Source organism: bacterium (assembly GCA_020444065.1).
Taxonomy (GTDB): domain Bacteria; phylum Sumerlaeota; class Sumerlaeia; order SLMS01; family JAHLLQ01; genus JAHLLQ01.
The window spans coordinates 1-191,448 of record JAHLLQ010000008.1; the positions used below are offsets into that span (position 1 = coordinate 1).

Annotated in this window: 124 protein-coding genes and 2 tRNA genes; 61 read left to right on the top strand and 65 right to left on the bottom strand. The window is 59.1% G+C overall.

Annotation, left to right across the window (positions count from 1 at the left end):
• The 3 genes from KQI84_16815 to KQI84_16825 all read left to right on the top strand — a co-directional run.
• The coding region (locus tag KQI84_16815) for a hypothetical protein (protein ID MCB2156540.1) at positions 1-1,828 on the top strand (1,828 nt) is incomplete at its 5' end.
• Between the two features lie 88 nt (positions 1,829-1,916).
• On the top strand, positions 1,917-2,501 hold the full coding sequence (locus KQI84_16820; protein ID MCB2156541.1) for a hypothetical protein: 585 nt from the start codon (positions 1,917-1,919) through the stop codon (positions 2,499-2,501).
• 42 nt (positions 2,502-2,543) lie between these two features.
• Positions 2,544-3,383, top strand: coding sequence for a hypothetical protein (locus tag KQI84_16825; protein ID MCB2156542.1), 840 nt, complete (start codon positions 2,544-2,546; stop codon positions 3,381-3,383).
• A 110-nt stretch (positions 3,384-3,493) separates the two neighbouring features.
• Here KQI84_16825 and KQI84_16830 read toward each other — a convergent pair whose 3' ends face one another.
• Positions 3,494-3,946, bottom strand: coding sequence for a hypothetical protein (locus KQI84_16830; protein ID MCB2156543.1), 453 nt, complete (start codon positions 3,944-3,946; stop codon positions 3,494-3,496).
• A gap of 281 nt (positions 3,947-4,227) precedes the next feature.
• Here KQI84_16830 and KQI84_16835 point away from each other — a divergent pair, with 281 nt between their 5' ends.
• From KQI84_16835 to KQI84_16860, 6 genes are all read left to right on the top strand, one after another.
• On the top strand, positions 4,228-5,211 hold the full coding sequence (locus KQI84_16835) for a site-specific integrase (protein ID MCB2156544.1): 984 nt from the start codon (positions 4,228-4,230) through the stop codon (positions 5,209-5,211).
• Between the two features lie 171 nt (positions 5,212-5,382).
• Positions 5,383-5,721, top strand: coding sequence for a helix-turn-helix domain-containing protein (locus KQI84_16840; GenBank protein MCB2156545.1), 339 nt, complete (start codon positions 5,383-5,385; stop codon positions 5,719-5,721).
• Positions 5,721-6,416 carry an ImmA/IrrE family metallo-endopeptidase gene (locus tag KQI84_16845; protein ID MCB2156546.1) on the top strand — a complete coding sequence of 232 codons (696 nt, stop codon included), beginning with the start codon at positions 5,721-5,723 and terminating at the stop codon, positions 6,414-6,416. The genes KQI84_16840 and KQI84_16845 overlap by 1 nt, the downstream gene beginning before the upstream one ends.
• 70 nt (positions 6,417-6,486) lie before the next feature.
• A complete protein-coding gene (locus tag KQI84_16850) occupies positions 6,487-6,726 on the top strand; it encodes a DUF2188 domain-containing protein (protein ID MCB2156547.1) in 240 nt (79 codons plus the stop codon).
• Between the two features lie 60 nt (positions 6,727-6,786).
• Positions 6,787-7,044 carry a hypothetical protein gene (locus KQI84_16855; GenBank protein ID MCB2156548.1) on the top strand — a complete coding sequence of 86 codons (258 nt, stop codon included), beginning with the start codon at positions 6,787-6,789 and terminating at the stop codon, positions 7,042-7,044.
• A gap of 96 nt (positions 7,045-7,140) precedes the next feature.
• The gene (locus KQI84_16860) at positions 7,141-8,940 is read left to right on the top strand and encodes a DEAD/DEAH box helicase family protein (protein ID MCB2156549.1); all 1,800 of its coding nucleotides are present in this window, start codon (positions 7,141-7,143) and stop codon (positions 8,938-8,940) included.
• A gap of 367 nt (positions 8,941-9,307) precedes the next feature.
• On the opposite strand, the gene KQI84_16865 is transcribed toward KQI84_16860, so the two are convergent.
• The 3 genes from KQI84_16865 to KQI84_16875 form a co-directional block, all read right to left on the bottom strand.
• On the bottom strand, positions 9,308-10,501 hold the full coding sequence (locus KQI84_16865; protein ID MCB2156550.1) for a hypothetical protein: 1,194 nt from the start codon (positions 10,499-10,501) through the stop codon (positions 9,308-9,310).
• Positions 10,502-10,755: 254 nt separating this feature from the next.
• Entirely contained in the window at positions 10,756-11,286 is a 531-nt protein-coding gene (locus KQI84_16870) for a DUF3368 domain-containing protein (protein MCB2156551.1), read from the bottom strand.
• Positions 11,270-12,373 carry an XRE family transcriptional regulator gene (locus KQI84_16875; GenBank protein ID MCB2156552.1) on the bottom strand — a complete coding sequence of 368 codons (1,104 nt, stop codon included), beginning with the start codon at positions 12,371-12,373 and terminating at the stop codon, positions 11,270-11,272. Before KQI84_16875 ends, KQI84_16870 begins: the two co-directional genes overlap by 17 nt.
• A gap of 288 nt (positions 12,374-12,661) precedes the next feature.
• Here KQI84_16875 and KQI84_16880 point away from each other — a divergent pair, with 288 nt between their 5' ends.
• From KQI84_16880 to KQI84_16890, 3 genes are read left to right on the top strand one after another with little or no spacing between them, the layout of a single operon-like run.
• Complete coding sequence (locus tag KQI84_16880; GenBank protein ID MCB2156553.1) at positions 12,662-15,019, top strand: glycosyltransferase; 2,358 nt, start codon at positions 12,662-12,664, stop codon at positions 15,017-15,019.
• Positions 15,016-16,686: a methyltransferase domain-containing protein gene (locus KQI84_16885; GenBank protein MCB2156554.1), complete on the top strand. Its 1,671-nt coding sequence runs from the start codon at positions 15,016-15,018 to the stop codon at positions 16,684-16,686. The genes KQI84_16880 and KQI84_16885 overlap by 4 nt, the downstream gene beginning before the upstream one ends.
• Complete coding sequence (locus tag KQI84_16890; GenBank protein ID MCB2156555.1) at positions 16,683-17,351, top strand: histidine phosphatase family protein; 669 nt, start codon at positions 16,683-16,685, stop codon at positions 17,349-17,351. The genes KQI84_16885 and KQI84_16890 overlap by 4 nt, the downstream gene beginning before the upstream one ends.
• Here the strand turns inward: KQI84_16890 and KQI84_16895 are convergent.
• On the bottom strand, positions 17,348-18,337 hold the full coding sequence (locus tag KQI84_16895; protein ID MCB2156556.1) for a winged helix DNA-binding protein: 990 nt from the start codon (positions 18,335-18,337) through the stop codon (positions 17,348-17,350). The two genes, KQI84_16890 and KQI84_16895, sit on opposite strands and share 4 nt — an antisense overlap.
• A 12-nt stretch (positions 18,338-18,349) precedes the next feature.
• Between KQI84_16895 and KQI84_16900 the strand changes: the two genes are divergently transcribed.
• The 4 genes from KQI84_16900 (at position 18,350) to KQI84_16915 (ending at position 25,044) form a co-directional block, all read left to right on the top strand.
• Complete coding sequence (locus KQI84_16900; protein MCB2156557.1) at positions 18,350-18,562, top strand: hypothetical protein; 213 nt, start codon at positions 18,350-18,352, stop codon at positions 18,560-18,562.
• A gap of 773 nt (positions 18,563-19,335) precedes the next feature.
• Complete coding sequence (locus KQI84_16905) at positions 19,336-21,846, top strand: glycoside hydrolase family 2 protein (protein MCB2156558.1); 2,511 nt, start codon at positions 19,336-19,338, stop codon at positions 21,844-21,846.
• A 187-nt stretch (positions 21,847-22,033) separates the two neighbouring features.
• Positions 22,034-23,548 carry a hypothetical protein gene (locus KQI84_16910; GenBank protein ID MCB2156559.1) on the top strand — a complete coding sequence of 505 codons (1,515 nt, stop codon included), beginning with the start codon at positions 22,034-22,036 and terminating at the stop codon, positions 23,546-23,548.
• A gap of 110 nt (positions 23,549-23,658) precedes the next feature.
• A complete protein-coding gene (locus tag KQI84_16915; protein MCB2156560.1) occupies positions 23,659-25,044 on the top strand; it encodes a sigma-54 dependent transcriptional regulator in 1,386 nt (461 codons plus the stop codon).
• Here KQI84_16915 and KQI84_16920 read toward each other — a convergent pair.
• On the bottom strand, positions 25,032-27,389 hold the full coding sequence (locus tag KQI84_16920; protein ID MCB2156561.1) for a response regulator: 2,358 nt from the start codon (positions 27,387-27,389) through the stop codon (positions 25,032-25,034). The genes KQI84_16915 and KQI84_16920 overlap by 13 nt on opposite strands.
• A 129-nt stretch (positions 27,390-27,518) precedes the next feature.
• On the opposite strand from KQI84_16920, the gene KQI84_16925 reads away from it, so the two are divergent.
• The 7 genes from KQI84_16925 to KQI84_16955 all read left to right on the top strand — a co-directional run bounded on the left by KQI84_16925 (position 27,519) and on the right by KQI84_16955 (position 37,576).
• Positions 27,519-28,451 carry a hypothetical protein gene (locus KQI84_16925; protein ID MCB2156562.1) on the top strand — a complete coding sequence of 311 codons (933 nt, stop codon included), beginning with the start codon at positions 27,519-27,521 and terminating at the stop codon, positions 28,449-28,451.
• A 12-nt stretch (positions 28,452-28,463) separates the two neighbouring features.
• Complete coding sequence (locus tag KQI84_16930; GenBank protein ID MCB2156563.1) at positions 28,464-31,751, top strand: hypothetical protein; 3,288 nt, start codon at positions 28,464-28,466, stop codon at positions 31,749-31,751.
• 124 nt (positions 31,752-31,875) lie between these two features.
• A complete protein-coding gene (locus KQI84_16935) occupies positions 31,876-32,544 on the top strand; it encodes a prepilin-type N-terminal cleavage/methylation domain-containing protein (protein MCB2156564.1) in 669 nt (222 codons plus the stop codon).
• Between the two features lie 20 nt (positions 32,545-32,564).
• Entirely contained in the window at positions 32,565-34,031 is a 1,467-nt protein-coding gene (locus KQI84_16940; GenBank protein ID MCB2156565.1) for an ABC transporter substrate-binding protein, read from the top strand.
• A gap of 704 nt (positions 34,032-34,735) precedes the next feature.
• Positions 34,736-35,503 (top strand): sugar ABC transporter permease, encoded by a 768-nt coding sequence (locus tag KQI84_16945; GenBank protein MCB2156566.1) that lies wholly within the window; start codon positions 34,736-34,738, stop codon positions 35,501-35,503.
• Entirely contained in the window at positions 35,490-36,377 is an 888-nt protein-coding gene (locus KQI84_16950) for a carbohydrate ABC transporter permease (GenBank protein MCB2156567.1), read from the top strand. The genes KQI84_16945 and KQI84_16950 overlap by 14 nt, the downstream gene beginning before the upstream one ends.
• Positions 36,374-37,576: a hypothetical protein gene (locus KQI84_16955; GenBank protein ID MCB2156568.1), complete on the top strand. Its 1,203-nt coding sequence runs from the start codon at positions 36,374-36,376 to the stop codon at positions 37,574-37,576. The genes KQI84_16950 and KQI84_16955 overlap by 4 nt, the downstream gene beginning before the upstream one ends.
• Here KQI84_16955 and KQI84_16960 read toward each other — a convergent pair.
• The 4 genes from KQI84_16960 to KQI84_16975 all read right to left on the bottom strand — a co-directional run bounded on the left by KQI84_16960 (position 37,501) and on the right by KQI84_16975 (position 45,760).
• Positions 37,501-38,028 carry a class D sortase gene (locus KQI84_16960; protein ID MCB2156569.1) on the bottom strand — a complete coding sequence of 176 codons (528 nt, stop codon included), beginning with the start codon at positions 38,026-38,028 and terminating at the stop codon, positions 37,501-37,503. The two genes, KQI84_16955 and KQI84_16960, sit on opposite strands and share 76 nt — an antisense overlap.
• 34 nt (positions 38,029-38,062) lie before the next feature.
• Complete coding sequence (locus KQI84_16965) at positions 38,063-40,084, bottom strand: VIT and VWA domain-containing protein (protein MCB2156570.1); 2,022 nt, start codon at positions 40,082-40,084, stop codon at positions 38,063-38,065.
• A 256-nt stretch (positions 40,085-40,340) separates the two neighbouring features.
• Positions 40,341-45,323 carry a DUF4132 domain-containing protein gene (locus KQI84_16970; GenBank protein ID MCB2156571.1) on the bottom strand — a complete coding sequence of 1,661 codons (4,983 nt, stop codon included), beginning with the start codon at positions 45,321-45,323 and terminating at the stop codon, positions 40,341-40,343.
• A 5-nt stretch (positions 45,324-45,328) separates the two neighbouring features.
• Positions 45,329-45,760, bottom strand: coding sequence for a hypothetical protein (locus tag KQI84_16975; protein MCB2156572.1), 432 nt, complete (start codon positions 45,758-45,760; stop codon positions 45,329-45,331).
• Between the two features lie 208 nt (positions 45,761-45,968).
• On the opposite strand from KQI84_16975, the gene KQI84_16980 reads away from it, so the two are divergent.
• A complete protein-coding gene (locus tag KQI84_16980; protein ID MCB2156573.1) occupies positions 45,969-46,448 on the top strand; it encodes an N-acetyltransferase in 480 nt (159 codons plus the stop codon).
• A 2-nt stretch (positions 46,449-46,450) separates the two neighbouring features.
• Here the strand turns inward: KQI84_16980 and KQI84_16985 are convergent, their stop codons facing one another.
• The 5 genes from KQI84_16985 to KQI84_17005 all read right to left on the bottom strand — a co-directional run bounded on the left by KQI84_16985 (position 46,451) and on the right by KQI84_17005 (position 52,867).
• Positions 46,451-47,617 carry a SpoIIE family protein phosphatase gene (locus KQI84_16985; protein ID MCB2156574.1) on the bottom strand — a complete coding sequence of 389 codons (1,167 nt, stop codon included), beginning with the start codon at positions 47,615-47,617 and terminating at the stop codon, positions 46,451-46,453.
• A gap of 21 nt (positions 47,618-47,638) precedes the next feature.
• Positions 47,639-47,950, bottom strand: coding sequence for an STAS domain-containing protein (locus KQI84_16990; protein MCB2156575.1), 312 nt, complete (start codon positions 47,948-47,950; stop codon positions 47,639-47,641).
• Between the two features lie 89 nt (positions 47,951-48,039).
• A complete protein-coding gene (uvrB, locus tag KQI84_16995; protein ID MCB2156576.1) occupies positions 48,040-50,103 on the bottom strand; it encodes an excinuclease ABC subunit UvrB in 2,064 nt (687 codons plus the stop codon).
• Between the two features lie 69 nt (positions 50,104-50,172).
• On the bottom strand, positions 50,173-51,246 hold the full coding sequence (locus KQI84_17000) for a hypothetical protein (GenBank protein MCB2156577.1): 1,074 nt from the start codon (positions 51,244-51,246) through the stop codon (positions 50,173-50,175).
• Positions 51,247-51,316: 70 nt separating this feature from the next.
• Entirely contained in the window at positions 51,317-52,867 is a 1,551-nt protein-coding gene (locus KQI84_17005) for an AI-2E family transporter (protein ID MCB2156578.1), read from the bottom strand.
• Positions 52,868-53,069: 202 nt separating this feature from the next.
• On the opposite strand from KQI84_17005, the gene KQI84_17010 reads away from it, so the two are divergent.
• The 5 genes from KQI84_17010 to KQI84_17030 all read left to right on the top strand — a co-directional run bounded on the left by KQI84_17010 (position 53,070) and on the right by KQI84_17030 (position 58,425).
• Positions 53,070-54,269 carry a hydroxyacid dehydrogenase gene (locus KQI84_17010; protein ID MCB2156579.1) on the top strand — a complete coding sequence of 400 codons (1,200 nt, stop codon included), beginning with the start codon at positions 53,070-53,072 and terminating at the stop codon, positions 54,267-54,269.
• A gap of 172 nt (positions 54,270-54,441) precedes the next feature.
• Positions 54,442-55,452, top strand: a complete 1,011-nt coding sequence (locus KQI84_17015) for a methyltransferase domain-containing protein (GenBank protein ID MCB2156580.1) — start codon at positions 54,442-54,444, stop codon at positions 55,450-55,452.
• 18 nt (positions 55,453-55,470) lie between these two features.
• Positions 55,471-56,220, top strand: coding sequence for a ribonuclease PH (rph, locus tag KQI84_17020; GenBank protein MCB2156581.1), 750 nt, complete (start codon positions 55,471-55,473; stop codon positions 56,218-56,220).
• A 210-nt stretch (positions 56,221-56,430) separates the two neighbouring features.
• Positions 56,431-56,922 (top strand): hypothetical protein, encoded by a 492-nt coding sequence (locus KQI84_17025; protein MCB2156582.1) that lies wholly within the window; start codon positions 56,431-56,433, stop codon positions 56,920-56,922.
• Between the two features lie 48 nt (positions 56,923-56,970).
• The gene (locus KQI84_17030; protein MCB2156583.1) at positions 56,971-58,425 is read left to right on the top strand and encodes an AIPR family protein; all 1,455 of its coding nucleotides are present in this window, start codon (positions 56,971-56,973) and stop codon (positions 58,423-58,425) included.
• A 118-nt stretch (positions 58,426-58,543) separates the two neighbouring features.
• On the opposite strand, the gene KQI84_17035 is transcribed toward KQI84_17030, so the two are convergent.
• The 4 genes from KQI84_17035 to KQI84_17050 form a co-directional block, all read right to left on the bottom strand.
• Entirely contained in the window at positions 58,544-60,559 is a 2,016-nt protein-coding gene (locus tag KQI84_17035) for a hypothetical protein (GenBank protein MCB2156584.1), read from the bottom strand.
• A gap of 183 nt (positions 60,560-60,742) precedes the next feature.
• A complete protein-coding gene (locus KQI84_17040) occupies positions 60,743-63,304 on the bottom strand; it encodes a glycoside hydrolase family 16 protein (GenBank protein ID MCB2156585.1) in 2,562 nt (853 codons plus the stop codon).
• Positions 63,305-63,559: 255 nt separating this feature from the next.
• Positions 63,560-64,318: a tRNA 5'-guanylyltransferase gene (locus KQI84_17045; GenBank protein ID MCB2156586.1), complete on the bottom strand. Its 759-nt coding sequence runs from the start codon at positions 64,316-64,318 to the stop codon at positions 63,560-63,562.
• Positions 64,318-64,866, bottom strand: coding sequence for an ATP-binding protein (locus KQI84_17050; GenBank protein ID MCB2156587.1), 549 nt, complete (start codon positions 64,864-64,866; stop codon positions 64,318-64,320). Before KQI84_17050 ends, KQI84_17045 begins: the two co-directional genes overlap by 1 nt.
• A gap of 247 nt (positions 64,867-65,113) precedes the next feature.
• On the opposite strand from KQI84_17050, the gene KQI84_17055 reads away from it, so the two are divergent.
• From KQI84_17055 to KQI84_17065, 3 genes are all read left to right on the top strand, one after another.
• Positions 65,114-66,100, top strand: a complete 987-nt coding sequence (locus KQI84_17055; protein MCB2156588.1) for an acetyl-CoA carboxylase carboxyltransferase subunit alpha — start codon at positions 65,114-65,116, stop codon at positions 66,098-66,100.
• A gap of 41 nt (positions 66,101-66,141) precedes the next feature.
• Positions 66,142-67,512 carry an amidohydrolase family protein gene (locus KQI84_17060; GenBank protein ID MCB2156589.1) on the top strand — a complete coding sequence of 457 codons (1,371 nt, stop codon included), beginning with the start codon at positions 66,142-66,144 and terminating at the stop codon, positions 67,510-67,512.
• 245 nt (positions 67,513-67,757) lie between these two features.
• Entirely contained in the window at positions 67,758-73,625 is a 5,868-nt protein-coding gene (locus KQI84_17065; protein MCB2156590.1) for a right-handed parallel beta-helix repeat-containing protein, read from the top strand.
• A 3-nt stretch (positions 73,626-73,628) separates the two neighbouring features.
• Here the strand turns inward: KQI84_17065 and KQI84_17070 are convergent, their stop codons facing one another.
• The 5 genes from KQI84_17070 to KQI84_17090 form a co-directional block, all read right to left on the bottom strand.
• Positions 73,629-74,969, bottom strand: a complete 1,341-nt coding sequence (locus tag KQI84_17070) for a DUF2029 domain-containing protein (GenBank protein MCB2156591.1) — start codon at positions 74,967-74,969, stop codon at positions 73,629-73,631.
• A complete protein-coding gene (locus KQI84_17075; protein ID MCB2156592.1) occupies positions 74,959-76,248 on the bottom strand; it encodes a glycosyltransferase in 1,290 nt (429 codons plus the stop codon). The genes KQI84_17070 and KQI84_17075 overlap by 11 nt, the downstream gene beginning before the upstream one ends.
• The gene (locus KQI84_17080; GenBank protein ID MCB2156593.1) at positions 76,245-77,144 is read right to left on the bottom strand and encodes a glycosyltransferase; all 900 of its coding nucleotides are present in this window, start codon (positions 77,142-77,144) and stop codon (positions 76,245-76,247) included. The genes KQI84_17075 and KQI84_17080 overlap by 4 nt, the downstream gene beginning before the upstream one ends.
• Positions 77,145-77,177: 33 nt before the next feature.
• Positions 77,178-78,089, bottom strand: coding sequence for a hypothetical protein (locus KQI84_17085; GenBank protein ID MCB2156594.1), 912 nt, complete (start codon positions 78,087-78,089; stop codon positions 77,178-77,180).
• Positions 78,090-78,190: 101 nt separating this feature from the next.
• A complete protein-coding gene (locus KQI84_17090) occupies positions 78,191-79,300 on the bottom strand; it encodes a hypothetical protein (GenBank protein MCB2156595.1) in 1,110 nt (369 codons plus the stop codon).
• Positions 79,301-79,503: 203 nt separating this feature from the next.
• On the opposite strand from KQI84_17090, the gene KQI84_17095 reads away from it, so the two are divergent.
• From KQI84_17095 to KQI84_17115, 5 genes are all read left to right on the top strand, one after another.
• Positions 79,504-80,238 carry an ATP-binding cassette domain-containing protein gene (locus KQI84_17095; protein ID MCB2156596.1) on the top strand — a complete coding sequence of 245 codons (735 nt, stop codon included), beginning with the start codon at positions 79,504-79,506 and terminating at the stop codon, positions 80,236-80,238.
• Between the two features lie 16 nt (positions 80,239-80,254).
• A complete protein-coding gene (locus KQI84_17100; GenBank protein MCB2156597.1) occupies positions 80,255-81,127 on the top strand; it encodes an aminotransferase class IV in 873 nt (290 codons plus the stop codon).
• Between the two features lie 92 nt (positions 81,128-81,219).
• A tRNA-Leu gene (locus KQI84_17105) sits at positions 81,220-81,307 on the top strand.
• A 126-nt stretch (positions 81,308-81,433) separates the two neighbouring features.
• Entirely contained in the window at positions 81,434-83,047 is a 1,614-nt protein-coding gene (locus tag KQI84_17110; GenBank protein MCB2156598.1) for a hypothetical protein, read from the top strand.
• A gap of 65 nt (positions 83,048-83,112) precedes the next feature.
• Positions 83,113-83,574, top strand: a complete 462-nt coding sequence (locus KQI84_17115) for a YhcH/YjgK/YiaL family protein (protein ID MCB2156599.1) — start codon at positions 83,113-83,115, stop codon at positions 83,572-83,574.
• Positions 83,575-83,664: 90 nt separating this feature from the next.
• Here the strand turns inward: KQI84_17115 and KQI84_17120 are convergent, their stop codons facing one another.
• Genes KQI84_17120 through KQI84_17150 form a run of 7 tightly spaced genes read right to left on the bottom strand, consistent with a single transcriptional unit; the run spans position 83,665 to position 95,537 of the window.
• Positions 83,665-86,751, bottom strand: a complete 3,087-nt coding sequence (locus KQI84_17120; protein ID MCB2156600.1) for a hypothetical protein — start codon at positions 86,749-86,751, stop codon at positions 83,665-83,667.
• Positions 86,748-88,358 carry a hypothetical protein gene (locus tag KQI84_17125; protein MCB2156601.1) on the bottom strand — a complete coding sequence of 537 codons (1,611 nt, stop codon included), beginning with the start codon at positions 88,356-88,358 and terminating at the stop codon, positions 86,748-86,750. The genes KQI84_17120 and KQI84_17125 overlap by 4 nt, the downstream gene beginning before the upstream one ends.
• 9 nt (positions 88,359-88,367) lie before the next feature.
• Entirely contained in the window at positions 88,368-88,946 is a 579-nt protein-coding gene (locus KQI84_17130; GenBank protein MCB2156602.1) for a type II secretion system protein GspG, read from the bottom strand.
• On the bottom strand, positions 88,943-90,022 hold the full coding sequence (locus KQI84_17135; GenBank protein ID MCB2156603.1) for a LacI family transcriptional regulator: 1,080 nt from the start codon (positions 90,020-90,022) through the stop codon (positions 88,943-88,945). The genes KQI84_17130 and KQI84_17135 overlap by 4 nt, the downstream gene beginning before the upstream one ends.
• Positions 90,019-92,439 carry a glycosyl transferase family 36 gene (locus KQI84_17140; protein MCB2156604.1) on the bottom strand — a complete coding sequence of 807 codons (2,421 nt, stop codon included), beginning with the start codon at positions 92,437-92,439 and terminating at the stop codon, positions 90,019-90,021. Before KQI84_17140 ends, KQI84_17135 begins: the two co-directional genes overlap by 4 nt.
• A gap of 33 nt (positions 92,440-92,472) precedes the next feature.
• Positions 92,473-93,300 (bottom strand): carbohydrate ABC transporter permease, encoded by an 828-nt coding sequence (locus KQI84_17145; protein MCB2156605.1) that lies wholly within the window; start codon positions 93,298-93,300, stop codon positions 92,473-92,475.
• Complete coding sequence (locus KQI84_17150; GenBank protein MCB2156606.1) at positions 93,300-95,537, bottom strand: extracellular solute-binding protein; 2,238 nt, start codon at positions 95,535-95,537, stop codon at positions 93,300-93,302. Before KQI84_17150 ends, KQI84_17145 begins: the two co-directional genes overlap by 1 nt.
• A gap of 281 nt (positions 95,538-95,818) precedes the next feature.
• On the opposite strand from KQI84_17150, the gene KQI84_17155 reads away from it, so the two are divergent.
• From KQI84_17155 to KQI84_17185, 7 genes are all read left to right on the top strand, one after another.
• Positions 95,819-97,525 carry a hypothetical protein gene (locus KQI84_17155; GenBank protein MCB2156607.1) on the top strand — a complete coding sequence of 569 codons (1,707 nt, stop codon included), beginning with the start codon at positions 95,819-95,821 and terminating at the stop codon, positions 97,523-97,525.
• A gap of 92 nt (positions 97,526-97,617) precedes the next feature.
• Positions 97,618-98,991, top strand: coding sequence for a hypothetical protein (locus KQI84_17160; protein ID MCB2156608.1), 1,374 nt, complete (start codon positions 97,618-97,620; stop codon positions 98,989-98,991).
• A 30-nt stretch (positions 98,992-99,021) separates the two neighbouring features.
• The gene (locus tag KQI84_17165; GenBank protein ID MCB2156609.1) at positions 99,022-101,931 is read left to right on the top strand and encodes a discoidin domain-containing protein; all 2,910 of its coding nucleotides are present in this window, start codon (positions 99,022-99,024) and stop codon (positions 101,929-101,931) included.
• Between the two features lie 33 nt (positions 101,932-101,964).
• Positions 101,965-102,495: a prepilin-type N-terminal cleavage/methylation domain-containing protein gene (locus KQI84_17170; protein ID MCB2156610.1), complete on the top strand. Its 531-nt coding sequence runs from the start codon at positions 101,965-101,967 to the stop codon at positions 102,493-102,495.
• Positions 102,492-104,282 (top strand): hypothetical protein, encoded by a 1,791-nt coding sequence (locus KQI84_17175; GenBank protein ID MCB2156611.1) that lies wholly within the window; start codon positions 102,492-102,494, stop codon positions 104,280-104,282. Before KQI84_17170 ends, KQI84_17175 begins: the two co-directional genes overlap by 4 nt.
• A gap of 5 nt (positions 104,283-104,287) precedes the next feature.
• Positions 104,288-106,627 carry a hypothetical protein gene (locus tag KQI84_17180; protein ID MCB2156612.1) on the top strand — a complete coding sequence of 780 codons (2,340 nt, stop codon included), beginning with the start codon at positions 104,288-104,290 and terminating at the stop codon, positions 106,625-106,627.
• A gap of 4 nt (positions 106,628-106,631) precedes the next feature.
• Positions 106,632-109,274: a hypothetical protein gene (locus tag KQI84_17185; protein MCB2156613.1), complete on the top strand. Its 2,643-nt coding sequence runs from the start codon at positions 106,632-106,634 to the stop codon at positions 109,272-109,274.
• A gap of 3 nt (positions 109,275-109,277) precedes the next feature.
• On the opposite strand, the gene KQI84_17190 is transcribed toward KQI84_17185, so the two are convergent.
• The 9 genes from KQI84_17190 to KQI84_17230 form a co-directional block, all read right to left on the bottom strand.
• Entirely contained in the window at positions 109,278-110,591 is a 1,314-nt protein-coding gene (locus tag KQI84_17190; GenBank protein ID MCB2156614.1) for an ABC transporter ATP-binding protein, read from the bottom strand.
• Between the two features lie 132 nt (positions 110,592-110,723).
• The gene (aspS, locus tag KQI84_17195) at positions 110,724-112,565 is read right to left on the bottom strand and encodes an aspartate--tRNA ligase (GenBank protein MCB2156615.1); all 1,842 of its coding nucleotides are present in this window, start codon (positions 112,563-112,565) and stop codon (positions 110,724-110,726) included.
• A gap of 51 nt (positions 112,566-112,616) precedes the next feature.
• Entirely contained in the window at positions 112,617-113,903 is a 1,287-nt protein-coding gene (locus KQI84_17200; GenBank protein ID MCB2156616.1) for an aspartate kinase, read from the bottom strand.
• Between the two features lie 141 nt (positions 113,904-114,044).
• Positions 114,045-115,436 (bottom strand): sigma-54 dependent transcriptional regulator, encoded by a 1,392-nt coding sequence (locus KQI84_17205; protein MCB2156617.1) that lies wholly within the window; start codon positions 115,434-115,436, stop codon positions 114,045-114,047.
• Positions 115,437-115,441: 5 nt separating this feature from the next.
• Positions 115,442-116,836, bottom strand: a complete 1,395-nt coding sequence (locus tag KQI84_17210) for a hypothetical protein (GenBank protein MCB2156618.1) — start codon at positions 116,834-116,836, stop codon at positions 115,442-115,444.
• A gap of 184 nt (positions 116,837-117,020) precedes the next feature.
• Positions 117,021-118,670: an FAD-dependent oxidoreductase gene (locus KQI84_17215; GenBank protein MCB2156619.1), complete on the bottom strand. Its 1,650-nt coding sequence runs from the start codon at positions 118,668-118,670 to the stop codon at positions 117,021-117,023.
• An 88-nt stretch (positions 118,671-118,758) separates the two neighbouring features.
• Positions 118,759-118,974: an HNH endonuclease gene (locus KQI84_17220; GenBank protein ID MCB2156620.1), complete on the bottom strand. Its 216-nt coding sequence runs from the start codon at positions 118,972-118,974 to the stop codon at positions 118,759-118,761.
• Between the two features lie 78 nt (positions 118,975-119,052).
• A complete protein-coding gene (locus KQI84_17225) occupies positions 119,053-121,392 on the bottom strand; it encodes an HDIG domain-containing protein (protein MCB2156621.1) in 2,340 nt (779 codons plus the stop codon).
• Between the two features lie 21 nt (positions 121,393-121,413).
• Positions 121,414-122,505 carry a PhoH family protein gene (locus KQI84_17230; protein ID MCB2156622.1) on the bottom strand — a complete coding sequence of 364 codons (1,092 nt, stop codon included), beginning with the start codon at positions 122,503-122,505 and terminating at the stop codon, positions 121,414-121,416.
• Between the two features lie 186 nt (positions 122,506-122,691).
• On the opposite strand from KQI84_17230, the gene KQI84_17235 reads away from it, so the two are divergent.
• The gene (locus KQI84_17235) at positions 122,692-123,972 is read left to right on the top strand and encodes a hypothetical protein (protein ID MCB2156623.1); all 1,281 of its coding nucleotides are present in this window, start codon (positions 122,692-122,694) and stop codon (positions 123,970-123,972) included.
• On the opposite strand, the gene KQI84_17240 is transcribed toward KQI84_17235, so the two are convergent.
• From KQI84_17240 to katG, 6 genes are all read right to left on the bottom strand, one after another.
• Entirely contained in the window at positions 123,973-124,833 is an 861-nt protein-coding gene (locus KQI84_17240; protein MCB2156624.1) for a DNA/RNA non-specific endonuclease, read from the bottom strand.
• A 13-nt stretch (positions 124,834-124,846) separates the two neighbouring features.
• Positions 124,847-126,400, bottom strand: coding sequence for an alpha amylase C-terminal domain-containing protein (locus KQI84_17245; protein MCB2156625.1), 1,554 nt, complete (start codon positions 126,398-126,400; stop codon positions 124,847-124,849).
• A gap of 86 nt (positions 126,401-126,486) precedes the next feature.
• A complete protein-coding gene (locus KQI84_17250; GenBank protein MCB2156626.1) occupies positions 126,487-126,858 on the bottom strand; it encodes a hypothetical protein in 372 nt (123 codons plus the stop codon).
• A gap of 2 nt (positions 126,859-126,860) precedes the next feature.
• Entirely contained in the window at positions 126,861-130,520 is a 3,660-nt protein-coding gene (locus KQI84_17255) for a tetratricopeptide repeat protein (GenBank protein MCB2156627.1), read from the bottom strand.
• 89 nt (positions 130,521-130,609) lie between these two features.
• The gene (locus KQI84_17260; GenBank protein MCB2156628.1) at positions 130,610-132,694 is read right to left on the bottom strand and encodes a hypothetical protein; all 2,085 of its coding nucleotides are present in this window, start codon (positions 132,692-132,694) and stop codon (positions 130,610-130,612) included.
• Between the two features lie 248 nt (positions 132,695-132,942).
• A complete protein-coding gene (gene katG, locus KQI84_17265) occupies positions 132,943-135,117 on the bottom strand; it encodes a catalase/peroxidase HPI (protein ID MCB2156629.1) in 2,175 nt (724 codons plus the stop codon).
• Positions 135,118-135,267: 150 nt separating this feature from the next.
• On the opposite strand from katG, the gene KQI84_17270 reads away from it, so the two are divergent.
• Complete coding sequence (locus tag KQI84_17270) at positions 135,268-136,188, top strand: hydrogen peroxide-inducible genes activator (protein MCB2156630.1); 921 nt, start codon at positions 135,268-135,270, stop codon at positions 136,186-136,188.
• A 94-nt stretch (positions 136,189-136,282) separates the two neighbouring features.
• On the opposite strand, the gene KQI84_17275 is transcribed toward KQI84_17270, so the two are convergent.
• The gene (locus KQI84_17275) at positions 136,283-137,020 is read right to left on the bottom strand and encodes a cysteine hydrolase (GenBank protein ID MCB2156631.1); all 738 of its coding nucleotides are present in this window, start codon (positions 137,018-137,020) and stop codon (positions 136,283-136,285) included.
• Between the two features lie 102 nt (positions 137,021-137,122).
• Complete coding sequence (locus tag KQI84_17280; protein ID MCB2156632.1) at positions 137,123-137,665, bottom strand: carboxymuconolactone decarboxylase family protein; 543 nt, start codon at positions 137,663-137,665, stop codon at positions 137,123-137,125.
• 270 nt (positions 137,666-137,935) lie between these two features.
• Between KQI84_17280 and KQI84_17285 the strand changes: the two genes are divergently transcribed.
• Positions 137,936-139,492: a sigma 54-interacting transcriptional regulator gene (locus KQI84_17285; GenBank protein MCB2156633.1), complete on the top strand. Its 1,557-nt coding sequence runs from the start codon at positions 137,936-137,938 to the stop codon at positions 139,490-139,492.
• Between the two features lie 33 nt (positions 139,493-139,525).
• Here KQI84_17285 and cydB read toward each other — a convergent pair whose 3' ends face one another.
• The 4 genes from cydB to KQI84_17305 form a co-directional block, all read right to left on the bottom strand.
• Positions 139,526-140,542, bottom strand: coding sequence for a cytochrome d ubiquinol oxidase subunit II (gene cydB / locus KQI84_17290; protein ID MCB2156634.1), 1,017 nt, complete (start codon positions 140,540-140,542; stop codon positions 139,526-139,528).
• Positions 140,542-141,981 (bottom strand): cytochrome ubiquinol oxidase subunit I, encoded by a 1,440-nt coding sequence (locus KQI84_17295; GenBank protein MCB2156635.1) that lies wholly within the window; start codon positions 141,979-141,981, stop codon positions 140,542-140,544. The genes cydB and KQI84_17295 overlap by 1 nt, the downstream gene beginning before the upstream one ends.
• Before the next feature lie 351 nt (positions 141,982-142,332).
• Positions 142,333-149,712, bottom strand: a complete 7,380-nt coding sequence (locus KQI84_17300) for a hypothetical protein (GenBank protein MCB2156636.1) — start codon at positions 149,710-149,712, stop codon at positions 142,333-142,335.
• 190 nt (positions 149,713-149,902) lie between these two features.
• A tRNA-Arg gene (locus KQI84_17305) sits at positions 149,903-149,979 on the bottom strand.
• Between the two features lie 253 nt (positions 149,980-150,232).
• On the opposite strand from KQI84_17305, the gene KQI84_17310 reads away from it, so the two are divergent.
• Complete coding sequence (locus KQI84_17310) at positions 150,233-150,916, top strand: class I SAM-dependent methyltransferase (GenBank protein MCB2156637.1); 684 nt, start codon at positions 150,233-150,235, stop codon at positions 150,914-150,916.
• 57 nt (positions 150,917-150,973) lie between these two features.
• On the opposite strand, the gene panB is transcribed toward KQI84_17310, so the two are convergent.
• Positions 150,974-151,828 carry a 3-methyl-2-oxobutanoate hydroxymethyltransferase gene (gene panB, locus KQI84_17315; GenBank protein ID MCB2156638.1) on the bottom strand — a complete coding sequence of 285 codons (855 nt, stop codon included), beginning with the start codon at positions 151,826-151,828 and terminating at the stop codon, positions 150,974-150,976.
• A gap of 171 nt (positions 151,829-151,999) precedes the next feature.
• Between panB and KQI84_17320 the strand changes: the two genes are divergently transcribed.
• The 4 genes from KQI84_17320 to KQI84_17335 all read left to right on the top strand — a co-directional run bounded on the left by KQI84_17320 (position 152,000) and on the right by KQI84_17335 (position 157,487).
• Positions 152,000-153,397, top strand: coding sequence for an FAD-dependent oxidoreductase (locus KQI84_17320; GenBank protein ID MCB2156639.1), 1,398 nt, complete (start codon positions 152,000-152,002; stop codon positions 153,395-153,397).
• 4 nt (positions 153,398-153,401) lie between these two features.
• Positions 153,402-154,334 carry a hexose kinase gene (locus KQI84_17325; protein ID MCB2156640.1) on the top strand — a complete coding sequence of 311 codons (933 nt, stop codon included), beginning with the start codon at positions 153,402-153,404 and terminating at the stop codon, positions 154,332-154,334.
• 84 nt (positions 154,335-154,418) lie between these two features.
• Positions 154,419-155,702, top strand: a complete 1,284-nt coding sequence (locus tag KQI84_17330) for a hypothetical protein (GenBank protein ID MCB2156641.1) — start codon at positions 154,419-154,421, stop codon at positions 155,700-155,702.
• 105 nt (positions 155,703-155,807) lie between these two features.
• Entirely contained in the window at positions 155,808-157,487 is a 1,680-nt protein-coding gene (locus tag KQI84_17335; protein ID MCB2156642.1) for a BCCT family transporter, read from the top strand.
• Here KQI84_17335 and KQI84_17340 read toward each other — a convergent pair.
• Complete coding sequence (locus KQI84_17340) at positions 157,484-158,107, bottom strand: hypothetical protein (GenBank protein ID MCB2156643.1); 624 nt, start codon at positions 158,105-158,107, stop codon at positions 157,484-157,486. The two genes, KQI84_17335 and KQI84_17340, sit on opposite strands and share 4 nt — an antisense overlap.
• A gap of 173 nt (positions 158,108-158,280) precedes the next feature.
• On the opposite strand from KQI84_17340, the gene KQI84_17345 reads away from it, so the two are divergent.
• On the top strand, positions 158,281-160,191 hold the full coding sequence (locus tag KQI84_17345) for a Na/Pi cotransporter family protein (GenBank protein ID MCB2156644.1): 1,911 nt from the start codon (positions 158,281-158,283) through the stop codon (positions 160,189-160,191).
• A gap of 79 nt (positions 160,192-160,270) precedes the next feature.
• Here the strand turns inward: KQI84_17345 and rpmA are convergent, their stop codons facing one another.
• The 5 genes from rpmA to KQI84_17370 all read right to left on the bottom strand — a co-directional run bounded on the left by rpmA (position 160,271) and on the right by KQI84_17370 (position 168,612).
• Positions 160,271-160,546: a 50S ribosomal protein L27 gene (gene rpmA / locus KQI84_17350; protein MCB2156645.1), complete on the bottom strand. Its 276-nt coding sequence runs from the start codon at positions 160,544-160,546 to the stop codon at positions 160,271-160,273.
• A gap of 21 nt (positions 160,547-160,567) precedes the next feature.
• Positions 160,568-160,903, bottom strand: a complete 336-nt coding sequence (gene rplU / locus KQI84_17355) for a 50S ribosomal protein L21 (protein MCB2156646.1) — start codon at positions 160,901-160,903, stop codon at positions 160,568-160,570.
• Between the two features lie 127 nt (positions 160,904-161,030).
• The gene (pulA, locus tag KQI84_17360; GenBank protein ID MCB2156647.1) at positions 161,031-163,622 is read right to left on the bottom strand and encodes a type I pullulanase; all 2,592 of its coding nucleotides are present in this window, start codon (positions 163,620-163,622) and stop codon (positions 161,031-161,033) included.
• A gap of 151 nt (positions 163,623-163,773) precedes the next feature.
• Positions 163,774-167,151 (bottom strand): protein kinase, encoded by a 3,378-nt coding sequence (locus KQI84_17365; protein ID MCB2156648.1) that lies wholly within the window; start codon positions 167,149-167,151, stop codon positions 163,774-163,776.
• A 189-nt stretch (positions 167,152-167,340) separates the two neighbouring features.
• Positions 167,341-168,612 (bottom strand): hypothetical protein, encoded by a 1,272-nt coding sequence (locus KQI84_17370; GenBank protein MCB2156649.1) that lies wholly within the window; start codon positions 168,610-168,612, stop codon positions 167,341-167,343.
• Between the two features lie 234 nt (positions 168,613-168,846).
• On the opposite strand from KQI84_17370, the gene KQI84_17375 reads away from it, so the two are divergent.
• The 7 genes from KQI84_17375 (at position 168,847) to KQI84_17405 (ending at position 180,755) form a co-directional block, all read left to right on the top strand.
• Positions 168,847-171,786 (top strand): hypothetical protein, encoded by a 2,940-nt coding sequence (locus KQI84_17375; protein ID MCB2156650.1) that lies wholly within the window; start codon positions 168,847-168,849, stop codon positions 171,784-171,786.
• A gap of 808 nt (positions 171,787-172,594) precedes the next feature.
• Positions 172,595-172,876 (top strand): hypothetical protein, encoded by a 282-nt coding sequence (locus KQI84_17380; protein MCB2156651.1) that lies wholly within the window; start codon positions 172,595-172,597, stop codon positions 172,874-172,876.
• A gap of 132 nt (positions 172,877-173,008) precedes the next feature.
• Positions 173,009-174,199 (top strand): AAA family ATPase, encoded by a 1,191-nt coding sequence (locus tag KQI84_17385; GenBank protein ID MCB2156652.1) that lies wholly within the window; start codon positions 173,009-173,011, stop codon positions 174,197-174,199.
• A gap of 410 nt (positions 174,200-174,609) precedes the next feature.
• Positions 174,610-174,945, top strand: coding sequence for a hypothetical protein (locus KQI84_17390; GenBank protein MCB2156653.1), 336 nt, complete (start codon positions 174,610-174,612; stop codon positions 174,943-174,945).
• A 113-nt stretch (positions 174,946-175,058) separates the two neighbouring features.
• Positions 175,059-177,665 carry a hypothetical protein gene (locus KQI84_17395; protein MCB2156654.1) on the top strand — a complete coding sequence of 869 codons (2,607 nt, stop codon included), beginning with the start codon at positions 175,059-175,061 and terminating at the stop codon, positions 177,663-177,665.
• A gap of 8 nt (positions 177,666-177,673) precedes the next feature.
• Positions 177,674-179,386 (top strand): glycosyltransferase family 39 protein, encoded by a 1,713-nt coding sequence (locus KQI84_17400; protein ID MCB2156655.1) that lies wholly within the window; start codon positions 177,674-177,676, stop codon positions 179,384-179,386.
• Positions 179,387-179,489: 103 nt separating this feature from the next.
• Positions 179,490-180,755 carry a glucose-1-phosphate adenylyltransferase gene (locus KQI84_17405; GenBank protein ID MCB2156656.1) on the top strand — a complete coding sequence of 422 codons (1,266 nt, stop codon included), beginning with the start codon at positions 179,490-179,492 and terminating at the stop codon, positions 180,753-180,755.
• A 90-nt stretch (positions 180,756-180,845) separates the two neighbouring features.
• Here KQI84_17405 and KQI84_17410 read toward each other — a convergent pair whose 3' ends face one another.
• Positions 180,846-182,723, bottom strand: a complete 1,878-nt coding sequence (locus KQI84_17410) for an Hsp70 family protein (GenBank protein MCB2156657.1) — start codon at positions 182,721-182,723, stop codon at positions 180,846-180,848.
• Positions 182,724-182,820: 97 nt separating this feature from the next.
• Entirely contained in the window at positions 182,821-183,306 is a 486-nt protein-coding gene (locus tag KQI84_17415) for a DUF2760 domain-containing protein (GenBank protein MCB2156658.1), read from the bottom strand.
• A gap of 236 nt (positions 183,307-183,542) precedes the next feature.
• Between KQI84_17415 and KQI84_17420 the strand changes: the two genes are divergently transcribed.
• Positions 183,543-183,812: a DUF2007 domain-containing protein gene (locus tag KQI84_17420; protein MCB2156659.1), complete on the top strand. Its 270-nt coding sequence runs from the start codon at positions 183,543-183,545 to the stop codon at positions 183,810-183,812.
• Positions 183,813-183,829: 17 nt separating this feature from the next.
• On the opposite strand, the gene asnB is transcribed toward KQI84_17420, so the two are convergent.
• From asnB to KQI84_17440, 4 genes are all read right to left on the bottom strand, one after another.
• On the bottom strand, positions 183,830-185,752 hold the full coding sequence (gene asnB, locus KQI84_17425; protein MCB2156660.1) for an asparagine synthase (glutamine-hydrolyzing): 1,923 nt from the start codon (positions 185,750-185,752) through the stop codon (positions 183,830-183,832).
• Positions 185,753-185,905: 153 nt separating this feature from the next.
• Positions 185,906-186,061, bottom strand: coding sequence for a hypothetical protein (locus KQI84_17430; GenBank protein MCB2156661.1), 156 nt, complete (start codon positions 186,059-186,061; stop codon positions 185,906-185,908).
• Between the two features lie 6 nt (positions 186,062-186,067).
• Positions 186,068-188,872: an Rne/Rng family ribonuclease gene (locus KQI84_17435; GenBank protein MCB2156662.1), complete on the bottom strand. Its 2,805-nt coding sequence runs from the start codon at positions 188,870-188,872 to the stop codon at positions 186,068-186,070.
• A gap of 359 nt (positions 188,873-189,231) precedes the next feature.
• Positions 189,232-191,448 (bottom strand): DUF4365 domain-containing protein (locus tag KQI84_17440; GenBank protein ID MCB2156663.1); only part of this gene is annotated, 2,217 nt, incomplete at its 5' end.

Below are 191,448 nucleotides of genomic sequence, written 5' to 3' on the forward strand. Positions count from 1 at the left end.
GCCTGCACCGAGGTCGGGCGTCGTGTCCAGATGTGGTTCGTGGGACGCATACGCTACCAAGGCCCTGGTGCGATTGCTTGAGAACCGGCTGGTTGTAGCCGAGAAGCTCTGCCGCAATTTTCTTTCTCCAGACAGCGGAACTCCGATAGATGACCCGTATATTGTTGAGCGTATCCTGTGCGCTTCTTACGGCGCGGCAATGCGATCGCAAAATGTGGATGGTTTGGAGGGGCTTGCCAAGCTTTGCTATGACGTCTTCTTTGCTGCCACTCCTCAGTGCGATCACGTGCTTATTCGCGATTATGCGTTGGGGCTGATTTTACTCGCTCTGAAGCACGGAGTATCGCTTTCGGTAGATCCTTCGAGGATAGAACCACCCTTCGACACCAAGGGATTCGATCCAAACCTGACAACGGATGCTATCAAGAAGAAATACAATCTAGAAGACGGCGAGTGGAACGAAGGATACCGTCCTGCTTGGTCGCAAATAGTCCCCAATGGAACAGACTTTGGAATCTATCAGGTCTCCTCAGCGATTCAGGATTTTGAAGACTTTAGCGGCGGAGATCGAGACAAGCGAAACTTACACTCCATCGTCCCAGCTTGGATGCTGGAGTGCATGATTGACCTCGGGTGGTCGTCCGATTTTGAAGAGCCCCAGAACCTCGTCAACCACCACCGGTCGTATAACAGGCACGATCAGGATAAGCCGGAGTCTTTGACGAAGAAGTATGCATGGATTGCCCTGCACCGAGCCGAGGGCATTATGGCAGATCACTACACGATAAAGGACGGCTGGGGAAGCGAAGCTGAATGGCGTTACAGGCAAGGTCCTTGGGAGGGGTATAGGCGAGACCTTGATCCGTCCCTCATGATTCCTCTGGAGCAAACAAAAGGAGGCGAGTCTGAAGGAGCATCTCAATGGTTTCCAGCGGGGACGGTCATGCCCGACTGGAGGCCCGATGTCGATGATGAAACTTGGATGTCGGATTCGAAGAACTTGCCAGTTCTGGATAAGATACTGCCTTGGGATTTTGCAGATGGGACCCAATACCTGATGCTTCAGTCGTTCAAAACAGAAGATCAGCCCGTCTCCCCATTGGAAGCAGATGGGAAGCCAACCAGGGATTCGTACCTTTTCGTTTGGAGCTACTTTGTACCGAGCGACATGGCCGACAAAGCGTTCGCCTGGTTCAAGGAGCAAAACTACTACTCGAAATGGATGCCTGAGTGCCAGTCATCTATGCAAGCGTTCATCGGTGAAATACCTTGGCATCCGGCTAGCGACCCGGAGAGCGAATTGAGGCTGCCGATACGCCGTGACTCCCATCATTTCTCCTTTCGCCAGAGGACGCCACCACCGTGTGAACTTCTGATTTCGACCGACGAATACTCTTGGGGCAGTAGCTACGATACAACATGCCGGACAGACTTCAACTTTCTGATTCCGTGCAACCGACTCATCGCCTCTCGTGGGCTTCACCGTCACGGAGAACTACCGCCGGAGTTGAAGACCAAGTTCAGTGGTTCCGGTTTCCAAGAAGCGGCTTGGTTCGACAACGAAGGGAGATGTGTGGCGTTTGCACCTGATGCATATTATCCTGGACCGTCTGCTTTCTTCATCTCCCGCAGTGCTCTGCTGGAATTTCTGAAGAAGGAAGACCTGGCTCTTTGTTGGATTTTCTTGGGCGAGCGCTGCTCGTACGTCCGCGATATGGGGGGTGAGCGGGTAATGCCTCCGGGAGAGGCGATAATCAATGGCGCAGGGATTGTGACAATGGATGACAACCTTCGTTGGGATATTCGATATGATTACAGACCACTCTGATCGACCGGGGATATTGGAAAACGCGAGTGTGTAATTCAACTACATCAGGAGGCAAGCCATGAGGCAGCCAGGCCGAGAGAGAATCCGGATGCTCCGCCACGAGGGCGAGAAGCCACTCGTTGATGCGATCATGATCCCGGACACGCTGTTGACCATCCAGGCAGCCGCTCGGGCCGCTAATGGCCTATCCTGGCTCTTGATCGGCAGCCAGGCGGCATCATGCTGGATGGGGTCCCGTGCCACCGTGGAAATCGAGGTGCTGGTGCCCACTCCTCATGAGCAGGCGCTGGTTGAAAGCAGATTGGATCCTCTGCCTGGTGGTCACCGTGTGCTCGTGCGAACCGCCGAGCAGGCAGGAGCATCGGTCGATTCAGTCGTCCTTTGGAGTTCAAGGGCACGATGGGATGATGTAGGAGGCACTACCGTGCTTGTACCCCAACCCGCCGACCTGTTTCTGCTCATGCTCGCCGAATCCAGGCTCATCGAAGCTCCGCAGGCGATGTATTTTGCCGCCCGGCTGTTGCAACTCCATGGACCGTTCGACCTCGCTGAGGAGGATCTGTCTCCCTATCAGCAAGAGCGGTTGTCTCAGGCGGCGGCTCTGGTGATTCATCATGCGGCAGACGAGCTTGAGAAGCTCGACCAGCGACTTGCGACTGCTGTAGAGTGGTGATTGAAGGGGCTGTGGATCGGAAACATTCAAAGGGACGACCCCATGTCAGAGAATACCAAACGCATCACATCGAATGTACCGCGGGCTCTGTTTGACCGAGTCACTCAGAGAGCTGAAGTACTCTGGGGAGAGAATGATTCGGAGTCCGGCATTGTCGCCACTGTGTTACGCGATTGGCTCTCGCTATCCGAGCGAGGGTCCTTTGATGCACGCCTCGATCAAATGGAGCGCCGGGTCGAGCACCTGTTGACGGTTCGCCCGGTGGAAGGATTTAGGGATGATCGTCCGACTCTCGATGATCCGCAGGTTCGGCGTCGGTTGAGGCTTCAAGAAGTTGCGCCGGTAGTTACAATGGCAGGCGTGAAATTGCCTGAGCTACCAAAGAAGCCAAGCCCTAAAGAGATTAGTAAACGTCGTAGTAAACTTATTAGTGAGCATCGGAGCAAAGGGGTCGGATTTGACTTCATAGAATTCCAGTATATTCACGGCTATGATCCGAAAGGGCATGTCGAGTTCTCTGCCTATGAACGCGCTGGATTTCCACTGCTGCGCGATGCCGCGTACTACAACATGCAGGAGCCAACGATGAAGCAGATTCTTGATCGCTGCTGGACGAATACGAAGTTCACCTGTGCGCCGTTGCTTACTTACTCTTATGGTGGAAAGCTCATAGTCCTTGATGGTCTGGCACGTTTCACGGCGCTGATGGAAGTTTGGCGGCAGGGACTCGGCACACCGACCCGTCTACCCATCGAGCTTTTCTTCGGCGATTTGGAAGAAGCGCGAAGGGAGATGATCATGCGCAATCTCCATGGTGGCCCGAGGTCACTTACTCGTTCGGAGTTCGAGCGTGCGGTGGACTGGTCCAAGGGCCTTGCGTAGATCGAGTGCTCCAAATCACGGTATTCAGAATCTTTCTACAGCGTATATCTATATCTTGTTACTCGGCCACATTCACTCTGGCGGATTGTTCTCGTCAGCAGATGATCCCGTCATGCGGGTAGTTGCCGCACGACGCGATTGCAGGTGCGTCCCACCTTTCTCTCCATTGAAGCAATGACGAGTTCGATCCCGGTCGCGCTTGTGCCGTAACTCCACCACCTAGGTGTCTCGTCCCACCACCGCACAACGACCAACTCGCCGAACGTTGGGAAGTGTAGTGTATAGATTGACGCTTGATGCTCCTCGTCGGCCCAGCAAGTTGGCCCCCACTCGACAGTGGCGACGGGAGTCATCCGCAACCGTGCTATGTTTTCGTCGACCAGTTCTCCCTCAAGGTACGCCGTCGCATCCTCAGTTACGGCGAGACCGTGCAGTTCACGGCAGGACGCGATTGCCGAGTTGATCTCTGCCAGCGGGATCAGGCAGGCGATCAGAGGCAGGACAGGTTCCGGTGTATCCGGCGATCCCAGATTCAGGTCCGTTGGCTCCAGGTTCTCACCCATGAGTCGATTCCGCTCCCGGCCTTGGCTGGAGTTGAAGAATACCCCGCGCACATCCTTGCGCAGCAATTCTTCTCATTCTGGGCCGAAGGGAGCGAGAGCATTTCGGACAGCGCAGCTTCTCTGGTGTATACGGTCGCGCCTTGACCCTTGGGATCCTCGATGAACTCGGCGCTCCCCGGCTTCGACTCCTGGCTGTGAAGTCCGGTTGACTCTGCTCTCTAGTTTGGCTACTCAAAATAACCACGCGATAATGACAATTATCGGGTACTCAGGAGCCAGCCATGGAAAATGCCCTCATCAAGCCAGCCGAAGCCCTGCCCGAGGTCCTCGAAGACCAAGAAGCCTCTCGGAAACACTACGAGGCGAGTTGGGCCAAAGGCACTGTTCGGGCCTACCGATCGGATTGGCGAGACTGGGAGGCTTACTGCAAGGCCAGGGAGCTGACTGCACTTCCCGCTGATCCGCTGGCAGTTGCCGGTTACCTGTCCGCCCTGGCCGAGGGTAAATGGGGCAAACCGCGGAAAATATCTACGATCGAACGACGTCGGGCAGCCATCAGCCATATCCATATCGAGTCTGGGCACCCTGACCCAGCCAATGACCCCCGAGTTCCCAGGGTGCTGAAGGGTATCCGCCGTCAGCTCACGGTGAAGAGGGAGCAGAAGTCGGCGCTGCGGGCTGACGATGTGAAGCGGATGGTGAAGACGCTGGGAAAGGATCCGAGAGGAATGCGCGACCGAGCGCTGATCCTCCTCGGATTCGCAACCGCCTGCCGCAGGTCGGAGCTTGCTGGACTCCAGGTCTCCGACCTGAAGGACCACCGCGACGGTCTCGTCGTGGAGATCCGCCGATCGAAGACAGATCAAGAGGGTGATGGCTTGCTCAAGCTTGTCCGGTGCGGGAAGGACAAAGCCACCTGCCCGGTTGAGGCGCTTCGGGCGTGGATGTCTTCCGCCTGCATCGACTCTGGCCCTGTCTTTCGCACGATCGGCAACGATCTCGTCGTTGGAGCCGAACCGATCAGCGTTTCCGGAATTTCGCTGGCCGTCAAGCGAGCCGCGAGGAACGCCGGTCTCAATGCAAGCCTCTTCTCAGCCCATTCGCTACGCGCTGGCTTCGTCACCGAGGCCGATGCCCGCGGGGCGAAGACCTTGGACATCATGAGCCAGACCGGCCATAAGACTACACGAATGATCAGCGTGTACACACGCTACAATGTGGACGAACGCTTCGAGAGTAGCACGGCTTTGGATGTGGGGCTCTGAGAGTGTTGGACGAGAACCCAGCATTTCACATCAAATCGATTCGGAATCATCGGAGCCTCAAGAGAAGCTCTGGCTTCGATTACGGCCAGGCCCTAGCCCAGGCAATAGCAAGCCTTGACATTGTGGGCGGCCTGTTGTGTCCTGGGTCGGACACAGGCAGGGTGTGATAAGATGGCAAACGTAACACCGGGATCCAACGAATTGAAACGGCTGGGTGAGAAGATCCGAGCCGCACGTAACAACCAATCTATCAGTCTGCGCCAGTTTGCCGCTCAAGTTGAGCTATCTCCGTCTTACTTTAGCAAGGTGGAAAGGGGCGAGGCGTTGGCTGGCAGTCATACATACGAACTGATATGCAGGAAACTTGGTCTTGATTCATCAGAACTTCTTGGGGAGATCGGGATAATCGATAGTGAAACACAGCGCTTGTTTGAGGAGCAGTATCGGGCAAACGCCTCTAAAGTTCAGGGTTTGCTTCGCAAAATGGCTCATAAAGAGGAAGAAGGCTGATGGGTCGGGTTCCGTTTATCCCAGAAGTGAGGATTGCCCGAGCCGCTGACGAATTGATTCGGGCCCACCGAGTGCAGAATCCCGTTTTTTCTCCACCGTACTCACTTGATGAGTTGATTTGGGACCATCTCAATCAGGTGGATGATCTGAGCTTGGACGATGAAACGCCTTTGGGGCAACACCCTGAAACAGGTGAAGCTATTCTCGGAAAAACGGTTCTCGAACAGCGAGTAATATTCATCGACCCCACCGTAAAGACTCAACCGTACTTCCGTTTCACCTTGGCTCACGAGATTGGTCACTGGATTCTTCATTGCCGTCCTCACATGCCAGATCCGAATCAGCTATCGTTGTTCGGGGAAGCTGAAGAGGACTACCCCAAGGTGTTCAACACTTACCACAGAGCGATCCTTGCACCTTCGCCCGGTCTGGATCCCGAAGAGATCCAAGCCAACAAGTTCGCTGCGTGCCTTCTGATGCCGGAGGTTGACATGCGCCGGAGTTTCGAGGAGCGGTTTGGGAATCCCCAGACTTGCGGGCCGGGTGAGATAGACGCTGCTGCTCGAAAGCTCGCTTCTGAGAGAGTCCGTGGCTTTCCAAGCCTCCGCGAATTGTTTGGCACTTCAATCGAGTCAACTGGGTACAGACTAAGAGATCTGAGTCTGGTCAGTGAAGAAAGCCCACTTTTTTCCTGAGCAGGTGTTTTTTTGCTTGCAGTGTGTCCTGTGTTGAACACATAAACACTCCCGAAAGGAGGTGGTCCCTATGGCTACCAAAGGCAAGCGAATCCATGTTGTTCCTCACGAGGGTGGCTTTGCAGCCAAGCGTGAGGGTACGAACCGGGCCGGGTCAGTACACCCGACACAACAAGAAGCGATCGAGGCAGCTCAGACCACAGCCCGCCGTGAGCGTGGCGAAGTCATAATCCATCGACGCAACGGCCAGATCCGGGATTCGGATAGTTACGGCTCTGATCCGAACCCGCCAAGAGACACCAAGCACTGACCATACAGAGGGTGGGGTAATCCGGACTCCGCCCTCCAACTATAATCAGGGAGCATTGTTATGACTCTTGAAGGCGCAGTAATCAAAGAGCAGGGAGTGACGTTCGCCATCGTGATCGTGAAACGGCACGTTATCCAGAGCAACTTCGTCGCGGATGAGGCGATTGCCAAGTGCCAACCCCTGTTTCCCGGTCTACCTGTGATCCTGATGGCGCAAGATACGTTTGGTGTCCCGACATACTATGGGCGTCAAGACATAGCCAGATTCATGGCAAACGTGCCAATTCAAGCCGTTCCTTGGAAGCGTTACACCCTATAGCTGGAAGCTCTTATCGGGTCATTCCACAAACGAAACGAAATCTTACTTCGGAGACTTCTTAGCCTCTCCCAAAAACAACAAACCTAGGAGTAGCCCATGACTAGCCCTTTTCAGACCCGCCAGCCCGAGATCGATGGCAACAATCGGATTCGTACGCCACAACGCGAGGCCTACTTGGCACTGCGCAACCACGCCACCCGGTCGAACGAGGCTGAGCGAGAGGTTGGGCTGGTGCTTCCAGTTGGTTGCGGAAAGTCTGGGTGCATAACCATTGCCCCCTTCGCCTTCGGGTCCAGGCGTTCGCTTGTTGTCGCGCCGAATGTACCAATAGCTGGGCAACTCGCATCCGACTTCGATCCGTCAAACCCAAACATGTTTTACCAAAAGTGCCAGGTCATTGCGGGTGCTCCCTACCCGGAGCCTGTTGAGATCCGGGGCACAACCACGAATCGAGCAGATCTCGAAGAGGCCCATGTGGTTATCACGAACATCCAACAACTTCAAGGAGGTCAGACGAATCGATGGCTCAGTTCTCTGCCCGACGACTTCTTCGATCTTATTTTGTTCGATGAGGGCCACCACAGTGTGGCGGCAAGCTGGAGCATGCTGAAGGACAGCTTCCCATCAGCAAGAATTGTCAATTTCAGCGCGACACCCCTGCGTGCCGACGGGCAGCAAATGGGTGGGGAAATCATCTACTCTTACCCCATTTTCCGTGCGATCGAGGAAGGCTATGTAAAGCGATTGAAAGCAGTTCAGCTAAACCCAAGGACGCTTCGCTATGTTCGGCGGCAAGACGGGGAGGAGATTGAGGTTGATTTGGAAGAGGTTCGTCGTCTTGGAGAAGATGATGCGGATTTCAGACGCAGTATTGTGACCTCAGCCGAGACATTGAATACGATAGTGGATGCTTCAATAAGGGAGCTGGACCGTCTTCGCAGCGAGACAGGCGAAGGTCGCTTGAAGATTATCGCTTCAGCTTTGAACTTCGAGCATTGTCGACAAATCGTTGAAGCCTATCGCGCTCGAAATCGCCGTGCCGAATATGTACATTCTCGTGAAGACAGCGCCGCGAACGATCGTGTCATGAGCCGCTTGGAGAACCATCAGATTGATGTCATTGTTCAGGTTCGCAAACTGGGTGAAGGATTCGACCACCCCTACCTTTCGGTCGCTGCGGTATTCAGCATTTTCAGTAACCTTTCCCCATTCGTTCAGTTCGTTGGTCGTATCATGCGAGTCATCATACAAAACGCACCTGGTCACAACCTCAATCAAGGTGTTGTAGTATTCCACGCCGGAGCCAACGTCGCGAGACAGTGGAATGATTTCCAATCCTACAGTGAAGCAGACCAGGAATACTTCGACCAGTTGCTGCCACTTGAGGGGATTGATCCGGCAGATATAACGGCTGAACGTGAGTACGTACCGCGCCAGCATGGGGTTGAGATTCGTGCTCAATCAGATGTCTTGATGCAGGAGATTCCGCTACTTGATGACAATGAAGCTATGCGGGCATTGCGGTTGCTTCGTGATCGTGGCTACGAACCCGAAGACATCGCCGCTGCGTATCGCACCCTGGAGCCAGTTCCGACCACCAGAGTTCGGGAGCGCCAAGCACTTCGAGCCGGGTTAGATCAACGAATCCGGACGGAAGCCGCCCGTATTCTCAACGAGCGCGGGATGAACCCAGGGGGACGAGAGCTAGACCGCCAGCGGTTGGGAAGAGACAACCTGATCATCCTGAAGTCGGCGATTGATCGGAAAGTGAATTCTGCGATGGGACACTCAAGCGGTCAGCGCCATGAGTTTTCCAGGGATGATCTGGATAGAATCAATCTCCAGTTCAACGAGTTTGTGACGGAGGCCTGCGAGGAGGTGTTCAATGGCGACTAAATCCCTCATCACTCCCGTGCGTGTCGAAAGAGCCGAAAGGGCACACAACTGCCAAGCCAATGCACGCCATCGAATTGAGCGAGGAGATGTAAGGCTCAAGGTTCGCAATGGACGGGGATGGGATCACTACTGTCGAGATTGTGCAGCCAAGATTATCTCCAGGGATATCGAGAAACTCCGTAGCCTGCAACACCTTGAAGTAGAGGAGGATGTGTAAGCCGAGAACAAGATGGGTTAGGTCACCCACCCAAGAGGCTCCTCGTCTCAGTAGACTGGGTGAAGCCTGTAATCACTCTCGTTACCAACTATTCGTCCCTTGCACACCACACTCCCAGTGACGCACAGATCGAGCCATCAATAGAGTAGCTCATTCAACTGCCCTCTTCAGTTCTGCGATAGAGGTGGCAACTTGCTTTCGACTGCCGTCGCTGATAACCATCTTGTCCGCCCAAATCTTCATTCCGGCTGAGAGCTTGTTGTCATAGCAGAGAAAGATATCGCATTTGTGAAGGGCGGAGGCATGGTCGACGTCGAAGGTCAGTCCTTCGGTTGGAGGTTCTCCGGTTGCAAACATTTTCTCCAGTTCACGGAAAACCAGATCCAACATCATGGCGGGTTGAATTAGTAAGCCCAGCCGATGGTAACGCTCCAGCAAGAGTTCCCAGAGTTGGGCCGTCTGCTTTGAAGTCAGAATCCCATTGGTTCGGCTTCCAAAGTCAGGTGGTAGAGGGGTAACATCGTCCTGCTTGATGGAAAGGTCTGGGTGCGGGAAGGGTTGATCCCAATCAGCAATTACTTGCTGGTAATTCATGAGTCGGTAGCTATCCCACGGGGACGGAACCGCAGCCACCAACGCTGGGAGAGCAAGCGACACAATTCGTTGGGCGATGAGATCCTCCCGATTCTTCTGAAACTTGGAAACACTCCGCCTGGCATCTTTTCCCGGAGTGAATTCGGACAATAGTTCCTGAATCTTTGCCTCCATTTCTTCAACTGACAACGTCGCGTATCCCTTATCGCTCTCCATGTGGAATTTCAAATACTCCTCTTGAGTCATCTTGAGCGACGAAAGAACCAGATTAGGATCCAGCAGGATCTGAGTGTGCTTCAGTCGCGAGAGCTTCTTCGATCTCAGTAACTCCTCATTAGCCCCCGATGCGTCGTAGTCAACGAGCGCAGCCATGTGTGCAATCACACCGCTGTAAATCCGCTGATTGTCCCCTTGGAGTCTCTCCCGAATGTCATACTGAACGCAGCCTGGCCAGTGTGTATCGATCAGGTGGAGGAACTCCTGAAGAATCACAAACTCAAAACTTGGAAGTATCCGTCTCCCACGAGTGAGATTCTCCAGTGCCTGACTCAGCTTCTGCCGAAGTTGCAAATCTGTGCACAAACAAAGCTCAATGGCATTGTGAGCAGACCCCCAGACCTGAATCTTTCCCTCTTCCTGTAACGCGAATAGGCAGTCGTATAGAGGTGTTCCACTACCCGAAGCCAAATCAAAGGCTGCGCGGGATAGCGCGGACTGCTCAAGATAGACACTTTTGGGCTTATCAGTCATGGAGTCTCCATTCCATCTTGTTCAATCAAGCGTCATTGACCGAAATGGTGGTTGTTGCCTCGGGGAGCAACAACCGGTATTCAAGCAACAGAGGCTCTTGGGGTCTCAGTTCGCGTCGGGAAAACCACTTCTGCTCAGAAAATGGATGGCGAGTTGCTGTGCACGGACACTCGATCACTGCCCTAGCCAAATTTTCCCTTTTTCGATTCTGAATTTGCCGTGGGGAGGGGAACAACGCCGATTCGTGGAGTCCGTTATCCCCTCTTCTTCCACTTCTTCAGTCTCGCGTCGCACTCGGCCTTCGGGAGCCGACGTTTGTTCTGGAGCAGGTGCTCCAGCTTTGACGCGGCGAGGCGTTCCTCCAGAAGCCCCCTCTGGACCAAGGTGTCGAGAATCCAGAGCGTTCCGTGGATCTCAACCGAACGCCCAACGCCCGCACGACGGAGAGGACCATCACCAGTCAGGAGCATACATTCCAACCTCTCTGCGAGCCAGAGAACAGAGCAGTCTGCCAGATCGGGCCCTTCCCCAACTGCTTCCATCATTTCGACCAATTCACCGATTTCATCGACGGACAGACCATGGCATCTGACGTGGTTCGTGCGGATGTAGGCAAGCGCGATGGCGTGGCCGCCTTCCTCAAGCTGCCCTTCGATCAAGTCCGTCGTATGCGTTTCAATCCCGTTCTGAAACCAAAGGTCGAAAAGCCCGGCAATTTCAAGATCAATCAGGATGTTGGCGTCCTGCACGGCCACGCGAAGCACGATCTCAGACCGCCTTCCCAAACTGCTCGTCGAACTCCCGCAGTGTTACCCGAAGAAGCCCCGTCGCCTTCGACCGCGTGATCAGGTCCTGCGCCGACGCCCGATGGACAAGCTGGCGGAAGCGGTTTGCCGACTCGCTCCCGGCCCAGGTGCCCGGCTCCTCCTTACGAAGGCCGGACTGGCTTGCGTGTATGCAATAGGACCGATAGGACTCCTCAACGATGATACCCAAATCCTTCGCCCGGCGCATCAGGGCGTTGATCGACATGCCCCATTGCTCCTTCATGGCGATGAGTTCTTGAAGGCTCACGTTTGGGAACGAGCGCTTGCGCCCGAACTCCGCCACAAAGGCTTCCTTCGGGATCAGCATCGCGCCAGCGAACCGGTAGCAAGCCGCCTCCTCGGTCTTCTTGTCGAGCCCCTCGGGCATCTTCATCACCAGGTGCCCCAGCTCATGCAGTACCGTCAGCCGCTTACGAGGAAGATCACGGTCCAGCCACGCTCCCAGCACGACGACCGGCGAACCGTCGGCCCAGCCCGAGAGTCCGTTGAAGCTCTCCTCGGCTTCGACGCTCTTCACTTTCACGCCGTGATCTTCCAGCAACTCGATGGTGTTCGGCAGCGGCCCTGTCCCGAGCTTCCACGTCTTGCGTACCTTCTCGGCTGCTTCCTCCGCGCCGGTCATCAGGGCCTCGCCCTTGCGATCGGTCAGGTCGACTTTCAGCATCGGCGGCATCTTCATCTCCAGGATGCGCTCGATCTCCAGGTAGCGCTCAAAGAACTCCTGCGCCTCCTCGATCACCTGCTCCTGCTTCTTCTTGCCGAGCTTGGCCTGCTTGCGGAACTCTATGCCGGAGAGGGTCACGCCGTGGCGCTCGAAGAAGAAGTCTGGCCGCACCGCCAGCGCCTTCGCCAGGGCGATAAGCACCTTCGAGTCTGGCTTCATAAGGCCCTTCTCGTACTTTGCAAGCGCAGCGTGCGAGACCAGCCCGCCCATCTCCCCAGATAGGCCCCGCAGCGACAGACCTCGCAGGGTACGCCCCCGCCGAAGCCGTTCGCCAAACCGCTCGTTCAGGTCTGTGTTGTTGGTCTGGGTGGTCGTTGTCATCGTTCAGCCCCCTTGCTGGTTTACAGATACCACTAATGAGCGCGGTTCTGTCAACCATAATGCTCGGTAGGACACCATTTCTGTGTCCCTGTCCCGATCTCGGCGACTGCTCGTCGGACTTGTCGGCTACAGCGCAGTTGATGAGGGGGAAACGGCATCTAAAGGCCCCCTAGTCGGCTTCCAAGAGTGCTCGGAAGCCTCTGCTTGCTTCCAGCCATCTGCTCGCAGCAGCAGTGATGGTGTCGGGTGAAACTGGTGACCAATCCTGCCGGAAGGGTGAGCTTGCGCGTGCGAATACTGAAAGTGATTCATGGGTACCCGATGCGGTACAATGCGGGGTCGGAGGTTTACTCACAGACGATCTGTCGAGCCTTGGCGGATTCCCACGAGGTACGGGTCTTCACGCGGGAGGAGGATCCCCTCCGTCCAGACTTCGAGGTTCGCCAGGAAACAGACCCCACGGACAGCCGGGTGCTTCTTCATTTGGTGAACAACCCCAGGCACCGGGATCGGTACCGCGTCACGGACATCGATGTTCGCTTCGGAAGCCTCCTTGATGACTTTCAACCTGACATTGTGCATGTCGGCCATCTGAACCACCTTTCCACCTCTTTGGTGAACGAGGCTGTGTCTCGGGCCATTGCTGTCGTAATGACGCTTCACGACTACTGGCTCATGTGCCCCCGTGGTCAGTTCATGCAGATGTTCCCGGAATCGAAGGGCGAGACTTGGGCAGCGTGCGATGGACAGGAGGACCGTAAGTGCGCCGAACGGTGCTACGCCCGGTACTTCAGTGGTGCCCCAGAGGAACAACCAACAGACATCGAGCATTGGGCTGACTGGGTCGGACGGAGAATGCAGCACGTTCGCTCGCTGACAGATAGTATCGACACCTTCATCGCTCCCGCCCATTATCTTGCCCGGAAGTTCGAGAAGGACTTCGGTCTGCCAGCGTCGAGGATACGTTACCTCGACTACGGCTTTGATCTCAAACGGTTCACCGGCAGGCAGCGGACTCAGGGCGAACCCTTTACATTCGGCTACATCGGAACACACACAGCACCGAAAGGCATTCACCTGCTGCTCAAGGCGTTCGCCTCGGTGGAACCCCCAGTCCGGTTGCGCATCTGGGGCCGGGATACAGGCGCTGTTACTGACAGCCTGAAGCGTCTGGTCGAGTCATTTGGTGAGGGCGCTCAAGAGCGGGTAGAATGGCTTCCTGAGTACCGGAACGAAGAGATCATAGATCAGGTCTTCAACAAGATCGACGCACTCGTGGTACCTTCGATTTGGGTCGAAAACTCTCCCTTGGTCATACACGAAGCGCAGCAGGCCCGTGTACCTGTCATCACCGCAAATGTGGGTGGGATGGCCGAATACGTAAAGCACGAGGTGAACGGGCTCCTGTTTGACTTCCGAAATGTTGATTCGCTTGCGGAACAGATGCAACGTCTTGCTTCGGAAAAGGAGTTGGCGCGGCGACTTGGGCATCGAGGCTATCTGAATGATCCGAAGGGAAACATCCCTTCCATCGAGGATCACGTCAGGGAACTTGAAGGCATCTATCGAGATGCAATTCGGCGACGCGATTCACACGAAGTCAGCCACTCAAAAGGTCCCTGGCGCATCACCTTTGATACCAATCCAGACACCTGCAACCTGCATTGCATCATGTGCGAGGAACACTCGCCCCACAGCCCGCTGCAAAAGGAACGGAAGGAAGCGGGGCGTCCTCCAAGAATCATGCCTTTTGAGATGATAGAGCGCGTAATTGCAGAGGCCGCTCCCAACGGACTGAAAGAGGTCATTCCCTCTACGATGGGTGAACCTCTGCTCTACGACCATTTCGAGGGCATCATCGATCTCTGCCAGCGTTACGGCGTGAAGCTGAACCTGACCACGAACGGCACCTTCCCGCGACTCGGAGCCAAGCGCTGGGCCGAGTTGGTTTGTCCAGTCGGCTCTGATGTGAAGATCTCCTGGAACGGCGCGACAAAGGCGACCGAGGAGTCGATCATGATCGGGGCTCGCTGGGAGAAGGTTCTAGAGAACGTCAGGGAGTTTATCGCCATTCGCGATCGGATTGCCGAGAATGGAGGCAACCGTTGCCGGGTAACCTTCCAACTCACATTTCTCGATGCAAACGTACATGAGCTGGCGGATATTGTACGACTGGCGGTGGACCTGGGGATTGATCGCGTGAAGGGGCATCACCTGTGGGCGCACTTCGAGGAGATCAAGGGGCAGTCGATGAGACGAACGCCCGAGTCAATCAATCGATGGAACCATGCTGTTTCGGAGGCGTTCGCTGCTGCGCAGGAACGTACACTACCAAACGGACAGCAAATTCTGTTGGAAAACATCTACCCACTAAGCAGGGACGCGGTTGAGGACATCGCACCTGGTGGCCCCTGCCCCTTTCTTGGACAAGAGGCGTGGATCAGTGCCGTTGGCAGATTCGACCCCTGCTGTGCTCCAGATGCTCAGCGGCGGACACTTGGCGACTTTGGCGAGTTGAACGGTCAGGGCATCATGGATATATGGCGCGGCCAGCCCTATCGTGAGCTTCTCGAAAACTACAGGAGTCACTCCCTTTGTCGGGGCTGCAACATGAGGAAACCTGTCAAGGAGGCCGGTGAGCCATGACTTGGAGGGACTTGATCGTAGCCCCGAATCAAACGCATCATCTTCGTCATGGAGAGCCTGCTTACGAAAGGCGATTCGATGAGGTCTTGAAGTTCCATTCACCGGGCCTCGCCCCGGTTCGTGCGAGTAAGGAAGCTTGGCACATTCGCCCCGACGGGTCTGATGCTTACTCTAATCGATTTCGACGGGCGTTCGGATTCTACGAAGACCTCGCGGCGGTGGATTCTGGCTCTGGATGGTTTCACATCAATGCGGTAGGTAGCCAAGCCTATGAAGTGAGTTTCGCGTGGTGCGGCAATTTCCAGGAAGGCCGATGTGCAGTGCGGTGCTTGAGTGGGAAGTACGGCCATATCAATCGCGATGGAGTCTTCACAACAGACCCCGAGTGGAACTATGCGGGCGACTTTCGAGATGGTGTTGCCGTCATCCAGAACAACAGCGGCAAGTGCACGCACGTAACCCAGGACGGCAGCCTTTTGCACAACGCTTGGTTCGAGGATCTGGACGTCTTCCACAAGGGATTCGCACGGGCTCGCGATGAGCATGGCTGGATGCATATCAACACAGACGGGCAGGCGCTGTACGCACGTCGCTTTGCGCTCGTAGAGCCATTCTACAACGGCCAAGCCAGGATCGAACGGTTCGATGGAGCCCGCGAAGTGGTGAATGAGCGCGGCAAGTGCATCGTGGAACTCTGTCCCCCTCGACGCTCGGAGTTCGCTGTATTGTCTGAAGATCTCGTTGGCTACTGGAAGACAGAGGCGATCGCCACTGCCGTTGAGCTTGGTGTAGTGGATGCTCTTCCCGCAAGGTCCGAGGATATCGCGGGGAAGCTAGGCCTGCGACAGGATCGACTCCACCGACTTCTCATGGGACTCGGAGAGTTGGGTATGGTGGTGGTGTCAGGCGAGCAATGGGCCCTTACGGCGAAGGGAAGTTATCTTCGTCGTGATCATCCTTCTTCGTTGTCCGAGGCCGCCGCAGAGTACAGCACGTTGCTCAGGGAACCGTGGCAGTGTCTCCGGACGGCGATGCAGTCACATTCAGAATGGCAGCCTCCAGATATCTTTCATTCTGTTGCAAACGATGAAGAGCGCCTGGCCCCGCATCACAGGATGCTGAGCAGCTATGCTGATCATGACTATGCTCAAGTTCCGCCGCTCCTTGGCCTTGAGGGTAACGAGCGTGTCATCGATGCAGGCGGGGGAACTGGTGCGCTTGCGCGGCAACTTCTGAAAGTCCACCCGTCGCTTCACTGTACGCTTCTGGATTTGCCAAACGTTATCGAGGCCGCAAAGAGGCAGCCGGGGCCCGGTAGTGGTCTTCACTACTGCTCTTGTGACCTGTTTGAGGCCTGGCCCATTACTGCGGACGCCGTGGTTTTGGCACGGGTGCTTCATGACTGGGACGACGAAAATGCGGTGCAAATCCTGCGCAACGCGAGACGGTCGCTGGAGACGAAAGGCAGGCTCTTCGTTATCGAGATGATCCGTCCTGACGAGGGGTTCGGAGGTTCCCTTTGCGATCTCCACCTTCTGGCTGTGACCGGCGGACAAGAGCGCACTCGGGAGGAGTTCGCGGATCTTCTCGATCGATCAGGATTCTCGCTGAAGGAGGTTCGTTCGACTTCGTCAGTCGTTTCAGTTCTGGTAGGCACTGCAAAATGACTTCTGATGTTCTCCCCGACCACGTGCATACCACCCTGAGGGCAATCCTTGATCTGCCAAGAACTTGTCCTGTGGCGGTGCTGTTGCGGCACGCCGAACGTGGCCCCATCCTACAGGGAGAAGTTGGGATGGAGGTCCTGCTTACCGATGCTGGATTTCGTGAAGCCCAGGAACTTGGACGTCAAATCGGTCAGAGGATAGTCGGTATAGATTCGAGTCCGGTTGAACGATGTATGCAAACCAGTAGAGCCATGTTGGAAGGAGCTTCAGGAAGTGTGGCTATCAGCCAGAGTAGTCTGCTTGGAGACCCTGGAGTCTTCGTTGTCGATGGTGAGAAGGCGTTCGAGAACTGGGTGCGATTCGGGAACGACGGAGTGATGAAGCGAATCTGCACACAAGATGAACCACTTCCAGGTATGGCCGATCCCCAGAAGGCAGCAGCGCGGTTGTTGGATCACATTTCCGCAACGATTCATGGCAAGGCTGGTGTGCACCTTTTCGTTACCCACGATGTGATCCTCGCGGGGTTCGTTGGAAGGCTACTTGGAGTGAACCCGGAGCAGGACGCGTTTCCTCGCTACCTTGAGGGGGCGGTTACTTGGCAGGTGGGTGATGAGGTCCAAATTCGCTACCGAGATAGTCTGGTGCTTCGGCCTTCGCGCTAGCATTCTTCATTTCCAATTTTCTCCAGCAGGTGAGCAGCGCCTTCCCTCGCCCCCTCGGGATGGATTGCCAGGTCCACGTGGGTGAAAATGGGGCTTGCGACTTGGGTTTGAAGCCTCCTTTCGGTGCCCAGGAAGGCGACCTGGTCAGCGTACTCCATGACCCAGACGTTGGCGGCGTCTTCCTCGCATTGCACAAAGTGGAGCTTCCTCTTGAGCTGGGAGCTGAGCTTGCCTTCGAGATAGCAGGTGACGAGTTGGAAGTCCGCCTGACCACCCCAAAGGTAAGCTCCGCCGAATCCGGTGAAAGCGTACCTGCGTCTTGCGGCCCGCAGGCGTTTCTCCAGGGCCGACATCGCCTGTTGCCCTGACTTGCTTGGGATCACGCCTTTCAGGATGTTCCCGCATGGCGGGGTGTAAGCCTCACGCCATGCACTCAGGAGTGTGTCGGGCTCTGGGACGCGAATGGTTCTTCCCTCGCACTCGATCAAATCTTTCTCGCGAAGACGCTCCAGGATGCGGCTCATGTGCCCGCTGTCCACGCCAGTAGCCTCTCCGATCTCGCGTGCAGTCCATTCTCTACCGGAATGGAGAAGAAGCCAGTGGACGACGCGTGAACTCGTGGGTGCGAAGAGGTTCTTCTTTCGCCCCGGAGTTCGCTTCTCCGACTTGGTGCCCTCGATGATCACGTGGACTTGGGGACGATTTATGATGCTGGCGGTCCCCTCGGTAAGTTCCTGCCAATCGACTTCCTGAGCGTTGTGGAGCGCCGCGCCGACTGGGCTCCAATCTTCAACCACAAGAGGTGGCCGGGCTTCGGCCTCAGTGGGAACATCCGAGGCGTCGTTCTGTGGGGTGCCGTTCGATTCACTCGCATCGGTCGCCAGCGCCCTCAGGATGTCGCCAATCCACGCCGGAGCGTAGCGCACATCGTCCAGGAGTTCCCGGCGATCATCAGGGCTGACTTTCTCTCGAAGCCGATTGATCAAGGCTTCATCGACTTGATTCCTTCCCAAGTGATCAAGGGCATGGATGATCAACCCGCTCAGCTTTCCGGCGGTAGAAATGGCGCGGGAGCTTCGATTCTTCAGTACGATCTGCTGGTTGCCGACCTGAACGGTTCTGGATCTGCCATCGGTGAGGAAGACGATCTTCGCTGGGACCTGATCGGAGAGACCGAGCAAGTTCGCGGCGTAAGCGCCTGTTGGCTGTAAGCGTATGCCGTCTCGCGATTGGAGAGCCTTCGCGACCGCCTCGGGTGAAGGTGAAAGCGTCCCCAACTTCGGGTGCTCCCTGGGCACATCATAAAGGCCGCGAGCCAGCCGACGGATCAGTCCTTCCCTTTCTGCATTCATCAAAGCTAACCGGACCGCCTGGCTCGTCCCGAGATCGGTGAATTCAGAAGATGTGAACACCCAACCGGGTCCGTGATCAGTGATCCTGAAGAGGACCTTCATCGCCGTTGAGGTTGGCTGCTGTTTTCCAGGCATCTTGGAAGGAATAGGCTCCGATTCAGCTTCAACAACCCGAAGGAATGGGGCTATTTCGCCAACTGAATCAAGCCATTATGAAACAAAAACGAACCGTTTTTGTTTCATAATACCCGTTTTCTGACTGAATACGGCACCCTATTTAGTCAGAAAAAGAGTCGTCTACTGACAGATTACTGACATATTCTCGGATTTTCGGGCATTTTCTGCCGGATCTGCCGTTTCTGCCGATCGTGTAGATTACTGTGTTGACACGGGTTACTGGATTGGCTTGACTTACGCGAAGGCCTAAAGAGGCGTTCCCAAGCTGAGGGTCGCGGGTTCGAGTCCCGTTTCCCGCTCCAGTCTTCTCTTCCGGAAATTCATTCACCTTCATTGAGTCTGCGGGCTCTGCCTTGATCGCGGCGGAGGGAGTCTCGCGCTTGGCGGGGGCGTGGTATGTGAATTGCACTTCCTCGCCTCGGAAGTGAATTCATACCAAGGGGACGGGCGCTTACATGGATCGCATCGAGTCGCAGATTTCCGGTGTTAGCAAGGTGTCGCTGAATGGCGAATGGCGGGTGTCGCGAGCCGCCGATCGGGAGGAAGAACTGCCGGCGGTCGTGCCGGGGTGTGTGCACCTGGATCTTCTGGCGGCGGGTCGGATTTCGGACCCATTCGTTGCGGAGAACGAGGATGACTGCCAGTGGGTTTCGCGAGAGGTCTGGAGCTACCGTCGCGCGTTCGACGTGGACCAGGCGACGCTGGATTGCGATCGGATCGTGCTCCGTTGTCATGGCCTGGATACTTTGGCCGAGGTCTTTATGAATGGCGTGAAGATCGGCGATGCCAACAACATGTTTCGCACTTGGGAGTTCGATGTAAAGTCGGTCCTGAGACTTGGGGCGAATGATATCGAGGTGCGATTTCAGAGTGCGCTGCTCTTTACAGAGGCAAAGCAATCCGAGCGCAAACTTCCGAACTGGAGCGAGGGAAACGAGAAGCTGGTCGGCGGTCCATGGGTTCGCAAGTGCCAGTCGAACTATGGATGGGACTGGGGGCCAAAGCTTGTCACGTGCGGCATTTGGAAGGACATCGAACTTGTTGGATTCTCATTCGGCCGTCTGCAAGACGCGCACTTTCAACAGCACCATGGCGCGGACGGAGTACGCATCCAATTGACGGTCGAGGCGGAGATGGTGACGTCCTCGCAGGCGACGGCTCGCGCATTCATCCTGGATGGCGGAGCGGTCGTTGCTGAATGCGAAGCGGCTTTCTCGGAGGGGAAGGTCACGTTGTCCGCCACGATCACGCGGCCAAAGCTCTGGTGGCCGAATGGAATGGGCGAGGCGCATTTGTACGAACTGCGCGTGGAGTTGTTGGATAAGGGCGGTTTCGTGCGCGACGTCGTAGGCAAACGCATTGGCCTGCGGCGTCTTGAATTGCAGCGGCACGCCGATGAATGGGGAGAATCGTTTCAGTTTGCGGCCAATGGCGTGCCCTTCTTCGCGAAGGGGGCGAATTGGATTCCGGCGGACGCGTTGCTGCCGCGAGCGTCTGCTGGCGATTATCGCCGTCTGCTCGATGATGCGGTTGGAGTGAACATGAACATGCTGCGGGTATGGGGTGGCGGCGTTTACGAGTGCGAGGAATTCTACGACATCTGCGATGAGCTGGGCATTTGCGTTTGGCAGGATTTCATGTTCGCGTGCGCCGGCTATCCGAGCTTTGACGCCGCCTGGATGCGCAATTTCGAATTGGAGGCGGAGGAGCAGATACGTCGCTTGCGTCATCGCGCCAGCCTGGCGCTTTGGTGTGGTAACAACGAACTGGAGCAAGGGATCGTCGCGGAGACGTGGACGGATACCGCGATGAGTTGGGAGGACTACTCCGCGCTTTTCGACGAGTTGCTTCCATCAGTAATTGCGCGCTTAGATCCGGATACGGACTATTGGCCATCCAGCGCGCATTCACCGATCGGTGATCGATGCGATTTCAACAATCCCACGTGCGGCGACGCGCATTTGTGGGATGTGTGGCATGGGCGAAAGCCGTTTGAATGGTACTGGACAAGCACGCATCGATTCTGCAGCGAGTTCGGTTTCCAGTCGTTCCCCGAGCCGCGCTCTGTGGAATTCTATGCTCCCGCCGATGAGCGCAATATCACAAGTTACGTGATGGAGCATCATCAACGAAGCGGCATTGGCAACGCGACGATCATCGACTACATGTTGAGCTGGTTTCGTCTGCCTTGCGGTTTCGAAAACACACTCTGGTTGTCGCAGATTCTTCAGGCGGCGGCGATCCAGTACGCCGTGGAGCACTGGCGTAGAAACATGCCGCGCACGATGGGGGCGTTGTACTGGCAATTGAACGATTGCTGGCCCGTCGCCAGTTGGTCGTCGATCGACTACTTCGGCAGATGGAAGGCGTTGCACTACGCCGCAAAGCGTTTCTTCGCGCCGGTCATGCTCAGTGTTGTGGACGATCCAAAGGCAGCGAAGTTCTCTCTACATATCACGAGCGATCTTCTGACTGAGTGTGAGGGGCAACTGCGTTGGGTCTTGTGCGATACCGACGGCCGCGAGATCGGAGGCGGCACGAAGATCGTCTCGATGGCGCCGCGCTGCGCACGTCACGTTCTCGACATCGATGTTTCCGATGCGCGCCGGGACGTTGGCGAGCAGGGTTTGCTGCTCTTCTGTGAGTTCCTCATCAACGGAGAGACGGTCTCGCGTTCGTTCGGTACGCTCGTACGACCGAAGCACCTTCGCCTGCGGGCGCCAAAGCTCTCTCATCGAGTGGAATCGTGCGGGGACTCCAAGGATGTGATCGTAACCGTATCGGCAAAGCGCCCGGCGCTCTTCGTCTGGCTGGAGTTCGAGGAAGACGGCGTTCGTGCGGACGACAACTTCTTCCACCTTCAGGGCGGCGAGTCGCGGTCCATCCGTCTTCTGCCGGTGGGGGAAGGGGAGATCAAGGGCGTCGGGATCCGGGTTCGGAGCCTTTACGATACCTTTGCCGAGTGACGGAGCGTTCCAACGCCGGTTCCTGTTTGGGTCCCGTTTTGGAACAGCGACAGCTAAAAGGGCTGGATTCGGACCTCAGATTGCGCTTTCATTGGTTTTGGACCCCATATTAGACGGGCATGTTTGTGGCAATATCAGCGGCGTTCTTGAAGCAGTCCAGTTGCGATTCTCTAGGAGGTTTCGACGCATGACTACGAAGAGGTATTTGGCGGCACTGTTCGCGACGGCAGCAGCAGCTCTGGTGGCTGTGCCGGCGTCTGCGGTCCCGACATTGGATGGCGTCATCGACCCGGGGACGGAGGGGTACACGATTCTGGATGAAGCAGCCAGCGCGACCTATGGGGCAGGTGGTATCAGCGGGCTCTACGGCTACGTGGACGCCGACGCTCAGGAGTTGTACTTGGCAGTTCGGGGCTCGTGGCCCGATGGGGTCTACTGGGGTTCGGTGATTTTCGTTGGTCTGGGCAGCCAGGGAGGAGCCAGTTGGCCCTCGTTCACCCAGCTTCCCGTCTCAACAGACACAAACATCATGATCGGCTACACGGGCGGCAATGCGCTGCGCCCGACGATGGAGTATCCGGTGACCTACGGCATCGCGATGCGCCAGGAAGGCAGCAACACGACCGGCTCGATCAGCCTCACCAACTACACTGTCATCGATACGGTTCCCGACCCGGACGAGGCCTCGGCCGTGATGGTGCAGTTCAATTCGATTCCGAACGACGGCACGATCATCACGCATCCGTCCGGCGCGTTTGCCGGAACGCAGATCGCCTGGTCGAAGAGCGCCGACATCAGCACGAACACGGACCAGGGCTGGGAAATCAAGATCCCGTTTTCTGAAATGGGTAACGACGCCGGCGACATCTATCGCGTTCAGGCAACATACGGCGACGCGTTGAATGTCGGCGATGCGCTTCCCTACAACGCTTCCTTCACCCAGCAGAACAATCCACATTTCCCATCGATCGGAGCTGCCGACGATGACTTCGCGATTCTGCAGTACATCAGTCTCGACTCGGTGACGCTGGCAGATGCGGATGGGGCGGATGTTCTGGACGCGACCGCGGCCACCAACGATCCGGCGATCGATGTGCAACTCGGCACGGTTGTCGGCGCGGAACTGACTTCGGTGACGTTGGCCCAGGACGCCGGCTTCTCGCAGAACGTGCTGACTGTTGACTACACCGGGCAGACCGAAATCGCCTATACGCTGACGGCCGGCGATGGCTCGCGCGATGTCTTCGCTCGCCTGGATGCCGTCGCAGCCAGCAGCACCACAAGCGATTCGATCGTCCTGGATACGGACGTCCCCTCGGTGTCCTCCGCGCTTGCGCTGCAGGGCGGAGCGGCTACGGACGTCTCGGCTGTTTCGCTCTCCTACACGATCGACTTCGACGAAGCGATCAATACGATCGGCAACTCCGTTTCGGTGGCTGGTCTGGATGCGGCGGCCGTTGGCCTGTCCTACAACCCAGGCACCGCCAATCTCTCCAACCTGAACATTGGCGTCACTGGAACAGGACCATACACGATCAGTATTACCGGCACCGTGGATGTCGCCGGCGACCTGACCGTGACCATCGACAACTCCATCCTCTTCGACGCGGCGGGCAACGCCGTCGATGGAGTAGCGCCGACGGACTCGGTTACGCTGACGGATCTCTCCTCCGTCGTCGACTGGCGGATGATGGAGCACTGACGCAGCAATCACAACGTAATCGAACGCCGGGGCGAGACAGAATAACTCTCGCCCCGGCACTCTATTAAGGAGATACCTTCTCCACTGGACTCATACCGAGGAGGAGTGCCTTGCGGGTCTTGGTTCTGGACGATCAACGAGTGATGGTGGAGATGCTGCGCCGTCTTCTGGCCGGGCATGGCTGGGACGTGACAGGCGCCCATGATCTGGAACAGGCACGCGATGCGTTCCGCGCGGATGAGTTCGATTTGCTGCTCGCTGACGTCTACCTGGCAGAAGAAAACAGCCTGCCATTCGTCTCGGAAATGCGCGCCCAGAAGCCCGGGCTTTGCTGCGTAGTAATCTCGATCGAGGACACTGAGACGCTGGCGACGAAGGCACGCGAGGCCGGAGCGGATGCCTTCTTGTCGAAGCCGCTCTCCGAGCAGGCGCTGCTGTTTACCGTGAACAAGGTGATGGAGTCGCGTGCGCAGCGTCTGCGAACTGCGGACCTCGAACGGCAACTGACCCGCGTTTATCACAGCCCCATCTTCCCGCCTGTCGTCACGCGATCGGACCGGATGAACAGCATCATGGACTTGGCGCGTAGCGTCAGCGACGAGCTGGTTCCCGTTCTGATTTCCGGAGAGAGTGGCACCGGCAAGGAACTCGTTGCGCGCGCCGTTCATGAACTGGGCTCACGCATGCAGCGCCCGTTCGTCGAGCTTAACTGCGCAGCGATTCCGGCGACATTGGCGGAAAGCGAATTGTTCGGTCACGAGAAGGGCGCTTTCACCGGGGCGCTCGCCCGTCACAAGGGACGGCTCGAGCAGGCCGACGGTGGCACATTGTTCCTCGACGAAATCGGAGAGCTTCCGCTCGAGACACAGCCGAAGTTGCTGCGCGCGCTGCAGGAAAAGCAGTTCACGCGCGTCGGCGGCGTCACATCGACACGGTCGGACTTTCGGCTGATCTGTGCGACGAATCGCGATCTGCTGAATGAAGTGCGCGCCGGGCGGTTTCGCGAGGATCTCTACTATCGGGTCGTCGTCTTTCCGATCGTTCTGCCTGCACTGCGCGAACGATTGGAAGACATCGAGCCGCTGCTTGCGCACTTCTTCGCAGAGAGCGACCGCGAGCCGCCGGTTATCGATTCGGACGCCATGGACGCGCTGCGCAGTTACCACTGGCCGGGCAACATCCGAGAGCTTCGGAATTTCGCGCAGGCGGCCCAAGTGCTCTCGGTCGCGAGTGGCCGAATCGACATGCGAACCGTACGGAAGATTCTCCCTGGGCTGGGGTCCGTGCCATCCACGCGCCACTTCGTTGAGGGGGATGTTCCGGGGCGGCGGCCCGTTCGCAAGCTGGCCGATGTGGAGCGCGAGGAAATCCTGCACGCACTGAGTTACTTCGAAGGCGACGTGACGCGCGCCGCAGTAGAACTCGGAATGGGGCGTACGACTCTCTATCGCTATCTGAAGGACCACGGCATCTCGCCGCAGGATTACTCTTCCTGATCCAACATGCATCGATACGCGGATCGTATCTTTGCGGCCAGATCATTCGCTTCGCTTTCGTTCGAGTTCCGCGCGGCTGTCATCAATGCGCGGGCCGATTCCTCGATCGCTGTGAAGCCCGTCTGCGCATTGATCCCCGCCATGGCGTGGGCGGTTCGTTCGACCACACGCCAGTCCTTTGATTCCATCGCAGGGGCCAGCGCCTTGAGCTGATCCTCCATGTCGGCGATATAGAATTCTCGAAGCGTCTCATCGAGGGCTGGTGCTTTCGGCGCGGGCGGGGGAGAGGTTTCACCTGGCGGAAGAACGTCGCGCAGAACCGCCGCCAGTTGCTCCAGGCGAATAGGCTTCAGAATGGCGCCGTCCATTCCGGCATCGCGCGCTTCCTGAGCAATATTTCCGGCGGTTCCGGCACTCACCGCAATGAGCGGCGTCTGCGATTCCTCCCCAGGGAGTGTACGAATCCGACGCGCGATCTCAAACCCATCCATGCCCGGCAGATGCACATCCAGTAGAACGACGTCGTAGTTCCTGTTGCCCGACGAGATCATCTGCAGCGCGCGTGGCCCATCTTCCGCCGCGTCGCAACGCGCACCGAGTTCCGCAAGGAAACCCTCCAGCACGAACCGATTGAGCCGTTGATCTTCGACGATCAGGACGTTCCGCCCCGCGAGCAAATGCGGATCGCTATTGCACTGGCCGATGGGGTTCTCGCCGTTTGAAGGCTGGGGGTTCTTTGGTTCTCGTGTGGGGAGAGTCACCCAGAACGTCGAGCCACTCGCGGCATTGCGACGGTAACCAATCTCGCCACCGAGGAGGTGAACGAGTTGGCGGCTGATGGCGAGGCCGAGGCCCGAGCCATCTGTGCGATCAGAATCGCGAATCTGAACGAATGGAATGAAGAGTTGTTCGACCTTCTCCTCCTCGATTCCAATGCCAGTGTCGGAGACTTCGATCAGGATTTCCTCGTCGCCCCTCATTCCGAGGCGCAACTCGATGTGGCCTTCCGCAGTGAACTTCACCGCGTTACCCAGCAGATTGAACAGAATCTGGCGGAGGCGATTGGCATCCGTGTGAATCCAGCGATCCGCCGCCGGTTCCACGCGAATGTCGATTGTGAGCCCTTTCTCCGAGGCTGCGGCAGCCAGAATCTCGCCCACCTCTCTGACAATGCCGGCGACTTCGACATCCGATTCGTTGATGCTCAGCATCCCCGCTTCGATCCGCGCGATATCGAGCAGATCGTTGAGCAAGACCAGCAGATGCTCGGCGCTTGTTCCAATGGCCGATACATATCGGGTCTGTATCTCTTCCAGGCGGGTACGACGCAGCAATTCGCATGCACCCATGATGCCATTCATCGGCGTGCGGAGTTCATGGCTGACGCTACTGAGGAAGCGTGTCTTGGCACGATCCGCGGACTCGGCGGCATCCTTCGCCTCGCGCAATTCGATCTCGGCGCGCTTGCGCTCGATGATGTTTCCCAGCAGCGCCGCGTAGATCGCGATCAACTCCTGGCGTTCTTTGTTGAGAGGCGCCCCCGACAGGCCCGCATCGTTCACGAACACGCCGACCGGTCGCTCCATCGATTCGATCGGCGTCAGAACAATCCACCCACCGCCGATCATCACGGTTTTCTCACCGTCCCAGTAATTGTGCTCGCCCTGCGTGACGAAGTACGGCGCCTGGTGATCCCACGTCATGTGAAAGTGCTGGCGCCAAAGGTCGTTGAGGGGGAATTGCAGGCTGTGCTCAGCGATGGTCCGGCCTTGCTCATCCGTACCGTAGGTTCCGGTGATGAGTTCCGGGCCCTGCAAGTAAAGAGAGCAGCGCTCCAGGCCCAGGCGTTCGCGAGCGGCCGTGACCGCGCCGTGGTAGACTTCATCGACTGTCGAGCAGGCAAGTAGTTCCTGCGCGATGCGAATAACTTCGCGCAGGCCACGGATCAAAGGGTCCGCGCTTGTGGGGATGGACGACTGCAATCGGAGGAGCGAAGCGCCTTGCTTTCGCAAGAGTTCCAATTCATCGCTGTCAATCTGGCGGCGTGAAGTTCCGGCGGCGGTCGCCAGAATCAGGACAGTCGTTTCGCTCAGATCGAGCGCACCAAGGGAAGAGACCATATTCTTGTGTGGCTCGGGAAGTTCAATTTCCAGAAAATCGGTCCGTATGGAATGCGAGGTTCCCGCATCAAGAACCTCATCGACAAGGGAGTGATCGAGATTTCGTCCGGCAAGGACTTGCATTCCCTTCCCGGTCGATTGGAGAATGGCACCGGAGTGGGCGCCCACGCGCCCGATGCAGTAGTCCAGATACGCTTGCAGAGGAGAATTGCATTCGCCATTCATGAGAAACTCCGCCGGCCGGGCAGGGGTGAAAAGACCTGACCCCTGGCATATCGATTGCTCAATTCAGGCACAGATAGGTTTCCGTGCCAATCTTTCATTTCCCAGCAAATTGCTGGAGGGAGGCAGAAAGTGAAGCGGATTTTCTTCTGTGCTTTCGTCGTCGTGAATTTGATGCTCTTGGCATCCGCGCGCGCCGATGTTGTCTTGTACGAGATGACCCCATCGAACATGACGGACTGGAAGTCTGGAGGGGCCACAGTCTCGCTTGCTCGCCCCGGCGTCATCTCCATTACCGAATCGAACCCGAGCGGGGGGTGGGGCGATGCGTTGCTCGATGCGCGTCTCCCATACCTCAATTCTGCGATGCTTGAAGTCAATGTCGACAAGGTCCATGCCGGTGCGTTCACCGTGCAGGGACTCGCCTTTGTGAATGGCGAAATCGTCAAGACGATCGACATGGTGAAAGACCGCGCGCTTGGCGGACAGGTTCTCATTTCGATGGCGGCCCAACCATTGCCGGAAAACACGCAGTACCTGCTATTGAAGATCTGGGCTGTGAACGCGGAGGGGGCGCGTGTCGATATTTCGAGCCTGCGCTACTACCTCCCCGACAAGACCGGAAATGGCCACTCAACGCGTGTGATTCTCCCGCACAATTGGGAGAAGGATGGTTTGCTCGCAATGCAGCGCGGCGAGAATACACGCCTTCTGTTGGAGCCAGGCAGAACCTATGGCTCAACGATGTCGGATGCCGCCTTCGACGTGTCGCCAAAGGACTCGATTCTGATTCGCTACGGTGAATTGAAGAATGGTCGTAGCGCCGTGCAACTCATTGCGTTCGACAAGGACGGGAAGTACCTCGATTCCGTGCAGGTTCTGCGGACTGACGCCCCGGGAATGCAGATCGTTCGCTTGAGCGATCTGAAGTGGCCGGAGGGCACAAGTAGTTATCGTATCAAGATCTGGTTGGAGGGCGACCCCTCCGCTTCTCTTGTGCTGGATGGAATCGCAATCATCGGTGGCCTCGGTGCTCCGGTCGATTCAACGAGTGGGAAACGCTGATCGGAGGGCACTGTGCCCAGTGAGAACAGGATCATTCTTCTCCTTCTGGCGATTCTTGCGTGTGGCCTGACTGCCGCGGGAAAAGAAGCTGAGAGTGGAGCACCGGCCCGCGCCGTTTACTTCTCCTCGCCAGGCGAGAGTGTGCCGAACGGGATTGCGGCAATCGAAGGCATCACCATTGGGAGCGCCGATGATTTTTGGCCCCAGCTTATCGATGCACTCGAGCACAATCGCACTGCGATTATTGGCGATTCAGAGCGCTTTCCGGTCGAGAATTGGGGTTTGCTCTCCGCGTTTCTGGAAGAAGGTGGCCGCGCGATCTTCATCGGACGGAGCCCCCTGGAGTCACGCCTGCAGACGCACAACGACGAACTCGTGACGCGCGAGGAGTTGGAAAAGCAACTGCGCGCCTCGGCGAACGCCGTCGCTGGATTTAGTGAACTGAGCGAGTGGCAACATTGTCGAAATCACAAGCCAATCGAATCCGAGCCAACCCCCACCCGAATCATCGGCAGCGACTGGCCGGCGGTCAGCGCATTTGCGCGCGACTTGGACGAAGCGGACTATCTCGAGCGGCGATTCGCTTCAGGCACGTTGGAGGATGGTGTTGCGTTGGCGTTCAGCGCGCGCGGAACGAGTACCACAACCCGCCTGTCGCTTGTTTGTCGCGAAAGCGATGGATCGCATTGGCAAACCGTTCTGACGCTTAGCGATCAGTGGCAGGATTTCATTCTTCACCCACAGCAGTTCCAGTACTACTGGGGAGGCGAAAACCGCGGCGGCGCGGACGACACGCTGCACCTCGCGAATGCGGATTACCTTAGCATCGGCCTGGACATGCACCTGGGCCCACAGATGCCTGGCGACCATCGCTATTCGTTGTCCGAGGTGCGCACAGTGATCGATCCCCGTCCGGCGAATCGGCTGGGTTGGTGGCCGGACTGGATGCTTGTTTCGCCTCCGGTTCGCCGGTACGAGACCTTTGCAACCAGCATCGTTCCAATGCACGGCGGTGAACCGATCGAACTGAACGCGGTGATTGGTTCGCCGTTGCCGCGGGCACTCGGCACCGGTGGTGAAGCCGCTGCGCCGTATCGTTGGATACCGATCTACGAAGCACTCAATGCCGAAGGAGAGAACGTTGGGTGGCCGGTTTCAATATACGTTGAACCTGACGAGGAAGGGCGAATCCGGAAGCGCTGGGCATGGATCGGCGTCGACGAAGCGACGGTCTCCGACGAGGTGCTTGTTGCGCTTGTTGAGACTGCCTTGGAGGAAATCGAAAAGCCGGCGTATCTCTTCAAGGCAGGCAGTCCGAAATTCATCTACTTGCCTGACGAGAAGATTCGCGTCCAGGCAACCATTATCGGCGACGCACCGGACGCCACGATTGCCGCGAAAATCCTCGATGGCGAGTCACACATCGTCACGGAGTTGGTTGTACACCAGCATTCGATCGACGAATTACTTCCCGTTCCGAGTTATGAATCGGCCAAAGACCTGACAGTTGAGTTGCAACTGAATCCCGACTCAGCCGCTGCCGATACTATTCGCCAACAAGTGCTCGTGCTGCCGCTGGAAGTTCCAAACGATGACGAATGGTTGCAGACCGCAAATGGCTATTTCGTTTCGGATGGCGAACCCGTCTACCTGAACGGTGTTAACTACTGGCCACGGACAACGAATGGAGTTCTCGAGAACGAATGGCATTCGCATTGGTTAGAGCCGGGCATCTTCTCGCCGGAATTGATTGAGGCAGAACTCGATCGCCTGGCACGTGCAGGAGTGAACGCGATTGCACTGCAATACCACGAGAAAACCCAGGCTCCGCAGCTCTGGTTCGTGGCCGAACAAGCCCAGCGCCGAGGGATTCGAATCGTTGCGTTCATTGGTTTCCTGCAGCCGATCTGGCAGGAACTGAATCGCGGTATGGCACTGGTGGACGAAGCGCGCCTCGATCGCTTCCCCACGATTGCGGCGATCGATCTGGCCTGGGAACCGCACCTTGGCGATCACGATGGCCGTCGCCGATTCGATGCGGACTGGCGCGATTGGCTAGTGGAGCAATTCGGTTCGCTGGAACACGCATGCGAAGTTTATGACCTCTGGCGCGATGACGATGGGCTCGTAACGAATCCGCCGGACGAAGAGCTCAAGACCGATGGGCCGCACCGCGCCCGCATAGCGCTCTATCGCCGATTCGTCGATGACTGGACGAGCCGGAAGTACGGCGAACTGAAGCGCCTCCTCCGTGATCGCGGCGTGCGTCAGTTGCTTTCTGCACGCAGCGGCTATGGTGGCACCGGCAACGATTGGGCGGATCCGCTGATGCCCATCGATCTTGGCGCGGGCGCCTACCACTTGGATTTCATTTCGCCCGAGAACTACATGATCAGCGGAGGGCTGGACAAGTTTCTCGAAGGCGCCTTCATTGTTCAATACGGGCGCGGAGTCAGCGGCGGTAAGCCCGTCGTGTGGTTGGAGTATGGAGTGTCCGTCGGTAAGCAGCCCATGGCGGGCGATCTGGGAAATCAACAACGCTACTACGCAAACATGCACGAGTTGCTGTACCAATCTGCATCGGCCGGCGGGTTCGCATGGTGGTTCCCTTCCGGTTGGCGCGTGGAGGAATCGAGCGACTACGGCGTGATCGATTACGACGGAACGTGGCGACCGGCGGGGGAGGAGATCGGGCGATTCTCGAAGCGGCTGCAGGACGAAGGCCTGCGGACAATCGATGATTGGGACGGCTCCACGTTCGAGCGATTCAAGAACGCACGCGGGATTTCTGCCCTTTGGGAAGAGCACCGCAGCGGGGCGCTGAATCAACTGGAGCACAACGAGCTGGAGGAGATGCGCCCCGAAGGATTCGGTGTTTCAACTTCCAAAGGCGGGTTCATCGGTGTCGGGAAAGTGCCCCTGAACGCGCCCATGCCGATCGAAGGTGTGAACGCGGAATGGGACAACATCCTCAGCAATGGCCGGGCGGTGTCGCATCGCTACGGTGCGCCAGTCGAAGTCGGAACCGGGGAAGCGCTCAGCATTGAACTCGTGAATAGCTCATGGAGAATGTGGGCTGCGGGCGATGTCTCGGTCCATATCGTCTCGCCGAGCAATGAAGCGAGCACGATCTCGTTGTCCACCGAGGTGGCTCCGCTGACGGCCACGTCGGTCGAGTTCACCGCCGACGAAATCGGTGAGTACCGCCTGCGGGCAGCGCTGGATGGAGTTGGCGAATTCGGTCAGCCATTGATTCTGAAGGTCGCCGACCAGTCCCAAATCGGCACTGAACCGTTCTGATCGTGGTCCCAATCTGGTACGGCCGCCGCGGGCGACCTGTTCTGCCGCGGAAACGCCAAGGCACGGTTGTTGAAGAGGGATTCACCGGAGCATTAACCCAAGGGGTCTGGAAGGAAGGAGAACGATGAAGGCAAGACGAGGCTTTACGTTGATTGAGTTGCTGATCGTGGTGGCGATCATCGCCATCCTGGCGGCCATTGCGGTTCCGAACTTCCTCGAGGCGCAAACGCGCAGCAAGGTCAGCCGGACGAAGGCAGACTTCCGCAGTGTGGCCACAGCGATCGAATCTTACTCCGTCGATCACAATCACTATCCTGTTCCCAACGTCGACGTGACCTGGCGCGTTGGACTTGTTCCGCTGACGACGCCGATTGCGTATCTGTCGTCGATTCCGTGGCGCGACGTCTTCCGTCCGGCCGAGGGAGTGTTGGAGTGGGAAGACGGGACGGCCGTCGGCGGTCTGGAAGCAGGAAGTCGGCTCTACTACAATTACGAACGCATCGACCCCGCGTCCGGCATCACCTGGGCGGATCGCGTGGCGACATCGGGCTACGAGCATTTCCGTCGCGGCTATCTGATGGAAAGTGTCGGTCCGAACCAGCGACTGGCCATCGGGAGTTGGTTTGCCTGGAATGCGGTCGAGTGCCAGGACCCTGGCCCTCATGAAGGCGTGAATACAATCTACGATCCGACGAACGGGACGATCAGCGGTGGCGACATCATGCGCTACGGGGGAGAGACTCCGCCAGTTGATTGCGGCGCCGCAGCGATCGCTCTGATTAACGGGGGCTGACCGGCCACGCGGAGAGCAGGATGGCTCTGAAGCACATATTCGCGCTTAGCTTTGTCGCTCTGATCGGACTTAGCCTCGTGACCTACGCATCGTTGCCGCACGCCACGAGCAAGATCCCCGTGCTCTACTGGGTGACCGATGCGAATCCTGCGCGCGCGCAGCAGATGTCGACCTTCGAGCAATGGATGAAGCGCGAAGGCAACGGCGACATCGACATGCGGCTGGACAGCACAAACAACGACAATTCCAAGAAGATCATCCAGGGCGTCTCCGGAATGGCGGGCGATATTCTCGACATGTACGGCGGCGATTCGCTGCGGTACATCCAGTCGATGGGCATTCTGGAAGACGTGACCGAACAGGCCGAGGAATTGGGTTTCGGGCCGCAATCAACGTGGGAATCGATTCGCCCGGAGATCACGATCGACGGGCGCCAGTATGCTTACCCGTGCAATGTATCGCCCGATCTGTACTGGGTGAACGAGAAGACCTTCGCGGACGCCGGGCTCGAGACTCCACCGATCCGAATGCGCATCGAAGAGTTCGAACGTCTTGGAAAACAATTTGTCGAAGCTGCAAATCCCCCTGGCGAGCACCAGCAGTTCTTCTTTGCCGATCGCGTGGATCGGAACATCCTGCGGCGCAGTCTCGGGCTCAGCCTGTACAACGAAACGCTGACGCAGTGCCGTCTGGATGATCCTCGTGCGGTTCGAGTACTCGAACTCGTTCACAAGTGGACCTACGACGACCGCATCATCCCGAGTGCTGCCGACGTGGCTTCGTTTTCGACGGCAAACACGTATGGAGGCTCGTCGTTTCAGCTCTTCAACAATGGCAACTTCGCGCTGCTCTTCTCCGGGCGCTGGGCTCTCACACAGTTTCGCGAATTCGGTGCGCTACAACTTGATGTGGCCGAGCCGCCGTACTTTGAGTTCCCAAACACAAACGTGAATTCTCGCAGTTCGACGGTCTACGCCGGGACACAGAATCCGGAGGTCGCTGTTCACTTCTTGGCTTTTCTCGCCAGTGAAGACTACAATATGCTGATCGTAGACGTCGCGGATGCGTTGCCTCCGAATCCGAAGTACACTGAAACAGAACGATTTCTCCACCCGGCGGACTATCCAAATGAGTGGGGGACGCACGAGCAATTTGCCCGTGCGGCGAAGGAGCTTTCCGTCGCAGCGGTTTACAGTCCGTACGTTTCCGCTTCGTTCGTGAACCGGATGGAGCGGGAATACTACGAGGGTTACATGGCAGGGTTGTACGACGCGAGCGAGGCATGTCGCCGCGCCGCCGAACGCGTAAATCGCGAGATCGAACGCAATTTGGAAGAGTCGCCCGAGTTGCAGGCGCGCTACGATCAGGCAATGAGGCGCCAGGACAATATCGATGCCCGCCTTGCCGAAGGGAAACCAGTGCCGGCCGAGTGGATCGATAATCACTTCTCCCGGCGGTACCTCGCGGCGAAGGGGTTGCTCGAATGAACCTCCGGCAACGTCGCGATCTTGCGTCCGGGCTGTTGTTCCTCGCGCCGAATCTGGCGGGCGTGTTGGTCTTTACACTGGTACCATTTGTCCTCAGCATTGTCTTTGCCTTCACGAACTGGGATCTTCGTCTGCACAACCAGTTTCAGAACCAGCCGCTTGAATTCGTCGGACTGGAGAATTTCACACGCCTGCTGAGCGAACACGAATTCTGGAAGTATCTCGGCAATACCTTATTCTTCATGATTGGTGTGCCATTCTCGATCGCCGGCAGCCTTGTGCTGGCCTTGTTGCTGACCGGCGATATGCGTGGGAATTCTCGGGCGGCAAGTCGTCGCGTGATCGCAGCGTTGCTGGGGGTCGGTATTCTGCTCGCTGCGATCGCACTTCTCGGCGGAGCAGGGCGCTTGACGACTTTCCTCCTCCTGATCGGCGCCGGCCTTGTTGTCGGCGGAATCCTCTGGGGCAGCACGTTCTATCGCACGCTGTTCTACATTCCGCACTTCACGGCCGGCGTCGCGACCTTTGTGCTGTGGAAGAAGCTCTACAATCCCCACACTGGGCCTGTGAATACGACACTCGAGCCTGTCCTCGACGGCTTGGCGTCGGCCGTCAATGCGCTGCCCGCATCCATCACCGAGGGAATCGGCTGGGCCCTGTTTCTTTGCATCGGCATCGTGGGGGGCTTTTTCATCTCGGCGACGATGAAGCAGCGATCAGAGGGAGATACCGGGGCACTGTCTCTGGCCGCAGGGATCGGAGTTGTCTCACTGGCGCCGATCTTCACGTTCTTCATGACTCCGCTCCGCATCGGCGCTGTCACTCTTCTTCTCGTCATGGTAGCGATTCCAATCGTCACAGCAATGCGGCAGCGCGGGACGAGCAATTTCCCGGCTCCGCGAGCCGAAGGAATGGGGACGGCTCTGCTTGTCGGCGGGATGGTTCTGGCGCTGCAGTTCGTCCTGCTCGGAATCGCACTCGTGCTCTTGCGGCTGCCCCAGATGGCTGTCGATGGACTTCGGCCGCCGGGATGGCTTGTGGACTACCACTGGTCAAAGCCCTCGCTCATGATCATGGCGTTTTGGGGGGCGGTCGGATCGAACAACATGCTGCTCTATCTCGCAGGTCTCAGCAACGTCCCGAAGGAGCTGTACGAATCCGCAGAGATCGACGGCGCGTCCGGCGTGAAGAAATTCTGGCACGTAACCTGGCCACAACTGGCGCCGGTTACCATGTTCATCGTCATTATGAGCGTGATCTATGGGTTGCAGGGCGGCTTCGAGATGGCGCGCACGATGACGGCCGGCGGGCCCGCGGGGGCGACGACGACGCTCAGTTACTACGTCTACAATGAAGGTTTTGAAACCGGGCGCCTCGCGTACGCGGCGGCGATTTCGTGGGTCATCTTCGCTCTGGTGTTTGTTCTAACCTTGATCACGTGGAAGTTCGAGAATCGCTATGTCACTGACTGAGAACAGCGCAGCCAATGTTGCGTCGCTCTCGGCGGGCGATCGCGGCGTCTCGATGATCAGAATCTCAGCCATTCGCACAATTGTGCGGCACTTGGTTCTGGTGACGATTGCGTTCACGATGGTGCTGCCGTTCTTGTGGATGGTGCTTACCAGCCTGAAGCCACTCGATGAAGTCGGCCTGCGTCATTGGATCCCGAAGAGCATGCAATGGGGAAACTATCGCGAGGTTTTCGACGTCATTCCGTTTGCGCGATTCTACTGGAACAACCTGTTCGTCGCGACGTGGGTGACGCTGCTGCATCTTGTTACCAGTTCCTTCGCCGCGTACAGTTTTTCGCGCATCGATTGGCCGGGCCGCGACAGGATCTTCGTTCTCTATCTGTCGACCATGATGTTGCCGGGCCTCGTCTTGATGATTCCGAACTACCAGATTATGGTCACGCTCGGCCTCGTTGATACATTGCCCGGCCTGATTATTCCCGTAGCCTTTAGCCCGTTCGGCACGTTCCTGCTGCGACAGTTCATGATGACGATTCCGCGCAGCCTCGACGAAGCCGCAGCGATCGATGGCGCAGGGCGCTGGCGCACGTTCTGGGATGTGATTCTGCCGCTGGCGCGCCCTGGACTGATTACGCTGGCGATCTTCACGTTTGTCTCTGTGTACCAGAGTTTCTTCTGGCCGTTGGTGATGCTGAAGAGCATCGAGCGCTACACGTTGCCAGTCGGTTTGCTTTTCTTTGATTCGACGGCGGGACAGGCCACGCACCTCCTGATGGCCGCGGTCACGATGTCGGTTCTGCCGATGATCGTCCTGTTTGTCTTTCTGCAGAAGTTCCTTGTGAGTGGCATTCAGCTTGGGAGTGTAAAAGGATGACATCGCCCGTGGAGATGCAATTCAGTGCACCGCTGTTGATGGGAGAGGCGCTACCGCTTCCGTTGCTGTTCGGTCATTTCCTGCCGTGGTACACGTTGGAGCCGGAAGACTTCGACCTCGCCGATGCGCTCGATGTTCCCGTGCCGATCATGCCGCCGATCGGGCGCCTTCGCCATTGGCAAGACGCCCGATCCGGCTATCGCCGCACGCACCTGCACCAACCGATGATCGGGCGATACGATTCTCGCTCGCGCGACACCATCTTCTGGCAGATTCGGATGGCGCTGGAGCATGGGTTCACAGGCTTCATCATCAACTGGTACGGGCAGAATTCGGTGGAGAATGTGCTGACCCTACACTTCCTTGCCGGTGTCGAGGAGTGGAACGCATCGCACCCCGACGAGCCATTCCTGTACTTCCTGTGTATCGATTCGCAGGCCCAGGTGGCGACGGAAGACAAGACGCCGGTGACATTGCAGGAAGACATGGAATACATCCGCCGATTCCTGATTCGATCGGCCTACCTGCATCGGAACGGCAGGCCGATCATTGCCGCATTCCCGTACGAGAATAACGCGCGGCATTGGGTTGAAACGGCCGAGCGAGTGTTTGGGGCGGATGGCGTCGATCTGATCTGGATGAATCAATGCACATGCTCAGGGGAGAGCGCCGTGTATCCTTGGATTCATCCCGATCGATCGGCCGTCTCGGACTCGCTCTACGCGTGGACCGACCCGGACTCTGCCGGTATCGAGTTTCTTCATGAGATGCTGCATGATGCCAACACTGCTGCATGCGAAGAACGCGGACCAGAGTACGTGATGGGGGGTATCTGGCCGGGCTTTGACGATCAGCTTGTTCGATGGGCGTGGGATCCGCGTGGCGACGATGCGCCCGTGCGCCCGCGTGTGATGTGTCGCGAGACGACCGAGGGCAACACGCTCGAACGTACGTGCGAGGCGATGCTGCAATACCTGCGGGCGCACCTATCCGGCGAACCCGACGCGGCACTTCCGCTGCCGCTGATTCAAGCTGTGACCTGGAATGACTACGCCGAAGCGAGTACCATCGAGCCGACGCTCGATTACGGCATGCAGCCGCTTCAGACCTGCGCCGATTTCATTCAGAAGGCGCGTGAAATCGTCGCCTCGTCGGAACGACAGATCACAAGGAATCTCTCCGGCGCAGGTCCGACGTAACGGAACGGATAGCACGTCGACAAAAGAAGCACATCTGGCTTGCTCATCTCGGCAACGCGTTGCTGCAGAGACTGTGGCGTATGAATCTCGATGTCCGTGACTTTAAAGCGCTGCACTTGCTCAACTGTCTCAAGCTGCACTTCCATCCCCACGCGCACGCTCTGCAGCTTGCGGAAATGCGTATCGCGGTGGGCCAGGATCATCGGCGAGCCGCTGCCCTCAACAAAAGCAGGACTCTGCACGAGATGCTGCAGCGTGGCAGTCTGAAGGACGTTCTGCTCGAGACCGATATCCATAATCTCAAGGCGTGCCACGGGATCGTTCGCTCCCGTCCGATCTGGTTGCGCGAGCACGCGATGCCACGTGCGCTCGCCTTGCCATTGCAAGCACGCGCGGCGGCACCATCGGCCCACAGGCGGACCGGCGAGACCGATGCCAACTGCAAGAAGCATCGCCCCCGCGAACAGCCTGAGTCTGATTGGAGGATTACGCCACGGCACGACGTTCCCTCCGCATGAAGAGCACGGAAAGTCCTCCAAGCAGCAGCAACAATCCTGCTCCGAGCAGCGCCCAGTCGTTCGTCGCCGTCGCCGCCAGGCCCTGAGGCATCTCGACAGGAACGACGATCTCCATTGCTGTCGTGGGATCGACCTTCACGCGCTTCTCGACTGCGACGAAGGCGGTTTCCTCGGTCAGTACACGATGGGTCGTGGAGAGCTTGATGATTTGATTGCGCACCTCCGTCGGAAGATTGCGGGTCTGTGCCGCCTTCAGGTCTGACATCCGAAGATCCCAGATGCGCGAACGCGCCCACAGCTTGCGGATGAAGGAGAAGTCTTCGCCCGCGGATTGCTCTGTGGCCGTGATTTCTCGGCGGTAGGCTCCGTTGGCAGTCTGGCCGACCAACGTCACAACCGCATCCCGGGCGTCGCCATCGAGTCGCCCATGCAGCATGATCGGGGTTTCTGTGAAGATGTCGGGAATGGTCGCCGGCGTCACATCTCGCACGGGCAGATCTCCCCAATCGACGTCGATGTCCGTCAGCACGGGCGAGTGAATCCGCATCAGGAAACGGTCCGCAGCCTTCTGCGTGTCGCCATCAAGCGGTACGTAGGCCACGTCGCCGCGACCGATCCGCGCCATCTGGTCGAGCAGAAAGCGGTTCACGCCGTCGCCGATTCCAAAGCTGAACACCCGCGACGTATCGACGTGCTCGCGAATCGCGGAAAGGAGTTCGTACTCATACCCGATGTAGCCATCGGTCATGAAGCACACGATACGCAGTCGATTAGGGTCGTGCTTTCCGCCAAGTGCAGCCTGCACGGCCGGCATCATCTCCGTTCCGCCATGGCTTTGCAGGCTATCGAGGAACTTGCGCGCGGCGCGCATGTTGTCCGCAGTGCTGGGGACCGGTGCCTCGAACGCGGCCTGTGTTTCCGAGGCAAACGCCAAGAGGTTGAACGTGTCGTCCGGTCCGAGCGTCGCGATGCACTTCCTCATCGCAGCCTTTGCAACATTCAGCGGCCGACCCAGCATGGAGCCACTCGAATCGATGACGAAAATCACTTCGCGCGGAAGGACAGCCTCTGGCGCAACGCGCGTAGGAGGTTGCACCAGAAGGCTGAAGTAAGTCCCCGTCTCGTCCGTGTAGGTGAAGAAGCCCTCCTGGATGCTTGGCCCGCCGGTCCGATAGCGCAGAATGAAATCGCGGTTCGGGATTTCATCTCGCCGGGCCAGGGAAACTCGAACGCTGTTGCGATCGCTGTACACCACATCGATGGCGTGCAGATCGCTCTCGATGTTCGTCACGGGTGCAGCACTCAGAATATCGACCGAAAGGGAAATCGTGTGGCCTGCACGCACCGACGGCGGCAACGTCGGGGGAACGATTTCACCGGCATCGATCACACGCGACGTATCGACAACGCCGTTTTCGTTCGGCACGTAACGTGGCCCGGCAACCATTGGGAACGTCCATTCGTACGTGCCTTCAACGAGCTTGACGGATTCGAGGAAGCTGATCTCAATCACGATCTCTTCGCCAGGGGCGATGTTCGCGATGCGTTGTGTGAAGCAGTTCGGGCGCTCCTGATTCAACAGACTCGCTGTGCGGCCTTCACTCTTTGCGACCTGGTAGATTCGCTGCGATTCCTGGCGTTCGTGGATCTCGCCGACGATGCGACGGTCGCCGACGATCATCGTCATGTCATCGACGGCGCATTCCGCCGGCAGGGGGAAGATGTACTTGGCTTCGACGGGACGATCGAACGTGTTGGCGAACGTCTGGCGCACGGTTGTGCGAACGACCTGGCCGAGGATCGTCGCGTGAACTTCGGTCTTCTTCAGCGGACATGACCCCAGATGCACGGTGTTGTTCTCCATATCGAAGACCAACATTTCACCGCCGATTTCTGGAGCCGGAGACCCCTCCTGGGCCGGGACGGTAGACAGGGCGAAACAGAAGGAGCAGAACATGAGGAAAAGGGACAGACGGACAGAACGGAACATTCGGAGAGGCCTCCAGCATGGGATTCGCAGGCACGAGAACCCGTAGGCCACCAGGCAAAAGGGAAGCGTCTCTCGCACAGCGTTCGCGCGAGTTATTCACAGCTTTTTGCGGCGTTTCTGAAGAAGCGAAGATGCCCTACGTTGTTTCTGCCAGCTTGTTCCTCCTTCCGCCTCCAATGCGAACACCGTCAAGACCAAAAGGAAGCGCTAAGCCCCGAAAACGGAGCCGTTTGTGCCCTCTTTCAGCTTGAGGAGTTCAACTGGTCAAACCGCTGATCTGTTGGCGAATGCTCGGGTCCTTGATCTGCTTGTCCCGCGCAAGGAGGAGCACCTTCGCGACCAATTCGGCGCACTTCGGATCGTCATCCACAAACGGAAGGAACAGCCGCCCCCGGTGCGCGGCATGTACCGGGATGATGCAGAGATGCCCGCCCGGCATGACGGCCGCCTCGGCGCTTCCGAGGTGTACGTTGTATTCCGCCAACTCGCCCCGGATGATGACGTGACGCTCGACGATTCGCACGTTATCAAGTTTCAGGACAGCGGCCGTTTCTCGCACGATCGCCGCACGAACCTCGATGCTGGACTCGCTGCTCTCCGGATCGACGCCACTCCGATGAGCGACGCTGACCACAAGGTCGAGATCCCGCATCGTTTCGCTGAACACGCGCGGGGGCACTTCGGTCAATGGCTTGGGCCACCAGGAGTCGCGCGGATAGAAACGCAGTCCCTCCAGAGTCAGGCCTTCGACATCGGCCGGCGTGTAGAAGTATTCCTCGAACTGCAGAAGCGCATTGAGCCTTTCCTTGAACCAGGTTCGGCGGCTTCCTTCCTCCTGCGCCAGCACCCAGCCACGGCTGCCGAGCAGCGCGATCGCCTGGCGAGGATGCACCTGGTGGCCCGCATAGCGCGTCGAGACCGTGCAATCCTCTTCCTGTTCTTGCTTCGTCGGCACGTACAGCTCGCGGAAGACTTGCTTGAAGGGCTGGGTGATTTCGCGAACGAAGCAATCACGCTGCCAGGCAGACCACTCGCCCGAAGCCAGGAAGTCGCACGGGTGCGCGATGCGAAGCAGATCCGTTGCGCCGATCTTCTCCTCATCGCCTGCCGCATCGCACAAAGTCTTCCCCCCTGCTGTCAGCCACCCCATCCGGCCATCCTCGTTCAAGAACACAACAGACGTCAGCATCGGAGCAAGCAGCGGGTGATCGGAGAGCAATTGAAGCTCACTGCCGACGAATTCGTCGGCGCGGATCATTGCGTCTTCCAACGAGCGGCGCACGCGAGAGACTTGTTTCTTCAGATCGCCCTTGCGCTGGCACAGATCGACGATTTCCGGGTCCTTTTTGATGCTTGCTGGAATCGACTTCTGCGGCTTACCATTCTTCTCGACGAGCAACTCCGCCTCGCCGAGTTCATCGATGCGCAAGGTCACCGAGGCGTTCCCGCGTGCGATCGTCTTGCTACCCTCGCGCAGATCGCTCATCGCCTCGATTTCCATGCTCCAGCGAAGTCGCAGTGGATCTGCATAGCCGGCGGTTCTCGCCAGGTTGTCCAGGGCGATCTCGGCCGCTCGTCCTTCGCTGGCGCGTCGCTGCGCACCGAACTTGCGGCCCGTGCGAATGAACTCCTGAATGAACTCGTAGCGCCTTAGTACATCGGCCTGTGCGGCCTTCTTGCTTCGCGGCAACGGAACCAGTCCGATCGCACGGAGGCGATCTTGGTTTCGCTTGCTAACAACGTGTGCGATCAAGTCATCGACCTTCAACTCGCCCCGAAGGGCATCGCCAAAGATTCTCGCGCGCGAGTGCCCGATATTTGAGCACGTGTACTTCGCGGCCTTGTGCAACTTGTCCCAGCGCTTCTTGCCGAGCGCCTTGTAACACGCGGCAAACCACGATACATCGACCGCCCCATCTTGCAGATCCGCATTGGAAAGCGGCGTGCGACCGGCGACTTCCTGGCCCACGCGTTCCCTCAAGCCATGCGGCAATTCGTAGCGACCGTCCTTCGTGTGGGCGTAGAACCACCAGACGGCATCCTCCATGGCCTTCCAATTCAGAGCTAATCCAACGTGCCTCGCCCATTGCGGCGCAAACATGGCGAGCTCAATCAGGCGTGATTCGGGAATCTTGGCCGCGTTCAGTTTCGCAACAATCTTCTTTGGAGCCTCTGCTTCTTCCTTTGTGGGATGAATCGCGCGAACAAGACGGCTGAATGATTTTGCCTGGATCTTGCCATCGCCCCAATAATCACCTGAACGCTCGAAGTTCGTCTTCCCGAGCACTCCCAGAACGCCGATCAGCCTTTCCACGCCCTCAATATACGAGAGACTATAGACGAGTCTCGAAACGGGCGTCTCCTTCTCGCCACGACCGAGTTCAATCTCCAGCACTCGATCCAGGACCTTCTCAACGACCGGGCGAATCTGTGCTTCGTGCTCTCTGGCGTAGTCCGGGTACTTCCGCACGGTGAATGCGCTCAGATTGTGCCCTTCATCGCCTCCGCCCCGACGGACTCTTGACTGTTTGCAAAAGATCAGTTGGCTGATCAGGTTTTCTTCGGGTGCGTTCCCGCGACAGAATTCATACAACATGATCGGAAGGGGGGGGAAGTACACTTCGCGCTTTGCCTGTCGAAGAACTGAGTCGAACCACAGAAGTGCATTCCAGATTCTCAGTTGTACTGGACGATCCAGTTGCTGGTACGGCTCATCGTAGGGTCCGATCATTCGGTAGATATAGTGATTTCCAGGCAAATACGATCCCCAGGATCTGCGGCCTCCCCAGGATGTGCTGGCATCCAGCTCGGCAACATCAAAGTGGGCTTTCTCGCAGCGCGCGACGACTTGAAGCCCAGCATCGATGATGAACTGAGCAGCTTTCTTGGGGCGACTGATTCGCAGAAGCCACTCCAGTACGCAGGGAATCACCCCATTATCGTACCTGAGGGACAGATTATGCATTGGCCCCAGGAGTTCTCTCGCGAGTGCCTTTCTTGCCATTATCGCATCATTTGCATCTTCGGGAAGATCTCGCGAAGTCTCGATGCCAAGGGCAAGACTTGCGCGCAAGAGCTCTAGCCCATCGCTATCACGCAATTCCTCTCCGCGCTCCAGGAACCAGGTTTCCCATACATCCCGCATTTGGAAGTCATCTATCTGCTCCTCAATCGGCACATCGTGATCAGGATATGGAAAGAAGCACTGTCGATCTCCGAGGAGCTTCTCTCCAGCATATCGGCATTTGATGGGCGTGTCCCGGTGCTCGTGGACGAGCGCATCGAGAGACTTCACGCACGCAACCGCCGCTGGGGTCACGAAATCGAAGGGATTCTTCTCCGGGCGGGTCGGCTTGGCGAGATTGCGGGGATCGATCAGGCCGAAGCAGGTTTCGATCGCTTCCTCTGAATCCAAAGGCACTTCCTCGGAGATAATCGCTTCGAGTTGTTTGTCTTCCGCCTCCGTTCTTTTTGTGCGTCGCTGCTTGTACTCCTCGGCGATCCGTTTGCATTCGGGGATTGAGCGATGCTCATCGGAAAGGCGTCGCAGGATTTCCAGCCCAGCCATTCGTTGATGCGCGTTCTTGCCTTCTGTCAGGCGCTTTGCCGAACGCAGCACTTGTTCGTCGGATTGTTGGAGAAGAAGATTGAAGATAAGTTTGCGGCGGTTGGCCGACTTGCGTCGAAGTGGCACCTCAAGCTGAAGCCACTCTTCCTCGGTCAGAGGCGAATCCAAGTTGCTCAGGATCTGATAAACATCTTCTACCCAGTAGTCGGAACCGCCCACAGCGAAACGCAGAAGGACGTTCCGATAGCCTTTGGGTTTCTGTTCTTGCTCTGACCACTTCTTGATGAGGTCCACGGCAGCAAAGGGAGACATCGCTTCGAGATACTTGCAGGCCGTGTCGAGATCGGTCTCATGGACATTGACAAGACCATAGGCGATATTCTCTCGCTCAATTCGCAGCTTCAAGAATGGAAACAGAATCGGCTCGCAATCCATTGCCTTCGGCCACCGATCGAATTGCGCCCGGACGCGAGCGGTGCGTTCCTGTTGTAGTTCTTCAACTCTGCAGGATGTGATCGCAATGTACGCGACGCGCAGATCCGGATCGTCAAATGACTTCAGAAGCCGACGCGCCGATTCGATCATCCCGCAGTTTGCAAGGATCACGACAGCCGCAAATCGGTGAGCGACATTCTCATGTTCGATCAATGCCTCCGCCGCATCGATCGCGAGTCCCATATCGTCAAAAGCCAGCGCCGACAGCGCGAAGTAGACCTCCTGCGCGTTTTCCGACTTCAATGATTCCTGCAGAGCATCCGGATCGTCCAGACATCGCAGCAACGTCTCCATCGCTTCGAGAAGCGGCCGCGTGGCAGATGAATCCCACGAGAGGCCCAGCCACACGTTCACGGCGCGCGCCACGGAACTGAAGCGCACCATGTTCTTCTCGATCAAGAGGCGCAACATCCGACGAAATGCCTGCGGATGACTGAGATCGACTTGCTCGAGAATCGTCTGTCGCAGTCCTTCCTGGCGCTGCGCCGCGAGCAGCATCTTCTCGACGACGTCCCATGCCTCGGGACAATTGCAGGACATGAGAGCCGCATACGCCTGATGGGAAGGCTCGGCAATCGGGTGCTCGCCTCGAACGCTCTGTGCTAGAATCTCGAGCACCTGGCGGCCCGTATCATCTCCTTCATCGATGGCCGATGCCAATGGCATCCAAGCATAGCCATAGTAGCCCAGAAGCCCGGTGACGCCGCTGATGTGCTCGGCGAACCATACGATGTCTTGAGACCGATATGGCAGCAGGTCGGGGAGCATTTGTTGGAGCTTTAGGATCGAACGGGCCAGGCGTTCCGTTTTCGTCAGGTACTTCAACCCGTGCGCGCCCAATCTGTAGGGGCGAGGCTGAATCTCGCTGGACTGATCGAGTGGATCCACCATGTCATCAAGTGATGCCAGAATGTACGCGCCGATGTGAGGGAAGAGATCATGAATGATCTCATCGAACTGCTTTCTGGGCAGGCGATACAGTTCCACGATCGCATCGGTCAGCATCTGCCGGCGCTGATTGTAGTTCTGCGCATCGAAGTACATAGACTCGAACAGCCCGTGGACGATTTGGCGATGCGGTCCCTTTGACGCGGCGAGGATCTGCTCGGTCTCTCGATCGCAGTTGAATTCCGCGACCTCCTTGACCTCTTGCTGCATCCGACTCTCCGATTCCATCCCCATCACCCTCCTGCCAGAAATGTTAGCCGAATCAGTGTGATCGTGCTGTCTTCGGAAATGTGAACTTGCTGGTCCAGGTTCGTCTTCTCCTCGTCATCGATCAGCACGAGGTACATGCCATCCTCGAAGGCCTGGAGCGCCACCCCGATGGCCTCTTCCTCGCTGACTTCCGGCGGCGGCAGATCGCGACCACCGGACGTGACCTTGCCCTTGGCCAACGATTCTCGGATTTCATCCTCGGAGAGCACGGTGACGTAGCGCTGGTCCTTCTGGCGCTCGTGAAAAGCCTCGACCTCCTGGGCGACGAGACCCGCCAGCAGGCACCGCAACGTCAGGGGCTCGTCATCCCGGTCCCTGAAGTGGGGGAGCCGCAGATTCCAGTTCGGCACCAGGCTGGCTTTGCGGCCTGGGATTCTGGTGATGACAGTCGGCACTTGATTGCTCCGGAAGTGTTGCGAAAGTGATATGCAAAACTCAATGCACAAGTGGATCATTGCGTGCATCGAGGCTCAACCGAAAACGGAACGACACGTTTCGGCCTTGACGGGCGCTCACATTCGGGCGGAGAGGTAAGTCACCGGCTTGCAACGATGCAGGCCGGTATCCATCTTCTTCCCTCGGGAGGTCTAAGCCGTACCACGAATGATCGAATCGAGCACCATTGAGGTCACAAAGGCGCGGGTAGCGCACGCGCCAGAAATCCATCGCCTGATTTCGTATTGGGCGGAGCGCACGCCTGTACTGCCGAAGTCGCTGGGCCAAGTCTACGAGACGCTGCGAGAGTTCGTCGTGGCGATCGAGGACGGCCGCGTGGTGGGTTGCGCCGCCATGCACATCGACTGGGCAGACCTGGCGGAGATTCGATCGGTCGCGGTGGCTGCCGACCGCCAGAGCGCCGGCATTGGCCGACGCCTTATAGACGCCCTGATCGCCGAAGCGGGCGAGCTTGGTGTCGAGAAAGTCTTCTGTCTGACGGACAAGCCGGAGTACTTCGCACGCCTTGGTTTCGGCGCCGTCGACAAGGCCGACCTGCCGCACAAGGTCTGGCGCGATTGCGTGCATTGCCCGATCTTCACGCAATGCACCGAAGTCGCGATGGGTCGTGCTGTGGGGACGGAGTAGGCTTACTCGACCGGCGGCCGTTCCAGAATCAATACCAGCACATCATCCTGCCACTCGGTCTCGCCCTTGTGGGTCTCGACGCTGCTGACCAAGAACTCGCCTGCGTCTTCCAACTCCAGACTGGTCGTCACGGCGATCAGGCCAGGGAACTGCGCCAGGCCGAATGGCTCGCCCTGCTCATCGCGTTGTTGCCAGATGCCGTTCGTGAACAGGAACAGCCGCGCACCGGTCTCGAGCATCGTCTGCGATTGTTCGTACTCTCCACTCTCGAAAACGCCGAGCGGAGGTCCGCCCGCGACAACGATCTCCTCGGGCGCCTCTGCGCCGGGGCGAGTGCTCCACGGATTCGCATGACCCGCAGTCGCGTGTGTCAGGCGGCCGGTCGACGGTTCCAGTACACCGACGTAGCACGTGATCAGGTCGTCGGTGCCGAGGGCTTCGAGCAGGACATTGTTTGCAGCGACAAGGGCCGCGGCGGGACCCTCTCCGGATCGCAGACTCGAAGAAACAGCCGTGCGCAGCATCGCGGCGTGGACCGTTGCGTCGGCGCCATGACCGCTGACGTCGGCCAGGATTACGGCCAATCGCTCGCCGTCGAGCGGTAAGACCTCCGCATAGTCACCGCCGCTCTTTCCGCAGGGGACCTGGCGCATGCAGAAGTGAATTCCTTCCAACTGCGGCATTTCGCCGGAACCGATCCGTGCCTGCGCGGCGACCATCCGCTCGCGTTCGCGTGTTAGTTCCGCGGCCGTCTCGGCCAATCGGTCGTGCGTGTTCTTGGCGCTCAAGTACGCCCGGATGCGGTTGGCAAAAAGCCGCGGGTGAATCGGTCGCGAGACCACATCGTTCGCGCCGGCATCCAGGAACGGGTCGGCAACGTCGCCCTGGCCCGCGGGATAGACGATCAGGATCGGCAGGAATCGCGTCGGGCGCAGGCTGAATCGCAACTCGCGCAGAACCGTCTGGCAATCGATGGACTTGGCCGCCGGATCCAGCAGGATCAGATCGACGCGCTCGCGATCGACACGATGGAGTACGTCCTCGCTGGAGAATGCTGGAATGGGCACCCATCCGTTGTCCTCGATCAACGAGCGGATCAGCGGACCTTCCGTTTCGGCCAGATCCAGGTAGAGGATGCGATGCTCGTCGTGATGGGTCGTCGTGGTCACTGCCGGCCCCAGTGAGAGAAGTCAGACGTCGTCGGTAAGTCCAAAAATGGGCAGAAGGCGCATCATCGAGAGCACCTGGTGGACACGTGGCGAGGGCTGCGCGATTTCGATTCCGATGCCTTTGCTGCGCAGGTGCGCGCGCAGGCCAACCAACACGCCAACACCGCTTGTATCAATGAACGGCGTCTCCGCCATGTGGAGCACGACCTTGTTGGGTTCCTTCGCCGCGGATTCCAGCACCATATCCCGCAGATCCGAGCAGGTGTCGGCCACCAGCTCTCCCATGATCCGCACCTGGAGAGTATCCTTATTGCCTTCAACGACCAGTTCCACGGCTGACTCCCGCGCAAAGATGGATTGCATGATCGAGCTACCCATAGACGGGCCGCCAAGGGGGATGCGAGTCGAATCTTCGCTCGATTCTACTCCTTCAGTCGTTTCTCCCAGGCCAGCATTTGATCCCGCAGGGCCGCCGCCAGCTCGAAATCCAGTTCCTGTGCCGCGGCTTTCATCTTCTTCCGGATTTCCTCGATGCGTCGACGGATGTCCGCCTTGGTCAAATACTCGCTCTCGGCCTCAGCAGCGATCATGGCGGATTCGCCCGGTTCCTCCGTGATGTAGGACGTTTCAATGATCCGGGCGAGCCGCTTGCGAATCGTCTGTGGCGTGATGCCGTTCGCCTCATTGTGAGCCTGTTGAATCTCGCGTCGACGATTCGTCTCGTCGATGCACTCCCGGATCGAGTCTGTTTCCCTGTCCGCGTACATGATCACGGTGCCGTCGACGTTTCGTGCCGCGCGGCCGACGGTTTGGATCAGTGAACGCGCCGACCGCAGGAATCCTTCTTTGTCGGCGTCGAGAATCGCGACGAGCGAAACCTCCGGCAGGTCGAGGCCCTCGCGCAGCAGATTGATGCCGACAAGCACTTCGATCTCTCCTGAGCGCAATTGTCCGATGATTTCCACGCGCTCCAGCACCTTAACATCGCTGTGCATGTAGCGGACCTTCAGACCCTGCTCACCGAGGTACTCGGTCAGTTCCTCGGCGAAGCGTTTGGTCAGCGTCGTGACCAGGACGCGCTCGTTCTTCTTTGCGCGAGTGCGCGCTTCGTCCAGTAGGTCCTGCACCTGGTGCTCCACGGGGCGAATAATGATCTGCGGATCGAGCAATCCCGTCGGACGGATGATCTGCTCGACGATGATTCCGCCTGCGCGCTCCAACTCGTAGTCTGCGGGCGTGGCACTGATGAAAATCAACTGGCCGACGCGCCGCTCGAATTCCTCGAATCGGAGCGGGCGATTGTCCAGCGCCGACGGAAGGCGGAAGCCGTGATTAACCAGGACTTCCTTGCGGCTGCGATCGCCGGCGTACATCGCGCGCAATTGCGGTACCGCGATGTGGCTCTCGTCGATGAACATCAGGAAGTCTTCAGGGAAGTAATCGAGCAGCGTGTAAGGCGGCTCGCCGACCGTGCGTCCCGACAGGTGCCGCGAGTAATTCTCGATCCCCGGGCACGAGCCCATCTCCCGCATCATCTCGATGTCGTATTCCGTGCGCTGCTTCAGCCGTTGATATTCCAGGAGGCGGTTCTCGTCTTCCAGGAAGCGCAATCGCTCGACCAACTCCTCCTGGATCTTGACGATCGCACCCTGCAGCGTCTCCTCGCTCGTCGCATACACCGTGGTGGGGTAGATCGCCGCGCGCTTCAGGCGTTGCAGGCGCTCGCCGGTCAGCGGATCGATCTCGAAGATCGCTTCGATCTCATCCCCGAAGAACTCGATGCGAAGCGCACTCCGCTCTTCGTACGCCGGGAAGATGTCGACGATGTCGCCGCGCACGCGGAACGACCCGCGATAGAAATCCATCTCGTCGCGCCGGTATTGCAGGCTGACGATTTCGCGCAGCAACTCGTCCCGCTCGTAGACATCGCCCTCGCGGATGAACAGGCACATCGAGTGGAATTCCGCCGGCGAACCGATGCCGTAAATGCACGAGACGCTCGCGACCACGATGACATCTCGCCGCTCGAGCAGCGACTTCGTGGCACTCAGCCGCAGCTTATCCAACTCATCGTTAATCGACGAGTCCTTCTCGATGTAAGTATCCGTGCTTGGGATGTAGGCTTCGGGCTGATAGTAGTCGTAGTAGGAAACGAAGTACTCGACGGCGTTCTTCGGGAAGAGGTCTTTGAACTCGCGATAGAGCTGTGCGGCCAGCGTCTTGTTGGGCGCCAGCACCAGCGTCGGGCGATTGACGATAGAGATCACCTGGGCGGCCGTGAAGGTCTTGCCGGTGCCCGTCGCTCCCAGAAGAACTTGCGCCGGCAGGCCGTTGGCCAGCCCGCCGACGAGTTTCTTTATTGCCTCCGGCTGATCGCCGGCAGGGGAGAATTCGCTCTCAAGCTCGAACGGATTGTCTTCACGCGGCGCGTCTGCCGCGGCTGGTCGACGCCCCGTCCAGGGCTGCGCCGCAGGAGCCGTGTTCATCGTGTTCGGCCTTTGAGGGGGCCGCTTATGGGACTTGCTCACGATTGGCTCCTGATGCGGCGAGACGCCTTACGGGGCCATAGGCCCGGCGTTCCCGCTCTTGATTCCCTGGATGACTTTGTCGATCGCTGCCGGAGGAACAATGATGGACAGGTAAGCGCGGTTTCCATTCGTCTGGAACTGAGCCATTTGCAGTGTCTGTGCGAGGGCCTGAACGTCCGGATCGCCCTGAGCCTGCGAGTACATCATCGTACCCGCGATGCTGATGGCCTGCTGAAGCTGCGTGACCACGCGATTTCTGGACTGCTCATCCACACAATCGACGGCGAAGTTTAGGCGAAGACCCTGGTTCTCGGCAACGGAAAAGAGCACCGAGGTCACGCCCTGGGTCATGTTTGTGATTTCCGACTTCGCCTGGGCCTTCATCTGCTCATTCATGACCTGGCCCTGTGCCGCCGCAGCGTCCATTGCAACCGACATGATCCGGTTGACCAGATCAGGCGACATCTCCAGGTTGAAGAACACATAGGAACGGCCGGCGGCTCCGCCGCTGCCGGCAATTGACTTGCTGCTCTGCGCCAGCGCGGTCGGGGCGTTCGGCTGCTCCACCAGATCGATCATCTTCTTCATATCTGTTGGGCCGTAAGTCGTGAAGATCGTCCAGGCATTCGGCATCGTCAGGCAGACGAGGCGATTCGGGTCGATGAAGATCGTCGAGTTCTTGTATGTTTCGCCCTTGATCCAGCCAGCGGCCGTGAGCTGCTTCGCGATGGCGGCGCCATCGAATCGTCCGTAGGCGATCTGGTAGGTCGGGTTCTGAGCGGCGGTGACTTCGCGTGTCCCGGACTCGAGAATCAGCACCTGGCCCGGGAAGCCCTCGATCAATTGATCGATGTTTCCGGCCGTGTTCTTGTAGGCATCCAGGAGAAGATGAGCCTGATAGTTGGCCTGCCGCTCGGCGGCCGATTGCAGCACTTGCGCGAGTTGGGGGTTCTCTCCAACCTTCTGCAGGTCAATCCGGCCGATTCCCTCGACATCTCCCGGGATATAGGCAAACGGTGCAGGCAATTGAGCCGCCGCCACCGAGGCCAGCAAGATCATCGCGCACAGTGCGCTCCAGAGTATTCTTGCATATCGAATCATGAGGAACTCCTCGATCTGAGTATTCGTTTTGGTCTTCCGTCAGGTTCTACGCATTTCCTGCTCGGAACATTCACTCCGACTGGATCTTGCCCTTGCTGACGGGCTGCTTGTCCTTCTTCTTCGACTTGGGTTCTTCGTCGTCATAGTGCACTTTGCCGGTCGTGAATTGCCAGTGCTTCATGCGCTTATTCCAGAAGAACTCCTCGAACACCACGCGGAGCATCGCCGCCGCCGGAACGGCGATGATCATACCCATAATGCCGAACTGGGCGCCGACAGCCAGGGCGATGATCACGATGACCGGATGCAACTGGGCATTGGGACCGACGATTTTGGGCTGGAAGACGAAACCCTCAATCACCTGGATCATTGCGAACAATCCGATCACCAGGCCGGCGAAGAGCAGTTTTGCCTGGAAGGTGCCGTGGGCGTCGCTGAACAGCATGTAGAGAATTGCCGGCGTGGCTCCCATCACTGGACCAAAGTAGGGGATCAGGTTACCGATCGCGGCGATACAGGCGATCAACAGTGCGTACTTGCCCAGGCCGAGGACCGTCAGCCCGATAAACGCGATCAATCCGACCAACATGGCCGTGATCATCTGGCCTCGGATGAAGCCGCCGACCGCGACGTCCAGCTTTTTCGCGACGTCGAAGAATTTCGGTTCGTACTTATCCGGCATCAGAATTTCGATGATGCCGCGGAACTTCCCAAAGTCGATCAGCAGGTAGAAGCTGACCAGAATGGCGAAAATGAGGAAGGTTACCGAGCCGACGACCCCCGATATGAAGCCGGCAATGCCGGAGACCACACGCGTCAGTAGTCCCGCGCCCTCGGTCGCCGCTGAAGTCGCCGCTGTTCGCACGCCCTCGCTACCAAAGGCCTTCTGTACCAATGAATCGACAGAGATATCGCGTGCCGCCATCCAGGCCTCGAGGCGTGCCGGCAGATCGTGGGAATTCTCGTACGTGGCAGCACGCCCAGCCGCCCAGGCCGCGGCCGACTCCTGAATATCGTCGTAGGGATTCGGGCTGTCCGAGGACGCAGTTGAGGCCTCCTCGTCCCAGACCCCGACAGCACTGACGAAATCCTTTGGTGCAATCTGCCTGGGCTGTTCCTCCAGCCACGCATCGAAGCGCTGGCTGACCTCTGCCGGGGCGTTCGCTGTCCACTGCGCAAACACGTTACGGAGTTCTTCGTGCCCCAGCGTATCCGGCTCGGCGGCCAGGACCTTCTCCTCAACGAACGGCAATGCCGTATCGACGACGAAGTGCTTCGTTCCCTGGTAGGCGGCCTTTACCTGGACAGTCAGGATCGGAATCACGATCGCGATAAAGACGCCGACGACCAGCAGGATCATCAGGTACAAGAACGCCACACCCGCCACGCGGCTCAGCTTCAGGCGCTTCTGGAAGAAGTTCACGACCGGGTTGAACACGTATGCGACGACCAAGGCTACGATGAACGGCGACATGATCTTGAAGAATGTCGATATCACCGGCCACAAGAGCTTCAAGGCCGCTGCAAACCCAGCAATAATAAGCATATATCCGATCGTCACCGCAATACGGCGCATTTCGGGGTCCAGCTTCAGGAACGGCTGCTCGGGATTCTGATTCATGATCGCTTCCGGACTGGTTTTTGGACTCGCCGGGACTTGTACGCGACGACGGGGTGGATATTCAACAGGGGAAAATCGCAGTTTCCCTTCGATGATTCGGAGAATCCCGCTCCGGGTGTGCTTGACAACGCCGGTCGTCTCTGTACGATAGCCGGTTTTGCAACGAAGAGGGGAGCCCCCCGATATAAGGAGAGTTCGAAAAATGAAGATTCTGGTCGCAGACAAATTCCCCGAGGACAAATTGGCGGCGATGAATTCCCTGGGACACCAGGTGACATTCGATCCGGAAGCCTCTGCCGAAACGTTGCCGGAGAAGATCGGGGATCACGAAGTCCTGATCGTTCGCAGCACAGTCGTAAGCGCCGCGACCATCGATGCGGGAAAGGCTCTCGCCCTGGTGATTCGCGCCGGTGCCGGATACAACACGATCGACGTTGCCCAGGCCAGCGCCCGCGGCATCTTTGTCGCCAACTGCCCCGGCAAGAACTCCGTCGCCGTGGCCGAATTGGCCATGGGGCTGATGATCGGCATGGATCGCCGAATTCCGCAGTGCACCGCCGAGTTGCGCGCTCACAAGTGGAACAAGAAGGAGTACTCGAAGGCGGACGGCCTGAAGGGCAAGACCATCGGCGTCGTAGGCCTCGGCCAGATCGGCCAGGCCCTCGCTGCGCGCGCCAAAGCCTTCGAGATGAACGTGATCGGCTGGTCGCGCTCCCTGACGCCGGAGAAGGCCAAGGATCTTGGTGTTGGCTTCTGCGGCAACCTGGAAGAGCTCTGCGAGAAGGCAGACGTGATCTCGATTCACCTGGCGCAGAACGCGGACACGAAGAAGCTGTTCGATCAGAAGCTGTTCAACTTGATGAAGACCAACACAATCTTTATCAACACCAGCCGCGGCGGCATCGTTGATCAGGAAGCGCTCAAGAAAGCCATGCGCGAGAAGAACATTCGCGCCGCACTCGATGTGTACGATCCCGAACCGGCCAGCGGAAAGGCCGACTTCGAAGACGAGATTCTCGACATGCCGAATTTGATCGGCACGCACCACATCGGCGCATCGACGAACCAGGCCCAGGATGCCATCGCCGAGGAGACGATCCGAATCATCCGCGAGTTCGCCACCAAGGGCGAAGTTCCTAACTGCGTAAACATCGAAGACGCCCCGCCGGCCAAGTGCACGCTCGTTGTGCGGCACTTCGACAAGGTCGGTGTGCTGGCCAACGTCATGGACAAGTTGAAGGCCGAAGGCCTGAACATCGAAGACATGTCCAACACCGTGTTCCAGGGGGCCAAGGCCGCCGTCGCCGTTCTGCGCCTGAGCGAAATGCCCGGCGAAGCGCTGCTGAAGACCATCGAAGCCAACAGCGACGAGGTCATCCACGTCGAAGCGAAGAAGTGCTGACACGGCGAAATCGCTGAATCCCGGGGGCCGTCGCAAGACGGCTCCCGAATTGTTTTTAGGGATGTCGTCCGGCCGGCAGCGACCCTTCACTGAGTTTGACACCCTCGCTTACGCCCGGCTCTACTGGACCTGTTGCGCCTCGGCGCGAACATCGATCTGGAGGACGCTTCCAATGGCCTGCGCCGGCGAGTTTTTCCCCGACGAAATGACGAAGGAGATGCTCGAAGCCCTGGGGCGATCGTTCCAGAGAAGTCGAATGCTCCTGTCCGCCGTGGACCTCGACCTGTTCCGCGCCGTCGGGACGGAGGGCCGCACGGCCGTGCAGATCGCCGAAGCGCTGCACATCGATCCGCGCGCCACGGACAGGCTGATGAACGGCCTCGTCGTTCTCGGTATTCTGGAGAAGGAAGGCGGGCACTTTCGTAACACGCCGGTGGCGGCGCGCTATCTGGACAGTTCCTCTCCGGACTTCATGGTGATGCTTCGCCACCTCTCCGCCATGTGGGATCGATGGGGAACATTGACGCAGGCCGTTCGAGCGGGGCGCAGCGTCGTGCACAAGCCAATCGAGCAGCGCGACCCCAAGAACACCGAAGCGTTCATCGACGCCATGCACTATCGCGGCAAAGCCGACGCCAAGGACGTTGCGGCGAACATCGGATGCGAGAATGTGTCCCACGTGCTCGATGTCGGTGGAGGCAGCGGTGTGTACTCGATGGAGATCGTTCGTGGACGAAGCGATGCCAAAGCTACCGTGCTCGACCTGTCGCGCGTGACCGAGATGACGCGCAAGTACGCAGCGCTCGAAGGCCTGTCCGACCAGATGCACACGATCGAAGGCGATTACCTCGAGACCGACTTCCGCCACGGATACGACCTGATGCTGATGTCGGCGATTCTCCACATCAACTCGCCGGATCAGAATCGCCTGCTGTTGAGGAAAGCCTTCGAGGCTCTGGTGCCCGGCGGCCGCGTCGTGGTGATGGAATTTCTGTTGGAAGAAGATCGCATCCATCCGCCGCACGGGGCGATTTTCGCACTGAACATGCTGACGGGGACGGAGTGCGGCGATGCGTATACCGAAGCCGAAATCCGTCACTGGATGGAAGGCGCAGGTCTCACGAACATTGAACGGAAAGAATCCATCGGCCGCGCGTCGATGTTGATCGGCCACAAAAACTGACCTGGAGGTCTATTGCAAATGGAGAACGAAAACACGACGCCGCGCATCGATGGCCGCATGCCCGCGGACTTGCGAGAGATCAAGATTACGCCGAACTACCTGCGATTCGCAGAGGGCTCGGTTCTGATGGAATGGGGAAACAACAAGATCATCTGTGCAGCCACCGTGGCGCCGAACGTCCCGCCCTGGATGATTGGCAAAGGCGAAGGTTGGGTCACCGCCGAGTACTCGATGCTGCCGCGCTCCGGCAAGCAGCGCAACGTGCGCGACGTCTACCGCAACTACCCGAACGCGCGTGCGATTGAAATCCAGCGCCTGATCGGCCGAGCCCTGCGAGCGGTGTGCGACATGTCGGCCTTTGGCGAGCGCATGATCACGATCGACTGCGACGTTGTCGAGTCAGACGGCGGCACGCGCACCGCCTCGATTACCGGTGGATTCGTCGCGCTTGCACTTGCGATCGAAAACCTGCGCAAAGCCGGCCAGATCGGAAAGAAACCGATCATCAAAGATTACCTGGCCGCCGTCAGCGTCGGCATCGTCGAAGGTCGCGCCGTCTCCGACTTGAACTACATGGAAGACTCGCAAGCCGAGACCGACATGAACGTCGTCATGACCGGCTGCGGCGACTACGTCGAAATCCAAGGCACCGCCGAAGAAAACCCCTTCAGCGCCACCCAACTCCAGGACCTCCTCGGCCTGGCAAAGGACAGCACCCAGAAACTCATCGCGATGCAAAAGGAAATTGTGACGATTGAAGTGGAGTAGGGAACTCGTTGGCCACCAGTACAGATCCGGAAGCAAGGCACTCACAGACTTCCGCCTTTTGACAATGGGTGGCAGATCTCTGAGGTTCTGTTACTTGGAATGGGTCATCCGCGAATTCTCTGATTGCGGTCCGACTGGGATTTTGAGATGGAGGCGTAAATGAAATGGCTTTGCCGCTAACGCTAGCAGATTTCGGGAGGGGGCTCCAAAATGCTCGACAAAATCATCGAGGGCTACTTGCTGGACTTTAAGGAAGATCACATGCTGACCGATCTTCCTGATGCTGAAGCTTTTGAGAAGCTGGTGAACTACGCCATCCTCTCCCGCTTCTCGCCTGGGAGTGTCGATGTCGACTGCATGGATACAGGGCAAGGAGACGATTTCCATATCGATGGCATTGCGATCCTGGTCAACGGCAACCTCATATCGACAGAGGCCGAACTCGCTGGGATCATTAAGAATCGAAAGAACATCTCCGTCGACTTCATATTCACTCAGGCGAAGACCAGCCCGACCTTTTCGCTAGGCGATATCCTCAAGTTTGGCCACGGAGTCTCTGCCTTCTTCTCCGAATCTGCCGATAAGCCGATGACCGACAAGGTGCGCGTTTTTTGCAGGCTCAAGGATGAACTGTATAAGAACAGCATAAGATTCTCAAACAGTCCTGAGTGTCATGTCTTCTTTGTCTCCACAGGGACCTGACAGGGCGACAAGAACATCGAGCACGGAAGGAAGAGCATTGAGCATGAATTGTTTGAGACGGACCTTTTCTCAAATGTGACCTTCCAAATGGTAGATCGAGAACGAATCAAAGTCTACTACAGGGAGCTCAAGAATAAGAGCGTAAAAACCGTCGAGCTTGATCAGTACTGTGACATACCCACTGTTACCAAGGTCCGGGAATCACTCCTTGGAGTCGTATCAGCAAAGGAATTTGTCAAACTTATTAGCGATGGAGATGGCAACCTATCACGAGGCATATTCTTCGAGAACGTGCGCGATTTCCAGGGCATGAATCAGGTAAATCAAGAGATTTACGACACAATTCGGGATGAATGCCGAAGTGATCGATTCTGTCTTCTGAACAACGGAGTGACGATCGTAGCAAGAGATCTATTGAAGACCGGCAAAGTCTTCCGCTTGACGGATTTCCAGATTGTTAACGGGTGCCAAACAAGCAATATTCTCTACTCGGCACGGAATCTCGTATCTGATGCAGTCCACCTTCCCGTGCGAATCATAGTCACGGATGATATTGATGTGATTTCCGAAATCGTGTATGCGAACAACCGGCAGACTACGGTTCTCCAGGAGGCATTTCATTCCCTTACACCGTTTCACAAGGACCTTGAGGAATATTACCGAGCTTGTCGAGGCGAGGACAAGAGGCCTCTCCTCTATTACGAGCGCCGGTCGAAGCAATATAGTGGCCAGGATGTGAGGCCGGTGGACGTAATAACTCCCTCTGCTCAGATAAAATCCTTTATCGCCGTATTCTTGGAGGAACCGCATAGCTGTGACGAATATTATGGACAGAGCCTAAGCAAATTCCAGGGAGCCATGTTCGTTGATGGGCATTCCTTCGCTCCCTACCACACAAGCGCACTCATCTGGAATCTGGTAGAGAAGAAGTACAGGGGAGGAGGGCTGAGGGGGATTCAGAAGAGGTTTCGGCCGCACCTTGCGCTCCTGATCAGAAGAGCTTTGGGAGGCGAGGATCTCCCAAACATGCTCTCTGCGAAGAAGATGGAGGCGTATTGTGCATCTCTTCGCCGAGAGCTTCTTCATCCAGAATCCTTTGAGCCCGCCCTTCGCAGTGCAATTCAATCCGTGAAGAATGCCATAGACTCTGAAGCCTCAGGCTTCAGAAGCTTGCATCAGAAGAAGGCATTCACGAGAGCGCTCTGCGGCTCGGCGCAAGAGCGAGGTCCCAATTCGACGAAAAGTGAGGATGACTCCCATCTGAACGAAGAGAAGGAGTACTTTGAGGATCCGTACCTTCTTTCCGGAAAGGTGGAGCGCTATAATCCCAAGCGCGGGTTTGGGTTCATCCGATCAGAGGGGAACAACAAGCTCTATTTTCATATTTCATCTGTAAATGACAAACCCAGGAGCGGCGAACCCCTTCCAGGGCAACGCGTGTACTTCTATGAGGAGTTCTCAACGCCGCTGAACGTGGCGCGAAAAGTCTCCCGTTCTCCTTGATTGGGCCGAGCATACATGCCTATTTGATGGCGTGCTATACGAACGTCTAGTTCTGCCCGGGGCATGCAACTACTTCTGGTATTCAGACAAGGTGCTGAGGGTGCCGTGAGCTTACCTGTCACATCTCGCCTGCGGCGATGGCGATGAGGCTGGCGGCGGACCAGGAGAAGTGTTCCTTCGAGTTCGCGCCGCGTTTGCCGGTCTTTGAGTTGTAGTTTTCGTGAATGCCGTTCATCATGGCCATGGAGAGAATCCGGCGGCGGGCTTCGTCGATTCGCTCGCGATAGTCGGGATCGAGCACGTCACGGTGGCGTTCGAGCGTGGCGAGCATGAAGAACGCCTGGTCGAGCCACACGGGGCCGCGCCAGTAGCCGCTCGCGCCCGCTGCGTCGTACTTCGCGTGCGAGTACGCGATCGTCGGGAACGGGTAGGGACCGAAGAACTCCGCCTCGTTCAGCAGATGCCTCTGCAGCACATCCCGCGTGCGCTCTGCATCCAACGGCACGCCGGCCCACAGCGGCATGAAGCTGGCCGGCGTCGGGATGCGAACAAATTCGTCCGTTTCGATGTGGCGATCGTAGAACAACGCGTCGCGTTCATCGTACAAATTCTCGACGATGAGTTCCGCAAGGCGATCGGCCTTTCCCTGCCATTCCCGCGCTTCCTCATTGCGCCCGAGCTCCGTCGCGATGCGCGCCAGTTCGCGCATGTCGGCGACCAGGAACGAATTCAAATCGACTGCATCGAGTTTCGCCGCACCATCGTCATTTCCCCACCCGGCCTTGCGATCCGTATCCCAGCGCGCGGAATCGTCCCACCCGCTGCAGAGGTTGTTCGGCCATTCCATCAGGCCGTTGCCATTCGTGTCGCACTCGGCAAACCACCACGCGTTCCACTTTGCCAGCGGCTCGTACACGTCTGCGAGAAACTCGCGCGCCGCGAGCGGATGCGTCGGACTTTCCCGTTCGAAGATCAACATCGCGGCATTGGCGAATAATGGCGGTTGCGTGCTGGCAATGCGCGAATCTGGATGCACCATGTAGAGCTGGCCCGTCTCCGGATCCTGGTTGCTGAGCATCACAAGTACATTGTCCCGCGCCAGCGCCGTGTTCCACTCCGCGAACCCCCACGCGTGCTTGGCAGAGTCCCAAATCCAGAAGGCCTCGTATCCGTGGCGCGCGGGGAATGTTCCCAGGAATCCGTGCATCTGGCTGCCGAAATCGCATTCGAGCTGCGGGGCGATCGAGTTTTTTAGCAGGATCGTCATCGCCTGGCGCACCAGCCCGTGATATTCGGGCTCGATGCGAGAGAGATCGTAGGCGGCGAACTGCGCTTCCCAACGCGCACGCGCTGCTTCGACGATCTCCTGTGGAGTGCGCTTTGCCGCTTCATCCAGTCGCCGTGTTGCGATGGACAGAATTCTTGCCAGAGCCTCGCTGTTCTTCTCGGTCTCTGTCCGCATATCGTGGCTCGCGGCCGTCAGTAGCAGGGGAAACTCTCGCGACTCACCAGCCTCCAGTTCGAACGTCGGCGTGATTGCCGCACAGGAAGTTTCGCCGATCAGCCCGTCGCATTCGAAGTCGAACTGCGGGCGCAGCAGCGTGACGATTCGGAAGTCCGGCTCGGGCCGAAGTTGCCACTGCGAGGTCGGCCTGGACGTCTGCGCAATGGCCACCGTCTGGGTCTCGCCATTGCACGTTGCGATGGCATCTTCCGCACCATCGGCACAGGCACTCTCAAATCGCATGGCAAGATCCATCGATGCGTCACGGCGATTCGTCACCTCGACATTCACGGCAACAACATCCATTGCGGCGTAGGAGACGCGGAACGCGATGCCGACTCCGTTTTCCTCGGCGAATTCCTCGAATCCCCACGGATGGCACGCGACGCGGCGAGACTGCAGATCGCCTTCGAGTCCTCCGGCCAGGATCGCGCCATTCTGCGGATCGATGACCTCAGCCCGCAGCATGGGCGCCATGAAGACCTTGCCTTCGCGCTGACTCGCCAGATGTCCCCGAGCGATTCCAAACGTTGCCAGCTTTGGATCCATGGAGACGCCGAGCCTTGAAAGCAAGTCGACGTACTGGCGATCAGGCGCATCGTAGGTCAGGAAGGTTGGTCGGGCGGACATAGAGGGCTCCTTGGTTTCAGGAACCGCGCTCTTCCTTGAAGCTGTCCCGCAGGCGCACGACGCAATGGCACTTGCCGCCAGCAGCGCAGTAAAGACTCTCCGGAGAGACATGGGTGGCTCCTCCAACGTATTTTGCCAGGACGTATTCCGCCCTCCATCCGCAGGGAGCAAGTCAAAGGAGCGTTACCGGGCCGACCCCGCGCGATATGAGGCGATCGCTGCGTTGAGTTCCGTGAGCGTGATGATCGCGTCTGTTGGATTGATATCGGCGCTGGCAGGCGCGGGCAGAAGGCCGCGATAGGCCAGCAGAACAGCATTGAGTTCCGTCAGCGTCACCATGCCGTCACCATCCTCGTCACCCGGCAGAGGGGCGGGCGTCGGAGTCGGAGAAGGTGTGGGGATGGAACCGTCCGACAGGATTACCTGGAACCATTCCGTATCGTAGGCGAGGGCGCTGGACTCGTACGTGAAGAAGAAGTCCAGAATGTCGCCGTGACTTCCGCTGACATCCCAGGTGTGGACGCCGCCGCCTTGGTCGACCATGCGGAGGTTTTGTTGTCCGCCTTCGTTGAGCTTGTAATGAATGTCCGCCCAGATCGAACCCACCTGGGATTCCATCGTCACTGTTGCCACACCGGCGTTCAGCGGCGAAACGCACCAGTAGACTTCGCCGTTTGCGCTCGAACCGCAATCCGGCACTGGTGTCGGCGAAGGGGTTGGCGTTGGTGACGGAGTGGGGGAGGGCGTCAACGTCGGCGTCGGCGTTGCATTCGGATCGGGTGTCGGGGACGGAGTTGGTGTTGGGGAAGGCGTCGGCGTCGGACCGGTGCCTCCGGCGAAGTACACATCGTCGATTTCGATATCGCCGATGCCACCTTCTGTCCCAAGAATCTGGAACAGATGATAAACGTTGGAGAAGTCCACCTCTGGTCCAAGGTCCACCGTGGGAATCTCAATCACGTGCCACTGGCCATCGCGCGCAAACCCGTATGGGTCGCTGCCAGCTTCAAAGCGAATCCACTTCTGGCCGATGCCATCCAGGTTTCCACTCTTCATTCCAATGCTGAAGGGCGTACTGCTGGAGGACTTCATCGCGAAGTGCAACAGCCCATCCTGGTTATCGTAGGCGCTCAGATCGTACAGCGTGTTCGGAGTGAATGCGGCGCCAAACCAGGTCAGTCCTGTTGCCGATTCGAAAGCTAATGAGTCAGTTCCTTCGATCGGCGATCCCGTGGCGGGCACCAGCGTGTTCTCCCACACATAGAAGTCGCCATCCACGCCCAACTCGAACGTATCGACGACCGGATGCGTTTCCGTGAAGATTCCGAAGTCACCGCCAGAAGGTGTCGGCTTTGCGCCGTCTGGTTCCAGGTAGACGTTGTCGATCGACACGTTGAACGAAGAGGCCGGGGCGTCGCCCTTCAGCATGAACATCTGCAGGATCGCGTTGTAATCCACGTTGTAGAAGGCGTTGAGCGGGATCGTCACTTCGTGCCACGCGCCATCGCGAACGAGACCGTACTCGTCGCCGCCATTAGTGAGAGAAACCCACGCTTCCCCGCCGGCTGAACTGGCCAGTCCGATGTCGATTGTCTGCGTCGTGGTTGTCTTCATGTGGAAGTGCAGACTGCCATTAGAGTAGTTCTTCATGTTGCGATCGACGGTACAGTACACGCCCATGCCGAACCACGCGCCGCCCGCCACGTCGAACGACCACGCGTTGTCGCCCTCGAATGGAGTCGTCGTAGCCTCCGTCATGTTGTTCCACAGATAGAGTTCCGCGTTCGTGCCGAACGTCAGCGCATTCGTTACCGGCGTCGTGTCGGTAAAGACGCCGAACGTGCCCGTTTCCACCGGGTTGCCCGTCGGATAGAGTTCCGTGAAGCCATTGTCGTAGATGCGAATCCAATCCACCATCATCTCGGCCGGAAAGGGCGCCGTAATCTGCGCGGGATTCGTAATGTTCACGAAATTCCACCCGCCGACCGCGAGATTCAGAATGATGAATTGAGGAGCGTGAAACTCTTCCAGCGAATTCGTTTCGGCGTCGCTGATGTCCAGCCAATAGTATGGGACGCCATCGAGCGACATCTCGATCATCGTCGGCGTCCAACTCATCTTGAAGAGATGGTAGTCGTTGTTCAGATCGACCGCCGCATCTGTCGATAGACTATGGCTTGCGTAGCTGGATTGGTAATCCCAGTGGGCTGCCGCGCTGACCCGGCGATTCGTCACGCCATCCAGTCGGGCGGACTCCATGCCCATTTCCAGAATATCGAGTTCCCCGCACGAAGGCCATCCGTTCTGGCCGAAGTTATTCCCCAGGCACCAGAATGCCGGCCACAGACCTTCGGCCAGATCGGGAACCTTGATGCGCGCTTCGATATCGCCGTACCGAAAGGCGAACCGACCGTGGGTCTTCAGTCGTGCGGAAGTAAACTGGCTGCCGTTCGAGGCTTCTCGGCGGGCCGTGATAACGAGGTTGCCACCCTCCACGCGAGCATTCTCCGCCCGCGCCGTGTAGTCCTGCAACTCCCCATTCCCCCAGCCCGAATTGCCGACATCGTACGTCCATGTCTCTGAATCGATCTCCGCCCCATTGAACTCGTCGGACCAGATGGGCGTCTGTGCAGAAGCATGGCCCGGCGCGACGGCGCCCAGCGCTATGAGGCACAGCAGCGCAGCAACGACCACCACGCGGTTCAGCAGAAGACTTGTACGCTGCAAGAGTGACGATAGGCGCATGCCGATCCTCCGAACAGGATGGAGTCGATTGCAGGAGGGGAACCCAAAGCCCGCCGATCGCATGGCAGGTCCACGGCCGTTTCCCTTCCCCCAAACGATCGCATGCTAGGGACTCGGGAGGCGGCTGTGTCAAGCTGGATATTGTAACGATAACAATTGTTCGATAGGTTGTGGAATAGCTAAAAACGATCAGTTGTGAGCGCAATAGGGTTATCGATAGCTGTGGGGGGGGTGAGGTCGGCATGAGGCAGTGTCCTATCCTGCTAACTCTTCCATGAAGCGCGAGATGAAGCGCGAGTACTCGTCCTTCATTGGGAGTTCCTGATCGATCTTCACTCTGCGCCGTTCGGCCCAAACGGCCTGTTCCGTCTGGGGATTGAATCCTTCCATCGCGTAGGTCTCGAAGTAGAGCCCAGTTCCTCGTCGCTGCCACAGTGGCAGGTCATTGAAATTGGTTCCTCTCTCGAAAAGGAGTTCGTTCTTCTCATCCTTCCCGAGGCTCTCAAGGAGACTCGTTGCTTCTTTTGCGGTCTTCCCCTCTTCGCGTAACGTCCAATAAGTCCACCCATTCAAGCAGCAGCGTGTTGCATCGCTCTGTCGCCACCTGAAGTAATCAACCACCGTACCCGAGTTCGGTCCTATCCAGACTCGGCTGTCGAAATGCGCGACCTCCCCGCACGACAATGTGAATCGTGCGGCAGCGATGGATGCCGAGATGGAGACAACCTTTTCCAATTCGCGGCCGAAGAAATCCCATTCGAGAGGAAACAGGACGGAGATTTCATCGCTCTCCGTGTATGCATAGAGACCACCCATTTCCTCGAGAAGCGCCTGGGCGGTTTCGACCATCAGATCTCGGAAGGATTCATCGAAGGGTTTGGCAAACCGGCTCTCAGTGAACTTCGAGAAGGACCGCCCATCGACTCGAACCACAACCCACATTTCAGGCGGTATTACGATCGAATGGAAATACTCCAGGGCGCGCATTCTATCTTCAAAGTGACTTGGATTCACTACTCGTCCTCCCATTCTCGGATCTTGAAATCGCCGGTTGGCAGCAATTCGGCCCGGAGCAATTGATCATATCCTTCAGACCACTCGGGCGATTGGAGTACCTTCGCCGTCGCGCGGATTCCTCTCTCGGGAACTTGCTCTTTTCCTTCTCGAAGAGCATTGCGGCGCAAGCAATCCTCCGGCGGCGCTGCCAGGAAGATCCCCACCACTCGGGCTCCACTCTTTCGGGCCAGTGCAATCAGCGGAGCGCGATCTTCCGCACGGGGATTCGTATTGTCCACGACTACCGACAGGCCTTTGTCGAGATTCTCTGCGATCAGCTTCTCGATGAGCGATTGGCGGTTCTTTCGATGGGGGAAGTGATCCTTGCTGACCCAGACGTGCGTGCCCTTCAGGTACCTCCGAACCAAAGTCGACTTCCCGGAAGCCTGAAGCCCGATCATAATAATCAATTCCTGCTCGCCCGGGCTCTTCTGTCTCTGAGGTTCAAGGGATACGCCCACGTAGCAATCTCTATCGCCGTGTCGGTTGTCGAAATAGGAACCCATCGAGGTCTGCACCTGTCGAGCCATCCGGACCATCCACCCACAATCCAGCCCAGTCCCTTCGGGACCATCCCCTGCCAAATAGCCGGGCGTCAATCGGCCTTCAGTCCGGGCCCCCTCGTTCCGCCGAGGAATTCCATTCGTCCCAGGAATCGGCTTGGCTCCGGGGAGTGATCGGGGTTAAGAATCAGTTTCTTGCCCTGGCATCACCTCGATACCGCCGGGAATCCTTTTGCTGGGAGAGCCGCCTGTGGCTGAGCAGACCTTCCCGTTTGAGAAACCGATCAATGAAGTCCTCCGCGAGTTGGAGGAAGCGCGCTCCAAGGCGGAGGAGGGCGATGAGGAGGCCAAAGCCCAGGTGCCGGAGCTGGAGAAGAAGCTCGAAAAGACGCGCAAAGACGTCTACTCGAAGCTGTCGCCGTGGGAGCGAGTGCTCTTCGCGCGCCACAAGGACCGCCCCCGGTCTCTCGACTACATCGAAGCCTTGACGACTGAATTTACAGAGATTAGCGGCGATCGCGGCTTTGGCGACGATGCCGCCGTGATCACCGGTATGGCGCGCTTCGGCGGCGAACCCGTCGTCGTCATCGGCCAGCAGAAAGGCCGCGACACGAAGGAAAACGTCGCTCGCAACTTCGGCATGATGCACCCAGAGGGCTATCGCAAGGCCCTGCGCGTCATGCGCCTGGCGGATAAGTTCGGCATGCCGATCCTGATCTTCATCGACACGCCCGGGGCATTCCCCGGCGTCGGCGCCGAGGAGCGCGGGCAGGCTGAGGCCATCGCCTTCAACATCCAGGAGATGATGGGCATCAAGGTCCCGATCATCGCCGTCATCATCGGCGAGGGCGCCAGTGGCGGAGCGCTCGGCATCGGACTTGCCGATCGCGTGCTGATGTTGGAGAACGCGTGGTACTGCGTGATTTCGCCGGAGGGCTGCGCGGCCATCCTGTGGAAGGACGCCGCCATGGCCTCGCGGGCCGCCGAAGCGTTGAAGCTGACGGCTTCCGACCTGCTCGGCCTGAAGGTCATCGACGACATTATTCCCGAACCGCTCGGCGGCGCGCACCGGCATCCGGAAGAGACATTCGAGAATGTCGGGAAAGCGTTGACTAAGAATTTGAAGGCGTTGAAGAAGCTATCCATAGACAAACTGATGGACCAGCGCTTCGAGAAGTACCGTAACATGGGAACCTTTGAGGAACTCGCGGCAGAGGCCGCTGCCGAAAACGGCTGAGTTCCTCGCATCTCGATTGGGGTTATTTGACGGAGGCCAAGTTGCAAATCGACCTTCTTATTCGCAATACGACATTGGTGACCGATGGCCTTGAGATGCGCGCCGACTTGGGCGTGACCGATGGCGTCGTGACACACATTGGCCAACTGAACGGCACCGAAGCGGCGGAGACACTCGACGGTACCGGCAAGTACGTGTTGCCGGGGCTCGTGGATCTGGGTGTTTCGCTTCTGGGTGAGGGTGAATTCTACCCCCCGTCGCGACACAGCGTGGCCGAACTGACCTCCGAGGCACTGGCCGGCGGCATCACGACAATGATCACGGCGCAGAGTTGGGATCTGCGTGGGAACTTCACCGAAGATCTGGCGCGCCGTCAGGCCGAAGACGAAGAAACTGCCTCCATTGATTTTGGGTACCACTATTTTGTCGAGGACTGGTCGGAAGATCGCCGGCGCCACTTGCGTTCGGCCCTTGGAAACGGCTTGTCCTCCGTCTGGATTGCGCGTGCCGGCCTGAGCAGCCCCCTGCCCGGCGGCACATTGATTCACGCAGTGATGCGCGAGTTGCCCGAATCCAGCTACGCGATTACAACGCCATCCGATCCCTTGTTCGAGCACTACTTCCGGACGGATCTGCGTTCCGGCGGTCGAATCGGGCCGAAGTACTACACGCGCGTCTTCCCCGAGTGGATCGAAGCGTCGATGCTGCGAAGCTACGACGCGTTGCTGCACGAGGCGCGCTCGCGGCTCGTCGTTCTGGGTCTCAGTTGCCCCGAGAGCCTCGTCGAACTGCAGCGCTTGCGCGAACGCGGCACCCGCCTGATCGGCGGTGCGAAGCTGCCGCACATGGTTCTAAACACCGATATGCTGAACGAGGAAACCGCGGCGATTCTGCCGTTCGCGTGGCCGCCTCTGCGCGGTCGCGGCGCTCAGCACGCGCTGTGGAGCGCCCTCGACGACGGACTCCTCAACATGGTCAGTTCCGCCCATCACCCGCGGACAGTTGAAGAAGTTCGCGAGGGCCAGAAGGATGCCATGAGCGCCGAAGGCGGCGGGACGGGCATCACACACCTTCTCCCCCTGTTGCATTCGGAGGGCGTCGCCAAGTGGCGCCTGACGCTGGAAAGCCTGAGCCAGTGCGCGTGTGCCGATCCGGCGAAGCTGGCGGGCCTCTACCCGCGCAAGGGATCGCTGCAGATCGGCAGCGAAGCGGACCTGGTGATCCTCGACCCATCGAAGAGCTATCGGATCCAGCCCGCCGGCGCCGCCGTCGGTCACTATGATCCGTACGCCGGGATCGAGGTCTCCGGCACCGTCGAGGCTGTCTATCTGCGTGGACACCGCGTCTTCGGCAATGGCGCCGATCCGGCCCCTCAGGGGCGCTTCCTCGAGGGGACTGTGTCGTTGAAGTAAAGCCGCCTCAGTCTTGTACTTCAGCACGCTTGACTCATATGCCCACCTGGTAATATAAGGGAACATCTCTTGCTGCCTCACTTAGGGTTAGGGGTACAGGTACGATATCCGCCGGGTTGGGTGCAATCGATCCCAGCCCACTGTTGGCGTCATGCCGACCTGTCTCGGTTCGTACCCGGACCTCTGGCCGATTCTCTCCGGCCTGCAAGGCTCCTCCCGTTGTAGGCTGGAATGGGAGCCCTACCATGCGACACCTCTGCCGCTCGGCCCTTTCGATTCTGGCGCTTTCCTTCCTTTTCAGCCCCGCCCTGGCGGGCATCATTACCGTGAACGTTGCTGATGATGGCGACGCGCCCGACGGTGCGCTGACGCTGCGCGAGGCGATCCTGATCGCCGAAGGACAGCGCGTTCCCTTCGAATCCCCGAACCCCGACATCCCGGATGAGATCTCGCTCGTCAGCGGCGACTACGGCGCCGGCGTTGCGGATGTCATTCAAGTCGCGATCGGGGAGGGTGGCCTGATCGGACTGGGCGACTATTTGCCGCCGCTGACGGATTCGGGCGATACGATCGAGGCGGGTTCGACGAATGCGATCGACGGCAGTGCGCTGTCGGCCGATCCGGATAACGCCGGCCTGTTGCTGGTTGGAAACAACTACACCGTGCATGGCTTCACGGTGCAGAACTTCCCCGGCACCGGCGTTCGTATCTGGGCGGACGATTGCACGGTCGAGGCGATGTTCATCAAGAACTGCGCAGGAAACGGATTGGTACTGACGCAGGCCGAACGAGCCGTCGTGCGGAGCGTTGCCTCGAGTGGCAACGCGCAGAACGGTGTCCTCTTGTCCGATGGATCGGCGCACAACTTCCTGAGCGATATCTTCTCATACTCCAACCAAATGAATGGGTTCCTGATTAGTGGTGACGATGTGTCCTCCAACACGATGATCCAGTTGAGCGCCGGCGTGGACGAGAACAAAACGATCATGGGCAACCAGCAGTGGGGCATCCGCATCGACGAAGGAGCCTGGGCGAATCGGATCGGCGATGCAGGCAATGACAGCGCGATCTCCTACTCGGCCGGGAATTCCCTGGGCGGCGTGCTGCTGGACAACGCACACAAGAATACTCTTCACTCCCTGGTTATCGGAGGTACGGAGCAGGAAGACGTCTGGCCAGGCAACGGAACCGGTCCCGGGATGGTTGTGCAGGGTGGCTCGACGTACAACAAGCTGGGTTGGGAAACACCGAACGGTGTGATCGCGATTGGCGGTCATGCAGCCGATGGATTGCTTGTCCAGGGCAAGGGCACAAACAACAATGACTTCACGCGTTTCATTATCGGCTGGGTCGACATTCTGTCGTCCGATTTGCAGCCCAATCAGGGGCACGGCATCGAGATTCGTGGCGGTACCGAAAACAATCGATTCGGCTACACGCCCGATCCATCGCACACGGGTCGCCTGAATACGCACAATGAAATCAACGCGACCGGCGATGGAAAGCACGCGCTCTTCATCAACGGCGACGACCCACAGAATCCCATCAAGAACCTGCTGTTCGAGCACTACCACATGGGCGACCGTGGGCGGGGAGACAATCTCCAGACCATTGGCGGCGATGTAATTCACGTGTCTGGCAACGTTGATGGTGTGATCATCGGATTGCTCGATCATCCGAATTCCACGAATGGCTCCAAGGGCTGGGGTCTTGTCTTCGATGGTCCAAATGTGCAGAACATCGAGCTCCGTCAGATCATCTGCGGGCAATTCTACTCATCGCGTTACCCGAATCTCGCGGGTGGGATGTTGATCACAAATGGAGCCCACAATATCGTCTTCGCAACCGGCGAAGAGATGAGAAGTTCCTTTGCCGGCAACAAAGGGCCTGGTATTCGCGTGGATGCCACCGGCGTCGTCCCTTCGGACATCAAGATCCGCAATCTATACTCCGGACAGGATGAGATTGGCTTCACGATCGAGAACGAAGGCAATGGTATCGAGATTCTCGGTCCGGAAAGCGGCAACGCGGTCGCCTTGTCGAACATCGACATTGGCGGATTCCAGGAAGGAGAGGCTGTCGTCAGCTCCGGAAACACGGAGAATGGTCTCTACATGCGCAATGTCTCCGGCGTGGAAGTCCGCGCCGGCACCTTTGGGTTGAACCCGGCTGGCGACTCCTTCCGGCCGAATCTGAAGAACGGCGTTCTCCTCTCCGGCTGTCATGATATCCGACTGGGGTCGGAACAACTGACGTCTGGCCGCAACTTCCTGTCTGCAAACGACGTGTCCGGCATCAAGTTCGAGAATCACTGCTATGACGTCGATTTCTTCGGAAACTACATCGGCCTCCTTCCAAACGGATCCGGGCGCCAGGGCAACGAATATGGCGTGTGGATCGCATCGCCGCCGCCGGCGAATGAAACGCTGCGTATTGGAGGTGCGAGTGCGTTCATGGATGGCCAGAGTGGCGGCGCACTACAGCAAGGCAACGTGATCTCCGGCAACCACCTTGCGGGAATCTACGTGGCGACGGAAGGACAGAGCACGGAGGAACTGCGCGGCATCCTGATTGAGGGAAACCTGATCGGCGCAAACAGCGACGCGACGGAAGAACGCGGCAACCTCGAAGCAGGCATCCGCATTGAAGGCTCGAACGTCAAAGGTGTGACCATCGGAAGCCGCACGGATACAGCCCGGCGCAATGTGGTTTCCGGCAACTGGAAGAACGGCATCGAGATCAAAGACGAAGCCTCCGGCTGGGCACTCTACAACAATATTATCGGTCTCGATCCGATGCAGACAATCGCCATTCCGAACAAGGAGAATGGTATCAAGCTCAGCAATCTGCGTGACGGCAAGATCGGAACGACTTCTGAGCCGCACGCCGGCAACGTGATCTCCGGTAACACAAAGGCTGGGATCTATATCTCCGACGAAGTTGTTGCTAACGTACGAATCACGCACAATTACATCGGGACGAATTCGAATAGCATCAATCCGTTCCCAAACAACGATGGTATTCATATCATGGGACCCAACGGCGCAGGGGGAGACCGTCTGCTGATCGGTGGCACGAATAATGGCATCGCAAATGATGACCGCTCTCGCTTCGACGAAGGCAACGTTATCTCCGGCAACACGCGCGATGGTATTCGCGTGGAAGCACCGTCAAGCCGCGCAGATACGTCTATCTTTGGCATCGACATCCAAGGCAACATCATCGGCACCATGTCCGGCGGGCGCGCAGCTCAACCAAATGGTGCCGCAGGCGTTCGAGTGTTGGGAGATAACATCCTCGATACGACCATCGGGAAAGATGGCTTCGATGCACGTGGCAACGTGATCTCTGCCAATGGTGGGGACGGCATCCGCGTCGAATCAAATGCCCAGCACGTTGAAATCTATCGCAATCACATCGGCTGTGGGATGAACAAGGCCGATGTTGTTGCGAACACGCGAAACGGAATCTGGCTGCGCGATGGAGCCCAGCGCGCCATCATCAAAGAAAACATCATCCACTACAACAAGCAGCGCGGAATCCTTGCCAGCGATTCCAATACCCGACGCAACAAATTCACACAGAACTCCATTCATCTGAACGAACGCGGTGCGATTTACCTCGAAGACGGCGCGAATGACTCGATCCAGACACCAACGTTGGACTTCTTGTATAAGCCTGGTCGTTCGACCACGCGCATTCCACTTTCAACCATCGCCAATGGGACTGTGGAGGTCTTCACGGATCGAATTGAATTCACAAAGGATGGCTATTGGGGACAGGCGAAGGAATACGAATTGACTGGCACAGCCGATGGCGATGGCGACTACACGGTCAACATCGGCTCCTTTTCCAACAGGGGCATCATCACGGCAACCGTGACGGATTCCCAGGACAACACGTCGGCTCTATCGCCGTGGGCGATCGGCGTGTTGACCCATGCGATTCCGGATGATCCGGCCTATCTCGTCGCCAATAAGCCGACAGCGGTTCGAATCTTCGCAAACACGGGAAATGATGCCCAGCACCGCCTCGGCGGTCACCTTGTTGTCAACGATGTCATGAACGTTGCGCCCCAGCGGAAAGACATCCTGATGCGTCCATTCGCCGGTTACGACGGCGATGCGCCGGGGCGTCGACTGGGACACAATGCGTTGGAGTTTGTGTTTACTCCCCCCGCAGGCATCATTCCCGTCGAGGCGATCCTCGAGGACACATCGGGAGGGCGCCGCGGACATATCATGCTGGGCGATTTCTACTTCCAACGTACGACGCCATTTACCGTTGGCTTTGCCTCGTTCGGTACGCCACCGGCCAATGGCGGGACAGGCCTGGAACTTCCCACCAGTTCAAATGTTCAAGCGGCACTGAAGTTCCTCGGTGATGTTTACCCATTTGATCCGCAGGCGTTTGCCCAGAATCTGACAATGATGCCACCCATCTTGTTCGACCAGCTTCCGTGGGACAGTGGCAAGCAACGTGAGATGGCTGTCAAAGTAAACGAGCGCCGGACTCGGACGCGACTTCCCGGCGGCAAGACGCCGGAGTATGGCGCGGGCTTCATGAGCGGTGCCACCGGTTTCGAATCGGCAACTTCGCAGAGTACACTCAAGGGCTACACTTATCCCAGTATTCCAAAGGTGACAATCGTCCGCGATCGAACGGGTGGGCGCCTTGGGCACGGTGGCAAGACACTCGCCCATGAGTTTGGTCACACGGATCCGTTCGACCTCGGAGACACCTACGCAGACGGCGATCTGAGCGACGACATCAACCCACGTCCGACCGATCCCACCAAGGTCACCAACGCCGGTATTCTGGTCTTCGAGGAAGACTTCGCCTACTCGCCGACCGGGGTTGGCCCAGGATCGAACAGACCGGCGCAGATCGGTACACAGGCCGGCAGCAGACTCGATGTCGTGGACTTCATGGGGAATCAGAACTACGCATGGGTCGAGCGCCAGGCCTGGCATCGCATCTTCCTGAACGTTGGCGGCACCGAGCCCTCGGGTAGCAGAGCGATCGACACCGTAACGACGCAGGCATTGAACACGCACGTGATCGTGACTGGCGCCATTGGAACCGGCGACGCTGTTTCCTTCGATCCAATCGTCCGCAAGGATGGCGAGGCCGTGCGCTACGATTCGCCCGTCCCGTCGGACTATGTCATCGCACTCGTCGGAGCAGGCGATGCGATTCTTGACTCCGTCCCTCTTTATCCCGATTCGCAAGTCGAAACGATGAGCACTATTGTCGCTACCGGCGAAGAGATCGGCGGCTATGGTGATTCTGGAGTTTTCGGGTTCAGCGCCGTACTACAGGACAATGCGGCGGCAACGGGCATCATCGTCACGAAGAACGGTTCTGAAATCGGCCGGCTCGGTCCGAGTCCGGCCACGCCGACGATGAGCATCACGACGACATTGAGCGGCACGTTGCCACGTCAGCCATTCACGCTTGAATGGACTTCGACCGATGCCGACACCCGCCGCGCAGAAGAGCTTTTTGTGGATGTTTTCTACACTCCGGACGACGGTGAAACGCTTCTACCGATTCTGACGAACATTGCGAATACGGGCTCGGCAGAGGTCTCTACCGATGGGTTGCCGGGCAGCGCTGCCGGCCGGTTCATCGTGCAAGCCAGCGACGGCTGGAATACGAAGTCCGATACCACAGCGGCCATCGAACTCTCGGACGAGCCGCCGGTTGTTGCCATCGTCCAGCCCGACCCCGAAGACCTGGCCTTCCTTGCCAATGTGCCCGTTACCTTCTCCGGTGCAGCATACGATCTCGAGGAAGGCTCGCTCTTCGGCGACAGCCTGGTCTGGTCCATCATTGGCGATTCGCAGTTCTCCGCCACTGGTACGAACCTCGTTGCAGAGTTTAGTGATAGCGGACCGACGACGATCAGACTGACGGCGACGGACTCGAAGGGCAACGAAGCGTTCACGGAAGTCACCGTAAACGTTCTTCCGCCGCTCTTCACACCGACCGATATCGCAGACATACTGCTCGGATTCGCAGACCCGACACTCGACGCAGACAGCAATATGGACGGCGTGATCGACACAGGCGACGTATCGGTTTCGCAGGAAACGGAGCTCGTGCGGTAATCGCTACTGTGAGTCCTCCATGGGCTGCAGCGTGGCCATCGCGCATAGCATTACTACAAGCACGATGCAAAGCAGGAACAGCCCCGGCCGGTACGGCATGGGGAAGAGTCCCGGCACCGGGATCGGCAGTTCTTCTGACGCGTAACTGAGTGCCAGAATGGTCCCGACACCGATCCACAGATTGCGGCGTTGCTTCCATGCGTCCTTGAGCGTTCCCGCTTGATGCCACACCATTCCCATCCGTGTGACGATCCAGCCCATCGGCACGGCCAGCACTACCAGGTGCGCCTTGCGAACGAGTGGCGAGAGCAGCAGCATCAATACGCACAACATCGCCAGGTCCCACGTCCAATCGAACTTCCGTCCGCGGAAGAGCATCCATCGACCAACGAGGAAAAGGACGCCGACGAGCAGTCCCTCCGTTAGCCAGATCAACTTGGCCGTACGATCACTGAAAGGTGGTGGCAGACGGACGCGAATCTTCTCGCCATTCTCAAAACGATACAACTCGTCGCCATCCTCGAGGATCAGATCCGGATCGGCTTTCACCTGCGCGATGGTGAAGATGAGCATTTCATTGATTGAAACCTGGCGATCGCTTCCGCGCGCGCTCATCAGGCTTTCCATCGACTCCGCGTTGAACTCTTCTCTCATCGGTCCGATGGCGTCGCTGCCAAACCATGCGACGGGCAGGACAAAGAGCAGGAAGACGCTGAAGATCAAGGTCAGCCCGAAATCGCGCCACTTGCGATGAAGGAATGGCACCGCCAACAGCAGCAGAGGCGTCAGCTTCAATGCCACCGCGACGGAGAGGCACACGGCACCGATCCATGACAGGCGCTTCTCGCCGGTCATCATAATCCACACGCCGCCCGCGGCAAACGCGGCGACGACGATATTGACCTGCCCGTTGCCGAAGTCGTTGTTGAACGGTCGATAGTTGAGGAAGAGTGTCGCCGCAATCAACAGCAGCGCCCACGTCGGGCCGCGCGGAGCGGCGGCGCTGTATTTGATCGCGCCCGCCAGAAGAATCGCCGCCGCAAGAACCTTGAGGAAAGAGAAGATGACTCCCGCGACGACTTGTGGCACCCACGTCAGTGGAATAAACATGATCGCGGCTGCCGGTGGGTACAGGAACGGGCGATTCTTCTCCGGCGACTTCAGTTCGTACAGCCGCGGATCGTGATCGGCCGCCAGTTCTCCGGCGAAGTAATAAACTTCGAAATCGTTGATGTCGGCGATTTCGCTGATGCTCCTTACGAGCATCATGACCAGCCACACTCCCAACAAGATTGAGAGCGTGATTCGCACCTTGGGGTTCGCCATAATCGTGTCAGCGTTCACGGTGTGCGATTGCCTCGTTGATGAGTTCCTCCATCCGCCCCACAACGCCGTCCCACGATGCTTTACGAGCCATCTGCAGACCGCGCTCGAGGCGCTCCTCATCCTCGCCTTCATTCGCCAGTGCCGCTTCGCACCCGGCGATGAACTGGTCGCTGTCCTCCGCGAGGTACAATACATCGGAGTAGAATTGCTTCAAGTCCGGAATTGCCGTCGCCACAACGGGTTTGCGCGCGGCGAGGTACTCCAGTGTCTTCGTCGGGTTGATGTGTTCCGTCAAATCATTGCGCGCCCATGGCATCAACGCGACGTTCCATCCATGCAGCCACGCGGGCAGTTGCTGGTACTGAATCGGCCCCGTGAAGTGCAGATTTGGCCGATCGGGAATGTCGAAGAGAGTCCTGTCGATCGGGCCGAGCATAAAGATATCCCACTCCGGATGCGCCTCAGCCAGCCGAATCAGAATGTCGCGATCGGTCCGCGAGTCGATCGCTCCGAAGAACCCCAGCCGCGGGCGCGAGGGATCTTCGCCGCGAATCACATCGTCCGGGACTGTGCCGAAGTGATCGACGTCCACGCCGCAGGCAAAGAAGTGCGAATTGCCGTTCGACGGCTTCTTGCGCACATACAGCGCATACGTCCCGGGGAACGTCACATCGGCCGTATCGAGCAGCCGAACCTCCGCATCCCGCACCGACTGCGATGCCCACTCGAAGGCGCTGTACTCATCCTGGATGTCGTAAACGCACGCGCGATGGGCGAGCCGATCGCGCAGCCGCTCGTGCGCCGGATAGTAGAACCACAGGAGCACGTCCTTGCTGAAGCCGCGATAGAGCGCCTCGCTTTCCAGCAACCACGCATTCAACCGATCGATCCACTCGTAGCGCGATCCGCCCGGGATCATCGCCGGGTTCAGCGAAACCACGCCCGGAGGCACCGGGTTGGCCGGATCGTGAATGACCCACGTTGGCCACCGCGCGACGACGTGCAGATACACGGGCCGCATGTATAGCACGGGGTGCCCGCGCTCCGCCAGGCGCGACATCGTGTGGTGATTGCGCTGCCACACGTGGTCCCACGGAACGTGCGAGACGCAGACGACCTTCCAGCCATTGCAATCCTTCTCCGGCCGACGGTTGCGACGAATCCACCAGCCGCGCACCAGCGTCCCCGCCAGAAGAAACGGCAACGCCAGCAACCCAAGCGGGATGTTCATCCACGCGCGCACAGCGTAGAACTTCGCCACACGTGGCCAGAAGGCGATGGGTTCATCGTTTCTCACAAAATCAGCACCTTATTTCGAATCGCCGCCCGCCATCGTCCCGCGATGAAGGAAGCGTACAGGATCGTATCGAACAGACCGCGCCGCTTCTGCAACGGATCGCGGAAAACCACCGGGCAAATGGGAATCTTCGCGATGCCTTTCAACAGGCGCCAGTAAGTTGCCCACTCCACCCAATGCCGCCCGCCGAATCGCTCGCGATGTCGCGCGAACAGCACGCCGCCTCCCCAACCGTAAAAATACATCATGCGAGCAAACGCCCGCACCGTCTCGCGGTGGTAATGCACGACCCGCCCGCGATCGGGCAACTGTAACAACTTCCAACCGGCCCAGGCTACTCGCCAGGAGAAGTCCGCGTCCTCGCACGGCCACAGTTCCTCGGTGAAGCCGCCGACCTGCTCGTAAGCCGCCCGGCGATAGATCGCGTTCGCCGTCATGAAGAACGGCGGGCTGTATGGCTGGTCCCAGAACATCTGCTCGGCGCGATAGAGCTTTCGCCAATCGATGTACAGCGCGGGCAACGCCGTCGTCTCGCCGGCGACGATCGTTCCGCCGATACCTCCGAGAAACTCGTCCTTCTCCAGGTGGGGGAGAAGGTCCGCCAGCCAGCGCGGATCGGGCTCGCAGTCCGCATCGGTAAAGGCCAGGAACTCGCCGCGCGCCTCTCGCGCCCCCAGATTCCGGGCGCACGCCGGACCGGGCTTCGGCTCCTCCAGCACGCGGACGAACTCGAACCCGGCGGCCACATCCATTGTGCCATCCGTCGAGCCGTTGTCGACCACCAGGACCTCGGCCTCGTCCAGCCGTTCGAGGCGCTCGATCGCACGCAGGCACCGGGCGAGCTCACGCTCGCCGTTTCGCACCGGAATGATGATCGACACCAGCGGAGAGTCCACCGCGGCCCCCTTTCATGCGTTCAAGGGCCTACTTCACCCCCCCGGACGAGGGCAAGCCCTGGTCGAGGCGCGGGGGACTTGGGGAAAGGGAGACTCCTCACGGGCGGCGCTGGCTGTGGGGGCCGTGCCAAATGCCTCCCGCCACATTTCCTCATGCGGATAGGCTGGCCAGTGCCATTCCAACCGCCATTGACTATCCGAGGCCAGGACCCTCTGTCCATCGTGAGGCATCATGTTCAGCCTCGCCCGGAGAATCGGAACGTCGCTGTTGTCCATGATCGCACGTACTTGTCTTTCTCGACGGTAAGCGATGTCCACTGCGTGCAGACTTCGCGGCCTCGGCCAATCTTCAGGCCATTGAAATTCCGGCACGGGATCGTTCTGACTCCAATCCTTGATGAGTCTCAATTCCGTCCACGGAGGCTGCCGCCATGACTCCTCCATCGGCTCGATGGCGTAGAGTGCTTGATAGAGAGCTGCGAGCTGCCGTGGCAGCCGGTCGGCTCCGATATCAAAGTCATCCATATTCCAGACCGGCAGCCATTTTCTGTTTGGTGATATCCCATAGATTGTCACTGTGGTCGAGCGATCGCCCTGGCGCACGAAGAGGCGCGTGTACACAAGATCGCAGACGGTCGGAGCAAGATCATACGCCGGTTCCAAGCCCTGGCAGTTCTGCAGATCGCCGATCAGCTTCTTCAGGCGCTTCAACTCGACCCGATTCAGCTCGCCTCCTTCGGCGCCCAACTGATCAGGCCAGCGTACCCCCTTGATATAGGAACCGTCCTCGTATACGACAATACGGGGGTGCCTGGCGGGAAACCCGCCTCCCCAGCAGCCTTCATGAAAGATGACAGCAATGGGCTCGGGCAAGTTTGTCGGATCAGGAAAGACTTCCCGCGCAGCGGCGGCAAGTCCAAGAACCAACACCATAATCGTAATCATCGATCTCTCCACCGCTGCTCCCCGATCCGTGTCTGGGTCCTTTGACAACCCACTACGCCGGGAAGTTCCTCCGCGGGTCGACGCGATGCTGATGTTAAAGCTCAGTCATTTTCCCCCAGCGTCTTCCGTGCGCCCGTGGCGATGTCCAGGCAGATCAGTTCCCCCCGGCTCATTGGGTGTCGCGCAAAGAAATGCCGCTTGCCAAGAAGATAGACCAATTGCCGCTCATCCGGCGATACGGTGAAGGACGGAAGAAGCCCGCTCTCGTGCGTCAGTCGGCGATCCTCTCCCGTTTGAATATCGTACCGATAGAGATCATAATCGTACGGCGACGCCTTGTCGGAATCGTAGATGAAGGCATCCCCACCTTTCGAAATGATCGTCTTGCTGGCTCCGTGTCGGATTGTCAGGGCTATCGACGTCGATGTGGCTGCATCCTCAGACAGAAGGCAGTAACTCGGCGTGTACGCGATCCCGGTTTCCCTTCGCAGCAGAAGCCGCTCATTTGCCCATCCGACAGTGCTTACTGGATTGGAGTCCGTCAGGAGATACTCAACCTGGGAAGGGGCTTTGTTGGATAATCGTATCGCGCTCCAGTACTTGCGCCGCTGTATCGCATCGAACTGCGCGGCAGTTGCGAAGAGCCGGCCGCCCTCCGGCGGAAACATCACCGAGTGAATACCCTCTCCGGTTACCCGAACATTCCATTCGTCGTTCGAGTCGATAGCCCGCCAGCAGAGCACATCGCTCTTCGAGGTTCCCTGTACGAATGCCAGAGAGGCGCCATCAGGAGCGAACTTCACCTCTCGACAATGCGAGACATTCGGAAGCAGCCGCTTTGCCGCGCCGCCAGTCGTTAAAACGGAGTAGGGCTCGCCAACATCGGTCTCCCGATCGCTCCAGAACACGATCTCGTCTCCTGACGGAGCGAAGAATGGTCGTGTTTCCCAGAAAGGCGTCGAAGTAACAGCCTTCTGATTTCCTTCCAGATCCGTAATCCAAATATCGGATGATCGTCCGAGTCGGACGTACACAACCAGCCGACCATCCGGAGAGAAATCGAGATTCTGCCCATCGAATTCGCCACCGGTCAGATACCGTTGGCCCAGGCCCTTCTTGGGATTGTAATCTCGTCCCTCGGCGAAGATCGAGCTACTGCAGAGTCCTGCCAGGAGTACCGCAAGAACGACCCATCGACCTCGTGCAGACATGACCCCCTCCATTCATCCCGCTTAATCTACTGGCGTTTCTCGCTGTTTGGCAAGCGCACTCCATCTCCCTGCTCAGAATCTGTGTAATCTGCGAAATCTGTGGATGGTGGTTTCACTTGCCGAGCCCCCAAATCCCCCCTGGACCCGCCGCCTGCCCGTGTGGCAGCAGATTACCCGTCTGTCGACACGCACAGGAGCGCGCTATGCACATCAAGATCGAGGATCTGCACAAATCCTTTGGGAAAACCGTCGTATTTGACGGGCTGAACCTGGAGATTCCAGCCGGCCAGAAGGCCGTCGTCGTCGGCGGGTCCGGCACCGGCAAGAGCGTGCTGCTGAAGCACCTCGTCGGCCTGATCAAGCCCGACAAGGGGCGCATCCTGATCGATGGGACGGACATCGTCCCGATGAGCGAACGCGAACTGAACCCGATCCGGCGTCGATTCGGCATGATCTTCCAGACGGGCGGCCTGCTGCAGTCGCTCTCCGTCGGGCAGAACGTGGCCCTGGCGATGAATGAGCTGACCCACACATCGAAGGGCGAGATCCGGCGCAAGGTCGCGGAGAAGCTGCAAGATGTCGGCCTGGAGGGGCGCGAGGATCAGATGCCCGGCACGCTGTCCGGCGGCCAGCGCAAGCGCGCCGCGATTGCCCGCGCCCTGACGCTTGAGACCGAGTGCTTCCTCTTCGACGAGCCCACCGCCGGGCTCGATCCCCCGATGGCGCAGACCGTCGACGAGATCGTCCTGCAGGTGAACAAAGACATCGGCGCCACGACCATCCTCGTCACCCACGACCTGGTCAGCGTCTTCGAAGTCGCGGACATCGTGCACATGCTGCACGAGGGCAAGGTGATCGTCTCCGCAACGCCTGCGGAGTTCCGGGCCTCGACGGACGAACGCGTGCGGCGGTTCCTGGCGCGCGAAATCCCCGCGTGACGCTTCGGCGGCCAACATGAACATCATCTGTCTGAACGGCGAATTCATCGAGCTGGAAGAAGCGCACATCTCGCCGACCGATGCCGGTTTCATGCACGGGCACGGCGTCTTCGAAACGATGCGTGCCGAAGAAGGCATCCTGCTGCACGCCGCGGACCACTTCGCGCGGCTGGCTCGCGGGGCACGCGTGCTGGAGATCCCCTTCCACTTCGCGCCGGAGGAGCTTCTCGCCCTCTGCCAGCAGGTGCTGGACGCGAACGGGCTGGAGGAAGCTCGCCTGCGGCTGACACTGACCGCCGGGCCTCTCCGGGGCCAGCCGATCGCCAGCCGCGAGGGCGAACCGACACTGGCCATCACGGCGACGGCGCTCGACGACAGCCTGGACGATACCCGAGACCGCGGTTGGCGAGCTGTCACCGTGCCGATTCCGCGCAACCATCGCTCGCCGCTGGCCACGATCAAGAGCACCAACTACCTCGATTCGATTCTGGCCAAACGGATGGCTCGCCAGGCCGGCTTCGACGAGGCCATCCTGCTCAACACGGCGGGACTGCTCGCCGAGGGGTCCATGACGAATCTCTTCGTGGTGCGCGGTGAACGCGTGTTGACGCCCCCGATCAGCGACGGCGCGTTGCCAGGTATCCAGCGTTCCCGCATTGCCGGGCTGGCCGGCGCCTGCGGGTTCGATTTCGCCGAGGAATCTCTGACCGCCGACGCGTTGGTTTCCGCCGACGAGGCTTTTCTGACCAACGCCGTCATCGAGATCATGCCGCTCGTTGCCATTGGCCAGCACGAAATCAACGATGGGCAGCCCGGCGAGGCCACCGAGGCCCTGTACACCGCCCACCGGTACGACATCGAGGGACTGTTGGACCAGTCGCGCCACTGACTCAAAAAAACCCTTGCATGGCGGGCGGGGTTGAGCCTACACAACCCCCCTCGTTTGCGGGCGCTAGCCCGCCGACGACCCGCCCTTCAAGTGCCGTCGTGGCGGAACTGGCAGACGCGCACGGTTCAGGTCCGTGTGGGCATTGCGCCCGTGATGGTTCGACTCCATTCGACGGCACCACAGGTTTCCCAAACGCCGGGCTCTTCGGAGTCCGGCGTTTTCTCGTTTCGCCCGCTCGAGAGGTTGCCGGTTGACGGAGAGTTGTGAAGCCCTGACCCTGGGGAATCCTCCAGAAGTAGGTCCTTCATGAGCATATCGTCCCAAACGATCCTGAATCTCCTGATCATCTGCCTGGGCCTCGCCACCTTTCTCCCGGCGGCGTCCGATGAACCTGCGGGCACTCCTATTGCCGATCCAGCGCTGAGGGTGAAGGTCCGCATCTACGAGCGGCCGGAAAACTACCCGTACTACTCCATCGCTCGCGGCCCGGTGGCGGATCTGATCCGGGTGGAGGCGACACGGGAGATCGACTTCATCCCCTCCGGCGACGATTTCGTGGTGAAGGTCTTCGTCGAGGATCTGCGCGAAGCCCCACAGGGCGTGTTCGCGACTTACGTGGACGTGAATATCAGCGAGGGCGGCGGATCCGCGCAGCTCGTCGAGTCGCTGCCATTTGTGACGTTTCCGAATTCATCCGAATCGACGCCGTATCTTCACAATACGGACATCTTCGGAAACGGAGCCTCTCCAACGGCGGGGGAGACCGGGCTGATCGATCCTGACAACGATGGGTTCAAGAATCAGATCGATGCGCTCGGTTCATTCTCAGGACAACTCCAGGGGGCGGGTGGCGGCGAGTACGTACTTGCCGAATTCGCCATGACGGCGACCGTTCCCGGGGATCTGACAATCGGAGCCGAATCTACTACGGAGTCGGATGATCCCTTCGACGCTGGGCAATCTCCGGCGCGCGATTGCCTGCTCTACGGAGAGAATTCATCCATTTGTCCATCGTCCGCCGGCTGCATCTCTTCGATGACCTTCGTTTCGGATACCGTCCGCGTGGTGGACAGCTCCTACGACCTTTGCGAGTCGAATCTCCTCCTCGATCCGAGTTTCGAGGTTCCAAGTTGGAGCTCGCCCTGGACAACCAGTTCCACAAACTTCGGGACGCCGATTTGCGATGGAACCTGCTTTGTGGGCACACCGCAGCCGGGGCACTCCGGCGAGCGCTTCCTCTGGTTCGGCGGCATCGAATCGCCCGGCTCCGAAATCGGTGTTGCTAGCCAGGATGTTCTCTTCGGACTGAAGCCGTTGGAACTGCGCTTCTTCTTTCGCATGTTCGTGTCCAACGGGTCGACCACTGACTACGTGTCGGTGTTCGTCGACGAGACAGAAGTCTGGAAGGTGACAGCAGCTGACGCGAACACCTACGGGAACGACTGGAACGAAGTCGTCTTGGATCTCAGTCAGTTCTCCACATACAGGAATGCGCCGCCTCAGTTGCATACGATTCGATTCTACTCAGACGTCAATGGCGACGGGCCGACAAGTATCTTCGTCGACGATGCGAACCTGTGCGAGCGCACCCCTGCCCCCCCCACGATCCAGCAAGTCGCGCCGATCCTGGGCGTGGACATTCGCAGCCTCACGACCAACGTCGATCAGAAGTACGCCTACTTCTCCTACCTGTGGGAGAGCGATGGCGACGATTCTCCCGTTACGCACGGACCGATGGAACTATGGACCGACACCGTGACGGAACTCGGCGATTCCGTGACCTTCACGCCGGGGGAGACCTGGACTGTCACGATCACGCCATATGCCTGGCCGAACGAGACTCCTGGAGATCAATGGGTCGTCACGTATCGAATCAACCTGGATGGATCGATCAATGTGATCGGATGGATGGCACGTTGATATTGCCCTCGTGGGCAGGGTGTGCGGAACTCGTCCAAATTCTGTGAAGGCGGAGGAGCGATGGCATGATCTTCGACGTGATGGAAAACGGACCCAAGTACGTTCCCGCGGGATCGCGGCTGGCCCGCGCATTTGAATTCCTGCTCAATGAACTCGATCCAAACGCCCCGGACGGTCGGATAGATGTTGTCGGCGACGAGGTCTTTGCGCTCGTGCAGTCCTATCCCCCGAAACCGGAGGCCGACTGTCGTTTTGAGGCGCATCGGAAATACATCGACATCCAGGTCGTTCTCGGAGGAGCCGAAGCCATGGGTTGGGCCCCGGCCGAGGGGCTGAAGGTGGAGACTCCCTATGATGCAGAGACCGACGTCGGGTTCTTCCAAAAGCCCGAGGCGTACACTCTGCTGAACGGCCTGCCCCAGATGTTTGCGCTCTTCTATCCGCACGATGCCCACATGCCCCAGGTCCGCATCCCGCAAAGCGAAATCGTCCGCAAAGTCGTGATGAAGGTCCTCGTGGAGGACTAACCGGGCACGCAATCTTCGCTCAGATCAAAAGCATAAGGCACTGTCCGCAACGGGACAGTGCCTTGATTCCTGCTTGTTTGAACGTCTCGCTTACCGGGCGATCTTCAGGTCGTCCAGCCAGAGTGTACCTTCCTTTGGCACTGAGTGCCCATCTTCAAAGACGATGAAGAACTGGGTCAGGCGGCTCCAGTCGGTAATCATGCCGCCGAACTGCGTGTACGGAATCGTGAAGTGGCGCCATTCGGTTTCGCTGAGCCCATTTAGCCGCGCAACGCCCACGCCGCCGGCACCGTGCAATTCGATCTTCAGGTCATTCGGCGTTCCCTTTGCCCAGAACTGAACGGAACGCGCGCCGGAAGCGTCGATGCCTTCGAGGTCGAACGTCGCCCCACCGAAGGCCAGGTTCGGCGAATCGACATCGTAGTCGATCCGCATCGCTCCGGTCATTGCGCCATCGCGTTGAACTTTCTCCAACGAAACATTGAAGTTCACGGTATCGTCGGCCGCATCGCGCTTCCAGGTAACGAGTTGTCCGCCGAGTCGATTGCGCATCGGGTCGGTGCCTTCGAAGTCGTCGATCAGGATCGATTCAGGACCCGTTGCAGCGGACGCGCCCGGCAGAACCAGTGGACTTGTGTCGCGACGCTTCAGTTCTGCCAACCAGCCTTGATCGGCAGGCCATGTGAATTCATCGATGGCCGCAAGGCCCTTCTTCACGGTCGGATGGCTCTCGTACAGACGCTGGACAACACCGTCCTCGAGAACATTCGCCAGCGAGAAGAAGAGCATTGTCTGGTCGAGGGCGGGCAGGTACTTGTCGCTGACCGCGCCGGTCGTGAGATCGATGCTGTCGCGGAAACCGAACTCGCGCATTTCACCATCGATCATCATGGGATCGCGCGCGCCCATCTCTTCAAGCGTACGCAGCGACTCTGCGGCCTTCGCCGGATAATGCATCGCGGCCATTCCCGCTGCATGCGGTGTGACGACGTTTGCTTCCAGGCCACCCCATCCAAGGTACCGATCGTCCGGCGAGAACGACGCCGACCAGCCCCAGGCCGGCAGATCGAGCGTCTTCGCATAGAGCATCTGAGCGTACGCGAAGTTTGCCGTCGAGCGCCCGGCCGGCGTCATTTGCTCGTCGAGGAACAAGCCGTCCTGACTTTGCATGAACAATCCGCCGCCCATCCATCCGGGGCCGTAGATCTTCAGATCGAAGTGTTCTTCGGTCTTCCGACCGAGATTCTTCCAACTCTCTGCGGGTGCGACACCGGAAGCGATTGCCCAGAAATGTGCAATGCGTCCGTCTCCGGCGTAATCGCCCACGTGCCAGCCGGGATCCATCTTCTCCGTCGTCATGTTGTAGCCGCCGTACAAGAGGCCGACGTTTTCATCGTAGAAGGCAGCCCAGTTCATGCCATTCACAATGCGCTCGACCTGCTCGCGCACTTCGGGCAGCGCTTGGGCCGCGACGACATAGCCCGCGACCATGTTGCCGGAATCGAGAACCGAAATCATTGGGTCGTGGAGCGCACGCTCTCGCGTGTGCACGTTATTCCAGCTTTCGGAGAAGCCGTTCCATTTCTCGAATTGCTCGTATGAGTCGAGCACGCGACGCACGCGATCGACGGCCTCATCATGGGTGATGTACCCAATCTCTGCGGCAATTGCACAACTCGCGGCGTAGTACCCAAGGTTCGTGACCGACGAGTAGTCGTCTCGAGTGCTCGTGTCGTAGGGAAGTCCCGTTTCCGGAGCGACGTAGAACGCGATGCAATCCCACGTGTCCTTCATGACGTCGCGCAAGTACGCCTCATCGTCTTCGGCGACTTGCGGCCATTCGACCTTCGGGCCGAATCCGGCGCGCTCGAGTCCGGCAGCGATCGCGGGGTGATTCATGAAGTTGTCCCAAACGAGTCCGCTGCGGGCGTTCTCGATGCACAGAATCATCGGACCGTGCGCGATGCCAATGACCTGGTCCGAAACCCAACTCTGATCGATGATGAACGAATCCACGAAACCATAGCCACCGTCAGTCGGATCAATCCAGACAGGCTTGCCATCGATGACCAGCCCCTTCATGTGGCGAAGAGCTGTGATTGCGTCCGCGGGCATGAACGGCACAGCCATTCCGGCCCCGTAAGGAGCGACAATTCCGCCGCAGGGATTGTCCCCGGCTTCGCCGCGGGGCTGATGACCGGGAACGGCATAGCTGTCATTCGGAGCAGAGCACGCCGTAATGCCCCAGCGATTCTGTCCATACGTTGGGAAATCGCCAGCCATGGAACGACACCAATCGCGATTCGCGCGCGAAGCCATCGCCGTGTTGAAGAACCAGTCCGTACCACCGGGGTCCGGTCCCATGCGCGAGAAGTCCGCGAAACACTGCGCGAATATGTAGGTAAACAGCGTGCTCGGCCAACTATACGTGTAATGCAAGTCGCCCAGATCGCCTTCGCGGCGAACCCAACTGGTCAGATTGCTCGCGGGCAGGCGGTGTTCTTCAATGGGAGCAGAGATTCCGACGATCGAAATCAGAAGCGCTTCATCCGTGTACCAATCCCACGTCTGCTTGTCGAACTTACCATTCTCCGTCATCTCCCCCCAAACCGCGGGGCGCCAGGCCATATAGACTTGGTTTCTCTCCGGATCCACCCAGGCCTTCCAATTCATCTCAGCGTAGATTTTGTCGGCCAGCATCCGCGCTTCGCCGCCGAAGTAATTACCGGCAGTGATCATTCCCGCTGCGAGAAGAGCCGTATCGATCGAGGAGACTTCGCTTTCATATCCCCCCATTGTTACGTTCCCGGTCTTCATGTCGACAAAGTGCGTGAAGATGCCCTCGTGGCGGGCGTTCGATTGATCGAGTGCCCGAAGCGAACGCAGCACGCGATCCTCTGCAGCCTTGCGCGTGACCCAGCCGCGCTCCACCGCAACCGGATATGTGGCGAAGGCGAATCCCTGCGAGGCCACGCTGCAATCGTTGACGCCGGTCTTGTCGCGAACGAGACCGGTTACGGGATCGGCCTCTTGCCAGAAGAACTGAAATGCCGCGGAACTGATTTCCTCCAGCAAGGCATCGTCCTCCGGAGAGAACTTCGAATCGGACTTCTTTGTCGATGGCGTTGCGCACGCACTCAGCAGTGCAATCAGGAGAAACAGGGGAAGAATCTTCATGGTTCATCTTTCCGAGGTGTGGGATTGAATCGAACGTGAATGTAATCGCCCGTGCGGCCACGGCCGCGCGGATTTTCCACTCCTGCTGCGATCGAAACGATGCCACCGTTACCCGGGCCACGCAGAATGACCCGCCCTTTCCCATCGGCATCTGTTACGACATCAGCACCTTCTTCGTACCAGCCATTGTGGAGGAATATCTCGACACGAACCTGCTGATTCACGATGGGAGTCCCTTCATTGTCCAGGACCTGAACATCGATCGGCAGATCGGAGCCGAAAAGTTCCGCACCGTCTTTGGGTGAAAGAACAGCAACTTGATAAGTAGGGACGGAGGCCGATTGTGGCCACACGCGGCATGTCTTCTCGCCGACGGGTTGGCCATCTGCATCGAGCCCGCGCGTTGCCAGGAGAACCGGATTCGTCGCTCCCTTCTCCATCTTCGCAGTGCCGCGCCACCAGTTTCCTGATCGATCGAGATCTCGCCAGGCCATCTTGTTTACACGATACTGCACCTGCGCCACATCTGGTCCCCAGACTTCGATGGGGAACTCTCCCTCGACGATCGCCTCGTCGTGCGGAGCCACACGGATGGCTTGATTGTAATCTGCAAGCGCGTAGTACACTGGGCGCGGAGTCCCAACGTAGTCGGTCTCTGCCTCCAGCAGACCGTACCACTCCTCAGCATGGTCGTTGTGGGTATCGGGATCGTCGCGCTTCCACCAACCATCGATCCACATGAACGCCGCTCCGCCCGTCGCGCCAGAGTTGATCACATCGTCCCACAATGCCACGACACCATCGCGTTGCTGCTCGATCGAGTTACCGCCGTAACCGCGACCATCGCCGGTGGGGGAGACAGAGAGGCCGAACTCCGTGATCAGGAAGGGCTTGTTCGGCGCCAGATCGCGCTTCAACACCTCCAGGTAATGACGATAGCCGAGAGCGCGGCGAATCGTGTCAGGACTGTACGGATAGACATTCTGGCAGATCACCGGCCAGACATCGGGAGGCAGATAGTCGCCGAATACACAATTCGAGAAGCTGAACGGGCGCCCGGGATCCTCTTCACGAACAACCTCCGCAAGTCGACCGAAGTAGCTGGCGACGTTCGCCGTACCCGCGCGTTCCATGGCGTCGCCATGCGGTTCGTTCAGCATCAAGTACATCAGGATGTTCGGGTGTTCAGAGGAGCGCTCGATATTGATGCGCGTTTGCGAGAGTTCATGCTCTTGAAATGCCGGATCGGCGAAGTCGCCACCGGGATCGATCCAGTTCCCCTGGATAACCCACAGGCCATACTCTGCGGCCATTTCGAGTTCCCAATCCTTCAGCGGACCCCATGTCCGAATCGTGTTGAAGCCCGCGGCGCGAATGCGCTCAAAATCTGCCTGCAGGAGTTGCGGCTGATCGTCATGATCCCACGGAGCACGACCCGGTCGCGCGCCGATTTCGTAGCCCACGGCTACTACCAGAAACCGCTCTCCATCCACCGTCAGCCAATCGCCATCGATCCCCACCTGGCCGAAGGGAGAGGCACTTTCCGTTGGCGCCGAGGCACAACTCAAGAGTGTCGCTGCGAGAACAGCGAGGAATAATGACCGCATTTGTTTGCCTCAAGGTCCGAAGCGATAGATGTTGCCGTCGCTGACCGTACCGTTTGTTGCGTCGTATATCGTCGAAATGCCCAGGAAGAAATTGTCCGAATCCAGATCCGGCCCCCACGACCAGATCACGTACTGCACAGCCGCGCCGGAACCCGAAGTCACATCCACGAGATCGAACCCGACACTCGGTTCGCTCCAGAACTCGAAGTAATCCCATCCGTATCCCAGAGGATTCCGCATGTTGTACGGATCGCGCGGGCAACTCGTCAGGTAACTGATTGGCGTCGTCAGTCGCGCTGTGTAGGCGAAGTAGCCCCCGCCGATATCATTGAACGGACTGCCCGGAAACTGGGCCGGAAGTTCCTGGCTCAGCGGATAGTGATTGTTGTCGACGTGATAGCTTTCGACGGCGGTTGCGATTGTGCGCGCATCGGCCTTGATGCGCGAGATCTTCGAGCGTGTCTGCGCTTCCAGAAAATTCGGCACGGCAATCGCCGCCAGAATCGCAATAATCGCAACAACGATCAGCAATTCGATCAGCGTGAATCCCATCCCTCTCTTGTGTTTCCTACGGAAAATCCTCTTCATGTTTCGTTCCTTTTCTTCCTCCGCGAATTGCCGTTCAAGTCTCTCGGATCCGGGCAGCCACAAGACTCGCGCGGAACCAGTTGAGCTTTCATGATGGTTTTGAATGGGCGCGTGCGCTGACCGGAAATGCGCTCGATCAACATCTCGACGGCTAGAGCGCCAATTTCGCGCAACGGCACGCGCACCGTCGTCAGGCTAGGTCGTGTCAGGCGAGCCATGCGCGAATCATCGTAGCCAACCACGGCGACGTCATTCGGCACTTCAATACCCGCGCGGGCAAAGGCATCGATGACACCCTTCGCCAAGTCATCGTTCGCCGCCACGATTCCCCAATGGCCATCGCGCGATTTTACGCGTTTGGCCAGGTCGCGACCCACTTCATAGCCTGCATCGTAATCGTAGTCCGTGTAAACGAACTGATCGTCTTGTGGCGGAATCCCGGCGCTCCGCAGCGCATCGCGGAATCCATCAGCGCGGTCTCGCGTGTCGATGTTCAGTTCAGGCCCGCCCAGGAAGATCAAGTCCGTCCGTGCGTGGGCTTTCAGCAGATGATTTGTCATGTCCCGCGCGCCCGTCTTGTTATCCACGAGGATGTTGTCGAGGTGGTAGTGACCAACATCTTTGTCGAGGATCACAATCGGCGCAGCCAGGTCGCTCAACATTTCGAGTGTCCGATCGGCGATTTCGGGAATCATCAGCACCAATCCATCAACGCGGCCACCCTGCAGGAACTGTTCGGCTGCATTGTGTTCTTCGCGCTCGCCCTGAGCGCGAGTAACCATGAGATGCAGGCCCTCCTGGCGGGCGCGATCGTCCACGCCTCGCATCAATTCGCCGAAGTAATCGCCGAAGAGATCTGGCAGGATCAGGCCGAGCGTTTCCGAACGTTTGCGGCTCAGAGCACGCGCGCGGATGTTTGGCTTGTAGTTCAACCGCCGCATCGCGGCCTCAACTCGGTGACGGGTCTTCTCCGCCACGCGACTGGGGCCGTTCACGACGCGCGAAACTGTCGCGATCGAGACATTCGCCTCACGCGCCACGTCGTGAATCGATGGGCCTTTGCCTAGGGCTGTCATTGTCTTGCTCCCGGGGATACGGGGCGCCGTGCACGCACCAGAACCTTGCGCACGCGCTTCTCGCCACTTGCCGCGATTGGCTGGCCCGCATCGTGAAGTTCACCATCCACTTCGATCTCCCAATCTCCCGATCCAGAGCCCTCGAAAGTGATCTCGAACAGATCGCCACGGAACGGGCGCGTAATCTGCGCCGATTCCCATTCAGCCGGCAAGCACGGTGCCACGCGCAAGCCATCATACTCCGGACGAACGCCCAGAATCCACTCCAAACAAATCCGACGCAACCATGCCGCCGAACCAGTGTACCAGGTCCATCCGCCTCGGCCGAATCCTGGCGACTCGGGGCCTTCGATATTGCCCGGCGTGACATACGGCTCCACCGCGTAGTGATCCGGCTTGCGGCCACGATTGGGTGGAGCCAGTCGGCTAAATGCACTCCATGCCGTTTCGGCGCGACCGAGCTTGCACGCCGCCTGGATTGCCCAGATCGCCGCATGCGTGTAGACGCCGCCGTTTTCTCGCACCGCCGGGGCGTAACGCGTCAAGTAACCCACGCGCGCGTCCGGAGTCGAGTACGCCGGTGTGAAGAGCAGCGGCCCGTACTCCCGCAGCAAATGCTCCTCAGCCGCATCCAGCACCTGGTTCGCGCGCTCTTCGTCCGCAGTTCCACTGATGATCGACCACGTCTGCGCGTTCAGGAAGATGCGACCTTCCTTGCACGATGCGCTGCCGAGAGGCGAACCATCATCCAGAGTCGCCCGCAGATACCAGTCGCCATCCCATCCGTGCGTATTGATCGCCACGCGCAGAGCGTCGGCTCGTGCCGTCCATTCCGCGGCACGCTCCGATTCGCCGCGCTGCGTCGCCAAGTCGGACCAGTCGCAAAGAACTCCGTACAGGAAGTGCCCGAGCCAAATCGACTCGCCCTTGCCGTGCATGCCAGCCGCACTCAGTCCGTCGTTCCAGTCGCCTTCGCCGATCAGCGGCAATCCGCGATCGCTGAAACGCACCAGCACACGCTCGATCGCGCGCACGCCGTGCTCCCAAATCGTCACGGCATTATCGTCATCGACGAATGGTTCCGCAAGATCGAGCGCATCGAAGTCGGCCGTTTCCTTTAGGTACGAGATCATGACAAACGGCAACCACAACAGATCGTCCGTCATTTCGGTGCGCAGGCCAACTTCACTCAGCGGATGCCACCAGTGATAGACTGTTCCATCCGCGAATTGATGACGCGCGTGCAGGCGAAGCTGCTTCAGGCAACGCGCGGGATCGCTGGGCAGGAAGACCTGGCTGTCCTGCAACTGATCGCGGAATCCGAATGCACCGGATTGCTGCCAATACCCCGTGCGCCCCCAAAGGCGCGCCGCGATAGCCTGATACATCAACCATGTGTTGTTGAGCAGATTGAATGCCGGGTCGGGCGTCTCGACGTGCACGGCTTCGAGCTTCTCCGCCCAGGCCTTCTCGACATCGGCCAGCACGCGATCCATCGCGTTGGTATCGCTGAATGGCTCAAGCGCCTCGCGCGGCGAACCGTTCTCTTCCACGGCGCCCAGCGCGAACATCAGGTCGGTCGCTTCCTTCGGCGCCAGTTCGATCGTCGCTGCAAGAGCCGCGATGCCGTCCGTCAATCGACCGAAGCCGCCGGATTCGCGCTCATCCGCGCCCAGCCAAGCCGGTGCGGAGAAGTCGCCGTGACGGCCGAGGAAGTACTGATGATCTCCAGCGCCGGCAACGGATGCCGGAACGCCTGCGCCCGGCTGCCAGACTGCGTGGAAAGCGACGTGTGGCCAGTTCGTATTCCAGTGCCCGTACTTCTCGTCGGGAACTTCCCACAGGCACTTGCGCGCCGTAATCAGACCATCTTCGTAGGCGCTGTCGATAAAGAGTCGATGAAACTCGCGCTTCGAGTCCGGGGCGGCGCCCAGGCACCACATGAAGTGCGAACAGACAGAAATCTTGCGGGGTTTGACCCCGAGATTCCGAATGCGAACGCGCCACAGTTCCATCGCGGCATCAGTTGGAACGGTGATCGTCCATTCCACTTCGATACCATGTGCCTGCGTCGTGATGACCGTATAACCAATGCCGTGGCGGCATTCGTAGTGATCCAGCTTCGCGCGAGTCGGCTGCGGCGCGGCGCTCCAGAGCTCTCCCGTTTCTTCGTCCTTCAGATATAGCCACTTGCCCCACGCATCGCGCACCAGGTCCATCTCCCAGCGCGTCAGTACGCCGAGGGTCGAGTGATCCAGCCACGAGAAACCGCCACCAGCCTGACTGATCGTTGCACCGTAGCGCTCGTTCGCAATCACATTCACCCACGGCTTTGGGGTATCGGGACGCGTGATCACATACTCGCGCCCATTGTCGGAGAAGTAGCCGTACTTGCACTCAAAGCGATCGTTCGTCACGTCAATCATCCTCTTGGGGAAATAGTTCCTCTCTCAGCCCTTCAAGCCAGTCATGGTAACGCCCTCGATGAAGCGTCGTTGCAGTACCAGGAAGACTATAGCGATCGGCAGAATCGTCACCGCGGCGCCCGCCATCAGCAGGCCCCATTCGGCGTTGTGCTGGCCGCTCAGATTCGCCAGCGCCACTGGCAGCGTGTACATCGATTCCTTCTGCATCACGATCAACGGCATCATGAAGTCGCTCCACACAGCCGTGAACGTAAAGATAGCAAGCGCGGCAATCACCGGCCGGCACAGCGGCAGAACGATCTGCGCGAAGATCCGGAATTCGCCGCATCCATCGATTCGCGCCGACTCGATGTAGGCATCAGGAACGGAGATCATGAACTGGCGCATCAGGAAGATCCCAAATACCGATGCAGCGCCCGGTACGATCAATCCCAGGTAATTGTTCAGCAATCCCAGGGACTTCAGAAGCAGGAAGACCGGGATCAAGGTCACCTGTGCCGGCACCATCAATGTAATGATCATCAAGGCGAACATCGGTCCGCGCAGCGGGAAGTCGAACTTTGCAAACGCGTAGCCGCCCATCGCATTCATGAACAAGCTGACGAATGTCACGGCCAGCGTCACCAGCACCGAGTTGAAGAACATCCGTCCGAACGCCATGCGATCGAAGAGCTCATCGTAATGCAACCACGTGACCTCGCGGGGAATCCACTCTGGCGGGAACGTGTTGATCGCCTCGACCGTCTTGACCGATGTTGTCAGCGTCCAGACAAACGGCATCACGGCCGCGACGAAGAGAAGCAGCAGAAGGAACAGGATGACCGCGCGTTCAGTGATCTGGCGAGCGTTCATCAGTTCTCCTCCCCGCGCACCCAGCGCATCTGGAAGACGCTCAGCACCGCAATCATCACGCACAGCGTATAGGCAATCGCTGACGCGTAGCCGAGATGGAAGAACTTGAAGCCTTCCTTGTAGAGATAAAGCACAATAGACAGAGTGCGATTCTGCGGCCCGCCCATGTCAGTCATGACGTACGGCTCGGCGAAGAATTGCATGTAGCCGATCGTTGTGATGATCATGATAAAGACGGTGGTCGGGCGCAGAAGCGGCAGCGTCACGTTGCGGAATTGCTGCCAACGATTCGCGCCGTCGATCGAAGCGGCCTCGTAGAGCTGGCTTGGGATCGACTGCAGGCCCGCCAGGAAGATCACCATGCTGTAGCCGAAGTTCTTCCAGATCGCCAAGACGATCAGCGCCGGCAACGCCAGGAGTGGATCCGCCAGCCACTCCTGCTCGGGAATTCCGACCAACCCCAATCCCCAATTGAGAAGGCCGAACTGCGGCGAGTAGATCCAACGCCATACGACTGCCACAGCCACGAGCGGCGTTACGACCGGCAGGAAGAAGCCCGTGCGGAACAGCCCGCGAATCGGCGTCACCTTGCTGTTCAAGAGAATCGCCGCCCCGAGCGCCAGAACGATCGTGAGCGGTCCCGCCACGATCATGAAGTATCCCGTGTTTAGGACAGACCGCCAGAACAGCGGATCCTGCAGCAGGCGGATGTAGTTCTCGAACCCAACGATTGAAGTCCGGTGCCAATCGGCGATCGCATAGATGTCGTAGTTCGTGAAGCTCAAAAGGAGGGACGCAGTAATCGGCAGCAGAATGAACAGCGTGAAGTGCAGTAGTACCGGAATCAGGAAGACCGCCGGGATTCTGCATCGCTGCAACACATTCTTCTCGTGGCGCAGCTTCCAGGCGATCATCCCGACGAGTATCAGGAGGACCAGAATTCCGCCGCCGATTACTGTTCCCATCCAATCCTGCACGTTCCCTGGACCGACGCGACGGCGCGAGAGAATCCCCTTCATTCCCTCCTCGATGCGTGTCGCCGTCGTTTCCGGGCTCACGTCGCCCAGGATCATGTTCTCCATCTCGTTCTTGATGACTTCCGCCATCGCTTCCCACGTTTCCAGCGGCGGAGTCGCCCGGGCATCCCCCAACTGCCGACGGAAGACGCTCCACGTTGGGCTCTGCGCGAATTCCGGCGCATCCCACGCCACCTTGGCTGCAGGCAGATCGCCGGTGATCTTGTACCAATCGATCTGCGTGCGTGGCTGCGAAAGGTACTCGACAAAAGCCCACGCCAGCTCCGGATTCTGTGACGACTTGAAGATCGCCAGGTTGGAGCCGCCGAGGAACGACGTGCGCGTCTTGCGTCCTGGCAACATGGCTACGGCCCATCGCCCCTCCAGGTCCGGGGCCTTGCGCTGATACTCTCCCACCATCCAAGGGCCGGTGATCCAGGCTGCGAAGTAGCCGTCGCGGAAGGCCTGGATCGGATCGATCTGTCCGGACACCGCCTCTGTGGAGTAGCCGCGATCGAAAATCGATTTGTAGAATGCCATCGCCTCGATCGTCTCCGGCGAAGCGAAGATGCACTCCTTCATGTCATCGCTCATCGCGCGTCCGCCGTTTTGCCAGATGAAGTCCAGCAGCAAGCCTTCCTCGCGGGCCGAGAAATTGAACGCGTACTGATCCGTGCGACCGTCGCCGTCTTTGTCGCGGGTCAGATCCGCGCCAAATTGCTCCAACTCATCCCAAGTTTCAGGGAAGCGATCCCAGCCCGCCTCGGCGGCCAGATCCGTCCGATAGAACATCACCCGCGTATCGACGTACCAGGGCAGTGCGTAGAGCCCGCCCTCCCACTTGCCGGTGCGCAGGGACTGCTCAAAGAAGGCGTCGTTTCCGAGGCTGTCCGAGTTCTCGACCGGGCGGGCGAGGTTTCGCAGGGCTCCCATGGCGGCGAACTCCGGAACCCAGGTCGTGCCAAGCTGGGTCACATCCGGGGCGATCCCGCCCGCCACGGCCGTGATCAGCCGGTCGTGGGCGCCTCCCCAGGGCACCGCCTGGGTGTTGATGGTCGTGCCCGGATGATCCTCTTCGAAGGCCCGGGCGAGCTTGGGCAGGTGTGTTCCCTCGGCCCCCATCGCCCAGACGGTGATCTCGCCGGACAGTTCGGCGGAGCTTGTCCCGGCGAGGCCGAGAACAAGCAGAAGACCGAGAATTGGCAGGAAAGATCGCTTCAAGAGGGGGAGCCTTTCGCCGGAAAACTGAAAACGTTTTCATAAACAATGCGTCGCAGGTCAAGAGGAAATCTTTTCATCGCCGAAAATCTTGATTCTACTGGAAATGCCAATATAAATAAGGGTTTTAGGAGAAATTGGCGCGCACCCCAAAATCGACCAGATCGCAAAAAACGAGTTGACAACGCGCGGCATTTAGACCGATTCAGTGGCGCAGATGGTTGAAAACGTTTTCAGGTTTTCATTCCAATCCCAACACATCTTTCCCTGGAGGGCCCTCCAATATGAACGGAAAGCATTTGCTCCTCGCGGCTGGGGTGACGCTGCTCGCCGGCGCTGCCTCTGCCCAGTCAACAATCGCCGAAAACTACGAAACCCACAACTGGGTCCAGTGGTTCGGCGACGCCCCCGTCGTGGGTTACGATGGCACCCACACCACCGAGGGCAGTTCTGCCCTGCACCTGCAATTCAACCCCGCCTCCGGACTGGCCGCAGTGAAGACCAGCGAGTTTTTGCCGGAAGTCGGCACTGGGCTCAGCACCGGCTTCACGGCCGACGTCTACGTCTCCGGCGGCACGAGCGGCGTGCCGATGTTCAAGCTCGAAATGAATGGGGAATCCGGCTCGGCCGAATCCGGCGCGGACACTGCGCTCACGCTTGATTCCTGGACGCAGGTCACGATCCCGTCGGGCAATGTCGTCGAGAACTACAAAGAGTTCCGCCTGATTATTCCGGATAATGGCGCGACCGGCGTGTTCGACATCTGGGTCGACAACATTCAGCGCGAAGGCGCCCTGTGGGATGGTTTCGAGCAGGACAACAGCTCGTCCGTCGTCCCGGCGAATGTCGATGGGTTTGCCCGCGGCGATGCAACCGTCGGCGGTTCCGTTCTGACAAGCGCCGGCCCAGCGCCCACCGAAGGCAGCCTGCTGTGGGCGATGGAATTCAGCGGCGATTCGAACGGCGACGTTGAAATCCAACACTTCTACTCCACGCCGCTCGATCTCAGTGGCTACGACGACATCGCGTTCGATCTCTACATCCCGAGCGGCACGACCCTTCCGGTCGCCAGCGCCTTCTTCTGGGATGGCGCTGCCGGTTCCTTCCACACTGGCCCGACGATCTCGGCCAACGATGCATGGGAAACTGTTTCGCTCGACATCACCGGGCTGGTTCCGGCTGGTGACGAGGCCTCGATCGACGAACTCAAGATCGTCCTCGGCGGCATCGGCGCGGCCGGCAAGGTCTTCCTCGACAACACGGTCTACACGAACTCGGTTCCGGTCGTGAATTCGATCGTTCGCGACGACGTGACGCCGACGAGCGCATCGTCCGTGACCTTCACGGTCAGCTTTGACGAGTACGTCAATGGCGTCGATTCCACCGACTTCGCATTCGCGGCGGGCGCGCCGACCGGCGCCTCCGTCACCAATGTCGATCCCGCCGCCGGCCCTGCCCAGGTCTACACGGTAACTGTCGATACCGGCACGGGCGATGGCGATCTCGGCTTGAATGTTGTCGATGACGACACGATTCAGGATCTCTCCGGCCTGGCGCTCGGCGGTACCGGCACGGGCAATGGCGATTTCACGGGTGAAGTCTACGCCATCGACAAGGCGGCTCCGGGTCTTGCCTCCGGCGGACTTGCTCCCGACAGTGGACAAGCAGATCCGACCGATACGCTTCCCGTTCTCTTTACTGTGCTGTTCGACGAACCGGTCAATGGCTTCGACGAGAACGCAATCGACTTCACAGGATCGACAGAGGCTGGCTCTCTGAGCGCGGTCGTTACGCTGTCAACACGCGGCGAGACTGGACCGTACACGGTTTCGGTCAGTGGCGCGACGGTCGAGGGCGACATCGTTATCGGCATCGTCGATGGGCTCCTGACGGACGATGCGGGCAACGCGTTCAATTCCGGCGGAGCCACGGCATCAGTTCATTACAATCCCCTGGCCGGGGTAAATGACTGGATGCAGTTCGAATACTAATACTTCCATCCACCGGCTATCGGCGGCGGGGGAGGATGCGCCTCGCGGCACCTCTCCCGCCGCTGAACCGCCAATTCGAAGAAGGAGAAATCATGCGGTTCCTGAAACTTCTTGCAGCAATCCTTGTGTTCGCGTCGGTTGCCTCATTCGCTTCGGCCGAATGGGTCACTTGGGAGGACTTCAATACGCGTCCCTGGTCGCTGGAACCATGGCCTATCACCGAAGGATCTCAGATTTCCTTCGACAATCACATGGCTATCTCCGGCTCGACATCCTTGCGCACAACAATCAACGTTGTTGGATGGGGTGGCGGATTGACGCTGCGCAGCGCACCGATTCTACCTCCGCCCAAGCAGGGACTCACCGTCGCCATTCGCTGCGAGGCGCAGCCGGGAGCAACCGGTGTTCCGAATGCGAAGTTTGAGGTCTACTCTCCCGATGGCGGCCCAGCAATGGGCAGCCCCGACACGCCATTGAAGGTCGGCGATTGGACGACGATTCGCCTTCCCGCCAGCGTTGTCACGAAGGAATGGTCAGGTTGTGGTGTCATCTTCCTGGAAGGCACCGCTAAGGGGAGTTTCAAGATCTGGGTAGATGCAATCACTCTCGATGGGAAGGTCTGGGAAGACTTTGAGTATAACGGCGGCTTCAATCCTTGGTTCGCCGCGAACATCAACGGTGCATACCGGATGGGCGTCGTAGGATCCGAGTACAAGCGCGCCCCGGATCTGGGCAATGGCACGGCGATGTCGCTTGCATGGACCGGCGATACCGACGGCGCTGAACTGAAGACTCGTTTCGAATCGCCAAAGGACATCAGCGGCTGGAAGCGCATCCGCGTTCGCGTCGCCGTTCCCTCCGATTCCGTTTCTCCCCGCGTCAGCCTTTGGATGTGGGATGGATCGGAAGGCAGTCTGGCCGTCGGAGATCCCGTGATCCCCACTGGCGATTGGGTGGATCGAGTATTCGATGTTCCGGCAGCGGCTGGCGCCGTGAACCTCCACCATGTCGTTGATTTTGGACTCGTCTTTCACGAGTACCCGGGCAGCAGCGGCGAAGTCATCGTGGATCGAATCGACGTGGATGGAATTCCCGCGTCCGCGACTCGTTCTTCGACGCGCGCCAGCGATGGCAAGCCGCAGTGGAGCGCCTACGAACCCAACATGGTGATGCAGGCCGCAAAGACCGAAGGCAAGGCCGTCGTCTACGTTCGTTCCGCGAAGACGGATCGTTGTCGCGAGTTCGAGAAATCAGTCCTGCAGAATCCCCAGATCGCGAAGGTCCTGGCCGGCATGCCACTGGCCTATCTGAATGTGGACTCGCCGGAGAACACGCGCCTCTCTGCTGAGATTGGAGTCGTGCGTGTTCCCGCGCTTGTCATCATCGAAGGCGAGAACAAAGCTCGTCAACTCGTCGTCGACACCAACACCAGCAATGACGAAGTGATCGCGTTTCTCGCCAACTAATCCCAACGTTCTCAATCCTCGGAGTTCCCCATGAAGACGCTCTATCAGAGAGTCATCCCCGCCCTCCTTGTCTCTGCGAGCATGACATTTGCCGCATTCGCGAACGAAATCGCCGCGACTGCGAGTTCCGGAAACGGCGATTATCGGCCGGAGCATGCCGTCGATTCCGATTCGGGAACGCGCTGGTCGAGCGACTTCAACGACGATCAGTGGCTGCTGCTCGACCTGGGTGCAGAGAAGACAATCTGCGGTGTTCGACTTCATTGGGAAACGGCTTACGGGCGCGATTACGACATCCAGGTTTCGAGCGATGGGAAGGACTTCCAAACTGTCGCAGAAACAAGGGACGGAGATGGCGGCGTCGATGTCGTGTACTTTGGACCACGCAAGACGCGTTACGTTAGGATGGATGGGATCCGCCGCGGGACGGGGTGGGGGTATTCGCTTTGGGAAGTCGATGTGCTTGGCGACGAGGCTGCGCGCAAACTCACCGCCTCGTCAGCGCAGGCTGATCATGCGTTCGAACTTGCCATGGACGGTTCGCGCGAAACTGCCTGGCAGTCCGATTCGTCGGACAAGAAACCTTGGCTTCTCATCGAGTTCCCGCAACGCACCGCGTTTGGCGGGGTGCAGATTGTCTGGGCTGGCGATGCCGTTGGATGGAAAGCGGAGACGCAGGCCTCGGATGGCGCCTGGCACGAGCTGATGCGCTCTCCCGGTGCTGGGCCGGTGGAAGATGCATTCTTCGATCGGACGGAAGCCGAAGGATTGCGCCTGCAGTTCGAAGGCACTGCCGCAGTGGCGGAAGTCACACTGAAGGGCCCGGACGAAACGTGGAATCCGGAACGGCACTTCGAGATGCTGTCGCAGCGCCTTCCGAAGGGCGCCATGCCGCGCTGGCTCTATCGCGAGCAAGCGTTCTGGACCATCGTTGGTCTGCCTCGTTCGCCGGAGGAGTCGCTTCTCGACGAGGATGGCCGACTGGAGACGCATCAGGGCGGATTCAGTATCACGCCGGTTCTGCTCCTCGATGGGCAGATGAAGACAGCAAACGATTTTGCCGTCACGCAGGAACTCCTCGAAGGTTGGGCGCCGATTCCGAGCGTCGAGTGGAATGGCAATGATCTGAAGATTCGAATCGATGCAGTTGCTGCTGAACCCGGAGCAACGATCGCGCGGACAACACTTACGAATGAAGGCACGATGCCACGAAATCTTTCGTGGCTTCTGGCAGCACGACCGATTCAACTCAATCCACCGTGGCAGCACGGGGGATTCTCCGAGATTCGTGAAGCGCGTTTTGTCGCCGATGGCGCAGGCCTGATCGTTCACGGCAAAGAGGCCCTCCGTGTTATCCCGGCGCCATCGGCGACTGCGCTTGTTTCGGCAGGGGAGAGCGACGTACTGAGCACGCTAGTCTCAGGCGGGAACGACAGCGACGTTGTCACCGCCACTCCTGGCGTGATCTCTGCCGGGATGCGGTTCGATATGCAACTGGCACCCGGAGAATCGAAGAGCATCCTACTGGAGATCCCTCTTTCCGGCCGCATCGATGATCTCGCAGCATTCGATTTCGACAATTCTCGCGATGAAGTGTTGGAGCAATGGCGCAGTTGGACCGGCGATTGGGCGATCGATGTTCCGAACAAGCGACTCGCCCAACTGGTTCGATCGAATCTTGCCTACCTGCTGCTCAACGCCGACGGACCGAGCATCCAGCCGGGATCTCGCAATTATAACCACGCTTGGATTCGGGATGGAGCGATGAGCGCCACCGCCATGTTGCGCTTCGATGTTCGTGAACCCATCCGGGACTATGCCAAGTGGTTTGCTGGACTCGTTCACGACGATGGGTTTGTCCCTTTCATCGTCGACCCAAAGACGAATGAAATGCCTGGATGGGCGAACGACTGGGCAGAGTATGATTCCTTTGGAGAGCTCGCTTATCTTGCCCGTCAGGCGGACGAGTTTCTTGATGACGAGACGCTCAATAATCTGCTCTGGCCGAAGGTCAAAGCCGCGATGTCCTATCAGGAGAACCTGCGCAAGCAGCGCCTGACAGCCGAGTTCAAGGACACCGAGTTCTACGGAATTCTTCCTCCATCCAACAGTCACGAGGGTTACTTCCCCGGGAAGCACAGCTACTGGGATGACTTCTGGGCACTGCGCGGGCTGCATGATGCACAGGCTTTTGCTCGCCGCCACGGAGAGGATGAACTGGCCGATCATTACGCAGAAGAAGAAGCCGCGATGCGCACCGATCTGCTTCAATCCATCGAGCTCGTTCGGCATCGCGACAATCTTGAAACACTCCCCGCGTGCGCAGAGCTTGGCGATTTCGATCCGACCTCCACGTCGATTGCGATGATGGTCGGCAACGAGCAGGACAATCTTCCTGCCGACGCATTGAAGGCTACGTACGATCGATATCTGGACGGGATTGAAGAGAGACGGACCACGAGCCCCAGCAGTTACACGCCGTACGAAGTGCGGACGGTTTCGGCGCTGATTCGGCTCGGACGTCCAGCCGAAGCGCGCGGCCTGCTGAACTACCTGATCGAGGACGGTGTGCGCCCGAAAGCGTGGAATCACCTTGCCGAAGTCGTGCATCCCGACCCGCGTACACCCAGCTACATCGGCGACATGCCGCATACGTGGGTTGGCTCTGGGCTGATCAATGCAGTGCGCGACTTGTTCGTCTACGAGAATGGGGAAAAACTCATCGTGGCCGCCGGCGTGCCGGACGAATGGTACGACGCCGGCGCCTCGGTGAGCAATCTCCCGACATGGTGGGGAGAACTCTCCTATCGCATGAAGAGGAATGAATCTGGAACGCGCATGATCATTCTGGAAACAGAGGTTCATCCTCCAGGAGGCGTTGTTGCACCGACAGACGTCCAGATTGTGCACGCAAAAGTGGCAGAGGAAGGCATCAATTAAGGCTGAGTGGAATCTATCAGGGGCAGGTGTACAATGCAGAGTTTGGGCAACAAAAACAGTGGTTTCACCTTGATCGAATTATTAATCGTCGTCGCGATCATTGCAATTCTTGCGGCGATTGCCGTTCCGAATTTCCTCGAAGCACAAACGCGGGCGAAGACCTCACGCATCAAGGCGGATGTCAGAACTCTCGCGACGGCGATGGAGTCTTATCGGGTGACCTTCAACAGGTACCCGCCAGATGCAGGACACGGGGCCCCGCCCTACAGCGGAGTCGAGAGCCTGATCCCGCTTTCGACCCCCGTATCCTTCATCACGTCGATTCCGCGCGATCCGTTTCAGGAAGTCGACAACTCATCGTACTTCGGCTACTACTTCTACGTGCATGATCCGGATCTGCGACAGTTGCCCGCTTCCGAAAATGGAACGCGCTTCTACTGGATTCTGTTCTCGGTCGGTCCCGATCGCGATTCCGATCAGCTCGACTTCTTCCCCGTCACGCACAACTACGATCCGACAAACGGCACAATCAGCGACGGAGACATCGGACGGTGGGGGCCATGATCAGAAAACGCACACTGACGGTTGTGGCAATTCTGCTACTGACAATCCCGCTCGCGTGCTGTGCTCGGGTCAGCCATATCGCGCCCGGCGAGGATGAACCTGCACAGAAGATTCTCGAACTTGTGCTCGCCTCTCAGCCAACCCCGCAGTCGTTGCCCGAGGGCAGCACCTACAATTACATCTGGGCAGAGAACATGATGGCCTGGATGGCGGCGGAGCAGTGCGGCTACATGTCTCGCGAAGAGACCGTCCGCCGTCTGCAGGGCCTGCTTGGCACTGTCGCAGATTATGAGACGCACCACGGTTTCTACTTCGATGGATACGATCCGGCCACCGGCCATGCCACGACGGACAAGGTCTATTTCCAGGGCTGGTGGCTGTGGGCGCTGATTCTGACGCGCGAGGCCTATCCCGAGGCGGCGCCATTAGCTGAGCGAATCCTCGAGCGCATCGACTACGACGCCGCAGGCATGGTAAATGCCGATCATACGGCATTGGCGGCCGATGTGTTTGTCGACAGCGGCGGCATGTCCTTCTGGTTTCGAACCGATGGAGATGTGGCCGGCGAATTGCGCACGGCATTCATTGCATACACGATGCTGACAAACGACCCGCGCCCGTGGCTGATCGAGCACGAGCCCAACTTCATCGACGTCATGGGTCACAAGACGCTGGCCGTCTGGCATCACTTCACCTTCGATCCATTCTATGTCCACACATGCTATCCCGAGGTGGGGTACTTCGCGCACTCCTGGGATGAACTGATTGCAGGCGCACGCAAGCACCGCGAAGCAAATGGCATGGAGTTCTTCGCCACGCGCATGGAGCCCTTGCAGGCCTGGGACCTGAACCCCGACGAATGGCCGAACACCGAGCATCGCGTCGCCAAGCCATGGAACGCGTGGATCGTGGACCCCGATGCGCCCGTGATGGAACTGGCCTGGTCGCCGGGCTACGGCGTCACCCAGTACTTCGATAACTGGAACTTCAACTGGGCCGTGGGTGATCGCTACAGCGAGCATCCCAACCCCATCGGCTCGACACTGAATGTCACGGACAGCCGCCTCGGCGCGGACTTCCTTCTCGAGACGTTACCTGGGGATGTCGACGTCCCCAATCCCCCCACCCTTCGGAAGACTCAACTGCGCGCCTACCCCGACAGTGAGTTCCCTCCGGACGAGCCGCTGATTGTCGAAGTCAACGGAACGGTAATCGGTAGTATTGGGACACATCGCAAAGGTGCATTCGAGATTATTCCGAAGGTACCGATAGTCTTGCAGGCGCGGAATCGACTTGAACTGCACTCGCCGGGTTATGGTGCGTGGCGTGTCGAGATGGGCGAGAAGTCTTATCGCCCCTTCCAAGCGCGCACTGCTGACACCGAATGGGAAGAAACCGAAGCCCCTGCGATCGAGATTCACGTTACCGGCCAGCGCGCCGCCCGCGAGAATCCCTACGCCTTGCTCGCAAGGCTCTCTGGTATTCACGATTTCCAGGTCTGGCAATTGATGAAGGACAGCGATCTGCTCGCCGATCGTTCCGTCGCTTGGGTTGGGGATTACTCACAGCAAACTTGGCTCGCTCGCATCGTCCACAATGTCTCCGATCAGCCAGTCTCGGTCAGTCGGACCCTGAAATCAGCCGAGAAGGATGCCCAGTGGCAAGTCGTCGACTACGCGACGGGGAACGTCATCGATTCCAGCCGAAGCGGCAACGTCTTGCACTGGCGCCAAGGACCTCGGCAAACCGCTCGCCTTCAGAAGATCAACGCCTCGATTCAGAGATGACGCTCATGAATGAACTATGGAAATTCGACGAGGCTGACGGCAGCCTCGTTATCAACACGCCCACGCCGCCGCGCCCCTGGGCGAATTACCTGACGAATGGAAAGCACTTTGCCCTGATCACGCAGACGGGCGGTGGCTATTCCTTCTTCGAAAACTGTGAGCACGGCCATCTGACCCGGTGGGCGCCGGCGAACTACCTCGCCGATCGACCTGGGCGATGGATCTACATCCGCGACAAGGCGACCGGCGATCTGTGGACGCCGAACTTCCAACCGACGCAGAATGCCGAGGACTTTCAGGGCCGTCACAGCATCGTAGAAACGACTCTCCAGTCGAAGCGAAACGGCATTCGCGCCTCCATGACCTATACTGTGCTCACAGAAGATCTGCGCCGCGAGGAGTGGCTCGTTCAAATCATCAACGAAAGCAACAAGAGACGCGAACTGGCCGTCTACCCGCTGATCTTCTGGCAACTTGGGCATTACTTCTCCGATCTTGGAACTGCGAACCTGACCGCACTGATGAACCACGGGCGATTTGATCGCGATCGCAATGCCATCCGCGTCTCGCAGGCGCCTTGGGGAAACAAACCATGGCCGTACGAGGGATACTTCGCTTCCTCGCTGCCGATCGAGGCCTGGGAAATCGATCAGGAACTCCTTGCTGGTCCCGGAGGGTCATGGGAACGACCGCATGGAATCACGGCTGGCAAGTTGACCAGCCCGGATTCCATCATGGGCGTTCCGATGGTGGCGTGCTATCAGCATAATGTGGAACTGGAGCCGGGCGAAGAGTTGGAGTTCACGATCGTACTCGGTGAAGGTGAACCAACGATTCCTCCCTCGCCCAACGAGTTCCGAGCGCTTCTCGATCAGCGTCGGCGCGAGGCGCGACGCTACTATACCGAGGACAGTTTCCAAATTGAGACGCCGCACGAAGGTTTGAATCAAATCGCGAACCTGTGGCTGAAACGCCAGGTCGTGATCAATAATCTGCTCGGGCGTAGCGCGACGCTGTACCACGAAGGCGGCGGCGAGTTGGGCTACCGCAACACGGCCCAGGATGCCTGGGGCATCTTGCCCATGGATGCCGAGTTTGCGCAGCAGCGCCTGGAGAAACTGTGCGAACACCAGCGGTCCTCCGGCCAGCCATTGCCCGGCTGGACCCCTTTGGTTGGCCCGTCGACGCACGAGCCACCCAGCGATTTCCCCGTCTGGCTTCCAATGCTCGCGCTGGATATCGTGAAGGAAACGGGGGACGGAGACTTTCTCGACAAGCCGCTTCGATTCTTCGATGGTGGCGAGGCACCGCTGTACGAGCATCTGATTCGCGCCGTCGACTTCCTGCATGCCCGCGCGCGCAGTCCACGCGGCCTGCCGCTGATGGGCACGCAGGACTGGAACGACGCGTTCGATCGGGTTGGCGCCGGCGGAAAGGGAGAGAGCGTTTGGCTCGCAATGGCGCATTGTTTTGCTCTGTTACGACTGGAGGAACTCGCGGCGTGGCGCGGCGATGAGGCGACCGCAAAACACTGTCGTCAACTCTGGCAGGAGACGCGCGATCTCGTAAATCGACACGCCTGGGATGGTGACTGGTATGTCATCGCATTCGACGACGAGGGCCGCCCGGTTGGCTCAAGAAAGAATGAAGAGGGGAGGATTCACCTGAATGCTCAGACGTGGGCAATCATGGCGGAGATCCCGGATGCTGAGCAGATAGCAAAGATTCTGCGCGTCATTGACGAGCAACTCGACTCACCTCTCGGTCCTGTGATGCATGCTCCAGCTTACACAAAGTACAATCCCGCCGTGGGCCGAATCACCGCGTTTGCACCGGGTACGAAAGAGAATGCCGCGCTGTTTACTCATGCGGGCGCGTTCAAAATCTGGGCGGACTTGAAGCTGGGACGCGCGGAGCAAGCCTGGCGCACGTTTGATGCGCTTCTTCCATCCGGTCCCCATCGCGACCTGCAGATATATCGCGGCGAACCGCACGTCTTCTGCGAGTACGCGATCGGACCCGGAAACCCGCGGCACGGTGAAGGCACATTTACGTGGCTGACGGGTTCGGCCGATTGGCTGCTGCGAGCACTGCTGGATCGCATCATCGGAGTCGAACCAGATTTCGATTCTCTCAAAGTCGCGCCATGTCTGCCCCCTGCATGGAGAAGCGCGCGCTTGCGTCGCCCATGGCGTGGCGCGACTTACGAAATCGAGATTACCAGTCCCACCGGATCATCGCTGCAGATCGCATCTATTCGTATCGATGGGAATCGAGCAACCGAACATCGCATCCCGGCCTTCAGAGATGGCCGTACGCACACAATCAAGATTGAGATGGAGTAACAGATTGAAGCCAACAGCACTGAAAACACGGATCGATCTCAATGGCGAGTGGCAATTGGCACCCGGTACGCGCAATGGAAAGCGCGTGCCGAAGCGCTGGAGTTTCAGTCTGCCCGTGCCCGGGCTTGTCGATCTTGCTGAAGGCTATGAGTACGGCAAGCGGCGCTATCATTTCTACCGGCGCGTAATCGACCTTCCAGCAACACCGAGCGGCACGGAAGTCGATCTTGTTCTGGAGCAGAGCATGTGGACGACCGCCGTCTGGTGCAACGGGCACGCGGTCGGCGAATCAGACGATTGTTACCTGCCGCAACGCTTTGACCTGACTCCTCATTTGCGCACCGGCCGAAATGAGATCGCCGTTCGCATCGGCGGATACGATACTTTGCCAGAGGATCACGTTGGGGGAAAAGACCACGAGCGCATCGAATGGATTCCCGGCATCTGGGGCGATGCTTTCCTGCATATCTTCCGTCGCGCTCGCATAGAGAGTATCCAAGTCCTTCCTGATGACGATTTGCGCGGATGCCGGTTGCTCGCGCGCATCGAGAATCGCAGTGGCCAGCGTCTGAATGCCACTGTTCGCGCTGAAGTGGCGGAGTTCAAATCGAATGCGGTCGTCCAGTCTCAAAGCGAACCTGTCCGACTGCAATCGGGCAAAACGAGGGAAGTCGAACTGCAACTCCGCTGGAACAATGCGAAGCGATGGTCGCCGGAGTCCCCGTTCCTCTACCTTGCCAATGTCACGTTGATCGAAGACGACGAGATCCTCGATGGAAGCTCTGCCCGCTTTGGCCTTCGCAAGATTGAGATTCGCGGAAATCAGTTCTATCTGAATGGAACGAAGAGACCTCTGCGCGGTGGAAACATCGCGTTTCATCGATTTCTCGGCGACGTCTCGCGCCGCGATTTGCCCTGGAACATGAAATGGGTACGGCGCGTTTTCGCGACCATTCCCAAAGCGCATCACATGACGTTCTTCCGCGCGCACATCGGCCTCATGTATCGATGTTGGTACGATATCGCGGACGAGGAAGGCATTCTGCTGCAGGACGAATGGCCGTTCTGGGGTGTGTCGGCGTCGATGCCGCGCGTACGCGATGCATTCATCAAGTGGCTTCGAGCGCATGGGAATCATCCATCGATCATCCTTTGGGATCCGGGAAATGAATGCGACCTCTCAGAGGTTGGGCGGCGCGCGATTCCCGCAATGAAGAAGCTCGATCCCACGCGTCCATGGTGCCATGTCGACACCCACGAAGAGCACCCCTACCATTGGTCTCTAACGCCGGTGTGGCCCGAGCGCGCGATGGGGCATGCGCGCTCACCAGAGGACATTCGCGACTCCGATGTCCCGGCGATTATCAATGAGTTTGTCTGGTTCTGGCTGGATTCAAAGGGCGATACCACGGTTCTGACAGACATGGTGATCGAGCGCTGGCTCGGCACGAATGTACCGAAGAAGCAGCGTCTCGAATACCAGGCCTGGCTCGCGCGTGAGTGCATCGAAGTCTGGCGTCGGCTGGACATCGCAGCGATACAACCCTTCGTTTACCTGAGCGCCGACGGGGGATGTACGGCGAACTGGTTCGATGGAGACTTGACGAAGGCGAAACCAAAGCCCGTGTTGCGCGCCGTGAAAGAAGCGCTCGCGCCACTAGGCGTCAGCATCGACCTGTGGGACAGGCACTTCTTCCCGGGAGAGCGCCGGACAATACCTGTGCACGTCTTCAATGACTATCCCACCGCCAAGACAATGCGATTGGAATTCGGATTTGCATCGAAGGCGCGGCGCTGGCTGAACGAGCCAGACGTGCAGCAGCTCAAGCTGTCTGCCGCGACTCATCGCGTGTTGCGCATCCCGATCGAAATGCCAACGCGCGGCGATGCGATCCTGCTGGCGAAGTGCTTCACCGAGGACGGACAAGAGATGGGCGTCAGCGAGAAGACCATCCACATTCTTCCGAAGCCCGTTGCACCAACAAAGATTCGCAAACTGCGAGTTGCTATGATCGATCCGCGCGGAGAAATGCACGATTGGACTGAGAGACAAGGGCTTTCCACTGGTCAGCCAACGCCCGAGTCGCTCTCTGGCTACCAGGTTCTGTGGCTTGGCGAAGGCGCGCTTCAGTCAAAGGAGTTTGTGGACATCCAACCCAAGCTGCGAACCTTCGTGCGCAGTGGGGGACTGCTGATCGTTCAGGAGCCGGAGTTCGAACGTGACAACCAGGAAGAGATCGAATTCTTTCCAGGCACAAAGATCGTCGCCGGGCCGCGAAACGATGTCGACAAGGGCGGGTACGACGCTGTCGTTCATCCGACCGCGGAGTGTCCGCAGGAGTTGCTTCACGGCCTGAAGCCCAAGCATCTCTCATACTTCAGTGGCGGCACGCCCGGCATGGTCGTCTCCGAAGGTGTGGCGGAAATCACGGGGCGCGGCGAAGTCTGGATGCGGTGCGGGATTAGACTCAAGATCCCGGCGTTGTCAGCGAAGCGAATCGGCGACGGCGTTGTTATCGTAAATCGAGTGCAACTTCGCGGTCGCCTGCTTGGCGAAAAGACAGGGTCTTGGCCGCGTCGACCCGATCCCGTGGCACAGAAGTTAGCATTGAATCTGCTGGCATTTGCAGGACGGCAAACGCGCTGAGGCTCAGTCGATTCTGTGCAATGTCCAGTTCGTCGGTGGAGCGATAGCGGTTTCGGTAAATGGAAGGTCCGTCAAGGTCCGGAAGGTCAACGTATCCTCGGCACGATCCAGCACAACCGGCGGTTCATCGTCGGTGATCAGCGCTGCAGAGAGCGACATCTCCGCGCGCAACATTGGCCAATTTGGAACATCGTAAACCACCTGCGGGTTCTCCCCAGGGGCAAGCATCTCCGTTTGATCCTCAAACAGCCCCTGGCCATCGCGCCAGCGGATGCAAATCGCAAGGCGGTAGGGGATTTCCACACCATTCTCATCCAGATCGAAGACAAACCGGCAGGGATCGCCGGTGCGCACGGAGTCGACAGATTCTCCTTCTGCGTTCTCCAGGCGCACATTGCGGAATCGGGGCACTGACTTCCCGATGTATTCGTCCAACTTCTTCTCACGCAACTCCGCCTCATCCCCGTTGGCGACGATCGCCTGCGTCGGTGCAAGAAAATGGGTCGGCAGAATGGAACGCTGAGACATGAACTTAAGATATGCCTGAGAAACATCCCGCGACGCACCGGTCATCTTCACGATTCCGTGATCAACCCACAGCAAGCGATCGCATAGATCACGAGCTGTGGCTGTCTCGTGCGTGACCAGAACGATCGTCGTTCCTTTCTCATGGAGTTCCAGCACCTTCATCATGCCGCGCTGTTGAAACTCCGCATCGCCGACCGCCAGAATCTCATCGACGAGGAGAATCTCGGAGTCCAAGTGAAACGCGACACTGCACGCCAAGCGCGCATACATTCCGCTGGAGTAGTGCTTCACTGGCTCGTAGATGAACTTGCGCAGACCCGAGAACTCGATGATTTCCTGAAGCTTCTCCAGCAGCTTCTGGCGCGGCATTCCGAGGAGCGCGCCGTTGTAGAAGATGTTCTCCATCCCCGTCAGTTCGGGGTGAAAGCCGACCCCGAGTTCCAGCATTGACGTCACACGACCGTTGACATGGATCGAGCCGGACGTCGGCTGCGTGATGCCCGCGACCAGCTTGAGGATCGTCGACTTGCCGGCTCCGTTTGCACCGACAAACCCAACCATCTCGCCCCTCGAAACGCGGAAGGAGACATCCGAAAGCGCGTGAAACGGTTCGCGTTTCAGGTACTCGAAGAGCTTGCTGACAAACCACGAGCCGAACCGTGGCGCGGCGCGCTGCTGGATCTGGTAGACCTTCGAGACATTGCAGAACTCCACCGCGGCCACATCATGATCGATGCGCGATCGGCGGCGAATCTGAACATCAATGTCTTCCTGGGTCAGTTTTTCCATGGGCGCCTGAACGCAGGTTTTCCTCCCTGCGAGTTTCGTCAATCGTGAACCAGACAAATAACCCCGGGCAACCAAAGTCGCCCGGGAGAGGGGTTTCATTTCCAGAGGTTTCGGCAGGAGTCCACGTACGGACTACTCCTTGTCCTTCTCTTCCTCTTCCTTCTTCTTCATCGTGCTCTTGATCTTCAGTTCCTTCAGCGAGCGCTCCGGAACCGAACTCGGCGCTGCCGTCAATGGGCAGTATCCAGTCTGAGTCTTCGGGAACGCGATGACGTCGCGAATGCTGTCCGTCCCGGTCATCAGCATTACCATGCGGTCGAATCCGAATGCGATGCCGCCGTGCGGGGGCGCGCCGAACTGCAGCGCTTCGAGCAGGAAGCCGAACTTCTCTTGCGCTTCTTCCTCGCCGATGCCGATCGCGCTGAAGACCTTCTCCTGGACATCGGAACGGTGAATACGAATCGATCCGCCGCCGATCTCCTCGCCGTTGAGCGCAAGGTCGTAAGCCAGCGAGCGAACCTCGCCCTGCTTGTCGGTTCCGAACAGAGCCAGATCCTCTTCGTTCACATTCGTGAACGGATGGTGCAGCGGATCCCAACGCTTCTCGTCCTCGTTCCACTCGAACGCCGGGAAATCGACGATCCAGACGAATCGCCACAGGCCTTCGTCGATCAGACCCATCTCGCGGCCGAGCAGCAGACGCAGCCGTCCCAGGTGTTCCGCCGCCGTCGCGGCCTTCTCGTTGGCGACCAGGAAGATGATGTCGCCCGGCTTGCCGTTCATGCGCTTGCAGATTTCCGCCAGCGGCTCCGGATCGAAGAACTTCGATATGCTGCTCTCGAGTTCGCCGGCCTCGTTCACCTTGAACCACGCATAGGCACGAATGCCCGTCTCGCGCGTCACTTGCTGGCTGAATTTGCTGTCCGGGCGAAGCTGCATATTGCTGAACTCGGACGCCTTGCCCGGCACGCACAATGCGCGCACCACGCCACCTTCCTTCACCAGTTTGTTGAAGACTTGGAAGTTACAGCCCTTCGACTTCATGATGTCTGTCAGATCTTCGATTTCGAGTCCAAATCGCAGGTCCGGCTTGTCGCTGCCATAACGCAGGATCGCCTCGGCGTAACTCATTCGCGCCATCGGCAACGGCACGTCCACGCCCAGGCATTCCTTCCACAGGTGCGCGACAAGGCCTTCCATCGTCTCGATGATATCCTCGACTGTCACGAACGACATCTCGAGGTCGATCTGCGTGAATTCCGGCTGACGATTCGCGCGCAAGTCCTCATCGCGGAAGCAACGCGCGATCTGGAAGTAGCGCTCGAACCCGGAGACCATCAGCAGCTGTTTGAACAACTGCGGCGACTGGGGCAGGGCGTAGAACTTCCCCGGATCCAGGCGTGACGGCACGATGAAGTCGCGTGCGCCTTCGGGCGTCGCCTTCGTCAGGATCGGCGTTTCGAATTCCACAAAGCCATTGTTCGCCAGGTAACCGCGCGTCGCCTGGTACATGCGGTGACGCATCAGGAAGTTCTTCTGAATCTCCTCGCGGCGCAGGTCCAGATAGCGATAGCGCAGCCGGATATCTTCGCTGACGTGGCTGTACTCGTCGATCTGGAAAGGCAGCGGCTTACTGGGCGAGAGTACCTCGACCTCGTGCGCTACGATCTCGACGTTACCGGTCGGCAGCTTCGGATTCTCCGTGCCTTCTGGGCGACGCGTCAGTTCTCCGCTCACGGCCAGAACGAACTCGCTCCGCATGGCGTGCAACTGCTCATACACATCATCCGGAACGTCGCCGGGATTGATGCGGATCTGCAGAATGCCGGAGCGATCGCGCAGATCGAAGAAGACGATTCCTCCCAAGTCCCGGCGCCTGTGCAGCCAGCCCTTCGCGACCACAGTCTGGCCGATGTGCTCTTCGCGGAATTCTCCGCAGTAGTGTGTTCGTTTTGCAGCTTGCAATGACGTCATGGAATTGCTTTCCGTTTCTTCCATTCAGATTGTGAGTATTTGGTCGACCGCTTATGCGCTCGCGCCGGGCGACGAGTGCGGCTCGAAGGCCTGGTGGATTACGCGCACCGCGTGCTCCATGTCCTTCTCGTCAATCAGGACAGAAATCTTGATCTCCGACGTAGCGATCATCTCGATATTGATGCCCGCATCGGACAGGGCCTTGAACATCTTCGAGGCCACACCGCTGTGGCTGCGCATTCCGACGCCGACGGCGCTGACTTTTGCGATCGACTCATCCGTCTGGTATCCGAGCGCGCCAACTTCCTTCACAAGGAGCTCGCACAGCTTCTTCGTGCGCCCGAAATCCTTCTTGCCGACCGTGAATGAAATGTCGTTCCGGCCTTCCTTGGATTCGTTCTGGATGATCATGTCGACCACGATATCGTCCTGGCCCAGGCGAGAGAACACTTCCGCCGCAACGCCCGGCTTATCCGGCAGGCCCTGCAACGTCACTCGTGCTTCGTCGCGATTGAAGGCGACTCCACTGACAACGACTTCTTCCATTTCTTTCTCCTCGGCAATCACGAAGGTTCCCGGCTTGTCGTGCAGGAAGCTGCGAACATGCAGCGGCACGCGATAGTTCTTGGCGAATTCCACGGAACGCGAATGCAGCACTCCGGCTCCGAGGCTCGCAAGCTCGAGCATTTCATCGTAGCTGATGCGATCGATCTTGCGCGCCGTCGGACAGACCCGGGGATCTGTCGTCATGATGCCGTCCACGTCCTTGTAGAACTCGCAGCAGTCCGCATTCAGGACCGCCGCCAGCGCCACGGCCGTGATGTCGCTGCCGCCGCGTCCCAACGTTGTGATCTCGTCATGTTCCGATGCGCCTTGGAAACCGGCCACGATCGGAATCTTGCCTTCATCGATCGCTTTCTTCAGTCGTTCGCAATGAATCTCCTTGATTCGAGATCGCCCGAACAACTCGTCCGTACGTATACCGACCTGCGGACCTGTGAAGCTCACGCCCTGGCCGCCGGCAGCACTGATCGCAATTGCAAGAAGGGCGATCGACTGCTGCTCGCCTGTCGCCATCAGCATGTCCAACTCGCGCAGTTCCGGCTCAGGCATCAGCGCATTCGCCATCCGCAGCAGCCGGTTTGTTGTGTCGCCCATTGCCGACACCACCACCACGACCTGGTTGCCTGCCTTCTGCGACTCTACCGCCAGCCGAGCGACGTGCTGGAACTTCTCGACAAGGAACTCCGCACCACGCAGTTCATTCAGGTGGTCGGTCTTTCCCTTGCCCTTATCGCCCAGGGCGTCGCCTCCGTATTTTTGAACGATCAATGCCATAGATGTTTATCACTCCTCGTCTTGCGAAGAGGGCTATCCCGTGCATAGAGCCGCCGAATGTCAAGGTCAGAGCCTCGACTGTGCCCGACCTATGGCACAAATCCGTCATAGTGAACGGGCATCCGGCGGCGTTATCTGATTTCAGTCCTTGTCCAGCCCGAACCGCTTGATCATCCGGTAGAGCGTCGCCCGGTCGATCCCGAGAGCCTCCGCCGCCTCCTGCTTGCGCCACTGGCGTTCATCCAGCATCCGCAGCACGTAGCGCTTGGTCATCTCGTCGATGAAGTCGCTCAGCTTCAGGTGAGACAACTCCGACGGGATATTCGTTGCCCCGCTCTTGGGCGACGCCAGCGGCGAATCAGACGGTGTCAGCCACAGATCGTCCGCCTCGATTCGCTCTCCCCGGGAAAGGATCACGGCGCGCTCGATCGTGTTCTCCAGTTCGCGGACATTCCCTCGCCAGTCCTCGTTCTCCAGCAGCTTGATGGCCTCGTCGGCCAACTCGCGCTTCGGCAGGCCGTTCTCCTGGCAAGCCTTGACCACGAAGTGCTGTGCCAGCGGCGCGATGTCGCTCCGGCGCTGGCGCAGCGGCGGGATCTCCAGCGGAACCACCTGGAGGCGGTAGAACAGATCCTCGCGGAACTCGCCCCGGTCGACCATTCCCTTCAGGTCCTTGTTCGTCGCCGCGATCACGCGGGCATCGACCTTGATGGGATCGTTTCCGCCGACCCGGACCAGGACGCCTTCCTGCAGCACGCGCAGCAGCTTCGTCTGGAAATTGTTCGACGTTTCACCGATTTCATCCAGGAAGATCGTGCCGCCGTCCGCCTCCTCGAACTTGCCCCGATGCGATCGGCTGGCGCCCGTGAATGCGCCCTTTTCGTGGCCGAACAGTTCGCTTTCCAGCAGCGTCTCCGTCAGGGCGGCGCAGTTCAGCGCCACGAACGGCTCGCCTGCCCGCGAGCTGCGCTGGTGGATTGCCCGGGCCACTACCTCCTTGCCGACGCCGCTTTCGCCAGTGATTAGAACGGTCGCCTTCGTCGGCGCCACGCGCTCCACCATGTTGAAAACCGCCTGCATCTCGCGGCTTTCGCCAATCAGGTTATCGGGCTTGTAGCGGCGTCCAAGTTCCGCGCGCAGTTCCTTGTTCTCCGTGCGCAGATCCCGATGTTCGGTCGCTCGATCGATCGTCAGGCGAAGCTCATCGTTGTCGAACGGCTTCATGATATAGTCGAAGGCGCCCGCTTTCATCGCCTCAACCGCGCTCTTCACGGTCGCGTGCGCGGTCATCATGATGACCATCGCGTCCGGATAGCGCGCTCGGACCTCGCGCAGCAACTCATCGCCGCCCATTCCCGGCATCTTCAGATCGCTGACCACCACCTCGGCGGGGAAATCGTTCAGGACCTCCAACGCATCGCGGCCGCTCTGGGCCGTGCGCACTTCGTACCCCCAGCGTGTCGCCAGCAGGTTCAAAACCTGGCACATCCGAGGCTCATCATCTACGATCAGCAGTCTGTATTTCGGCTTCATTCACTTCACCCTGTTGGATTTTCAGCCACCTGCGCCGACTTCTGGTACTCGCCGCTCTCAATCTGTTCTCGAACGTGCTCCTGCGGCGTCCGGAGAAGCAAGTGGACTGTCGTTCCTTTCCCCTTCTCGCTATCCACGTAAGCCGAACCGCTCATGCCTTCCATCAACTGCTGCACCACCGGCAGCCCAAGGCCGGAGCCGTGCGTCTTCGTCGTGTAGAATGGCTCGTAGACCTGATTCAGCGTCTCCTCGTCCATCCCTGGGCCATCGTCTCGGATTGTCAGGAACACGCCGTGGCGCCCGGCTTCCTCGGTTTGGATCTGGATCCGGCCGCCTTCGCCGCGATCGTTGATCGCATCGCGCGCGTTCCAGATTACGTTCAGGAAGACCTGGTAGAGCTGGTCCGAATCGACGATCACTTCCGAGATCGCCGGATCGATCTCCACATCCAGATCGATCCCGTACTTGTCCATCTCCTCCTGGATACGCGGCATCCAGGCATTCACGAGTTGATTCAGCCGATGCATCTCAAGGCGCGGCGGTTTTGGCCGCGCGAAGTTCAGCAACTCGTTGATGATGTTGTTCAGGCGGCTGACTTCCTCGCGGATCAGATCGATAGCCTGCAACTGGGGGCTGCCCGGATCCAGGTCTTCCGCCACCATCCCGGCCGACGACATGATGATCGTCATCGGGTTGCGGATTTCATGCGCCAGCGTCGCCGACATGCGTCCGATCGAGGCCAGCTTCTCCGCCGCCAGCAGCTTGGACTGGGCCTGCTGCAGCTCATCCAGGTAGTTCTGCGCCTCGTTGACCTTGCGCTCCAGTTCCTCGTTCAGATCGCGGAGACGACGGTTTTGCTCGTCGATCACCCCCGATGCCGCTCGATCTCGGGCACGCAGATACAGCGCCAACGCAATGATGCAAGAGATCGCCATGTTCAGGAAAATCCGATAACTGAACACAATCGTGTAGTCGCCAATGTTCAGCCGAACCGCCCAGTCGAGCGGGCCCAGGTTCTCGTCCTCCAGCTTGCGCTGGAATCGATCAATCACCTTCTCCGCCGTATAATAATCCTCGAGAGAAATCCCCAGTTCGCGGGCCAGTTCCCGTTCGTTGACCGATACCGGAGCGCGCGTCGCGAACGGACGCTGGCGCTGGTACATGCGCTGAAGCCGTAGGAACCCGGATTCCTCCTGGTGAAAGACCTGCACGGATCCGATCGAGAACAGCAGCGTGAACAGGAAGAAGTACAACACATAGCGCCGCTTGTGAACTCGGCTGCGGCGTTCGGGATCGGTGATCTGATCCACGTGCTCCAGCAACTTCTCCGGGTTTCTTGCCCATTCGTCGACCTGGTCGCGACTGGGTGTCGTCGGCTTGGGTGTGGGCTCTTCGGTCATGCCAATCCACCTCGCCACCAGCAAACAGCGACGTGGCAGGCGAAGGCGAGGAGAAAGTCATTCAGTGGGGCCTGCCAGGCAGAGAGCCCATGCCTGCCCGTCCCGGCTCTGGACTCCCCGAAATGCGAAAGGGGCGACACTTTGCGTGCCGCCCCGAGAAATCGGAAGGGAGGAAACTCGCCTCCTACTTCTGTCGCATGTATTCGTTCATGCCGCCGCTGAGGTTGCGGGCATCGATGCCATTCTGGCGCAGGACACGGACAGCGTAATACGACCGCTGCCCGACGCCGCAGTGGCACCAGACTTCCCGGTCCTTCGGCAGCTCATCCAGGCGATCGCGCATCTGGCTGAGCGGGACATTAATGGCTCCTTCGACGTGCCCGGCTTCGAATTCCTCGGGCTCGCGCACGTCGACGATCAGGGGATCGCCTTCCGCCTCTGCCACGTCATCCCAATGCGTCAGTGGCGAATCGCCCCTCAGGTGATTGGCCGCAATGAAGCCGGCCATGTTCACCGGGTCTTTTGCGGCGCCGAATTGCGGCGCGTAGCACAACTCGACCTCTTCCATGTCGAACACCGTTCCGCCCATCTGGATCAGCGTCGCAATCACGTCGATGCGCTTCTCGACACCCGCGCGTCCCACGGCCTGGGCGCTGAGCAATTGCCCGTCTTTGGGCCGGAACAGGACCTTCAAGTGAATCGGCTGGGCGCCAGGGTAGTACCCGACGTGATTCCCTGGGAAGAGATAGACCTTCTGGAACGGCACGCCGGCGCGGCGCAGTTGTTTCTCGCTGCTGCCCGTCGTAGCCACCGTTAAATCGAACACGCCAACGACCGCCGTGCTCTGAGCGCCGCGGAACTTCGCTTCGCGGCCCGCGATCACATCCGCCGCAACGCGGCCCTGGCGATTGGCCGGACCCGCCAGTGGGACCAGGGCCTTCCGGCCAGTGATCGAATCCTTTATTTCCGCCACGTCGCCGACCGCAAAGACGTTCGGATCGGAGGTCCGCATCTGGTCGTCCGTGGCGACGCCGCCGGTGGTGCCGATTTCCAGCCCGGCCGCCTTCGCCAGGTCCGTGTTCGGGCGACCGCCGACCGCCATGATGGCCAGATCTGCTTCGAGCTCCTCGCCGGTGCCCAGGCGAACGGTCAGCGGACCGCCCTCGGGGCCGTCGATTTCCTGAACCTGCGCGCCCAGGCGGAGGTGAATCCCCTTCTCCTGCAGATGCGCGTGGACCTCGGTCATCATCTCCGGATCGAGCAGCGGCATCACCTGCGGCTGCATTTCCACGAGCATCACTTCCAGCCCGCGGTGACGCAGGTTCTCGGCCATTTCCAGCCCGATATACCCGCCGCCAATCACGACGGCGCTGCGGGCCTGGCGCGAAACGATCCACTCGCGAATCGCCTTCGTGTCCGGAATCGTGAGGCAACGGAACACGCCTTCTCGATCCACGCCCTTGATTGGCGGGATGATCGGCTTGCTGCCCGGAGAAAGCACGAGCGTATCGTAGCTCTCCGTCGTCACTTCGCCGGAGTGCGTGTCGCACACCTCGACCGTCTTGGCCTCGCGATCGATCGCAGTGACCTCGTGATTGACCCGAACGTCGATGTTGAATCGGTTGCGGAACAGCGTCGGATTGGCCACCTGGAGGCTGCCTTCCTCCTTGATCACATCACCCACGTGATAGGGCAAACCGCAGTTCGCAAAGGACACGTAGGGGCCCTTCTCGAACATCACGATTTCCGCTTCTTCGTCCATCCGGCGCAGCCGCGCCGCACAGGACGCTCCTCCGGCCACACCTCCGACGATCAGTACGCGCTTTGATGCCATATCTTGAATCTCCCTCTTGGATTGCAAAACTCGAAGGGACCGGCTTGCGAAATCTGGTCCATAAGCATATTCCGATACTGCAAAACCGCTACCGAATTCGGCGGCTCTTCTTCGTGAAGACCCGCGACCGCGGCTTCCGTTGTGTCACCCACTCCACCCATCGTCGCATCGCCTCGGTTTCAAGCAATGCCTCGATGGTGTTGTAGTGCCGCTCGAGTTCCTTCTCGGCAAAAAGTGCATGAATCTGCTTGTGGCAATGCACGCAGATGTCGACGACCTCGCGCCCCTTCCGGCTCTTCGGCACCAAGTGGTGCCGAGTGATTTCTTCATCCGGATACGAGTGCCGGCAAATGGGACAACGTTGGGGCGACATGGGATTGCATCAGGCGGCGCCGTCGGCTTCGCGAGCCTCCTTGCGCGGCGCGGGTTTTTCCTCGCGCGCTTTTTCTTTCTTAGCCGATGCATCCTTCTTCGATGGGTAGTCGATGCGCGAATGGAAGCGACTGCGCAGCACCTTCACGAAGCACTCGCGGATCGTATTCAAGTCGCGCAGCGTCATGTTACAGTGATCGAACTGGCCGTCGTTGAACTTGTCGAAGATCGCATTCCGGACGAGCATCCGGATGTCGTCCTCGCGCACGGTCCGTCCGCTCAGCTTCGCGGTCGCGGTCGCTTCCACCGTATCGGCCAGCATCACGATCGCGGCCTCAATGGACTGTGGCTTCGGCCCGGGATAGCGATAGTCGTCTTCGCGCACCGGTTCCTTGCTGTCTCCCGACTCGGCCGCCGTCAGCGCCTTGTGATAGAAGTACTGGATCAGGCTCGTGCCGTGGTGCTGCGGAATGAACTCGATGATCTGGCGCGGCAGTTTGTACTGCTTGGCCAGCTCGATGCCTTCCTTCACGTGATTGCGAATGATCAGCGTCGACATCTGCGGCTTCAGTTCCGCATGGCGGCGCTTGTCCTCCGGCGTCAGTTGATTCTCTGTGAAGTACTCCGCGCGCCCCATCTTGCCAACGTCGTGGAAGTAACAACCCGTACGCACCAGCAGGTAGTTGACGCCGATCTCGCTGGCGGCGGATTCGGCCAGCTTCGTCACGTTCAGCGTGTGCTGCCACGTGCCTGGGGCCGTTTCCTCCAACTTGCGCAACAGCGGGTGCTGCAGGCCACTGAGCTCCAGCAGGCGCATGTCCGTGGTGATATGGAAGAGCACCTCGAACACGGGCAGGATAGCGAACGAGATCAGGGGGCACATCACGCCGGAGAGTGCGCCGACCAGGGCTGCTGCCGCTGCGTTCGCCGTCGGATCGTGAATGTACGTGATGATCAGGATGATCGATGCGTTCACCAGGCCGATGAACAAACCTGCGTAGAGAACCTCGCGTCGCTCGCGGAACGTGTACAACGCCGCAACCGCCGTATAGCCGCCGAACAGGCCAACGATGACGTACTGGTAGTCCAGATTCACTTCGAGCCCGAACAGCAGACATCCCCACGTCACCGTCAGAAGCGCCATGCGCACATCGAGCAGCAGCACACCCAGAATGCCGATGACGCCGGCCGGGAATGCAAAGCCCATGTACGAGATGTCTTCGCCCATCAGGAACAGCAGCATGCGTCCGATCGCCAGTGCGAGAAGCACCGGCAATCCGATCAGCAGAACGGTCTGGCTTGTAAACTCATGCTCGCGGCTGAACTTCATGACGAAGAACGCCACGATCAGGAACGCGATCAGGATGAAGAGCAACTGCGCCATGAACTTCATCAGGTTACGTTGCAGCAGCTTGTTCCAGTACACCGCGAGCAGATCCGCCTCATCGTCGGAGAGAATCGTGACCTCGCCTTCCTTTCCGACAAGAACCGTTCCCTGTTCAATCACACGCTGTGTGCCTTGCGAAGGCTGATAGCTGTCGTACGACTCCTGAGAGGCCTTCTCATCCTTGTAGAAGTTCGGTTCCAGCACCATCATGACAAGCCGCAATCCGGCCTGCGCGCGCGCGGCTTGTTCCTGCGAGAACTCCTGCAACTTCTGGCGCAGGCGCTCTCGCACAATACCATCGATCTCATCCGGATACTTGACGATCCGATCCAGATCGAAAGCCTGCGTCCCCAGGTCCGGTGGCTGATTCAGGATCAGCTCACGCGCGACCTCATTCTTGCGATCGCCAAGGTACTCGGCCTTGTCGCGCGTCAGCAGATAGTCGCGGTAGACGTTGTCAACGAGTTGAACGATGAAGCGGCGGAATCGCTGGTCCTTTGCTAGCATCACCAGATCGCGCACTTCACTCGCGGACCAGTGCTCGAGTTGCGGATCGACCTTCGTCAGTTCCTTCTTCCAACTCTCCGGGTCGTCCTGACCCGTCGTCTGGATTCCGCGCGCCGCATCGATAACGTCTTCCAGGCGATCCTTCGCCTCCATCTGCCGCCCATAATCGTAGGCATAGATGCGCGGGTAATTCGCCTGGCGTTCTTCCTCGAGCAACTGCTCCGCCCGGGGACTCGTGTATTCGAATGTCAGTTCGGAGACGACTTGGCCGTCGAGACGTTTCCCCGGCTCGTGGGGGATGGTATCGCGCCAGAACATCGGCGCTGTGACCAGAACGATCAGGATGAAGATCGACCCGAGCGCAACCCAGCGCGCACTGCGCCGCGGGCGGGTCTGGAGGACCTCGCGTCCGCGCGACAACTCACGCGCTCGCCTTGCCAGCGGAACAACCTTCACGCCATCGTCATCCTTTTGGATTTACCCCGCCTGCTGCTTTGACACGCGTGGGGATCGACTGCGTCCCCGCTCTTCCGCCTTGGCCTGTTCGTAAGCCTGAATGATCTTCATGATCAGCGGATGGCGAACCACGTCTCGCCCTGTGAACTGCACAAACTCAATCCCTGCGATGCTATTCAACACGCGCTGCGAGTTCACCAGGCCCGATTCCTGGCCGTGGGGCAAGTCCACCTGCGTGATGTCGCCGGTGATGACCGCTTTCGAATCGAATCCCAACCGCGTCAGGAACATCTTCATTTGCTCGACCGACGTGTTCTGGCCTTCGTCCAGGATCACAAAGGCATTGTTCAACGTTCGCCCGCGCATGAATGCCAACGGCGCGATTTCGATCACGCCTGTCTCGATGTGGGAACGGATCTTCTCCGAGTCCATCATCTCGTACAGAGCATCCCACAACGGCCGCACAAATGGGTCGAACTTCTGCGCCAGATCGCCGGGCAGGAATCCCAGGCGTTCGCCGGCCTCGACCGCCGGTCGACACAAGATGATACGGTTCACGTCGCCTTCAACAAGCGCGGTCACCGCCATTGCCATCGCGAGGTAAGTCTTGCCCGTTCCCGCAGGCCCGATTCCGAAGACGATGTCGTTGCCCCGGATCGCGCGCACGTAGCGGCGCTGGTTGGCCGTGAGCGGTGTCAGACGGCGGCGTTTCAGCGGCACCGGAATCTCATCCAGGTACAATTCGCTCAAGGTATCCTCCCGTGGCGCGCCCTCGCCCTCGTCAGTCTGGGGCCCCTCGGGGCCGGGGGGCATGCCCTGGCGGGCACGATCCGCCGCATAGCGCATCGCGCCCCGGAACTGCTCCTCCGTCAGGCGCCCGCCCTTACGCAGGACGTTCAGCATTTCATGAATCACATGGGTGGTGCGCTTCACATCGTCCGGCTTGCCGATGATCTTCAGCTTGTTCCCGCGCACAACCAGACGCGCATCCAGGTGAGACTGGAGCCGGCGGATTTTCTCGTCGTTCACCCCGCAGAAATCGAGGATCTCACTTTGGCTGAGGACGACGACGTTTTCGTGCTGTTCTGGCAAAACGACTCCGTTTCCATGCATTAAGATACGATCCGGAGGGCTCGGCCACCGGCGTCGATATGTTCCGGCGGCTGAGCGGAGGCTGTCAATGCCAAGGGGGGTGACTTTGCATGCGTCATTGGATCGGTTCACCGCTTGCGTTCCGCCCCACGATCAGCCAGCCTGCTGCAGAATTCGAGACTGGCGGGCGGGGGGAACGGCAGCAAGATGCACGCAACCAAGTGGATTGGCGCCCTTCTGACGGCGTTGTTGCTGACAACTGGGGCATATGCGCAGGAAGTTCAGGTCGACCATAATCCTGCCTTCGAGTCCCTCGAAGACGAGCGCTCGCACATCGTTGAGCCCCCCCCGACACCAGAGCCCGTCGAAGCCGAATTCCGAGGATCCGCCGTGTTCCGCGGCTCCATCGTGGGACTTTCGCCAACCCAGAAACTGACACTTGTCGCCCCCGAGCCCGGCAGCAACTCCGCCGTCCGCAAGCAGTGGGACCTGCCCGTCTCCGAGAGCCGCACTTTCGGTAAGATGAGCATGGCCGACGGACGCTATCTGCTCCGGATCGTGGATGAAGCCGGGAAGCTCCCCCCCGAGGAGTACCAGTTGGGCTTCCTCGGCGTTCTGGAATTTCAGACGAACGTGAACGAACGCGTTCGCGTCGGCGGTTCGGTCGCCATCAACGGACGCCCCGTTCCCAACGATCGCGTTCGTCTTGGGCTGATGCCGAAGGGCGATGTCCAGGTCATCGTTCGGCTGTTGCCGACCGAGGGCAACACCGTCCAGGCATTCGTTTCTCCCGGCGAGTACGAACTCGTGGTCTTTCACGAACTATTCGGCATGACCCGGACCGGACTTGATTACCGGATCGGCGCGCAGCCCAAGACCCAGCGCCTTGCGCTCGATTTGCCCGCTTCGGACGTCCAAGTACAGATTCAATTGCCGCCCGGCGCCTCCGACCAGTCCGGCGACCTGGTCTTCGATTTCATGACGCCGCTGTCGCTGGAGGAACGTCGCATCCCGTACATCGGCCAAGCGATTCATCTGGCCGACATTTACCCCGGCAGCTACTTCTTCGGCTTCGAGACTCCCAGCGGCCTGATGGCGCACGTAGCCCTCACCGATCTACAACCGGGACAGACGCGCACGATGACTCTGTTGCCGACAGATCATCCGCCGAAAAACTACGAACTGACGATCCAACTGCCCCCCGGGTCCTACCAGTACAAACTCTACCTGCCGCCCAATAGTTGGTTCATCGATCCATTGAATCCCGAGGCCGGCACCCAAGGCGGCGTTGCGAATTCTGTCTTCCGAGTCCCCGGCGGAGCGAATAACCCCGACGGATCGCGCGCGAAATACCCCGCCGTGAATGACCAGACAAACGAAGTCACGTTCCGCTACGAGAGCCCCACCCCCGGCGCAAAGCCCTACGTGCGAGGCTCTTTCAACCACTGGAATATCGAGCAGAAGTGGAGACTGCGGGCGGCGGACTGATCACTCCGGCCAGGTCGGCGTTGCATTCCATCTCGGATCGGGCGTTCGCCAGACGGGGTGCGGATTCCAGTCGGCTGGGGTTACCTGAGATTCCAGTTCTTCCTCTTCATTGTCCGGCAGCGCGGGAAAGAAATCCCAACCCGTCATTCGCTCAATTTCATCAATCGTCGTGGCGCAGTCATACCACGGCGGAACCACACGCGAGTTGGGCAGCACGAAGCTCACCGCCGTCAGTGAACCATCCGCCTTTCGATCGACGATGATCTTCCAGAAATGCGTCGGGATCGGCAAGCCACCCCGGATTGTCTTCTCAGGTGTGCCGGGTTCAAACGCCGGGCCGGTCAGAACCCACAGCTCGCCGCGGCCCTCCAGAAGGCTGCGCACATGATTTTCCAGCGCCACCCATTCGCCACGATTCAGTTCCTCCATCTGTGGAGCGATGTTCGACAGATAGTAGGATGAGTGAAACGTGCGCAGGTTCTTCTTCATGTCCGCCGCCGGTGCCAGGTGCCCGCGGTCATACCCGTCCGCCTCGCCGTAGAACCAATCCTCCGCCCGATGATGGGGATCGAGCGCCGGGTCGCCCTGGAACACACCGGCCTCTCGATCGTCGTAGTCGATTCCACGCCGATCTTCTGGATCCAGCCGATACGCCACCCAGGCGGCGAGTCGTCGTTCATCGTTATGAAAGAGGACGTAGCCTTCGCGGACGATCAGCGTGCCGGTCGTCTCGGATGACTCGGGCACGCCAAACGGCAGATGTTCCGCCTGCCATTGCGCCTCGATGGGGGAGGAGAATGCACAGATCGCCAGCAGAACGAACGGACAAAGGAAGACGAGAGTATTGCCACTTCTCCTCATGGCAACCTCCCGATTAGTCTGCGGTATTCACGACGAAGATCGCCGCGGTTCTTGCCGGCAGCGTCAATACGATGTGGCTGTCCTGGACAGTGGCCTGGCCGCCATGGAGCCCATCGGTCAGCACCGTGCCGTCTGGCAGACCGGTGCGGACATTCAGCTCCTGCGGGGTGTGCCAGTTGTTGAACATCACGATGGCTGCGTTGTTTCCATCGCGCCGTTCGTAAGCATACGTGGCGTAATCGGCCAGGCGCTCATAGAACGTTCCCTTGCGCAGCGCGGAGTTCTCGCGACGCAGCTCATTCAAGCGCGCAACGTAGTGATACAGCGGATGATCGGGATTGAAGACCATGTCCTCGCGATTGTCCGGATCGTGCCCGCCACTGAAGGCTTGTTCGGTTCCGTAGTACATTACGGGGAAACCGCGGGCCGTGAAGACCAGTGTCAGCGCCAGTTCCAGCTTCGGCCAGTTCGCTTCCTGGCCACCGCCCGCACTGCTCAGAAAACGTGGCATGTCGTGGTTGTCGACAAACAGCCCGAGCAGCTTCGGATTCACATACGCGTGATCTGTCGCGAACGCCTGAGAAAGCTGTTTTGGTGAGCCCTGCTGGGCAAACACCTTGATCATCGTGAAATACAGCGGGAAGTCCAGCACGCTCGGCATGTACTTCTGGTAGTCGCCCACATAGCTTGGCGAACCGTGAAGTACCTCGCCCATGCAGAACACGCCGGCGGCGTCCACGTACTTCTTCCAGAAATCCTTCGGCACGTGCCGCACCGTATCGAGCCGGAACCCGTCGCATTGCGTCTTCTCGCGCAGCCACGCAATGTTGCGGCACAACTCGGCCGCGGCTTCCGGATTCGACTGATCGATATCATCCAGGCCACCGCCGATGTCGCCGACCTCGATCGAATGCTGATCGTCGTAGTTCGCGATCTGGCCCTGGTTGTGGAACCACTCCGGATTGTCGAACGGCGGCGCAGCCCGCTCGAAGTACCCGGTCGGCTCGTACACAAAATCGCCCGTGTGATTTGCCACCACATCGACCATCAGCAACATACCGCGGCGATCGAGTTCCTCACGCAGGCGCGCCATGTCGTCCCACGTGCCGAAGTGGCCATCGATGTCGTAGAAATCCCAAGGCCAGTACCCGTGATAGGATCCCTGCTTGCGCTGCTCATAGATCGGGCTGATCCAGATCGCGTCGAAGCCCATGCCCTGGATGTAATCGAGCTTATCGATAATCCCGGCGATATCGCCGCCATGCCACCCGCGCGGATCGTCGGGACGCGCCTCGAAACCGCCCCAGTCATCGTTCGAGGGATCGCCATTGTAGAAGCGATCGATCATCAGAAAGTAGATGCTCTTCTCCGACCATTCCTCGTTTGTCGGAACGTCGCGAGTCGGAACCGCCGGCGGATCGACGCGCGAGACCTCGGGCTTCGGTTTGGACGGTGGGGGAGGCATGGGCGTTGCCTCCAGCGATGGCTCGGATCGGCAACCCGCCGACGCCAGCAACACCGCAAAGATCATCCCTCCGGCAATCCGCACGCGCGAACTCAAGCCCATGTACGCTTTCTCCCTGGTGACAGGCTGGCGAAATCATGACCACGCCGGAATCGGCGGGGCAACCCCCGTTGCATTCTGGGAAACGATCAGTCCATTTCCCGCCGCGCCATGACAAGTGTGCAAATGTACGCGACAGACGGCAAGAACGCCGCGGCAACTCCCAGGACTCGCCACAGCGGTGTCGGCGCAGTCCCGAGTGCCCCCGCGGTGATGGCGCCGCTCAGCGCCAACGCAATCGCCGCCCAGAGCACCAGTCCCGCAGCACGCCACCGAGGCGACGCATACGTGGCGGAATACAGCGCCCCTCCATACACGCCGGCCGCGCCGAGTACAGCGGAGACCAGCGGGACCCAAGTGGCCTCGCGATCCGTGCCTTTTAGAGCATCCGTCACCACGGGCGCGATTATAGCCCCCGAAAGGCCCACGCACGCCCACATGATGTTCTTCTCTAGCAACATGGTTATTCCGGCTCGGGTCCTTCGGTTTTCGGAGCGTCGGTATCTTTCCTAATGCCGTGCTTCTCCGCGAGTTCCTCCAGTCGCGGATATGTCGCACCAGCCTTCCAGATCAGTTCCAACGCCGGCTTTGCCTCATCGACACGTCCCAGGAAAAGCAGTGCCTCGGCATACGTATCCAGGACGTCCGGATGCAGACTTCCGATATCGGCGACGAGCGGTTGCATTAACTCCACCGCTTCTTCCCATGCCGCAGTGGCTTCCTCCGATTCCCCCGTGTGTTCGTGTGCTGCGCCGATCTGAACGAGATCCCACGCCGCGCGGTTTCGCCGGTTCGCATCCTCCGGGTTCTTTGCGATGTGACCCTTTTGAATTTGAAGGTCGCGCTCGTACAGATCGCGTGCGTGTCGGTAATTGCCGGTCTCCAAACTCAAGTTGCCATATTGATCGAGAATGGAGGACAACTCATCCTGCCATTCCACGTTGGTGGCATCGTGTTTGACGAGCGCCTCCATGATTTCCAGCGCGCGTTCATACGAAGACTCCGCATCGCGAATCTGCCCAACTTGCGACAGGAAACCCGCAAGGTTGTAGTTCGCCATCGCAAGACTGTGCTGACTGTCGAGATTCGAGTCATCGATCGCGGCGATTTTCTCGAACGTCGAGAGAGCCGCGCGGAACATCTGCTCCGTCTTTCCATACTCTTGCAGCGCGATGTAGAGATAGCCCAGGTTGTTCTGGCTCGCGGCAAGATCGCCCATCCAAACGACGTTCGTGGGATCGAGTTCAACGAGTTGCTTGCGCACCTCGAGGCCTTCCTCGAACAGCGTCCTTGCTTTGCCGAGGTTCCCGTTACGCGCCGCCAAGGCCGCCAGACGTTCTTTCGCCACAGCCAGATCGCGAATCCAGGACTGGTTTTCGGGCTCGTCCTCTGTCAGCTTCTCCAGAACGCCTTCGGCGGATTCGTAACTCTTCTCCGCGTTCTCTGTCTGTCCGAGCGCTTCCTGAGCCTTGCCCGTCTTCTGGTATGCCAGCGCCAGCTTGTGTTTCCAAAGACGATTTGTCTCGTCGAACTCGACCATCTTCTCGAGCCGATCGCGCGCGTCGGTGTACTCCGCGAGCGCTTCTTCGTTTTCGCCCTGAGCCATCTGAATATCGGCGATATCCATCAAGCTGTCCGCGACCAGTTCTTGCCAGTGGCGATTGAGTGGATCGTATTCGGAAAGACGCTGGCGAATCGTCAGCGCCGTCGTCATCGTCTTCAGCGCCGCGGGCAGATCGCCTTGCGCCTCCTGGATCTTGCCAATGCGGAACAGAGCCGTCGCTGTGTCGCGGCGGTGATGCACACTGTCCGGCTCCAGAGCGCGAAGCCGCTCCAGAATATCGAGACTGCTCTCGAATGACTCAAGGGCCGCCGTCAGCTTTCCTTGCTTTTCCTGGACGCGCCCAAGTCGATCGAATGTGTTGGCAAGGCCGAACAGATAATCTGGCTCCTCGTGTCCAGGCCCGTATGCCATCCGGCGGCTGAGTTGCAGCGTCTCTTCAAGCACGTCCGCAGCCTTGGCCAACTCGCCGCGTTCTTCGTGCACATTGGCGATGTCCTGCAGCGTGTAGACGTACGTCTCGATGCTCTTCCAATCCGTGCTGTTGGCATCGACGAGCGGCTTCATGAGATCCGCAGCCTTCTGATAGTGCGCCATCGCCTGGGCCAGATCGCCCTGTCGTGTCGAAATAAATCCGAGGTTATTCAGCGAATCCGCAAGCAGCCGAATGTCCTCCGCCTGAGAGCCGGGCCGCCGAGACAGTTGCTCCGCGATGCGGTTGTAACTGGCGTAGGCTTCCTGCGCCTGCGTCAGATCGCCTTCACCGCGATGCACATCGCCGATTCCCTTCAGCGACATCGCCGCGCGCCGAAGCGTTCCATCGTCCGCATCCGGGCCGACGGACTTCATGTAGTACTCTTCTGCTTGCCCAACCACGCCGCCCAGTAGGCGTAACTGGCCCAACGGTTCGAGGTCCTTGCGAAGTTCCGTGATCAGGAAGTTCATCGCGTTTTCGGCCTCGGCCCGTGCCGTTTCCGCCAGCCTGCGCTGCTTCTGCGCTTCTACAGCGCGCTGGTAGGCCCAAACGGCGAGCACGCTCGCGATGACCATCAGAGCGACCGTCGCACGGAAGAAAACGCGCCGCTGCCGGCGGATGCGACGCAGATGCTCCTCGCGTTCATCCACTTCACGCAGAAGCCCCTCGCGCTCCTCGCCAGCCTCCAGGCGAGAAGCTTCCATGCGCGCGAGAACAAGATCCCCGTTTGCGATCGCCGTTCGCGCCAACTGGTAATGAACCAGGCGTGTCAACGCCGGCAGCGAAGGGTTCTGCGGCCACAGTTCGCGCGCGCGCTCAACCAGGTCCTGCCCGGCACGCAGCGACTGGTAATCGCTACCGGATTCGCCGAGTTTGCTCTCAGCCTGCTCCGTTAGTGCGCGCGATTCCCGGCGCTGAGACGAACCAGAGAGATAGTCCTGAAGCTCTGTCACAAATGCGCCGGCGCCAGGCGTGCGGCTTTCCGGTTCCGGAGCCAGTGCCCGCATGCAAATCTCTTCCAACTCGCGCGGAATGTCTCGATCTTCGGCGGCAATGCTCGGCGGCAGCACATCGCCAAGACGAGCGCGCGCAAACGACTCGAGGGTCGTCTCGGCAACGTACGGCGGCCGACCCGTCAGAAGGTAGTACAGCGTACCTCCGAGCAGGAACACGTCCGTGTGCGGACCGAGATCGTCTGCCGTCGGGCTGGCCTGTTCCGGAGCCATGAAGGCTAACGTGCCCGATGGACTCGTCGCAGTTTCTTTTGTCGGGAACAACGATGTCAGTTGCGGAGGAATTCCATGATCGTTGGCCAGCTTCGCATCGTGCAGAAGGGCCAGGCCCCAATCCATCAGCAGGACTTCGCCGAATTCCCCGACCATCACCTGTCCAGGCTTGAGGTCCCGGTGAATGATGCCGCGCGAATGCGCGAAGGCAACGGCCTGGGCGACATCGATCAGAATCGCGACGTGCTTGCTCAGGAAATCATCGTAGGAGAGCTTCTTGTCGCGGCGAATGATTCGATCCCAAGGTTCGCCGCGCACAATCTTCATCGCCAAGTGCGGGCGCCCATCGTCGTCGATTCCCATGTCGTAAATCGGAACGATGTTGGGATGTTCGAGGGCCGCCGTCACGAGCGCTTCCTGGCGGAAGAGCTCCTCCATGTACGCTTTCCAGCCGGGCGATTTTGACTTAGATTTCTCCGGATCGTCTCGCTGGCGTTTCAGTGCCACCATGCGGCCCAGCGAACCTTGAATCGCTTCCCAAACCTCGCCGAATCCACCCTGGCCGAGAAACTGCGTCAGGGTGAATGCGACCTTCGGTGCCTCTTGATCGATCGACTCGTCTTCGGATTGGTCAACAATCCCGCGTCCACGGATCTTCCAGACGACGATGCTGGAGGCGTAATCCTCGATATGCGACGCCGTCGGAGGCGGTGCCGCTTCGGTCGCAAACTGCGTGAAGAGTTGCCGCGTTCGATCCTTGTCGTAGGTCTCGAGCGGATCTTCTGGAAAGTCCTCCGTCGCAAACGACGCCTGAAGCTCAGCCATCGTCTCGTCAGGGATTTGTCGATTCTCGTCGGACATGGAATTGCGGCCTGGCTGAGGTCGTCTGGCACGGCGGAGAACGCAAAGGCGCACTCCCAGTCAGGAGTGCGCCTTTGGACAGAATGATGTCAATGCAACATCCAGTAATCCGCCGTCGGAGTCCGGAAGTCGAACGTGATCTGTGGCTCGAGCGGAGCGAAATTCTGCCAGTTGCCTGCGTTGTCGAGAGCCAGTGTCCAGACCTCGTAGACGCCTTCGCCGCCGGTCTGGCTTGTGTCGAAGTTAATCGCCGCTCGACGGCCCGGCGTGAACTCGCCGTTGTATTGCTCGGGCGCATCGCCGTCCTTCGAGTAGATCACTTTAATGCTCTGCACACCGCTGGCGCGTTCGTGCTTGGTCAATCTGAGCTCATCCGTGTATTCGTAGAGCAACGGAACGATGGGATCCTCCTGGGCAACGAGACCGACAGGCGATTCGGCAGCGCTGAATGGATCGATACGATCGAGCTCAATCGAAGCGTTAACCGTTTGCCCAGCGCCGGCGCTGTTGCGCGCGCGTGCGTACAATGTATGCACACCTTCCACATCGGAAAGGGCGAACATCGTGTTGTTCTGGCCTGTGTAGGTCAGACTTGTGACGCCCGTCTCGAAGGAGGGATCCTCGCTGAACTGAACCTCATCCGGTTCGTTTTCCAGGTCCACAAGGAAGTAGGCACGGACAATCCGGTTGTTCGTGTATTTCGTCGGATCGGCGTTGTCTGTCGGCGTGTAGTCATAGAGAGCGACTCCGCGCAGATCCGATGGCGTCGTATTCGTTCGCGTGAAGTTGAAGGAGACATCCGGTGTCGTCGGATCCGATTCCCAATTGCCGGCCACGTCCCGCGTGATGGTCCACAAGCGGAAGTAGCCGCTTCCACCGACGCGCGACGTGTCGAAGTTGATCAAGCCTGAAGCACGTCCGGAACCCGGGGTAAACTCGCCGTTGTACTGCTGCGGTGCGTCGCCGTCCTTCGAATAAATCAACACTACCGAAGAGACGCCGCTTGCGCGATCTCCTCTTCCCTTCTGGTCGGTGAAATCGTACTGAACCGGCACGACAGGATCGGGTTGTTCAACGTCCTTGCTGGGTTCGAAGACCAACGATGCCGGATTCGTACGATCCAACTCGATATCCCATGTCACGACATTGCTCTGTCCCGAATCGCCGGCCGCGCGGCAATAGAGCGTATAGACTCCATCTGCCGACGGAAGATCATAGGTGATCATCTGGCTCGATGCGTAGGCGTAAGTGGCGGCCGTTTGGAACTCGGGATCGATCGCGAGCTGAATCTCTTTCGGGAACTCGCTCGAAGCCAGCGAGTAGTGGACGACGATCCGTCGGTTGTTTGTGAAGTGGGTTGGATCGGCATTGCCGGTTGGATCGCTGTCCGACGGAATGATCCCCGCAAGGCTTGGCGTACCGCTGCCTTGCACGCGCCGGTAGTCGAACGCAATATCGGCTTTCGAGGGCTCCTCTTCTCTGTTGCCCGCTCTATCCCTTGCGACTGACCAGACTTCGTAGTGTCCGTCCCCGCCCGTTTCGCGAGTATCGAATGGAATGCCGGCGCGGTAGCCGGCTCGCCCGGGCGTGAATTCGCCGTTGTATTGCTGAGGCGGCTCGCCGTCCTTCGAGTAGATGATCACCACGCCACCGACACCACTGGCGCGGACATCGGTCGGATCGCCCACCTCAAACCCCAGGTCTATTATGGGATCGAACTGCTCGATAGAGCCGTTTGGTGACAGCAAGTCCGACTTCGGCGGAATCGGGTCGTACTCGATCTCGGCCGTAGTGGTGTTGCTTACGCCGGCCAGATTGGCAGCACGCGCGTATATCGTGGCCAGGCGTGGGCCCTTGTCGACGATCTTGAAATCGAAGATCGTCTCTCCATTGAAGACGTACTGCTCGTAGCTTCCGAAGTCAGAGTCTTCGGAGATTTGGACGAGCTTCGGAATCCCGTAGCCGCCGAACTTCAATTCAACTGTTACGTCGACCTCATTCGTGTAGGCGTTGGGATTGTCATTCCCGTCCGGTCTCGCATCGCTTACGGTCATGGTGGCGATGAAGGGAGGCTCGGCCGCTGTTGCAGGCGCAGCCAGCCAAAGGCACAGCGCCATCAGGGAGAAAACGATAAGGCGACAATTAAGGGCAGCATGGCCCGGAAGGATTTTCATAATGCCGGCACCCGAGAAAAATATGGATGAACTATATCGGTATTATGGTGCCGGTATGCGCACGCTGGCAAGTGGCGTGTGAAAAACTCGCCCCTCAGCCTGCCGACTGATCCTCTTTGTGCACAGACCTTTGTGTTGGACACCTGGTTATTTCTAGCCGGGAAGCCAATCTATCTCCAATGAAGAGAGGCCCCTGGCGCGTACCAGGGGCCTCTCTCTTCATTGCCAGCACTCTGTTCGTCGGGAGATTACTCCAGATCGAACCGATCGGCGTTCATGACCTTCGCCCAGGCGGCGACGAAGTCATTCACGAACTTCTCCTTATTGTCATCCTGGGCGTACACTTCCGCGTAGGCGCGGAGGATCGAGTTGGAACCGAAGACCAGATCGACTCGCGTGGCCGTCCACTTTACCTCGCCCGTCTTGCGGTGGCGGATGTTATAGCTGTTCGACCCCGTGGGTTCCCACGCGTAGCTCATGTCCGTCAGGTTGACGAAGAAATCGTTCGTCAGCGCACCGGGCTTGTCTGTGAACACGCCATGCTTGCTGCCTCCGTAGTTGACGTCGAGCGCTCGCATGCCACCCATCAGGGCGGTCATTTCCGGCGCCGTCAGGCCCATCAACTGCGCGCGATCCAGCAGCAGTTCTTCCGGTTGGACAACGTAGTCCTTCTTCAACCAGTTCCGGAAGCCATCGTGAATCGGCTCCAGCGGCTCGAAGGAATCGCCATCGGTCATCTCGTCGGTCGCATCGCCTCGGCCCGACGAGAACGGCACGTTCACGCGGAAGCCTGCAGCCTTGGCGGCCTGCTCCACGCCCCAGTTCCCAGCAAGGACAATCACGTCGGCGACGCTCGCGCCGGTCTCTGCGGCGATCGGCTCCAGAATGCCGAGTACCTTTGCCAGGCGCTTCGGCTCGTTTCCTTCCCAGTCCTTCTGCGGTGCCAGGCGAATGCGGGCACCGTTGGCTCCGCCGCGCATGTCAGAGCCGCGGAAGGTACGGGCGCTGTCCCACGCGGTCGCGACGGCCTCGCCGACGCTCAAGCCGCTCGCGTCAATGCGCGCCTTGACGGCTTCAACATCGTATTTGGTGCTGCCGGCGGGAATCGGATCCTGCCAGATGAGATCTTCCTGCGGAGCATCCGGGCCGAGGTATCGGCACTTCGGCCCCATGTCGCGATGCGTCAACTTGAACCACGCGCGGGCGAAGACCTCGGAGAAATACTCCGGATCCTTGTAGAACTTCTCGGAGATCTTCCGATACTCAGGATCCATCTTCAGGCCCATATCCGCGTCCGTCATGATCGGGTTGTAACGGATGGACGGATCCTCCACATCGACCGGCTTGTCCTCTTCTTTGATGTTGATCGGCTCCCACTGGTGGGCGCCCGCGGGACTCTTCTTCAACTCCCACTCATAGTTCAGCAGTAGGTAGAAGTAACCATTGTCCCACTTCGTCGGATAGGTCGTCCAGGCGCCTTCGATGCCGCTCGAGACCGTGTTTCGGCCAATGCCGCGGCTGGTCTTGTTCATCCAGCCCAAGCCCTGTTCTTCGATGGGAGCCGCTTCCGGCTCCGGACCCAGCTTGGCAGCGTCGCCGTTGCCGTGACACTTGCCAACAGTGTGTCCGCCGGCCGTCAGGGCAACAGTCTCTTCGTCGTTCATCGCCATGCGCGCAAACGTCTCGCGCACCTGCTGGGCGGTCTTCAGCGGATCGGGATTTCCGTTCACGCCTTCCGGATTCACATAGATGAGACCCATCTGGACTGCTGCCAGCGGGTTCTCCATCGTCTTTGGGTCTTCGACGTTCGCGTAGCGTTCGTCGCTCGGCGCCAGCCATTCCTTCTCGGAGCCCCAGTACGTGTCCTTCTCCGGGTGCCAGATATCCTCGCGGCCGTAGGCGAAACCGAAGGTCTTCAGGCCCATGGATTCGTAAGCGATTGTGCCCGCCAGGATAATCAGGTCCGCCCAACTGATCTTGTTGCCGTACTTCTTCTTCACCGGCCACAGCAGACGGCGCGCCTTGTCCAGATTGACGTTGTCGGGCCAGGAGTTCAGCGGCGCGAAGCGCTGGTTTCCGGTTCCGCCACCGCCGCGACCATCCGCGATTCGATAGCTGCCGGCGGCGTGCCAGGCCATGCGGATCATCAGGCCGCCATAGTGCCCCCAGTCAGCCGGCCACCAGTCCTGGCTGTTCGTCATCAGATCGTGCATGTCCTTCTTGAGGGCATCGAAGTCCAGTTTCTTGACTTCCTCACGATAGTCGAAGTCCGCGCCCATCGGGTTTGGCTTCGTATCGTGCTGGTGCAGGATGTCGAGGTTCAGCGTGTTGGGCCAGAACTCCGTATCGCGTGAGGCCACCGTCGTGTTTCCGCCATGCGCGAAGGGGCACTTTCCACCGTTCTGTTTCGAATCATCAATCATCGGACTGCTTTCCTTATGTCGTTATGGGAATCAAGGCTGTGCCGGCGCCAGAAGCTTCCTGCTCGCCATCAACCACTTGCGTGCTAGCACCCCATGTGCCTATAAGTGAAATACAAGTTTCCTAAGAGGCGATAGGCAGAGCCTATAGTTATGGATATTCAACGATTACGGTATTTCCTCGAAGTTGCCCGACAGAAAAACTTCTCCCGAGCGGCCGAGATTTGTCATGTTTCGCAACCGTCTCTCAGTCAGCAGATCAAGAAACTGGAAGAGGAGGTCGATGGGCCGCTCTTCCTGCGCAACCGCGGCCGCATTACGCTCTCGCCGCTGGGGGAGTCTTTTCTAAAGTATGCGCAAACCATTATGGCGAGCGTCGCTTCCGCCGAGGAGTTTGTTGCCGAGACCCGATCAAATGCCCGCCGAACGATCCGCTTCGGCGCCATCCCCACCATCGCGCCCTACATAGTGCCTCAGATCTTCGCTGCTGTTTCCAAGAGCGTGCCGGGCATCAAGTTCGAGCTGCTGGAGAGTCAGACCGAGTTTTTGACCGAGGCGCTCACCATCGGCACGATTGATTTTGCGATCATGAGCCCTCCCACCAGCATCGACAACATCTGCGATCACCTGACACTCCGCCGCGACGAGCTCTTGCTGACGCTCCCAGCGAACCATCCCCTGGCAAAGGCCCGGAGCATCACGCCGGCAAAGCTCAATGAGGAGTCCATCATCATGCTCGAAGACTCCCACTGCCTCGCGCGCCAGGTGTCGGCCTACTGCGCGACAGCCGGCCTCACGCCGGACGTCAGCATCCGCGGCTCTCAGATCGAGACGCTCCTCCGACTCGTCGAACTCGGCTTCGGCCTCACTTTCACGCCGCGAATCGCAGTCGATGACAGCAAGAAACGGAAGCTCGTCTTCCGCCAGATTTCTAAAGACCCCTGCTACCGCGAGATTCGCCTTGTGTGGCTGCAGCAACCCATCCTGGCGCGATCACAGAAACTCACCATCAATGCCATTGAAGAATTCTTCGGCTTGGCAGAGCCAGTATCTGCTCTCCCCAAGCCGCATTGAAGCCAGAGAACTCGAGTTCGCCACTAACAAGCGGCGACCCGCGCCCTCCCACCATGGCAGGTTTTGGGCGCGGGCTACCGGCAACGGAGATGCCTTAGTGGTGAGTCAGTTCTGAAACCGCCCCAGACATCGCCTCGACTGCCTCCGCTGTGGAAAAGACATGGCTGGCAATCATGCGGAAGTTGACGCATGCCGCAACAAACCCATCCATGCCCGGGACCTTAGCTGCTGCGGTAGCATCGGCGACCACCGCGACTTCGAAGCCCTGCTCGACGAGATCTCGCAGATGTGATTCTACGCACAGATTCGCGGACATTCCGGCAAGGAGAACCTTGCTGATGCCACGCTTGCGAAGCTGGAGCGTCAGATCATTGTTTTGAGGGCCGTAGACTTTGTGGGGACTCGTGATCACCGTCTCAGCCCTGTTGATGTATGGTTTGTAGCGCTGGAGCCAGTCGGCTCCACTGCCATCCATGCCTTCCATACTCAGTGCCCCGGGCCGATCGAACATGCCGATCGAGTGCATCAACCTCTCGAGGGCGCCTTCGAATTTCCAACCGTGATCGTGTGGGAAGTAGTAGTGTGGGCTGATGAAGAGTTGAATTCCATTCTGGTAAGCGGTCATCATTAGAAGCTCGATGTTCCCGACGGCTTGATTTTCCCGAACGCTTTCGCCGACGACACCGAATGCCGCGCCGTTTTCATGCAGGAAGTCATTCTGTGGATCGACGACGAGGAGTGCGGTAACTCCTGCTGTTATTGTGAAGCTCGGATCTGGGATTCCCGAGTCGGGGAGTGACGCGCGCATTGCTTCAAAGTACGTGGGATTCATAAGATATCTCCTGAGTGCATCTGGATTTGTTGCATGGATTGTCCGCTGTTGCTGAGACGTCAGCATGAGGGGAGTGGTCCCCCCATGCTGTACGATCGGGACTCAACAGGCGCACTGCACCGGTTCGACTTTCGGGAAATCCACTTCGGTTTCGGCAACGTTGTTGAAAAGGTTCGTGTAGAAGTTGAGTGCAACGTTGGCGACGACTTCCGCGATTTGCGCCTCAGTGAGTTCAGCCTTAGCCGCTTCGATCTGTTCGGCGGGCACGCGTCCGCGATCGCGAGCGATGGCAGTCGCAAGCTCGACGACGGCCCGCTGACGCGGCGTGGTGCCGAGACCCTGGCGTGCGGCCAGGATGACGTCTTCCTTCAGGCCGACCATCTTGGCCAAGGCGCTGTGCGCGGAGGCGCAATACTCGCAGCCGTTCACCTCGGCAACCGCCAGGCTGATGAGTTCGCGTTCCCGAGCGTCGAGGGTGCCGGCAACCAGGGTGCTGAAGCTCAGGTAGCCCTCGAGCACCGGCGTCGAGGCGGCCATCGTCTTGACCATATTCGGGACAAGGCCCAGCTTCGATTTGACGGCGCCGTAGAGCTCGCTGGTGTGGCCTGTCGCTTCGGACTCGGAGATTGGAGTGATTCTCTGCATTGTTCTGATTCCTTTTGGTGGGGAGTTTGTTTGTCCCGCGAATCGGCGTGACGCCGGCTTCTAGTTGCGGAGACTGTGCCGCCAGGCTGGGCCTGTATGGATGGCTGATTTTGTTGGATTTGCGAGGTGGGGTGGCCGCGTCTTTGCGGAACGCATTTGCGTTTTTTGCGCTTTTGCGTTGCGTGATCCAGCGCAAATGCATTTCATTCCACAGGGTACATTTCCCGAAAGGTGTCGAGTCTCTTGAACATTGATACCCTGCAACTCGTCATGGTCGCCGTGACTGGAGAACGGTCTCCCGAACGCGTACTCCAGAGCATCGTCAGTGGCCTGACGAGCCCGGTCGGCTTCGCTCTGACGCGCGTCTGGGTTCTCGGTCCGGGAGATCTTTGCGAGACTTGCCGCCTGGCAAGAGCCTGCTCCGACAAGAGCCAGTGCCTGCACCTGGCCGCCAGCGCAGGACGTTCGGGCAATGATCCATCGATCACTTGGGACAAAATCGATGGTGATTTCGCGCGCTTCCCGCTCAACTACCGCAAGATCGGCCACATCGGGGCGACGGGTGAAGCGCTGCTGATCGAGAATGTCGCCGACGATACGCAATGGATGATCGACCAGGATTGGGCCGCGAACGAAGGAATCCGCAGCTTCGCCGGTCAACCCCTCGTTTTTCGTGGCGATGTTCTCGGCGTGCTGGGGATATTCTGTCGAGAGCACATCACCACGGAAGAATTCCGTTGGCTGCGGATCTTCGCGGATCAAGCTGCAGTCGCGTTGGCGAACGCTCGAGCGTTTGCCGAGATCGAGCGCTTGAAGGCAGAGCTCGAGGACGAGAACGCTCTCTTGCGCGAAGAGGTGACAGGATTCGATGCGCACCAGGAATTGCTCGGTCAAAGCCCGGCGATGCGGCACTTATTGGAGCAGGTGGAACTCGTGGCGCCGACAGACGCCGCCATCCTGATTCTCGGCGAATCTGGATCCGGCAAGGAATTGGCCGCCCGCGCGGTGCATCGTCGAAGTCGTCGTGCCGATCGGCCACTCGTTCGAGTCAACTGCGCGGCGATCCCACGCGAGCTCTTCGAGAGCGAGTTCTTTGGCCATGTGAAGGGGGCATTCACTGGCGCGGTCAGAGATCGCGTTGGGCGGTTTCAACTCGCGGATCGGGGGACGCTTTTTCTCGATGAAATCGGGGAGATCCCGCTCGACCTGCAGAGCAAACTTCTCCGCGTCCTGCAGGAAGGCGAGTTCGAACGCATTGGCGAAGCGACGACACGAAAGGTTTCCGTCCGAATCATTGCTGCCACGAATCGCGACCTAAAGGCGGAAGTTCTAAAGGGAAGATTTCGCGAGGATCTCTACTATCGGCTGAGTGTTTTTCCAGTCAGTGTGCCGCCGTTGCGGGAACGGAGAGAAGACATCCCCATGCTCCTTGCGCATTTCGTTCGAGAAGCCACGCATCGACTTGGAGTGAAAGCCCCATCTGTCTCCGCGCGCGAAGTCTCTCGCCTTCAGCATTACAATTGGCCTGGGAACGTGCGCGAACTCGGACATGTTGTGGAACGTGCCGTGATCATGGCTCGAGGCGGAAAGGCCGACTTCTCCTTTGTCACCTCCAGCACTCCGGGGCTTTCGAAGGAGGAGAATTCCAAGAGTAGCCCCGACGTTCTCCGAGACAAGGAACTCCGCGCCGAGCAGATCGCGAATATTCGCCGAGCCCTCGATGAGACCGGCGGCCGGATCTATGGCGCCGGCGGAGCCGCAGAACTCCTCGGCATTCCGCCCAGCACGCTCACCTCGCGGATCCGCCGATGGAAGATCCGAAACTGAAGAGCATGACTGGCGAATCCCCAAGGCTACATGTCAGTAGCTGAAGTGATCCAGCTTCACCTTCCCTCGGAAGATCCAGTAGATTGAAATGGTGTACGCTAGAACGCACGGCATTCCAATGATTGCAATGGTCAGCATGATCTTCAATGTCTTCTGTGACGACGCCGCAGTGTAGATCGTCAGGTTATTCGCCTCGTTCAGCGAGGAGACGATCATGTTTGGGTACATCCCGATGCCAAAGAGAGCGATCAGCGCCGCGATCGCGATACACGAGGAGATGAACGCGTGCCCCGGCTTGTGGACGTACACGGATCTTGGAATGTTGGCCACGGCCAGGACATTCAGAATCACAATTCCCCACACCCACGGAAAGTGCGAGAAGTTCGCGGTCATGGAAGGCACTTGCGTCAATGTGGCAATCGTAACGATCATGTAGAGGACGACGAAAATGGCAGTGCTGTGGATGATCCACCGCTTCGCTTTCTCATGCAGATCCCCCTCGGTCTTCAGGTAGATATAAATCGCCCCGTGCATCGTGAACATACTGAGATTAAACAAGCCAACCAGCAGTGCGTACGGGCTCAACAGGTTGAAGAAGCCGCCCGTGTACTCCATGTCGGCTCCGATGGGAATTCCGATAACCAGATTGCCCACTGCCACGCCAAATAGAATAGACGCGACAATACTGGCTACGCTGAACGCAATATCCCAGGACCGGCGCCACCACCTCATGGGCTCCTTGCTGCGGAACTCGATCGACACGGCACGGAAGATCAGCATGAAGAGCAGGATCATGAACGGAAGATAGAACGCGCTGAAGGCCGTTGCGTACGCGTTTGGGAAAGCGGCAAAGAGCGCACCGCCGGCCGTCACCAGCCACACCTCGTTGCCATCCCACACCGGGCCGATCGCATTGAGCATCGTGCGCCGCTCGATATCTCCGCGGGAGAAGAGATGGAGTGCCCCGACCCCCAGATCGAACCCGTCGAGGATTGCATAGCCAATCAGCAGGATGCCGAGCAGGGCGAACCAGACTACATTGAGATCCATCAGGTCTTCCCTTCTTCAGTCGGTGGAGTCTGCGATTCCAACATGTCGGCCCCAGCTTTTCGTTTGCCGGCGGCGGCCGCGAATCCCGCCTCTGCCATCCCGCGGTCGTCGTGCTCTGCCGATGGCCCAGCCTTGATCTTCCGATCAAGGAGGAAAAGAAACAGCAAGAGAAGCAGGAAGTAGATCAGGGTGAAGAGAATCAGCGAAGCGAGCACCGCCTCGGCGGCGACTGCCTTCGAAACACCATCAGTCGTTCGCAACAGCCCATACACAATCCACGGCTGGCGCCCCACCTCCGCCGCGACCCAGCCCGCCTGGTTGGCCAGGATTGGCCCCACCACGGAAAGAACAAAGATCCACAGCAGCCAGCGCATCCGGAAGATCCGGTCCCCTCGAAGTAGGAACACCGACAACCACGTAAGCCCGATGAAGTACATTCCCAGGGCGATCATCAGATGATATGTCTGAAACGGAATCTGCACGGGAGGGCGATCCTCCGGCGCCACTTGATCCATACCGGTTACCGGAGTCGTGAGATTCCAATGCACCAGAAAGCTTAGCCCGCCGGGAATCGGGATCCCAAAGCGAACTTCTTCCGCTTCGTTATCCGGAACTCCCATCAGGTAGATCGGGGTCGACTCTCTCGTTTCGTAAACGCCTTCAAACGCCGCGAGTTTCGCAGGCTGATACTCCGCCACGATTTCGGCACTCTTGTGGCCCACCAACAACTGGCTTACTGATGCGATCGCCGCGACAAACAGCGCGATCTTGAAACTCCTTCGCGCAAACTCGACGTGTTTTCCTTTCAGCAGGTACCACGCGCTGATGCTGAGGGCCAGGAACGCGCCTTGAAGGAACGCGCCAATCAGAACGTGGGTCAGCCGCGTCATGCTCGATGGGTTGAAGACCATCGCCCAGAAATCCAGAATCTCGGCCCGCGCCATCAGGCCTTCGCCCACAATATGGAACCCCGCCGGCGTTTGCTGCCAACTATTGGCCACCACAATCCAGACAGCCGAAAACACGGAGCCCAAAAACACCATCACGGTGCTGAAGAAGTGCATCTTGGGACTGACCTTGTCCCAGCCAAACAACAGAATCGCGAGGAACCCGGACTCCAGGAAAAAAGCAAAGATCCCCTCCGCCGCCAGCGCAGAACCGAACACGTCGCCCACGAACCGCGAATATGTGGCCCAGTTCGTTCCGAACTCGAACTCCATCACGATCCCGGTGGCCACACCCAACCCGAAGGTCAGTCCGAACACTCTCACCCAGAACTTGGTCAGTTGCTCGTACAACGGGTCTTTCGTCCTCAGATAGAGCCCTTCCATGATCACGATCAACAACCCGAGACCGATGCTGAATGGGGGATAAAGGTAGTGGAACATCGCAGTGAGCGCGAATTGAACACGAGACAGGAAGACGACATCTAATTCCATTGGAGCATACCTTGATCAAATCGTCGGCCTCAGCCGCATCACGGCGCCGCAAAATCCACACCCGCAAGCACACTTCTATCGGAAGTGCTTAGCCCGCAACTAGGATCGACCGGCCATGTGGGCAGGAAGTGAAGTTCTTGCAACTTGCCTGGGATCCGTGACTCTGGTCAGAACCGAGAATCAACGAGATTCCAGTTCCCCACCGACTCGAAGGCCAATTCTGAGTCCTTGATGTTATTGGTTTTATTGCCCCAGGCAATCCGGTCCTAGAGGCACTTGGCCCTTAAGTGCTGCACCCCTCTCGCAATGGAGAGGGGTGCAGTGTTCTTCCAGCAGGTTGCAGGTGATCGCTTATGGTGTCAGATCCGACGCGTCGCGCACGCCGTCTTCGTTCAGGTCCAGGTTATCCAGCGGAACCACCGGTGTTCCGTCGATTCCGATGATATCGCTGATTAGGTCAGCCTGCGTTTGCGGAATGTCGCCGAGCGTGTTCAGAACTTCATTCGTCACGATCACATCTTCGGTGTCGAAGACAATCGAAGCGGTGTTGGCGATGACCGTGGTCAGGTCGAGAGGCTGATCGGGTTTCGGATTCACGCTGAAGACAACTCGTCCTTCGCCTCGCCCGGTTTCATCGTTCGGAGGAAGGAAGCCGGCAAAGGCGTCCTCCGGCCATTCGCCTGTGGCCGGATCGATCGTGTGGAAGACAAACTGCACACGGCCTGTGGCGCGATCGAGTTCGCCGGTCACGTCGACCCAGTATTCGGCCGGCACGTCTTCGCGATAGTCGCCGATCACGACGCGTTGGTCGACTGCCTTGGCGTCTTCAACGATCGGAAGCGTCACATCGCCCCAGGCGATTTCGGTCACGCGGAAGGTTGTCCAGTCCAGCGTGTCGGGCAGGTCGTCGACAACAAACACATCCTGTGCGGGCACGGTCGCATCGGACTTGTTCTCGAAGTAGATCGAGTAAACGAGTTTCTCATCCGTCTCAATGATGTGGCGCGCGCCCCAACCATCCGGTCCGACCTTTTCGTTTGGATCGCGCGGCACGACGGCGCTTCCACCATCGGGGCCGAACGGGCCATGTCCAGGTGGCGCAGGGGTCGGTGGGGGAGAGGGCGGGCACTTGGGCGGGCAACCCTCGTTCTTGCAGCACTCCGGCGGCGGCGAAGGCAGATTGCGTGAGGCGTCTGCAATATCGTCGGCTGCGCGTTTAGCGGGCTGCGCTTCCGGTGCGGCGGCAGGATACATCGCAGCCGGCAATGCCGACGGCGAGGACCACACGCTACCGTTCGCGGAGGTCGCGTACTTCAGAATGGAATCGCCGGTCGTGGTCAGGTCGCCGTCTGTGTCTTCGCTCCACACAGCCAGGAACCCAGTGCCGGTGGCGGCGATGGTGGGAGTCCCACAGAGAGGCGAACGACTGAGTTCCGTCGGCATGGACCACGTCGATCCGTTGCCGCCAGAAGCCCACACGATGATTTCACCATCGACCGAGTTCAACCATACGACGGCCATGTTACCGGAGCTATCGATGGCAATGCGGGGCCGATCGTTCTGGCCGGGAGGCATGGTGGTCAGCGAAGCGGGGGCGCTCCAGACGCCGGTCGTGCGCTTGGCAATCACGATCGCGGTCTCTTCCTGGGCTGCGATGATTTCGGCAACATCGGAGGCTGAAGTGAGTCCGGTCGAATCCGCTCTTGCCCAGACGGCGACCAGGTCGCCGACCCCATCATAGACCATCGACGGGTCGTTGCTGAAGCTCACGGTCGAATCGGCGCTCGCCTGATTCGATGCTGCGGTTCCGTCGCAGGATGCAATAGTTACCAACGATCCCAGCGCCGTGGCATAGTTGCCTGTTTCTTTCTTCCAGATGACCTCGGCACCACCGCCGGGCGTGCGCATGGCGACAGCCGGTCCGTCGTGGTACAGATCCGACGCAACGTCGGCGACAACCGGCGTGCCTTCATACACACCGTCTGTTCCAACAAATGGATCGATGGTGGTTTCCAAGGTTTCGATTACGGGATAACCCTCTTCGTAGGTGCGCCAGATCTCGGTGATCTTCGATCGCGATGCGATTCTCTCATGGCCGACGCGGAAGTCCTCCTTCGAACTGCAACGCCCACCCATCTTCTTCGTGAACTTCTTGTTCACGATCCCACGGAATACGGAGATCGTTCCGTAGATCGTCAGGCAGAGTTGATCAGCGCTGGCGCCAGGTTTGGGTCCGCCGAACGTATAGGAGACGGCGCCAGTGATATCGAATCCCGCGCCAAGATCCGTAGCGCCCAGATAGTCGGTGAAGTTCGCTTTACCACCGCTGTTGAGAGCGAGTTCTGCCGATCCGTAGTGCGGCCATGAGCCAGGCTGGTTGGCAAACCAACCGAGCTTGCCGCCCAGGCTGCCTCCGGCTGTTATTGCAGGCGTCAGCGTTCCGACCGGAATGCCGCCGATCAGCACCGGGATGGGTGTATCTACGGTTCCCTGCAGGATACCATTCATGGCAATCGTCGTGCTCTTCTTCATGTAGTAGCACTGGGGCTTCTTCAGGTAGTAGCTGGTTGTTCCGGTGACGTTGCCGCCGATGTCGAGCTTGCCGCCGAGCGTCACCTTCAACTCTGCGGTCAAGGAATCGGAGAAGCCTTTGCAGCTCGGTGCGTCGCGACAGGCCTGACCGGACGCGCCGAGGGCGAATTTCTTGCCGATTGTCTTATCAGCCGGCGGAGGCACGGGCAGGTCGATTCCGAACTCCCAACTGTCGCACACGGTGTCCGGCGTAGGAAGCAGCACAGGTTCCGTCAGCGTTGGTGTGGACGACGGCCAACTTCCTGCGGAGTTCACATCGATGGCAGCGAAGTAGAGGTCGCTGTCGTCCTCGACAGTCCCCGTTGTGTTGCGCTGCAGCCAGAAAACCATAACGATGCCGGAATCATCGACGACAACTTCGGGCAGCGTATCCTCGTTCGCGTCGGAGGTCAGTTGCACTGGCGTTGTCCACAGCAGATTGCCGGTGTCAACCTTGCCGACCGACCAGTAGATCGTGGCCGCTTCTGCCTCTCCGGGGATGGATTGCCAGACCGCCACGTAACCGGGTTCGCCGACGCCGAAGAGTTCTTCGTGCCAGGCCACGGAAACGGCTTGGCCATTTGCGTCGGCCAGATCCGCAGCCGTGGTCCACGCGCCGCCAGACCACTGGGCTGTTCTAAGTGTTCCGCCGTGTTCCCAGGCCAGAAGTACCTCGCCGCCAGACGCGGCAACGAGGTCCGGATTGAGATCCTGGGCGACATTGTCGGCCACGTCGGGGGCAGCCGCCAGCGGCCACGCCACCAGGTCCAGGCCGTTGATATCCGACTGGCCGATGATTTCAATCTGGGGATAGGGATCGAGACCGTAGCCGTCGACGCTGATCAGGTACGTTGTATCCGTTAACTCTGGAATCACATACCGGCCTTTTGAATCGGTGATCCCGACGGCGAAGAGAGATTCATCTTCGGACAATGCCGTTACGGCGACGCCGGATTTCGCAGCGCCGGTCTGGCCGTCCGTTACGACGCCGGAGATGGCAGCGACATCGAGGCCGGCCTCTGCGCGAATTTCGAGATCCAGGAGTTTGTGGATGGCATGCGTTTCCTGTCCGCGGGCCTGGAGACGTGCAGCGTTCTGGTACAAGACAGCTCGCAGTTCCGCCCACGTGGAACCCAGCCGGGTCTTTAGCCCCGGCCAGACGGCGTCCCATTCGACGAGCGTCAGGTAGGCGGGTCGCATCGTGTCCTTGTAGGTCTCCAGATCCAACGCACCCGTATCGGCGGCATACCAGGACCAATCGAAGGAGTAGTGCTTTTCTCCGTCCACGCGATAGGAGATCGGGATTCGATTCGTTTCCCCCGGCGGGAGAATGGAAGCCGGTGAGGTACTGCTCGTCGCCAGCAGATGAATATCGCCGCGAACGAACTCGTCCGCGCTGCTCAGGCGCCACTCCACATCATCCGTGTTTTGAATCGTCACCCACGGGGCATCCATGTCGGAGTCGCCGGTGTTCTCGTAGATCAGGTACATCGTTGCCGTGCGGTTGGGACGGATGAACGGATTCACGTCGAGCCACAACTCGAGGTTCGGCCCAACGCCCGGTTCGATAGTGAATGCCTGGGCCATAACCTGCTCTTCGCTATCCGGCCAGATCACGGCCACATCCGTGGGACCCGTGGCCAATCCTGACAGATCCATCGGAACGATCAGTTCTGAGGAAGACTGGGCGCTCGGTGCAAAGGACCCAAGCGCCGTTGCACCGCTGCGGAGTTCGACTTGCATCGCGCCCTCAAAACCCGCGCCGATCACATGTTGCGTAGTCGTACCGGCGTTACCGCCGGAGACAATCGTCACATGAGTCGCGCGACGGGCAACATCCTCGCAGGAAATGTTGAATCGTCCTGCCGGGGCAGGATCGTTTTCCATATCCTCGTATAGGACCGTGAAGACATAGGCGCCGGCGATCGGTTCCGGAATGACGAACTCGAAGCCGCCGTTGTTCGCTGCACCCTCCCAATCGTGAGAGGCTTCCGTCGGGGCTAGTCCACGCCGTCCCCAAAGCTGCCAGGTGCCCGTGCCTTCCAGTGGATCGACTCGCACGAGCACATTCTGCGCTTCGCCGTCGGCCAGATTGAGTTGGAAGTCAGCGAAGTCGAGGCTATCAACCGTCGCCTCGATCGCCTCGCCGAGTGTGATCTCCGTTCCCGCGCGGGCGACTGCCCCGTCAGGCGAAATGGCCCACGGATACACGAGGATGCCGTTGCCGATGGACATGCCCTGGCCCTGCGGGTTGATTGAGTAGTGATTCGGCCCAGTCGGATGGCCCCACCAGTGGAACCGCGCATCGACGACAGTGTTCGGTGTGCTATTCATCATCGACGTCTTGCCGTTGTAGAGTTGGTTGTTTACCAGGGTCGGTTGGGCGTCGCTGTGGATTCGAATGCCACCCAGGCCGTCGTGCAACATGCAATTGCGCACGAAGACATCCGACGAGCCAATCAGAAGCATCGCGTCGTAGTACCAGGGCTGGCCGCCGCCCCAGGCGAGCTCGCAAGATTCGAGGTGGCCGGATGATCCCGGTGCGAAATCAATATTCCACCACTCTCCCTCGCTGGGGGGATCGTCGAAGGGGATGAATCGAATTGGTTGAGCGGCAGTTCCTCGAGCCTCCAGGCGTCCGGCCGCCTGTACCGCAAGGGAGTTGCCATTGCAGAGCAGAGTCACTCCCGGGTCGATCGTCAGAGTTGTGCTGGTGGCAACGATGCTGTTGCCGCGCATCTCGTAGGGCAAGCCACAGCGCGAGATGCGAACGTCCTGTGTAAGCGTCTTGCCCTCCACCCAGACAACGTCGCGGGCCGTGTTTTCTGCAGACAGTCCCCGCATGCTCGGTTGCATGTCCAGCGTCTCCAGCTTGAAGGCGGTGCCGCCCGTGTCGCTGATGTCGACATTTTCGATCGTCGGCGAAATCCCGATACCATTCAGGTTCACGCCATCGCGTCCCAAGAAACGGAATCGGCTGTTGCGCAACGTCACATCGGAGCTTTGGATTCGAATTGCCGGGTTGTACTGGGCCCCGTACTCGAAGAGGCAGTGCTCGAACGATGCAATGCCGCCCGCAGCGACTAGAATGGAATCCCAATCGCCACGATTTGGCGTCTCTGTCAGGTAGCTCGTAAAGACGATCGGATCCTGCTCCGTTCCGTTCGCCACCAGGGTTCCACCGTCCTGCACGGTCATGACCAGGTGAGACGTGGAGCCGGTCGGGCCGAAGCGCACCTCAAGGCCCGGGCCGATTGTCAGGCTGGCCCCGGGAGTGACTACTGGGGAGTAATCGAGTCGAACGATTCCCAGCGAAGAATCCCACACGATATCGCGCGTCAACGGCTTCTCCGGCCGCGCGAGAATGTGTACGCCATCCGTACCGTTTTGCTGGAACGTCAGATTCTCGTAAAACGGCGCCATATCGATGGAGCCCTGCTTGATGGCGTAGTCGCCGTTCTGCACAAACGTTGCCGTCTGAACGCGGGGCGCCTGATGGCGATCTTCCAGCACCAGGCCATTGAGGCTATTGCTGGTGAACGTGACGTCAGACAGCACAGGGCTGATGCCTTCACCGAGGACTGTCACGCCGGAGTTGCTCGAGAAGCCGAATTCGCAGTGATCGATGTCCACAGAGGAACTGGAGATTTTCACCATTCCGCCGCCGTGCATCATGGTGCAGTGGGAAAGCACCGCCGACGCGCCGGCTGCGATATTGAAGGTGTTCCAGTCGCCGCGGCTCTGCTGCTCATTCGCGGAGACCATCGTAATTGGCAACAGCTCCGTCCCTGCGGCGGTGAACGTCCCACCGGCTTGCACATTCCAACTCAACCGACTTGTAGATCCATTGCCGCCCATCAGAATATTCACGCCCGGCTCGATCGTGAAGGAGGCGCCATCGGAAACGAAGACGTCTCCGCTTCCGTTGAAGTAGTAAGGAACGCCGCACTCGGTCAGCGTCGTCGCTCCCGTGATCGTTCCATTCTTGATCTGAATCGCGTTTCGTCCGTTGTTTGTGAGTGTGATGTCCCGATAGACGGGCGACATATCGATGGTGCTTTGCCAGATTGGCATGGTGGGACAATCTTGCACCGTGACGCGCTCGAAGCTGGGCGTGATCATTGCCGCTTCCAGCGTGATTCCGTCCGATGAGGAATGCTGGAATACACAGTCGGAGACTTGCAGATTCGATGTACTGACGATCATCAGGCGATAGCCTGCGCCGCCGTATTCGACCGTGCAGTGCTGCAGTTGGCCAGTTGACCCGGCATTGAAGTCGATCCGGTTCCAGTATCCCGGTGTCGGTGTTTCTTCCGCAGATGTAATGAGGATCGGATCCAGTTCCGTCCCCAGGGCCGTGAGTGTTCCGCCAGACTGAATGTGCCAACTCAGCCGACTGGTGTATCCCGAGCCGCCCATGTAAACCACGACGCCCGGATCGATCGTCAGAGAACCGCCATCCTGAACATACAGGTCGCCGCCCGACTCAAAAAGATAGGGCAGTCCGCAATCGAGAAGCTGCGCCGTCCCTGCGATGTTCCCACTCCGCACCAGAATCCGATCCTGAGCGTTGCTGCTCGCGGATAGATTCGCGTACGCCGGGACCATGTCGGGTGTATTCTGATAGATGGCGCTTTCGACGCTCGATGTGATCGAGACGTTCTCGATCACCGGAGCGATTCCCGCGACATCCAGAAAGATCCCATCGCGCAGGCTCTGATTAATGGAGCAGTTCCGGATGGTTACGCCCGAGGACATGACTTTGAGCGCTCCATCCGTTTCCCCGCCGCGATTGAAGGTGCAATACTCGAACAGCACCGTCGAGCCAGTCGCCGCTTCGATGCGGCTCCAGTTCGTATCCGGCGTCGAGTTCTCGAATGTAATGGGGGAGCCGGAGGTTCCTTGGGCTGTCAGAGTTCCTCCGTTTTCCACCGTGAACCCTCGGTAGCGATTGATCTGAACGACGACACCGGGATCAATCGTGAGTGTCACTCCGGAGGGAACCGTCACCCATTCCGTGATGGCGACCGGACTATCCGCTGTTGTCCAGTGTGTGTCCGTGAGTAACGTCTGGGCGCGACCGATCGCACAAATGGCCACTGTCAGACCCAACAGGCAAAGAACACGGGCGTACGCCCGTCCTTCCAAAGAGCGAATCATCTCCCTCCTCCTTCTGGAGCCCTCGAATGACACTCGAGCATTGTTAAAGCGATATAATTAGGGTAGCGATCGCACGCCATGCTATTGGGTGTCAATTGCCAAGGAAGAAGGCACAATGTTCTCCCGCGAGCTCTGTTTCGCAGGGCGCTCCTGTGCTCGCCGAGACCATGCACAAGTTGCTTGGATTGAATGGCACGCCCGACAGGATTCGAACCTGTGACCTGCGGATTAGAAGTCCGCTGCTCTATCCAACTGAGCTACGGGCGCGCATAGGATGGCTGCGTGTCGCAGCCGCGGGACATTCGTGCGGGATGGGGCGGGGAAATCAACGGCAAATTGCGGCGGATGCGTCTCGCGCACTTCCCTCTTGAAGACAGCGGTCGTCTGTATCGCTCCACGCTCCGGGGAGCGCTCCCCCCAATAGGCGTTGACAGAGATTCGGGTGTCGGGGCCAATCGGGGCCTCAAACGTGTCCAACGAGCTACTTCGGGCCAAGACTTCGCGCAACTTGGGGTGACAAGTGTCTATTGTACGTCGAATTCTGACCGGTGGGGGAGACAGAAAGACGCGTCTCCACACAGAGCAAAACGAACTGATTGGAATGGGCGGATTCCTGCTCGATATCCCCGGCGCGGCCTTCATCAAGGCTCGCACCATGATTACGGGCAAGCGCCCCACCCTGCCTTGGTGGCCGACGCGGGTGATCCCTGTCGTGGATGCTCATCTCAACTCCGAGTCAGATGTTGTGGAATTTGGCTCCGGCAGCTCCACCATCTGGCTCGCTCGCCGCTCCCGTTCCGTTTATTCAATGGAAGACAATCCCAAGTGGGCGCAGATCACAACCGATCGCCTGAGTGAGTGCGGGCTGTCGAATGCGACCGTGACGTTCGCCGAAGGCGAAGCGTTCTCGTCGATTCCCGAGGACAAGGGACCTTTCGATCTGGCCGTCGTCGACGGTAGCTATCGCTGGAAGTGCGTCGAAACCGTTCTGCCGCGCATGAAGAGCGGCGGCATCATCTACCTGGACAACGCGGATGCGGACAAGGATCGGCAGCTCTATCCCGACAAGTCCATGGTGCGAGAAGCGCAGGCTCTGATGGAGGCCTACGCGAAAGAGAATCCCAAGGCGCGCCTCGTCAAGCTGCGCAGCCTCGCCCACGGCGAACTGGCCGCCACCGAAGGTTGGCTGCTCTACATGCCCTGACTCAGTCACATTGCAATGAAGTCAGCCGAGCCCCCCAACGTTTGGGGGGCTCTTGATTTACTCGTAGGTGTGCTCATCCCCGGGGAATGTGCGTTCTCGCACATCGCGGGCGTACTTGCGGATGCCGCGCAGCATGCCGGCCTTGGCATCCGCGTACTTGCGGACGAATGACGGTGGCTTCTGGGTGAATCCCAGCATATCGTGCAGCACCAGCACCTGGCCGTCGCAGACGTTGCCCGCGCCGATGCCGATCGTCGGTACCGTCAGTTCCTGGCTGATCCGATGCGCCAACTGCTTAGGTACGCATTCAAGCACCAGCGAGAACACGCCGGCTTCCTGCTGCCGCTGTGCCATCGCCAGCAGGCGCTCTGCGTCCCGCTCGGCGCGGCCCTGGACACGATAGCCGGACAGCGCATGGACTGACTGCGGGACCAGCCCGATATGTCCCATCACGGGGATGCCGGCGTCGACAATCGCCCGGATTTTCGTCAGAACCGAATCGCTGTGTCCTTCGAGCTTCACTGCCTGCGCGCCGCCTTCCTGCATCAGGCGCCCGGCATTGCGCACGGCGTCTTCCGCGCTGGCCTGGAAGCTCATGAACGGCATGTCGGCAACGACAAGCGGCCGCGCCGCCCCACGGCACACTGCCGCCGTGTGCATCACCATCATATCCATCGTCACTGGCAGCGTCGTATCGAACCCATGCACCACCATTCCCAACGTATCTCCCACCAGGATCAGATCGACGCCACCGTGGTCGGCGATCTGGGCCGTGGGATAGTCGTAAGCCGTGATCATGACGATCGGGCGGCCTGACAGCTTCATCTCTGCAAGGTGAGAAATCCGAACCTTCTTCGCGACTCCCTTGGGAGGCGGCGGAGGAACCGCCGGCTTCACCTCGGGGACTTCCATTTTGGACATTGCCAGTCTCCTTACTCAATCCACTGGCTACATATTACCACTCCGCTCGGACGGGGGGCAAGGGACAGCTTTCCCGCTGGACGCCGGAAAAGCCCCTGTCATAACCTCCGTATTTGCTGGCCGCCACGGCTGTCGGCTCGAATTTGACGGTTGGAGAACCTGATGCCGAAATACTTGATCATCGGAGCGGGCCCCACGGGGTTGGGTGCCGCCCGGCGCCTGGAGGAACTGGGTGAGCACGATTGGCTCCTCCTCGAGCGCCACGCCCAGGCCGGCGGCCTGGCGGGCTCGATCACGGACGAGAAGGGCTTCACCTGGGACCTGGGTGGCCATGTCCAGTTCAGCCACTACGAGTACTTCGATGATCTGATGGACGAGCTTCTTGGCGTCGACGGCTGGATCTATCACGAGCGCGAAGCCTGGGTCTGGATGCGCGATCGGTTCATCCCCTATCCGTTCCAGAACAATATCCGCTATCTGCCGCGCGAGGAAATGATCGAGTGCGTTCAGGGCATTGTGGAAGCCGTCGAAGGCAAGAACACCGCGCCTCGCCCAGGCAACTTCGCAGAATTCTTCACGGCCGCCATGGGCCCCGGCATCGCACGTGTTTTTATGAGGCCTTACAACTACAAGGTCTGGGCATACGAGCCGGAGAAGCTCGATTTTCACTGGATTGGCGAGCGCGTTTCCGTCGTCGACCTGAAGCGCGTCCTGGACAACATCTTCAACGACCAGGACGACATCTCCTGGGGACCCAACAACACGTTCCGTTTTCCGAAGACCGGCGGCACCGGATCGATCTGGCGTGAGTGCGCTGACCGCCTGCCGCAGGAGCGACTCCGATTTTCCGCCGACGTCGCGCACGTCAACACCTCTCGGCGTGTGGTTCGTCTCGCCAGCGGCGAAGAGATATCCTACGAGCACCTTATCACCACAATGCCACTCGATCTGTTCATCAAGCAGAGCGATCTTGCCGCGGAGTTCGCACCCGCAGCAGAGAAGCTGGTTCACTCCAGCACGAACATCGTCGGCCTGGGCATGAAGGGCACGGCGCCGGAGCACTTGAAGACCAAGTGCTGGATGTACTTCCCGGAGGATGACAATCCCTTCTACCGCGTAACGGTCTTCTCGAATTACTCGCCGGGCAACGTACCGGATCCGACGCAGTACTGGTCCCTGATGGCGGAAGTCAGCGAATCGCCCGACAAGCCCGTCGATCAGGAGCGTTTGCTCGAAGACGTCATCCAGGGCGCTCTTAATACGAAGCTCCTGCCCCAGCGCGAGGATCTCGTCGATACCTGGACGATCCGTTTAGAACACGGTTATCCGACTCCATCATTGCAGCGTGACGAGGCCCTGGCGATCCTGCTGCCACAACTTGCAAAGAGAGATGTTTACTCGCGCGGACGGTTCGGCGCCTGGAAGTACGAGGTCAGCAATCAGGACCATTCGCTGATGCAGGGAGTCGAGATCGTCAATCATCTTGTCCTCGGCGTCGACGAGCAGACCCTCTGGTATCCGGCCATCGTCAATGGCCCCAAACCCTGGAAGAGTGGATGAGAACATGATCGCAACCGTGACGTTGAACCCGGCCATCGATCTGTACTTCGAAACCGATGGCATTGAATTCGACCAGGTGCTGGTGTCCGAGCAGGCCACTCGCAGCGCCGGTGGAAAAGGCATCAACGTCTCGCGGATGCTCCACGAACTCGGCACGTCTACGCGCGCATTTGTCCTGATCGGTGGCGACGCCGGCCAGGAACTCGTCGGTCTCGGCAAACGCGGCGGCTTCGATATCCAGTACGTGAACACCGAGGTACACACGCGCATCAACGTCGTTATTCATGATCGTCAGTCAGGCAAACGCATCAAAATCAACTCGCCCGGCGGCGAGACCGACGAACGTTATCTCGCGACCTTCAAACGCATGATCGAGCGCTACATCGCCGGCATGTCCGCCATCGTTCTCGCGGGCAGCGCTCCTCCCGGCTTCGGGCACGGCGCCTACGCAGATCTCATTCGCATGAGTCACCGACTTGGCTTGCCCGTGTTCCTCGACGCGAAGGGCGATCTGCTTGCCTCTGCCATGGCCGAGAACCCGACCGTCGTGAAAATCAATCGCGAGGAGTTGGAGGGCGTGCTGCAGCGTCCCGTACGCACGCCAAAGGAAATCGTCGCTGCTGCGCGGCCCTACATTGACGCAGGAATCCGAATGGTCGTCATCACGACCGATCGTGAGGGAGCCATCCTCGTCGAGGCCGACCAGGCATTTCTTTGCCGTCCACCGGAAGTGTTTGACGTCGAAGCTGTCGGTGCCGGCGACTGCTTCATGGCCGGCGTGGTTCACCAGTACGCCGAAGGCCGCCGCGGCGCGGAACTACTCGCCTTTGCAACCGCCTGCGGCACGGCCTGCGCCAAGACCGCTGAAGATACTCTTGGTCCCAAGAACGAGGTGGAAGCGCTGTTGAAGAAGACCAAGGTCGAGCGGGTCGGCTAAGGCACCGTCCTCCCTTCCACCTTGCGCTTCTGCCCAGCCCCGGTGAACAAGAAGTAGCCATTCTCGCTGCGAGGTGTTCGACCCTTGAGACGATCCACGTTCCTGCCACTGCTCATCCTGATCGCGATTCTTGCCGCCACGGCATTCGCGCAGCCCGCCATCGACGGGCGGTCTGTTCCACCCGATGGCTGGCGATCGTCTGATCTCGAAGCCCCTACAGGCCGCTACGGTGCCGTGGCCATGCGTCTGCAATCCGCCGCATTGGCCGAGAGTACCAAGACAGGTCTCTTGAACCTCGGCTGGAAACCCGTCAGCATTCAGGCCAAGGGCGATGCAACACTGATCATCGTTGGCAATCTTCCGTCGGCTGCAAAGGCGCAGTTCGTCGCCGACGAATTGAAAGCCCAGAAGCTCGCCGACGCAGAGATCGTCGCCTTGCCGCGCGGCACACAGGGCGCCGCCGCAGAGATTGAAGGTCCGTTCCTGCAGCCCTTCCTTCCCACCCCCGGCCTTGCGAAGCCCTACGATTGGGAAGTCCGCGGAAAGGCGCGTCTGCGGGGCATACTGCGCAGCCTGCCCGAATACGACGTCGAAGAATTCCAGCAGCACATGACCTTGGTTCTGACCGGCGACAACGACAGCGGCTTCCGTGGTGCCGCTGCACTGGCCATCGCGAAGCGTCTCATGGACGAACACAGCGACCCCGACTTGACCCTGTTCCTCGCCGGCAAAGTCGCACGGAACGAATGGACCGCCAGTACGCCCGAGACGCTGCAGGCCGGCGAGTATGTTGCTGACATCCTGTACGGGAACCGTCGCGACTGGCGTGGAGCCTGGTCGGCTACCGAGGCTCTCATCAATCACCCGGATCGTACGCTGCAAGGACGCGTCCGCGATCGCTTGCGCCGGGCTGCGCTTCTTGTCGATCTGGCCGCGGGCTCTCAAACTCCGAAGCCTTCCTGGGGAGAAGTTCGCTCCGAACTGCGCCAGGCATGGGACTTACTGCCCGCGGGCAATCCGAAGCTCGCCGCCAAGATCGAGCTGATGTACATGGAGACCTTTGCCTGGCAGGGACAATGGGATCGCGTCGAAGAGCTCGCACGCACATTGACCGAGCGCTATCCCGACCAGAAGGCGGAATCCGCTGTCGCTTCGGTTTTCCTGGCCCGTTCACTCGAACGCCGCAGCGGCATCGAGGAAGCACTCATGATTCTCGATCGTGTGATCCAGCAGGACTACGCGCCGGGCGAGACTCTCTACATGGGTACCGAGGCGCTTGATATTCGCGAGATGGCAACGAAGTGGCGCAATCACTTCGCGCAATTGCAGGCATCTGCAGCCGCTGCCCTTCAGCAGGGCGACAAATAGACCGGCCCGGATCTCGCGACACAGCGACACGAACAGACGTTCATACAATACGAGGGGTTCTGTCCGAGGCTCAGCGGCAGAATCTCGGTAGGGAGTTCTTTTTCCATGAGCCGGCAAAACGAAGACCCAACACGTGAACCTGGCACACAGGAAGACTCAGGAGGGCTGGCTGATAAGCTTGGCCTCGAAATCCACCCGACGGTATTCTTCGTCTCAGCAGGCGTAATCATCGGCTTCGTCCTGCTGTCCCTGATCTTCCTCAATCAACTCTCCGCAGTCTTTGCCTTCATTCAAACCAACATCGCCGACAACGCAGGGTGGTTCTACATCCTCTGTGTGAACCTGTTCCTGGGGTTCACGGTTTACCTGCTATGCAGCCGCTACGGTCGGATCCGTTTGGGAGGACCGGACGCCAAACCGGAGTTCAGCCTGTGGGGTTGGTTTGCGATGCTCTTCAGCGCCGGCATGGGAATCGGCCTGCTCTTCTTCAGCGTCGCAGAGCCCATCTTCCATTACGCCACGCCGCCGCTGGGCGACGAGCCTCAGACAGTCGAGGCCGCACGCAGCGCAATGAACATGACCTTCTATCACTGGGGATTCCACGCCTGGGGCGTCTATGCTCTCGTGGGACTCGCCCTGGCTTTCTTCGCATTCAACAAAGGGCTTCCGCTGACGATCCGCTCCGTGTTTTACCCGATTCTCAAGGAGCGCATTCACGGACCCGTTGGAAATCTGATCGATATCTTCGCTGTCGGTGCAACGCTCTTTGGCGTCGCAACATCTCTTGGCCTCGGGGTGCAGCAGGTAAACGCCGGTCTCGCCCACTTGCTGCCGGTTCCGCAAAACTCTGTCGTTCAGATCGTGCTGATCGCCCTCATTACGGCGATGGCAACCGCATCCGTTGTCTTCGGTTTGGACAAAGGCATCCGTCGCCTTTCAGAGTTCAACATGTGGGTCGCCCTGACGTTGCTGATTTTTGTGCTTCTCCTCGGACCGACGATCTTCCTTCTCAACGGACTCGTTCAGAATATCGGGACCTACATCCAGCGGCTGCCCGAGATGAGCTTCTTCACCGAGGCCTACACCGAGGGCACCTGGCAACGCGACTGGACCATTTTCTATTGGGCATGGTGGATCGCGTGGTCGCCGTTCGTCGGAATGTTCATTGCCCGAATCTCGTTTGGTCGAACTATTCGTGAGTTCCTGACGGGAGTTCTCTTTGTACCCGTCATTCTGACCTTCATCTGGCTGACCGTTTTTGGAGACACTGCCCTTCACGAACAGATGTATGGTGGCGGCGGCATCGTGGATGCCGTGCAAAACAACATCCCGATTGCTCTGTTCGTTCTGCTGGAGAGATTCCCGCTCTCCATCATCACTTCAGTTCTTTCGATCGTCGTTGTGATCACGTTCTTCGTGACTTCGTCCGATTCGGGATCGCTGGTCATCGACATCATTACCGCAGGCGGCAATACGAACCCGCCCGTGCATCAGCGGATCTTCTGGGCCACTCTCGAGGGCGTCGTCGCAGCGGCACTTCTTCTCGGCGGGGGATTGACGGCGCTCCAGACAGCAAGCATCACGACTGGCTTGCCGTTCACCGTTGTGCTGCTGCTTGTTGCTGTCAGTCTACACAAGGGACTTCGTGAAACCTATCGCAGCGATAGGAAGTTGATCAAGCCTGCGACCGGTCACGGAAAGCGCATCGAAGCCCCGAAGCGAGCATTGGCGCGCGGCGTTCCACGCTATCGACCGACGTCACGGAAGGCTTCGAAGACAACTTAGGTGTCTTCCGGTGGGAGCTTCTGCAGCGCACGAATGAGTTCCAGCAGATCATCCTGGTTTACCGGCCCCTGCTTCGACTTCACCGTCTCCCATATTCGGGGGCTGAGAGTCGGAGCAGTCGCCTTGTGTCCATCTTTCCACTCGATGGATTCGGGCGTCAGGCCATCGAAGAGGCCCAGGTTCGCATTTTCATTCTGAAGGAAAGCGCGCCCCTCCTCATCAATCGTCTGCGTGAAGACGCCCTGTACTTCGCCGATCGGCGCACACAGTCCAGTGGCGGGGGAGTCCGGGCCGAGAAAGAGTAGATAGACCTGTCCTGGCTCCAGCCAGATCGCCCCCTCATCGCCGATCGTCTTCGACGGCGCACGATGTCGCCACGTCACCTGCGAATCGGCACGCCATGACCCCTTCAGATCATCGACCACTTCCAGTGTCGTCTCCCACGCGCCAATCGCGCCCCCACCCGGCAGAGGGACGTTGACGATCCGCGTCTCGCCGGCCTTCACCATCACGATCCGGTCTGCACCGGCGGTCAGATCTTGAACCGGCAGCGGGACCAGCGACTTGGCGAACGCCGCACCGGCGATCAGCAGGATTGCAATGAAGAATGCTCTGCGCATGGTCGTCTCCATTCACTCGTTGGTTACAATCGCCCAGAGCATCCTGACAATCGACATCTTATTCCGTCTCGCACAATCCAATCCTGCTCTGTGATTCCCTAACAATTGTCTTGTGGGAAGCTCTCTATCGACGCTCTAATTCACGGTTCGACAGGGACCTGGAGGCAGCCGCAGTGCTCGGCCGACAGCAATACTCGATGCTGAAGATACCGCAGTCGCCGCGCCATGTGCGCCGGCGCCAGCGCTTCATTGTACTCGCCGCCCTGGCTTGTTTCATGGTCTTTGCGCGGCTTGCTCAGGCAGCCGGTGGACACGGCGAAGTGACCATGACTGACAGCGTCGAATGGTTTCCGCTCGCCATCGGTCTCCTGGGCGGACTCGCCATTTTCCTGTTCGGCATGGAGGAACTCAGCGACGCCCTGCAGGCCATCGTTGGCAAGCGCATGAAGCACGTCATGAGCAAACTGACGTCGAATCGTTTTGTCGGCGTCATCACGGGCGCGCTTGTCACCGGCGTCATCCAATCCAGCAGCGTGACCACCGTTCTCGTTGTAGGCTTCATCTCCGCCGGCCTGATGAATCTCTCGCAGGCCATCGGTATCATTCTTGGTGCAAAGATCGGCTCCACGATTACCGGCCAGATCATAGCCTTCAAAGTCACCAAGTACGCCCTGCTACTTGTGGCAGTCGGCTTTGGCACGGGATTCATTTTCAAAGAAGGCCGTGCCCGGCATTATGGCCAGCTTGTCTTCGGCCTCGGCATGATCTTCTTCGGAATGGCCGTGATGGGTTCGACGATGGAACCTCTGCGCGGTTACCAGCCATTTATCGATACGATGGCTCACATCCGGAACTGGCCGCTTGCCATCATTGTCGCGGCACTCTTCACATCGCTGATCCAATCCAGTGCAGCCACAATGGGTATTGTAATTGTCTTGGCATCGCAGGGCTTGGTTCAGGTTGAAGCAGGTATTGCGCTCGCCCTGGGGGCGAACATCGGAACCTGCGCCACCGCCGGCCTGGCCGCGATCGGGAAGCCGCGCGAAGCCGTTCGCGCCGCTCTTGCGCACGTCACCATCAGCATCGTCGGAGCCGCCATCCTCCTGCCCTTCATTCCGCAGTTTGCCGATTTTGCGCGTTCCATTTCCCCCAGCGCTGCCGAAGGCCTCACCGGTCAGGCTGCTCTGGCCGCCGTAGCGCCCCGCCAGATCGCCAATGGCCACACGATGGTCAGTATCCTCATGGCGGCCATGTTCCTTCCCTTCGTTGGCCCCTTCGCTCGCATTCTGGAAAAGATCCTCCCCGAGAAGGAAATCACTCCGCAGGAAGCCAGCATGCGCGAGTGGATTCCGAAATACCTCGACGAAGAACTCATCGAGACGCAGGAAGTCGCTGTCGAAATGGTGCGCCGCGAAGTCGAACGTATCGCGCGCAACGTTGGCCGGATGCTCGATGCGCTGCCTGCCGCGATCTTCGATGGCGACATGAGCGCCATGAACCAGATTCGCGATCGCGACAACAAGGTCGATTCGCTCCATCGCCAGGTGATCGAGTACATCTCCCGCCTGAGCATGGAAGACCTCAGCCATTCTGCCGCCGATTCCGCGATGACCGCCATGGCCGTTTCGACCGAACTCGAAGCCATCGGCGACATCATCGAGAATAACTTCACACACCTGGCCGAGAACGTCGCCAACGGCACGGGGAAATTGGCTCCCGAATTCTCCGAACCGCTCCGCAAGTATCACCAGCTTGTCTTCTGGACCTTCGAATCCGTTGCCACGGCATTCGCCGAGGACGACAAGGAAGAAGCTCGCGTGATCATGAACATGAAGGGCGAAGTGAACGCCCTCGATGCCCAGGTTCGAGCCGACCAGACCGAAATGATCCGTCGCGGCAAGGCTGACGCCGTGAAGACCATTATTCTCCAGACCGACATCATGGAGAACCTGAAGCGCATCTACTACCACGTCAAACGCATCGCCAAGATGGTCGCGGGCGAAGGCGATGTCCGCTCCTGGGAAGAGCCGCCCAAGCCGACCGTCCCAGAGATTCCGGAAGAGGTCCGCTCCGGAGTCAGTTGATCCGCCGCCACAGCCCGACCAATCGAAAACGCCCCCTGCTTTCGCAGAGGGCGTTCACAATTCGTTGGCTGACTGCGCCTTACTTGCTGGCGGCGAACTCTTCGGCGGGAATGATGTGGACGTACTTGCGTCCGGTTCCCTTGCGCTCGAACTTCACGTGTCCGTCCACCTTGGCGAACAGAGTGAAATCCTTGCCCTGGCCGGTGTTGCGGCCGGGGTACCACTTGTTGCCGCACTGGCGAATCACGATCGAACCGCCGGTCACAAACTGCTCGGAGTGAGCCTTTGTGCCGCGCCGTTGACTATTGGAATCGCGGCCGTTACGAGTCGAACCTACGCCTTTTTTATGAGCCATTGGATGCGCTCCTTTCTCGTATTATTCGGCCGGCAGTTCCTGGCCGTCCTTGAGGATTCCGGTGATCCGCAGCTCCGTGAAGGGCTGACGGTGGCCGTACTTCTTCTTGAAGCCCTTACGGCGCTTGAACTTGAAAACAATAACCTTACGGCTCTTGCCGTTTCGCACCACCTGCGCCCGAACGGCGGCATTGGCGACGACCGGCTGGCCGACTTCCACATCCTCGCCCCGGCCAATCAGCAGAACGTTGTCCAGATCCACCTGGCTGCCGCTCTCGACATCCAGCTTCTCGACCTGAATCACGTCGCCGGGCGACACGCGGTATTGGTGACTTCCCTGGCGGAGAATCGCGTACATGACAGTCTTTCCTGACAATACTTGGGTTCCTGGCGCGGAGATCCCCCCGCGCGAAGGGCTCGAATTGGTACTGGTAACGGGGGGCGCCTGTCAAGCCTTGGATGACCGATTCGGCGCCCTTTTTTTCCTATTTCGAGGACGCCACGATCGCCAGCGAGCGGCCCGGCACCTCGATCGAGCCATTCACGCTGCCCAGCGGCTTTGTCCCCACCTTATCGCCCAGCGCGTAAACGTACCCATGATCCATCGAGGGCACGTTGAACGTCTGTGGACGGGCGTCTGGATTGATGAACACAGCGACCTTCTGCCATTCCTCACCTTCCAGGCCCTTGCCGTCCAGCGTGAAGGCAATGGCCGTCGGCACCGGCAGTGCGCTTTCCGTGAACGACAGGCGGTCCCTCACCTCGTGGGCGGTCTTCAGGCGGAAGATCGGATGGGCCTTGCGCAGGGTGATGATGCCCTTGAAGTACTCCACCACGTCCTGATTGTCCTTCTTCCAGACCCAGTCGATCTCGTTGATCTCGTCCGGCGAGTTGTAACTGTTGTGCACGCCGTCCTTGGTCCGCAGCATCTCGCAGCCGCCATGGAAGAACAACGTGCCCTGCGAGACTCCGAGGATTCCGAAGGCCAGCTTCTGCATCTGCTTCAGGTCCTCGACGCTGGCGCTGGGGGAGGAGTGCTTCAACTTATCCCACAGCGTCAGGTTATCGTGGCAGGTCACGTAGTTAATCGAGTCGGTCGGGTTGGTCGCCCAGTCGCTGATCGAGCCGGCGATTCCGTGCTTCACGCCGTCGCGCCGGCCGCCGTTCTGAACGTAGCCGCCATCGGTGCCCTCCGTGGAGCCCTTGATCGCGTCTCGGATATGATCGTTGAAGGCGGCCAGGCCCGTACCTGACACCACGCCCTTGTCGGTCAGGCGACTCAGGCCGGGCGTTCCGCCAGCCCACGGCTCGCCGTAGATCAGGATCGTCGGATCGATCTTGTCCATTTCCTTGCGGAGTTCCTGCAGCGTCTCCAGATCGATCAGGCCCATCAGGTCGAATCGGAACCCGTCGACCCCAAACTCCTCAACCCAGTACTTGCAGGAATCCAGCAGGTACTTGCGGGCCATCGGCGCCTCGCTGCGGAACTCGTTGCCGGTTCCCGATCCGTTCCAGAACGAACCATCCGGCTTCATGCGATGGTAGTAGCCCGGCGCGATTTGCTCGAAGGTCGAGGGCGGCGCCGTGTGGTTGTAGACCACGTCCATGATCACGCGAATGTCCGCAGCGTGCAGTGCCTGCACCATCTGCTTGAACTCGCGGATCTTGCTCTCATTCTTGTAGTCCGACGCGAACCAGCCGTCGGGCGAATTGAAGAAGCACGTCATGTAGCCCCAGTTGTAGACCGGGTCCGACTCGTCGTTATCGAAGTCCTGCGGCGGCATCAACTGAACGTGCGTCACGCCCAGTTCCTTCAGGTGATCGATTGCCGTCTTGATCTCCGGATTGCCGGGCATGTGCGTACCGGCCTCGACGAAGCCAGTGTACTTACCCTTCGCCTCGACGCCGGAATCCGCCGCGATTGTGAAGTCCCGAACGTGCATCTCGTAAATGATCGCGTCTGTCGGAGAATCGCCGTAGACTGGTCGCTTCACCGGGCGGAAGCCTTCCGGATCCGTCTTCCGCAAATCGGTAATGCGCCCACGGCCCAGCAGGTCCGTCGTATTTGTCGCGCTCGGATCGTAGACTTCAGGCGACTTGCCGAAGCGCTTGGTATCCACCTGCACCATGTAGAATCGCCCTGCCAGATCGCCGGCCACGGTGGCTTCCCACACGCCTTTTCCGGCACTCTCCATCGGCACTTCCTTGCGACCGGCATCACCCGCTCGTTCGTCGTACAGAACCACCCACGCTCCCTGCGCGGTGGGGGAGAACAGCCGGAAAGTCGTGGCATCCGGCGAATACACGGCGCCCATAGGCTCGTCCGAGTAGTAGTACTCTGCGTTCATCAGAATCTTCCTGGGAACGGCAACCGACGAGCGGTAGCCGATCGCTTTGGCAGTCACTTCTTCCGCGGTGATATCGATTGGCTTCTCGAGCGTGAAGGCGACCATGAATGTCTGGCCGGCCGATGGCTGCACCGGGCGCGCCTTGACGGCGGCGATCTCCTCGCCATCGACTTCCACACTGAAGTTCTTCGGATCGACCTGCTTCACATTCAGCGGATGAGAGAAAACCAGCGCCATCTTGTCTGCTGCGTCGATGAACGCGCTGGCAATCTTCGGACTGATATCCGGCTTCTCCGAGTAGATCCGCCGATCATTGCCGATCAGCCAGATCTCGTACCCCATGTCCTCTGTCCAGTAGCGATCGCTGCCATCCTTGTGATCCCACGACTGATACAGCCGAGGAATGAACCCAATCCGATCGTCATCCGTGCCCGTTACGCCGTACTGGCTCGTGTCGACCTTGAAAACGACGCCAAAGTCATCGCGGCCCGAGGACATCACCTCGGGGCTCTCTGGCTCCTGCTCGCCCAGGCCATCCCATGTCCAAAGGCTTGCGCGCGTGTAGTCGCCATCATAGCGGTGATAGTGGATTGTCAGAGTCTCTCCCGAGTCTGATACCACTGGTTCTGCTCGCAATGTTTGATCTTGTAGCATGGTTGTCATGAGAATCGCCGCGATGATTATGAGTGTTGGTTGGGCGCCAAAGCCGATCAGGCCTTTCCGATTCATCGTTCACCTTCTGTTTTCGGGGGATTGGAATGGAAATCGCCGCATCCCGCTAACGACTCTTGCCGGCCTATCTCATCGAAGCAAGAGAAAGACCATCGCGGCAAAAGGCTTCTTACTAAAGGGCTTGCCCCCGAAGAGGGGGCATCGCGGCTTAGTCCAAGTCCAGTTCGTCCAACTCGTCAGCCGCCGGTTCCGCAGATTTCGGAGGCTGGCTGTGTGTATCGAAGATCCAGTGCCCCTCGATGTCCGTCTTGCTGGGTAACGGGCTGTCGCTCACGCGATCGCGCGCATTTCGGCGGAACTCTCGGGCACTCTGCAGTCTGCGATGAATATCCTCCAGCCGATGCGGCGCCGTCGGGATGTCATCCTCCGGATGCAGTTGCTCCGCCGAGGGAAGTTCAAGATCCAGCTCTGAATCCAGGTCCACGGGTGACGCGTAGCCGGGACTCAGGTCGAGTTCGAAGTCCGAATCGAAATCTGGATGATCGTCGGCGCCCACATCCAACTCCTGACTGGCGTCTACCGGCACGTCCAACTCCGAATCCAGGTCCGGGATAGGGATCTTGGCCTCCAGCGCCGGATCGGATTCCTCCAGCGGTCCCAGATCATCCGTCCAGGTCCCCTCATGCAGGTCGCTGGCGGACGACGTTGCCGCCTGCGAGGGTCGGGCCATCCGATCATGCCGGTCGGGATCGAAATCCTCGTCCCCAAAATCGAAGTCGCTTTCCAGATCCTCGGGCGCAGGCGACTCACGCGGTGGCTGCTGCGGCTCGAGAACAACGCCGCTCTCCGGACGATTCGGGTCCACATTGAATGGCACATGGGGCGGGACTGGACCGCGGCGCTGCGCAGAACGCACCAGCACAGGAGGCGGCGTCGCATCGTGCGCCGACGGATTCAGGCGATCCGGATTGCCACCCACCGCAACGAAGACCTCTTCCAGTGAGGCCCGCAAGTCCATCGCCGTTTGGAAACGCTCGCCGGGGTTCTTGCGCAGGCACTTCATGATGACGACATCGACGGGTTCCGGCACCGTGCTGCAGATCTCGCGCGGGGGAGTCGGCAGCACGTTCACCTGCTGGTAAGAAATATCGCCGGAGATGAACGGCGGTGACCCAATGAGCATCTCGTACAGGATGATCCCCACCGCATAGATGTCCGACCGCGCGTCGATGCGCCCGCCGTGAACCTGCTCTGGCGACATGTAGCGAGGCGTTCCAATCAGCGCGCCCGTCGGAGTGAATGTCGCTTCCTCGATGTGGACGATGCCGAAGTCTGTTACCTTCACGACACCGCCGGAACTCACCATGATATTGTCCGGCTTGATATCGCGGTGGATGATGCCCTTGCGGTGCGTTGCATCCAACGCATCGCACATCTGGACGCACCAGTCGAGAACCTCGATCACATACTCCAGATCGATGTCGACCGTATCGGCGAACTTGTCTTCAACGATATCGCGCAGCGAAGGTCCATCCACAAACTCCATTGCGATGTACGACTGGCCGTAGACGTTCGAAATATTGTAGTCGAGGATGTTCACGATGTTGCGGTGGTGCAGTGTCGCCGCGATGCGCGCTTCGCGGAAGAAGCGATCGATCGCCTTGTCGCTTCCGCTCAAGCCTTCGCGCAGAATCTTCATGGCCACGATCGTGTTCGTCTTCAGGTCCATGACCTTGTGCACGACACCCATGCCGCCGGAACCGATCTTCTCGACGTACTTGTAACGCCCGATCGAGTGATCGCCGATCAGTTCGCGCATGCGCGGATCGATGGCAAACTCCGCACCCGCGGCCGCGACTTGTTGCTCGAGCATCGCGATCTTGTCGCTGATGTCTCGGAAGTCCGGATCGAAGTCCTTCACCAGCGTCGCGGCCTCCAGCGCCAGGTTCCATTGCTCGGCGTTCTGGAACGAAATCATCAGATCGTACAACTGCTCCAGATCTTCCGAGTCGAGGACTGGAAGCTCCTGGTACTTCTGGAAAGCCGCCTTCAGATCGCCGGCGCGGTACAGCGCAATCGCCATGCGGCGATTGGCCTTCATGCCGAACTCCGGGTATGTCGACGCGCGGCGGTACTCCTTCATCGCGCGCTCGATGTTCCCACGATCCAGATGCATGTCACCGAGCTTAAGGCGCACCTCGCACGAATCCGGATCCTTGATCAGAATCTGCTCGCACGCCTGCACCAGGCGCTGGCGGATGTCTTCCAGTGTGTTGTCGAGGAACAGCGCGCGCTCCGCGTAATACAACGTCCGTCGCCAGTCGCGCCGCTCCGCAAAGAAATTCGTCAGGAACGCCATGTGCCGTTCGCTGACTTCCGGAACGCGTTCCAGCAATGCATCCAACGGTTCCAGGATCGCCTTGTAGTCCTGGTAACCCAACTCAAGCGCACGGAGATAACATTCAAAGGCCTGCTGCCAGCGACGGTTTCGCCAGTGCAATTCCGCCAACTGCAATTCCGTGTTGATCTCGATTTCCCACTCGGCCGAATGCTCCGACGGCATCGGCTTCGGCGTGTCCTCGCGTTCGAACTCGCCTTCCTGGGCTTCGAGCAAAATGTCGTGTTCGTTGATGAATTGAAGCAGGTAAACGGCAGTGTCCAACTCGCCGCGCTTCTCGAGCAGGATCGTGATTTCGTTCAGCAGTGCCTTCGCTTCTTTATCCAGTTCGATGTGCGACAGATAATCGAACGCCTGGCGGTAGTCCTCGAGATCGATCAGGATGCGCGCCAGCCGCTTCACAAGCGCCGGATCGGTCGACAGGGATTCCGCATCGATTTGCCGCGCCCACATCAACGCTTCCTGGTGGTGACCTTGCAGCAGCGACACATTGCAGATCTGGCGGATGGTCGACGTCGTATTCTCTCGGTCATCCTGAAGCTGCTCGATCCGACGCGTCAGGAAACTGTAATAGGCCCCCAGCGTCGCCCCGTCGACTTCACCTTCTTCCAGCAAGCGGCGGTACAGCAGGTCTGCTTTGTCGTAGTGACTCAGTCGCTGGTAAACATCGGCGAAGAAAACCGCAACATTCGGCGGCAGCTCAAAGAGGTTCTGCACCGCCTCGAAGTGATTGATCAGCGGTTCCAGATTCTCGATGCCGAGGGCCAACGCCGAGCGATAGTGCTGCAGCGCATCGCGGTACTCCCCGCGGATCAACTGCAAGTCGCCAAGCGCCCGGTGGATGTCTGGGGAATCGGGGTACTCCTGGCTCAGGCTCCGAAGCTGATTGATCGAACGACCCAATCCCTCCGAATCGATCTGCTCCAGACTCGGCACATCCCGGGTCAGCGCGCGCCCCTGGCCGATCATGTACCCGATCGACAGCGCCCGCTGCAGTTTCACATCCGTTGGGAACAGCTCGCTGGCCTGCTCGTAGAGCTCCAGGGCGCGCTCGTGAAAGTGCCCAGCCTGAAAATAGGCCAGCGCAAGCTGGCGAACCAGCTTATCGTTTTCCGGATGGGAGCGACACGACTTCTCAAGGGAGTCGATCGTCTTCAGGGCGATTTCTCTTTGAGGTGCCGAGGACATATTCCGCGCGCGGTTGTTCTCCCAGTTCAGTGTCCGTTAATTCATCGGGCCAAAAGCCCTTTGAAGCAAGGAAGAACGCGTGAGCCGCCCGTAATGGGTATAAATTTACCCAAAAACAGCCGACACACAGCCGCTAATACATGGCCTAGAAAGAATTACGCCGGTTTCAGACAATTGCGACAGGCGGGCTTACGTCAGTCCTTCACGCTTCGCCTGCAGCGCGATCGCGTTGCGCAGATACAACTCCATGCAGAAAATCACCAGCAGCAGGGCGAACACGCCCGCCGCAGACAGGCCCGCGATCAGTGTGCGCTTTGGCGCCACCCGCTTCTGGGGTGAAACCGGCGGGTCCAGTAGCCGCAGCGTGCTGTACTCCTCGCCGCTGGCAGACACCGCGCGCAGCTTCGCCTCAGCCTGGCTGGCCACGGTCGAATTCAGCCGAACAGCGTACTCCAGGCGGTTCAGTTCCACGCTCAGGCCGCCCGATTCCGCCGCCAGACTCACTGCTTCGTCCCGCAGCGAAGTGACTTCTTCTTCGATTTCCGGAATCAACTGCTCGATACGGACCAGTTCGGCCTTCAAACGGGCGATTTCGCCGGCGGCCGCGCTGGGATCCGCCTCCATGCCCGCTAGCTCCACCTTGAGCTGCGTGCGGCGCTCCCAGAGGCCCGGCTCCGTGCCTTCGCCGATCTGCTCGATCGTCAGGCCGGTGCGCTCCGGCCCGGCGCGCATGTTGAAGCCCATGATGTCATTGCCGATCACATCCTTCAGCTTGGGCTGGGGCATGAACGTCAGTTGGCGCATGGCGCTCGTCAGCTTCGACTCCACCATTTCCTGCTGCTTCTCGACATCCTTCTTCTTTGCGACCGTTTCCTGGACCTCGCCCTTGAGTTCCTCCGCGCGCCGGCGCGACGAATCCGCCAGGAACTGCGCCTCTTCACTCAGCATATTGCCGTACTTGTTGAGGATACGCTGGATCCACAATTCCATCAGGCGGCGTGACTGCCACGTCGACGTGCCCTTGGCGCGCAACTCGATCACCGGCGAGTACTCCGTCGAGATCGTCGTGTCCACCAGCGTCGAGGCGCCGGCGTAGAACCGCAGACGGTACTTCTCCAGCGGCTGCGTGATCTTGTCTGGGAACTCCGGATCGTTCTCGAAGCGCTCGTTGTACTGGTCCCGAATAAAGGCCAGCGTGTGATCCGCCGTGAACATGCTGCGGAACGCCGGTGCCGGCATGCCGGGCTGTTCGTCCTCGAGATTGATCGGGGGCTGAGGCCGCACATAGATCAGTGCGCGGGTCTCGTAGATCTCTCCCGCAAATGCTCGCACCGCCAGATAGCACATCACGAACGAGGCCATCGTCAGGGCCACGATCCACCAGCGCCGCCTCCACAGGTGCAGCATGAAATCCGCAGTCATCAGGCCCGAAGGCGAAGTTTCCTGATCGTGTTCAGCCATGATCCTCAGTCGCTAGAGCCCCCGTAACGGGAGCGAAATCAACATCTCCCCCAAGAACCGGCGCCGGCCCTTGTGCGTCAAGGTCGATTGCCTTCCCGACCGGTCACACTGATCGACGCACTTCTCCGGAGCCACGGAGTTGACAATAGTAAATATTTGTCATTGACACCAGTTATTCAAGGGCGTAGCAGAGAGTTGAATCGATCAGGAAGTAAGAGGGTCAGGAGGTGGAACATGAAGTACATTCTTTGGGTTGGGATTCTTGCGGGATTGATAAGCACCACCAGTACCGTCGAGGCTCGGCGACCTCTGTTCCCGGAGCCAGCCATGAGCTATGGTGAGGGAAGATACATTGGTTTCGATCTCGAAGAGGTGAACGATGTCCTTGCCGTGGGAGAGTGGGGACGAGTGACATTCTTCGACGTGCAGACTGGAGATCAGCTACCCAACCAGTTGGAAGTCCCCGGCATGCCGTTTGCCGATATCAGCATCTCCCCGGACAAGAAACACCTTTGCTGTCTCGACTATCAAGGAGGAGGGGTATGGGATATCGAGACAAATCAATTGGTTTGGGATTTGGAAACGGGAGAATACTACCGGAGCGACGCATCCGACTTCTCCTCCGACGGTGAACGGATTGTTCTGCAATTGGCCCAGTTGCCCGGGATCTACGATCTGGCAACGCATCAACTTCTGATCACCTTGGAGAATCCTGATCGAGACCCCATCGACCCGACTCACTTCTCCCGCTTCGCATTCTCTCCGAATGAGAGCTATGTGCTGGGTATTGGGAACCACTGGGATAGCACTCACGCCGTAATGCTGACTCAGTACGTCATCTGGGACAGCCAGTCGGGGCAGATTCTTCAATCAAGCAGCTTCAGTTCATTCGGAGCCGGCAACAATCAACTCATCGTCTTCGATGGTGATGAGTCGCGCTTTCTCTATTGGAGTTCATCGCACGCTCGTCTGACCAACTTCGCATCCTCTGTTGTGGAGTGGGAATACACAATTGCCGACGATGAAGCTCTCATGGGAGCGACGCTCTCCCGAGATGGCTCGCTCGTCGCACTCGGCTTCGAAAACGGGGAAGTTCGAGTCATCGATTGGGCCAGCGCTTCGACGATTCGATCATTCAGCATCCCGCAGGCGTCCGAGCAGGGACCGAGATTTCTCCGATTCACATCGAACCAGAAGCGATTGATCGCCGGCGGACTGGACCTGGCGACATATATCTGGAACCTGGAAAATGGCGAGTTGGTGCGCAGAATTGTCCCCTCCGATCTGGAGGCCATCGAGACATATTCATCTGGCAGCGAGCGCACTGAACTCTTCTGGGGATCCGACTATCCGATCGCTGTTTCCCCTGACGGCTCTATGATCGCTATCGGAGGCGTCATACATGACCAGACGAGTGGTGAAGTGATCCAGCGAATCGAGGGACACACCGACTGGATTTCCTCTGTCCAATTCAGTGCGGATTCATCTCGAGTGATGACGGGATCATGGGACAGCACCTGTCGGATATGGGACATCGCCACAGGTTTGAAGACGAAGCGGTTTGAACTTCCCGGCTGGGTCCATCGAGCCATCTTCTCGCCGAACGAATCGATGATCGGCGTGGGATACGGCTTCAGAGACATTGCAGTACTCGATGCGAACCAGAAGACCGCCTCGCCGGACCGGGGCAACCTCTCCTTCTGGTCTACGCCTGGGATTTTCACCGATGTTGCTTTCACCCCTGATGGCACTTCCATAACAGGGGGCGGCGAGTTCTACCCAGCGGATATCGGCGCACAGTACATCCAGAGCGGCGGAGCCGTTTCGACCGAGTTCTCTCCCGATGGTCAACTTTGCTTGTTGGGAGACCAGGTGCTCTCCTGGCCCGCCGGCACAGAGCTCTACAGGATCAGCAACCTCTTCGAGGCCGAACTCAGTGCAGCGACATTTTCTCCGGATAGCAGCAGCCTCGCCTGCGCATTCAACCGCATTGGTGAACCAATCCATATCATCGACGCGCAAACCGGCGAGGATGAAGACCGCGTTGATCTTGGAGATCAGATGGTTCATCGGGACGCGCTCGTCCTAATGCCCGACGGCGAATCTCTTCTTGTTGGCATCGGTGGAGCCAAGGCGCTGCTCTTTGCCCCTGAGAAAGGACTTCCCCTCGAGGACTGGACACCTAACTGGCTCGATCAATTCGACGTCCCAGTGTTCTCGGAGACTGGCCGAGCCCCTCTGGAGATGACGGCGATTGAGAGTTCGCAGCTCTTCGGCACCTGGGAGTCTCCCATTGTCCAGTTACCCTCGCACACTGTCAGCGCAGACAACTCCCTGGATGGCCAGACGATCATTCGCGCAACGGCACACATTTCCACGACCGAGACAAATCCAGCGCTGGTTCCTCAGGTCCGTGTGCGCGTCAACATGGCCGATTTCCGGCAGGCCGATGTGCTCGTGATCGAATCAAGCGCAGGCGGGGAGTTCTCGCCTACGCCGGAGGGACGCGACTACACGCTGACGTTCATGCCGCCGGTCGGTGCGCCGGAGTGCCGCTTCTCCTTCGACATGCTGAACTTCGATCCCGCGGATTCACAGACAGCGATGACCCGATTGGAGTCGTTTACCATCGAATCGACCGAGCAGGCGTTCCTTGATGGAGCGCGCACTGAGGCAGTTTATGACTTTGAGATCGACCAGGGAAGTTGGGAGTTCTTCGCGCTCGATCCGCTTGCCATGTCCGAACACGCCTACGATGCCGCGGGCGGCCGCCTGGGACTGGCTGCCGCAGATACGGAGGGTCTGCAGTTCGGAGCATGGAGCACCAACGCCGATGATGTCGCAGTAGAATCAGGCAGGCTGTACTTCGCCCGATTCACGATCGGCACCAATGTCAGCGAACTATACCGGATGCCCTACATGAGATTGCGCTTGAACGAATCCTCGTACTGCGGCGCGCAGTACACCGAAATTGTCCCTGGGGGCGCGATGACACATCTTCCATCGCCGGGTGCTCCGCGGACCTTTTCCTGCTTCTTCCCGACCGGGGTGGGGGAGGGGCAGGCACTCCGTCCCTCCTTTGATATTCTGGCCGACACATCGTGGCCCAATGTCTCAACAGAGGACTGGATCTATCTCGAGCGACTCGAACTGCTTTCAATTGCCACGCCGTGAGGCGGGACGCCCTTAAATGGAACAGAGGCGCCGGACTGTCCTCGAAGGTGACACGGTGCGCCTCTGACCCACAAAATGTTGCGCGGCTGCCTACTGCAGGCCGCTACGTTTTTTCACACAAAGCTCTCGAAACCTGAAGAAGTACCTCTCGTTCGAATGGCGTTTCAGACTTCTCTCTCCTCGCACTGGGCGAGGTAATCGTCCCACTGCTCAGTCTCTGATTGCGAATTCGTCGGCTTCTGAACCTCGCGGCGATTCCACAGGGACTTTGTTGGGCGCATGTGTGAAGGGAACTTGCTGAAGTCGATGGGTAAGGGAGTTCTGTCGTACTGCGGGTAATAGTTGCCAGTCATGGTACCCACCTTTCCCTGATGTTACATCCTTTGTTCGGAGCCTACAAAGGCAAGTTCCGGGCCCACTACATCAGTTCGTATTGCCAGTCTGCTTCTGTCCACGTCGCGACGTCATATCGCCTGCATTATCAGGACATTTGCATGAGCACGGGGTCGGTCGGTCGAGCAGATCCTTACCGATTCCGGTGGTCTCCTTTTGCCCCGGCGGAAAATTCCGCCCACCAGGCCGACCCCTTGGAACCACAGGCATAAGCGCCTTTATTGCCACCCGAAAACACGTTCCCTCATTTGTTGTTACACTGCGGAATTCAGCGCCGATTGTCAACTCCGATCACTGTCCAGATCTGGCATAAGTGCGACTCTTCAAACACCGATGATGCGCCGCAGCAATTCTTCGCGTGACATGCATTTCGGGTTGGGACAGATTGTCCCGTGTCCTCAGGACGCACTTTGCCATGAAGCGACCTTCCCTGCGATTCACGTGGACCTCGCGCCTCAGCGGCGCCGCTGCTCTTGGCGTGTTCATCGGGCTCTGGGGGCTCGACATCTTCTTCCCTGCGTTTCACGACTGGTCGCGCCAGCTCGAGATCGACTTCTTCGGCATTCCTCCGCGCCACCCCGGCCAGCTAGTTCCCGGAACATCCGCCGTCGCCGCCGGAATCCTCTTCGCCATCGTCGGTTTCGTCACCGATTTGACCATCTACCGGCGCCAATCGGCCGAATGGGAAGATGATTAGGGTGTTACGGCCCTGAAGAGATGATCTGAGTCAGGATGTCGTCACCATCCACTCGAATGGCGGATTCCTGTTGTCTCTCCGAGCGGAAGGTCGAGACTGGGCTCATCAAGCACACAGGGTAGGGAACACAGTATGATCACAAAGTTCCAAATAAAGAACTTCAAGTCTCTGGCGGGCTTCAGTCTGCCGCCTGACAAAGATCGGCTGGGCCCCATGGTTTGTCTCGTGGGGCTAAATGGAGCTGGGAAATCCACCGTTCTGCAGGCACTGGACTTCGTGGCCCATCTGGTCACCGGGCAACCACTCGCTTGGCTTGCAAAGCGCCGATGGGTACGAGACGGCTTCGTCAGTGCATTCTCGGGGGTTCGTTCCAATACTATCGAAATCCATATCGAGCTCGAACTCCCAGATGATGTTGTCGTCTGGGATGCAAGATATGACTGCGATCAACACCGGTGTCAGAAAGAGGAGTTGGTTTGTAAGAGCACAGGGGACAAATACCTGGAGGTTGAGGGTGGCACCCTCTCGGTGAAGTCTGTAGAGGGGGAAGGCTCGAAACACAACTACAAAATCCCCTTCGAATATGGTGGCTCGGTCATCTCGCAACTCAAGACCTCAGAAATTCACCCGATCATAGGAGACTTTCGGACCGTATTCACCAGGCTCCGCGCTTTGGAGCTGCTTTCCCCCTCAATCCTCAGAAGCCGAGCGCGTGGAGATGAGCAGATCGGATATGGGGGGGAGAACCTCTCCGTTTTTCTGGAATCGCTTTCGGATGATCAGCGAGAAGAACTCACCCAGAGGCTCCAAGGCTTTTACCCCACAATGGATAGCTGGGACATTGAAACATCAGCGGCCGGGGGGTGGAAAGGGATCCAATTGCAGGAACACTACCCCAATGAAGCCCGCATCGGCGCAGAGCACATCAACGACGGCTTTCTGCGTGTGATAGCCATTCTCTCTCAGGCCTACACGGAAGATCGCTTCGTACTGATTGATGAGATCGAGAACGGTATGAATCCCGAAATTGTCGAGAAGCTGATGGACTTCCTGGTAGAACTAGGTAAGCAGGGCAAGCAGGTCATTGTCACGACGCACAGCCCGCTCATTCTGAACTACCTTGAGGACGAGGTCGCTGAGAAGGCAGTCTATCTTCTCTACCGGAATAATCTGGGACATACCAAAGCTGTTCGCTACTTCTCGTTTCCCCAGACAAGACGCAAGCTTGAGGCGCTTGGTCCTGGTGAGGTCTATGCTGACACACCTGTCTCCGACTTGGTGGACTCTCTTGTTCGAGAGGACTCGGAGGGGTATGGAGAATGAAGTGGCTGGTTTCCGGCGAGGGGGCAACCGACATCGGGACGTGTGCCATCGGGAGTTCGGTCTCTTGCCGCGGGGAGCAATTCGAGATCGGCCCGATGGCGGCGATCATTGATCGATTGCTTGAGCCAATTGTCGATTACTCTCCCCTCGCTTTCGAATCAATCTGCCTGCTTCGAAAGCAGGACCTGACCAGACGCTCCAGACGCTCCAAGTCACTTCGGTTCGTTGCTCTCCCCGGCAAGAAAGCCGACACAGGGACGCGCTTCTTCTTCAAGAATGCCCTCGCCCTTGCGCGAGCAGCCCGGGAGATGGAGGCGGAGGACCGATGTCCCGTATGCGCTGTGTTATTCAGAGATGCTGACGGCACTCACACCAGCTCCGAAACTGAATACGCTCAGAAGCTCAAGTCCATGGAACTGGGTTTCAAAGCGGCTGATGGGTTCGATCGGGGTGTTCCGATGATTCCCAAGCCAAAGAGCGAAGCCTGGCTCATCTGCGCTCTCAAAGAAGACTCTCCCTACTCATTTTGCGACCGATTGGAAGAGACACTCCCCGGCAATGATGACAGCCCTAATTCGGCGAAGATGCAGCTTGCTGAGATCCTTCTCGCCAAGGGGAAATCGACTTCCGATCTGGCCGAGATGGTGATGAACCAGGAGATACATCCAGACCGGATTGATATGCCCAGCTTCAACAGCTTCCGCCAACGCCTTGAACTCGTTGCCCGCGAGATGATCCGGTCGTGACGGCGACCTTTGGCAACTACTGAGCAAAACACGGTTGATCTCAAACGGGTGACTCTTCCACCCTGGGGCAGCATTTTGAAGACTTGCTAACTTGGCCGGGGCTGCTTCCGACGATGTCTGAGTTTCACGACCAACTGATTGGGTTCCTTCGCCGCGGCGACGCGCAGAGCGCCCTCGTGACCGCTCAGAAGTGGATTCAGATCGGGGAGGCGCCGGTTCGCGAGACGGCGATTGAGATCGCCAAGGCTGTCGGCCAGGTCTATCGCGACCTGATTTCAGACCCGGTTCACGAGTTCATCGGCCTGGCGGAGCAGAAGCTCGGCCCAGAGGCGGGCGGCCTCGTCGGCAAAGCCGTCGGCCGCTTGATCAAGATGACGGAACAGTGGGAGCCCAGGCTGCGCTCCTGCTACGAGGAACGCATGGCGCGCGAGCTGCGCGACTTCGTCCGCAGCAAGAACTGGAACGAGGCCCTCGGCAATGTTGAAGCGCTTTGCCGTCCAGTCCGCGGCGGCGATGACGAACTCCGCCAGCGCGCTCTCTACGTCGGCAACGTTCTCGGCACCTGCCTGAACCATCCGAAGGAAGCCGATCACCTCCTGAAGCTTGTCGCGAAGGACCCCGAGGCCTATGGCGTCACGCATCGGCTTGTCTCTGAAATGCAGGAAGCAAAGGACGATCGCCATTCGCGGATGATGGCAACCCAGGTCGACAACATTGAGAACCAGTGGACGCAGACGCTGCGCTCGACCCAGGTCGACATCATGCAGTTGATGCCGCCGCGAAACGAGATGGGCGATCCCTCGGAAGAGAACCTTCGCGATGTTGGCGATATCTTCCGCTCGATCCTGCGCGTTCCGATCATGAAGCGCGAGACGGATCTGCTCGTCGATGCGACCTTGTTGCTCGTGGATTTCACGCCGAAGGAGCTTGCGTACGCCGCTGCGGCATCCGGTGTTGAAGGTCGAAGCTACACCGAGTTGGGCTTCCGGGCCAGAAAGACCATCGCGCTGGTCTTCTCATCGCTGGGCGAGAATCCATTTTTCACACAGCTCTACGGCCAGTGGGCCGAGGATCAGTTGGAGACGCGCTACGCCGGCCAGGTGATCGAGTTCATGGGCGCCATTCGTTGCGATGACTACGCTCCCTTCCTGGCGGACCTGTGGCAGCGCCGAAGCTACAAACATCTGCGCTCCGAACTCGCCACGGCGCTCGCGAATTTGGCTTCGCCGGAATCGGCGGACCTGATGCTGAACGAGCTCAAGACCCTGACGACAAAACGCGTCATCGACCCCGCCGCCATGCGCGAAGCCGAGCGTCTTCTCGCCGGGCTGGGCCGAATCGTTCGTTCGCCAAGAACCGATGACAAGGTTCGCCGGCACATCGTCTCGAAGACGCTTTCCATGATGCCGCGCGACAACATCAAGCTCTCCAACGAGGCGGTCATGCAGGTTCTCTCGGCGCGCCCCGACGTCCTGTCCGATGCACAGCGGCGATGGGCCATCGATCGTCTGGTGGATGCGTTGTGGGTGCCGGATCAGTCGACCGAGATGACTCGCGGCGAGGATCGGGCGGACAACTTCCTTGGTGCGCGCAATCCGATCATGAAGGCGCTCAAGAACATCGGCACGCAGGATCCCGATCACCTTTATGCAGGACTGGAGCGCCAGTCGGCGCGGTATAGCGGTGCGATGATGGCCGCGGCAGAGATCCTCGAGGAGATTCACGATCCCCGCTCGGTTCAGGTGCTTCAGAAGATGCTTCTGACCGCCTCGATGCACGACGAGGAACGCGAGTTGCCGACGCAAAAGGAGACCTATTGGGATCCCGCCGAGCAACGCCGCAAACCCCTCACCAAGCAAATGGTGACCAGCTCGCTGGTCGAGTCTCTCGGCCATATTGGTACACCCGACGCAAAGAAGGCTCTTCAAAACTTGCAACAGCAGGTGCAGATGGGTCGTGTGAAGAGCTTTGGCAAGCAGGCCGAAGAACTCCTCGTCAAGACTGTGGGTGCTCCGATGGGAACCGCATCCGAACACGCCGGTTCGGATGCCCCGGATGAGCAATCGGAATCCAGAAAGCCAGAGAAGGCCGATCCGGACGAGGTGAAGAAGCTGATCAAGGCGATCTCCGCTTCTCACTTCTTCAAGGGCTCGGCCAAGCGCGCGCAGGCGAAGATTATGGCGTTGGTTCGACTCGCGCAGATCAAATCTGTCGATGCGCTCGATGCGATTGCGAAGAACCTGGCCGACAAGGATCCGATGGTGGCGTCCGCGGCGATCTCTGCGCTGGCCGATTACGGCGGACCGGGCCAACCGGGTTACATGGTAGAACTTGTCATGGAGAAGGTGTTCGAAGCCCTCGAACACAAGGATCCTGCGATGCGCCAGTCAGCGACGAAGCTGCTCCGCGAACTCGGTCCGAATCGCCCGGAGATTCGCCGTCGCGTCGTTGAGTACGCCAAGACCATCGACGATCAGAAGATCAAGCTGCGGCTGAAGATGGCCATGGAGGATACGACTGGCAGTCCCGTGGATGAAAACGGGCGAGTCGTTCAGTTGCCGGATGAGGAGAAGGAAGAGGCCCAGGATTACCAGAAGAGTCTGCAGGCGGCTTCTGAACGCCGAGATCTCGATCTAAAACGCGAGTACTTCGAACGTCGCCGTGCCTGGATCGCCGGCGGCAAAGAAGGTCCCCCACCTCAGCCGCCTCCGGGCACGTAGGTGGATTCATGGCATCGCCCCACAAGCGATTGAGTTTCTTCTGGCCTGCGCTTCCTGCCGCGGCCCCGCATCGCGATTTGCGGATTTGGGCGATCGGCCTGATCGTCCTGCGGTTCGCATTCGGATGCTGGTTGGCCTTCTCGCAAACCGTTACGATCGATGAGCCGGATTTCACGGCCGGCGGCATTGCCGCCTGGCGCGAGGGACTCTTCGAATTCGAGACCCAGAATCCACCGCTCGGGAAACTCGTGCTGTCGCTTCCATGGGTGCTTGCTGGCGAGCAACTGCCCGATCGCGCCGCGTATGCAGAAGCGTGGCACACGCACGATCACTACGAACTCGGCCAGGCCATTCTCTTTCACCAATCGCCGGAACGGTTGCAGTTGCTGCTCGGCCTTGGGCGACTCGCCGTGCTCGTCGTGTCTTCGCTTCTTTTGTGGCTGATGTTCTGCTGGCTGGCACGATCGGTTTCTGCACGGGCGGCTCTTGCGGCCGTCGCCGCGGCATTTATTGAGCCAAACTTTCTCGGGCATTCCACGCTCGCAACATTAGACGTTCTGGGCGCCGTTACGATCTTCGGCGCGGTCCTCGCATTCGAGCACGCCCTGCGCCGAGGCCGGTGGGGGAGTTGGGCCCTGTTCGCAATCCTCTTGGCCGTCGCCATCGGTACCAAGTTCTCCGCCGTGCTGCTCGGGCCGATCCTCGCCGTGCGTTTTGCCATTCACTTCGCCGGACGCCCTTCGTCTGCGGCGAGGAACTTGTTGCGGTCGATCGTCGTCGTGCCTGCACTGGCATTCCTCTGCCTTTGGGCGATCTACGGATTCGAGGTGGGGACTTTCGCGGACTCGTGGGAGGGCGGGAATCGCAATCCCGAACGCACTTTCGAACAAGTGCTGCAGGCGCGCCACGTTCAGGAAAGCACGGCACACCTCCTGACCGAACGCCGAATTCCGATGCCCTCGGCGACCGTCGGCATGATGCGCATTCGCGAGGTCGCCGCGCTGGGCCGGCCAACGATGCTGTTCGGCCGGATCTATCCGGAGGGCACACGGCTCTTCTTCCCTGCGATCCTGGCAATCAAGACTCCACTCGCAATTCTGCTCGCCGCGATCGTAGGAAAGCTCTGGCTTCTTGCCGCCGCCAGCCGTTTCTCCCGGCGTCGACTCGAAGCCCACATCCGGCGCCTTTGGCCGTTCTTCTATGCCGCGATGTTCTTTCTGTTTATCTGGACATCGAAGAGCACCATCGCGTGGCGCTATCTTCTTCCCGTCGTCCCGTTCCTGCTCTGCCTGGCCGGAGTTGGTGTCGAATCGATTCTGCGAACCCGGTGGAGTCGCCCGGCCATGGTCGTTTTGATCGTTCTGGCAATCTTCCCGCTCGCGAATGTCGGCCGCGGCATCGGCTTTTTTAATGCCGCCACATTGCCTGCCGAGCCCTACAACCTTGCCGTCGATTCCAACCTGGATTGGGGACAGAGCCTGAGCGTGCTGGACTATCTGCAGGGCGCACAAGGAGCCGTCTTCGCTCCCGATCCGGAATACTACGGCATCGATCTGAAGCCCCTCGGCCAAGGCGATTCCACGGTTGTTCTTAGCGCCACCGAGTACTGGGGACTGGGGGAGGCGCCGGATGAACTGGTCGCGCCGTATCGAGACCGCGAGCCGGATCGGATCGTCGCTCACATGTTCCTCATTTGGGATTCGCCGGCTTCTCAGGAATGATCCTCGCAACGATTAAGAATGCCACCGGAGCGGGCTTGCGCCTTCGATCCGGATTGGTTACACCGGTAATGCATCCGAGCTTCCCGGGAAGGAGTCTCCCCCCATGCGCCGTACATTAACTGTGATTCTTGGCGGAGGTGCCGGTTCGCGCCTTTTCCCACTGACGAAGTACCGCGCCAAACCCGCCGTCCCGCTGGCCGGCAAGTACCGTCTGATCGACGTCGCGATTTCCAATAGCATCAACAGCAACCTGCGACAGATTTTCGTACTGACGCAGTATCTCTCCGGTTCGCTGAACCGCCATGTCGCACAGACCTATACCTTCGACATTTTCTCGCGGGGGTTCGTTGAAATCCTCGCCGCCGAGCAGCGCGAGGAGGGCGGTCGCTGGTACCAGGGAACGGCCGACGCCATTCGCCAGCAATGGCAGACGCTCCGCGACTTCACGGACATCGATCAGTTCCTCGTGCTGCCGGGCGATGCGCTGTACCACATGGACTATCGCCCGCTGATTAAGCAACACCGAGAGAGCGGCGCAGAGATTACGATCGCCGTCAACACGATCGAGCGCAAGAACGCCCATCACTTCGGGCTGATGGCACTTGCTCCCGATACCACCGTGACCGAGTTTCGCGAGAAGCCGAAGGGCGACGCGATGAACGGCATCGAGGCCCCCGCCCAGATGCTGAAGGAATTCGGATCCGACTCGCCTCCTGGCGATACATTCCTGGCTTCCATGGGCGTCTACGTCTTCAACCGTGACGTGCTGGAACGTTACCTGGTTCAGACCGATCACGTCGATTTCGGAAAGCAGATCATCCCCGACGCGATCGAGAACTATCGCACGCAGGGATTCATCTTCCCCGGCTACTGGGAAGATATTGGAACAATCCAGGCCTTTTTCGATGCGCACATGGACTTGTTGAAGGAGCCTCCCGCATTTTCCTTCTCGAATCCGCACCGGCCGATCTTCACGCGGCCACGCTTCCTGCCGAACATCAACATCACGCGTTGCGATATCGGACGCGCTCGCATCGCCGAAGGCAGCAACATCGAAGGCGCGACGATCAACAACTCGATCATCGGCCTGCGCACGCGCGTGCAGGAAGGGGCTCTGATCGAAGACTCGATCGTCATGGGAGGCGACTGGTACGAGCCCCGCGACCTGGATGGAAAGATGACGTTAGGCGTCGGTCCCGACTCCGTCATCAAGCGATGCATCGTCGACAAGAACGCCCGCATCGGCCGAGGCGTGAAGCTGATCAACGAGAAGGGGCTCCAGGAAGCCGAGGGCGACAACTACATCATCCGCGACGGCATCATTATCATCCCGAAGGGCGTGACCATTCCGGATGGTACGGTGATTTAGGCGAAGCCGTTCGCGGTTTCAGGAATGCAGAGAGCCCCGGACCAGGCAATGCCGTCCGGGGCTCTCGTTGTCTTCCTGGGGCGATCGCTTCTACTCGCTGGCGGCGTCGCTTTCGCGCACATTGAACTCGAGCTTCCAGCGATTCTCTGTTCCGCGTTCCACACACCACAGCTCCAGAACGCCGATCTCCGTCAGATGCGCGCGGAGGTCCACTTCGACGGCACGGCCCTCGTCTCCGTCCCCGCTATCCGCTGGCAGCTTCGTGACGATCGGGCTGTGTTCCTCCGTGTCCTCGGAATCCATATCCGTGATCATGCCGGGCTGATCCTGGCGCCGCATTGTGGAACTGAAGAAGCGGAACTCCACCTCTTCGCCGGTCCACATGCAAAGGTCCATCGGTTCGCCGGAGATGTCGCGTGTAGTGCCTTCCTCCATGCCATGCGGGACGAGGCACAGGAGCTTGATCGGCGGCTCCATGCCTGGAACAGCCGGCATCGGAGCTTCGAATCCGACGTAGTAGCTGCGCGCGCTGCCGCCGCGAATGCGGATACCTTTTCCACGGCGGGCGACACCGAGATACGCCGCTCCGCGAGAGACGGCCAGATCGAGATCGGTTCCGTGCAATGCACGCGGCGCCTCGCGCCCGGCCTCGCAGCTCCAGTTCGTGATGACTTCCATCACGCGATCCTGCAGCGGCTGCGCGCGGAACACGCCGCCGTTGAAGAGAATCGCCGTCGGCAGAATCGCGCCGCCACCATTGGCCAACTCGGGCAGGACTTCCGCCACCATCTCTGAATGCCGCGACAGGAACGCCGCCAGGTGCCGCGTGATCGCCGCGTCCTGGGCGTACGGCAGGCCGGCTTCCCGGAATCCGACACGTCGCTGACGCGCCGGCTGATCGCTGAGGCCGCAGTGTGGGAAGAACCCGTTGAGCAAGAACTCATCGAGACCTTCGCGCTTCAGCTCCGTGCGAATCGTCCCACCAATCACCGAACTGCCTCGGCCCAGCAAGGCAATCGCGTGCTCCGTGACATTGGGATCGGACAGCAACTTCTCTTTGCCGATTCGGCATTGCTGCGTCAGAGCCGCCATCTGGAACGCATCGAGCTTTGTCCCACGCTCCTGCTGCAGCTTCTGCGCGACGCCGTAGGCCAGCGCCAGGTCCATGTTGTCGCCGCCGAGCAGAATATGCTCGCCGACGGCCACGCGGCGCAATTGCAGCTCACGATCTTCCTCGGTCACGGCGATCAACGAGAAATCCGTCGTGCCGCCGCCTACGTCGACTACCAGAACCAGGTCGCCAACGCTGACTTGCTTGCGCCATTTCGGGCCAGCGCACTCGATCCACGAGTAAAGGGCCGCCTGCGGCTCTTCCAGCAGATGCAGATTTTGGAAGCCGGCGCGCTCCGCCGCGGCGACGGTCAGGTTGCGTGCGCCTGCGTCGAACGAAGCCGGGACGCAGAGCGTGATCTCCTGGTTCTCCAGCGCAACGTCTCCATCCCCCTTTGCGACCGCGTGATCCCACGCTTCCCGCAAATGGTTCAAGATCATCGTTGCCACTTCGGCGGGGGAGCGCTTGGCCTCTTCCTCCGGACTTTGCCACGGCAGGATGCGCCCCTCGCGATTCACACCGCCGTGACACAGCCACGACTTGCTCGAGTGAATCAACCGCGTCGGGATTTTCGCACCTTGCTCGCGGGCAAACTGTCCGATCGCGACTTTCGCTTCTGCTCGCCACGGCAAATGGAGACTGTCCGGCGGCAATTCCTGTCCGCCTGCCACATAGATCGCCGATGGCAACGTTGGTCGCGATTCGACCGCGCCCGGTGCTACGACCTGGGGAACGGCAAACTCACGCACCGGTACTTGCGCGTCTGCGTCCCCAATTTCGGCGGAATCAACAAACGACAACGTCGTGTTCGTGGTTCCAAGATCGATTCCTACGATATATTTCGAATGTTCCGACATGAATTCCTCCTGTCGTCAGGGCAACTGAGAACTCCCGATCGTGCTCGGTTCGATAAGCACAACCGCCTCTTCGCTGATTGCGAGAAAGGTGAGAAGCTCAGACCACTTCCACTTCCGCCGGGTGGACGATCGTGTGATCGGCATCTGCCGGCACGGTGGGGAGGTGCGTTTCTGCGGCGCGCCAGCCGCGATGGTTCAGCGTTCCCTTGTATGGCGGTTCGCCGCTGACATTCCCAATGACGGAGATCGCCGATGCGTCGAAATCGGCGGGGACTTCCACCGCGGCGCCTTCGTCATCCTGCAGAACACGTTCCAGTTTGAAGCGCTCGTCGAGCACCGTGCGACAGCCGCTGTGGATCTGGCGCACAGCCGCGCCCACGTCTGCATCGGAAAACGAGGAGATATCCTCCATCAGGAAGTCCACAAGGCGCCCCTCCTTCTGCAATAGCCCAAGAACCTGAATGGCCGGAGCCGTCGAGCCCTGGAAAGCCGTCGCCGGGGGAGCTTCCGCCGCAGCCACGCCCTGCTGGTCTCCGTGAATGAAAACGCGGAGAAAGGCTTTGATCGCCTGAATCAAATGCATGTCGATGTCCTTCTTGCCATAGAGTTGCCGGTTCGCCGCCCGCGCCCGGCGGGGTGATTCCTGGCCTATCGGCAGACCGGCCCGCAAGGGCGAATCCCCCCGCGCACACGGTCCAAATCTGCCATTTCAGCTAAAGCCTTTATCCCCGAGGGCCCCAACTTCCCTTGCCTCACAGGAACTCCTATGACATTCTGAAGTCGTGGAAGAAACCATCCTGTCACAGGAGGTACCGCCCCATGACCCAAAGTCATCCCGAAGGCTACACCCTGGTCTACACGTCCGAGCAGCCTGAATTCGCCGATTTGATTCGCAGCGTGCTTCAAGACGAAGGATTCTCCGTTTTTGAGGCCCACGCCGATGGCGGTGGGATCTTCCGTATCAGTTGGGGGACGGAGATCTTCGTCGAAGATGAGCACGCCGAGGAAGCCAGGACCTTCCTGGAAAGCTATCTGAATCGCCAGGCCGCGGAAACACCGGCCATTGAGGAAGACGGGGACTATACGTAAGCATTCGACTCTGCGCGCTATCCATCCACGCGCCGTTGAAACCAAAGCTCCAGCATCAGCAACGCCCACAGTCGCTTGCCGTGATCATCGCGCCCTGCCTGGTGCTCGCGGATAAGGCGTTGGACTTCGCGTGGCCGGAACAGCCCGCGATCACGAGCCGTCTGTGAAAGCAGCGTGTCGCGCAGCATCGGCTTCAAAGGTCCGCGCAGCCATTCCCCGACCGGGATGGCAAAGCCCTGCTTTGGCCGAGCCGTGATCTCCGGTGGCAAGAGCTTCGAAAACGCGCGTTTCAGCAGGTACTTATGCGTGCGGCCGTGAAGCTTCAGATCCGCCGGCAGCTTTGTGGCGAAGTCGACGTGCTCCGAATCCAGGAACGGCGAACGGCCCTCCAGCGAATGCGCCATCGTCATGCGATCCGCCTTCACCAGCAGCACAGACGCCAGATACAGCGGGAAGTCCGTCGCGAGCGTTGCATCCAACGCGTTCTTCGTGCGGCTCTTCTGAAAGATCCGGCGATGCAGGTGCGCTGTGCTCGGCGCACCCGAAAGGCGTCGGAATTCCGGCGTCGCCAGCGCGCGCTTCGTCCGTTCGCTGAAGTAGCTCGACCAGCGGAGCAGACTCGCCTCGGGGCCGACCTCCATCACCTGTGCCAATCGACGAATGCCCAGGGCCCAGTTGCGCTCCGGCGGAATGTCCGTCCGAATGGGAACGACGCGCGACAGGGCTCGCCATGTTGCAGCGGCAGGACGCGATGCACCCGATCGAGTCAGCCAGTTGATCGGCCACGTCATCTGATCAAGGAGATGGCGCTGATAACCCGCGTGCGTCTCGTCGCCTCCGTCCCCATTGAGGGCAACGGTCACATGTTGGCGCGTGATGCGGGAAAGATGATACGTCGGCAGCGCTGCCGGGTCCGCGAAGGGCTCATCGACCGCATCGACAATCTTCGGAAGGGTCTCCTCAACATCCCAGCGCACCGTCTCTTCGACGTGCTCGGTACCGAAATGCTTCGCCACACGCCGCGCATGCTGCGCTTCACTGAATCGCTTCTCTTCGAAGCCGATCGTGAACGTCCGTACCGGCGCATCCGATTCCGCAGCCATCAAGCCGACGATGATCGAACTATCGATGCCACCGCTCAGGAACGCACCGAGCGGAACGTCCGAAATCAATCGGCGCCGAACGGATTTCGTGACAACGTCACGTAGTTGCTCAGCGAGTTCGTCCTCGGTGCCCTTCCATTTGGGCTCGAAACTCGGGTGCCAGTATCTCGCCACCGCCGGCGTGCGCCCTCGGCTCGGCATCCACTTCATCATGTGCCCGGGCGGCAGCTTGCGAATCGCCTCAAAGGCCGACCGCGGCTCTGGCGTGGCCTGCAGGGACAGGTAATGCCACAGCGACTTGTGATCGATGTCTTGGGGCACCTCAGGGTGCAGCAGCAGCGACTTGATTTCACTGCCGAAGATCAGCCCGATTCCCGGTCGATAGCAGTAATGCAGCGGCTTCTTGCCCATCCGATCGCGCGCCAGGACGAGCACTCCGCGCACCGAATCCCAGATCGCAAACGCAAACATCCCGTTCAGGCGTTCGCTCAGGCTCTCCGGCCCCCACTCCTCGTAGCCGTGTGCCAGAACTTCCGTGTCGGTCGATGTGGCAAACTGGTGGCCGAGGGCCTCCAGTTCATCGCGCAATTCGACGAAGTTGTAGATCTCGCCATTGAAGACCACGGCGATCGTGCGATCTTCATTGTAGATAGGTTGATCGCCGCCGGACAGGTCGATGATCGAGAGCCGGCGCATTGCGAGTCCGACGTTGCCGGCCAGGTGAAATCCATCGGCATCCGGACCGCGATGCACGATCTCCCCATTCATCTTCGCCAGAACTTCGCGCTCCGCGGGGCGCTCAAGATCGGCGTAGACGAATCCGGTGATACCACACATGGGAAACTCGTCGGGTGAGAAGTGCGCCGCTCGGGGCGCGTGCTGGGCCTGACAAACAAGAGCGGCGACGAATCGCCGCCCTCGAGATCAAAAGAGACTTGCCTGGGCATGCACGAGGGACCGGCAGCGAACCCATCCCGTCGCGCTCTGCAGTCAGTTGCGCATGATCCAAGTGAAGACCAGGGCCAGGAACGCGATTGCCGAAACGACCGCGCCGGTCCAGAAGGCGACTTCCATTCCCAGTGAATCATGCATGCGCTTGGAATCGATATCCCGAGCGATTTCCTTGGCGTGTTGCGGTGTTGGCATGGGCTGTTACTCCTTCTTGGTCTTCGCGGCCTTCTTGGCCGCCTTCTTGGCACTTGATTTCTTGGTGGCTTTCTTCGCCGCGGCCTTCTTCACCGTCTTCTTGGCAGCGGACTTCTTCACGCTCTTCTTTGCGGCTGTTTTTGCAGCTTTCTTGGCCGCCTTCTTGGCGGATTTCTTCGCTGCCTTCTTCGCCGCAGACTTCTTTGTGGCCTTCTTGGCTGCTTTTGTTTCCTCGGCTACTTGCGCAGGAGCGGTGGACTTCTCCTCCGCAGCCGCTGCCGCCTTCTTGGCGGATTTCCTGGCACGGCGTCGAGCAGGTTTCTTCTCCGCCTCCGGCTTGGCCGGTTCGGGAGTCGGTTCCGGCGGGGCAGTTGCGGTTGTTGGGGCCTCTTCCTTCCGTCCCCGACGACGTCCGCGGCCACGGCGCTTCGGCTTCTGCTCTTCGGCCTTCGTCGGCTCTTCCGACTTCGCTTCGGCGGCCGGTTTCGGAGCTTCCTTCTCGGCCTCGTGACGCGACTTGCTGCCCCACGAACCGACGATTTCGATGCCTTTTCGCTTCGGCTGCTCTTCGGCCTCGGGGCTTGGCGCGGGCTTCGGAGCCGGCTTTTCCTGCGCGCGAGCCTCGCTTGGCTTCGACGAACCCCAGCTCGAAACGATCTGGATTCCGCTCTTGCGCGGGGTAGCTTCGGCGGGCGGCTTTGGTGTATCCGCGGCTTTCGGCTCGTCAGACTTCGACTCTTGAGCCTTCTGCTCCCCGCGTGGCGGCCGCGGCGGACGCTGGCGGCGTCCTTGGACGGCAGGAGTCGCCGACTCAGCCGGCGCCTCCTTGGCCTTTTCCTCCGACTGCTCCGATGTTTCTTCGCCTGATTGTTCGGCCTGCTGGCCTTCCTGCTCCTGGCGGCGGCGACCGCCGCGCTTGCCACGACGTGTCCGCTTCCGGCGGCTGCGCGATTCCTGCTGCTGATCCTGCTCGGAGGATTCAGCCTTCGGCTCTTCCGCTGTCGGCTCTTCGCGTGGTTCATCCTTCTTGCGCTGCTTCTGCTCCTCGCGGGCGCGGCGCTCCAGGTCCTTTGTTTGCTCGACCGACTTCTCGTATTCCTTCTTGTCGCGGCGGCGGATTTCTTCCTGCGAAGGCTTGTCCTGCTTGCGCTCCCGGCGCGGCAGAGACGGCTCCGGTTTTTCTTCGTACGGAATCGATGCCGTCACCGTTTCCTGCTCGTGAACGCGCATCTCAGGCAACGCCACCGCCGGGTGCGACGGACGCTCCACGCCGGTCAGTTGATAATCCTCGCGATGCAGGCGCGTGTCGGCGCGCAGGATGATCTCCACCCCGCGTCCGTTCATGACCTCGCTGAGGTACGGGGCGAACTCGCCCTGCAACCTCTCTGCCATCGACGTCTCACAGGACACGACGACGGCGCTGTACTTGTCCGCCTCGTTCATCATCAGCAGCAAATCGTTCTTCATCCGCCGCCAGACTTCATCCAGGCGCAACACATGGCCCTCGCCGCGGCAGTACGGGCAGGCGTCGAAGACCTGCTTCTGCAGCGACTGGTACTTGCGCTTGCGAGTCAGCATCATCAGGCCGAAATCGCCGATCCGGCCGACAGTGCTCTTGGCTCGGTCCGGCTTCATGGCCGTGGCGAACTCGTCACAGACCTTCGACTGGTTGTCGCGCGACATCATGTCAATGAAGTCGATCACGATGATGCCGCCGATGTCGCGCAGGCGAATCTGCTGGGCGATGGCCTCGCAGGCCTCCATGTTCGTCCGCAGCGCCGTTTTCTCCAGGTCCTTCGTGCCCGTGAAGCGGCCGGAGTTGACGTCGATCGCCGTCAGCGCCTCCGTTTCCTCGATAATCAGGTAGCCGCCGGACTTTAGCCAGACCTTGCGGTTCAGCGCCTTCTGCAGTTGGTGCTCGATCAGGAACCGCTCGAAAATCGGCTCCGGATCGTCGTAATGCTCGACCTTGTCGACCAGCTTGCGCAACTGCCGCGACAGCGTATCGCGCAGCTCTTCCGAATACTCCGCATCATCGACATGAATCTCGTCGATATCCGGGCGGAAGGCATCGCGGACCAGCCGCGGGATGATATCGTGATCGCTGTGAACGAGCCCGGGGTTGCTCAGCGAACGGAATCTCTGGACGATCGCATCCCATCCGTCGCGCAGCATATCGACGTCGTCGCTGATATCTTCCTCATCGGCACCCAGGCCGGCGGTTCGCATGATCAGCGAGAACTGCTCGGACTTCAGCGAGTGCAGCAGCTTCTTCAGCTTGAAGCGCTCCTGCCCCAGCGCAATCCGGCGCGAGACGCCGCCGCTCTGGCCCGGGAAGGGCAGCAGAACGACGTACCGGCCCGCAATCGCCAGGTTCGTCGAGACGCGCGGCGCCTTGTCGCTGATCCCGTCCTTCACGACCTGGACCGCGATCACGTCGCCCTTCTTCACGGGCGCTTCGGCGTTTGGGTTCTTGGGATCAGGTCTCGGGCGGCGGCCCTTCGAAACGATGCGGCCGGGGAAGACCTTCTTCGAGGCCTCCTGCAGCGCCTCGTCCAGGTCCTCCTCCAGCATCACCAGGGACTCCGGGCGGATGTCCATGAAGTGAAGGAAGACGTTACGTTCCAGGCCGATGTCAACGAACGCGGCCTGCAAACCGGGCACGACATCGCGGACAATTCCGCGATAGATATTCCCGACGATCGACTTGGTGGTGAGGCTTTCCCGGTGGAATTCGACGAGTTTGTTATCTTCGAGGAAGGCGACCCGGACATCGCAGTCCCCACGATTAATGATGACCTTTTTCTGCATAAACCTTTTGTATTGAGAATCCTTTGTCTCGAATGAGGGGACGCTGCCGATCCGACCTGCGGCCTAGTCTTTGCGGCGCAATGGCGCGGCGCGAAACCCCGTAATATCAATCTTCTACGCTTGTCTTGCCAGCCCGGCTTTCAATTCTGCGGCCGAGCGAGGAAACCTGGTCCAGTCTGCATCTCCGGCGCGGGGACGCAACCCCGGCGCGCAGAGCACTGCCATACTCCCTCGGTCATATTAACCCCCGCCCCCCGGTGGGAAGGCAAGGAGAATGGTGCAGACCCGGCTCCGGGGCGACGGTCCAATTGATGGATTCGGCGGGGAAGTCTCTCCGGCAAATCACGATCCATGCGTTCTCACTGTTCGCCAGAGAGCATACGTCTTTGCCAACGGCGGATGCTGGTCATGTCGAGTAACTCGCCTTTGAATTCGATCTTGTCGACCCTCTTCTTTCCCCCCTCACTTGCGTCTTGAAGGTAACTGCTGATATCCATCCATCGCACTTGGTCGAATTCGAATTTGTCTCTTGCGGGGAAACGGCCATCAGTCTCCGCAAACGTTCCAATGACAAGCATCACGGGCGATGGCTGTTTCAGCCAGTACTTGACCCAAGCCTGCTTCTTGATCCGGAAGTACTCCTTCCCATCCGCGTGCCTCTCCAGATGGGAGTTCCCGGATTTCAGTTGCAGGTACAGTCGTTTTCCCGTGCCTTTTCCATCATCATCGGTGAACTCGAGCTCCATATCGATGCCCTCGTCCTCCGTCCCGGGAATCTCAAAGCACTTTTGATCGGCACTCGTAATGCGGGCCCCGACCTCCAGAACGAGCAACTTGCCCTTTCTCCGAGTATCCAGACGCTCGGCATTCATCTTCTCCAAGTCTTCGACTTGTCTGCACAGATCATCGTCAGCGAACAGGCGCTCCAGGTCATCCCAAAGAGGGAACCGCTTATCGCATAGATCGCACTCGACAGTTGCCTGCTTCTTCTTCGAGCGCAGCTTCTTCATCAGGATTTCAGGATTGCCTTTGGGGGCGTGGCAATGGGGGCAAACGTAATGGCGCAGCCTTTTCACGCTTTCCGTGCGCCTCTTCAGGTGCGCGTGGATGTATTTTGCGAAGATCACCTGCTCCTGGATTGTAACGCCCTTCGCGAAGTAAATACTAATGTCTCCGTGGTCGACCGCATCGCGAGTCAGCTTGACACCCATGTGGTGTTTGCCCGCCAGAGTCTGGAAGTCCGCCGCGTCGCGCCATAACTGGCTCAACTCGAAGGATTCGCATTCTGAGAGCTTCACGACGAGCGTTGCGTAGATTTCATCCAGATAGCCCTTCACGCGATACGTGACGAACACCGATGGGTACTTCTGGATCGCGGGGCGATCGCGACCGCAGTGGCTTGGAAAGACCAGTTTGTCGCCCTGACGCAGACAAAGGCCCCGCTCCTCCAACTGTCTTTCCATCTCGCGCAGAACGACTCGTTCCTCGGCCTCCGGGAGACGTTTGATCTCTTCGATCTCACCATCGCGCTGCACAGTTTGAAACACGAGTTTCCCCTTGGAAATGCTCCGCAGGGGCAGGCAGCCCAACTCGGTCGGATCCTGCCGCAGAGTGCGGATAACTGCCTGGGCATAGACGCTCACCCACTCCGGTTTCAGGAGGATGTAAGTTCCGTAATCCAACTCCTTGACCACACCCGGACTGTCCAAAAGCCCGATGACAGTCCGTAATGTCTCATCATCGAATTGCCTTTCCGTCGGCAACCGTTTCTGGAGCAAGTTGCGCAGTTCCTTGAAGGTAAGAAGCGCCTCCCCTTCATCCCGCAGTGCCAGGATCTCATCTTTGATCATCTTGTAAATGACGGGCGATGTGCGCTTTGCCAACTTGTCCCAGGGAATGTCCGTCCGAATTGCCTCGCTCAGCTCCTTGCAGCCGCTCCCTTCCTTGGCACTTGTTTCGAAGTATTGAAAACCGCATTCCCTCGCGAATTTGCTCAATTTCGCTCTGCTTGCCTTGAAGCCCGCATCGATTCGCCCGGCCACCAGGAACTGAGGCGTATCGGGATCTTTGCATCGGCGCAGTGCCATCTGCCAGTCGCGCAACCCTGGAAGCACATCCTCTTTGTCCGCATCGAACAGCAGCAGTATCAGCGCCGCTCGATCCATGTGCAGTTGGTGAATCAATCGCTGATCCGATTGGCCTCCAAAATCCCACAGCCAGACCTCTCGTTCAACTTCTGCCTCGCTGGAATTTGTCGAGAGCCGCCACTGAGTCGACCAGGCGCCGACCGTTGACCCATCGCTTGGCCGCCACCTTCCAGTCGCCAGGTGATGGGCCAGGCCTGTCTTCCCCGCGCTCGTGTCTCCTACGAGCAGGACTTTGGCATTCGTGTACTCAACCTCACCTCTTTGCGATGGTCGGGCAGATGAATCGATGGACTCCATCTCCAGCCGGATATTCCAAATGCGCATGACACCATTCCCCGCAGCAGAATGGACGCGGCGTCCATCAGGGCTCCAGCAGACGCTCCCGACGCGTTCCGTGTGGCCTTCCATGACGCGGAGGCAGCGGCCCGA

What these genes read in the sequence shown, in the direction of transcription:
- KQI84_16890 (MCB2156555.1), top strand. Translation starts at nt 16,683, where the DNA reads ATGACTTCTGATGTTCTCCCCGACCACGTGCATACCACCCTGAGGGCA.
- KQI84_16920 (MCB2156561.1), bottom strand. Translation starts at nt 27,389, where the DNA reads ATGAATGGCGAATGCAATTCTCCTCTGCAAGCGTATCTGGACTACTGC.
- KQI84_17130 (MCB2156602.1), bottom strand. Translation starts at nt 88,946, where the DNA reads ATGAAGAGGATTTTCCGTAGGAAACACAAGAGAGGGATGGGATTCACG.
- KQI84_17010 (MCB2156579.1), top strand. Translation starts at nt 53,070, where the DNA reads ATGAAGATTCTGGTCGCAGACAAATTCCCCGAGGACAAATTGGCGGCG.
- KQI84_17205 (MCB2156617.1), bottom strand. Translation starts at nt 115,436, where the DNA reads ATGAAGCCGAAATACAGACTGCTGATCGTAGATGATGAGCCTCGGATG.
- rplU (MCB2156646.1), bottom strand. Translation starts at nt 160,903, where the DNA reads ATGTACGCGATTCTCCGCCAGGGAAGTCACCAATACCGCGTGTCGCCC.
- KQI84_17180 (MCB2156612.1), top strand. Translation starts at nt 104,288, where the DNA reads ATGAATGAACTATGGAAATTCGACGAGGCTGACGGCAGCCTCGTTATC.
- cydB (MCB2156634.1), bottom strand. Translation starts at nt 140,542, where the DNA reads ATGGATCTCAATGTAGTCTGGTTCGCCCTGCTCGGCATCCTGCTGATT.
- KQI84_17145 (MCB2156605.1), bottom strand. Translation starts at nt 93,300, where the DNA reads ATGAACGCTCGCCAGATCACTGAACGCGCGGTCATCCTGTTCCTTCTG.
- KQI84_17255 (MCB2156627.1), bottom strand. Translation starts at nt 130,520, where the DNA reads ATGTCCGACGAGAATCGACAAATCCCTGACGAGACGATGGCTGAGCTT.
- pulA (MCB2156647.1), bottom strand. Translation starts at nt 163,622, where the DNA reads ATGAATCGGAAAGGCCTGATCGGCTTTGGCGCCCAACCAACACTCATA.
- KQI84_16875 (MCB2156552.1), bottom strand. Translation starts at nt 12,373, where the DNA reads ATGACAACGACCACCCAGACCAACAACACAGACCTGAACGAGCGGTTT.
- KQI84_17090 (MCB2156595.1), bottom strand. Translation starts at nt 79,300, where the DNA reads ATGTCTGCACGAGGTCGATGGGTCGTTCTTGCGGTACTCCTGGCAGGA.
- KQI84_17365 (MCB2156648.1), bottom strand. Translation starts at nt 167,151, where the DNA reads ATGTCCTCGGCACCTCAAAGAGAAATCGCCCTGAAGACGATCGACTCC.
- KQI84_17085 (MCB2156594.1), bottom strand. Translation starts at nt 78,089, where the DNA reads ATGATTACGATTATGGTGTTGGTTCTTGGACTTGCCGCCGCTGCGCGG.
- KQI84_17340 (MCB2156643.1), bottom strand. Translation starts at nt 158,107, where the DNA reads ATGCGCAGAGCATTCTTCATTGCAATCCTGCTGATCGCCGGTGCGGCG.
- KQI84_17415 (MCB2156658.1), bottom strand. Translation starts at nt 183,306, where the DNA reads ATGCATTTGATTCAGGCGATCAAAGCCTTTCTCCGCGTTTTCATTCAC.
- rph (MCB2156581.1), top strand. Translation starts at nt 55,471, where the DNA reads ATGGAGAACGAAAACACGACGCCGCGCATCGATGGCCGCATGCCCGCG.
- KQI84_17135 (MCB2156603.1), bottom strand. Translation starts at nt 90,022, where the DNA reads ATGACAGCCCTAGGCAAAGGCCCATCGATTCACGACGTGGCGCGTGAG.
- KQI84_16910 (MCB2156559.1), top strand. Translation starts at nt 22,034, where the DNA reads ATGACTACGAAGAGGTATTTGGCGGCACTGTTCGCGACGGCAGCAGCA.
- asnB (MCB2156660.1), bottom strand. Translation starts at nt 185,752, where the DNA reads ATGTGTGGTATCACCGGATTCGTCTACGCCGATCTTGAGCGCCCCGCG.
- KQI84_17000 (MCB2156577.1), bottom strand. Translation starts at nt 51,246, where the DNA reads ATGATTCGATATGCAAGAATACTCTGGAGCGCACTGTGCGCGATGATC.
- KQI84_17175 (MCB2156611.1), top strand. Translation starts at nt 102,492, where the DNA reads ATGATCAGAAAACGCACACTGACGGTTGTGGCAATTCTGCTACTGACA.
- KQI84_16835 (MCB2156544.1), top strand. Translation starts at nt 4,228, where the DNA reads ATGGAAAATGCCCTCATCAAGCCAGCCGAAGCCCTGCCCGAGGTCCTC.
- KQI84_17300 (MCB2156636.1), bottom strand. Translation starts at nt 149,712, where the DNA reads ATGATTCGCTCTTTGGAAGGACGGGCGTACGCCCGTGTTCTTTGCCTG.
- KQI84_17005 (MCB2156578.1), bottom strand. Translation starts at nt 52,867, where the DNA reads ATGAATCAGAATCCCGAGCAGCCGTTCCTGAAGCTGGACCCCGAAATG.
- KQI84_17240 (MCB2156624.1), bottom strand. Translation starts at nt 124,833, where the DNA reads ATGAGGAGAAGTGGCAATACTCTCGTCTTCCTTTGTCCGTTCGTTCTG.
- KQI84_16825 (MCB2156542.1), top strand. Translation starts at nt 2,544, where the DNA reads ATGTCAGAGAATACCAAACGCATCACATCGAATGTACCGCGGGCTCTG.
- KQI84_16845 (MCB2156546.1), top strand. Translation starts at nt 5,721, where the DNA reads ATGGGTCGGGTTCCGTTTATCCCAGAAGTGAGGATTGCCCGAGCCGCT.
- KQI84_17395 (MCB2156654.1), top strand. Translation starts at nt 175,059, where the DNA reads ATGTCTGAGTTTCACGACCAACTGATTGGGTTCCTTCGCCGCGGCGAC.
- KQI84_17050 (MCB2156587.1), bottom strand. Translation starts at nt 64,866, where the DNA reads ATGGGTTCCTATTTCGACAACCGACACGGCGATAGAGATTGCTACGTG.
- KQI84_17325 (MCB2156640.1), top strand. Translation starts at nt 153,402, where the DNA reads ATGATCGCAACCGTGACGTTGAACCCGGCCATCGATCTGTACTTCGAA.
- KQI84_17035 (MCB2156584.1), bottom strand. Translation starts at nt 60,559, where the DNA reads ATGTCCGCCCGACCAACCTTCCTGACCTACGATGCGCCTGATCGCCAG.
- KQI84_16855 (MCB2156548.1), top strand. Translation starts at nt 6,787, where the DNA reads ATGACTCTTGAAGGCGCAGTAATCAAAGAGCAGGGAGTGACGTTCGCC.
- KQI84_17190 (MCB2156614.1), bottom strand. Translation starts at nt 110,591, where the DNA reads ATGGAAAAACTGACCCAGGAAGACATTGATGTTCAGATTCGCCGCCGA.
- KQI84_16945 (MCB2156566.1), top strand. Translation starts at nt 34,736, where the DNA reads ATGAAGCAGCGATCAGAGGGAGATACCGGGGCACTGTCTCTGGCCGCA.
- KQI84_16950 (MCB2156567.1), top strand. Translation starts at nt 35,490, where the DNA reads ATGTCACTGACTGAGAACAGCGCAGCCAATGTTGCGTCGCTCTCGGCG.
- KQI84_17400 (MCB2156655.1), top strand. Translation starts at nt 177,674, where the DNA reads ATGGCATCGCCCCACAAGCGATTGAGTTTCTTCTGGCCTGCGCTTCCT.
- KQI84_17095 (MCB2156596.1), top strand. Translation starts at nt 79,504, where the DNA reads ATGCACATCAAGATCGAGGATCTGCACAAATCCTTTGGGAAAACCGTC.
- KQI84_17275 (MCB2156631.1), bottom strand. Translation starts at nt 137,020, where the DNA reads ATGAATCCCACGTACTTTGAAGCAATGCGCGCGTCACTCCCCGACTCG.
- KQI84_16860 (MCB2156549.1), top strand. Translation starts at nt 7,141, where the DNA reads ATGACTAGCCCTTTTCAGACCCGCCAGCCCGAGATCGATGGCAACAAT.
- KQI84_16955 (MCB2156568.1), top strand. Translation starts at nt 36,374, where the DNA reads ATGACATCGCCCGTGGAGATGCAATTCAGTGCACCGCTGTTGATGGGA.
- KQI84_17270 (MCB2156630.1), top strand. Translation starts at nt 135,268, where the DNA reads ATGGATATTCAACGATTACGGTATTTCCTCGAAGTTGCCCGACAGAAA.
- KQI84_16840 (MCB2156545.1), top strand. Translation starts at nt 5,383, where the DNA reads ATGGCAAACGTAACACCGGGATCCAACGAATTGAAACGGCTGGGTGAG.
- KQI84_17165 (MCB2156609.1), top strand. Translation starts at nt 99,022, where the DNA reads ATGAAGACGCTCTATCAGAGAGTCATCCCCGCCCTCCTTGTCTCTGCG.
- KQI84_17125 (MCB2156601.1), bottom strand. Translation starts at nt 88,358, where the DNA reads ATGCGGTCATTATTCCTCGCTGTTCTCGCAGCGACACTCTTGAGTTGT.
- KQI84_17385 (MCB2156652.1), top strand. Translation starts at nt 173,009, where the DNA reads ATGATCACAAAGTTCCAAATAAAGAACTTCAAGTCTCTGGCGGGCTTC.
- KQI84_17110 (MCB2156598.1), top strand. Translation starts at nt 81,434, where the DNA reads ATGAGCATATCGTCCCAAACGATCCTGAATCTCCTGATCATCTGCCTG.
- KQI84_16935 (MCB2156564.1), top strand. Translation starts at nt 31,876, where the DNA reads ATGAAGGCAAGACGAGGCTTTACGTTGATTGAGTTGCTGATCGTGGTG.
- KQI84_16850 (MCB2156547.1), top strand. Translation starts at nt 6,487, where the DNA reads ATGGCTACCAAAGGCAAGCGAATCCATGTTGTTCCTCACGAGGGTGGC.
- KQI84_16830 (MCB2156543.1), bottom strand. Translation starts at nt 3,946, where the DNA reads ATGGGTGAGAACCTGGAGCCAACGGACCTGAATCTGGGATCGCCGGAT.
- KQI84_16960 (MCB2156569.1), bottom strand. Translation starts at nt 38,028, where the DNA reads ATGCTTCTTGCAGTTGGCATCGGTCTCGCCGGTCCGCCTGTGGGCCGA.
- KQI84_17320 (MCB2156639.1), top strand. Translation starts at nt 152,000, where the DNA reads ATGCCGAAATACTTGATCATCGGAGCGGGCCCCACGGGGTTGGGTGCC.
- KQI84_17170 (MCB2156610.1), top strand. Translation starts at nt 101,965, where the DNA reads ATGCAGAGTTTGGGCAACAAAAACAGTGGTTTCACCTTGATCGAATTA.
- KQI84_17250 (MCB2156626.1), bottom strand. Translation starts at nt 126,858, where the DNA reads ATGTTGCTAGAGAAGAACATCATGTGGGCGTGCGTGGGCCTTTCGGGG.
- KQI84_17430 (MCB2156661.1), bottom strand. Translation starts at nt 186,061, where the DNA reads ATGCCAACACCGCAACACGCCAAGGAAATCGCTCGGGATATCGATTCC.
- KQI84_17210 (MCB2156618.1), bottom strand. Translation starts at nt 116,836, where the DNA reads ATGACCGAAGAGCCCACACCCAAGCCGACGACACCCAGTCGCGACCAG.
- KQI84_17065 (MCB2156590.1), top strand. Translation starts at nt 67,758, where the DNA reads ATGCGACACCTCTGCCGCTCGGCCCTTTCGATTCTGGCGCTTTCCTTC.
- KQI84_17380 (MCB2156651.1), top strand. Translation starts at nt 172,595, where the DNA reads ATGAAGCGACCTTCCCTGCGATTCACGTGGACCTCGCGCCTCAGCGGC.
- KQI84_17370 (MCB2156649.1), bottom strand. Translation starts at nt 168,612, where the DNA reads ATGGCTGAACACGATCAGGAAACTTCGCCTTCGGGCCTGATGACTGCG.
- KQI84_17245 (MCB2156625.1), bottom strand. Translation starts at nt 126,400, where the DNA reads ATGGGCTTGAGTTCGCGCGTGCGGATTGCCGGAGGGATGATCTTTGCG.
- KQI84_17420 (MCB2156659.1), top strand. Translation starts at nt 183,543, where the DNA reads ATGACCCAAAGTCATCCCGAAGGCTACACCCTGGTCTACACGTCCGAG.
- rpmA (MCB2156645.1), bottom strand. Translation starts at nt 160,546, where the DNA reads ATGGCTCATAAAAAAGGCGTAGGTTCGACTCGTAACGGCCGCGATTCC.
- KQI84_17280 (MCB2156632.1), bottom strand. Translation starts at nt 137,665, where the DNA reads ATGCAGAGAATCACTCCAATCTCCGAGTCCGAAGCGACAGGCCACACC.
- KQI84_16980 (MCB2156573.1), top strand. Translation starts at nt 45,969, where the DNA reads ATGATCGAATCGAGCACCATTGAGGTCACAAAGGCGCGGGTAGCGCAC.
- panB (MCB2156638.1), bottom strand. Translation starts at nt 151,828, where the DNA reads ATGGAAGTCCCCGAGGTGAAGCCGGCGGTTCCTCCGCCGCCTCCCAAG.
- KQI84_16905 (MCB2156558.1), top strand. Translation starts at nt 19,336, where the DNA reads ATGGATCGCATCGAGTCGCAGATTTCCGGTGTTAGCAAGGTGTCGCTG.
- KQI84_17375 (MCB2156650.1), top strand. Translation starts at nt 168,847, where the DNA reads ATGAAGTACATTCTTTGGGTTGGGATTCTTGCGGGATTGATAAGCACC.
- KQI84_17200 (MCB2156616.1), bottom strand. Translation starts at nt 113,903, where the DNA reads ATGGCATTGATCGTTCAAAAATACGGAGGCGACGCCCTGGGCGATAAG.
- KQI84_17025 (MCB2156582.1), top strand. Translation starts at nt 56,431, where the DNA reads ATGCTCGACAAAATCATCGAGGGCTACTTGCTGGACTTTAAGGAAGAT.
- KQI84_17215 (MCB2156619.1), bottom strand. Translation starts at nt 118,670, where the DNA reads ATGGCATCAAAGCGCGTACTGATCGTCGGAGGTGTGGCCGGAGGAGCG.
- KQI84_17285 (MCB2156633.1), top strand. Translation starts at nt 137,936, where the DNA reads ATGGTCGCCGTGACTGGAGAACGGTCTCCCGAACGCGTACTCCAGAGC.
- KQI84_17410 (MCB2156657.1), bottom strand. Translation starts at nt 182,723, where the DNA reads ATGTCGGAACATTCGAAATATATCGTAGGAATCGATCTTGGAACCACG.
- KQI84_17260 (MCB2156628.1), bottom strand. Translation starts at nt 132,694, where the DNA reads ATGAAAATCCTTCCGGGCCATGCTGCCCTTAATTGTCGCCTTATCGTT.
- KQI84_17235 (MCB2156623.1), top strand. Translation starts at nt 122,692, where the DNA reads ATGCACGCAACCAAGTGGATTGGCGCCCTTCTGACGGCGTTGTTGCTG.
- uvrB (MCB2156576.1), bottom strand. Translation starts at nt 50,103, where the DNA reads ATGAACACGGCTCCTGCGGCGCAGCCCTGGACGGGGCGTCGACCAGCC.
- KQI84_17040 (MCB2156585.1), bottom strand. Translation starts at nt 63,304, where the DNA reads ATGCGCCTATCGTCACTCTTGCAGCGTACAAGTCTTCTGCTGAACCGC.
- KQI84_16865 (MCB2156550.1), bottom strand. Translation starts at nt 10,501, where the DNA reads ATGACTGATAAGCCCAAAAGTGTCTATCTTGAGCAGTCCGCGCTATCC.
- KQI84_16970 (MCB2156571.1), bottom strand. Translation starts at nt 45,323, where the DNA reads ATGGAATCGGAGAGTCGGATGCAGCAAGAGGTCAAGGAGGTCGCGGAA.
- KQI84_16820 (MCB2156541.1), top strand. Translation starts at nt 1,917, where the DNA reads ATGCTCCGCCACGAGGGCGAGAAGCCACTCGTTGATGCGATCATGATC.
- KQI84_17160 (MCB2156608.1), top strand. Translation starts at nt 97,618, where the DNA reads ATGCGGTTCCTGAAACTTCTTGCAGCAATCCTTGTGTTCGCGTCGGTT.
- KQI84_16940 (MCB2156565.1), top strand. Translation starts at nt 32,565, where the DNA reads ATGGCTCTGAAGCACATATTCGCGCTTAGCTTTGTCGCTCTGATCGGA.
- KQI84_17435 (MCB2156662.1), bottom strand. Translation starts at nt 188,872, where the DNA reads ATGCAGAAAAAGGTCATCATTAATCGTGGGGACTGCGATGTCCGGGTC.
- KQI84_16885 (MCB2156554.1), top strand. Translation starts at nt 15,016, where the DNA reads ATGACTTGGAGGGACTTGATCGTAGCCCCGAATCAAACGCATCATCTT.
- KQI84_17390 (MCB2156653.1), top strand. Translation starts at nt 174,610, where the DNA reads ATGGAACTGGGTTTCAAAGCGGCTGATGGGTTCGATCGGGGTGTTCCG.
- aspS (MCB2156615.1), bottom strand. Translation starts at nt 112,565, where the DNA reads ATGACGTCATTGCAAGCTGCAAAACGAACACACTACTGCGGAGAATTC.
- KQI84_17295 (MCB2156635.1), bottom strand. Translation starts at nt 141,981, where the DNA reads ATGGAATTAGATGTCGTCTTCCTGTCTCGTGTTCAATTCGCGCTCACT.
- KQI84_17405 (MCB2156656.1), top strand. Translation starts at nt 179,490, where the DNA reads ATGCGCCGTACATTAACTGTGATTCTTGGCGGAGGTGCCGGTTCGCGC.
- KQI84_17155 (MCB2156607.1), top strand. Translation starts at nt 95,819, where the DNA reads ATGAACGGAAAGCATTTGCTCCTCGCGGCTGGGGTGACGCTGCTCGCC.
- KQI84_17100 (MCB2156597.1), top strand. Translation starts at nt 80,255, where the DNA reads ATGAACATCATCTGTCTGAACGGCGAATTCATCGAGCTGGAAGAAGCG.
- KQI84_17335 (MCB2156642.1), top strand. Translation starts at nt 155,808, where the DNA reads ATGAGCCGGCAAAACGAAGACCCAACACGTGAACCTGGCACACAGGAA.
- katG (MCB2156629.1), bottom strand. Translation starts at nt 135,117, where the DNA reads ATGATTGATGATTCGAAACAGAACGGTGGAAAGTGCCCCTTCGCGCAT.
- KQI84_17230 (MCB2156622.1), bottom strand. Translation starts at nt 122,505, where the DNA reads ATGCATGGAAACGGAGTCGTTTTGCCAGAACAGCACGAAAACGTCGTC.
- KQI84_16965 (MCB2156570.1), bottom strand. Translation starts at nt 40,084, where the DNA reads ATGTTCCGTTCTGTCCGTCTGTCCCTTTTCCTCATGTTCTGCTCCTTC.
- KQI84_17115 (MCB2156599.1), top strand. Translation starts at nt 83,113, where the DNA reads ATGATCTTCGACGTGATGGAAAACGGACCCAAGTACGTTCCCGCGGGA.
- KQI84_17015 (MCB2156580.1), top strand. Translation starts at nt 54,442, where the DNA reads ATGGCCTGCGCCGGCGAGTTTTTCCCCGACGAAATGACGAAGGAGATG.
- KQI84_17120 (MCB2156600.1), bottom strand. Translation starts at nt 86,751, where the DNA reads ATGAAGATTCTTCCCCTGTTTCTCCTGATTGCACTGCTGAGTGCGTGC.